Origin of the sequence: Paraburkholderia nemoris (genome assembly GCF_905221015.1) — a bacterium.
GTDB lineage: Bacteria > Pseudomonadota > Gammaproteobacteria > Burkholderiales > Burkholderiaceae > Paraburkholderia > Paraburkholderia nemoris.
On sequence record NZ_CAJNBO010000004.1, the window covers coordinates 1 to 230,686 of the forward strand.

General features: G+C 62.0%; 197 protein-coding genes, 2 tRNA genes, 1 other RNA gene, 5 pseudogenes and 1 riboswitch (1 of these 206 cut by a window edge). Of the genes and pseudogenes, 97 read left to right on the forward strand and 108 right to left on the reverse strand.

The annotated features are described in order from the left end of the window. Positions 1–117: 117 nt before the first annotated feature. Together KHO33_RS06925 and KHO33_RS06930 are read right to left on the reverse strand one after the other, a co-directional pair. A complete protein-coding gene (locus tag KHO33_RS06925; RefSeq protein ID WP_200564255.1) occupies positions 118–474 on the reverse strand; it encodes a hypothetical protein in 357 nt (118 codons plus the stop codon). A gap of 75 nt (positions 475–549) precedes the next feature. Next, a pseudogene (locus tag KHO33_RS06930) lies at positions 550–1,020 on the reverse strand (glycosyl transferase); the annotation flags it as partial. Positions 1,021–1,406: 386 nt separating this feature from the next. On the opposite strand from KHO33_RS06930, the gene KHO33_RS06935 reads away from it, so the two are divergent. From KHO33_RS06935 to KHO33_RS06945, 3 genes are all read left to right on the forward strand, one after another. Further along, positions 1,407–2,075 (forward strand): nuclease-related domain-containing protein, encoded by a 669-nt coding sequence (locus KHO33_RS06935; RefSeq protein ID WP_200564257.1) that lies wholly within the window; start codon positions 1,407–1,409, stop codon positions 2,073–2,075. A gap of 264 nt (positions 2,076–2,339) precedes the next feature. Further along, on the forward strand, positions 2,340–2,948 hold the full coding sequence (locus tag KHO33_RS06940) for a hypothetical protein (RefSeq protein WP_200564258.1): 609 nt from the start codon (positions 2,340–2,342) through the stop codon (positions 2,946–2,948). A gap of 63 nt (positions 2,949–3,011) precedes the next feature. Continuing rightward, on the forward strand, positions 3,012–3,722 hold the full coding sequence (locus KHO33_RS06945; RefSeq protein ID WP_200564473.1) for a nuclease-related domain-containing protein: 711 nt from the start codon (positions 3,012–3,014) through the stop codon (positions 3,720–3,722). Between the two features lie 45 nt (positions 3,723–3,767). Here the strand turns inward: KHO33_RS06945 and KHO33_RS42015 are convergent. Together KHO33_RS42015 and KHO33_RS06950 are read right to left on the reverse strand one after the other, a co-directional pair. Beyond that, a pseudogene (locus KHO33_RS42015) lies at positions 3,768–4,176 on the reverse strand (glycosyl transferase); the annotation flags it as partial. Positions 4,177–6,062: 1,886 nt separating this feature from the next. Continuing rightward, complete coding sequence (locus KHO33_RS06950; RefSeq protein ID WP_200564260.1) at positions 6,063–7,163, reverse strand: MraY family glycosyltransferase; 1,101 nt, start codon at positions 7,161–7,163, stop codon at positions 6,063–6,065. 269 nt (positions 7,164–7,432) lie between these two features. On the opposite strand from KHO33_RS06950, the gene KHO33_RS06955 reads away from it, so the two are divergent. Beyond that, the gene (locus KHO33_RS06955; RefSeq protein WP_200564262.1) at positions 7,433–8,983 is read left to right on the forward strand and encodes a methyl-accepting chemotaxis protein; all 1,551 of its coding nucleotides are present in this window, start codon (positions 7,433–7,435) and stop codon (positions 8,981–8,983) included. Positions 8,984–9,022: 39 nt separating this feature from the next. Here the strand turns inward: KHO33_RS06955 and KHO33_RS06960 are convergent, their stop codons facing one another. From KHO33_RS06960 to KHO33_RS06975, 5 genes and pseudogenes are all read right to left on the reverse strand, one after another. Continuing rightward, positions 9,023–10,453 carry a mannose-1-phosphate guanylyltransferase/mannose-6-phosphate isomerase gene (locus tag KHO33_RS06960; protein ID WP_200564264.1) on the reverse strand — a complete coding sequence of 477 codons (1,431 nt, stop codon included), beginning with the start codon at positions 10,451–10,453 and terminating at the stop codon, positions 9,023–9,025. Between the two features lie 170 nt (positions 10,454–10,623). Beyond that, positions 10,624–10,906 (reverse strand): annotated as a pseudogene (locus tag KHO33_RS42020) (UDP-glucose 4-epimerase); the annotation flags it as partial. 336 nt (positions 10,907–11,242) lie between these two features. Next, positions 11,243–11,620: a hypothetical protein gene (locus KHO33_RS06965; RefSeq protein WP_200564266.1), complete on the reverse strand. Its 378-nt coding sequence runs from the start codon at positions 11,618–11,620 to the stop codon at positions 11,243–11,245. A 51-nt stretch (positions 11,621–11,671) separates the two neighbouring features. Then, on the reverse strand, positions 11,672–12,742 hold the full coding sequence (locus KHO33_RS06970) for an integrase domain-containing protein (protein ID WP_200564268.1): 1,071 nt from the start codon (positions 12,740–12,742) through the stop codon (positions 11,672–11,674). 1,436 nt (positions 12,743–14,178) lie between these two features. Continuing rightward, positions 14,179–14,439 (reverse strand): hypothetical protein, encoded by a 261-nt coding sequence (locus KHO33_RS06975; RefSeq protein WP_200564270.1) that lies wholly within the window; start codon positions 14,437–14,439, stop codon positions 14,179–14,181. Positions 14,440–14,949: 510 nt separating this feature from the next. On the opposite strand from KHO33_RS06975, the gene KHO33_RS06980 reads away from it, so the two are divergent. After that, positions 14,950–15,573, forward strand: coding sequence for a hypothetical protein (locus KHO33_RS06980; protein WP_200564272.1), 624 nt, complete (start codon positions 14,950–14,952; stop codon positions 15,571–15,573). Positions 15,574–15,933: 360 nt separating this feature from the next. Here KHO33_RS06980 and galE read toward each other — a convergent pair whose 3' ends face one another. From galE to KHO33_RS07000, 4 genes are read right to left on the reverse strand one after another with little or no spacing between them, the layout of a single operon-like run. Next, the gene (gene galE, locus KHO33_RS06985; RefSeq protein WP_200564274.1) at positions 15,934–16,956 is read right to left on the reverse strand and encodes a UDP-glucose 4-epimerase GalE; all 1,023 of its coding nucleotides are present in this window, start codon (positions 16,954–16,956) and stop codon (positions 15,934–15,936) included. A gap of 13 nt (positions 16,957–16,969) precedes the next feature. Continuing rightward, positions 16,970–18,118, reverse strand: coding sequence for a glycosyltransferase family 4 protein (locus tag KHO33_RS06990; protein WP_200564276.1), 1,149 nt, complete (start codon positions 18,116–18,118; stop codon positions 16,970–16,972). Between the two features lie 51 nt (positions 18,119–18,169). Continuing rightward, on the reverse strand, positions 18,170–19,000 hold the full coding sequence (locus KHO33_RS06995) for a glycosyltransferase (RefSeq protein WP_200564278.1): 831 nt from the start codon (positions 18,998–19,000) through the stop codon (positions 18,170–18,172). Beyond that, on the reverse strand, positions 18,997–20,259 hold the full coding sequence (locus tag KHO33_RS07000; RefSeq protein ID WP_200564280.1) for an oligosaccharide flippase family protein: 1,263 nt from the start codon (positions 20,257–20,259) through the stop codon (positions 18,997–18,999). Before KHO33_RS07000 ends, KHO33_RS06995 begins: the two co-directional genes overlap by 4 nt. A 304-nt stretch (positions 20,260–20,563) precedes the next feature. Here KHO33_RS07000 and KHO33_RS07005 point away from each other — a divergent pair, with 304 nt between their 5' ends. From KHO33_RS07005 to waaA, 4 genes are all read left to right on the forward strand, one after another. Next, entirely contained in the window at positions 20,564–21,958 is a 1,395-nt protein-coding gene (locus KHO33_RS07005) for a phosphomannomutase/phosphoglucomutase (protein ID WP_200564282.1), read from the forward strand. A gap of 162 nt (positions 21,959–22,120) precedes the next feature. Then, positions 22,121–23,122, forward strand: coding sequence for a lipopolysaccharide heptosyltransferase I (gene waaC, locus KHO33_RS07010; RefSeq protein ID WP_200564284.1), 1,002 nt, complete (start codon positions 22,121–22,123; stop codon positions 23,120–23,122). A 61-nt stretch (positions 23,123–23,183) separates the two neighbouring features. Beyond that, positions 23,184–24,068: a Kdo hydroxylase family protein gene (locus tag KHO33_RS07015; protein ID WP_200564286.1), complete on the forward strand. Its 885-nt coding sequence runs from the start codon at positions 23,184–23,186 to the stop codon at positions 24,066–24,068. Between the two features lie 82 nt (positions 24,069–24,150). Further along, positions 24,151–25,467 carry a lipid IV(A) 3-deoxy-D-manno-octulosonic acid transferase gene (gene waaA / locus KHO33_RS07020; RefSeq protein WP_200564287.1) on the forward strand — a complete coding sequence of 439 codons (1,317 nt, stop codon included), beginning with the start codon at positions 24,151–24,153 and terminating at the stop codon, positions 25,465–25,467. Between the two features lie 47 nt (positions 25,468–25,514). On the opposite strand, the gene ureG is transcribed toward waaA, so the two are convergent. The 14 genes and pseudogenes from ureG to KHO33_RS07090 form a co-directional block, all read right to left on the reverse strand. Beyond that, positions 25,515–26,168, reverse strand: a complete 654-nt coding sequence (ureG, locus tag KHO33_RS07025; protein ID WP_054041789.1) for an urease accessory protein UreG — start codon at positions 26,166–26,168, stop codon at positions 25,515–25,517. A gap of 11 nt (positions 26,169–26,179) precedes the next feature. Next, positions 26,180–26,860, reverse strand: coding sequence for an urease accessory protein UreF (locus tag KHO33_RS07030; RefSeq protein WP_200564474.1), 681 nt, complete (start codon positions 26,858–26,860; stop codon positions 26,180–26,182). Further along, positions 26,847–27,548 (reverse strand): urease accessory protein UreE, encoded by a 702-nt coding sequence (gene ureE / locus KHO33_RS07035; protein ID WP_200564289.1) that lies wholly within the window; start codon positions 27,546–27,548, stop codon positions 26,847–26,849. The genes KHO33_RS07030 and ureE overlap by 14 nt, the downstream gene beginning before the upstream one ends. 3 nt (positions 27,549–27,551) lie before the next feature. Further along, a complete protein-coding gene (gene ureC / locus KHO33_RS07040; RefSeq protein ID WP_093636312.1) occupies positions 27,552–29,258 on the reverse strand; it encodes an urease subunit alpha in 1,707 nt (568 codons plus the stop codon). Positions 29,259–29,313: 55 nt separating this feature from the next. Further along, positions 29,314–29,619 (reverse strand): urease subunit beta, encoded by a 306-nt coding sequence (locus KHO33_RS07045; RefSeq protein ID WP_054041797.1) that lies wholly within the window; start codon positions 29,617–29,619, stop codon positions 29,314–29,316. Between the two features lie 17 nt (positions 29,620–29,636). Next, complete coding sequence (ureA, locus tag KHO33_RS07050; protein ID WP_054041799.1) at positions 29,637–29,939, reverse strand: urease subunit gamma; 303 nt, start codon at positions 29,937–29,939, stop codon at positions 29,637–29,639. A gap of 172 nt (positions 29,940–30,111) precedes the next feature. Beyond that, positions 30,112–30,915 carry a transporter substrate-binding domain-containing protein gene (locus KHO33_RS07055; protein WP_054041802.1) on the reverse strand — a complete coding sequence of 268 codons (804 nt, stop codon included), beginning with the start codon at positions 30,913–30,915 and terminating at the stop codon, positions 30,112–30,114. Positions 30,916–31,142: 227 nt separating this feature from the next. Then, a complete protein-coding gene (locus KHO33_RS07060) occupies positions 31,143–32,024 on the reverse strand; it encodes an urease accessory protein UreD (RefSeq protein WP_054041804.1) in 882 nt (293 codons plus the stop codon). Between the two features lie 174 nt (positions 32,025–32,198). Continuing rightward, positions 32,199–32,891: an urea ABC transporter ATP-binding subunit UrtE gene (gene urtE / locus KHO33_RS07065; protein ID WP_200564291.1), complete on the reverse strand. Its 693-nt coding sequence runs from the start codon at positions 32,889–32,891 to the stop codon at positions 32,199–32,201. A gap of 56 nt (positions 32,892–32,947) precedes the next feature. Next, entirely contained in the window at positions 32,948–33,811 is an 864-nt protein-coding gene (urtD, locus tag KHO33_RS07070; RefSeq protein ID WP_054041807.1) for an urea ABC transporter ATP-binding protein UrtD, read from the reverse strand. Then, positions 33,808–34,992 (reverse strand): urea ABC transporter permease subunit UrtC, encoded by a 1,185-nt coding sequence (urtC, locus tag KHO33_RS07075; RefSeq protein ID WP_054041809.1) that lies wholly within the window; start codon positions 34,990–34,992, stop codon positions 33,808–33,810. Before urtC ends, urtD begins: the two co-directional genes overlap by 4 nt. A gap of 1 nt (position 34,993) precedes the next feature. After that, positions 34,994–36,619, reverse strand: coding sequence for an urea ABC transporter permease subunit UrtB (urtB, locus tag KHO33_RS07080; protein WP_234480495.1), 1,626 nt, complete (start codon positions 36,617–36,619; stop codon positions 34,994–34,996). 141 nt (positions 36,620–36,760) lie between these two features. Continuing rightward, complete coding sequence (urtA, locus tag KHO33_RS07085; RefSeq protein ID WP_054041811.1) at positions 36,761–38,059, reverse strand: urea ABC transporter substrate-binding protein; 1,299 nt, start codon at positions 38,057–38,059, stop codon at positions 36,761–36,763. 482 nt (positions 38,060–38,541) lie between these two features. Continuing rightward, a pseudogene (locus KHO33_RS07090) lies at positions 38,542–39,648 on the reverse strand (DUF3443 domain-containing protein); the annotation flags it as partial. 113 nt (positions 39,649–39,761) lie between these two features. On the opposite strand from KHO33_RS07090, the gene KHO33_RS42025 reads away from it, so the two are divergent. Beyond that, complete coding sequence (locus tag KHO33_RS42025) at positions 39,762–39,935, forward strand: hypothetical protein (RefSeq protein WP_234480496.1); 174 nt, start codon at positions 39,762–39,764, stop codon at positions 39,933–39,935. A gap of 175 nt (positions 39,936–40,110) precedes the next feature. Here KHO33_RS42025 and KHO33_RS07095 read toward each other — a convergent pair whose 3' ends face one another. From KHO33_RS07095 to KHO33_RS07120, 6 genes are all read right to left on the reverse strand, one after another. Further along, positions 40,111–40,563, reverse strand: a complete 453-nt coding sequence (locus tag KHO33_RS07095) for a DUF2844 domain-containing protein (RefSeq protein ID WP_200564296.1) — start codon at positions 40,561–40,563, stop codon at positions 40,111–40,113. Between the two features lie 187 nt (positions 40,564–40,750). Then, the gene (locus KHO33_RS07100) at positions 40,751–42,073 is read right to left on the reverse strand and encodes a DUF3443 domain-containing protein (RefSeq protein ID WP_200564298.1); all 1,323 of its coding nucleotides are present in this window, start codon (positions 42,071–42,073) and stop codon (positions 40,751–40,753) included. Between the two features lie 25 nt (positions 42,074–42,098). After that, on the reverse strand, positions 42,099–42,581 hold the full coding sequence (locus KHO33_RS07105; protein ID WP_054042889.1) for a DUF2844 domain-containing protein: 483 nt from the start codon (positions 42,579–42,581) through the stop codon (positions 42,099–42,101). Positions 42,582–42,879: 298 nt separating this feature from the next. Next, positions 42,880–44,427: a TolC family outer membrane protein gene (locus KHO33_RS07110; protein ID WP_200564300.1), complete on the reverse strand. Its 1,548-nt coding sequence runs from the start codon at positions 44,425–44,427 to the stop codon at positions 42,880–42,882. 13 nt (positions 44,428–44,440) lie between these two features. Further along, positions 44,441–44,764 (reverse strand): rhodanese-like domain-containing protein, encoded by a 324-nt coding sequence (locus KHO33_RS07115; RefSeq protein ID WP_054042884.1) that lies wholly within the window; start codon positions 44,762–44,764, stop codon positions 44,441–44,443. A gap of 68 nt (positions 44,765–44,832) precedes the next feature. Beyond that, entirely contained in the window at positions 44,833–45,486 is a 654-nt protein-coding gene (locus KHO33_RS07120) for a protein-L-isoaspartate O-methyltransferase family protein (RefSeq protein ID WP_200564302.1), read from the reverse strand. Positions 45,487–45,806: 320 nt separating this feature from the next. Here KHO33_RS07120 and KHO33_RS07125 point away from each other — a divergent pair, with 320 nt between their 5' ends. The 6 genes from KHO33_RS07125 to KHO33_RS07150 all read left to right on the forward strand — a co-directional run bounded on the left by KHO33_RS07125 (position 45,807) and on the right by KHO33_RS07150 (position 52,777). Continuing rightward, on the forward strand, positions 45,807–46,892 hold the full coding sequence (locus tag KHO33_RS07125; protein WP_200564304.1) for a LacI family DNA-binding transcriptional regulator: 1,086 nt from the start codon (positions 45,807–45,809) through the stop codon (positions 46,890–46,892). A gap of 3 nt (positions 46,893–46,895) precedes the next feature. Further along, positions 46,896–48,383, forward strand: coding sequence for a sugar ABC transporter ATP-binding protein (locus KHO33_RS07130; protein ID WP_200564306.1), 1,488 nt, complete (start codon positions 46,896–46,898; stop codon positions 48,381–48,383). Next, positions 48,364–49,377 (forward strand): ABC transporter permease, encoded by a 1,014-nt coding sequence (locus KHO33_RS07135; protein WP_200564308.1) that lies wholly within the window; start codon positions 48,364–48,366, stop codon positions 49,375–49,377. The genes KHO33_RS07130 and KHO33_RS07135 overlap by 20 nt, the downstream gene beginning before the upstream one ends. Before the next feature lie 83 nt (positions 49,378–49,460). After that, positions 49,461–50,423 carry a substrate-binding domain-containing protein gene (locus tag KHO33_RS07140; protein WP_200564309.1) on the forward strand — a complete coding sequence of 321 codons (963 nt, stop codon included), beginning with the start codon at positions 49,461–49,463 and terminating at the stop codon, positions 50,421–50,423. A 79-nt stretch (positions 50,424–50,502) separates the two neighbouring features. After that, positions 50,503–51,552, forward strand: coding sequence for a sugar phosphate isomerase/epimerase family protein (locus KHO33_RS07145; protein ID WP_200564310.1), 1,050 nt, complete (start codon positions 50,503–50,505; stop codon positions 51,550–51,552). 73 nt (positions 51,553–51,625) lie between these two features. Further along, positions 51,626–52,777: a Gfo/Idh/MocA family protein gene (locus tag KHO33_RS07150; RefSeq protein ID WP_200564311.1), complete on the forward strand. Its 1,152-nt coding sequence runs from the start codon at positions 51,626–51,628 to the stop codon at positions 52,775–52,777. Positions 52,778–52,826: 49 nt separating this feature from the next. On the opposite strand, the gene KHO33_RS07155 is transcribed toward KHO33_RS07150, so the two are convergent. Further along, a complete protein-coding gene (locus tag KHO33_RS07155; protein WP_236074662.1) occupies positions 52,827–53,750 on the reverse strand; it encodes a J domain-containing protein in 924 nt (307 codons plus the stop codon). 206 nt (positions 53,751–53,956) lie between these two features. Beyond that, positions 53,957–54,217: a hypothetical protein gene (locus KHO33_RS07160; RefSeq protein ID WP_154565923.1), complete on the reverse strand. Its 261-nt coding sequence runs from the start codon at positions 54,215–54,217 to the stop codon at positions 53,957–53,959. 261 nt (positions 54,218–54,478) lie between these two features. Between KHO33_RS07160 and KHO33_RS07165 the strand changes: the two genes are divergently transcribed. Together KHO33_RS07165 and KHO33_RS42770 are read left to right on the forward strand one after the other, a co-directional pair. Next, entirely contained in the window at positions 54,479–54,691 is a 213-nt protein-coding gene (locus tag KHO33_RS07165; protein WP_200564313.1) for a type IV toxin-antitoxin system AbiEi family antitoxin, read from the forward strand. A gap of 293 nt (positions 54,692–54,984) precedes the next feature. Beyond that, complete coding sequence (locus KHO33_RS42770; protein WP_328822798.1) at positions 54,985–55,488, forward strand: nucleotidyl transferase AbiEii/AbiGii toxin family protein; 504 nt, start codon at positions 54,985–54,987, stop codon at positions 55,486–55,488. A 5-nt stretch (positions 55,489–55,493) separates the two neighbouring features. Here the strand turns inward: KHO33_RS42770 and KHO33_RS07175 are convergent, their stop codons facing one another. The 4 genes from KHO33_RS07175 to KHO33_RS07190 all read right to left on the reverse strand — a co-directional run bounded on the left by KHO33_RS07175 (position 55,494) and on the right by KHO33_RS07190 (position 62,343). Then, a complete protein-coding gene (locus tag KHO33_RS07175; RefSeq protein ID WP_200564314.1) occupies positions 55,494–58,703 on the reverse strand; it encodes an efflux RND transporter permease subunit in 3,210 nt (1,069 codons plus the stop codon). A 15-nt stretch (positions 58,704–58,718) separates the two neighbouring features. Next, the gene (locus tag KHO33_RS07180) at positions 58,719–59,918 is read right to left on the reverse strand and encodes an efflux RND transporter periplasmic adaptor subunit (protein WP_200564315.1); all 1,200 of its coding nucleotides are present in this window, start codon (positions 59,916–59,918) and stop codon (positions 58,719–58,721) included. 290 nt (positions 59,919–60,208) lie between these two features. After that, positions 60,209–61,369, reverse strand: coding sequence for an ABC transporter substrate-binding protein (locus KHO33_RS07185; RefSeq protein WP_200564316.1), 1,161 nt, complete (start codon positions 61,367–61,369; stop codon positions 60,209–60,211). Positions 61,370–61,401: 32 nt separating this feature from the next. Continuing rightward, positions 61,402–62,343, reverse strand: coding sequence for a CysB family HTH-type transcriptional regulator (locus tag KHO33_RS07190; RefSeq protein ID WP_007175965.1), 942 nt, complete (start codon positions 62,341–62,343; stop codon positions 61,402–61,404). A 219-nt stretch (positions 62,344–62,562) separates the two neighbouring features. Between KHO33_RS07190 and KHO33_RS07195 the strand changes: the two genes are divergently transcribed. From KHO33_RS07195 to KHO33_RS07230, 8 genes are all read left to right on the forward strand, one after another. After that, positions 62,563–64,242, forward strand: a complete 1,680-nt coding sequence (locus KHO33_RS07195; RefSeq protein WP_200564317.1) for a nitrite/sulfite reductase — start codon at positions 62,563–62,565, stop codon at positions 64,240–64,242. Positions 64,243–64,264: 22 nt separating this feature from the next. Beyond that, positions 64,265–64,804 (forward strand): DUF934 domain-containing protein, encoded by a 540-nt coding sequence (locus KHO33_RS07200; protein ID WP_054042896.1) that lies wholly within the window; start codon positions 64,265–64,267, stop codon positions 64,802–64,804. Beyond that, positions 64,801–65,547, forward strand: coding sequence for a phosphoadenylyl-sulfate reductase (locus KHO33_RS07205; RefSeq protein WP_093636265.1), 747 nt, complete (start codon positions 64,801–64,803; stop codon positions 65,545–65,547). Before KHO33_RS07200 ends, KHO33_RS07205 begins: the two co-directional genes overlap by 4 nt. A gap of 113 nt (positions 65,548–65,660) precedes the next feature. After that, a complete protein-coding gene (gene cysD, locus KHO33_RS07210; protein ID WP_054042851.1) occupies positions 65,661–66,623 on the forward strand; it encodes a sulfate adenylyltransferase subunit CysD in 963 nt (320 codons plus the stop codon). Positions 66,624–66,647: 24 nt separating this feature from the next. Further along, a complete protein-coding gene (locus tag KHO33_RS07215) occupies positions 66,648–67,964 on the forward strand; it encodes a sulfate adenylyltransferase subunit 1 (RefSeq protein WP_054042849.1) in 1,317 nt (438 codons plus the stop codon). A 74-nt stretch (positions 67,965–68,038) separates the two neighbouring features. Then, positions 68,039–68,791, forward strand: coding sequence for a uroporphyrinogen-III C-methyltransferase (cobA, locus tag KHO33_RS07220; RefSeq protein WP_200564318.1), 753 nt, complete (start codon positions 68,039–68,041; stop codon positions 68,789–68,791). 742 nt (positions 68,792–69,533) lie between these two features. Continuing rightward, the gene (locus tag KHO33_RS07225) at positions 69,534–69,986 is read left to right on the forward strand and encodes a hypothetical protein (protein ID WP_200564319.1); all 453 of its coding nucleotides are present in this window, start codon (positions 69,534–69,536) and stop codon (positions 69,984–69,986) included. A 500-nt stretch (positions 69,987–70,486) separates the two neighbouring features. Further along, positions 70,487–70,729, forward strand: a complete 243-nt coding sequence (locus KHO33_RS07230; protein ID WP_054042893.1) for a DUF6429 family protein — start codon at positions 70,487–70,489, stop codon at positions 70,727–70,729. Between the two features lie 379 nt (positions 70,730–71,108). Here the strand turns inward: KHO33_RS07230 and KHO33_RS07235 are convergent, their stop codons facing one another. Genes KHO33_RS07235 through lptF form a run of 3 tightly spaced genes read right to left on the reverse strand, consistent with a single transcriptional unit; the run spans position 71,109 to position 73,744 of the window. After that, a complete protein-coding gene (locus tag KHO33_RS07235) occupies positions 71,109–71,483 on the reverse strand; it encodes a sirohydrochlorin chelatase (RefSeq protein ID WP_200564320.1) in 375 nt (124 codons plus the stop codon). Positions 71,484–71,494: 11 nt separating this feature from the next. Next, positions 71,495–72,643 (reverse strand): LPS export ABC transporter permease LptG, encoded by a 1,149-nt coding sequence (gene lptG, locus KHO33_RS07240; RefSeq protein ID WP_200564321.1) that lies wholly within the window; start codon positions 72,641–72,643, stop codon positions 71,495–71,497. Positions 72,644–72,646: 3 nt separating this feature from the next. Continuing rightward, a complete protein-coding gene (gene lptF / locus KHO33_RS07245) occupies positions 72,647–73,744 on the reverse strand; it encodes an LPS export ABC transporter permease LptF (RefSeq protein WP_054035128.1) in 1,098 nt (365 codons plus the stop codon). Between the two features lie 137 nt (positions 73,745–73,881). On the opposite strand from lptF, the gene KHO33_RS07250 reads away from it, so the two are divergent. The 3 genes from KHO33_RS07250 (at position 73,882) to KHO33_RS07260 (ending at position 76,657) form a co-directional block, all read left to right on the forward strand. Next, entirely contained in the window at positions 73,882–75,408 is a 1,527-nt protein-coding gene (locus KHO33_RS07250) for a leucyl aminopeptidase (RefSeq protein WP_200564322.1), read from the forward strand. A gap of 52 nt (positions 75,409–75,460) precedes the next feature. Further along, positions 75,461–75,889: a DNA polymerase III subunit chi gene (locus KHO33_RS07255; RefSeq protein ID WP_054035127.1), complete on the forward strand. Its 429-nt coding sequence runs from the start codon at positions 75,461–75,463 to the stop codon at positions 75,887–75,889. Between the two features lie 93 nt (positions 75,890–75,982). After that, positions 75,983–76,657, forward strand: a complete 675-nt coding sequence (locus KHO33_RS07260) for a DUF2486 family protein (RefSeq protein ID WP_200564323.1) — start codon at positions 75,983–75,985, stop codon at positions 76,655–76,657. Positions 76,658–76,740: 83 nt separating this feature from the next. On the opposite strand, the gene KHO33_RS07265 is transcribed toward KHO33_RS07260, so the two are convergent. Beyond that, positions 76,741–77,082: a c-type cytochrome gene (locus KHO33_RS07265; RefSeq protein ID WP_200564324.1), complete on the reverse strand. Its 342-nt coding sequence runs from the start codon at positions 77,080–77,082 to the stop codon at positions 76,741–76,743. A 195-nt stretch (positions 77,083–77,277) separates the two neighbouring features. Then, a complete protein-coding gene (gene ilvD, locus KHO33_RS07270) occupies positions 77,278–78,951 on the reverse strand; it encodes a dihydroxy-acid dehydratase (protein WP_200564325.1) in 1,674 nt (557 codons plus the stop codon). Positions 78,952–79,176: 225 nt separating this feature from the next. Between ilvD and KHO33_RS07275 the strand changes: the two genes are divergently transcribed. Together KHO33_RS07275 and lgt are read left to right on the forward strand one after the other, a co-directional pair. Next, positions 79,177–80,160: a LysR family transcriptional regulator gene (locus KHO33_RS07275; protein ID WP_200564326.1), complete on the forward strand. Its 984-nt coding sequence runs from the start codon at positions 79,177–79,179 to the stop codon at positions 80,158–80,160. A 143-nt stretch (positions 80,161–80,303) separates the two neighbouring features. After that, positions 80,304–81,209, forward strand: a complete 906-nt coding sequence (lgt, locus tag KHO33_RS07280; RefSeq protein ID WP_200564327.1) for a prolipoprotein diacylglyceryl transferase — start codon at positions 80,304–80,306, stop codon at positions 81,207–81,209. Positions 81,210–81,302: 93 nt separating this feature from the next. Here lgt and KHO33_RS07285 read toward each other — a convergent pair whose 3' ends face one another. From KHO33_RS07285 to KHO33_RS07305, 5 genes are all read right to left on the reverse strand, one after another. Continuing rightward, on the reverse strand, positions 81,303–82,034 hold the full coding sequence (locus tag KHO33_RS07285) for an SIMPL domain-containing protein (RefSeq protein WP_200564328.1): 732 nt from the start codon (positions 82,032–82,034) through the stop codon (positions 81,303–81,305). A gap of 197 nt (positions 82,035–82,231) precedes the next feature. Next, a complete protein-coding gene (locus tag KHO33_RS07290; protein WP_054035123.1) occupies positions 82,232–82,690 on the reverse strand; it encodes an EVE domain-containing protein in 459 nt (152 codons plus the stop codon). A gap of 92 nt (positions 82,691–82,782) precedes the next feature. Continuing rightward, positions 82,783–82,964: non-coding RNA, 6S RNA (gene ssrS / locus KHO33_RS07295), on the reverse strand. A gap of 92 nt (positions 82,965–83,056) precedes the next feature. After that, a complete protein-coding gene (locus KHO33_RS07300; protein WP_054035122.1) occupies positions 83,057–83,368 on the reverse strand; it encodes a cell division protein ZapA in 312 nt (103 codons plus the stop codon). Beyond that, the gene (locus KHO33_RS07305; protein WP_054035121.1) at positions 83,365–83,721 is read right to left on the reverse strand and encodes a hypothetical protein; all 357 of its coding nucleotides are present in this window, start codon (positions 83,719–83,721) and stop codon (positions 83,365–83,367) included. Before KHO33_RS07305 ends, KHO33_RS07300 begins: the two co-directional genes overlap by 4 nt. Before the next feature lie 207 nt (positions 83,722–83,928). Beyond that, a riboswitch (cobalamin riboswitch) is annotated at positions 83,929–84,185 on the forward strand. Between the two features lie 91 nt (positions 84,186–84,276). On the opposite strand from KHO33_RS07305, the gene KHO33_RS07310 reads away from it, so the two are divergent. The 7 genes from KHO33_RS07310 to KHO33_RS07340 all read left to right on the forward strand — a co-directional run bounded on the left by KHO33_RS07310 (position 84,277) and on the right by KHO33_RS07340 (position 92,242). Further along, positions 84,277–86,187 (forward strand): TonB-dependent receptor domain-containing protein, encoded by a 1,911-nt coding sequence (locus KHO33_RS07310; RefSeq protein ID WP_200564329.1) that lies wholly within the window; start codon positions 84,277–84,279, stop codon positions 86,185–86,187. 27 nt (positions 86,188–86,214) lie between these two features. Then, the gene (locus KHO33_RS07315; RefSeq protein WP_200564330.1) at positions 86,215–87,270 is read left to right on the forward strand and encodes a FecCD family ABC transporter permease; all 1,056 of its coding nucleotides are present in this window, start codon (positions 86,215–86,217) and stop codon (positions 87,268–87,270) included. After that, on the forward strand, positions 87,267–88,106 hold the full coding sequence (locus KHO33_RS07320; RefSeq protein ID WP_200564331.1) for an ABC transporter ATP-binding protein: 840 nt from the start codon (positions 87,267–87,269) through the stop codon (positions 88,104–88,106). Before KHO33_RS07315 ends, KHO33_RS07320 begins: the two co-directional genes overlap by 4 nt. A gap of 37 nt (positions 88,107–88,143) precedes the next feature. Further along, positions 88,144–89,205 (forward strand): nicotinate-nucleotide--dimethylbenzimidazole phosphoribosyltransferase, encoded by a 1,062-nt coding sequence (gene cobT / locus KHO33_RS07325; RefSeq protein ID WP_200564332.1) that lies wholly within the window; start codon positions 88,144–88,146, stop codon positions 89,203–89,205. 63 nt (positions 89,206–89,268) lie between these two features. Then, a complete protein-coding gene (locus tag KHO33_RS07330) occupies positions 89,269–90,045 on the forward strand; it encodes an adenosylcobinamide-GDP ribazoletransferase (RefSeq protein ID WP_200564333.1) in 777 nt (258 codons plus the stop codon). Further along, a complete protein-coding gene (gene cobC / locus KHO33_RS07335; RefSeq protein ID WP_054035117.1) occupies positions 90,030–90,620 on the forward strand; it encodes an alpha-ribazole phosphatase in 591 nt (196 codons plus the stop codon). The genes KHO33_RS07330 and cobC overlap by 16 nt, the downstream gene beginning before the upstream one ends. 206 nt (positions 90,621–90,826) lie before the next feature. Beyond that, on the forward strand, positions 90,827–92,242 hold the full coding sequence (locus KHO33_RS07340) for a Fic family protein (RefSeq protein ID WP_200564334.1): 1,416 nt from the start codon (positions 90,827–90,829) through the stop codon (positions 92,240–92,242). Positions 92,243–92,281: 39 nt separating this feature from the next. Here the strand turns inward: KHO33_RS07340 and KHO33_RS07345 are convergent, their stop codons facing one another. Genes KHO33_RS07345 through cobU form a run of 4 tightly spaced genes read right to left on the reverse strand, consistent with a single transcriptional unit; the run spans position 92,282 to position 95,709 of the window. Continuing rightward, a complete protein-coding gene (locus tag KHO33_RS07345; RefSeq protein WP_200564335.1) occupies positions 92,282–93,193 on the reverse strand; it encodes a cobalamin-binding protein in 912 nt (303 codons plus the stop codon). Continuing rightward, positions 93,190–94,227, reverse strand: a complete 1,038-nt coding sequence (gene cobD, locus KHO33_RS07350) for a threonine-phosphate decarboxylase CobD (RefSeq protein ID WP_200564336.1) — start codon at positions 94,225–94,227, stop codon at positions 93,190–93,192. The genes KHO33_RS07345 and cobD overlap by 4 nt, the downstream gene beginning before the upstream one ends. Continuing rightward, the gene (gene cbiB, locus KHO33_RS07355; protein ID WP_054035114.1) at positions 94,220–95,155 is read right to left on the reverse strand and encodes an adenosylcobinamide-phosphate synthase CbiB; all 936 of its coding nucleotides are present in this window, start codon (positions 95,153–95,155) and stop codon (positions 94,220–94,222) included. Before cbiB ends, cobD begins: the two co-directional genes overlap by 8 nt. After that, positions 95,155–95,709: a bifunctional adenosylcobinamide kinase/adenosylcobinamide-phosphate guanylyltransferase gene (cobU, locus tag KHO33_RS07360; RefSeq protein WP_054035113.1), complete on the reverse strand. Its 555-nt coding sequence runs from the start codon at positions 95,707–95,709 to the stop codon at positions 95,155–95,157. Before cobU ends, cbiB begins: the two co-directional genes overlap by 1 nt. Positions 95,710–95,873: 164 nt before the next feature. Between cobU and KHO33_RS07365 the strand changes: the two genes are divergently transcribed. Both KHO33_RS07365 and KHO33_RS07370 read left to right on the forward strand, forming a co-directional pair. Then, the gene (locus KHO33_RS07365) at positions 95,874–97,343 is read left to right on the forward strand and encodes a cobyric acid synthase (protein WP_200564475.1); all 1,470 of its coding nucleotides are present in this window, start codon (positions 95,874–95,876) and stop codon (positions 97,341–97,343) included. Positions 97,344–97,486: 143 nt separating this feature from the next. After that, positions 97,487–97,903: a DoxX family protein gene (locus KHO33_RS07370; protein ID WP_054035112.1), complete on the forward strand. Its 417-nt coding sequence runs from the start codon at positions 97,487–97,489 to the stop codon at positions 97,901–97,903. A 140-nt stretch (positions 97,904–98,043) separates the two neighbouring features. On the opposite strand, the gene KHO33_RS07375 is transcribed toward KHO33_RS07370, so the two are convergent. The 3 genes from KHO33_RS07375 to KHO33_RS07385 all read right to left on the reverse strand — a co-directional run bounded on the left by KHO33_RS07375 (position 98,044) and on the right by KHO33_RS07385 (position 99,859). Further along, positions 98,044–98,640, reverse strand: a complete 597-nt coding sequence (locus KHO33_RS07375; protein WP_200564337.1) for a mobile mystery protein B — start codon at positions 98,638–98,640, stop codon at positions 98,044–98,046. Next, positions 98,631–99,092 (reverse strand): mobile mystery protein A, encoded by a 462-nt coding sequence (locus KHO33_RS07380; protein ID WP_054035110.1) that lies wholly within the window; start codon positions 99,090–99,092, stop codon positions 98,631–98,633. The genes KHO33_RS07375 and KHO33_RS07380 overlap by 10 nt, the downstream gene beginning before the upstream one ends. A 347-nt stretch (positions 99,093–99,439) precedes the next feature. Further along, entirely contained in the window at positions 99,440–99,859 is a 420-nt protein-coding gene (locus KHO33_RS07385; RefSeq protein WP_054035109.1) for a PaaI family thioesterase, read from the reverse strand. Between the two features lie 210 nt (positions 99,860–100,069). Here KHO33_RS07385 and KHO33_RS07390 point away from each other — a divergent pair, with 210 nt between their 5' ends. After that, complete coding sequence (locus KHO33_RS07390) at positions 100,070–100,708, forward strand: ParA family protein (RefSeq protein ID WP_054035108.1); 639 nt, start codon at positions 100,070–100,072, stop codon at positions 100,706–100,708. A 74-nt stretch (positions 100,709–100,782) separates the two neighbouring features. Here the strand turns inward: KHO33_RS07390 and panD are convergent, their stop codons facing one another. The 4 genes from panD to KHO33_RS07410 all read right to left on the reverse strand — a co-directional run bounded on the left by panD (position 100,783) and on the right by KHO33_RS07410 (position 103,304). Further along, complete coding sequence (gene panD, locus KHO33_RS07395; protein ID WP_046566452.1) at positions 100,783–101,169, reverse strand: aspartate 1-decarboxylase; 387 nt, start codon at positions 101,167–101,169, stop codon at positions 100,783–100,785. A gap of 50 nt (positions 101,170–101,219) precedes the next feature. Continuing rightward, complete coding sequence (gene panC, locus KHO33_RS07400) at positions 101,220–102,053, reverse strand: pantoate--beta-alanine ligase (protein ID WP_200564338.1); 834 nt, start codon at positions 102,051–102,053, stop codon at positions 101,220–101,222. Between the two features lie 188 nt (positions 102,054–102,241). Further along, positions 102,242–103,114, reverse strand: a complete 873-nt coding sequence (locus KHO33_RS07405) for a segregation and condensation protein A (RefSeq protein WP_054035106.1) — start codon at positions 103,112–103,114, stop codon at positions 102,242–102,244. A 4-nt stretch (positions 103,115–103,118) separates the two neighbouring features. Then, a complete protein-coding gene (locus tag KHO33_RS07410) occupies positions 103,119–103,304 on the reverse strand; it encodes a DUF3460 family protein (RefSeq protein WP_054035105.1) in 186 nt (61 codons plus the stop codon). Between the two features lie 424 nt (positions 103,305–103,728). On the opposite strand from KHO33_RS07410, the gene KHO33_RS07415 reads away from it, so the two are divergent. Together KHO33_RS07415 and KHO33_RS07420 are read left to right on the forward strand one after the other, a co-directional pair. Beyond that, positions 103,729–105,567: an autotransporter assembly complex protein TamA gene (locus KHO33_RS07415; RefSeq protein ID WP_200564339.1), complete on the forward strand. Its 1,839-nt coding sequence runs from the start codon at positions 103,729–103,731 to the stop codon at positions 105,565–105,567. A gap of 28 nt (positions 105,568–105,595) precedes the next feature. After that, the gene (locus tag KHO33_RS07420) at positions 105,596–110,023 is read left to right on the forward strand and encodes a translocation/assembly module TamB domain-containing protein (RefSeq protein ID WP_200564340.1); all 4,428 of its coding nucleotides are present in this window, start codon (positions 105,596–105,598) and stop codon (positions 110,021–110,023) included. A gap of 119 nt (positions 110,024–110,142) precedes the next feature. On the opposite strand, the gene metG is transcribed toward KHO33_RS07420, so the two are convergent. Together metG and KHO33_RS07430 are read right to left on the reverse strand one after the other, a co-directional pair. Beyond that, entirely contained in the window at positions 110,143–112,278 is a 2,136-nt protein-coding gene (gene metG / locus KHO33_RS07425) for a methionine--tRNA ligase (protein ID WP_200564341.1), read from the reverse strand. Between the two features lie 406 nt (positions 112,279–112,684). Beyond that, entirely contained in the window at positions 112,685–113,338 is a 654-nt protein-coding gene (locus KHO33_RS07430) for an OmpA family protein (protein ID WP_054035104.1), read from the reverse strand. A gap of 340 nt (positions 113,339–113,678) precedes the next feature. Between KHO33_RS07430 and apbC the strand changes: the two genes are divergently transcribed. The 5 genes from apbC to KHO33_RS07455 all read left to right on the forward strand — a co-directional run bounded on the left by apbC (position 113,679) and on the right by KHO33_RS07455 (position 119,368). Beyond that, positions 113,679–114,767, forward strand: coding sequence for an iron-sulfur cluster carrier protein ApbC (apbC, locus tag KHO33_RS07435; protein WP_200564342.1), 1,089 nt, complete (start codon positions 113,679–113,681; stop codon positions 114,765–114,767). A 131-nt stretch (positions 114,768–114,898) separates the two neighbouring features. Beyond that, a complete protein-coding gene (locus tag KHO33_RS07440; RefSeq protein WP_200564343.1) occupies positions 114,899–115,432 on the forward strand; it encodes a superoxide dismutase family protein in 534 nt (177 codons plus the stop codon). 250 nt (positions 115,433–115,682) lie between these two features. Then, positions 115,683–116,252 carry a dCTP deaminase gene (gene dcd / locus KHO33_RS07445; RefSeq protein ID WP_028200499.1) on the forward strand — a complete coding sequence of 190 codons (570 nt, stop codon included), beginning with the start codon at positions 115,683–115,685 and terminating at the stop codon, positions 116,250–116,252. An 84-nt stretch (positions 116,253–116,336) separates the two neighbouring features. Next, positions 116,337–118,622, forward strand: a complete 2,286-nt coding sequence (locus KHO33_RS07450; RefSeq protein ID WP_054035102.1) for an arginine/lysine/ornithine decarboxylase — start codon at positions 116,337–116,339, stop codon at positions 118,620–118,622. Positions 118,623–118,624: 2 nt separating this feature from the next. After that, on the forward strand, positions 118,625–119,368 hold the full coding sequence (locus KHO33_RS07455; protein WP_200564476.1) for a lysozyme inhibitor LprI family protein: 744 nt from the start codon (positions 118,625–118,627) through the stop codon (positions 119,366–119,368). 11 nt (positions 119,369–119,379) lie between these two features. Here KHO33_RS07455 and KHO33_RS07460 read toward each other — a convergent pair whose 3' ends face one another. The 4 genes from KHO33_RS07460 to zwf all read right to left on the reverse strand — a co-directional run bounded on the left by KHO33_RS07460 (position 119,380) and on the right by zwf (position 125,527). After that, positions 119,380–120,306 carry a bestrophin family protein gene (locus tag KHO33_RS07460; RefSeq protein ID WP_200564344.1) on the reverse strand — a complete coding sequence of 309 codons (927 nt, stop codon included), beginning with the start codon at positions 120,304–120,306 and terminating at the stop codon, positions 119,380–119,382. 959 nt (positions 120,307–121,265) lie between these two features. Continuing rightward, entirely contained in the window at positions 121,266–123,182 is a 1,917-nt protein-coding gene (locus tag KHO33_RS07465) for a bifunctional transcriptional regulator/glucokinase (protein WP_200564345.1), read from the reverse strand. Beyond that, entirely contained in the window at positions 123,160–123,867 is a 708-nt protein-coding gene (gene pgl / locus KHO33_RS07470) for a 6-phosphogluconolactonase (protein ID WP_200564346.1), read from the reverse strand. Before pgl ends, KHO33_RS07465 begins: the two co-directional genes overlap by 23 nt. 196 nt (positions 123,868–124,063) lie before the next feature. Continuing rightward, positions 124,064–125,527, reverse strand: coding sequence for a glucose-6-phosphate dehydrogenase (zwf, locus tag KHO33_RS07475; protein WP_200564347.1), 1,464 nt, complete (start codon positions 125,525–125,527; stop codon positions 124,064–124,066). Positions 125,528–126,060: 533 nt separating this feature from the next. Here zwf and KHO33_RS07480 point away from each other — a divergent pair. From KHO33_RS07480 to KHO33_RS07495, 4 genes are all read left to right on the forward strand, one after another. Continuing rightward, positions 126,061–127,308, forward strand: a complete 1,248-nt coding sequence (locus KHO33_RS07480) for an ABC transporter substrate-binding protein (RefSeq protein ID WP_054035098.1) — start codon at positions 126,061–126,063, stop codon at positions 127,306–127,308. A 199-nt stretch (positions 127,309–127,507) separates the two neighbouring features. Further along, positions 127,508–128,446 (forward strand): carbohydrate ABC transporter permease, encoded by a 939-nt coding sequence (locus KHO33_RS07485; RefSeq protein ID WP_054035097.1) that lies wholly within the window; start codon positions 127,508–127,510, stop codon positions 128,444–128,446. Then, positions 128,436–129,293 carry a carbohydrate ABC transporter permease gene (locus KHO33_RS07490; protein WP_093643967.1) on the forward strand — a complete coding sequence of 286 codons (858 nt, stop codon included), beginning with the start codon at positions 128,436–128,438 and terminating at the stop codon, positions 129,291–129,293. The genes KHO33_RS07485 and KHO33_RS07490 overlap by 11 nt, the downstream gene beginning before the upstream one ends. Positions 129,294–129,397: 104 nt before the next feature. Beyond that, positions 129,398–130,513: an ABC transporter ATP-binding protein gene (locus KHO33_RS07495; RefSeq protein ID WP_054035095.1), complete on the forward strand. Its 1,116-nt coding sequence runs from the start codon at positions 129,398–129,400 to the stop codon at positions 130,511–130,513. Between the two features lie 139 nt (positions 130,514–130,652). On the opposite strand, the gene KHO33_RS07500 is transcribed toward KHO33_RS07495, so the two are convergent. Together KHO33_RS07500 and KHO33_RS07505 are read right to left on the reverse strand one after the other, a co-directional pair. Then, on the reverse strand, positions 130,653–131,570 hold the full coding sequence (locus KHO33_RS07500) for a LysR family transcriptional regulator (RefSeq protein WP_054035094.1): 918 nt from the start codon (positions 131,568–131,570) through the stop codon (positions 130,653–130,655). Between the two features lie 112 nt (positions 131,571–131,682). After that, positions 131,683–132,342 (reverse strand): glutathione S-transferase family protein, encoded by a 660-nt coding sequence (locus KHO33_RS07505; protein ID WP_200564348.1) that lies wholly within the window; start codon positions 132,340–132,342, stop codon positions 131,683–131,685. 355 nt (positions 132,343–132,697) lie between these two features. Between KHO33_RS07505 and fliD the strand changes: the two genes are divergently transcribed. After that, positions 132,698–134,206, forward strand: a complete 1,509-nt coding sequence (gene fliD, locus KHO33_RS07510) for a flagellar filament capping protein FliD (RefSeq protein ID WP_200564349.1) — start codon at positions 132,698–132,700, stop codon at positions 134,204–134,206. 69 nt (positions 134,207–134,275) lie between these two features. Here the strand turns inward: fliD and KHO33_RS07515 are convergent, their stop codons facing one another. From KHO33_RS07515 to trxB, 3 genes are all read right to left on the reverse strand, one after another. Next, entirely contained in the window at positions 134,276–134,896 is a 621-nt protein-coding gene (locus KHO33_RS07515; RefSeq protein WP_054035154.1) for a trimeric intracellular cation channel family protein, read from the reverse strand. 13 nt (positions 134,897–134,909) lie between these two features. Next, the gene (locus KHO33_RS07520; protein ID WP_054035092.1) at positions 134,910–135,668 is read right to left on the reverse strand and encodes a Smr/MutS family protein; all 759 of its coding nucleotides are present in this window, start codon (positions 135,666–135,668) and stop codon (positions 134,910–134,912) included. A gap of 154 nt (positions 135,669–135,822) precedes the next feature. Beyond that, positions 135,823–136,821, reverse strand: a complete 999-nt coding sequence (gene trxB, locus KHO33_RS07525) for a thioredoxin-disulfide reductase (protein ID WP_200564350.1) — start codon at positions 136,819–136,821, stop codon at positions 135,823–135,825. A 336-nt stretch (positions 136,822–137,157) separates the two neighbouring features. Here trxB and KHO33_RS07530 point away from each other — a divergent pair, with 336 nt between their 5' ends. Together KHO33_RS07530 and lolA are read left to right on the forward strand one after the other, a co-directional pair. Then, positions 137,158–139,473: a DNA translocase FtsK gene (locus tag KHO33_RS07530; protein ID WP_200564351.1), complete on the forward strand. Its 2,316-nt coding sequence runs from the start codon at positions 137,158–137,160 to the stop codon at positions 139,471–139,473. A gap of 216 nt (positions 139,474–139,689) precedes the next feature. Continuing rightward, complete coding sequence (gene lolA, locus KHO33_RS07535) at positions 139,690–140,427, forward strand: outer membrane lipoprotein chaperone LolA (protein WP_093643951.1); 738 nt, start codon at positions 139,690–139,692, stop codon at positions 140,425–140,427. Positions 140,428–140,511: 84 nt separating this feature from the next. Here the strand turns inward: lolA and KHO33_RS07540 are convergent, their stop codons facing one another. After that, positions 140,512–141,432 carry a LysR family transcriptional regulator gene (locus KHO33_RS07540; protein WP_200564352.1) on the reverse strand — a complete coding sequence of 307 codons (921 nt, stop codon included), beginning with the start codon at positions 141,430–141,432 and terminating at the stop codon, positions 140,512–140,514. Between the two features lie 171 nt (positions 141,433–141,603). Between KHO33_RS07540 and speB the strand changes: the two genes are divergently transcribed. Then, positions 141,604–142,593 carry an agmatinase gene (speB, locus tag KHO33_RS07545; protein WP_054035089.1) on the forward strand — a complete coding sequence of 330 codons (990 nt, stop codon included), beginning with the start codon at positions 141,604–141,606 and terminating at the stop codon, positions 142,591–142,593. A gap of 93 nt (positions 142,594–142,686) precedes the next feature. Here speB and cytX read toward each other — a convergent pair whose 3' ends face one another. Continuing rightward, on the reverse strand, positions 142,687–144,003 hold the full coding sequence (gene cytX, locus KHO33_RS07550; RefSeq protein ID WP_200564353.1) for a putative hydroxymethylpyrimidine transporter CytX: 1,317 nt from the start codon (positions 144,001–144,003) through the stop codon (positions 142,687–142,689). A gap of 253 nt (positions 144,004–144,256) precedes the next feature. Between cytX and KHO33_RS07555 the strand changes: the two genes are divergently transcribed. The 3 genes from KHO33_RS07555 to KHO33_RS07565 all read left to right on the forward strand — a co-directional run bounded on the left by KHO33_RS07555 (position 144,257) and on the right by KHO33_RS07565 (position 147,265). Beyond that, a complete protein-coding gene (locus tag KHO33_RS07555; RefSeq protein ID WP_054035088.1) occupies positions 144,257–145,570 on the forward strand; it encodes a replication-associated recombination protein A in 1,314 nt (437 codons plus the stop codon). Between the two features lie 136 nt (positions 145,571–145,706). Then, positions 145,707–147,002: a serine--tRNA ligase gene (gene serS, locus KHO33_RS07560; RefSeq protein WP_200564354.1), complete on the forward strand. Its 1,296-nt coding sequence runs from the start codon at positions 145,707–145,709 to the stop codon at positions 147,000–147,002. Between the two features lie 173 nt (positions 147,003–147,175). Next, a tRNA-Ser gene (locus tag KHO33_RS07565) sits at positions 147,176–147,265 on the forward strand. 73 nt (positions 147,266–147,338) lie between these two features. Here the strand turns inward: KHO33_RS07565 and KHO33_RS07570 are convergent. Further along, complete coding sequence (locus KHO33_RS07570; RefSeq protein ID WP_200564355.1) at positions 147,339–147,857, reverse strand: hypothetical protein; 519 nt, start codon at positions 147,855–147,857, stop codon at positions 147,339–147,341. 865 nt (positions 147,858–148,722) lie between these two features. Between KHO33_RS07570 and KHO33_RS07575 the strand changes: the two genes are divergently transcribed. The 6 genes from KHO33_RS07575 to KHO33_RS42900 all read left to right on the forward strand — a co-directional run bounded on the left by KHO33_RS07575 (position 148,723) and on the right by KHO33_RS42900 (position 154,828). Then, on the forward strand, positions 148,723–149,481 hold the full coding sequence (locus KHO33_RS07575) for a hypothetical protein (RefSeq protein WP_093643920.1): 759 nt from the start codon (positions 148,723–148,725) through the stop codon (positions 149,479–149,481). 42 nt (positions 149,482–149,523) lie between these two features. Beyond that, a complete protein-coding gene (locus tag KHO33_RS07580; protein ID WP_200564356.1) occupies positions 149,524–150,693 on the forward strand; it encodes a transporter substrate-binding and LysM peptidoglycan-binding domain-containing protein in 1,170 nt (389 codons plus the stop codon). A gap of 244 nt (positions 150,694–150,937) precedes the next feature. Beyond that, positions 150,938–152,242 (forward strand): NAD(P)/FAD-dependent oxidoreductase, encoded by a 1,305-nt coding sequence (locus tag KHO33_RS07585; RefSeq protein ID WP_200564357.1) that lies wholly within the window; start codon positions 150,938–150,940, stop codon positions 152,240–152,242. Next, the gene (locus tag KHO33_RS07590) at positions 152,239–153,090 is read left to right on the forward strand and encodes a DUF1365 domain-containing protein (RefSeq protein ID WP_200564358.1); all 852 of its coding nucleotides are present in this window, start codon (positions 152,239–152,241) and stop codon (positions 153,088–153,090) included. The genes KHO33_RS07585 and KHO33_RS07590 overlap by 4 nt, the downstream gene beginning before the upstream one ends. A 12-nt stretch (positions 153,091–153,102) precedes the next feature. After that, entirely contained in the window at positions 153,103–154,314 is a 1,212-nt protein-coding gene (locus KHO33_RS07595; protein ID WP_200564359.1) for an SAM-dependent methyltransferase, read from the forward strand. Between the two features lies 1 nt (position 154,315). Next, positions 154,316–154,828, forward strand: a complete 513-nt coding sequence (locus KHO33_RS42900; RefSeq protein WP_128576182.1) for a chalcone isomerase family protein — start codon at positions 154,316–154,318, stop codon at positions 154,826–154,828. 149 nt (positions 154,829–154,977) lie between these two features. On the opposite strand, the pseudogene KHO33_RS07605 reads toward KHO33_RS42900, so the two are convergent. The 3 genes and pseudogenes from KHO33_RS07605 to KHO33_RS07615 all read right to left on the reverse strand — a co-directional run. Then, positions 154,978–155,751: pseudogene (locus KHO33_RS07605) on the reverse strand (alpha/beta hydrolase); the annotation flags it as partial. A 94-nt stretch (positions 155,752–155,845) separates the two neighbouring features. Beyond that, positions 155,846–157,171: an Nramp family divalent metal transporter gene (locus tag KHO33_RS07610; RefSeq protein ID WP_200564360.1), complete on the reverse strand. Its 1,326-nt coding sequence runs from the start codon at positions 157,169–157,171 to the stop codon at positions 155,846–155,848. A 121-nt stretch (positions 157,172–157,292) separates the two neighbouring features. Further along, the gene (locus tag KHO33_RS07615; protein WP_200564361.1) at positions 157,293–158,270 is read right to left on the reverse strand and encodes a ferritin-like domain-containing protein; all 978 of its coding nucleotides are present in this window, start codon (positions 158,268–158,270) and stop codon (positions 157,293–157,295) included. A gap of 388 nt (positions 158,271–158,658) precedes the next feature. On the opposite strand from KHO33_RS07615, the gene map reads away from it, so the two are divergent. The 6 genes from map to KHO33_RS07645 all read left to right on the forward strand — a co-directional run bounded on the left by map (position 158,659) and on the right by KHO33_RS07645 (position 163,014). Then, positions 158,659–159,444: a type I methionyl aminopeptidase gene (map, locus tag KHO33_RS07620; RefSeq protein ID WP_093643903.1), complete on the forward strand. Its 786-nt coding sequence runs from the start codon at positions 158,659–158,661 to the stop codon at positions 159,442–159,444. Positions 159,445–159,630: 186 nt separating this feature from the next. Beyond that, positions 159,631–160,164 (forward strand): GNAT family N-acetyltransferase, encoded by a 534-nt coding sequence (locus KHO33_RS07625; RefSeq protein ID WP_054035078.1) that lies wholly within the window; start codon positions 159,631–159,633, stop codon positions 160,162–160,164. A 208-nt stretch (positions 160,165–160,372) separates the two neighbouring features. After that, positions 160,373–161,206, forward strand: a complete 834-nt coding sequence (minC, locus tag KHO33_RS07630) for a septum site-determining protein MinC (RefSeq protein WP_200564362.1) — start codon at positions 160,373–160,375, stop codon at positions 161,204–161,206. A gap of 104 nt (positions 161,207–161,310) precedes the next feature. Continuing rightward, the gene (gene minD / locus KHO33_RS07635) at positions 161,311–162,126 is read left to right on the forward strand and encodes a septum site-determining protein MinD (RefSeq protein ID WP_054035077.1); all 816 of its coding nucleotides are present in this window, start codon (positions 161,311–161,313) and stop codon (positions 162,124–162,126) included. 14 nt (positions 162,127–162,140) lie between these two features. After that, positions 162,141–162,404, forward strand: coding sequence for a cell division topological specificity factor MinE (gene minE, locus KHO33_RS07640; RefSeq protein ID WP_054035076.1), 264 nt, complete (start codon positions 162,141–162,143; stop codon positions 162,402–162,404). 298 nt (positions 162,405–162,702) lie between these two features. Continuing rightward, the gene (locus tag KHO33_RS07645; RefSeq protein WP_200564363.1) at positions 162,703–163,014 is read left to right on the forward strand and encodes a YXWGXW repeat-containing protein; all 312 of its coding nucleotides are present in this window, start codon (positions 162,703–162,705) and stop codon (positions 163,012–163,014) included. A 233-nt stretch (positions 163,015–163,247) separates the two neighbouring features. On the opposite strand, the gene KHO33_RS07650 is transcribed toward KHO33_RS07645, so the two are convergent. Continuing rightward, positions 163,248–164,663, reverse strand: a complete 1,416-nt coding sequence (locus KHO33_RS07650) for a chloride channel protein (RefSeq protein ID WP_200564364.1) — start codon at positions 164,661–164,663, stop codon at positions 163,248–163,250. Positions 164,664–164,875: 212 nt separating this feature from the next. Between KHO33_RS07650 and waaC (KHO33_RS07655) the strand changes: the two genes are divergently transcribed. Together waaC (KHO33_RS07655) and KHO33_RS07660 are read left to right on the forward strand one after the other, a co-directional pair. Continuing rightward, positions 164,876–165,892 carry a lipopolysaccharide heptosyltransferase I gene (waaC, locus tag KHO33_RS07655; RefSeq protein ID WP_200564365.1) on the forward strand — a complete coding sequence of 339 codons (1,017 nt, stop codon included), beginning with the start codon at positions 164,876–164,878 and terminating at the stop codon, positions 165,890–165,892. A gap of 720 nt (positions 165,893–166,612) precedes the next feature. Then, positions 166,613–166,750, forward strand: a complete 138-nt coding sequence (locus KHO33_RS07660; RefSeq protein ID WP_172737638.1) for a hypothetical protein — start codon at positions 166,613–166,615, stop codon at positions 166,748–166,750. Positions 166,751–166,813: 63 nt separating this feature from the next. Here KHO33_RS07660 and KHO33_RS07665 read toward each other — a convergent pair whose 3' ends face one another. From KHO33_RS07665 to KHO33_RS07675, 3 genes are all read right to left on the reverse strand, one after another. Next, complete coding sequence (locus KHO33_RS07665; protein WP_054035073.1) at positions 166,814–166,993, reverse strand: hypothetical protein; 180 nt, start codon at positions 166,991–166,993, stop codon at positions 166,814–166,816. Positions 166,994–167,091: 98 nt separating this feature from the next. After that, complete coding sequence (locus tag KHO33_RS07670; protein ID WP_054035072.1) at positions 167,092–168,399, reverse strand: MFS transporter; 1,308 nt, start codon at positions 168,397–168,399, stop codon at positions 167,092–167,094. A gap of 248 nt (positions 168,400–168,647) precedes the next feature. Further along, positions 168,648–169,199 (reverse strand): energy transducer TonB family protein, encoded by a 552-nt coding sequence (locus KHO33_RS07675; RefSeq protein WP_200564366.1) that lies wholly within the window; start codon positions 169,197–169,199, stop codon positions 168,648–168,650. Between the two features lie 391 nt (positions 169,200–169,590). On the opposite strand from KHO33_RS07675, the gene KHO33_RS07680 reads away from it, so the two are divergent. Next, positions 169,591–177,012: a non-ribosomal peptide synthetase gene (locus KHO33_RS07680; RefSeq protein ID WP_200564367.1), complete on the forward strand. Its 7,422-nt coding sequence runs from the start codon at positions 169,591–169,593 to the stop codon at positions 177,010–177,012. A gap of 298 nt (positions 177,013–177,310) precedes the next feature. Here the strand turns inward: KHO33_RS07680 and argH are convergent, their stop codons facing one another. Together argH and KHO33_RS07690 are read right to left on the reverse strand one after the other, a co-directional pair. After that, the gene (gene argH, locus KHO33_RS07685; RefSeq protein ID WP_200564368.1) at positions 177,311–178,717 is read right to left on the reverse strand and encodes an argininosuccinate lyase; all 1,407 of its coding nucleotides are present in this window, start codon (positions 178,715–178,717) and stop codon (positions 177,311–177,313) included. A gap of 162 nt (positions 178,718–178,879) precedes the next feature. Beyond that, positions 178,880–179,692, reverse strand: coding sequence for a helix-turn-helix transcriptional regulator (locus KHO33_RS07690; RefSeq protein ID WP_093643881.1), 813 nt, complete (start codon positions 179,690–179,692; stop codon positions 178,880–178,882). 170 nt (positions 179,693–179,862) lie between these two features. On the opposite strand from KHO33_RS07690, the gene KHO33_RS07695 reads away from it, so the two are divergent. Next, complete coding sequence (locus tag KHO33_RS07695; protein ID WP_200564369.1) at positions 179,863–180,615, forward strand: class I SAM-dependent methyltransferase; 753 nt, start codon at positions 179,863–179,865, stop codon at positions 180,613–180,615. Positions 180,616–180,675: 60 nt separating this feature from the next. Here KHO33_RS07695 and ppc read toward each other — a convergent pair whose 3' ends face one another. Continuing rightward, entirely contained in the window at positions 180,676–183,870 is a 3,195-nt protein-coding gene (ppc, locus tag KHO33_RS07700; protein WP_200564370.1) for a phosphoenolpyruvate carboxylase, read from the reverse strand. A gap of 408 nt (positions 183,871–184,278) precedes the next feature. On the opposite strand from ppc, the gene hemC reads away from it, so the two are divergent. Genes hemC through KHO33_RS07715 form a run of 3 tightly spaced genes read left to right on the forward strand, consistent with a single transcriptional unit; the run spans position 184,279 to position 188,497 of the window. After that, positions 184,279–185,283, forward strand: coding sequence for a hydroxymethylbilane synthase (gene hemC / locus KHO33_RS07705; RefSeq protein WP_200564371.1), 1,005 nt, complete (start codon positions 184,279–184,281; stop codon positions 185,281–185,283). Then, entirely contained in the window at positions 185,283–187,304 is a 2,022-nt protein-coding gene (gene hemDX, locus KHO33_RS07710) for a fused uroporphyrinogen-III synthase HemD/membrane protein HemX (RefSeq protein WP_200564372.1), read from the forward strand. Before hemC ends, hemDX begins: the two co-directional genes overlap by 1 nt. A 2-nt stretch (positions 187,305–187,306) precedes the next feature. Beyond that, positions 187,307–188,497: a heme biosynthesis protein HemY gene (locus tag KHO33_RS07715; RefSeq protein ID WP_200564373.1), complete on the forward strand. Its 1,191-nt coding sequence runs from the start codon at positions 187,307–187,309 to the stop codon at positions 188,495–188,497. Between the two features lie 64 nt (positions 188,498–188,561). On the opposite strand, the gene KHO33_RS07720 is transcribed toward KHO33_RS07715, so the two are convergent. From KHO33_RS07720 to KHO33_RS07730, 3 genes are all read right to left on the reverse strand, one after another. Further along, positions 188,562–189,881, reverse strand: a complete 1,320-nt coding sequence (locus KHO33_RS07720; protein WP_200564374.1) for an MFS transporter — start codon at positions 189,879–189,881, stop codon at positions 188,562–188,564. Positions 189,882–189,965: 84 nt separating this feature from the next. Next, positions 189,966–190,724 carry an SDR family oxidoreductase gene (locus tag KHO33_RS07725; protein ID WP_054035066.1) on the reverse strand — a complete coding sequence of 253 codons (759 nt, stop codon included), beginning with the start codon at positions 190,722–190,724 and terminating at the stop codon, positions 189,966–189,968. Positions 190,725–190,803: 79 nt separating this feature from the next. Further along, on the reverse strand, positions 190,804–192,243 hold the full coding sequence (locus tag KHO33_RS07730; protein WP_200564375.1) for an aldehyde dehydrogenase family protein: 1,440 nt from the start codon (positions 192,241–192,243) through the stop codon (positions 190,804–190,806). A gap of 265 nt (positions 192,244–192,508) precedes the next feature. On the opposite strand from KHO33_RS07730, the gene ppa reads away from it, so the two are divergent. Further along, positions 192,509–193,036, forward strand: a complete 528-nt coding sequence (ppa, locus tag KHO33_RS07735) for an inorganic diphosphatase (RefSeq protein WP_200564376.1) — start codon at positions 192,509–192,511, stop codon at positions 193,034–193,036. 298 nt (positions 193,037–193,334) lie between these two features. Beyond that, positions 193,335–195,440, forward strand: a complete 2,106-nt coding sequence (locus KHO33_RS07740) for an FUSC family protein (RefSeq protein WP_200564377.1) — start codon at positions 193,335–193,337, stop codon at positions 195,438–195,440. On the opposite strand, the gene KHO33_RS07745 is transcribed toward KHO33_RS07740, so the two are convergent. Both KHO33_RS07745 and KHO33_RS07750 read right to left on the reverse strand, forming a co-directional pair. Then, complete coding sequence (locus tag KHO33_RS07745) at positions 195,437–195,757, reverse strand: GIY-YIG nuclease family protein (protein ID WP_054035064.1); 321 nt, start codon at positions 195,755–195,757, stop codon at positions 195,437–195,439. The genes KHO33_RS07740 and KHO33_RS07745 overlap by 4 nt on opposite strands. A gap of 9 nt (positions 195,758–195,766) precedes the next feature. Beyond that, positions 195,767–196,936 (reverse strand): GNAT family N-acetyltransferase, encoded by a 1,170-nt coding sequence (locus tag KHO33_RS07750; protein ID WP_200564477.1) that lies wholly within the window; start codon positions 196,934–196,936, stop codon positions 195,767–195,769. 133 nt (positions 196,937–197,069) lie between these two features. Between KHO33_RS07750 and KHO33_RS07755 the strand changes: the two genes are divergently transcribed. Both KHO33_RS07755 and glnK read left to right on the forward strand, forming a co-directional pair. After that, a complete protein-coding gene (locus KHO33_RS07755; RefSeq protein ID WP_200564378.1) occupies positions 197,070–198,770 on the forward strand; it encodes an NAD+ synthase in 1,701 nt (566 codons plus the stop codon). A gap of 138 nt (positions 198,771–198,908) precedes the next feature. Next, positions 198,909–199,247 (forward strand): P-II family nitrogen regulator, encoded by a 339-nt coding sequence (glnK, locus tag KHO33_RS07760; RefSeq protein WP_006048444.1) that lies wholly within the window; start codon positions 198,909–198,911, stop codon positions 199,245–199,247. A gap of 239 nt (positions 199,248–199,486) precedes the next feature. On the opposite strand, the gene KHO33_RS07765 is transcribed toward glnK, so the two are convergent. The 5 genes from KHO33_RS07765 to KHO33_RS07785 all read right to left on the reverse strand — a co-directional run bounded on the left by KHO33_RS07765 (position 199,487) and on the right by KHO33_RS07785 (position 204,485). After that, entirely contained in the window at positions 199,487–200,608 is a 1,122-nt protein-coding gene (locus KHO33_RS07765; protein WP_054035152.1) for a porin, read from the reverse strand. A gap of 592 nt (positions 200,609–201,200) precedes the next feature. Beyond that, the gene (locus KHO33_RS07770; RefSeq protein ID WP_054035062.1) at positions 201,201–201,980 is read right to left on the reverse strand and encodes an ABC transporter ATP-binding protein; all 780 of its coding nucleotides are present in this window, start codon (positions 201,978–201,980) and stop codon (positions 201,201–201,203) included. A gap of 48 nt (positions 201,981–202,028) precedes the next feature. Next, the gene (locus tag KHO33_RS07775; RefSeq protein ID WP_054035061.1) at positions 202,029–202,742 is read right to left on the reverse strand and encodes an ABC transporter permease; all 714 of its coding nucleotides are present in this window, start codon (positions 202,740–202,742) and stop codon (positions 202,029–202,031) included. Beyond that, a complete protein-coding gene (locus KHO33_RS07780; RefSeq protein ID WP_093643848.1) occupies positions 202,739–203,428 on the reverse strand; it encodes an ABC transporter permease in 690 nt (229 codons plus the stop codon). The genes KHO33_RS07775 and KHO33_RS07780 overlap by 4 nt, the downstream gene beginning before the upstream one ends. Before the next feature lie 280 nt (positions 203,429–203,708). Further along, positions 203,709–204,485, reverse strand: a complete 777-nt coding sequence (locus KHO33_RS07785) for an ABC transporter substrate-binding protein (RefSeq protein ID WP_200564379.1) — start codon at positions 204,483–204,485, stop codon at positions 203,709–203,711. 369 nt (positions 204,486–204,854) lie between these two features. Between KHO33_RS07785 and KHO33_RS07790 the strand changes: the two genes are divergently transcribed. Further along, a complete protein-coding gene (locus tag KHO33_RS07790) occupies positions 204,855–205,565 on the forward strand; it encodes a pirin family protein (RefSeq protein ID WP_200564380.1) in 711 nt (236 codons plus the stop codon). Between the two features lie 217 nt (positions 205,566–205,782). On the opposite strand, the gene KHO33_RS07795 is transcribed toward KHO33_RS07790, so the two are convergent. After that, a complete protein-coding gene (locus tag KHO33_RS07795; RefSeq protein WP_054035059.1) occupies positions 205,783–206,313 on the reverse strand; it encodes a periplasmic heavy metal sensor in 531 nt (176 codons plus the stop codon). A gap of 219 nt (positions 206,314–206,532) precedes the next feature. Between KHO33_RS07795 and KHO33_RS07800 the strand changes: the two genes are divergently transcribed. Both KHO33_RS07800 and KHO33_RS07805 read left to right on the forward strand, forming a co-directional pair. Next, on the forward strand, positions 206,533–207,258 hold the full coding sequence (locus KHO33_RS07800; RefSeq protein WP_054035058.1) for a response regulator: 726 nt from the start codon (positions 206,533–206,535) through the stop codon (positions 207,256–207,258). After that, on the forward strand, positions 207,242–208,561 hold the full coding sequence (locus KHO33_RS07805; RefSeq protein ID WP_200564381.1) for an ATP-binding protein: 1,320 nt from the start codon (positions 207,242–207,244) through the stop codon (positions 208,559–208,561). The genes KHO33_RS07800 and KHO33_RS07805 overlap by 17 nt, the downstream gene beginning before the upstream one ends. 92 nt (positions 208,562–208,653) lie before the next feature. Here the strand turns inward: KHO33_RS07805 and KHO33_RS07810 are convergent, their stop codons facing one another. After that, positions 208,654–208,920, reverse strand: coding sequence for a hypothetical protein (locus KHO33_RS07810; RefSeq protein WP_054035057.1), 267 nt, complete (start codon positions 208,918–208,920; stop codon positions 208,654–208,656). Between the two features lie 194 nt (positions 208,921–209,114). Next, positions 209,115–210,806 carry a sensor domain-containing diguanylate cyclase gene (locus KHO33_RS07815; protein WP_200564382.1) on the reverse strand — a complete coding sequence of 564 codons (1,692 nt, stop codon included), beginning with the start codon at positions 210,804–210,806 and terminating at the stop codon, positions 209,115–209,117. 720 nt (positions 210,807–211,526) lie between these two features. On the opposite strand from KHO33_RS07815, the gene KHO33_RS07820 reads away from it, so the two are divergent. Beyond that, complete coding sequence (locus tag KHO33_RS07820) at positions 211,527–213,278, forward strand: ABC transporter permease (protein ID WP_054035055.1); 1,752 nt, start codon at positions 211,527–211,529, stop codon at positions 213,276–213,278. Between the two features lie 20 nt (positions 213,279–213,298). Beyond that, complete coding sequence (locus KHO33_RS07825; RefSeq protein ID WP_093643836.1) at positions 213,299–214,645, forward strand: ABC transporter ATP-binding protein; 1,347 nt, start codon at positions 213,299–213,301, stop codon at positions 214,643–214,645. Positions 214,646–214,707: 62 nt separating this feature from the next. Here the strand turns inward: KHO33_RS07825 and KHO33_RS07830 are convergent, their stop codons facing one another. The 3 genes from KHO33_RS07830 to KHO33_RS07840 form a co-directional block, all read right to left on the reverse strand. Further along, positions 214,708–215,196: a hypothetical protein gene (locus KHO33_RS07830; RefSeq protein WP_200564478.1), complete on the reverse strand. Its 489-nt coding sequence runs from the start codon at positions 215,194–215,196 to the stop codon at positions 214,708–214,710. 128 nt (positions 215,197–215,324) lie between these two features. Then, the gene (locus tag KHO33_RS07835; protein ID WP_200564383.1) at positions 215,325–215,921 is read right to left on the reverse strand and encodes a hypothetical protein; all 597 of its coding nucleotides are present in this window, start codon (positions 215,919–215,921) and stop codon (positions 215,325–215,327) included. Between the two features lie 389 nt (positions 215,922–216,310). Continuing rightward, the gene (locus tag KHO33_RS07840) at positions 216,311–217,372 is read right to left on the reverse strand and encodes a sigma-54 interaction domain-containing protein (protein ID WP_054035054.1); all 1,062 of its coding nucleotides are present in this window, start codon (positions 217,370–217,372) and stop codon (positions 216,311–216,313) included. Positions 217,373–217,744: 372 nt separating this feature from the next. Here KHO33_RS07840 and KHO33_RS07845 point away from each other — a divergent pair, with 372 nt between their 5' ends. From KHO33_RS07845 to otsA, 6 genes are all read left to right on the forward strand, one after another. Continuing rightward, a complete protein-coding gene (locus tag KHO33_RS07845; RefSeq protein WP_054035149.1) occupies positions 217,745–218,062 on the forward strand; it encodes a DUF883 family protein in 318 nt (105 codons plus the stop codon). A gap of 48 nt (positions 218,063–218,110) precedes the next feature. Next, positions 218,111–218,380, forward strand: coding sequence for a hypothetical protein (locus KHO33_RS07850; protein WP_054035148.1), 270 nt, complete (start codon positions 218,111–218,113; stop codon positions 218,378–218,380). A 317-nt stretch (positions 218,381–218,697) separates the two neighbouring features. Beyond that, positions 218,698–220,098: a sigma-54-dependent transcriptional regulator gene (locus KHO33_RS07855; protein ID WP_200564384.1), complete on the forward strand. Its 1,401-nt coding sequence runs from the start codon at positions 218,698–218,700 to the stop codon at positions 220,096–220,098. Positions 220,099–220,497: 399 nt separating this feature from the next. Next, a complete protein-coding gene (locus KHO33_RS42035; protein WP_234480499.1) occupies positions 220,498–220,722 on the forward strand; it encodes a hypothetical protein in 225 nt (74 codons plus the stop codon). 153 nt (positions 220,723–220,875) lie between these two features. Beyond that, positions 220,876–221,085 carry a hypothetical protein gene (locus KHO33_RS07860; RefSeq protein WP_093643824.1) on the forward strand — a complete coding sequence of 70 codons (210 nt, stop codon included), beginning with the start codon at positions 220,876–220,878 and terminating at the stop codon, positions 221,083–221,085. Positions 221,086–221,296: 211 nt separating this feature from the next. Then, positions 221,297–222,727, forward strand: coding sequence for an alpha,alpha-trehalose-phosphate synthase (UDP-forming) (gene otsA / locus KHO33_RS07865; RefSeq protein ID WP_054035051.1), 1,431 nt, complete (start codon positions 221,297–221,299; stop codon positions 222,725–222,727). Between the two features lie 184 nt (positions 222,728–222,911). Here the strand turns inward: otsA and KHO33_RS07870 are convergent, their stop codons facing one another. From KHO33_RS07870 to KHO33_RS07890, 5 genes are all read right to left on the reverse strand, one after another. Continuing rightward, positions 222,912–224,366: an MFS transporter gene (locus KHO33_RS07870; protein ID WP_200564385.1), complete on the reverse strand. Its 1,455-nt coding sequence runs from the start codon at positions 224,364–224,366 to the stop codon at positions 222,912–222,914. Positions 224,367–224,507: 141 nt separating this feature from the next. Further along, positions 224,508–225,011, reverse strand: a complete 504-nt coding sequence (locus KHO33_RS07875; RefSeq protein WP_054035050.1) for a YbhB/YbcL family Raf kinase inhibitor-like protein — start codon at positions 225,009–225,011, stop codon at positions 224,508–224,510. Positions 225,012–225,207: 196 nt separating this feature from the next. Further along, the gene (locus KHO33_RS07880) at positions 225,208–225,654 is read right to left on the reverse strand and encodes a very short patch repair endonuclease (protein ID WP_054035049.1); all 447 of its coding nucleotides are present in this window, start codon (positions 225,652–225,654) and stop codon (positions 225,208–225,210) included. 30 nt (positions 225,655–225,684) lie between these two features. Then, positions 225,685–226,968: a DNA (cytosine-5-)-methyltransferase gene (gene dcm, locus KHO33_RS07885; protein ID WP_200564386.1), complete on the reverse strand. Its 1,284-nt coding sequence runs from the start codon at positions 226,966–226,968 to the stop codon at positions 225,685–225,687. Between the two features lie 286 nt (positions 226,969–227,254). Beyond that, positions 227,255–227,569 carry a hypothetical protein gene (locus KHO33_RS07890; protein WP_200564387.1) on the reverse strand — a complete coding sequence of 105 codons (315 nt, stop codon included), beginning with the start codon at positions 227,567–227,569 and terminating at the stop codon, positions 227,255–227,257. A 177-nt stretch (positions 227,570–227,746) separates the two neighbouring features. On the opposite strand from KHO33_RS07890, the gene KHO33_RS07895 reads away from it, so the two are divergent. The 3 genes from KHO33_RS07895 to KHO33_RS07905 all read left to right on the forward strand — a co-directional run bounded on the left by KHO33_RS07895 (position 227,747) and on the right by KHO33_RS07905 (position 229,327). Continuing rightward, positions 227,747–227,938, forward strand: a complete 192-nt coding sequence (locus tag KHO33_RS07895; RefSeq protein WP_035552219.1) for a CsbD family protein — start codon at positions 227,747–227,749, stop codon at positions 227,936–227,938. 222 nt (positions 227,939–228,160) lie between these two features. Further along, complete coding sequence (locus KHO33_RS07900; RefSeq protein WP_054035047.1) at positions 228,161–228,382, forward strand: hypothetical protein; 222 nt, start codon at positions 228,161–228,163, stop codon at positions 228,380–228,382. Positions 228,383–228,619: 237 nt separating this feature from the next. Continuing rightward, a complete protein-coding gene (locus KHO33_RS07905; RefSeq protein WP_200564388.1) occupies positions 228,620–229,327 on the forward strand; it encodes a glutathione S-transferase N-terminal domain-containing protein in 708 nt (235 codons plus the stop codon). 56 nt (positions 229,328–229,383) lie between these two features. Here KHO33_RS07905 and KHO33_RS07910 read toward each other — a convergent pair whose 3' ends face one another. The 3 genes from KHO33_RS07910 to KHO33_RS07920 form a co-directional block, all read right to left on the reverse strand. Further along, on the reverse strand, positions 229,384–229,593 hold the full coding sequence (locus tag KHO33_RS07910) for a hypothetical protein (RefSeq protein ID WP_054035045.1): 210 nt from the start codon (positions 229,591–229,593) through the stop codon (positions 229,384–229,386). Positions 229,594–229,826: 233 nt separating this feature from the next. Beyond that, positions 229,827–229,901: transfer RNA gene (locus KHO33_RS07915), tRNA-Arg, on the reverse strand. A 237-nt stretch (positions 229,902–230,138) separates the two neighbouring features. Beyond that, on the reverse strand, positions 230,139–230,330 hold the full coding sequence (locus KHO33_RS07920) for a rubredoxin (protein ID WP_093639713.1): 192 nt from the start codon (positions 230,328–230,330) through the stop codon (positions 230,139–230,141). 325 nt (positions 230,331–230,655) lie between these two features. Here KHO33_RS07920 and KHO33_RS07925 point away from each other — a divergent pair, with 325 nt between their 5' ends. Then, positions 230,656–230,686 carry the start of a DUF4399 domain-containing protein gene (locus tag KHO33_RS07925; protein WP_054035043.1) on the forward strand. 371 nt of this gene lie beyond the right edge of the window, so the window shows 31 of its 402 coding nt (coding positions 1–31); its start codon is at positions 230,656–230,658; the stop codon falls past the right edge of the window.

Genomic DNA, 230,686 nt, shown 5'->3' on the forward strand with positions numbered 1-230,686 from the left:
TTTGCAGGTGCGGCTTCAAGACGTTCACTCCCTGAACTCCTTCTTGTTCGAAGGAGACGAAGATAGACGTCCTGCAACACCTCTCCCGGCGGCTTTAGTGGCTCAGCCGACGGGTCGTCAGGTGGGGGAATTTGAAGTGACCATACCCGGAGGAATTTGACCGACCGCCGGGGCGCAATCGTCCAGCGAACGGGACACACGCCGGAACCGGGCATCCCTGACAAAAAGCTCCACCGGACCGTGTGGCATGCATAGATCGATGGATATGCGCGGGTCGATCAGAAGCCTCTGTGACAGATCCATAATGGAGTCACCGATAGTGGCCCAGTCGTAATACCAGAGTAATTTTTTGACTTTTCGTGGCGCGGCATCAGCTATCAAAAGCTGCTGGCCGGAGAGAAGCATCAAGGCGATTCGCTTGACGGACGAAATAGATATCATGTCGATCGGGATGACGCCAAAAGTCCGGTTCATTGCGGGCCCCTGGCGATTCATGGATGCAACTGATGATATTCGTGCCGACTGCGTTCAGGCAGATATGTCCTTCGACTATCGCTTCCCCTTCCTTACCACCATCCACCTCGGTGACTTGAACCGCACGATGTTCATATAGAGCCACACATAAGTCGCCGCAAACACCACCACAAAGCAGAACAGATGCAGCGTATGCCGCCAGAACAACGTCGCCGGTACGACTGCGATCAGGCATAGCAACCACAGATACGGCGACGTCAGCGAGTTCCGCCGCGTCAGCTCACGAGCGGTACGCGCACCCACTGCCCAACGCATCAAGCGCTTATAAACCAGCATGTGCAGATGCACGCCGTCGGGAATTCCAGGCGACATCCCGCGAATGAACTTCTTCCGGTAGATCGAGAAGCAGGTCTCGAAGATCGGGTACATGAAAAGCAGCACCGGATACCAAGCCGACACATCGCGATTGCGGATCACCAGCATTTCCGACAGATCGGCAAGCATGATGCCGATGGAATACGCCCGGCCGTCGCCAAGGAGAATCAACACAGAGGCGTTCCCTTGACTTCTTGTTGAGCGTGGCATGCTCAACTCATCGAGATACTGCCCTGCGATATGACCATATGCCTGCCTGCGTCAGTCAACCGACAGTCTTGGCCGGGCACCGTCGAACTTCGCAACCCGACGGGCGGACGCGAGACTGGAGCGCTAGCGGGCGTTGAGACGCTTCGTCGGTCCGTGTGGGGTGATCATGGCTGTCCGGAGAGAAGCTTCTCTCGAGCGCCGAATTGCAGCCATTGAAGATATCACGACTTAAATCACCTCACCGATCCGTATGAAACTATAAGTCATACTAAATAACATGCTGATAGTTCTTGCAGATGGTAGATGAATTTGTCCGTTCCCTCTGCAGTCAACAAAAGGAAATGCAAATGAAACAGAATAAGGCACTGTTTTCTCTTGTGGGTACAGATACACCCCGTAGTATCGCCTGCCCGCAGGAACCGGCTGCGGATTTCACTGGGCCGACCGGCGGCCGCGATGGCTGGGTGGAGCGTCAACGCCGTTTGTCTCTTCCGTTAACAAAAAACGTGGCAGCGGTGGTGCGGGCAATGTCAGACCGTGCGTTTGTTATACGCCGTGGCGTCATAATTGAGCACGCACCAGGCACGCGCAACCCGATGACGTGGATCGACTGTCTCGCTGTGACTGAGTTTGGAGCGTTTGTCATTGATCGATACGATTGGACAGGGACCGTGAGGCGTACGATAAACGAGGACGAACTCCTTGTGCATGAAAAGCCTGGTGTTGTTTCGGTGCGGACGTCTCCATTACGCAGGGCGAAGCCCGCTCTCCGGCATTTGCGTGGCCTACTGGCCGAATACGGCTGCCCGGTCGAATGCATTGCAGTATTCGCCGCATCGCACTGTGTGCTTGATCCCACGTTGCCGGAAACAATTCTGCAAGCGTCTGAGTTCCATCATTTTATGCGTGCGCGGTTGAATCGCTTTCGCGACAGCCATCGCCGATACCTTGATTCCGAGAGAATCGGCAAATATTTACAGTTGCGATGTGCGGATTGGGGCAAGAGCTATAAATAGGGCGAAATGTTGCTTTACTGGCTTCGGTCATTAGGCAACCTGGTGACGCTTCATGATCTTCACCCAGCTTCTGTGGCATGTCATTAATGCTTTGGGGGGGGCGGCGCGATCAAGAGCTAAGACGATATCCGTAGCCAACGTGCGGTAGTTCGAGACGAGGCGTTGGCGGTTCTCCGTGACTCATTCGGCTTGTGATTTTTGAATAGTATGCCTGAATGCATGATCGAGAATCGCGAGCTTCATGTCATGGCACGAAGCCACGCTATGGATCTCGCCGTGATTGCCCGCAGCAGTCTGCCACTTGAATTCAGGCGGGAATACCGCAGGCTCGCCCGAGGTCGAGTCACCTCGACGTATGATCGGCGCACTGGTGCCAAGGAGCCGGTGCCGGCGGAAACGCAATGTCGGCGGGTGGCAGGGGTATTGGCGGGATTCGAGGGGCTGCGCGCCGGCGGATGTGCGTTACAAACGCCGCTAAACTTCTCCAGCAAGCATTTGCGGTTTCTCATCAGTCTTTGGTCCGTGCAGCAGATGACATTTCAGGAGGTGGCCGAGAGACTCGAGCATTGGCGCCAGTTTTTATTGTGGATCAGAAAGCGCGTGCTGATTGCCCTGCTCAATACGACTCTTATCTCAGGTGCATCGAATGTCCATAATGAATATCTCCGGTGCTCGCATGCGGCTACCTATTCGCGACCAGACATTCCGGTGCTCACACCTGATAAGGCCATGGAGGCCATCATGGAGCACCGAGGCAACCTGCGCAAGGCGGCTCGCGCGCTGGGGACCACGACACATTCCGAATGTGAGGCCCTCAGAGAGGGTCGTCCACAAGACAGGCAGCTTGTTCCGGGGCTCACAATCCTGACCTGACGCTTGACTTCTTCTGGCACTCGATACGCTGGTTTCACCTACGTCAATAAAGGAGAAACCAGCATGCTGATTCAAACAGTCTTCGGGCTGATGGTCGCGTTGTTCTACGCGTATGTAAGCTTCAACGATAAGCTTTTGCCCGATGCAGACGCTTCGAAAGGGCGGACGCCCTCTTCCCGGGACCGCGGGGAGGAGGGCGAGAGGCAGGTGTCGGCCGAGTTGCGGTGGCACCTCGCGCGCCTGTGTGGCGACGACTGGTTAGTACTGGACGGTCTTATCCTGATTCACGCGCCGGGAACCACGTTTCCGACCGCTGAAATAGATCATCTGGCGATCACGCCATTCGGAATTTTCGTGATCGAAACGAAGCATTGGGCCGGTGTCGTGACACGTGGCGAAACCGATGAGACGCTGACGCTGACGACGGTTGATGGTCAGCGGCTCGTGCGCACGTCGCCACTCCGGCAGAACGCGGCAAAAGTGCGGTTTCTGCGCGACTTGCTCCCACCTCGCCTGTGGATCGTTGAAGGTTTAGGTGTCTTTTCGCATGAAGCGGCAATGGTAGCTCCCACGCTTCCAGCGGCGCTGCTCGAGCGTAGCGAACTTTACCGGCATCTGAGGGTACGTCAACAGCAGTTTGCGCGCACCGGGACGGGGCGCCTGCCCATTCGCACGATCGCCAACGTGATCCTGCAACATGCAGACACGCGTCCGGAAGCTCTAGCTGAGCACCGGGAACGCATACAGGAGGCCCGCGCCCGCGGACAAGGCTGAGCCGGACCTAACGCTGCTGACATGGGGAGGGATAAGCCGCGCTTGCCGCTTCTCCTTCCCCACCATCATCCATTTAGGCGACCTGAACCGTACAATACTCACATACGGCCAGACATGCGCGACCGCAAACACCCCCATTAAACAATGGCGAGCGTATTTCGCCAGAACGACGTCGCCGGCACAATCGCAATCAGACACAGTAATCAGAGATAGGCCGACGTCAGCGAGCCCCGCCGGGTCTCAACCGCAGTCCGCGTGCCCACGCCTAGCGCATCAGCCGCATACAACCAGCATATGCAGATGACGCTGTCAGGAATTCCTGACGACATCTGGCAAATAAACTTCTTCCGGTCGATCGAGAAGCACGTCTCGACGACACCGGACACACGAAGAACAGCACCGGATGCCACGCGGACACGCCGCGATTGCGCGCGACCAGCATGATCGACCGTTCGGTACGCGTGAGCGATGCCGCTACACCGGGCAGTCGCTCATGCGACCGCTGGAGGAACTCGCGTGGACGACTCCGCTGCCATCTTTGCGCAAGCCTTTGCGCCGTAGGTCAACGTCCGTCCAGTCCCCTCCACGATGGCCGCAGCAGCGCTCACGCACTTTCTGCGGTACGGCGCGCCTCGCCGTTAATCTGACCGCTTTGACAAGACTCACTGCCGCCGGCATTTTTTCAGACGGTCGGGACGCGTGTTACGGGCGCCCGGCCATGGACACCCGGTAGGTGGCGACGTCGAGATTCGTTGCTTGCTGTGGCTGCACGCTCGACCGGGCTACGGTTTTCCGGGCTCGATGCCAAATTGCAGTTCTTCATATTCCGTGCGACGGTCTAACGACCGAGCTGTCTTGACTTCTCATTGATCTCGGCAAGATGAAATCACCGAAAGCGATTTCATTGAGCCATGCACTCCAAAACACTGTATTGCCGCGGTCCCGGCGTGAGCGCGGGTTGCGCGGAACGCAGAGGCGGTCATAAGGACGTTCGCAACAACCCTCCCGATGGCGTTCGCCACAACATCCGCAATTCTGGGCGCGTCGCGGCTTTACCGCCTGGCCGGGTTTTCACTCGAGATCGTGGTGCGTCTGGCTGTGGGTTGCTTTATCCGGCTTCGAGCCAGTCGGAGGGCGCCCTCCGATGAAGCGGAAAGCAACGATTGCGCATGAACAACATCGATTGAAGCGGCCCGCGGCGCTCGCTGACGCGGAAATAGCGCATCTCGAAACGGTGGTCCGTTACTTCGTCAACACTCGCGCGGACGATGCTTCGGAATACTTCGGCCTAGGATATTGGCTCGCTCGCATCGCAGACATCGGTGAGCAGTTTTATCTCGTTCCTGCTCAGCAGCGACGTCTCACCGCGTTGCGGACAATGCTTGTGGGTGCAGCACCGTCAAAACCGGCCGCGTGTGCGCATAAGTGCCGCGTATGCAGCCATTGACATCCGATAGCCCCCTCAGGTGTCCGATTCGCAACTTCGGCAATCACGCGCGGCAAGATCATCGCAGATCTTGCAGATATCAGCCTTGAATCTGTCGGAGGTGATCGACGCGGTCCCCAACCGCACCCGCTCTCCACGGCTACCGGTACATGATTGCCTGCGACCGGCTGCAACATGAATTCCGGAGGGAATTCTGCCGGCTTGTCCAGGCTGCGGTTACCAGGACTTATGATTGGCTTACTCCGGAAGGATCCCGTGCCGCCCTAAACTCAATGTCTCCGTGTGGCGGACATATCGGTGGGTTTGAGAGGTGGATACGCTCCGCAAACACGTGGAACTTAGACAGCAAGCATTTGCCGGTGGTCATCAATCGCTGGTCCACGCAGCAGCGGACATGTGAAGATGTGGCCGATAGAATCGAGCATTGTTCTTGGTGGTTGAAACGAAGCATTGGACTGGTGTGGTCCCACACGGTGAGTCCGGCGATGCGGTCACGCTTACGCCGGTTTTCGGGCAGCGGTTCATACACGCCTCGCCAATAAAGCGGAGTGCGGCGAAGCTTCGGTTTCTGCGCAATCTCCTTTCGCCGGGGCTGTGGGCCGTCGAAGGGCTTGGTCCCTTTTCCATGAAGCGATAGCGTTGGCTACCATGCTTGCAGCGGCATTACCTGAGCGTAGCGAACTGTATCGACGCCTGCGGGTGCGCCAGCAATAGTTTATGCGCATCGGGATGGGGCGCCCGCTTATTCGCACGATCGCCGACGTGGTCCTGCAACACGCAGGCACGCGCCCCGAAGCCCTCGTTGATTACCGGCGACTCATACAGGAAGCTCGCGCGCGCAGACAAGGCTGAGCCGACCTAATGCTGCCGATATGGGGAGGAGTGGGCGGCGCTCACCGCCGCCCCTTCCTCACCACCATCCACTTAGGCGACTTGAACCGCACAATGCTCACATACAGCCAGACATACGCCACCGCAAACACCACCACAAAACAAAACAAATGCAGCGTATGCCGCCAGAACAAAGTCGCCGGCACAACCGCAATCAGACACAGTAACCAGAGATAAGGCGATGTCAGCGAGTTCCGCCGGGTCAACTCCCGCGCAGTCCGCGCACCCACCGCCCAGCGCATCAGCCGCTTATAAACCAGCATATGCAGATGCACGCCGTCGGGAATCCCTGGCGACATCCCGCGAATGAACTTCTTCCGGTAGATCGAGAAGCAGGTCTCGAAGATCGGGTACATGAAAAGCAGCACCGGATACCAGGCAGACACATCGCGATTACGCATCACCAGCATGATCGACAGTTCGGCGAGCATGAAGCCGATGAAATACGCACCGCCGTCGCCGAGGAAAATCAGCCCCGCCGGGAAATTCCAGATGAAGAAGCCGAGCACTGCGCCCATCATCATGAACGACGCCGACAGCACGATCGGATCGGACACCTGGAACGCCACATAAGCGAGCGAGGCGAACATCATGAACGCGACCATCGACGCGAGGCCATTGAAGCCGTCGATGATATTGATCGCGTTGGCGAGCGCCGCGACAGCCAGCACGGTGACCGCGCAGGAGATCACCGCGTACGAGAGAAGGAAGTCGAGCGGCGGCACGCTGATTCGTGTCACGGCGATATTCAGCAGGAAGTAGGCCAGAGCGGCGGCTGCCATCGTGCAGACGAGTCGCGCGAGCGGCGAGACGCGCTTGGTCAGATCCTCGACGAGGCCCGAACCGAATGCCGGCATGCCGCATGCGATCAGCCCCAGGATGCCGCCCGACACAGCCGGATACGCATGATGCAACTGCACGGCGGATACGATTAGCCCGACCAGAATCCCGGCCCCGCCGATGCGCGGCACCGGGCGCACGTGGAATTTCTGCACGCCGGTCAGATCGGTATCGGTCGAGAATTTTTCATGCAAATGCGCATAGCGCACGATCAACAGCGTGATCAGCAATGAAACGAGAAAGCCGAGCGCAAAACTAAGCATGAAAGTGAGCCTGAGCGAAGACGCCGAATTATACAAACGAAACGCATGGTGCCCAGAAAAGCAGCGCTCGTGCCATACCGGCAAAAAATCCCAGATAGTGAAGCTTTGACTGCCCGCAAAGCCAAGCCTGTCATGGATTCCACCTATGCGGCGGGGTCTCGCGAGGGCCGTTAACCTAGATGCGGTGAAGTGTTGGTTGCCGGCGAAAAAGACGATCGCCGGCGCATCACGGGGTTCGCCGCCGATCCATGAGACGTTCCGGAGACCCAATGCTTAACAACATCACCATTCGTGGCGGCCTGACGCTAGTGATCAGCGTATTCGTCGCTTTCCTGCTGACCGTGATCGGCGTCGGCTACGGCGCGCTCAAGCTCGCCAATAGCAGCCTCGACGAAACGCAGCACAGCGCAGCGGCCCTGTCGCATCTGAAGGCGAGCTCCGAGAAGCTGCTGCAAGTGCAGCTCGCACTCGGCTCCTATCAGACGCTCTTTAGCGTCGGCAAGCAGACGGACGACCTGTTGCCGGCCGCGCATAAGGTGCTGGTCGAGTCGAACAAGGACTTCGCCGATTACATGACCGGCCCGTTCGCAAGCGAGGACGAGAAGAAGCTCGCGCAGAACGTCGAGCAGGCGCGCAGCGCGCTCGTCGACAAGGCGATCGAGCCGGCGTTCAAGGCGCTCAACGACTTCGACTTTAATACCTTCCGCAACATCCAGGGCGAAACGGCGAACGCCTTCTACGCGACCTATTCGAAGGCCATCGACGCGCTGCAGCGCTTGCAGACGGACAGCCAGCTCAAGCAGGCTGAGACGGGAGCACAGCGGTTCCAGCTTGCGACGCTGCTGTTCGCGGGGATCGGCGCGATTTCTATCGTGATCGGTGTGATGGCGCGGGTCGGCTTGTCGGCGGCGGTGATCAAGCCGGTTAATGTGACCATTAAACACTTTGAGCGCATTGCCGCAGGCGATCTGACGATCGCCATCAAAAGCAGGTCACGCAACGAGATGGGTCAACTACTCGGCGCATTGACGAAGATGCGTGACGGTCTCGTTGAGACGGTGGCAAAGGTGCGCGGCAGTACGACGGCGATTACGCAAGGTGCAAACGAGATTGCTGCAGGCAATGCCGATCTGTCGTCGCGCACCGAGCAGCAGGCGGCGGCACTTCAACAGACCGCGGCGAGCATGGAGCAGTTATCGGCGACGGTGAAGCAGAACGCGGATAACGCGAAGCAGGCGAACCGGTTGGCGCAGGGTGCGTTGGATACGGTAACGCGTGGCGGCGCTGTGGTGTCGCGCGTCACTGAGACGATGGATGGCATCAGCGAATCGTCACGCAAGGTGGCTGAGATCATCGGCATGATCGAGGGGATCGCGTTTCAGACGAACATCCTCGCGTTGAACGCGGCCGTGGAGGCGGCGCGGGCGGGCGAGCAGGGGCGGGGCTTTGCGGTGGTGGCCTCGGAAGTGCGTAGTCTCGCGCAGCGCTCGGGCTCGGCGGCGAAGGAAATCAAGGAGTTGATCGGCGAATCGGCCGCCAAGGTGGAGCAGGGGGCATCGCTCGTGTCCGACGCACAGAAGACGATTCACGAAGCCATGGACGCGGTTCAACGCGTCACGGGCGTCATGAATGAGATCGAGGCGTCAGCGCTCGAACAGAGCGACGGCATCGAACAGGTCAACAAGGCGGTCTCGCAGATCGACGAAGTCACGCAGCACAATGCCGCGCTGGTCGAAGAGGCCGCTGCGGCGGCCAAATCGCTGGAGGAGCACGCAGTTGCGTTGCGTGATGCAGTCGCGGTGTTTCAGGTGGCGGATTAGCGCGCTCGGTCTCCGTGGGCCGGCCCCGGATCTGGGCACTTATGCCTTCTCCGCCCGGCCATATGTGTCTTCGAATCGCACAATGTCATCTTCACCGAGATAGGCGCCGGATTGCACTTCGATTAATTCGAGCGGGATCTTGCCCGGGTTCTTCAGGCGGTGCGTGATTCCAAGTGGGATATAAGTCGACTGGTTCTCTGTCAGGATGATCTCGTTCTCACCGTTCGTCACGAGTGCGGTGCCCTTCACGACGACCCAGTGCTCGGCACGGTGATGATGCATTTGCAGGCTTAGCTGCGCGCCAGGGCGGACCACGATACGTTTCACCTGGAAGCGATCGCCGCCGTCGATGCCTTCGTACGAGCCCCAGGGGCGTGCCACACGACGATGCGTGACTGACTCGTGGCGGCCCGCCGCATTCAACTGGGCGACGATTTTCTTGACGTCCTGCACCTGGTCCCGATTGGCGACCAGTACCGCGTCAGCAGTTTCGATGATGACGACATTGTCGAGACCGATGGCGGCTACCAGTCGATGCTCCGCGCGCACATATGAGTTGCTCATCGCTTCGGTGAGGACGTCGCCGAGAAGTGCATTGCCCTGGGCATCGTGTTCCGCAAGGTCAGCAAGGGCAGTCCACGAGCCGATATCGTTCCAACCGAGGTTGGTTGTGGCAATGACCGCAGCGCGCTTTGTTTTCTCCATCACGGCGTGGTCGATTGAAACGTTCGGGCAGGCGGCGAAGGCTTTCGCGTCGAGACGCGTGAAGTCGTTGTCGAGCTGCGCCCCGTCGAGAGCAAGTTCTGCCTGTGCAGCGATTTCTGGCGCGTAGAGGCGCAGTTCTTCCATGAAGATGGAGGCCTGCAGCATGAACATGCCGCTGTTCCAGAAGTAGCCTCCTTCACGAAGGAAACGCTGTGCCGTGGCCTCATCCGGCTTTTCGACGAATGCGTCCACTGCGAACGCATGGGTGTCGCCGTCAAGCTGCGCACCTGCACGGATATAGCCATAGCCGGTGTGCGGCTCAGTGGGTGCAATACCGAAGGTGACCAGATAACCGTGTTTGGCGATCTCAGCCGCGGCTTCGGCTGCTTCGACAAACGCCGTCTCGCCGGTAATGACATGATCCGATGGCAGAACGAGCAGGATGGATTCCGCGGATTCGCGCATCGCCGCCAGCGCGGCGACCGCAATGGCAGGCGCGGTGTTGCGGCTGACAGGCTCCAGTACGATCGAAGCCGGTGCGATATCCACCTGTCGCAACTGTTCAGCGACCAGGAAGCGCTGGTCGTTGTTCGTGACGACGATGGGAGCCGCAACATTCTTGATACCGCGCAGGCGTAATACAGTTTGTTGAACCAACGTGTTTTCGCCGGTCAACCTGAGGTACTGCTTCGGGTATCCACCTCGCGACATTGGCCAAAGTCGGGTACCGCTTCCGCCGCAAAGAATCACTGGATGAATATTCATGGTCTCACTTCCTCCCGTCGAGTTTATTTTTTGTAGACGTCCATCTTAGCGCAAGCATAAGGCGAAGCATTGAGTCACGGCTTTGCTCAAGAATGGCGACGCGCCCCGCGCGCTTTGCATGTCAACTGCAAGAGCGCACCACCGCAGAGTGTCGATCGACACGCAGGCGGTCCCTGCGGATTCCCCACCTGCCGCCGCCAGTGATTCGCACCATCCGTTCGATTCCAGCCCCCGCGCGCCAGCCGAGCATATCAAATGCCGTCGCGGGATCGCCAAAACACGAAGCCACGTCGCCCGGCCTGCGAACCCAAATTTCATGGGGCATAGATCGCCCGAAGGCCTTCCCGAACGTCTTCACGAGATTGATTACGCTATGCCCCTGGCCCGTCCCAAGATTCACAACAAACTGGCGCCACGCTTGAGCATCGCATCGAGCCTGGCCAGATACCCGCGTAACCGCCACGTTCCAAACGGGGATCGTGGGGCGAGATCATACATTCGCGGGGATGTACATAAGTGGATCAGGAAATCTCGTAGGGCCATTGGACTATGTTGCCCGGCCTTATTGAAAACCGGTTGGTCTTGGTAAACGTTTCGGTTTTTGCGTATTGGGGCCCTCCGAAAGTATCCGGGCGCTGGCCGGCGAAATGTCGAGTCGACATGTTTGGTCCCTGTTTCCTGACGTTGATCTGGTGCAGAGCTCGCCAACATCCGGCCGCAAGACGGCCTGCGGTTCCATTGCGAAACTCTAACGATTGATCGAGGCGGGAGATGGCGGGTTGCCACAAGTTATCGTACCGCCGCGGCGAGTACCTTCACGAAGCGGTAATTGCCATTTTTATCGTTGGCAAGTCGTTGTCGCTTTACGTGCACGCTCAATGGCGCGAGCTGTTCTATGGCACAACCTGATTCCAGCAGAATCATCCTGATCCCCGCGAGCATCATCAAAAATAGTTCGACGTCTATACATTGCGACGATTGGCGCTCTACGAAGCCGGACAATGTCGCTGCGTCGATGTCTTCGAGTCGAGAGGGAAGTTTGTCGCACTGGACGAGAAACCCTTCGAGCGACACCCACGCGTCCAGCATGATCGTGCTCATGGTGCTATTGCTTCCAATTTTATCGATGCAATGCATTACCTGATCTTTAAGTGAGGATTCCTGCATATAAAACTCCATGGTCGTGGTTGTATGCGCTAGCTAGAATTCGAGCCGTAGTCAGCTCTTCGGACGCGAATCATGCGGTTCGCACCCGAGATTCGATCGGCCAACGGGATAGCCGCTAAGGGCGCTGTGTCGAAGCTTGGCCTCCTTGCGCGCATCAGCGCGAGGGAGCTTATTCGCAGGGCGCCGTCGGTGAGCTTCGGCCTGGGGAAGGGAAATATAACCTTCGAACCTGATTTTGATAGGTTGACAATAGTGTTCGAGAATCATCTGGGTGCGAGTAGGTCCGTGGCCCATCGATTCGCTGAGTTGGACCAGTACCTCGTATGGTGCGGTCCCGGAGTCCAGCATTTCGGAAGCGGCTGCCAGCGCATACGTGTAGCGGAGAGAGTGGAAACTTACCTGGCCGAGCATCCCAGCACGACGAAGTAGCGCTTTCAGTCGGTTCATCGCAGACTTGAGAGTTTTTCCGCTACCAGTGATCAGCTCAAAATCGTGCTCTTGGCAATAGGCCAAGGCTGACCTGATTGCCTCGATCGTATCTTTCTGGTTGCGCTGGACTATCCGCACGTCTCTTGGCCTCGCGTTTTTCGCGCCTCTCATGAGCGGAATGCTGCTCTCGCCACGCATGAGCGCGTCAAGCCACATTTGCAGGTCACGTGGGCACATCAATGCCTCTTTACGCCGTAGGCCAAGATGCAGCGCAAGCGAGATCAGGTGCATCAGTCCCATGTCTATGCGTCTCGCTCTGGCTAGCAGTTCCTGAGTCTCGCTGACGGTTTGGGCGCGCTTTGTGCCTTTGCGCACCCTTCGTGTCAAACGGAGTCTCCTGTTGCCGCACGCTTCGTCGATATCGCGTCCCGCGGTCCCGGACGTTACCCGGATTGCCGAAAATATGTTTGCCAGAGTGCCGGCAGCCTTTCCCTGCGCCATGCAGTACTGGGCGTAGGCATGAATTACCCATGTTGGCAGTTGATCAATTGAGGCGTGTAGTTCCCCGACTTGCCTCGCGAAGCGCAGAAGACCGGTGGTATCAAAACGTCTGTTCTGCTGCGTCCCATAGCTTCCGCCTGCCTTTTTGCTACTGACCGCTGCACTGTGTATCGCTTGTGACATCATGCCCATCGCTTTTGCCTCCTTGTCGTCCGCAAGAAAACTTACGTTCGCGTGTGCGGGATGCGCGAACGGGCCCCTGTCACGATCAGTTCGTGACTTATCTTCATCGTCGTGCGATGTCGTCAATAACGTGCCGGCGGACTGGGGTCGCGAAGGAACCGGGCGCGTGCGTTGGAGGTGTTCGTGATAGGAGCTGGAAGGGCGGGTGAGGCGTTGAGCTTGGGGATCCGTGACGGATAGAGCCCTTCGGTTTGCAAGTGGCGGGGAGATGGATGCCCGGACAGGACGCTATCGCTGCTGAGTGAGCGACAGGCGCGAAAGCGAGTTGCTTCCAGGTGCCGTAAGACACCTGCCTCTTGGGCTGGTTGAGTGCCGAAGTCGGCGTTTGACACGCTCCTAGGTTCCGTCAGCTTTAACTACTAACGGACAGGAGGTCGGTTGACTATTCCTCGCGCAGCATTAACTGGTGCGAGGTAGGCCATATGTGGCGAATGCGAAACTCTGCATCAGAGTTTCGCTGTGGCCGCCGTGCTTGGCGCGGTAACCAGGCGGAGTCATAGGCCGCGTTGTGCGCGGCGTATGGTGGGCGGCTAAAGGAATTTAACTTGAATACTTGTAAAGAATCGGCCGGATATTGATGCGGCGCAGTCAAGTTGGATGGCTTGCTGATCTTAAAGCCGAATTGTGTTGAGAAAAGCTAGTTCAACAGCGTGGCGATAGTTGGCATCGAAGTGAAGGATCGCGAACGATAAACGTTGGTCGGCAGCGAAACCGCAAAACTTACCTTCTTGGCGAGGTTCGCTTGGAACCCTCAAGTCAAACAGTGAGCGTTTCCGAACTTCTCGCGGAGCGCTCCTTTGTCGACGCTTCAAATGAGTCTGTGAAGCGTCAAGTGGCGCCGAACGGGTTCGGCTTTCGCACTTCGACCTACGGCTGCAGAAATGAGCATGCCATCATGGGCTGACGAGCGTATTGCGAAAAATCGGGGAAAACCTCCCCCAGACCCCCTGAAACAGAGGGTGTAGTTGTCGATGCTCGTGACGTGAGCGAACGGTGCATGTCGCACGGCAATACCTGTAAAAGTTATTAAATCATAGGAATGGAGCGGACGCCAGAGGGTAGCGTGGAATATCTCTATGGCCGCTAAAGATCGTCTGCAAAAGGTGATAACCCGCCGCTCTCATTCAGTAAGGCGCGAAGTGCAATGACGCAGGTCCCGGAGTCGGAATGAAGAGAGCACACTCGCGCGCGCGGGCATTCCTGGGAGTAGAAAACTGTGCGAACGGCTCCCGGACTCCTGGACCCGGCCAGGAGTCAGAAGTCTTTCTGGCGAAACGCTATGGAGCAACTGGGCAAGCCGCGCTCACATACCGGGGGCGTCTCTCTCGAAAAGTCGTCCAGAGGTCTCGTGGGTACCTGCTGCGATAGCTACGTCTACGGAGTACTCAGGTCGGATTGCCATCGCGCCGGAAATAGGGCGAATCTCGCCGCGAAGGCGGTACAAATGGCGCGGGCTCATGCCTGAAATCTGCATCGTCAATTTCGTGGCCGCAGTGCGGGCAATGCAGCCCAGGGGCATGCGCCTGGGCGGGACGCTGTAAGCCAGCAATGCGCCGTTCCCGCTGTTCACGGAGGCCTCGTTTCATCGACCAGTGAATTCCCATCATCATCAATCCGATGCCCAATGCCAGCAACCCGATGTCCATGGTTATTCTCCCGCTGTTATGGTGCAAGTAGCATAGCATTGCGCTGTAAAGTACGCGTGCTTGCCGCACCCGCCATTCAGAATTTATACTGCTGCTCAGCGTCTTCGACGCATCGACTTTAACCGCCACAGCCGCCGCGTTTTTCTTGGGCCGGCTTGACGGAGAGGGCGCTCGCCCGTTCTTCCTGCTTCATTTTTGTGGCGCCATCTGTGGCTAGCTTTGTGCTGTCCGCCGTATAGGCCGTCTCCTGTTTCCTCTCCCCCGCGTGACTGCATGTATCCCGCCACCGTCCTCTTGAGGATTTGCGGGTCCCTTGCGGCCAACTGCGCGCTGTCTTACCGGTCGTCGGCATCGTGCGACGGCTCGTCATATCCATAGCGAACGGCGCGCGCGGCCTGATAAACAGCGCACACAACCTAGCCGGGTGGTGCCGCATCCTGCGCGCACTGCTCATGGGTCGCCGTCTCACACGGCGTCGACCGCCCAATTTCTCATTCAAGGGAAAACAGCATGCAAGCCGTCTACGACTACCGATATGTGATCACATGCAGCACCCTGCCTGCCGTATTCAAGCGGGAGTTCCGCAAGCTCGTCAGAAATAGAATTGATTCTTCGCTAGATGTGCGAACAGGCCGCTGTTACGCGGTTCCGGCCGAAGTGCAATGTCGGAGAGTTGCCGTTCTGCTCGAAGGGTTTCGGGTTCTGCGCGCGGGTGGCTTCACGCCCGAAACCCCGTGGAACCTCAGGAGCAAGCATCTTCACTATCTGAGGTCCCGCTGGTCAACCGAAGGCCTGCCGGAACAAGCAGTCGCCGAGAGACTGAGGCACTGGCGTGAATTCGTCGTGTGGATCAACAAGCTCGGGTTGCTTCCAATCCTAAGCCTGTTTCCGAGAGAAACCGCACCGCGGGCGCGACATACGCGAGCGCCTGACGGGGCGCTGGTACACGACAACACGCTTCCCGCGATTCCGGTACTCACGGAGGCCATAGTAATGGCCGCGCTTACAGAGCATCGAGGCAGCTTGCGGAGGGCGGCCTACGCGCTCGGTACCACGACGGCCGCGGTGTGCCATGCGCTGACTGGCGGTCGCGCACGCGATGAGGCCATTCCGGGGCTCACGATACTGAACTGACTGCGGACTCCGGACAGGCGCCGATAGGCCGTTTTCATTTTGGTCAGGGAGGGACCTGGCATGCTGAAGAAACGGTTTGACTTCGTCGCTGTACCGCCCTGCGCTCATGTCCGGACGTATGAAGCTCGACGCGACACTTGAGGTGTCGCGTCACCCCCGGGCGCTACGGACATGCACGCCCTTTGTTTAACGCGAGTCCGAGCCGCGCGATGCGAATTCTCCGCGTCGATGCGTCTGGCTTGACGACCACTCCATCGTGGTCTTGCCCGCTGGGTCCAATACTGCAATCGACGGCGACGGAATCCCTGCGTGGCGATTCGCCTTGCCGCCGTCGATCTTCAAACCATTGCCGCAGTGTTATCAGGCAAACCCCTGCGGATTCCCCTCCTGCCACCGCCAGTGATCCGCACACATCCGCTCGATCCCAAACTCAGCGCGCCATCCGAGTACATTCAAAGCTGCCGCCGGATCTGCAAAACACGAGGCCACATCACCCGGCCGCCGCGCCACGATCTCATAAGGCACAGGGCGCCCCGAAGCCTTCTCGAACGCCTTGACGACGTCGATCACGCTATACCCTTGCCCCGTCCCGAGATTGACGACAAAGCTGGCATCGCGCTTAACTAGCGCATCCAGTGCTGCAAGATGCCCACGCGCCAGGTCCACAACGTGGATATAGTCCCGCACCCCGGTGCCATCCGGCGTCTCATAGTCGCCACCGAACACCCGCAGCTTCTCGAGCTTGCCGACAGCAACCTGCGCCACATACGGCATCAGGTTATTCGGAATGCCGGCCGGATCCTCCCCAATCAACCCGCTCTCATGCGCGCCAACCGGATTGAAATAGCGCAGCGTCGCGATCCGCCAGGACGCATCCGCCACTTCCAGATCACGCAGAACCTGCTCGGCAATCAGCTTCGACTGACCATAAGGATTCGTCGCCGACAGCGGAAACGATTCATCGATCGGCGAGCTCTTCGGCACGCCATACACCGTTGCCGATGAACTGAACACGAACTGTTTCACGTTGCGATCGCGCATCACGCCGAGCAGCGTCAGCAAACTGCCGACGTTATTGCTGTAGTACTCGATCGGCTTGGCGACCGATTCGCCCACGGCTTTCAGCGCCGCAAAGTGAATCGCGCCGGTGATCGGGTGTGCGTCGAAAATACGGTTGAGCGCCGCTTCATCTCGTGCGTCGGCTTCATAGAAGCTCACGGCCTTGCCGGTGATTTTCTCCACGCGCCGCAGCGATTCGCGGTTGCTGTTCACGAGATTATCGATTACCACGACGTCGTAACCGCCGTTGAGCAGTTCGACACATGTGTGCGAGCCGATAAATCCTGCACCGCCCGTTACCAGAATCGTACCCTTCGTGGTCATTGCTGTTGCTCCGTTAAAGTAAAACGCCCGTCATTTTCTGCACCAGGTCTTTATACGTTTCGACGACCACGCGTTCGTCGAATTCTTTCGCGACTTTCTGTCGGCCGCGTTCAGCCATTGCGCGGCGCTCGGCGCCGCTCATGTCGAGCATCTGCGCCAGCTTCTCCGCGAGACTCGCGGCATTGCGCACTTCGCACAGCAATCCATTGACGCCGTCCGCCACCACTTCACGGCAGCCGGGCACGTCCGTCGTCACAATCGGCCGGCCCATCGCCGATGCTTCCATCAGCGTGCGCGGCACGCCTTCACGATAGGAAGGCAGGACGACGCAGTCCGCATCGGCGATAAAAGGCCGCACGTCGTGCGCCTCGCCAAGATACTCGATGATGCCTTCCTGCTCCCACGCGGCTACTTCTTCGCGTGTGATCGCGCTGGGGTTGTCGACGCCAACCGGGCCGAGCAATTGGAACCGCGCCTGAGGATAACGTTCATGCAAGCGCCGCGCGGCTTCGACATACTCGGCCACGCCCTTGTCCCACAAGAGCCGCCCGATCAGCACGAACTTGAATTCCGCCCGCTCCGGCAGCGGCGTGAAGGCGAATTGTTCGAGATCCACGCCTTCGCCATGCAGGAGACGCGCACGTTCAGGATGCACCAATAAATTCTGCTCGACAAACGCGGCCTGGTCGTCGCGATTCAGAAACCAGATTTCGCGCGGGAAGCGGAAGGCGAAACGGTACAGTTTTTTGGCGACTTGCGCAGCGCGGCTCTGCTGGATGAATACGTAACCGAGCCCGGTCGTCACCGCTACCGACTGCACGCCCGCCAGTTTCGCGGCGACCGAGCCGTAAATGTTCGGCTTGATCGTGTAGTGGAACACAACGTGCGGGCGGATGCTTCTGTACAGACGATACAACGACAAAAGTGTGCGCAGGTCTTCGCGCGGACTGGTGCCTTTGGAGGCCACCGGCAATTCGATGCAGCGGCACCCCATCGCGGTGAGCAGCTCGAACGTGCGGTCGCGCGGCGCGAGCACTGTTACGTCGACGCCGCGTCCAACCAGCATGCGGATCAGCCCTTGCCGATACGTATAGATTGCCCAGGCGGTGTTACAGACGAGTGTAATGCGTAGTGCGGGCGTCGATTTAAAGGCAGGCTTCATGCGGGAACGGGCTCGACGGTGAATGACAGGGTGAATGACGGAGTAACGGAATCAATGGCCCGCACGCGGCGCGAGCAGCGTGCGTTTGACCCGCTGCAATGCGCGGTAAGGCGTCACGAAGTGCAGCAGATTTTTGGCGAGACCCAGCCAGTCGTACAAGTTGATGACGTTGAAGTAGCGCAGTTGCAGCCGCAGCGTCGAGCTGACCTGGCGGCGCCGTTTGGTTGCGCTGATGCCGCCTTCGTTCAGCTCGTAGTAGAGCCCGAGTTCCGGCAGGTTCGCGCAGTCGTAGCGCGCCATCAGACGCACGAACAGATCGAGGTCTTCGGCGGAAGGATAGGCCGCGCGATAGTTGCCGACCGCGCGAACCGCATCAATGCGCAGCATCATCGAAGGATGCGCGAGGCATGAACGGAAGAAGCGCAGACGCCGGATCTCGTTCGGTTCCGCGGGCGGCGTCAGCATGAAAAGCGGCTTGCCTTCACGCGTGACGACCTGCGTCCACATACCGAGGCCGGCCACTTGCGGGTGCAATTCCATGAAGACGCGTTGTTTGGTGAGGCGCTGCGGCACGCTGCGGTCGCCCGCGTCGATGCGTGCTGCGTAGCGAAAGCCGCGCTGCGCAAGGGCGTCGATGCCGGTCTGCAGTGCGCGCTCGATGCCGCCGTTCTGCGGCATGCGCAGCACTTCGATCTTCATGTTGGCGATCGCCGGCGCGACGATCGGCGGCGTGCTGCCGTCGTCGACGATCAATACGTGGATCAGCGCGCTTTCGCTGAACGAGGCCAGCGTGAGATCGACATCGGCCTGGCCGTTGTACGCGGGCATCAGGACGGCGACGTCGTCGAGAGACATTTGCGCGGCGGCGGATGAATTCGTCATGGGCGCAATTTGAAACGAATGTAATAAAGATTAACTGACGCGGCGGCGAGATAACCGGCCGCGAGGCCGACCAGCGCACCGTAAGCGCCAAGCCGCGGAATCGCCAGCAGATTGACCACGAACGCAACGGCCAGCGCCAGCAGCCACTTCGAGAGCAACACGAATTTGGCCTGATATTTCAACACGATCAGATTGCCGATCGCTTCGATGCCGGCCGGCACGGAAAGCCATACGGCCCAGCGGAAAATCTCGATGGCGCCTTCAAAGTCCGGCCCGAACACGCGGCGAATGATGAAACCCGCTAGCAAATCCAGCACGATCGCGCCGCTCACCATCAGCGCGGCGGTCATGGCGGTGAGCCGCCACACGTTGCGGCGCAATTGCGCGGCGTCCTGCACGCGGTAGACAAAGGCGGGCGCAATCGTCTGCGCGAGCATCAGCGCAAGCGTGATCCAGTTTTCGTTCAGCTGCTGCGCGGCGGAATAGCGCCCGAGGTCGGCGAAGGAAATCGCCCGCTCGAGCATCAGTCGGTCCAGTTTCAGGAACAGATACATACAGATCAGCCCGATCCAGAACACCGTGCCCGCGGTCGCGAAGTGCTTGAAGAGCGAACGGTCGACGTGCCAGCCGAGCTTGCCGCCATGCCGGTGCGTGTAGTAGATCAGCAGAATCGCACCAATGAGCGCCGATTCCGCGGCCCACAGCCAGCCAAAGCGCGCGGGCGTTGCTATCGCGCGCACCATCAGATAGACGACGCCGGCCTTCAGCACCGCGGTACTCATGCTGGTGAGCAATTGCGGCTTGCTGTACGTCATGCTTTGCAGCCACGCGTTGATCACGCCGACGAACGGTTCGCGAAACAGCATCGTGACCGCGAGGCCGGCGAGCATGGCGCCCACTAGGGGGTCGAAGAAGTGCAGCGCAATGCCGAGCCACGTGAGCAGCAGCGCCGCGACGGAAACCGAGAACCGCAGCGCAAAGGCGCTGCCGAGCACCGTGCCCAGCTGAGTTGGCGGCCTGCCGACGATGGTGGGAACCAGAATTTCCGCCCCGCACACCCAGGTGATCGGCGACAGCACCAGCAGCAGCGTGTTCGCGTACTGCCATTTGCCGAAGGTGTCAGGCCCGAAGTAGCGCGCCAGCATGCCGCTGATCGCGATGGCCACGCCGATCTGCGTGAGCCGCTCCAGCCCGAGCCAGACGATGTTGGTGAAGGCGCGGGTGACGTCGGGATTGGCGAAGCGTTTGAGCGTCAGCATCCGGTCGACACTCGCCCATGCGGTTGCACGCGTTGCACGTTTTGCAGGTGTTGTGCGGGGGACGCAACGTGCGCCAGGGCGCAATGTGTAACAGTCCACCTGGCCAACTGTCGCGGCAACATTGCAAAAGCGGGGCGTCTAAGCATTAGAATGGGCGTCTATTAGGGCATGTCCGGAAGGCGCAATTATAAGTTGGAACCGGATCGCTTCCGGCAAGGGCGCATCGCTCGGTTTAGCAGGTAGTTTTACCGATCCCTCGGCTATACGCCGGTCAAAATTTTCCATTGCACGCAAGTGAGCCATCATGATCTCCAAATCTATTTTCAAGGCGTATGACATTCGCGGTGTGATCGGCAAGACGCTCGACACTGACGCAGCGCGTTCGATCGGTCTCGCTTTTGGCAGCGAAGTGCGGGCGCAAGGCGGCGACGCCGTGGTGGTGGCGCGTGACGGCCGCCTGTCGGGTCCCGATCTGATCCAGGCGCTATCGGACGGTCTGCGTGCGGCCGGCGTCGACGTGGTCAACGTCGGCATGGTGCCGACGCCGGTCGGCTACTTCGCGGCCAGCGTGCCGTTGCAGCTCGACGGCGGCGAGCGCCGCGTCGATTCGTGCATCGTCGTGACGGGCAGCCACAATCCGCCTGACTACAACGGCTTCAAGATGGTCCTGCGCGGCGCGGCCATTTACGGCGAACAGATCCTCGCGCTGCATCAGCGCATCGTCGACGAAAACTTCTCCCAAGGCAGCGGCACGTACACCGAGTACGACATCGCCGACGCCTATCTGGATCGCATCACCAGCGACGTCAAGCTCGCGCGCCCGATCAAGATCGTGGTCGACACCGGCAACGGTGTGGCAGGCGGCCTCGCGCCGAAGCTCTTCAAAAAGCTCGGCTGCGAACTGGTGGAACTGTTCACCGAAATCGACGGCAACTTCCCGAACCATCACCCGGACCCGGCTCACCCGGAAAACCTCCAGGACGTGATTCGCGCGCTGAAGGAAACGGATGCAGAAATCGGTTTCGCCTTCGACGGCGACGGCGACCGTCTCGGCGTGGTCACCAAAGACGGCCAGATCATCTATCCGGACCGCCAGTTGATGCTGTTCGCCGAAGAAGTGCTGTCGCGCAACAAGGGCGCGCAGATCATTTACGACGTGAAGTGCACCCGCAATCTGGGCAAGTGGATCAAGGAAAAGGGCGGCGAACCGCTGATGTGGAAGACCGGCCACTCGCTGGTCAAGGCGAAGCTGCGCGAAACCGGCGCGCCGCTGGCGGGCGAAATGAGCGGCCACGTGTTCTTCAAGGACCGCTGGTACGGTTTCGACGACGGCCTGTACACGGGCGCGCGTCTGCTGGAAATCCTCACGCGTGTGGCGGATCCGAGCCAACTGCTGAATTCACTGCCGAACTCGAATTCCACGCCGGAACTGCAATTGAAGCTCGAAGAAGGCGAAAACTTCGAACTGATCGCGCGTTTGCAGCAAAACGCGAAGTTCACCGGCGCGGATGACGTCGTGAAGATCGACGGTTTGCGCGTCGAGTACCCGGACGGCTTCGGTCTGGCGCGTTCGTCGAACACCACGCCGGTGGTGGTCATGCGTTTCGAAGCCGATAGCGATGCAGCGCTCAAGCGCATCCAGGAAGACTTCCGCCGCGTAATCATGGCGGAGAAGCCGGACGCGAAGCTGCCGTTCTAAAAGCTCCAGCGGCGGCGCGGTTCTTTGTGAACCGCGGTTGCCATCGAACGCGGCGCGGGTTTCAGTTACCGCGCCGCGTTTTTTCATGCCATTTACCTGTGTCGCGATAGAATTGCCGTCCTTTCACTGCTTCTTCGGGCCGGATAGCCGGTTTTCCCACACTTGAGCGTGCAAAAGATACTAATCGTGAGGGTGTCGTCATTGGGCGACGTCGTTCACAACATGCCGGTGATCGCCGACATCCGACGCCGCCATCCCGAGGCCCAGATCGACTGGCTCGTCGAAGAAAGCTTCGTGGGGCTCGTGGAGCTCGTCAGCGGCGTGCGGCGGGCGATTCCCGTCTCGCTGCGGCGCTGGCGCAAGCGCATCCTCTCGGTCGACAACTGGCGCGAGATCGGCGCGTTTCGCCGCGCGCTCGCCGCCGAGAACTACGACCTCGTGATCGACTGCCAGGGGCTCATCAAAACCGCGTGGGTCGCGAGCATGGCGCGCGGGCCGTTGGTCGGCCTCGCGAACCGTACCGACGGCGCGGGCTACGAATGGCCGGTGCGCTTCTTCTACGACAAGCGCGTGCCGATCGAGCCGCGCACCCATGTGGTCGAGCGCACGCGCCAACTGGTGGCCGCCGCGCTGGACGACCCGCAGCCGCAACCCACCGACGAGATCGACTTCGGCATCGACACCGGGCGTGCGGCGCTGGCTTTGTCGGAGGCGAATCTGAATCTGCCGGTGCCTTACGTGGTGTTCGTGCACGCCACCTCGCGCGCCGACAAGCAGTGGCCCGATACCGCCTGGATCGAACTCGGGCAGTCTTTGGTGCGGCGCGGCGCGTCGATCGTGCTGCCGTGGGGCAGCGAGGAAGAGCGCGTCACCAGCGAGCGTCTGGCGAAGGAATTCGGCGGCGCGGCGATCGTGCCGCCCAAGCTCTCGTTGCCGGCGGTGGTTGGCCTGATCGACGGTGCCGCTGCGACAGTCGGCGTTGACACAGGTCTAGTTCACATTGCGGCGGCGCTGAAGCGGCCGACCGTCGAGTTGTACAATTTCGCCACCGCGTGGCGCACCGGCGGCTACTGGTCGCCGAACGTCGTCAATCTCGGCACCGCTGGCAAGCCGCCCACGCTGCAAGAGGTCAAATCCGCGTTGGCCGGATTCGGCCTGCTCTAATGTCGTAACGCTGTAATGCGGTGTGCTTCGCCTTACGCTCCATCCGTTTTCAAGGGCGACCATGAACGAAACCCAGATCATCGAAGTAGCGAACGCCGACTGGCACGGACGCAATCTGTCCGTGCCGCGCGAGACGCTGCTGGCCGGCGTCGAACGCGGCAAGGTGCTGTATTTCCCGAATCTGCGCTTTGCCATCGAAGGCGGCGAACAGGCCTTGCTCGATCCTGCGTTGGCCGATCCGAACCGCAAGAACATCAGCCTCGAGCCGAATGGCGGCGCGCTGCACGGCGTGGCCGGTGATGCGGTCACGCAATCGGCCGTGCGCGCGTTGATCGCGCGTTATCAGGCCAATGCGCGCACGCTGGTCGATGGACTCTTTCCCGAATACAACAGTAAGTTGCGCGTCGCGCCGACCAGCCTGCGGCTGCATCAGGTGGAAGGGCGCGAGACGTCCTGGCGTAAGGACGACAGCCGTCTGCATGTCGACGCCTTTCCGTCGCGGCCGAACTACGGCGAGCGCATTTTGCGCGTGTTCACCAACGTGAATCCGCATGGCGCGCCGCGCGTGTGGCGCGTTGGCGAGCCGTTCGAGGATATGGCCAAGCGCTTCCTGCCGCGTATCAAACCGCAGGTGCCCGGCTCGGCGTGGCTGCTGAATTTGCTGCATGTGACCAAATCGCCGCGCAGCGAATACGACCATTTGATGCTGAATCTGCACGACGGCATGAAGGCCGATCTCGACTATCAGAAGTCGAGCCCGCAGGAGACCATGCCGTTTCCGCCGGGCAGCGTCTGGGTGTGTTTCTCCGACCAGACTTCGCATGCGGTGATGTCCGGCCAGTTCATGCTGGAGCAGACCTTCTTCCTGCCGGTCAAGGCGATGGCGCAGCCGGACTGCGCACCGCTCGGCATTCTCGAGCGCCTGAAGGGCAGGGCTCTCGTTTGAGCGCCGCTGTCTGTTTCGATCACGCGGTGAAACGCGCGCTTGCATTCGGATTCGCGTTCGCGCTCGGGTGTGCGGAGTCCCGATGCTGAGGGCGATTTATAACGCGCTCTGGTGGATCGTCGCGCCGCTTGCCGTGCTGCGCTTGCTGATTCGTTCGCGCAAGGAGCGTGGCTATCGTGAGCATATCGCCGAGCGGTTCGGTTACTCGCGTGGTCGGTTGCCGGAAGACAATGCGCCGCTGATCTGGGTGCATGCGGTGTCGGTGGGCGAGACGCGTGCCGCACAACCGCTGATCGATGCGTTGATGAAGGCGCGTCCCGACGCGCGGATTCTTCTCACACATATGACGCCGAGTGGCCGTGCTACCGGCGAGCAGATTTTCGGCGACCGTGTGTTGCGCAGTTATCTGCCGTACGACATGCCGCATGCGGTGCGGCGGTTTTTGCGGGCGTGGCGGCCGTCGCTTGGTCTGGTGATGGAAACTGAGGTGTGGCCCACGCTGATCGACGAATGTCGTCGTGCGGATGTGCCGCTGGTGCTGACCAATGCGCGGATGTCGGCACGCTCGTATAAGCGTGCGGCCAAGTTCGGTCATGCGACTAAAGGCGTGTTCGGTGGGTTTGCGCGCGTGCTGGCGCAGAGTCCGTCGGATGCGGAGCGGCTTACTGCACTCGGTGCGCGTAATGTCGCGGTGCTTGGGAATTTGAAGTTCGATATGAGCACCCCGCCGGAACTGGCGGCGCGTGGCCATGCGTGGCGTGCGGCGATCGGTACGCGGCCGGTGTGGGTCGCGGCGAGTACGCGTGAAGGGGAAGAGGAACTGGTGCTGCAAGCGTTCGCCGCGCTGGGTATCGAGGATGCGTTGCTGATCCTGGTGCCGCGTCATCCGCAACGGTTTAATGAAGTGGCGGGGTTGGTCGAGAAGGCCGGTTTGCGTCTTGAGCGGCGTTCGACTTGGGCGCCTGCTGCGACGGTGGCGTCGGGGGCTGGTTCAGCTGCGGGCGGTGGTGTGCCTGTTTTGCCTTCTGACGTGAATGTATTGCTTGGTGATTCGATGGGCGAGTTGGGCGCTTATTATGCCGCCTCGGATCTGGCGTTTATCGGCGGGAGTTTGCTGCCGTTGGGCGGGCAGAATCTGATCGAGGCATGCGCGGTTGGGGTGCCGGTGCTGATCGGGCCGCATGTGTTCAACTTCACGCAAGCGACAGCGGATGCGGTCGCGGCGGGTGCGGCGGTGCAGGTGCAGGATCCGGCTGATCTGGCGCGGGCGCTGCGCGAGCTCTTCGTCGACAAAGCGAGGCGGCTCGCGATGGGCGGCGCGGCTTCGGCGTTTGCCGCGCGCCATCGTGGCGCGACGGCACGGACTGTGGATGTGTTGATGGCGGTGTTGCCGGAGTGAGGGGATGGGCGCGGAAGCGCCCTGACCTCAAAGCGCGCCTCTCTGCCTTAAGCCTTCAACAGCCCCTTCTTCTCGATAAATTTCACCACCACATCCAAGCCGTCGAGCGCCTTCAGATTGCACATCACGAAGGGACGCTCGCCGCGCATCTTCTTCGCGTCTGAAGCCATCACCTCCAGATTCGCGCCGACCATCGGTGCGAGATCGGTCTTGTTGATCACCAGCAGATCCGATTTCGTAATGCCTGGGCCGCCTTTGCGCGGAATCTTCTCGCCGCCTGCCACGTCGATCACATAGATCGTCAGGTCCGACAGTTCCGGGCTGAAGGTTGCCGCGAGATTATCGCCGCCCGATTCGATGAATACGATGTCCGCATCAGGGAAGCGCGTCAGCATGCGGTCGACAGCTTCGAGGTTGATTGACGCGTCTTCACGAATCGCCGTGTGCGGGCAGCCGCCCGTTTCGACGCCCATGATCCGCTCGGCCGGCAACGCGCCCGCTACGGTCAACAGACGCTGGTCTTCCTTCGTATAGATGTCGTTGGTGATCGCGACGAGGTCGTACTGTTCGCGCATCGCCTTGCAGAGCATTTCGAGCAGTGTGGTCTTGCCCGAGCCGACCGGGCCGCCGACGCCCACGCGCAGCGGCGGCAGTTTCTTCGTGCGGACAGACGAGTGAGCGGGATGATGAGGTGCGTTCATGATGGATTTCTTTATGAGCGAAAGAGCCGCGAATACTGCGACTCGTGACGCGCCGACAGAATGCCCAATTGCGGCGCGAAGGTGTTGATGTTGTCGGGTGAAGTGGCCAAGGCGCGCGTGACGGCGGCATCGATCGGTTCGCGTAACGCGACGATGATGCGTTGACCGGCGAGTTGGCCGAGTGGCACGGCCTTCAATGCGGCAGCGGCCTGGTTTTCTACCCAGCTGAATGCGTAGGCCGCAAGAGCGGCGTCCGGCGCCGCGTCGTGGGCGAACGCGGCGAAGGCGAAAGCCGTGGGTTGGGCTAAGGGTTTGAGTGATGCCAAAGTCATGCGCCGTTCTGCGTCGCCCCATTCGAGCGAGACGCACAACTGACGCAGCGACCAGCCCATTTGTTCCGTTTCGCGTCTGAGTTCGGCGGACTCACGGCTTGCCAGGAATTCGCTGTTTGCTTCGCGCAAGCCGTCTGCGTCGTGCGCACGCCAACGTTCCATTTGATGTGCGAGAAACGGCAGTTCGCCACGCGCGAGCACGTCGGTTAGGCCGCTCGCGATCCAATCGCGTGCGGAATCGGCGTCGGTGATGAGTTGCGCTTCGATCGCGGCTTCGAGACCCTGCGAGTAGCTGAACGCGCCGATCGGCAATGCCGGCGACGCGAGATGCAGCAGCGCTGTGAGCTCAGCGATGCGCATGGTGATGATGCCCGTGGCTGCACGATTCGTCGTGGACGTGATCGTCGTCTTTGGGATCGTGCGAATGGTCGTGGTCATGGTCATGGTCATGCGAGCGACCGTGCGCGTGGCTGTGACCGTGTTCGTGATCATGGGAGTGACCATGCTCATGATCGTGAGCGTGCTCATGCCCATGATGCTCGCCGAACACCTGCTGAGCTAACGCATAGTCTTCAGCAAAGGTCTCATCGTGACCATGCTTGTGGCCGCCGCCATACGCACCCGATTCCGGCTGGAACGGCATCGACACCTGATCCACGCTCGCGCCGATACGCTTCAACATATCGGCAAGAACCGGATCGTATTCAAGCTTCAGATAATCCGCACCGACTTCAACGGGCGTATGACGATTGCCGAGGTGATAAGCGGCACGCGTCAGCGTCAACGCATCCCTGGCGCGCACAACCAACACGGCTTCAGGAGCGGCGACTACGCGTACCAAACCGCCATCATCAGCGACCAGAACATCGCCGTCGCGCAGCACCGTGCCGCGCGGCAATAACAACGCGACTTCCTCACCGTTATCCAGCGTTGCCGCGAGACGGCTCTTACGGCGGTCATCAAAAGCAAGCGTCAAAGTCGGCGCGCGCTTCACCAGCACAGGCGCCAACTTCAAATGCGGCGCAATCAGTTTGTCGATAGTGCGCATGGTTTAGAACAGAAAGTAACGTTGCGCCATCGGCAGTACAGTTGCCGGCTCGCAAGTCAGCAACTGACCATCAGCAATAACCTGATACGTCTCAGGATCGACGCTGATCGCCGGACGCCACGCGTTGTGAATCATGTCCGCCTTCGTGATCTTGCGGCAGTTCTTCACAGCAACGATACGCTTGTTCAGACCATAACGTTCGCCGACACCCGCGTCCGCAGCCAGCTGCGAAACGAAGGTCAGGGAAGTGCGTCCCAACGCACCGCCACGCGTCGCGAACATCTCGCGATAGTGGACCGGTTGCGGCGTCGGAATCGACGCGTTCGGGTCGCCCATCTGCGCCATCGCGATCATGCCGCCCTTCAGAATCAGCGACGGTTTGATGCCGAAAAACGCCGGCTCCCAGAACACCAGATCGGCCCACTTGCCCGGCTCGATCGAGCCGACTTCATGCGAGATGCCGTGCGTGATGGCCGGGTTGATGGTGTACTTGGCGACATAACGCTTCGCGCGGAAATTGTCGTGCCGCGCGTTATCTTCAGGAAGCGCGCCGCGCTGCACCTTCATCTTGTGCGCGGTCTGCCACGTGCGGATGATCACTTCGCCCACGCGTCCCATCGCCTGCGAATCCGACGACAGCATCGACAACGCGCCGAGGTCGTGCAGGATGTCTTCGGCAGCAATGGTCTCGCGACGAATGCGCGACTCGGCAAACGCGATATCTTCCGCAATCGACGGGTCCAGGTGATGGCACACCATCAGCATGTCGAGATGCTCTTCGAGCGTGTTGACGGTGTACGGCCGCGTCGGATTGGTCGACGAGGGCAGCACGTTCGCTTCGCCGCACACCTTGATGATGTCCGGAGCGTGGCCGCCGCCTGCGCCTTCCGTGTGATACGTGTGGATCGTGCGGCCCTTGAACGCGGCCACAGTCGCTTCCACAAAACCGGCTTCGTTCAGCGTATCTGTGTGGATCGCGACCTGCGTGTCGGTGTCGTCGGCGACGGAAAGACAGTTGTCGATTGCAGCCGGCGTCGTGCCCCAGTCTTCGTGCAGCTTCAAACCGATCGCGCCAGCGGCGATCTGCTCCAAAGCAGGCTGCGGCTGACTCACATTGCCCTTGCCGAGAAAGCCGAGATTCATCGGATAACCATCGGCCGCTTGCAGCATGCGTTCGAGATGCCACGGACCCGGCGTGCAAGTCGTCGCGTTCGTACCCGTTGCCGGACCCGTGCCGCCGCCGAGCATGGTCGTCACGCCGCTCGCGAGTGCTTCTTCGATCTGCTGCGGGCTGATGAAGTGGATGTGCGTATCGATGCCACCCGCCGTCACGATCAGGCCTTCGCCGGCGATCACTTCGGTGGACGCCCCGATTGCGATCGTTACGTTCGGCTGGATGTCGGGATTGCCCGCTTTGCCGATCGCGGCGATGCGGCCGTTCTTGATACCGATGTCGGCCTTGACGATGCCCCAGTGATCGAGAATCACCGCATTCGTCACGACGGTATCGACCACGTCGGCATGCACGCGTTGCGACTGGCCCATGCCGTCGCGAATCACTTTGCCGCCGCCGAATTTCACTTCTTCGCCGTAAGTCGTGAAGTCGCGTTCGACTTCGATCAGCAACTCGGTATCGGCGAGGCGCACGCGGTCGCCAGTGGTGGGGCCGAACATTTCCGCGTATGCGCGGCGGCCGATGCGTAATGTCATGATGAGGGTCCGGAAATGAGCAGGGTGGTCAGAGCAAGCGTGCGCGGTTGGCGCATCAGAGCTTGCCCATCACCTTGCCGTTGAAGCCGTAGACGACGCGGTCGCCCGCCAGTTCGACCAGTTCGACCGTGCGTTCCTGGCCGGGCTCGAAGCGCACGGCGGTGCCCGCTGCGATGTTGAGCCGGAAGCCGCGCGCCGCTTCACGATCGAAGGAGAGCGCCTCGTTCACTTCATAGAAGTGATAGTGCGAGCCGATCTGCACCGGACGGTCGCCGGTATTCGACACGACCACCGTAACGGTGGCGCGGCCCGCGTTGAGTTCGTGTTCGCCGTCGTCGATGAGGAGTTCGCCGGGAATCATGGGGCTGCCTTGCGTGATTAGGGGATCGGGTGATGAACGGTGACGAGCTTGGTGCCGTCGGGGAACGTGGCTTCGACCTGGATGTCGGGGATCATTTCCGGCACGCCTTCCATCACGTCGGCGCGCGTCAGCAGCGTGGTGCCGTAGTGCATGACCTCGGCGACCGTTTTGCCGTCACGGGCCGCTTCCATCAGCGCGGCGGTGATGAAAGCGATCGCTTCCGGGTAATTCAGTTTGAGGCCGCGAGCGCGGCGCCGTTCGGCGAGCAGCGCGGCGGTGAAGATCAGCAGCTTGTCCTTCTCGCGAGGTGTCAGCTTCATCGGATGTCAGGTTGGGTTACGCCCGTCCCAGCCAGGACAGGCGTTGGATGCGATCGGGGTCGCGCTTCGTTGTGCGCCGTCGCGGCCGCATCGAAATACGACGCGAAACAAACCGCGACAAGCTTACTGCCAGATCAGCTTACAAAGATATCAAGCTGAATTAACGACCTGCTTACAGGTTGGCCGGCAAGGGTGCGCCGAACCACTTCTTCGACATCGTGTTGAGCGTGCCGTCCGCCTTCGCTTGGGCGATGGCGGCGTTGACCTTCGCCTGCAGCCGGCTTTCATTCTTATTCATGCCGACGAAACATGGCGAATCCTTTATGACGAACTTAGGTTCCGGACGGCGCGGCGGATTCTTCGCATTGATCGCGGCGGCGACGATATTGCCGGCAGCGATCAACTGCACTTGGCCCGAGAGAAACGCGGCGATGGTCGCGTTGTTATCTTCGAAGCGTTTGATGGTGGCGTTCGGCGCCATTTGCGTGAGACCGATTTCTTCGAGCGCGCCGCGCGTCGCGCCGACCGTCTTGCCGGTGAGATCGGCGGGGCCGGTGACCTTGATGTCGGCGGGACCGAACACGCCTTGGTAATACGGCGCATACGCCGTCGAGAAATCGATGACCTTGTCGCGCTCAGGCGTTTTGCCGAGCGACGAGATCACCAGATCGACCTTACCCGTTTGCAAATACGGAATACGGTTCGCGCTGTTGACCGGCACGAGTTCGAGCTTCACGTTCATCGACTTCGCGAGCATCGCGGCGGTATCGATGTCGTAGCCTTGCGGTTTCATATCCGCGCCGACCGAGCCGAACGGCGGATAGTCCTCGGGAACTGCGACTTTCAGCACGCCGGCTTTGGTGATGTTGTCGAGCGTATCCGCGTGGGCAGCGGGCGCATTGATGGCGAGGACGGGCGAGAGCAGCAGTGCGGCGAGCCAGGCGCGACGCGCAGGGCGAAGGGTCGATCGGGTCATGTTAGGCGAGCGGTGGTGGCGGGTGGTCGGCTGCCGTCAGGACGCGGCAGCATCGTGGGGGATTCGACGCAAGGTATGTGCCATGGCGGTGCAGCATGGCTTGGCGGGGTGAAAGATGCGGTGACGCACCGACTTGGAGCAGTCAAATGCGCCGGATTGGTGCTTGTGATGGCTTACGAAGGTGAAAGGCGCGCTCGGGCTGCGAGGCGCCTTTGCTGATGTGCGAATCAGGTCGACCAGATTCGAAGTGGCACAGCGTCGACACCATGCACGACTGGGCGCAACTGAAGCCAGCATTGAGTCAAAGCACGCTGCAGCGTCTCCATTGACCGCGAAACCGCCCGCACGAGTAAAACCCCTTCAGTGACACAGGAAGCCGCCGCCCGCAACGATTCATCAAACGGTAGCTGGGCAGTGAGCGCTTCAGCGAGTGCGTCATCGCAGGCCGTCCCGACCGCCCAGAGCGTGCCATACGCAGGAAACCCGGCCAGGCCTTGCGCGGCATCCCGCAATGAATCATCCGCGCTGAGGCTCGCGCGTTCGAGCCACAGCGCCTCGCCATTCGCTCCAACGATCCGCGATACGGCTCGCAACTGCCCGTTTGACCATCGCTCACCAGCCGCTTGCCGCCCGAGCTGAGTCGCGTCCCACCCAATCGCGGTAGCGCCTTCGCCAAGCGTCAGCGAAAAATCCAGCATCGCGTTGGCTTGATCGAAAACGATATTGTTCTGCGGCAGCCAGTCGAGCTTTGCCTGAGGGCCGACACGCACCGAAATATTCTGCCGCGCCGCACGGCCATTGGACTTGTACCACTTGGTTGCGCCGGGCGTCGTGATCACGGCATGGGCACCGTCGCCGACATCCACCTCGATATCGAGTTGATCGCCGCCCGCGATCCCACCCGGCGGATGCACGATTACTGCGTGGCAGATCGCATGGCCTTCCGGATAGAGCGGCCGTTGCACGCGCAACGGACCATCATGCAGCCGATGCTTGAGCGTGGTCCGTTCGCCGTCTTTGACGAAGCCGAGTTCGAGGCGCGCGCGCCATTGTGAGTGCGCAGTGGGTTGCGCGGTGGCGAGTGCAGCGTGGTTTTCGTGAAGCGACATGCGAGCGGACTTGCGAATGAATGAGCGGCTAGGCGCGCTATTGGGCACAGTAACTGACGCGGCAACAGACGCGTCAATGCGCAGCGTGCCTGCACGCGTTAGGCAACGACGAGCCGCGTTGCCACAGGATGCGGCGAGAATAGCACGCCGTGCTGTTTGTGCTGTTTGTGCCGCTCAGACGGCGATCAGTGCACGTACGCCGTCCGTATCCATGTTGGCGCCTTCGCCGCCCGCGACGATTTCACCGCGGCTCATCACCCAATACCGATCAGCGATCTCTTTGGCGAAGTCGTAATACTGTTCGACGAGCAGCACGGTCATGCCCATTTCTTCGACCAACTGACGCAGCGTGCGGCCAATGTCCTGAATGATCGATGGTTGGATACCTTCGGTGGGTTCATCGAGGATCAGCAACTGTGGATCGCTCATCAGCGCACGGCCGATTGCGAGCTGTTGTTGTTGGCCGCCGGAGAGATCACCGCCGCGGCGGCTGCGCATGTCCTTCAGGACGGGGAAGAGTTCGTAGATACGATCCGGGACTTTCTTCGGGGCTTTTTTGCTGGCAGCGCCGACCAACAGATTTTCTTCGACGGTTAGCCGCGGGAAGATGTCGCGGCCTTGCGGGACGTAGGCGAGACCTTTCTCAACGCGTGAGTAGGTCGGCAGCTTGGTGATCGGTGCGCCCCGCCAGGCAATCGAGCCGCTCTTGGTCTGGACGACGCCCATCAGGCATCGAAGCAAGGTTGTTTTGCCCACGCCATTGCGACCGAGCAACACGGTGAGCTTGCCGTCAGGCACGGTGAGTTTCACATCACGGAGAATGTGGCTGCCGCCGTAGTACTGGTTGAGGTTTTCTACTTCTAACATGTCGGTCGATCCTTGAATTCTGGTGGCTTTTTGCGGCCGTGATTTGATTGTGGCCGTTACCGCCCGAGATAAGACTCGATCACCGTCTCATCTCTCTTCACCTCATCAAGCGTGCCGTGGGCGAGCACTCGCCCTTCGGCCATCACCGTGACCTTGCCCTTCTCACCCGAAAGCGCCGCGACAAACTCCATATCGTGTTCGACAACCATCATCGAACAACTCCCGCGCAAGTGATTGAGCAGCTCAGCCAATTGCATGGTCTCGTCGTCGGTCATGCCCGCGGCGGGCTCGTCGAGCAACAGCAGCGCCGGTTTCTGCATCAGCAACATGCCGATCTCGAGCCGCTGTTTCTGTCCATGCGACAACTCACCGGCAAGCCGCCGTGCTTCGCTCTCCAAGCCAATCAAAGCCAACGTCTCTTCAATCCGCGCTTGCGCCTCACGATCCAATCGCGCACGCAAAGAAGCCCACCATCCCTTGTCAGCCTTCATGGCCAACTCAAGGTTCTCCCACACGGGATGCTGTTCAAAAACAGTAGGCTTCTGAAACTTGCGCCCAATCCCCGCACGCGCAATAGAAGGCTCATTCATCCGCGTCAAATCGATCGACTGCCCCAGAAAAACCTTGCCTGAATCCGGCTCCGTCTTCCCGGTGATGACATCCATCATCGTCGTCTTGCCCGCACCATTCGGCCCGATGATGCAGCGCAACTCACCCGCGTTGATCGATAAAGTCAGCGCATTCAACGCGCGAAATCCATCGAAACTCACGGTCACGTCTTCAAGGTACAGAATCGTTCCGTGCGAAACATCGATCTCGCCCGGCACCACCGCGTGCCCCATGCTCGCGACACCGCTTAGCGACCGTTCAGCAGGCTCTTCGGGTAATGCAAGATCAGGAACCATCGGGTTTTCGTTCATGAACGGTTCCTCTTGCGCGTGACCATTTCGATCAGCCCCATGATGCCGTTCGGCAACAACAGCGGGACCAGCACGAAAATCAGACCAAGAAAGAACAGCCAGTATTCAGGGAAGTTCGCCGTAAAAAAGCTCTTCGCGCCATTCACCGCGAACGCGCCGATGATCGGTCCGATCAACGTGCCGCGTCCACCCACCGCAACCCAGATCGCCATCTCGATCGAGTTGCCCGGCGACATCTCGCCCGGGTTGATGATGCCGACCTGCGGCACGTACAACGCGCCCGCAATCCCGCACAAAACAGCGGAGACGGTCCATACGAACAGTTTGTACGCGAGCGGGCTGTAGCCGAGGAACATCAAACGCGTTTCGCCGTCACGTACCGCAGTGACCACGCGGCCGAGCTTCGACGTGACGATTGCCCGCGCGCCGATGAAGGCCAGGACCAACACCGCGAACGTGATCAGCAGAAGGGCAGTGCGCGTGCCCGGATGCGTAATCGGAAAACCGCCGATACGTTTGAAGTCCGTGAAGCCGTTGTTGCCGCCGAATCCCGTTTCGTTGCGGTAGAACAGCAGCATGGCGGCAAACGTCATCGCCTGCGTGATGATCGACAGATATACGCCCTTCACCCGCGAACGGAACGTGAAGAAGCCGAACACCCACGCGACCACCGCCGGCACCAGTACCACCAACAGCAGCGCATAGCCGAGGTGCTGCGTGCCTTCCCAGTACCACGGCAGTTGGTGCCAGTCGAGAAACACCATGAAGTCGGGCAGGTCGCTGCCGTATTTGCCTTCGTGGCCGATCGAACGCATCAGGTACATGCCGATCGCGTAGCCGCCCAACGCAAAGAACAACGCGTGTCCCAGGCTCAGAATGCCGCAATAGCCCCACACGAGATCGAGTGCCAGCGCAGCGATTGCGTAGCACATGAACTTGCCGGTGATCGTCATCGCGTACGCGGACAGATGGAACGCGCTCGTTTCCGGGACCACCAGCGTGGCGAATGGCACGCCGAGACCGAACACGATGATCAGTGCGATCAGCGCGAGCCACGCACGGCGTGACAGCAATGCAGGACGCGGCGGCAAGCCGAGCGCGAAGCCGGACTGCGCTTCGCGTCCGGCAACAGCGCCGCCGCTCGCTGAGCCGACGTGAGCCGAAGAGGTAGCCGATGTCATCTCATGCCTCCGCGCTGCGGCCCTTGAGGGCGAACATGCCCTGCGGACGCTTCTGGATGAACAGCACGATCAGCACGAGCACCGCGATCTTGGCGAGCACAGCACCCCAGAACGGCTCGATCGCCTTGCTGATCAACCCGAGACCGAAGCCGCCGATCACCGTGCCGGCGAGTTGGCCGACACCGCCGAGCACCACGGCCATGAACGAATCGATGATGTAGCTCTGGCCAAGGTCCGGGCCCACATTGCCGATCTGCGACAGCGCGCAGCCACCCAGGCCGGCAATGCCCGCGCCAAACGCGAACGCATACGAATCGACACGCGCGGTTTTCACGCCGACGCATGCTGCCATCCGCCGGTTTTGCGTGACGGCTCGCACGAACAGACCCAAGCGGGTTTTAGTCAGGACAGCCCACGCAATCCCGACGACGATCAGCGAAAACGCCAGAATCGCCAGCCGGTTATACGGCAGGATCAGATTCGGCAGCACGGTCACGCCGCCGCTCATCCACGCAGGGTTGATCACCTGCACGTTCTGCGCGCCGAACACCATGCGTGTCGCCTGAATCAGAATCAGGCTGACGCCGAAGGTGGTTAGCAGGGTTTCGAGCGGACGGCCATACAAATGCTTCAACACCAGCCGTTCGAGCACGATGCCGACCAGTCCGGCTGCAGCGAATGACGCCGGCACGGCCAGCAGCGGATACCAGTCGAATGCGCCGGGCGCAAAGCGCTGGAACAGGTTCTGCACGACGTAGGTGGCGTACGCGCCGATCATAAGGAATTCGCCGTGCGCCATGTTAATCACGCCGATCAGCCCATACGTGATTGCGAGACCCAATGCGGCGAGCAGCAGCACGCTGCCGAGCGACAAGCCCGCGAACAATGTGCCCGCGATCTGGCTGCGGCGCTGGATCGAATCGAGTTCGTCGATGCCGCTTTGCGCGGCGGAGCGCACGCGATCGTCCGCTTCGTTGAAGGTGCCGTCCGGCTTCTTCGCGACGAGCGGACGCAGCAATTCGTTCATGTCGAGATCGTGACGCGCGGCGACAAGTTGCACGGCTTCGAGACGCTTGGCCGGGTCGGCGTCGTGCAATGCGGTCATTGCCCACAGCGTGTCGAGGCGCTTCTTCAGCGCCGGGTCGGTTTCCTTTGCACGCGCCGCATCGACGAGCGGTTTGATCGACGGGTCTGGGTTTTGCAGCAATGCGGTGACGGCGGCGTCGCGCGTCGCGGCGTCGGGTGAATCGAGTTGCAGGCCAGAGAGTGCGCCCGCCACTTTCGAGCGCAGCAGGTTGTTCAGAGTGACCGGTTGTGCGTCGCCCGCGGCGACCGTCTTGCCGGTGACGGCATCGCGCGCCGTGTCGCCGTCTTGCAACAGCACTGCGCCGGAATCGGTGGCGAGCGCGCTGTCTTCGGACAGGGCTTTGAGCACCGCGAGCGATTCTTTGTCGTGGTTGGCAATCAGTTTGTCGATTGCCGCGGATTTCGCATCGAAGTCGTCACCGGCGAGCGGCGCGACATCGGCCGGAGCGAGCGCAAAGGCGGTCAGCGGCGCGCTAACGATAAGCGCGAGCGCGAGGCCGCCGATGCTGCGTCGTGCGAATTTCGGAAATGAAAACGCCATGATGGCCTTTGAAGAAAAACCGGCGAGGCGGCGCGGCATCGAGGTGATGCGCCGGTGCCACGCCGTTGTCTTGCGTCTTGCAGTGTCCTGGACAGAGCCGTGGTTCAGTTCCGGCTCTGCCCTGGAGGTTCAGACTCAGGCTCAGGCGACTCGCGAGCGCTTCAGGAACGCGGGAATCGAACTGACCACATCCGGCTTGCTCGAATTGCCGGCAATGAACGGACTCCACGGTTGCGCGCGAATCGCGGTCTTGGTGCGCCACACCACGTTGAACTGGCCATCGGCACGCACTTCGCCGATCATCACCGGCTTGTGCAGATGGTGATTGCCGTCCATTTCGAGCGTGAAGCCCGACGGCGCTGCAAACGTCTGGCCGACCATCGCCACGCGCACCTTGTCGACATCCGTGCTCTTCGCTTTTTCGACGGCCTGCTTCCACATATGGATGCCGACGAACGTCGCTTCCATCGGGTCATTCGTCACGCGCTTGGTGCCGCCCGGCAGGTTGTTGTCCTTGACCCATGCGGCCCATTGCTTCTTGAACTTCTCGTTGGCCGGGTTGCGCAGCGACATGAAGTAGTTCCATGCCGCGAGATTGCCGACCAGCGGTTTCGTATCGATGCCGCGCAGCTCTTCTTCGCCGACCGAGAATGCGACGACCGGCACGTCCGACGCCTTCAGCCCCTGGTTGCCGAGTTCTTTGTAGAACGGCACGTTCGAGTCGCCGTTGACGGTCGAGATCACCGCGGTCTTGCCGCCCTGCGAGAAGGTCTTGATGTTCGCGACGATGGTCTGATAGTCGCTGTGCCCGAACGGCGTGTAGACCTCCTGGATATCGGCTTCCTGCACGCCTTTCGACTTGAGGAACGCGCGCAGGATCTTGTTGGTCGTGCGGGGGTACACATAGTCGGTGCCCAGCAGGAAGAAGCGCTTGGCGCCGCCGCCTTCCGCGCTCATCAGGTATTCGGTTGCCGGAATCGCTTGCTGATTCGGCGCGGCGCCCGTGTAGAACACGTTGCGCGACATTTCTTCGCCTTCGTACTGCACCGGGTAAAACAGCAGACCGTTCAGTTCTTCGAACACCGGCAGCACCGACTTGCGCGACACCGACGTCCAGCAGCCGAACACGACCGCGCACTTTTCCTGGGTGATCAGTTGACGCGCTTTTTCGGCGAACAGCGGCCAGTTCGACGCCGGGTCCACGACCACCGGCTGCAGTTGGCGGCCCATGACGCCGCCGTTCTTGTTGATGTCCGCGATGGTCATCAGCGCGGTGTCTTTGAGCGATGTCTCCGAGATCGCCATCGTGCCTGACAAGGAATGTAGAACGCCTACTTTGATCGGACCGCTGCCCGATTGAGCCTGAGCAAACGGAACCTTACTTGCAAGCGCCAATGCGCCCGACATGGAGCCGAACTTCAACAGACTACGACGTTTCATGTATTTCCCCTTGCCATTGATGGTGAATGTTTATGGGCGTCGATTTCAGCCAGCAGGGCTTATCCCGCATGACTTGCCGCTTGTGTACTGCAAGGCACATGCCATGTAGTAATTTCGACTTGAAGTCCGCGGATGCCGTGCTGTGAGGCGGTGGTGCGCCGGGTAAGTTATGCGCAACGCGGCGCAAAATTGGTGCAGGAGTGGGGTGTGCGCCTCGTTCAGGTGCGTGCCGCGCCGCAACGAAGCGTGTCGATCGGCCAGCGGGCGTCGGCGGTGCATGGTCGCTGCGCCTTTGTGCATGGGTGTGCTCTGCCTACGCTGCGGGTGGTGGTGGGCAGCGCATGAGGTTTATCGGACGCGGGCGTGGATATCGCGGTGTGGGATTCGGCGGGATTTCAGTGGGAGTGGTCGCAAGAAAAGAGGCCGGCGCCTCGCGGCGCCGGCCTCTTCTTTGTACACGACATCTGTGTTGCAGCTGATTGTCAGAAGGCGACGAACGGCCCAGTCTGCGTACCGATCTTGGCGCCTTCGAGCACGGTGTACACACTACGGCCGAAGAAGAACGGTAGACCCCACAGGAAGTAATTGGAGAGAGTCTGATAGGCCCCCAGACTGTCAAAAGCGGCGTACTGACTGGCCATCAGGTTCATCGCATTACCCACTTGGAACGACGCCGCCACGGATGTAGCTGACCCATTGCTCGGTTTGAGCGCGGCGGTCAGGCTAAGCGCGGACGTTGGTATGTACATCAACGAATATTTGTTTTCCGGAATAGTGCTGTCCTGGAAGAAGTTCGCGCCTGAACCGCTATCGATCGCGCTTTGGACGAACGATTTGCCCTTGTAAATGGTCGTGAAGAAACCCGTCTGGTCCACAGGTACGACATTCGCCGTCGACGGCAGCACATTGTTTTGACGCGTGCCGACGCCGAACACCAGTTCTCCCGTGGCCGTGGCTTGACCGTCGGAGGGCAACGCCGGCAAGCGGATGATTGTGCCGTTGTTGTCCGAAGTGAAGTTGGCTACCGGATTCATGACTTGCGTGTCGAGCGGTACGCGCGTTCTAGTGCACGAAGACGGAGACACGCAATAGTAGTAGTACGCCGGAGAGGCGGACTGCGCAGCGCTAGGGAAGTCGCGCGCCCTATGGCCGATGCCGATCACACCGTTTGCACCGAGCTCGGCAACCGTGCTCAAGTCAGTGCCGCCGCGCGGGACGCAGCTCGCGAGTCCGGTGGCATATGCGCTCTCGCCGATCACCTGGATCGGCAGGTTGCCGGCCGTCTTGCCGCCGATTGCCACGTCAGCCCGTTTGACCGGCCCCCACGTATAGCCGGAGGCGAACGGCGCACATTGGGCGATTGGCGCACCACCGGTCGGGTCGTCCGTAGCCCCAGTCTGTGCTGGCAATCGGGAGGCGAGCGTGGAATCCAAGGCACTCGCCATCACGCGCACGCCAATCGAACCGGTATCGAGCAACATATGATCGACGGTGGAGCATTGCGTGCTTCCTTGTGAGCCGGGGAGGCATATGGTTGCGCTCACGTAAAGCATGTTGGTTTGGCCCATCGTCCGATCGACGATGATCGGGACCGTGTTGACGTCGGTGACCGGAGTCGGAGTCGGCGTCGGAGTCGGCGTCGGAGTCGGCGTCGGAGTCGGAGTCGGAGTCGGAGTCGGAGTCGGAGTCGGAGTCGGAGTCGGTGTCGGTGTCGGAGTCGGCGTCGGAGTCGGAGTCGGAGTCGGAGTCGGAGTCGGAGTCGGTGTCGGTGTCGGCGTCGGCGTCGGCGTCGGCGTCGGCGTGGGAGTCGGAGTCGGAGCCGGTGTCGGACTCGGACTCGGGCTCGGACTCGGACTCGGACTCGGCGAAGGCGTAGGATTCGACGTCGGCGTCGCCGGCTTATCGTTGTCTTTAGTCGCGTCCGAATTGCCGTCGTCGCCACTGCCACCACCGCATGCTGATAGAGCCAAGCTAGCCGTTAGCAACGCGAAGCAAAGTTTCTTATTGAGGGTTGTCATGTTTCTTGTGTTCCGTGAAATCGATGTGCCGTGTCACTGCAGATCGTCAACACGAACATTCGCGGGGACGAGGCGCGGCAGAACGGCCTTGCCGAAGAAGTTTCCTGCCCTGCCTGCCGACTCGATCTGAAAATCGCCATTGCGTTCGATCAATGGACCGGTGCCGCGCGCGCGGCCCGCACCGGCGGCGACAGCGTTCGGAAAATAGCTGCCAAGTAGCGCAACCATGTCGGGGCGCACCGGCCCTTGCCACGAGACGGCAAATACGACATTGGTAGGCAGCACGTATTCGCGAATCCTGACGCCGTCGGTGTCATGTGACTCGCGCACGGTATAGGCCGTGGTTAAAGCAGAAGGGGAAGTGGGCGCTGCCGATTGGAGCAAGGACTTCGGGGCCGAACCCGCACCCGGTGCCCCACCCAACGCCGCATACGACGCGAGCGGCAAAAGAGCCGACACGGCCAGCACGATCTTTACAAATCTCATCACATTGCTCCAAAAAACAGGTCGGAGCATGTTGCCTGCGGGCGATTAATGAGAGGCTCTGAAACGTCCTAACGATAAGTAGGAAACGCCGATGCGATTCGGCCGCTTCCGCGCGGCGCCAGCAGGTAGGAAAGCAGGAGGCAGACGTCTCGCAACGCTGCCTCCCAAACAAGACACGATGCAATCGTCAGAACGCGACGAACGGTCCAGTCAGTTTGCCGATCTTGGAGTTTCCGATCACCGTATACACGCTGCGGCCATAGAAGAACGGCAAGCCCCAGAGGAACATGCGGCTGTGCGTGGAGTACGCACCGACGTTGTTGTACGCAGCGTTACCGCTTGCTATCAAGTTCAGTGCGTTGTCGATCGGGAAGGTCACGCTAACCGGCGGACTGGACCCGTCGGTGGGCTCCATTGTTGCCGTCAGGTTGAGCGGGCTCGACGGCGTGTACCACTCCCACTCGGAAGCCGTGGGAATCGCGTCGTCGGGGAACAAGTACGCATTCGTGCCGCTATCGATGGCGCTCCAGTTAAGTACGGTGCCGTGATACTGGGTCGTCATAGTGGCGTACTCGTCGAGCGCAAAGATGTTGGCATTGGCCGGCGGCGTATTGTTCGACTGGGTGCCGACGCCGAATATCAACTGACCTGAGACACCCGCCTGGCCGCCCGCTGCAATCGCCGGCAAGCGGATGACCGTGCCGTTGTAGTCGGCGTCGAATGCCGCGACCGGGTTCATCACCTCCTTGGCAACAGTCATGCGTGTACTGACGCAGGAATTCGCCGATGGGCAGTAGTAGTAGAGTCCAGGTACCGCCTTCTGCAGCGCGTCCTTTGAGTCTTGAACGCCGTGTCCAATTCCCAGGATACCGTTGGCGCCGAGACTTCTCGCGGTGCTGAGGTCTGCCCCACCGCGTGCAGCGCAGTCCGCTGGCGTGCTAAATGCGCCGTCGCCGGTCACCTGGATCGGAATGTTGCTCGCCGTCCGGTTGCCGATCGTGATGTCAGCACGCTTGACCGAGCCCCATGTGAAGCCGGAGGCAAACGTCATGCATTCGGCGATCGGGAAGGCGCGGGTATTGTCGTCGGGAGCACCGACTTGCGTGAGCAACTGTGAATTGAGCGACTGCAGCGCGCTGGCCGCAATGCGTACGCCCGTCGATCCGGTGTCGACCAGCATGCGGTCGACGGTCACGCACGGCCCTTTGCCCTGCGTGCCGGGCGCGCACACCTGGATCGAGGCGTACAGCATGTTGATGCTGCCCATTGAGTTGTCGACGCGGACGGTTACCGTATTGTTCTTGTCGGTTTTGATGTTGCTCGTATAGCCGGCGTTACCCGAGCCGCTGGTACCGCCGGAGCCGTTGGGCGGGGTAATCCAGTCGGGCGTGGCGTTCCAGCCTATGGAGCTGCCGTCACCGCTGCTCCCACCGCTTCCACCGCCGCAAGCCGCAAGTAGAACGCTGGCAGCCGTCATGGCCGCCCAGAACGTTTTGTGAATAGTTTTCATATTTTTCCGTAACTCGGTGGCCGTCTTATTTCAGATCGCCCGGGCGGACGCCGGCAGGTTTCAGACGGGGGAGATAGGCGATGCCGAAGAAGTGGCCGAGGCGGCCGGCAGACTCGACGCGAAAGTCGTCATTACCTTCGACCATGGGGCCGGGGCCGCGCACACGACTTTCACCGGCGTTCACGTAGTTGGGGAAATAGCTGCCGAGCAGCGCCTTCATATCCGGCCGTATGGGCCCTTCCCAAGTGACCGCGAACACGACATTGCTGGGCAGCACGTATTCGCGAATCGTGACGCCGTCGGCGTCGCGCGACTCGCGCACGGTGTAGGGCGCCGCGGTGGTTGCGCTGGCCGCGCCAGTGCCCGTGCTTGCAGCGTCGGCAGACTGCGGTGTGGCGCGTAGCATCACCGGCGAGGATGAACTGGAGCTCGGCGCACCGCCTAAAACCGCATACGACGCAAGTGGCAACAGCGTTGCCGCCAGCATCGCGATCTTCAAAACCTTCATCACCGTGCTCCTCCAAAAATGGTCGGAGCATGGTGCCCGGGTCGCGGTCAGGAAAGTCTCAGAAAATGCTGCGGCGTGGACCGGAAGGATCGCAACGAAGGGACGGTGTCAGGGAGGTGGGAAAGGGTCGTCGCACTGAGGATGTGCGAAGAGTCACATGCGTCGGAAAATGGGAACGTCAGCAGGCATTGACAGCAAGTAAACATGGACAAGCAGCAGATAGCCCACCCGCGCAACGAATGAAGCGCTGCGTAGACAAAGGATCAATCGGGGAATGAAAAAGATGAAGCGAATCGGTTTACTGCGGCGCCGTCACATTCGGCAACGCCAGTCGACCGCGCTTCCCGGCCGCGCCTTTCGCCGCCACGCCCGGATGCGGCACAGCCGGTACCTGCGGAAGCGCGGTCAACGAACCATCATCGACCGGCGACAGTAGCGCGCTCAACTGCAGCACGTCCTGATCGGTCAGATTAGCAGTCGAAGCCTTCAGCTTGAGACTATTGATGAGCGTGTCATAACGCGCCTTCGCCAGATCGCGACGCGCCGAGAACAACTGATCCTGCGCGTTGAGCACATCGATATTGATCCGCACGCCGACCTGATAACCAAGCAGATTCGATTCAAGCGAGGTATTCGCCGAACGCTCGGCAGTCTGCAACGCGCGCACCTGCGCAAGCCCGCTCACCACACCAAGAAACGCCTGCCGTGCCGACAGCGCCGCATTGCGCCGAGCTGTATCGAGATCGGCCGCCGCCTGGTCTTCGAGCGCGCGCGTCTGACGCACACGGCTTTGCGTCGCGCCGCCCGCAAAGATCGGAATCGTGAGCTGCACGCCGATCGTGCTGTTCGTGTACGTGGACCCCAGATTACCCAGTTCCGCGGCGAGCGCTGGCGTACCAGGCGAGGGCGTATTCGCGCCGCTGCCAAATCCACCACCGAAATTGCCGCCGAAGTTACCCGCACCGGCCGCACCGAGACTGCTGCGCGAGCGGCTCGCGACCAGGTCGACGGTCGGCAGATGGCCGGCCTTGGCCTTCGACGTTTCGCGTTGTGCACTATCCAGCGCGATCTGCTTCAGCACAACCTGGTAGTTCGCGTCGGTGGCCGCGTCGACCCACAGATTGATATCGGCGGGCACGGGTGGCGGCAGCGGCGCACCGACGGCGAGTCCATCCACGCGCTCGACCGGATGCCCAACAATCTGCTGCAACGTGGCGAGCTTTACCGCGAGATCGTTCTGCGCGGCGATTTCCTGCGAGATCGCCTGATCGTATTTAGCTTGGGCTTCGTTGGTATCCGTGATCGTCGTATTGCCGACTTCAAAAGAACGCTTGGCCGATTCGAGCTGCTGCGCGATCGACGCCTTCTGCGAGCGCACAATCGCGAGACTGTCCTGTGAGGCGAGCGTGTCGAAGTAAGCCTGGCCAAGCCGCACAATCAGATCCTGCCGCGCCTGTGCAAACGAGGCCTGCGCCGAATCCACCGCGAGCTTGCCCTGCGCGTAGCCGTACCAGCTATCGACGTGAATCAGCGGCTGCGTAAGCGAAATCGTGTAGCCATTGCTATTGCCGTACGACGCAGGAAAGCCGCCGCCGAAATCGGTGTTCTGGCGATTCGCGGTGAGCGACGCGGAGACTTGCGGCAGCAGTTTGGCGCGAGCGAGCGGCAACTCTTCGCTATTGGCGGCAAGCGCCGCACGCGCGCTTTGCAACTGCGCGTCGCTCGAGAGTGCTTCGTCGTAAAGCTGGGAGAGGCCGACGGCGTGTGCCGGGATCGGAAGAAACGCGAGAGCCGCGCAATGAAGCGCCAGAGCGGCCGCTTGGACCGGCACCCGCCGACGGATCATCGCGACCGTGCGATCAATAGGTGGGAACGGTCGGATCGACCTGACGCGACCACGCGTCGATCCCGCCTTGCAGATTGAAGACGTTGGTGTGGCCGCGCGATTCGAGGAACATCGCGACCTGGGCGCTGCGCGCACCGTGATGGCACACGCAGACGATTTGCACGTCGTCGTCGAGCTCTTCGCTGCGTGCGGGAATCTCACGCATCGGGATCGACACGGCGCCGGCAATCGACGCCGTCTGGATTTCCCACGGTTCACGCACGTCGAGCAGCACGGGTGCAGGGCGCGATTGATCGGCGAGCCATTCAGCGAGCGCGGGAGCGGTCAGATTTTGCATCAGCAGGACATCCAGTTCAGAGGACGGCGGCGCGCCGGCCGTCCGGAAAAACGTGCGAAACGTGCGATTTAAAACTTGAAGCGCGGCGGCTGCACGGCGTTGATCAGCGGTTCGACATAGGTTTCGAACACGTCGGCAATGCGGTACTGCTTCTCGTCGATACGCGTGATGATCTGCGCCTTCATGACCGGAGCAGTGCCGACGAACGCCGCCAGGCGGCCACCAACCTTCAGATGTTCGAGGATTTCCTGCGGCAGCACCGGCAGGCCGCCCGAGACGCAGATCACGTCGTACGGTGCAGCGCCGGCCCAGCCGCGCGACGCGTCGCCGGTGACGACTTCGGCGTTCAGCACGCCGTTGGCGATCAGGTTGTTCTTCGCCAGTTCCGCCAGTTCCGGTTCGATATCGACCGTCAGGACGTGCTGCGCGCGGTGCGCGAGCAGGGCGGCCATGTAACCCGAGCCGGCGCCGATTTCGAGCACGCTTTCGTGTTTCTTCACCGCCAGTTCCTGCAGCACGCGCGCTTCGACGCGCGGCGCCAGCATGTGCTGGCCGGCCGGCAGCGGCACTTCGAAATCGACGAAGGCCAGATCGCGGTAGGCGGTGGGGACGAAGTTTTCACGCTTGACGATCGAGAGCAGATTCAGCACGTCCTGGTCGAGCACTTCCCAGGGGCGGATCTGCTGTTCGATCATGTTGAAACGCGCTTGCTCGATGTTCATGGTGGATTCGGCAGTGTGGTTTGGCGAGTTTGCGATTCTTTGCCCTGGCCGGCGGCCTCGGGGTGCGACTCCGGGTGTAACGCCGGGGTACAGCCCGCGGGGTATAGCCTCGTATGGCAGGCCACGGCAGGGTAACTGCGGGATTGTACCAAATGGCGGCGCGAATCCACGCCGTCGCGGGCAGTGCGCCGCCGTGTCGCGCCTCGGACCGCTCTCGCCGTGCCTGCTCGACCCCGTGTTAATCCCTAGCGATCCGTCCTTGCGATTCCGGCTTTCATCGCGCAAAAATGTAATCGATTACATTTTCGAGGCAAATCCACTTGTCCAAGTCGGTGTCCAAAGCGGCCCGAGCGACTTCGTCGCCGTCGTCGAAAGCGCGCCCGCAGCCTGAGGCTCAGCCGCTGCGTCCGGCGGAGGGCCTTTCGATTGCTCAGGTGGCGGAGCAGGCGGGGGTCTCGGTGGCGACGGTTTCGCGCGTGCTGAACGGCCACGAAAACGTGCGGCCCGCCACGCGCGATAAGGTATTGGCGGCCGTCGACGCCAGCGGTTATCGCGTCAACGAACTCGCGCGCAACCTGCGCACCGCCGAAAGCCGCCTGCTGCTGACGATGGTGCCCGACGTCGGCAACCCCTTCTACGCGGAGATCGTGCGCGGCATCGACAGCGTCGCGCGCCAGCACGGCTATTTCATGCTGCTGTGCGACACGGGCGCCGATCCGGGACGCGAGCGCAGCTACTTCGATCTGCTGCGCCGCCGCCGCGCTGACGGCGCGATCTGCCTCGATCCCGCCACCATCCAGCAGGCGCTCGGCGAGGCATCCAGCGCGCTGCCGTGGGTCGCGTGTTGTGAGTTCGATCCGGAGATGGGCGTGCCGTACGTCGGCATCGACAACTATCGAGCGGCGGGCGACGCGGTGCGGCATCTGCTAGCGCGCGGCCACCGGCGCATCGGCCTCATCAATTCGGACGTCGACTATCTGTACGCGCGGCAGCGCCAGCAAGGCTATCTGGACGCGTTGACGGAAGCGGGCATCACGCCGGACGAGCGCTGGCGCATGAACCTGAATAGTCTCGACTATGAGGCGGGCGCATCGGCGGCGGCCGTGCTGATGCAGCAGCCTCACGCGCCAAGCGCGATCTTCGCCGTCTCCGACACGCTGGCGATCGGCGTGATTCACGGTTTGCGCAGCGTCGGCAAGCGTGTGCCGGACGATGTCGCGGTGGTCGGCTTTGACGACATCTCGCTCGCCGCGCAAGTCGATCCGCCGCTGACCACCATCGCCCAGCCGATGCGCGAACTCGGCGAAACCGCCGCGCGCCTCCTGTTGCAACGGCTCGCGAATCCGTTGGCGAACGTGCCGGGCGTGCTGCTACCGCATCGGCTCGTGATTCGCAGGAGCGCGTAAGTCATGAGCCTCGCCATTCGCTTCGACGATATCCGCAAAGATTTCGGACCGGTGCGCGTGCTGCACGGGGTGAGCTTTGACCTGGCGCCGGGGCGTATCTACGGTTTGCTCGGCGAGAACGGCGCGGGCAAGTCGACGCTGATGAAAATCCTCGCCGGCTACGAAACGGCGACCTCGGGCACCTTGCTGGTCGACGGTCACGCGCAGCAGTTCATCGGTTCGCGCGACGCGGAAGCGGCCGGCATCGTGCTGATTCACCAGGAGTTCAACCTCGCCGAGCATCTGACGATCGCGCAGAACATGTATCTCGGCCATGAAAAAAAACGCGGCTGGTTCGTCGACGACGCTGCAATGCGTGCCGAGGCCGCGCGTTTTCTGGCGCAGGTCGGTCTCGAGAAAGCACCGGATACGAAAGTGCGCGAGTTGATCGTCGCGGAAAAGCAGATGGTGGAGATCGCAAAGGCGCTGTCGCGGCGCGCGCGTTTGCTCATCATGGACGAACCGACTGCCACGCTGACGCCGGCCGAAACCGAGCGCCTCTTCACGCTGATGGCGAAGCTGAAAGCCGACGGCGTGACCATCGTCTACATCTCGCACAAGCTTGACGAAGTCGAGCGCATCACCGACGAAGTGATCGTCATGCGTGACGGCCGCTTCGTCGCGCGCAGCGAAACGGCGGGACTTGCGCGGCAGCAGATGGCGAATCTGATGGTTGGGCGCGACGTGTCCGATATGTTCCCCGACAAGATCACCGTGCCTGCCGACGCGCCGATCGCGCTAAAGGTAGAAGGCCTTGCCGTGCCGGACTGGGTCGAAGACTTGAGCTTCGACGTGCGCGCCGGCGAAGTGCTGGGTTTCGCGGGCCTCGTCGGCGCGGGCCGTACCGAAGCCTTCGAAGCGCTCATCGGCCTGCGCAAACGCACGGCGGGCCGCATCGAGATCGCCGGCCGCCGCGCCGATCTGAAGAGCCCGCGCGACGCCATGCGCCACGGCATTACGTATCTAAGCGAAGACCGCAAAGGCAAAGGCCTGCATGTGAATTTAAGCCTGCAGGACAACGTCACGCTGATGACGCTCGAACGCTACGCGCATCCCTTGCTCGATATGAAAGCGGGGCGCGCGGCTTTGACTCAGGCCGTGCACGACTTCGGCATTCGCACCGGCGATCTGTCGAGCCGCGCACGCATGCTCTCCGGCGGCAATCAGCAGAAGCTCGCGCTCGCCAAGTTCCTGCAGCCCGATCCGAATGTGATCGTGCTCGACGAGCCGACTCGCGGTGTCGATGTCGGCGCAAAACGCGACATCTATTTCCTGATCCATCGCCTCGCTGCGCAGGGCCGCGCGGTGATCGTCATTTCATCCGAACTGATCGAGCTGATTGGTTTGTGCCATCGCGTAGCCGTAATGCGCGCGGGACGCTTGCAAACCACGCTCACGCTCGAACATCTGACCGAAGAGGAGTTGATCGCCCATGCGACCGGCACCCACTGAAGCCGTTCAATCCGGCCGCGCGTTGCGCTTCGCGCATCGTCTGTATGCGCTCGGGCCGCTCGTTGGACTGATCCTGCTGTGCATCGTCGGCACGCTGCTCAACCGCGATTTCGCGACGCTCGACAACATGATGAACGTGCTTACACGCACCTCGTTCATCGGCATCATCGCGGTCGGCATGACCTTCGTGATCATTTCGGGCGGCATCGATCTGTCGGTCGGGTCGATGGCGGCGTTGATCGCGGGCAGCATGATCTGGCTGATGAACGGACTCGCTGCGGGTGTCGGCGCTCACACGTTCGCGCCCTTGCTGATTCTGACGCTCGGCATTGTATTCGCGCTGGTGCTCGGCGGGTTGTTCGGCTGTGCGCACGGACTGCTGATTACCAAAGGACGCATCGAGCCGTTCATCGTCACGTTGGGGACGTTGGGCATTTTTCGCGCGGTGTTGACGTGGCTCGCGGATGGCGGCGCGCTGACGTTGGATAACTCGTTATCCGATCTATACGGACCGGTTTACTACGCGAGTCTCTTTGGCGTGCCCGTTCCGATCTGGGTGTTCCTGGTGGTTGCGGCGGGCGGCGCGTTGATCCTCAATCGCACGGCGTTTGGCCGCCACGTGCAGGCGATCGGTTCCAACGAACAGGTTGCGCGCTACGCCGCGATTCGCGTTGATACCGTGAAGATCGTGACGTATGTGCTGCTCGGTATCTGCGTCGGCGTCGCGACGGTGTTGTATGTGCCGCGGCTCGGTTCGGCTACGCCGACCACGGGTTTGCTGTGGGAACTCGAGGCGATTGCATCGGTGGTGGTGGGTGGCACTGCGCTGAAGGGCGGCGAAGGGCGCGTGGTCGGCACGGTGATCGGCGCGATCCTGCTTTCGGTGATCGCCAATATTCTGAATCTGACCAGCATCATCAGCGTGTATCTGAACGCGGCGGTGCAGGGCGTCGTGATTATCTTCGTCGCGTTTGTGCAGCGCGGACGGCGGTAGGTGGTGGGCGTTGAGCTTCAAGGAATACAGCGGCAAGTTCGAGAATCGGGGCGCATGAACGCCTCACAATAGGAGACACAACCATGAAGCACGTCATTCGAGCGGTCGGCGCCGGCATGCTGGCGTTGGGAATACTAGGCACGGCAGGCGTTGCGCGTGCCGATGAAAAAGTCACGCTGGGTGTCGCGATTCCGACAGCCGACCACGGCTTTACGGGCGGCATCGTCTGGTGGGCGAACAAGGCGAAAACCGATCTGGAGAAAGCGCACCCTGATCTCAAGGTGATCGTGAAGACTGCAGCCGGCGCGCCCGAACAGGCGAACCAGTTGCAGGATCTGGTGACGGTGAACAAGATCAACGCACTGGTGATTTTCCCGTTCGAATCGGCTTCGCTCACGCAGCCGGTTGCTCAGGTGAAGAAGAAGGGCGTGTACGTGACAGTAGTGGATCGCGGCCTGACGGATACCAGCGCACAGGATGCGTATGTTGCGGGTGACAACACCGCGTTCGGCAAGATCCCCGCCGAGTATCTGGCGAAGGCGCTCGACGGTAAGGGCGACATCGTCGCGCTGCGCGGCATTCCAACGACGCTCGACAACGAACGCTGGACCGCGTTTACGGGCGTGCTGAAGGCGTATCCGAACATCAAGATCCTCGACGGTAAGTACGCGAACTGGAATCGCGACGACGCCTTCAAGGTGATGCAGGATTACCTCACGCGCTTCAAGCACATCGACGCGGTCTGGGCGGCGGACGACGACATGGCCGTTGGCGTCATCAAGGCGATCGAGCAGGCCAAGCGTACCGACATCAAGACCGTATTCGGCGGCGCGGGTTCGAAGGGTATGGTGAAGAACGTGATGGACGGCGCACCGATGATCAAGGCGGACGTGTCGTACTCGCCGAAATTCATTTACGACGCGATCAAGCTCACCGCCGAAGCGCGTCTGAAGGGCGAAAAACTGCCGCCGACCACGATCATTCCGTCGGTGCTGATCACGAAGGAAAACGCGCAGCAATTCTATTTTCCTGACTCGCCGTTCTGATCCTGGGCATCCGGCGCGCGCTTGCCATGTCTCTGTCGTAGAGCCGTGACAGGCGCGTCACAGTTCGAGGAACCGTACGATGAAAACCATCAAAGGGCCGGCGATCTTTCTCGCTCAATTCATGGGCGACGAGGTGCCGTTCGACAACTTCGCGCATCTGGCCGGCTGGGCCGCGAGTCTCGGCTTCAAGGGGATTCAGGTGCCGTGTGATGCGCGTCTGATCGATCTCGAGCAGGCAGCCGCAAGCCAGCCGTATTGCGACGAGCTGCGTGAGGTCGCGGAAGATGCCGGCGTGACGATCACTGAACTGTCGACGCATCTGCAAGGGCAGCTTGTGGCCGTGCATCCGGCCTACGACGTGTTGTTCGACGGCTTTGCCGCGCAGCATGTGCGCGGCAATCCTGTTGCGCGCACGCAGTGGGCCGTCGAACAGATGAAGCTCGCAGCGAAGGCTTCGCAGCGTCTGGGTCTCGATGCGCATGTGTCGTTTTCCGGCGCATTGGCGTGGCCGTATCTGTACCCATGGCCGCAGCGTCCGGCAGGTTTGATAGAAGCAGCGTTTGAGGAACTCGCGCGCCGCTGGACGCCGATTCTCGATGCGTTCGACGAAGCGGGTGTGAACGTGTGCTACGAACTACATCCGGGCGAGGACCTGCATGACGGCGTGACTTTCGAGCGCTTTCTGGACGCCGTGAAGCAACACCCACGCGCGAACATCCTCTACGACCCGAGCCATTTCGTTTTGCAGCAACTCGACTACCTTGCGTTTATCGACATCTATCACGAGCGCATCAAGGCGTTTCATGTGAAGGACGCGGAGTTTCGTCCGAGTGGCAAGCAAGGTGTGTATGGCGGCTATAGCGGTTGGGTCGAGCGCGCAGGGCGTTTCCGATCGCTCGGCGACGGGCAGATCGATTTCGGCGCGATCTTCTCGAAGATGGCGCAATACGATTTTCCCGGCTGGGCGGTGCTGGAATGGGAGTGCGCACTGAAGCATCCGCAGGACGGCGCGCGCGAAGGCGCGGAGTTCATTCGCCGCCACATCATTCGCGTGGCTGATCATGCGTTCGATGATTTCGCAGGCAGTGGCGTGGATGCGGCGCAGCTAAAACGCGTGCTTGGCATTTGACCGCGATCTGTAGGCGGGTTGGCTGCGAGCTAACCATGCAGCGAATGAAGCAGATCGCAAAGGAGTGAGTGCGATGGCACAAAGAAGACTCAGGCTCGGCATGGTCGGTGGCGGGCAGGGCGCATTTATCGGCGCAGTACATCGAATCGCGGCGCGGCTCGACGACCGGTTCGAACTGGTAGCGGGCGCATTGTCGACCGATCCGCAGCGCGCGCAGGCGAGCGCGGCTGACGCCGGCATCGCGCGCAGCTATACAGACTGGCGCGAGATGGCGCGCGCCGAAGCCGCTCGCGACGACGGCATCGACGCGGTCGCGATCGTCACACCGAATCATCTGCATGCGCCGGTGGCGACGGCTTTTCTCGAAGCGGGCATTCATGTGGTGTGCGACAAACCGCTGGCGATTTCGCTGGCGGAAGGCGAGGCGCTCGCGAAGCTCGCGCGCGAGAAGAACAAGTTGTTCGCGCTGACGCATACCTATTCCGGTTATCCGCTGGTGCGCCATGCTCGCGAGCTTGTCGAACGAGGTGAGCTCGGTGAAATACGCGTGGTGCAAGTCGAATACGCGCAGGACTGGCTGGCCGAACCGATAGAAGCGAGCGGTACGAACAAGCAGGCAGGCTGGCGCACGGATCCTTCTTTGGCGGGCCCTGCCGGTTGTCTCGGCGATATCGGCACGCATGCGTATCACCTCGCCGCCTTCATCACGGGGATGACGCCGTCGTCGCTATCCGCCGAGTTGCATACCTTCGTGCCGGGACGCCGTATCGACGACCACGTGCAGGCGATGCTGCGCTATCCTAATGGCGCGCGCGGCATGCTGTGGGCGAGCCAAGTGGCAAGCGGCGCGGAGAATGCGCTGCGTCTGCGGGTGTACGGGACGAAAGCGAATCTCGCCTTCGATCAGGAGAATCCGAACGAATTGTGGTTCACCCCGCTCGGTGGGTCGGCCGAACGACTGACGCGCGGACGGGTGAAAAGTGCGATCGCGGCGCATGCGACGCGCGTGCCTCAGGGGCATCCTGAGGGTTATCTGGAAGCGTTCGCGCAGCTGTACAAGGATGCGGCGTTGCAGATCGAAGCGTTGAATGCCGGTCAACCGTTGCCCGCTGAGAGCCTGTTGCTCACAACGGTGGCTGACGGTGTGGCGGGTTTGCGCTTTATCGATGCAGTGTTGGCAAGCAGTGCGGCCGATGGTCAGTGGTGCGCAGTAGGACCCGGTTGACGCTGGGCACGTGGCGCGCACGCCCGATAGCGAAGGGAGCCATCCAATTTCAACGTCGCCTGATTTTCAACCAGGCCTTGAGCGTGCCGAGGTCCTGGAACTCCACCAGATCGTACTCGAGCGAGCGGATCTGTTCCTGTAGCAAGAAAACGTCCTCCGTCAGCCCGTGCATTGCCTTCTTCGGCGTGATGGAAGCCATCGGGTTGAGCCCGTAGCGTTCCTTGAATTCCATTTCGGCAAACATAATTTCGTCGTTGAGTTCGCCGACCTGCTCCTTCAGTATCTTGTTGTAATGCTTGAGCCGGTCTTCGCTCAGGTTATCGAGCGCATTCTGATCGATGTGTTCCAGTTCCAGCTGCAATTCGAGCAACCGCAGCAGGTTGTTCTTGCTGTAGGCCTCGTTGACTCGTTGCATCAGCGCGGTTTTCCGTTTGCGTTCCTCTGGATCGCTTTCGCGATCGGGATGCAACGCGCTGGCCAGCTTGCGATACACCTCGCGAATCGAGCGGCTCAGTTGCGCTTCTTCTTCCTCGCGACGCGTTTCGGCCGCCATCTGCTTCGCAGTTTTCTTTTTCGAGGCGCTTTGTGCCTGGCGTGCCTGATGTTCCGCTGCTTGCGCGGCGTCGTCCTGTTCGATATGCGCTTGCAGGCGATCCAGAACTTCATCGGGCGAGTTCATATCGATGTCGTCCAGTTCGACGCCCAATACCGTCTCCAGCATGGATTTCATTTCGTCTAACTCGGACGCTCTTTCCTCGTCGTAGTCAGACCTACTGTGACGGTTGTAGAGCGCTTTCAACTCGTCGCTATCTTCTTCCCCGAGGCATCTCGCCGCCAGATCGACAATCACCGCTGAAAGGGTACGCCGCTCGGTCTGCGTGATACGTTTCTGATTGCTCTGCTCGTCAAGAAGGTGTGCCATCCGCGCACGCAAATGTTGCATCTTCTGCGTTAGCGGCAGCAGTTCATTCACGTACTTTTGCTGGAAAGCCAGCACGAACTCTTCCCACGCGCTCAAACTGGCGCGCCGCTTTTCGATCTGTTTGATCAGCGTGTTGAACGCCTTCTGGCCCTTCGACAGGGTGGGTTGATTGTGGTCCGGCGCGATGCTGACGGACCTGGCGCTTGTCCTGGTCATGGAGCGGATATCTTCGATAGTCAAATGGGGCGTGGCGCTGCCTAGCTGCCCTTGCTTTTCTTGATCTGCTCTTCGAAGGCAATGTCGAGTTTGCTTGCCTTGCGCGGCTTCGGCGGTCCGAAACCGTCGACGAATTTGACGAAGTCGTCTAGCGTCAGCGGATCGGACACTTTCTTATCGGTACCGCTCGATTTGTCGACCAGATAAAACAGGCCGCCGGACAGGCTGATCGCCGCGAACTGCGGGTTGCCGCTGCGGGTTTTCAGCCGCTCGACGGCGTGGATGGCTCGGGTGGTGCGCATGATGTGGGAACGGCGAATTGAAGGTATGCACTTTAACAGCAATCTGCAGTGTGGCGCCTGCCTGTCACGCGGGTGATGACCCGTGCCGGCATTGCATGCGCTACTACGGTGACGGGCACTGTGGCTTCCTGAGGCTGATGGCTGAATGCCTCTTGGAACCTGGTGCACGCACGGGGGCGACCACGTGTAGTGAGTTGAGAGCGTGTACGATTTTTTGACTATGTACGATTTTACAGCCGTGCTCCACTTGGCAGTCAGTTCATGCTGAGCGCGCGGCTGCGCCCTGATCCACGTGGCGATGTCGAGATTCTTGAATCATTCTGGCCGGAGTCTCTCGAGCATGCCTGGATCAAATCTGACCGCCAGCCGCTAGTCCACCCCTTGCTCATCTACGCGGACCTCGTCGCTTCAGGCGACAGTCGAAATCTTTCCGTCGCTACGCAAATCTATGAGCAGTATATTTTCCAGCCTTAAAGTTGCCGAAGAGCGGCCCGTGCACCCCGTCACCGCAGCGCTGCTTGCCCACGTCCACGAAACTGCGCAGCGGCTTGGCGTGAAGTTTGTTGTCGCCGGCGCGACCGCACGAGACCTGATACTTTGGCATGTGCACGGCATTCGCGCGGAGCGCGCGACGCGCGATGTCGACGTTGCCGTTTGTGCCGTCAGTTGGGATGCGTATGGCACCCTGATTGCCGGGCTCGAGCGGACAGGCCTGTTCAGGGCGAGTGCCGGCGCACGGCAGACTCTGGTTTTCGATGATCCGGACGTTGGTCGCCTGGCCGCCCCGTGGCGAGGTTGTGATGAATGTTCTCGGGTTCCGGGAGGCCATCGACACGTCTGTCGAGATTGATCTTGGTGAACGCCTCATGGTGCCGGTCGTGAGTCTGCCGTCCCTTGCGCTTCTAAAAATCCTTGCATGGCACGACCGGCGTGTTTCCAGGAATACCGATGCGTCGGACCTGCTTCTGATCCTTCGCAACTACTGGGACGCGGGCAATACCGATCGCATCTGGGTGGACGGTGCAGACCTGCTCGAGCTGCATGATTTCGATGTGGGTCTTGCGGCTTCCGCGCTACTCGGCCGCGAATCGCGGCAAATCGCTTTGCCGGCAACGTTCGATGCCGTCTCGGCGATCCTCTCGGACGATGCCATATACGACACGCTGAGGCGCGACATGCTGGCACGTGCGGCCGTTCAGATGCTGGACGACTTTGCCGATGGATCCGACCGGACGTTGTCGGCTTTCCGGAATGCGTTCCTGGGCATATAGGGCGGCTATTGCTCCAGTTTGGCGGTTCTGACTTTGCTGAATTTATTCCGCAGCCAATCCGCCCAATCCTCCAGCACCGTATAGACCACCGGCACGACCACCAGCGTCAGAATCGACGACGTAATCACGCCGCCGATCACCGTTTGCCCGAGCGGCCCGCGTTGCTCCCCGCCTTCGCCGAGCGCCGCCGCCAGCGGCAGCATGCCGAAGATCATCGCCAGCGTGGTCATCAGAATCGGCCGCAGACGCACGCGCGCCGCTTCGAGCAGCGCTTCACGCCGCTCCATCACACGCCCCTTGCCTGAAGCATCGAGCAAGGTGCCGCGCCGCGCCTGATTCGCGAAGTCGATCAGCAGAATCGCGTTCTTCGTCACAAGACCCATCAGCATCACAAAGCCGATGATCGAAAACATGTTCAACGTACTGCCGAACAGCAGCAGCGCGATCAGCACGCCGATCAGCGTAAGCGGCAGCGACGCCATGATCGCGAGCGGCTGCGCGAAGCTCGCGAACTGCGACGCAAGAATCATGTAGATGAAAATCACCGCGAGCGCCAAGGCCTCCACCGCGTACACGAACGATTCGTTCATGCTCTTGGTCGAGCCTTCGAATCGGTAGTGGTAGCCCGCCGGCAGATGCATCGCGTCGAGCGTTTTCGCGACGTCCGCGGCCACTTCGCCGGGCGAGCGGCCATTTACGTTCGCCGACAGCATCACCTCGCGTTGCAGGTCACGGCGGTTCAACACATCGGGACCGGTTGTCTTGACGATGTCCGCGATCTGCCGCAGCGGCACCAGCACTGGCGCACCATTTGGGTCGGTGCGGTTGGTGGCGATCATGACCTTCGCCAGATCGTCGACGTCCTCGCGCTGCGAGCGCGGCAGGCGCACGCTGACGTCGTAGTCCTGGTCATCGGGCGCGCGCCATGTGCTGATGGCGTCGCCCGAGAGCAACGGCCGCAAGGCGGTGCCGATATCGGCCACGCCCACGCCGAGGTCGGACGCCAGCTCGCGCTTCACATTGATCGCGACGATCGGTTTGTCGGCCTTGAGACTTGAATCGAGGTCGACGAGGCCCTGGATTTTGACCATTTGTGCCTGAGCTGCATCCGAAAGCCGGCGCAGTTCGTCGATGTTGTCGCCCTGCAAGCTCAACTGGATTGCCTTCGTGCTGCCCGCGCCATCGGGCACGCCGATTTCGGTAATCGACACGCCCGCCACCGAGGCAAGCCGCGCGCGAAACACCTGGTTCAGTTCGACCATGCCGCGCGTGCGATCGCGCCGGTCTTTCAGGCGCACGGTGATCAGCGCGGTGTTTTTGCCTTGCGTGTTGCCCGAGTTGACTGTTGCATAGCTGAAGCGCACTTCGGGGTAGGTGGCGAGAATCGCCTGCACCTGTTTTACTTTTTCCGAGGTGGCGTCGAGCGAGGTGCCCACCGGTGTGTTCAAACCGATCTGCGTCTCGGAGAAGTCCGCATTCGGCACGAACTCGGTGCCGACGAACGGCACTAGAAGCAGGCTGCCGAAAAACGTGGCCGCCGCCACGACCAAGGTGATCGCGCGATGCTTCAGCGACCAGCCAAGCAGGCGCTGATAGAACGCGGTGAGCTGGTCGATCTGCTTGTCGAACAGATGCAGGGAACGTTCGATGATGCGTCCATAGCGATAGCCTTTGCGGCCCGTGTCCGCGTCATGCAGATCGGGGTCCGGCCAGATAGAGGACAGCATGGGATCGAGCGTGAACGATACGAACATCGAGATCAGCACGGCAGCGGCGACCGTGATACCGAACTGGTGGAAGAAGCGGCCAATGATGCCGCCCATGAAGCCCACCGGCAGGAACACCGCGACGATCGAAAAGGTGGTCGCCAGGACGGCGAGCGCGATTTCCTTGGTGCCGTCGAGTGCGGCCGTGCGATGGTCCGCGCCGAGTTGCACGTGCCGCACAATGTTCTCGCGTACAACAATGGCGTCGTCGATCAGCAGGCCGACGCATAAGGAGAGCGCCATCAGCGTGATCACGTTGATCGTGAAGCCGCATGCGTACATCACCGCGAAGGTTCCGATCAGCGCGATCGGCAGCGTGAGGCCGGTGATCACCGTGCTGCGCCACGAGCCGAGGAACAGGAACACGATCAGCACCGTCAACAGCGCGCCTTCGAGCAAGGTGCGCTTCACTTCGTTGACGCTTTCTTCGATGTTGATCGACGAATCGTCGGTGATATCGAGCTTGACGCCAGGCGGCAGTTGCGGCTGCAGAAGAGCAACTGCGTCGCGTACACCATGCGCGACGTCCACCGTGTTCTCGCCCTGCGCCTTGATGATCGACAGGAACAGCGCGCGCTGTCCGTTCAGCAATGCCATGCTGTCCGGTTCCTGCTGACCGTCCACCACGTCGGCCACCTGGTCGAGCGTGACCGGTTGCGTCGCCGACGAAGCAGTAGGAATCGCCGACTGCGCGCCGCGCCGCGCGACGATGATGCGTTTGAAGTCGCCCGGTTTCTCAAAACGGCCTTTGACCTGCACGGTCTGCTCGACAGTGCTCGATGTGAGCGGCCCGGCCGGAATCTCCTGATTCTCGTTCTGCACCGCGCGGATCACCTGATCGACGCCGATCGAAAGCGCCTGCAGCTTCTCCGGATTCACATCGATTTGCACTTGCCGCTTCACGCCGCCCACCAGCGACACCGAGCCGACACCGCGTACGGTTTCGAGCCGCTTGCGCACGATCTGATCGGCGACGGTGGTGAGATCGCGCGTAGACAGCGACGCGCCCGGCGCGTTCGAGATAGCCACCGTGATGATCGGCATATCCGCCGGGTCATAGCGCAGCACGCGCGGGTCCTTCACGCCGTCGCGCAGATCGGGGCGGATCAGTGCGATTTTGTCGCGCACGTCCTGGGCGGCCTGCACGGCATCCACAGAGAGATCGAATTGCACGATCACGACCGACTGCGCGTCGTACGAACGCGAAGTGATTTCGTCGATGCCGCTGATCGTGTTGACCGCTTCCTCGATCTTGCGCGTGACGTCGGATTCGACCGATTCCGGCGACGCCCCCGGATACGCGGTCTGCACGACCACGACGGGGAACGCGATATCTGGGAACTGATCGACCTTGAGCCGCTGATAAGAGAATAGACCGATGACGAGCAGCGCCATCATCATCATCGTGGCGAGCACCGGGTTGCCGATGCTGATGCGGGTGAACCACATAGGCGGGGGCTCCGGTCAGCGTGCGCTGCTTGCGCCCGGCACGCTGGCCGCTAGCGGGGCGGCCCGCCCGGGTTGGACGGGCTGAGCGGGCTGCACTACATGGGCGGTGCTGCCGATCCGCAATGAGCCGAGATTGTTCTTCACGATCTGTTGGCCGAGCGCCAACGGGCCACTGACGATTTCGGTCCACGTATCTCCATCGGCGTTACCTGTCGCGCCGGTTTGCACCAGTTGCTCGACCAGCTTGCCGTCGACGAGCGCATAGACGCTGTGGCGCGTGCCGTCCGTGCGTATCGCGGTGGCGGGGACGACCAGCACGTTCTGCCGGCTGCCGACCGAGATCGTGCCGGTGCCGAACATACCGACCCGCAACGTGCCCGCCGGATTGGCGACCTGCACATACACCATGATTGAACGCGAGCCGGCCTGCGCGGCCGGGTTGATGCGCGTGATCGCGCCTTGAATCGGTGCGTCGATACCGTCGAAAGCGATCTGGATCGGTTGGCCGATCCGCACGCGGCCGATCTCGCCGACCGGTACCGGCGCTTCCAGTTCGAGTGTGCGCAGATCGACCACGTCGAACAGTTTGGTATCGACAGCAACCTTTTCGCCCGGTTCGACCGAGCGCGAGGCGATCTGTCCGTCGAGCGGCGAGCGCACGACGGTATCGTCCAAAGACAGATTCGACGACGCCAGCGCCGCCTTCGCCGCATCGAGGTTCGCGCGGGCGATTTGATACTGGCTTTGCGCGGTATCGAAGGCGTTTTTTGAAATGAAGCCCTTTTCGACCAGCACGCGGTTGTTGTCCAGCGTTTGTTTGGCGATATCGAGCTGGCCGGCCATGGCGGCCATCTGGCCGCGTGTCTGTTCGGCACGGGCGACGTAGTCGCGGGCGTCGATCTTCGCGAGGATCTGGCCGGTCTTGACCGGATCGCCTTCGCGCACCATGACGTTGAGCGCCGAGCCGGCCACTTTCGATTTGACGGCGGCTTGCGTAACGGCGCGCAGCGAGCCGGTCAGCGGCAGCGTTTCGGAGAGAGTGCGGCGGCTCACGGTGGTGAGGTCGTCAGGCGCGAATTCGACGACGGAAGAAGGGGCCTCGACGGCGGCGGCAACGGCGCCGTTGCGCTTCCTGATGGCGTGGCCGATCGCGATGGCGAGGATCACAACGGCTACAACGGCGGCGATGAAGATGCGTTTTCTGGTTTTTAGCATGCGCGGTCTGACGGACTTCACGGGCTGGCGAGGGGCCGCGGCCTCGTGGTCTCAAGGCGCCGCACGCTCGCACGGAGTCGGCAAAATTAGCCAGAACTCGCAGTTCGCTGCAAGCTGGCCGTCAGCATGTTACACGCAGCTTGCATGGCACGCGCCGCTCGAACGGTGCGTTCGGGCGGCAGGCGTGCATATTGACTAAAAGTGACAAATTCAGACGGACAGACGGTGGCGATGGGCAGTGCGATGCGCGTGGCTGAACCGGGATCGACCCCGCCACGCGCATGGCCTGCTTACTGGCTCAAATAAACGAACTTGCCGTTCTTGATGATGCCCATCACGCTCGCGCGTTGATCCAGCCCAACGTGGTCCTTCGGGCTTGTATTGACCACGCCGTTCGGCACGACCAGTTCATGCGCATGCTCCAGTTCGTCACGCAATGCGGTGCGGAAAGCCGGCGTGCCCGGCGGCGCCGTCTTCAACGCGCGCGCAACGGCATCCTGCAAACGCGGGTACACGCCCGCCGCATCGCCCGCAAATTGGGTCACGCTGCCTGGGCCATACTTCGCTTCGTATTCATTGGTGAACGCAAGCGCCGCCTTCTTCGCCGGATGATCGGCCGGCAATGTGCGCGCCACCACGACCGGCTGCGTCGGGAACAGCGTGCCTTCCACGTCCTTGCCGCCCAGCTTGATGAACTCGGGCGTGGCGATGCCGTGCGTCTGATAGATCGGGCCTTTGAAACCGCGTTCGATCAGCGTGCGCTGCGGCAGCACGGTCGGCGTGCCGGCGCCGGCGATCAGGATCGCGTCGGGCTTCGCGGCCATCAGCTTGAGGATCTGGCCGGTGACGCTGGCATCCGTCCGGTTATAGCGTTCGGTGGCCACCAGTTGAATATGCCGCAAGGCCGCGAACTTGCTGAACTCGTTGAGCCAGCTTTCGCCGTAACCGTCCGCGAAACCGATGAAGCCCACCGTCTTTACGTTGTGGTTCGACATGTAGCGCGTCATCACGTCGGCCATCGCGCTGTCGGTCTGCGCCATCTTGTAGGCCCACACCTTCTTGCCTTCCTGCGGTTCGACCACGCTTGCCGAGCCGATTAGCGTAATCATCGGCGTCTGGCTTTCCGCGACCGGATCGAGAGCGGCCATCGCGGCCGGCGTGATATTCGGGCCGACGATCACGTCGACATGGTCCTCATTGATCAGCTTGCGGATGTTGCGCACCGCAGCGCCCGGGTCGGAGGCGTCGTCGAGGAAGATGTAGTCGGCTTTCTGGCCGGCGATCGTGGCCGGCCACATCAGCATCGCGTTTTTGCTGGTAATGCCGATCACGGCCGCCGGGCCGGTGCTCGACAGATCGATGCCGACCTTGATGTCGGCCTGTGCTACGGTAGCGAGCAAGAGCGCGCCGAGAGCGGCCAGGCCGCGAAGTTTGTTCTTATGCGACATCATCAAGGGTCTCCGTAGCGGGAAGCGTGGTCAGTTCAAAGTTCGTAGGTTTCGTGTTCGCCTTTGAGCGCCTGTTCGATCAGCTTGCGGTTCATGCTCGGCGACAGCAGTTCGACGAGCGTATACACATAGCTGCGCAGATAGGCGCCCTGTTTCAGCGCGACCCGCGTCACATTGCTGCCGAACAGATGGCCGACCGGCATGGCGCGCAAATGGCGGTCGCGTTCGGCGTTGAACGCGATATCCGCCATGATGCCGACGCCGAGACCCAGTTCCACGTAGGTCTTGATCACGTCGGCGTCGATCGCTTCCAGCACGATGTCCGGATGCAGCCCGCGCAGGCGGAACGCCTCGTTGATCTTGGTGCGGCCGGCGAATGCGTTGTCGTACGTAATCAGCGGATATTGGGTCAGATCATCCAGCGACAAAAGTTTGCGGTCGAGCAGCGGATGATCCGGCTGCATCACGGCGACGTGGTGCCACTGGAAGCAGGGCAGCGAAACCAGCTCCTTATAGTTAGCGATCGCTTCGGTGGCGATGCAGAGGTCGGCCTGGTCATGGATGACCATTTCGGCCACTTGGGTCGGGCTGCCTTGCAGAATTGAAAGGTGAACTTTCGGGAAGCGCTTCTTGAATTCGGCGATGGCGGCCGGAAGTGAGTAGCGCGCCTGGGTGTGGGTGGCGGCGATCACCAGGTTGCCCTGATCCTGGGCCGCGTAATCTTTACCGACCCGCTTGAGGCTCTCCACTTCCTGCAGAATCTTCTCAACCGACTGAAGAATGATGCGCCCCGGCTCGGTTAGCGAGCGCACGCGCTTGCCGTGTCGTGTGAAGATTTCGACGCCCAGCTCGTCTTCCAGCTCGATGATCGCCTTGGAGACGCCCGGCTGGCTTGTAAACAGTGCTTTGGCCGCTTCGGTCAGGTTGAAATTCTGCCGCACAGCCTCGCGGACGAAGCGGAATTGATGCAGGTTCATATATAACCTCTCCGCATATCAAAAGAATTTTTTAGTCGTTTGAAATATAAGGCGAGTTTATTACGATCTGTCCATCTTTTTCAATATGGATATCTGTATTTGTCATAAGCAAATGAGAGATGGGTCTAAACCCTGACTCGGCTGGACTGACAAATAGAGATATCCAGGACGCGGCGGAACCGGACTGCCGTGTGTCACGCAAAAAATTGGGGTCCCCGAATGTACCAATACGATCAGTACGACCAGACCATCGTCGATGAGCGGGTCGCGCAATACGCCGATCAGGTTCGCCGCCGCTTGTCGGGCGAATTGAGCGAAGAGGAGTTCCGTCCGTTGCGTCTGCAGAACGGCCTGTACATGCAGCGTCACGCGTACATGCACCGCATCGCGATTCCGTACGGCAACCTGCGCAGCGACCAGATGCGCGTGCTGGCCGAGATCGCGCGCGTGCACGACCGCGGCTATGGTCACTTTTCGACGCGCTCGAACATCCAGTACAACTGGATCCAGCTCGAAGAGACGCCGGAAATCCTGCGCAAGCTCGCGGCTGTGCAGATGCACGGCATCCAGACTTCGGGCAACTGTATCCGTAACATCACGGCCGACCAGTTCGCCGGTGTGGCGCCGGACGAAGTGGTGGATCCGCGCCCCTGGGCAGAAATCCTGCGCCAATGGTCGACGTTCCACCCGGAATTCGCGTGGTTGCCGCGTAAGTTCAAGATTGCCGTTTCGGGTTCGAAGGAAGACCGTGCCGCCGTGCAGATCCACGACATGGGCGTGTATCTGAAGAGGAACGAGCAGGGCGAACTGGTGGCCGACATCCTGGCCGGCGGCGGCATGGGCCGTACGCCGATCATCGGCGCGATCATCCGCAAGGATCTGCCGTGGCAACATCTGCTGACGTACTGCGAAGCCGTGCTGCGCGTGTACAACCGCTACGGCCGCCGCGACAACATGTACAAGGCGCGCATCAAGATTCTCGTGAAGGCGCTGAGCCCGGAGAAATTCTCGGCGCAGGTCGAAGAAGAATGGCACCACCTGAAAGACGGTCCTTCGACGCTGACGCAAGCCGAAGTCGACCGCGTGTCGCAATACTTCCAGCCGCCGGTGTACGAAAAGCTGCCCGATACGGATGCTTCGTTCGAGAACCACCTGCTGGAAAACCGTGCGTTTGCCCGTTGGGTCGAACGTAACGTGCGTCCTCACAAAGTGTCGGGCTATTCGTCCGTCACGTTGTCGCTGAAGCCGACCACGATCGCCCCGGGCGATGCTACCGACGCGCAGATGGAAGCGGTCGCCGACTGGGCCGACGAGTACTCGCTCGGCGAAATCCGCGTGTCGCACGAACAGAACCTGATTCTCGCGAACGTGAAGAAGCGCGACCTGTTCGCGCTGTGGGAAAAAGCCAAGGCACAAGGTTTCGCGACGCCGAACATCGGTTTGCTGACCGACATCATCGCGTGCCCGGGCGGCGATTTTTGCTCGCTCGCGAATGCGAAGTCGATTCCGATCGCGCTGGCGATTCAGGAACGTTTCAACGATCTCGACTACGTATACGACCTCGGCGACGTGTCGCTGAACATCTCGGGTTGTATCAATGCTTGCGGTCACCACCACGTCGGCAACATCGGCATTCTGGGCGTCGATAAGGACGGCTCGGAGTGGTATCAGGTGACGCTCGGCGGCGAGCAGGGCACGGGTGCAACTGGTGCGCATCTCGGCCGCGTGATCGGCCCTTCGTTCTCGGCGGAAGAAATGCCGGACGTGATGAGCAAAGTGATCGACACGTTCGTGGAGAATCGCCACGAAGGCGAGCGCTTCATCGAAACGTACAACCGCATCGGCATGGCCCCGTTCAAGGAACGTGTGTACGCCTCGCGTCAACCGGCTCACGCGTAACCGCGAAAAGGATACTGAACAGATGGCTTCTATTATCAAGAATCGCGCGATCGTCAACGATGACTGGACGGTGGTGCGCGCCGCTGAAGACGGCACGCTGCCCGCAGTCGACGCCTTGCCGGCCGGCAAAGTGCTGGTGCCGCTCGCGCTGTGGCAGGCTTCGCGCGAGGCGCTGATCGCTTCGCGCAGCACCGCTGAAATCGGCGTGTGGCTCGCGGCGGATAGCGAACCGGCGGATATCGTCGGCGACTTCGACACGATCGCACTGATCGGCGTGGACTTCCCGGTGTTCCGCGATGGCCGCGGCTATAGCATCGGCCGCCTGTTGCGCGAGCGTTATGGCTACAAGGGCGAACTGCGCGCGATCGGCGACGTACTGCGCGATCAGTTGGCGTTCATGTTCCGCTGCGGCTTCGACGCGTATGCACTGCGTGAAGACAAAGACTTCGACGACGCGCTTAAGGCATTCGACGAATTCAGCTTCAACTATCAGGGTGCGGTGAACTCGTCGCCGCTGTTCCGTCGCCGCGAAGCGGGCGAACTGGCGAAGGCCTCGGCATGAGCGGCGCACAATTGCTCACGCCTGAACTCGCTGCGAAGGTCGAGCGCCTTGATGCGCTGCTCGATTCGATCGCCGCGCGTCACGCGAACGTGAAGCTCGCCAGCAGCCTCGCAGCGGAAGACATGTTGCTCACGCACGCGATTCTGTCGCGTGGCGTCAAGATCGGCATTTTCTCGCTGAACACAGGCCGTCTGCACGCGGAAACGCTGGGCATGCTCGATCGCGTGAAAGAGCGCTACGGTTACGATATCGAGCAGTTTCACCCGCAGGCTGCCGCGGTTGAAGAGTATGTCGGCTCGCATGGTCTGAACGCGTTTTATGAAAGCGTCGATCTACGCAAGCGTTGCTGCGAAATCCGCAAGGTCGAGCCGTTGAACCGCGCGCTGTCGGATGTCAGCGCATGGGTGACGGGCCAACGTCGCGAGCAGTCGGTGACGCGTGCTGAACTGCACGAGGAAGAACACGACGCTGCTCGCAATATCGCCAAGTTCAATCCGCTGACGGACTGGACCGAAGCTGAAGTGTGGGACTATCTGAAAGCATTGGACGTGCCGGTCAATCCGCTGCATGCGCGCGGTTATCCGAGCATCGGCTGCGAGCCTTGTACCCGCGCGATCCGCCCCGGTGAAGACAGCCGGGCAGGGCGCTGGTGGTGGGAGTCGCGCGATACGAAGGAATGCGGCCTGCACATCACGACGATTACGCCGATCAGCGTCATCAGCAGCGAAAACGCTTCGGCATAAAGCATTCAGGCAGTTCAGGTCTTGGTTTTCGACCTGAACGCCTCACATACCGATTTGAATACTTCCGCGACGCAGGCAACCGTTTGCGACGCGAATCAACGAAGGACCCAAACATGAGCACCACGCTCGATTCCACTGTGAATGCACCGCTTACCAACACGGCGAACCGGATGGATCACCTCGATTGGCTCGAGGCCGAGTCGATCCACATCCTGCGCGAACTGGTCGCTGAATGCAGCAAGCCCGCGTTGCTGTTTTCGGGCGGCAAGGATTCGGTCGTGGTGCTGCACCTCGCGCTGAAGGCCTTCGGCATTGGCGCAAATCGCAAGACCGTGCTGCCGTTCCCGCTCGTGCATATCGACACCGGTCACAACTACGACGAAGTGATCGACTTCCGCGATCGCCGCGCGAAAGAGATCGGCGCTGAACTGGTGGTGGGTCACGTTGAAGATTCGATCAAGCGTGGCACCGTGCGTCTGCGCCGCGAACTGGATTCGCGTAATGCTGCGCAAGCCGTGACGCTGCTCGAAACGATCGCCGAACATGAGTACACCGCGCTGATCGGCGGTGCGCGCCGCGACGAAGAAAAGGCTCGGGCAAAAGAACGGATCTTCTCGTTCCGCGACGAATTCGGCCAATGGGATCCGAAGGCGCAGCGCCCGGAACTGTGGAGCCTGTATAACGCGCGTCTGCATAACGGCGAACACCTGCGCGTGTTCCCGATCTCGAACTGGACTGAACTCGACGTGTGGCAGTACATCGCCCGCGAACAACTCGAGCTGCCATCGATCTATTACGCGCATCAACGCGAGATCGTGCGCCGCAATGGTTTGCTCGTGCCGGTTACGCCGCTTACGCCGATGCGTGAAGGTGAGACCAGCGAAACCGCGCTGGTGCGCTTCCGCACCGTGGGCGATATCAGCTGCACGTGCCCGGTGGAAAGTGATGCGGATGATCTCGAGAAGATCATCGCCGAAACGGCCGTGACCGAAATCACGGAACGCGGCGCGACGCGGATGGACGATCAGGTCTCCGAAGCCGCGATGGAACAGCGTAAGAAGCAAGGTTATTTCTAAGCACACGACGAGGGTAAAGCAATCATGAGCGGTATTCATCAACCAGAAGACCTCGGCGTGCTGCGTTTCATCACTGCGGGTAGCGTCGACGATGGCAAGAGCACGTTGATCGGCCGCTTGTTGTACGACAGCAAGGCGGTATTGAGCGACCAGCTCTCCGCACTGTCGCGCGCAAAGAATAAGCGTACCGTTGGCGACGAAATCGATTTGTCTTTGTTGACGGACGGCCTCGAAGCCGAACGCGAACAGGGCATTACGATCGACGTTGCATACCGCTACTTCGCAACGGCCAAGCGCAAGTTCATCATCGCCGATACGCCGGGCCACGAGCAGTACACGCGCAACATGGTGACGGGCGCGTCGACGGCACACGCAGCGATTATCCTGGTCGACGCAACGCGTGTGACGTTCATCGATGGCGTCGCGCAACTGCTGCCGCAAACCAAGCGCCACAGCGCGCTGGTGAAGCTGCTCGGCTTGCAACACGCGATCGTCGCGATCAACAAGATGGACCTCGTCGACTATAGCGAAACGCGTTTCAACGAGATTCGCGATGCGTATGTCGAACTCGCGCGTCAACTCGGTCTGAACGATGTGCGCTTCGTGCCGGTGTCGGCGCTGAAGGGCGACAACATCGTGACCGCTAGCGAAAGCATGCCGTGGTACGCGGGCGAGCCGCTGCTCGATTTGCTCGAAGCGTTGCCGGTGGAAGTTCCGACGGGTCAGGCGCTGCGTTTCCCGGTGCAATGGGTCGCACGTCAGGACGGCAGCCAGGCCGACGATTTCCGCGGCTACATGGGCCGTGTCGAAGCGGGCGAGGTGAAGGTCGGCGATACCATCGTTGTGCTGCCGGCGAACCGTGAAGCGACGGTTGCCGAGATCATCGCACCGGTGACGGGCGGAACGGCAGCGGTGGACCGCGCGTTTGCCGGCCAAACCGTGACGATCCGCTTGGCGGAAGACGTCGACGTATCGCGCGGCGATACCTTCGTGCTGCGCGAAGCAGCGCCGGAACCGGCCAAGAAGCTGGAAGCCGACCTGTGCTGGTTCGACGACACGCCGCTGTCGACGCAACGCAAGTATCTGTTGAAGCAGACCACCAACACGGTGTTCGCTCGGATTGGTGCGATCAAGGAAGTGCTCGACGTGCATACGTTGTCGCAGGCGACCGATCGCAAAGACCTGACGATGAACGACATCGGCCGCGTGTCGCTGACGTTGCAAAAGCCGCTGGTGTGCGACGTGTACGACTCGCATCAGGGCACGGGCGCATTCGTGCTGATCGACGAAGCGACGCACCACACGGTCGCGGCCGGGATGATCCGGGCGTTTTCGGCTTGAGTCACCGACTGGGTAACTGACGCGCGCTCGCGGTTTCGGGTTTCGCACGAACTGGACGAATGGGGTTAAGGCGAATGGGTAAGGTGTATCTGATCGGTGCAGGGCCAGGGGCCGCGGATCTCATCACGGTGCGCGGCGCGCGGCTGCTCGGCACGGCTGATGTCGTGTTGCACGACGCGCTTGTCGAGCCGGCGATGCTCGACTACGCACCTTCCCACGCGCGGCGGATTGCGGTTGGCAAGCGGTGCGGGCAACTGTCGACGGCGCAGCAGTTCATCAACAAGCAGATCGTGGATGCGGCGCTTGAGCACGATGTGGTGGTGCGGCTGAAGGGCGGCGATCCGATGTTGTTTGGGCGCGCCGATGAGGAGATGCGGGCGCTCGAGGCGGCGGGTATTGAGTATGAGGTCGTGCCAGGGATTACGGCGGCGCTTGCCAGTGCGGCGACGTTGAAGCGGTCGTTGACGCTTCGCGGGGTGTCTCGCAGTGTTGCGTTGGCGACGCATAGCCGGGCGGCTGATACAGCGGCGATTCGGGAGCAGGTGAATGCTGATTCGCTCGTGTTCTATATGGGGCGGGATAGCGGGCCTGAGATCGCGCAAGAGTTGATTGATGCTGGGCGCGATGGGGCGACTCCTGTGGCGATTGTGGAGGCGTGTAGTACGCCTCGTGAGCGGATGCTTACTCTTACGCTTTCGGGCCTCGCTTGTGGCGAGGCTCAGCAGTGGCTTGATGCTTCGCAGCCTAGTCTGCTGATGATTGGGGAGGCTTTTGCTGCTCGGCAGCAGGGGGCTCGCTCCGCGGATGGGATGTTGGTGGCTGCTTGAGGTTTTGTTTTGCCTTTTGCGGTGCTTGTTTTGGCCGTGTTCTTGGGGCTTTGGGCTTTCCTTGTTCTGGCTTTGGTGCCTTTCCTTGAATTGTTAGTGGTCTATTAGTGTTGCCCCTGTGCGGGGCGGCACTTACTTTCTTTGCCGCCGCAAAGAAAGATAAGCAAAGAAAGCGGCGCTAGAAGCCCCTGCTAAGTGGGCACCGTAGCCTGCAACGGGTAGTGGTGCATCTGGAATCTGTGTTCTCTCGCATTCGGCGTTAGTGACAAGGGCGTCATACTTCCCGTCTCACACTTCGTGCTCGCCGGAAGCGTTTGCCCCGTCGCGCTTCGCGCGACGTCGCGGTCGGTTATCTATCAATGCTCCGTTTCTTTGCTGAAGTTTCTTCGGTGCTGTAGTCCTGTGTTTGGGCGCGCGGTTGGGAAATTTCGGAAATGATGGTTTCCGGCACTCTTTATCCCTGGCAGGCGATCACTCGCGAAACGATACGTTTTAAACTCAATTCGCCGTCGAGTCAGCGATGGCCAGGCTTGGCAGCCTGCACACCACGCACGTACTCCTGCCCCGGCAGGTCGTGCGTCTGTTTCAGCGCGTCTTCTTGCTATGGGCGGGCCGTGATAGGGAGATCTTCGGGTCTGCTGGTTTGCTGTGGTGCCAGTCTGCCAACCGTATCACTGAGCCCGCTCACCACAGCGCAAATTGTGTGTTGGGCGGTCCAGGTAAGTTTCAGGGAGATCGCGCCATGAGTAAATCCGCCAAGAATTCACGAACCACATCGCGCCCACCCGTTGACGCACTTCAGTACGAAAAACTTGCCCTGTCTGCTTTCGGACTGGTTGACCGGCAACTAAGCCAACTGGACAAGTTGGTTACGCTTGCGGCCTCGATATTCAGGAGTCCGGCGGTGACGCGGGAAGAGAGGCATCGTCAGCGAAAACTGCTGGAAGTACTGATCGACACTGGCGAGGATTATCGGCGAGAAGTCGAGATTGATCGCGAGTTGTACCAGATCATCGCGCTTGATGCGAAGGGAGTACCGCAAAGCTGCATTACCGCGCGTCGCGCAGCGAACCTTCTGGCGAAGGCCACGCAGAGGGCACCGGAAAATTGCAGAGGCACGCGCGCAATGGGAACAATGCGCAACAGGCAAGGGCGTTTTAAAACGATCACGCGCCCTATTGCAACAGCACACTGACAAAAACCCGCGGTACTAGGCTACAAACATAAAAAGGCGCTCGCGCCTTTTTATGTTGTAACTAGATGGTTTTGCCGTGACTAGCTTAATCTGGAATCTGGGTTCGTGCACCTGCATACGTCAGTGAGAAGGGCGTCATACTTCCGGCGGCGCTCCGCGCGCCGAAGAGTACTTCACCAAATCGTGCGTTGTTGTCGATACGCTGCGGAAATCCTGCCAGCAACTAGCTATCGTTACGCCCATGTTGCGCTATTAGATTAATGGCTGGCCCGGGCGTCAGGGCACACTTGCGATCGCCAGCGTCTTGAGTTAAAAATTCATTGAATGATGCCGATCACGTACCAACGTGTTTTGTCTGGCACTTGAGACGAGGAGGCAACGATGAGCAGACAGCGGTCACGCAAACCGTTTGTCTGGAGTAGATCAACTGATGAGACACTGGCTAGCCTCGAACGGTTTTATGTGCGTGTCAGGAAGGCAGCAGCAGGAGCACCATGAACATGAATATCAATATCGATGCAATTGACGAAGTCGCCCTAGCCCTTCTCTACCTGACCCTGCATGACCGATACCGCGCATGGAAAGGCTTCGACTGGGATGTGCTGAACCGACTTCATGAAAGAGGCTTCATCGAAGACCCGGTCAACAAGACGAAGTCCGTGATCTTTACGGACGAAGGACTGCGCGAATCCGAGCGGCTTTTTAATCAGCACTTCGTCATTCCGGAAAGAACGGGGAATTGATTCAGCAAGCGTCAAAAAAACGGTATTTTCAGCACGTCGCCGAGGCGAAGCCGACGGCTCCCGCTGCACCCACCGAAGCCGGTGGTTTCCCCTGCAGACCCGTCCGCGACGCACGCAGTGCGGAGTGGGAGCTGATGAGTCCTTTGTCACTAGCGCGGAACGTGGGAGAGCACGGATTCCAGTCGCACCACTACCCCAGGCAAACCACGGTGCCCGCTTAGCATTAGCGGTTTGAGCCGCTTTCTTTGCTTATCTTTCTTTGCGGCGGCAAAGAAAGTAAGTGCCGCCCCGCACAGGGGCAACGCTAATAGACCACTAACAATTCAAGGAAAGGCCAAAGCCCTAAGAGCACGGACGAAAGCGCCGCGCAGGCAAAAAATCAACCTTGCCGAAGGCAATACCCAGCAACAGCATCCAACACACCTTCATCCTCGCCAACAGCAACAGCGCACCGAATCTCAACCGCAGGATACACCCCCCGACACCTCTCAATCACCTCCGGCAGATCCCTCCGCACATGCCCACCTTGCCCAAAAAACACAGGCACAACAGTCACAACAGAACACCCGTCGGAGACAAGAGAACCAACAGCAGTAGGCAAATCCGGCTCCATCAACTCAAGAAAAGCCAACAAAACCGCCCCGGCATCCGCGCCGCGCGCAGCGCGAACCTTCTCAGCAAGCCTCTCAAACGGCTCCCGCCACCGCACATCCCTAGCGCCATGCGCAAACAAAACAAGTCCATGCGTAGCCATGACAAAGGCCCCTAATGGCGATCAACCCACTTCAACCCGACCAGCCCGAGCACGAGATAAACCAGCCCAGGCGTCGCCGCAGTCAACGGCGCAGGCCACGTATTCAACGTGCCGATATGCGAGAACAGCGTATTGAACAGCTGGAAACTCATCCCCAGCATAATCCCGCCGAAAACCTTCACCCCCACCACGCCGGCACGCGTATGCAGATACGCAAACGGCAACGACAACACCAGCATCACGAACACCGCAAACGGATACAGCAGTTTGCGCCACAGCGCAATTTCATACCGCTGCGTGTCCTGATGATTCTCGGTCAAATGCTGGATGTAGCGGAACAGGTTGAACATCGACATCCGGTCCGGCGACACCAGCAGCACCGACAAAATCTGCGGCGTCAGTTCCGAACGCAGCGAATACGCCGGCAACGCCACCTGCTTCGCACGGTACACCGGATTCAACGCATCGGTCGGCGTGCCCGCAGGAGGGGGGACGTCGATCAGTTGCGTGTCCGTCACATCGGTCAGCTGCCAATGACCCGGCGGCTGATACGTGCCGCTCTTCGCGATCCGCACGTTCGAGAGACGGAACTGCGAATCGAATTCGTAAATGCGCACGTTGCTGATCGTCGCGTCCGGCTTCAATTCGCCGACGTTGACGAAGCGCGTCACCTGCTCGCCGTCCGCGCGCGCCGTGAGCGTGTCCTTCACCCACACGCCCGACTCGAAGTTGCTCGATACCGACGACCCCAGTGCCTCGAGCCGCACGCGTTCCGACAACTGATCCGTATACGGACCGACCACTTCGCCGATCAGGTAAGTCAGGAACACCAGCGGAATGCCGATCTTCATGAGCGAGCGCAGCGCCTGATTGGTGGCGAGGCCGGACACGCGAAAAATCGTGTACTCGGAATTCGCCGCCATCTGCGCGAACACGTAGATCGCGCTGATCAACGCCGCAACCGGAATGATTTCGTAGAAGCGCGACGGCGTTTGCAGCGCGACGCGCAGCACCGCGTACTGGAACTTGTAGTTGCCGTGGCCGACGGAATTCAGTTCGTTGATCAGGTCGAAGAAGAAAAACAGACCCGAAAACGCGAACAGAATAAAGATGAACGTGAGATAGATCTGACGCGCGAAGTACCTTTCATAGATGCGCATCGGTCAGGCCCCCTGCGAACGGCTGAACATCGCCCGCGTGAATAGCGGCCGGTTGCGCACGCGCAGCCAGAAGATGAACGCGACGATCACCGCCACAATAACGTGCAGGCCCACCAGTCCAGCCGCGAACGACATCCTGCCTTGCTCGATCCACGACTGCACGACGTTCAACAGATTGGAATACGTCAGATAGATCAGGACGGCCATCACCAGATTGATCGTGCGGCTGCGCCGCGGGTTCTGGTGCGCGAGCGGAATCGCCAGCAGCATCAGGTTGATCGCGATCAGCGGCAACCCCGCGCGCCAGGCAAACTCGGCGAGATTTTCGTCGGTGGGGTTACGCAGGAGCGTGAGCGTGGGCAAGCTGGTGGTAGTGGGCGTATTGACGACCGGCTGGCTCTGGATCTTCAAGCCGTAGCGTTCGAATTCCATGATGCGGAAATCGGGGTGGCCCGGTTCGCCGTCATAGCGGCGGCCGTTTTCCAGTACGACAAAGCGGTCGCCGTTCTTATGAGTTTCGGTGTGGCCCGTTTTCGACACGACCACGTTGACCTTGCCGTTCTCCGTACTGGTCACGAAGACGTTCTCGACGCGCGCCTGGTCGGGCGACATCTTCTCGATGAAGAACACACGGTGGTTGGTGGTCGACTCGCGGAATTGACCCGGCGCGAGCAGCGAGACTTCGTCGCGCTGCTGGAAACGCGCGCGCAGCAGCTTGTTCTGCTGGTTCGACCACGGCCAGCCGACGAACACGAAGAACATGATGAGGATGATGATCGGCGTGGAAAAAATGGCGATCGGCTTGATGAATTGCGTCAGGCTGACACCCGAGGACAGCCACACGACCATCTCGGAGTCTTTGTACCAGCGTGTCAGGACGAACAGGATCGACACGAACAGGGTCGCGACGAGCATGATTGCCAGGTAGCCGATCACAGTCAGGCCGATCAGGACCAGCACGTCGCGCGGGTCGATCTCGCCCGAGGCCGCGAGGCCGACGATGCGGATCATCATCGTCGTCAGCACGAGCGTGAGGAGAACCATGAACACGGCACCAGCCGTATACGCGAGTTCGCGCTGGAGGGAGCGTTCGAAGATCATTATTGATGAGGAGGTGGGGCGCTCTCGGTGACGTACGGATTGGTTCCCGTCACGCCTCCGGTGCAGCCGCCGCGGGAAAAATAGCGGATAATTGCGGCTTTCATCCTAAGCCCAGATTTTATCCGAGGACAAGCGCGATGGACTTTAGCATAAAAGCCTGTGATTGGACCAAAGGCTCGTCAAACGGTTTCCTGACCGGGAAATCCGATTGCATCGTAATCGGCGTGTTCGAGTCGCAAACGCTCTCGGGCGCTGCGCTGGAGATCGACGCGGCCACCAAGGGCCTCCTGACCCGCGTCATCAAGGCCGGCGACATGGACGGCAAGGCCGGCACCACCCTGTTCCTGCACGAAGTCTCAGGCATCGGCGCTTCGCGCGTGCTGCTGGTCGGCCTCGGCAAGCAGGATGCTTTCAGCCAGAAAGCCTACGGCGAAGCCGTGCGGGCCGCCTGGCGAGCACTGCTCGGCACCAAGATCGTCCAGGTTACGTTCACGCTCGCCCAGCTGCCAATCCTCGAGCGCTCGGCCGATTGGGGCGTGCGCGCCGCGATCCTCGCGCTGCGCGAACTGAGCTACCGCTTCACGCAGATGAAGAGCAAGCCGGACAACGCGCCGCGCGCCCTGAAGCGCATCGTGTTCAGCGTCAACACCGGCGACGAGAAGGCCGCCAAGCTCGCGGCCAAGCAGGGCGCCGCGCTTGCCAACGGCATGGATCTGACGCGTGACCTCGGCAACCTGCCGAGCAACGTCTGCACACCGACCTATCTGGCCAACACCGCGAAGAAGCTCGCCAAAGACTGGAAGCTGAAAGTCGAAGTGCTCGGTGAGAAGCAGTGCGAAGCCCTGAAGATGGGCTCGTTCCTGTCGGTCACGGCCGGCTCGGTCGAACCGGCCCAGTTCATCGTGCTGCAGTACCAGGGCGGCGCCGCGAAAGCCGCGCCGGTGGTTCTGGTCGGCAAGGGCGTCACGTTCGACACCGGCGGCATTTCGCTGAAGCCGGGCGAAGGCATGGACGAGATGAAGTACGACATGTGCGGCGCCGGTTCGGTGCTAGGCACGTTGCGCGCCGTCGCCGAAATGGGCCTGAAAATCAACGTGGTCGGCATCATCCCGGCCGTCGAGAACATGCCGTCGGCCACCGCCACCAAGCCGGGCGACATCGTCACCAGCATGAAGGGCCTGACGATCGAAGTGCTGAATACGGACGCCGAAGGCCGGCTCATCCTGTGCGACGCGCTGACCTATGCCGAGCGTTTCAAGCCGGCGGCGGTGATCGACATCGCCACGCTGACGGGCGCCTGCATCATCGCGCTGGGTCACCACAACAGCGGTCTGTTCTCGAAAGACGACGCGCTGGCGGGCGAGCTGCTCGATGCCTCGCGTGAAGCCTCCGACCCGGCCTGGCGCCTGCCGCTCGACGACGAGTATCAGGATCAGCTCAAGTCGAATTTCGCGGACCTGGCCAACATCGGCGGACGTCCGGCGGGCAGCGTGACGGCGGCGTGCTTCCTCTCGCGCTTCACTGAAACGTACCCGTGGGCCCATCTGGATATCGCCGGCACCGCGTGGAAGAGCGGCGCGGCGAAGGGCGCCACCGGCCGCCCTGTGCCCTTGCTCGCGCAGTTCCTGATCGATAGGGCCGCTGACGGTCGCGCTGCACAATGACGCATTGCAGTAAAGTTGCGGGCGTCGTTGCAGACGCAAAGCGGAGCCGCCGATGACGAGAATCGATTTTCACTCGAACGTCGGCGATTCGCTGCTGTATGCGTGCCGCCTGATCCGCAAGGCGTATCAGGCGGGCCAGCCGACCATCGTGCTGGCCGAGCCCGCGCGTCTGCGGGCTTTCGACGAGCAGTTGTGGACCTTCTCACCCCTGGACTTCGTGCCGCACTGCATGGCGGGCACGCCGCTCGCCGCGCAAACGCCAATCGTGCTGGCGTCGAACCTCGATGATGTGCCGCATCATCAGGTGCTGCTCAATCTCGGCGCCACGGTCCCGGCGCAATTCGCGCGCTTCGAAAGATTGCTGGAAGTGGTCGGTAACGCACACGACGAACTCGCGGCGGGCCGCGAACGCTATCGTTTCTATCGCGATCGCGGCTATGCTTTGAACAACTACAAGCAAGGCAGCCAGGCCTCCAGCTAGGCCCCATTTCGTCCGCGTCGCGCGGTGTTTTGTCGGATGGATTCGACGCGCGCGCGGCCTGCCTCGGCTTGGACTCAAACACGGAGAGCGCGCGTGTCCGATCCTAACGATAGTTCGATCCCGGTTCTGAACGAGATTCTCGTGCCGGGCAAGCCTGCCCAGGCGCGCGAGGCGGAGGGCGGCGCAGCGGCGCCGGCCACCCAGCCAGTGGCCGATCCCGCGACTGCGCAAGAACCGGTCCTTACGCCGGAAGCCAGGCATGAGCCTGAGCCGGTGCTTGCGCCAGAATCCGCGCACGCGCCAAAGGAGCCGACGCTCGCGCCGGAACCCACGCATGTGTCGGAGCAAGCGCATCCGGCCGAGCACGCTCACCCGAAAAGGCGTTCGCGGGCACACCACGCTGCCGATCACCGGCACGGACATGAGCCGGCCTTTGCGTCTGCGGGCGTCTTCGATCGGGCTGAACCGCATGCGCCGATCGAGGCGGGTACGATCGTGCCGCCGGATATCGCTTACGAAGCACAGCCGCAACCCAATCTCGATGCCGATGTCATCGCCGAACGTCTGCGTGGGCGGTTCGCGGGTTTTCTGACGGGCGAGGGGCGCGGCATCATCGAGGCACGTTGCCGCGATGCGTTGCAGGATCACACGTCCTGGCTCATCAACCAGATCACGCGCGAAGTGGCGTTGGCGCTGGAGACTGAATTGACCGGCTGGGTCAGGGAAGCGGTCGATCAGGAGATCGCGAGGCGCTCGGGCAGCGCCTGATCGTGGCTGAGGGCGCGCCGCGCTACGGGCGCTCTCACCGCTTTCATCAAGCGGCGTTCATTTGAGTCTTCGTTTAAGTGTGATTATTTGAGCGTCAGCACCCAGCTCGCCAGCGTAGCCGCCTGATCGGGCGTGAGTTGCGTATTCGCGGGCATCGGCACCGCGCCCCACACGCCCGTGCTGCCGTCAAGAATTTTGTGCTTCAGATAGGTGGCGGCATCTTCGCGGCCGGCATATTTCGAGGCGACGTCATGCAGCGCGGGTCCCATGAATGGACGCGTCACCGAGTGACAGCTCATGCAGTTTTCTTGCTGAGCCAGCTCGAGGGCGGCGGGCACCTCCGCGTGCGCCGCCGGACTGACGGCGCCTAACATAGCGCTCAGCACGCTGGCCGACGCGAGCGCTGCATACGACATTGATTTCATTCTGGTCTCCGTCGGTGCAGGTGCCCGACTCGTGGTGCACGCATTATAAAAGGAAAGGGGCGCACGGTTTCCCGTGCGCCCCTTTGCGCTTTTTCGTAACTGACGCAGCCGATGTGGTGTCGAGCGATGCTACGCGTTAGCCCCGGCGAATCGAGGTGAATCGAGGCGGATCAGCGTAGCGTGCTCAATGCCCGCTCAGCCCGTCACTGCGCCCTTGTTGGCCGGCAGCGCCAACGCCGAGTACTTCGCCAGCACGCCACGCGTGTAACGCGGCTTCGGTTGCTGCCATGCAGCGCGGCGGCGTTCCAGCTCGGCGTCGTCGATGTTCAACTGCAGGAGCAGCTTGTGCGCGTCGATCGTGATCGAGTCGCCTTCCTGCACGAACGCGATCGTGCCGCCCACGAACGCTTCCGGCGCCACGTGACCCACCACCATCCCCCACGTGCCGCCCGAGAAGCGGCCGTCGGTGATCAGGCCCACGCTTTCGCCGAGTCCCTTACCGATGATTGCGGACGTAGGCGCAAGCATTTCCGGCATGCCGGGGCCGCCCTTCGGGCCGAGGTAGCGCAGCACGACCACGTCGCCGGCCACGATCTTGTCGGCCAGAATCGCTTCCAGCGCGCTTTGCTCGTCGTCGAACACGCGGGCCGGTCCGGTGATGACCGGGTTCTTCAGGCCGGTGATCTTGGCGACCGCGCCATCGACGGCCAGGTTGCCTTTCAGGATCGCCAGATGGCCTTCCTTGTACAACGCCTGCTCGATCGGGAAAATCACCTGCTGATCGGCGCGCGGCTTGCTCGGCACGTCCTTCAGTTCTTCGGCGATCGTCTTGCCGGTGATCGTGATGCAATCGCCGTGCAAGAGGCCCGCGTCGAGCAGGATCTTCATGACTTGCGGAATGCCGCCGGCCTTATGCAGGTCGGTCGCCACGAACTGGCCCGACGGCTTCAGGTTGCAGATCACCGGCACCTTCTTGCGCATACGCTCGAAGTCTTCGATGGTCCATTCCACTTCAGCCGCGTGGGCGATGGCGAGGAAGTGCAGCACGGCGTTGGTCGAGCCGCCCGTGGCCATCAGCACGGCCACGGCGTTTTCGATCGCCTTCTTCGTGACGATGTCGCGCGGCTTCAGATCCTTCTTGACCGCTTCGACCAGCACGCGTGCCGATTCGGCCGCCGAGTCGACCTTTTCCTGGTCCGGATTGGCCATCGTCGACGAATAAAACAGCGACATGCCCAGCGCTTCGAACGACGAGCTCATCGTGTTGGCGGTGTACATGCCGCCGCACGAACCCGTGGACGGGCACGCGTTCTTTTCGACCCCTTCAAAATCTTCCTGCGACATCCGGCCGGCCGTGAACTCGCCCACTGCTTCGAACGACGACACGATGGTCAGGTCGGTGCCCTTCCAGTTGCCCGGACGGATCGTGCCGCCATACACGTAGATGCTCGGCACGTTGGTGCGCAGCATGCCGATCATGCCGCCCGGCATGTTCTTGTCGCAGCCGCCGATCACCACCACGCCGTCCATCCACTGGCCTTGCACGCAAGTCTCGATACAGTCGGAGATGACTTCGCGCGACACGAGCGAATACTTCATGCCTTCGGTGCCCATCGACATGCCGTCCGAAATCGTCGGCGTACCGAAGATCTGCGGATTCGCGTCGGCGCCCTTGACCGCGGCGACGGCCGCGTCGGCCAGACGCTGCAGGCCGGCGTTACACGGCGTGATGGTCGAGTGGCCGTTGGCGATGCCGATCATCGGCTTGTCGAAGTCGGCCTTTTCGTAGCCGAGTGCGTAGTACATCGAGCGGTTCGGTGAGCGCGCCACGCCTTGCGTGATGTTCTTCGAACGACGGTTGTATGCCATGGGGAACTCCAATCTGTTTTGTTTTGATCCGTGCTGCGTGTGCGGGACTCAGGTGCTGCCGCAGAGGCCGCGCTGACGCTGCCAATGCGTTGCCGGCGGCGTCGGCCGATACGGCGGTTCTGGTCAGTTCAGTTTAGTTCCGACGCGTTGCGCAAGGGTGCAGTTTTGCGAAGCGCGTGTCCAATATATTATTCAGGCTCGATTAGGTCGTAAAATGTATTAATCATGTTGCCTACGATTCCTGACCTGCGCCAATTGCGCTATTTCGTGACCGTCGCCGAAGAAAAGCACTTCGGGCGGGCGGCCGTGCGTCTTTCCATGACGCAGCCGCCGTTGTCGCAGGCGATTCGGGCGCTGGAGGAAACACTCGGCGTCGAGTTGTTCGCGCGCACCAAGCGCTCGGTGGAGCTGACCCCGGTGGGCGCGGACCTGTTGCCCGAAGTGCAGCGCCTGCTGGCGAGCGCCGAGGGGCTGCGGCCGCTGGCGCAGAGCCTCGCGCGAGGCGAGGCCGGGGCGTTGTCGCTGGCTTTCGTCTCGACGGCCGATTACGGCCTGCTGCCGCTGCTGCTGCGCGATTTCGGCGCGCGCCATCCTCGAGTGCGCCTCGAACTGACCGAAGCCACCAGCGACGTGCAGATCGACGAATTGGTGGCCGGGCGCATCGACGCAGGCCTCGTGATCGCGCCGCTGCCGTCGCGCCATGCCACCCAGCTTTCGTGGCTGCCGATCGCCCGCGAGCCGCTGGTGATCGCGATGTCGACGGACATGGCGCAGCGCGTGGGCCGCACCGCCGGCTCCAGGGCCGACCCGCACGCGGAGTGGCTGGACACGCCCATCAGCCTGCGCGACGTCGCCAACGAACCGCTCGTGATCTTCCCAAGACGTCTGGCGCCAGGCTTTTATGACATCATTATGGATTGCTACGGCGTGGCGGGCCTCGCGCCCCGGGTCGGCCAGGAGGCGATCCAGATGCAGACGATCGTGAGCCTCGTGTCGGCCGGGATGGGCGTCGCACTGGTGCCGCAATCGTTGCGTAATCTGCGCCGCACGGGTGTCGTGTACCGGCCGCTCTCCGAATCGGTGCCGGCGATCGAGACGGGGCTGGTCTGGCGCACGGCGGAGGTGAGTCCGGTTCTGGCCGGCTTCATCGAGATCGTGCGAGCGCACGCGGCGACCATGGAGGCGCAGTTCGCGGCGCCTCGTGTTTAGGCGAGCTTAGGTGAGCCGCTGCCGCGAACGCATTGCAAGCGGAACCGTCCAACGCATGCGCCGCATGATGCGCACACCGCCGGCTGCTACTTGAAACCCGACTAGAAATCCGCTTCTGAACCTGAACTGCCCATAACAACACGATGCTCATTCACCCGAATTTCGACCCCGTTGCCATTCATCTGGGGCCGCTTGCTGTGCGCTGGTATGGACTGATGTACCTCGTTGCGTTCATCGCGGCGATCGTCGTCGGCCGCTTGCGGCTGCGTTTGCCGTATGTCGCCGCGCAAGGCTGGACCGCTAAAGATATCGACGACATGCTGTTTTACGGCGTGCTCGGTACGATCCTTGGCGGCCGGCTCGGCTACGTGCTGTTCTATAAGGCGAGCTTTTACTTCGCGCATCCGCTCGACATCTTCAAGGTATGGGAAGGCGGCATGTCGTTTCACGGCGGCTTCCTCGGCGTGACGCTGGCCATGGTGCTGTTCGCCTATCAGCGCAAGCGGTCGTGGCTGCAGGTCACCGATTTCGTCGCGCCGATGGTGCCGACCGGGCTCGCGGCTGGGCGCCTCGGCAACTTTATCAACGGTGAGTTGTGGGGCCGCGTGACCGATCCGTCGGCGCCCTGGGCGATGTTGTTTCCAGGCGCCGCGCCGGACGACGCCACGTGGCTCACCACTCATCCGCAACTGGCCGCGCAATGGCATCTGAACGAAGTGTTCGCGCAATATCACATGCTGCCGCGTCATCCGTCGGAGTTGTATGAGATCGCGCTGGAAGGCGTGGCGCTGTTTTTCGTGCTGTTCTTCTTCTCACGCAAACCAAAGCCGTTGGGCGCAATTTCCGCGGTGTTCCTGATCGGCTACGGCCTCGCGCGTTTCACGGTGGAATTCGCACGTGAGCCGGACGACTTCCTTGGGCTCCTGGCAATGGGCCTCTCGATGGGCCAATGGCTCTCGCTGCCAATGATCCTCGTGGGCATCGGGGTACTGGTGTGGTCATATCGCCGTGCGCGGCGTGAACCGGCGCAGCCAGTCGGCGCAAACTGAGCGCTACGTTTTATCGTAGTGAGAAGCCAACAAAAAAAGCCACGGCATGCCGTGGCTTTTTCTTTTACAGCAGGACGTCCGGTGTAAAACGCGTTACTTCATCTGTACCGAGCCCGACACATTGACCGTGACAGTCGACGTGCCGCCTTCGATCGGCACCGGCGCGGATGCCTTCGCATCGGCACCCATTGCGCGTGCGCTCATCATCATCATGGGACGCGGCATGACACCGTTGTGCCCGACGTTGACCTCGCGAATCGAATAGCCGTTGTAGCCGAATGCCTGCGCCGACGAAGCGGCTTGCTCACGGAACGACTTGATGGCCTCACCGGTGAGCTTCTGCTCCGCGGCACGCTGCGCTTCCGGCGACAACGAGAACTGCACGTTGCCGACCTGCATGATCGATGCCATCTGGCCCGCGAGCTTCGACGCCGCGGCGAAGTCGTGCGACTCGAGCACAACTTCAGTACGGCCGCGCCATGCGGAAATACGGCCGTCACGATCGGTGGATGGGTAGATCGAGAAGGAGCCAGTGCGAGCCGTTACGCCGTTCACGCCCTTGGCTTTTTGCAGCGCCGCATCGGCGCGTTGATTCAGCGTGGAGGTGAGCACGGACGGATCACTCGCTTCCTGCTCATAGAACAGCGTGATATCGACGACGTCTTGCGGCACTTCCGAGCTTGCTTGCGCATTCAGCGACAGCACGCCCGCGGGCTGATATTGCGTCACGCCCTGCGCGCGGGTCATGGCCGGCGTCAACGCGAGCGCAGCAGGCGCGGCGCAAACGAGAGCGAGAGCGAGTGCACGTGCGGTGTTTTTCGTCATTCTTGGACTCCTTGCTTGAACAGGTTGTGCACGATTGGAGCGAACGCCATGCGCGTGGCACAACGTTTGCGAGTCCGTTAGGCGCTTGTAACCTGAGCTTGGTTCCCTAATTTGACGTTTGCTGAACGTTTGTGTTCATCGGCGCACAGACTTGCGCGTGACACAAGCGGCAACGGGCCGCATGTGAGTATGCAACGTTAAACAAGACGTTTAGTGATGAAGCGCCATTCAGCTTCGGTCACCGGTGTGATCGAAAGACGGTTGCCTTTGACGAGCACACGCATGTCCTTCAATTCCTCATGCTCGCGCAGCGCGGCAAGCGGAATCAACGGGATCTTCTTCTTGAACACCACATCGACGAGTAGCCAGCGCGGCGTTTCCTGCGACGACTTCGGGTCGTAGTAGGGGCTCTTCTTGTCGAATTGAGTGGGGTCTGGATACGCGGTGGACGATACCTCCGCGAGCCCTGCAATGCCCGGCTCCGGGCAACTCGAGTGATAGAAGAGCACACCGTCGCCGACCTGCATCATGTCGCGCATGAAGTTGCGCGCCTGATAGTTGCGCACGCCGGTCCACGGCAACGTATGGTGCGGCGCCTCTGCGAGATGGTCGATGCTTGCTTCGTCCGGTTCGGACTTCATTAGCCAGTAGCGCATGAATCGAGTTGAACGTTAAAGGTTTGATACAGCAAGAAAAATCGCGGCCCAAAGAAAAACGGCACCGAACCGAAGTCCGATGCCGTTTGAATAAGGTCCCCGCCTTAGCCGCTAGGCCGGCATCCTGAACCGGGAGTTCAGAATTGGTCGCAGTTAGCAGCACTTCGGGTACATCAGACAGAGTGACGCGCACACCCGTGCTACAAATTTCCACAACCGTGCACATGGCATTGGTTCAAGGAATATATGACCTTGGCGAACCAGGCAGGGAAGTCAAACCGATTGAATTCAAGACGTTTGCATGAATCTTTGCTCATGCACCTCGTTTGAATCCGCAGCCGATCTCAGGACCGGCTACAAGATACTTTACATGCTGTACTGCTGAATCACAGTACCCAGTTGCTCGTTCATTTGGTGCATTGTACGCCGGATTTCTTCAGCGGGAAATGCTTCTCCGTGCCGCACGCTGCTTTGCAGCTTAAGCAGTTCTGATGCCAGCGACAGCGCGGCCATGACGGCAATGCGATCCGTGCCGCGCACGTTGCTGCTATTGCGGATCTTCGACATCTCGGCGTCGACGCGAGCAACCGCTTCAAGCAACGCGCCTTCAGTTTCCGGCGAGCAGGCGAGACGATAGGGCACGCCGAGAATCGATACTTCGATCTGCTTGGTGGTCATGCATTTTCTCCATGGCGGGTGACGTCGCTCTCCGCTTCTTCCTCATGCGGCGCGGCCTCGAGCAGGTCGAGCTGATTATCAGGCTCGCTGTGCGCGCGGGCCCGCGGCAATTTTTCGAGGATCGCATTGAGGCGCACCTGTGCGTCGTCGATCTTTGCCGACAGCGCGTCGCGTTCCGCCTGCAGCGCATCGCGCTCCTCGCGCATCAGCGCGAGTTCCGTGCGCGTGGCCTCGGCTTCCGCACGCGTTTGGGCGAGCTGATCTTCGAGCGCGAGACGCGCTTCATTGTGGCGTTGGCTGATCGTGATCAGCTTGCCGATATTCTGTGAAAGTGTTTCGAGTTCGGTGAGCATCTGCTGCGTCCTCTAAAGACATCGCATTTTAGCGCGGAATGTCGCAGGTTCCGACAATTGTCTCGTTTCGAGACGTAACAACATCGCTTTGTGCCGGCTTTTATCGACCATATGATGAAAAACAACTCATGCATCGGACAATAACCTGCACTTAACAGAACAGTTTGCGCGCGGATTAACCATTCTTGACGGACCCGAGGGCCGCTCCTAAACTGGCCGCACTTTGGTGCCCGCGCGCGCTTTTCGACAGTGTGCGCAGTTAAACGGGAAGCAGGGCGCGCGCTTCGCCTGAACGCGCCAACCTGCGCTGCCCCCGCAACGGTAAGCGACCGCATTCGTCATGCAGGTCGATCCTGATCGCGTGTTTGAAGCTGAACACGCGAGTGTGCCACTGCGCGTCACGCGTGGGAAGGCGGGATCGATGTGTCGCCAGCCCGGATACCGGCCAGAGGGAGAGGCTCGTTCCCGCGCAAACGTAAAACAACGCGGGCGCCTCGTTACGCATCGGCCCGCGGGGAAGCGGGCCGCGCACGCTATCCACAGGAATGTCATCCCATGCTGTCCCCTATCGCTCGCGCGGCGTTGCTCGCCTTTGCGAGCCTGCCGCTCGTCGTGCATGCGCAAGCTGCCGCTTCTTCTGCGTCCTCGTCCTCCTCCTCTTCTTCATCTTCTTCTGCCGATGCGGGGGCGAGCGATTCGTCAGCCGCGGTGTTGTCGCCCGTTGTCGTGACCGCGGAGCGCGGGCCGCAACCGCTCGCCGATGCGATCCCGCAGACCACGCTGTTCGATCAGCAGGACATTGCCGATACGACCGCGACCGATTTGCCCGGCCTGCTGCAACTCGCGCCCGGTGCGCAAATCTCGCGCACCGGTGGCCCGGGTTCCACGACGAGCCTGTTTCTGCGCGGTGCGTCGTCGACGCAATCACTTCTGCTGATCGACGGCGTGCGGGTTGATTCCGTGAGCCTGGGTGCGCCGCAACTCGCACAGATTCCACTCGATCAGATCGATCACGTCGAAGTGGTGAATGGCAACGTGTCCGCGCTTTACGGCTCCGGCGCAATTGGCGGCGTGGTGCAAGTATTCACCAAAGACGGCGGCGACCATCCGCCGCGTTTCAATTTTTCGGTGGGCTATGGCAGCTATCACACGCAGACACAGCAAGCCGGCGTGAACGGCGCGCTCGATAAAGACGGCAACACCACCTTCAGCATTTCGCTCGCGCGTTCGAAAGACGACGGCTTCTCGTCGCTCAATCCGTCTCAGGCGCCCAACGCGAATCCGAACGCAAACGGCTATCTGAACGAAAGTATCTCGGCTTCGCTGCGTCACAAGTTCAGCGACAAGTGGGACGCGGGCGTCACCTATTTCCAGTCGAACGGCAATAACAGCTACGACAACGCGTACGGCGTGCCGATCGATCTGAACAACCTCTACAGCAAAGTGCGCCAGGTGTCGGTGTTCGCGAACGGCAAGCTGACCGACTGGTGGACCACGCACTTCATCGTTTCCGAAGGCGACGACCGCAGCGTGGCGAATACCAACGGCATCTACAACGGCCGCTTCGATACCGACAATCGCCAGTACACATGGCAGAACGATTTCGCGCTCGCCGCGCAGCAGAAACTGCAGGTCGGCTATGAGCATCTGGATCAGAGCCTCGATTCGGATACGTTCGCTGCGCCCGACCGGCATGTCGATTCGGGCTTTGTCGGCTACACAGGGCGCTTTGGGCGCAATCAGATTCAGGCCAACGTGCGGCGCGATCAGTATTCCGATTTCGGCGGGGCGAACAGTTACTATCTCGGCTACGGTTTCGACATCACCGAGCATTGGAAGGCGACTGCAAGCTATTCGGATTCGTTCCGCGCGCCGAGCTTCGACGATCTGTACTATCCGCTCAGCGGCAATCCGTCGATCCAGCCCGAGCGCAGCCATTCGATCGAAGCAGCGTTGCAGTACGCGTCGAACGCGCTTGGCGTGATGCGTCTGAGCGCGTTCCAGACGCGTTATTCGAATCTGATCGACTACGAGCAGGTTACGCCCGGCATCTTTTTGGCCGAGAACGTCGGCCGTGCGAAGGTGCAGGGGCTTGAGGGATCGTGGAGCGGCCATGTGGGCAAGACAGATGTGCGTGCGTCGGTGACGCTGCAAAATCCCGTCGACCTCGATAGCGATACCGATCTCGTGCGGCGTGCAAGGCGCTTCGCGTCGCTGGCGGTGAATCGCAGCATTGCCGGGTGGCGTGTTGGCGGCGAGTGGATCGTCAGCGGCGCCCGTGAAGATAGCAGCGGCACGCTGGGCGGCTACGGCGTGGTGAATCTGTCGGCGCGCTACAACATCACGAAGGCGTGGTACGTCGCCGCGCAGATCCAGAACCTGTTGAACAAGGACTATGAAACGGCCTACTCGTATAACTCGCCGCGGCGCGGTGCGTATGTCACTGTTGGTTGGCAGCAGCAGTGACGAACGTGCTTGCATGAGAACGCGCCGATGAACCGTAGCTCGAGCCCGATGCCCACGAGCACGTTGCGCGTGATGGGCGCAAAGCGCGCGGCCGCGATCTGGCTCGTGCTCGCGGCAATCGCGCTGGTTGTGCTGATGGCGTCGCTCGCGCTCGGCAGCGTGTCGCTCGCGCCGGCGCGCGTGTTGGCGGCGTTGCTGCCGTCGCACGCGGCGCATGTCGAGTCCGGCGATCTTGCCGGCGAGATCGTGCGCACGCTGCGTTTGCCGCGCGCGCTGGCCGGCTTCGCGTGCGGCGCCTTGCTTGCGCTGGCCGGTGCGCTGCTGCAAGTGCTGTTGCGCAACCCGTTGGCTGAACCCTACGTATTAGGTGTGTCGGGTGGCGCGGCAACGTTCGCGCTGGTCGCGATGATCGCCGGTTGTGCGTGGTGGATCGTCGACGCCAGTGCATTCGCCGGCGCCTTCGTGTCGATCCTGCTGGTGCTTGGCCTCGCACGCCGTGAGTTGTGGCGGGGCGAGCCGCAGGATACGTCGCCGCGTTTGCTGTTGACTGGTGCGGTGATCGCGGCCGGCTGGGGCGCTGTCATTACCCTGTTGCTCAACCTTGCGCCGGACAATCGGCTGCGCGGCATGCTGTTCTGGCTGACCGGCGATCTGAACGGCGGCGCGATGCCATGGACGGCGCTCGCCGCGCTCGTCGTCGTGCTGGTGGCGATCGTACCCGCTGCACCGCGCCTGAATGTGCTGCTGCGGGGCGACGCTGCAGCGCAGGCGCTCGGCGTTGCGGTGGTGCCGCTGCGCTTGCGTGTGTATCTGGTGGCGTCGCTGGCGGCAGCCGCCGCGGTGACCACGGCGGGCACGATCGGTTTTGTCGGGCTCGTCGTGCCACACATGTTGCGGCTCGCCTTCGGCAACGATCAGCGCATGCTGCTGCCCGCAGCGGCACTCGGTGGCGGTGTCGCGGTGATGGGCGCGGACCTGATCGCGCGTACTGTGATCCCACCGGCGCAATTGCCGGTCGGCGTGATCACATCGATCGTCGGCGTGCCGGTGTTTCTGTGGATGCTGTTGCGCAGGCGCCGATGATGAACGCACACAACGCTGCGCATTCGGCGCTTAGCGCGCAACGCCTGACCTTGCGTGCGGGCATGCGCACCTTGCTCGACGCATTCACGCATACGTTCTACGCAGGCGAGATCTGGTGTATCGCGGGCCCTAACGGCGCGGGCAAGACGACCTTGCTATCCACGCTTGCCGGTCTGGCGCAGCCGTCGGCGGGTCATGTCGAACTCGACGGCGTGCGTCTCGCCGACTGGCAGCCGTTGCCGCTTGCGCAGCGTCGCGCGCTGATGCCGCAAAGCGCTGCGGACGCCTTCAGCGCGAGTGTGCTCGACATCGTGATGCTGAACCGCTTTCCGCATTTGACCGGCTGGGGTTGGGAGGGCGAGGCCGATCGCGCGGCCGCGCATGCCGCGCTGAATGTTTTGGGCCTCGCCGCATTCGCTGCGCGCGACGTTCTGTCGCTTTCGGGCGGCGAACGTCAACGCGTTGCTCTTGCGGGCGTGCTGTGCCAGGAAGCGCCGTTGTTGCTGCTCGACGAACCGCTATCCCATCTGGATCTGCACCACCAGATCGACTGTCTCGAAGCGCTGACCGCCTGGACGCGTGAACCTCGGCGTACAGTAATGTTTTCGTGCCACGACCTGAACCTGGCGCGCCGCTTCGCGACGCACGCGTTGCTGCTCGACGGCAACGGCGGCGCGTATGCCGGACCGGTGCACGACGTGCTGACGCCCACGCTGACGAGCCGTGCGTTCGGCTATCCGTTGATTCTGATTCGCGACGGCGAGCATGAGGCGCTGATTCCCGCGCCGCGCTCGCGTCACGAATCGCCTGCGGCGCATGATACGCCGGCAGGCTAAGCGCTTTATAAAAACACTCTCTCTTTTAGAAACGTCTATGACTTCTTTGCCAGGTTTGCCGGGATTGACCGAAATCGAACCGCTCGATCAAACGCTGCGTGCCGAACTGCAACACATCATCGATACCAAGACCAAGCCGCCCGGCAGTCTTGGGCGGCTGGAAACGCTCGCGCGTCAGATGGGGCTGATCCAGCGGACGACGCACCCTACGGTCGAACGTCCCGCGATGATCGTGTTCGCCGGTGACCACGGTATCGCGCAGGAAGGCGTGAGTCCGTATCCGCAAGCGGTGACCGCGCAAATGGTCGCTAACTTTCTCACGGGCGGCGCGGCGATCAATGCCTTGAGCCGCGTCTCCGGCGTGGAGCTCGAAGTGGTCAATTCGGGCATTGCGACGCCGCTGCCGTCGACGGAGGGTCTCATCGACATTCCGGTTGCGGCCGGCACGCGCAACTTCGCGCACGAACCCGCCATGACGCACGAGCAGGCACTTGCCGCGATGCAAGCGGGCGCGGTTCGCGTGCGGCATCACGCGGCGCTCGGTACCAATGTGATCGGCTTCGGCGAAATGGGCATTGCGAATACGTCGTCGGCCGCGTGTCTGATGAGCCGCTTGTGCGGCGTGCCGATCGACGAATGCGTCGGGCGCGGAACCGGTCTCGACAACGCGGGGCTTGCAAAAAAGCGCAACGTACTCGCCTCCGCAGTCGCGCATCACGCTGCTTCCAACGATCCGCTCAACGTGCTCGCAACTTTCGGCGGCTTCGAAATCGCCATGATGGTGGGGGCATACCTAGCTGCCGCGCAAGCGCGCATGACGATCCTTGTCGATGGTTTCATCGCGACCTCAGCGTTGCTGGTGGCCGATGCGTTGGCACCGAACGTGCGCGAGTATTGTGTGTTCGCGCATGCGTCGAATGAGGCGGGGCATCGGCGCATGCTCGATCATTTCGGCGCGTTGCCCTTGCTTTCGCTCGATATGCGTCTCGGCGAAGGTACCGGCGCGGTACTCGCGGTGCCGTTGCTGCGAGCGGCGGTAGCGTTCGTGAACGAAATGGCCAGCTTCGAATCGGCCGGTGTCGCCAATCGCGATGCGTGAGCCGTTATACAAAGCGCGCTTGTACGACGCGCAGTCATACAGAAGCGTGCATTCGGCTCACTCATGAATCCGCTCGCTGAACTCCGCTATTTCTTCACGGCGCTCGGCTATTTCACGCGCGTGCCGGTGCCGCGCTGGGTCGGCTATGAGCCGCACTATCTGAATGCGGCGGCGCGTTATTTCCCGCTCGTCGGGCTATTGGTCGGTGGATTGAGCGCGCTGGTTTATCTCGCGGCGTTGCATATCTTTCCCGCGGGCGTGGCGGTGCTTCTGTCGATGGCGGTGTCGCTTCTCGTCACCGGCGCATTTCACGAGGACGGACTGGCCGATTGCGTCGATGCGTTCGGTGGCGCCTATACGCGCGAGGACGCGTTGCGCATCATGCATGATTCGCGCATCGGCGCTTTCGGCGCCATCGCGCTCGTGATTGCGCTAGCACTGAAGTGGCAAACGCTTACCGCGTTGCCGCCGATGCGAGCCGCAAGTCTGATGATTGCAGCGCATGCGGCGAGCCGTGTGTTCGCCATCAGCTATCTGGCCACACTCGACTACGTGCGCGCCGAAGGCAAAGCCAAACCGGTTGCGCAACGCTTGAGCGGCCCCGCGTTGCTCTGCGCCGCAGTGTTCGGTCTGCCGTTGTTGCTCTGGCCGAACTTGCTGGATTCGCCAAATTGGCGCTTCGCCTGCGTGACGTTTGCCATACTGGTGGCACTGCGCTTTGCATTGGGCCGCTATTTCGTCAGACGCATCGGTGGTTACACCGGCGATTGCCTCGGCTTTGCGCAACAGATCTTTGAACTGAGCATCTACCTTGTGGGGCTCGCATGGATATCGTCCTGATCCGTCATCCTGCCGTCGCGCTCGATTCAGGTGTGTGCTACGGCCATAGCGACGTGGCGCTCGCCGAAGACGTCGAGGTATCAGCGAGTGCCCTCGCGCTGAAACTGGCGACCTTGCAGATACCACCGCCGCGTGTGCTGATGTCGAGCCCGTTGACGCGTTGCGCGACACTGGCCGCGGTCATGGCGAACGATTTCGGTTGCGCGCTCAGTCACGACGATCGTCTGAAGGAAATGAATTTCGGCGATTGGGAGGAGCAGCGTTGGGACGCAATCGATCGCGAGCTGCTCGACGCCTGGGCGGCGAACTTCGAGCACGCGCGTGCGCATGGCGGTGAGAGCGTCGCGCAATTCGTCGCACGGGTGCGAGCGTGGTTCGACGCGTTTGCGCTGACGCGCGAGTTGTCGCCCGCGTACGTGGTCACGCATGCCGGCGTCATGCGGGTGATCGCCTCGCTGGTGTTGGACGTGCCGGTGGAAAACTGCCTGCGCTGGTCGTTGGAGATGGCGGGGATTGTCTGGCTGCGCAGGGATGATGAGTCGCAGCAGTGGTCGTTGGTGAGGTGGAATGTGTGAGGGAAGGGGCTTGGTGCCTGCGGTCCCCTGAATCGCGTCAGTCCAGCCTTATTCGTGACACTTTTTCTGGAAATTTGTCGCGAAAACAAAAATCGTGACACTTTTAGACGTGAAAAGTGTCACGATTAGCTCGAATTGTGCCACAATGCCATGAAAAAGTGTCGCGATTAGGATTTATCGCGACACATTGGCAAGAGGTGGCGCGCATGAACAGCAGTGGCATCAAGCAGGAACTGGATCTGATCGAGCAACTCATCGGTGCAAGCGCCGAGGGGCGAGGCGTTCGTGCGCTTGTCGCGGCACTTGCCGGGCGCCGCCATCCCATGCAACGCCGTACGCTGCAACGTCGTCTCGACGTGTTGCTCGAAGCGGGCCGGATCGTCTCGGAAGGTGCCGGCCGCGCAGTGTCCTACAAGCAGGCTGTGGCTCCTGGCGCGGCTGTTTCCCCCGCCGAGGTAATCGCTGGCGCAAGCACTTCCGGCGAGGCCTACGTGCCCGTATCGAGCGCGGGTCTCGAGGTGCGCGCGGAAGTGAACCGGCCGCTGCACGAGCGCCGGCCGGTCGGCTATAACCGTGCGTTTCTCGAACGCTATCGTCCGAATCAGGACGCGTATCTATCGCAAGCGCAGCGTGAACGCCTGCATGAATGGGGCCGCACGTCGGCGGATGTGCGGCCGGCCGGCACCTACGCACGCGACATCATGAGCCGGCTTCTGATCGATTTGTCGTGGGCGTCGTCGCGGCTCGAGGGCAATACCTACACGCGGCTCGACACCGTGCGGCTGATCGAGCAAGGGCACATTGCGGAAGGCAAGGACGCTCAGGAAACGCAGATGATCCTGAATCACAAGGCCGCGATCGAAATGATCGTCGAGAGCGCGGACGAAGTGGGCTTCAATCGGTTCACCGTGCTGAACCTGCATGCGATTCTCTCTGACAACCTGATGTCCGACCCGTTCGCCAGTGGCCGTTTGCGCGCGCGAGAAGTGGAGATCAGCGGCACCGTATTTTTCCCGCTCGCGGTACCGCAGCAAATCGCGCAATGCTTCGAGGCGGTGTTGAACAAGGCCGCCCAGATTGACGATCCCTTCGAGCAGGCTTTCTTCAGCATGGTGCACCTGCCCTATCTGCAGCCGTTCGAAGACGTCAACAAACGGGTCTCGCGTCTGACCGCGAATATCCCGCTGATCCGGCAAAATCTGTGTCCGCTGTCGTTCATCGACGTTCCCGAAAAGGCCTACGTCGACGGTACGCTCGGGGTGTACGAGGGCAATCGCGTCGAGTTGTTGCGCGACGTCTTCATCTGGGCGTACGAGCGCTCCTGTCAGCGTTATCTGGCGATTCGACAATCAATCGGTGAGCCGGACGCGTTTCGCCTCAAGTATCGCAATGCGTTGATACAGGTGGTGCAGGAGGTGATTCGCGGCGGCCTTGCCGGTACGCGTAGCGAGATTGAAACGCTCGCGCAGAATCAGGTGGATGCGGCGGAGGTATCTTCGTTCGTCGATGCGATTCAGTCCGATCTCGATCAACTCTACCTGGGTAATGTTGCGCGCTATCGGCTGCGGCTTTCCGAATTCGAACGCTGGCCGTTCAAGCGGGCGGACGCCGTCTCGCGTTAACGCGGCACGCCCTCCTGCGTCACGACTTTCGTAGCGGCATCACTGCGCGCCGTTCTTTCTCCGCGAGCGCGCAAGCTCCAGGTCTTCGCACATTTGCTTCGCCCCTTGCGCGATACGCGGCGCCGGCCGGTTGATCAGATCACCGTCGATGGCGAAAAGATTGTTGTTCGCCACCGCTTTGAGGCTCGGCCACGCGCGCCATGTATCGAGTTTCGGCAAGGCGGTGTCCGGTTTGGTCGCGCCGGGTGCGGCGGTGACGATCGCTTCCGGATTCGCTACGAGCACCGCTTCGGTCGAGACGGTTGGCACCAGCGGCTCGAGTTTCGCAAACACATTACGGCCGCCGCATAGCGCGATCACGTCGCTGACCATATGTTCGCCGTTGAGCGTCATCAACGGCTGATCCCACACCTGATAGAACACGCTGACAGGCGGGCGGCTCGCATACTGCGTGCGCAGTCGCGCGATGTCCTGACGGTAGGCTGCCGCCGCGGCATCGGCAGTCGGCGAGGTGCCGAGCAATTGCCCGAGCTTCGATAGCGACACGGCAACATCGTCGAGATGATGCGGCTCGCTGAAGAACAGCGGCACATGCATCTCACGAAGGCGATCGAGTTGGCGCTGCGCATTGCCATGCCGCCACACGACGATCAGATCGGGCTTCAGCGCGACGATTCGCTCGAGGTCGAGTGCCTTGTTGTCGCCGACACGCGGCAGTTGCTTCGCTTCAAGGGGGTAGTCGCTGTAGGACACGGCGCCGACCAGTTTCGCGCCGCCGCCCGCGGCGTACAGCAGCTCGGTGACGTGCGGCGCGAGACTGATGACGCGCTGTGCGGGAGTGGGCAGCGTGACGGTTGCGCCCGTGTCGTCGGTGACGGTGATTGCGGCATGCGCGTGCAGCGTGCTCACTCCAAGTGCCGCGGCGATGAAGAAGCGCGTGAGTCGAATCATCGAACGGCCTCGCGCAGACTTTCTTCAAAGCGCGCCCATTCCGTGTCGCTGGCAGGTAGCCCGAAACGCACACTGCCGGTTGCCGTGAAGAGCCGTGTCCACACGCCGCGTTGCGCTAACGCTTCATGCAGAGCGGCGGCGCGCTCGTCGGCGGTCCATGCGAAGAGCGGTGTGCTGTGCGTGGTGAAACCGTGTGCCTGCAACAGACTTACCAGGCGGGCGCTTTCGGCTTCGAGCAGCGTACGCATCTGCTGCTGCCACGCCACGTCTTCAAACGCGGCTTTGACGGCGTGACGAGCGGGGCCGCTAACCGTCCACGCCCCGAGCGTAAGACGTAATATGTCGAGCAAAGCCGGCGCACCGAGTACGAAACCTGCGCGCACACCCGCGAGCCCGAAGAATTTGCCCGGTGAACGCAACACGATCAACCCGTCGCGATCGGTGCTTGCCGCGAGCGACGCCGAAGGCATCGCATCGGCGAAGGCTTCGTCGATCAGCAGCGTGCCGCCGCGTGCGGTGAGTTGCGCATGCCAGTGCAGCAGCTTGCCGGCGCTGAGGTGTTCGGCGGTCGGGTTGTTAGGATTCACGACGACTACGTGAGTCAGCGCATCAGGCAAAGTGTCCCAGGACACATCCAGTGGCGCGACCTCATGTCCTGCCCGCACGAATGCGGGCGCATATTCGCTGTAGGTGAGCGGTGCGATGCCAACCCGGGCGCGTGGCAACAGTGAGGGCAGTGCGCGAATCGCTGCCTGGCTTCCCGCGACGGGTAGCACATGGGCTGCATCGGGCGCGCCATAGTAACGCGCGGCACAGGCGGCAAAACCGTCACCGTCGTCCGGCAGGCGGCGCCAGGCATCGGCGGGAACCGGCGGCACCGGATAGCCGTGCGGATTGATACCCGTCGACAGGTCGAGCCATTGCGCGTAAGGAATGCCGCAACGCCCGGCCGCTTCGTGCAGATTGCCACCATGAACCACGGCATCGAACGTGATGCCGGAATCCGCCCTGTGACCCGCGATTCGATCAACCATGAAAGGGCACACTCAGCAACGCCAGCACGATCAGTACCGCCAGCCAGAGAATGACCGTCCGTTCGACCAGCATCAACGCCGCCGTAACGTGACTGGCCTTTGCAGCGTGTCCGAAACCGAGCGTCGGCCTATGTTCAAGTGCGCCGTGATACACCGCGGGCCCGCCGATCAACACGTTCAGACTGCCGGCGCCTGAGGCCATGACCGGCCCGGCATTCGGACTGTCCCAACGCGGCGCCTGTTCGCGCCAGCAACGCAGCGCGGTGCGCGTGTCACCGAGCAAAGCGTAGCTCGCGGCGGTGAGGCGCGCGGGAATCCAGTTGAGCACATCGTCGATACGCGCGGCGGCCCAGCCGAAGCGCAGATAGCGCGGGGTGCGGTAGCCCCACATGGCATCGAGCGTGTTGGCCAGACGAAACCCCAGCGCGCCCGGACCGCCCGCTATCGCGAACCAGAACAGCGCGCCGAAGATCGCATCGTTGCCATTTTCGAGCGCTGATTCGACGGCGGCGCGTGACAGCGCAGCTTCGTCGGCATGAGCGGTTTCGCGCGACACGATGCGCGAGGTCAAGAGGCGCGCTTGCGCCAGATCGCGCCGCGTCAGGGCCTCGGCGATAGGCGCAATGTGGTCGTGCAGGCTGCGCGCGCCGAGCGCGAACCACAGCAGCACGACATGCACCGCGCAGGCCGCAAAAAAAGGCAGCACGGCGACGAGCCACCAGGCGATCAGTACCGGCGGCATCACCGTCAGCGACCAGGCGAGTAGTCCCTTGAGACGCAAGCGCCGGCCGGTGTTGTAGTGCGTTTCGAAGCGCATCGCCCATTTGCCGAAGCCGACCAGCGGATGCGCGGTGCGCGGCTCACCGAGCCAGCGGTCGACGGCGACCCCAGCCGTTGCCAGCGTAACGATCAAAGGCAGCGACAGCATTACGCGCCTCCTGCTGTCTTCAAGGCGAGCGGCAAGCCCGCGACCATCATCGTGACCCGGGTGCTCAACGCGGCAATGCGCTGATTGAGCCGCCCGAGTTCGTCGACATAGAGGCGTGTTTCCGCGCCGAGTGGCACCACGCCCAAACCGATTTCATTGCTGACCACGATGATCTTGCCTCTGGCGTTCATGAGCGCTGCTTCGAAAGCGGCAAAGTGCGTGTGATAGTGATCGACCGGCAAGCCGTCGCCGTCAGGTGGGCACAGCAGGTTGGCGAGCCATAGCGTCAGGCAGTCGATCAGAATGCAGTGACCCGGCGCGTCGATTTGCGTGACGGCGCCGGCGAGATCCACGTCTGCTTCGTGCAGCGCCCAATGCGCCGGACGCCGCTCGCGATGATGCGCGATCCGCGCGCTGAATTCGGCGTCGTCGGCTACGCGCGCGGTGGCGATGTACGTGACGGGGAGGGCGCTGTCGTTCGCCAGTTGTTCGGCGTGCACACTCTTGCCCGAACGGGCGCCGCCGAGAACGAAGGTGAGGTCGCGGGAAATCATCGCGTGATTGTACCGGCGTGCAGCGCGTGCAGGCACGATGGGATAATGCCGCGTTCATCGCCCGCATTCATTGTTCGCATTTGCCTATTTACCGCCCAAGCCGATATTCCGTGACCGCCATTTCGAACCCGCATGACGCCGTACCTGTGCCGCGCGGCACGCTGATGATTCAGGGCACTACGTCCGACGCCGGTAAGAGCACGCTCGTCGCGGGGTTGTGCCGGCTGGCGCGCCGCGCCGGCGTGCGGGTCGCGCCGTTCAAGCCGCAGAACATGGCGCTCAATAGCGCGGTGACGGTGGATGGCGGCGAGATCGGCCGCGCGCAGGCCTTGCAGGCGGTGGCCGCCGGCATTGCTGCTCACACCGATCTGAATCCGGTGTTGCTCAAGCCGACGAGCGACCGTGGCGCGCAAGTGATCATCCACGGCAAGGCGCGCATGAATCTCGATGCTCGCGCGTATCACGACTACAAGCCGGTCGCCTTCGAGGCCGTGCTGGAATCGTATGCGCGTCTGCAAGCGGCGTACGACACGATTTTTGTCGAAGGCGCGGGCAGTCCCGCCGAGATCAATCTGCGCGACCGTGATATCGCCAACATGGGTTTTGCTGAAGCGGTTGATTGCCCGGTCGTGCTGGTGGCCGACATCGACCGGGGCGGGGTGTTCGCGCATCTGACCGGTACGCTTGCGTGTCTGTCGGACAGCGAGCAGGCGCGTGTGCGCGGCTTCATCATCAATCGCTTCCGCGGGGACGTCAGTTTGCTCAAGCCCGGGCTCGACTGGCTCGAAGCAAAAACCGGCAAACCGGTGCTCGGCGTGGTGCCGTATCTGCACGGTCTGACGCTCGACGCCGAAGACATGCTGCCGCCCGAGTTGCGCGCGGCGCACAGCGGCCAAAGCGACGATCCGAACCGGATGTTGCGGGTAGTCGTGCCGGTGTTGCCGCACATCAGCAATCACACGGATTTCGACGCACTGCGCGCGCATCCGCAGGTCGATTTTCATTACGTGCGAAGCGGCACGCCGCCTCCGCCGGCCGATCTGATCATCCTGCCGGGCTCGAAAAACGTGCCGGGCGATTTGGCTTTTCTGCGTGAGCAAGGCTGGGACACGGTGCTGCAACGGCATCTGCGCTACGGCGGCCGTGTAATCGGAATTTGCGGCGGCATGCAGATGCTCGGACGTGAAGTGGCCGACCCGCACGGCGTGGAAGGCGCACCAGGAACGAGCGCGGGCCTCGGCTGGCTCGACTACTCGACTGTGCTGACGCGCGAAAAAACGCTCAAGAACGTGACGGGGCATCTCGCGCTGCCCGGGGCGCCCGAGGTAGCCGGCTACGAGATTCATATGGGCGAGACGCAGGGTCCGGCGCTCGGCTCGCCCGCGCTGCAACTGGGCGAAACGCCAAATGCGCATCCGGACGGCGCGATCTCGGCCGATGGCCAAATTCTCGCGACCTACGTGCACGGGCTGTTCGACAGGCCGGCCGCGTGCGCCGCACTGCTGGCGTGGGCGGGACTGAGCGACGCCGAGAAAATCGACTACCCGGCGTTGCGTGAGGCCTCGCTGGATCGCCTGGCCGACACGCTCGCCGAGCACCTCGATCTTTCGAAGCTTTTCGCTGCGATTGGTTGAGCGAGCTTGACCGGATGGTGGTGATTAAATCCCATTGAGAAATAATCAAAGCCTAAGAGGCAGTTTTTCACCTCATTTGGTTCGAATACAGTCGTGACGTCGACGCCCGATGCGGGGCGTCTCCCTCTCGTAAAGGACTCGTCATGAACTCGAACCGCTCCGCCGATTTGGCCGCCTTAATCCTTCGTCTGGCCTTGGGCGTTCTCTATCTCGCGCACAGCTTGCAGAAGATTTTCGTTTTCACGCTGCCGGGAACGGCGCAGTTTTTCGTTTCGCTCGGCTTGCCGGGTTGGCTCGGCTATGTGACGGCGTTTGTCGAGTTGATCGGCGGTATTGCGTTGCTGCTCGGCGTGCAGGTCCGCTGGGTCGCGCTGGTGCTGCTGCCGTTCATGCTCGGCGCAACGTCGCAGCATCTACAGAACGGCTGGGGGTTCGCGTCGCCGCACGGCGGCTGGGAATATCCGGCTTTCTGGGCGGTGACTTTGGTTGTGCAGTCGCTGCTCGGCGCCGGTGCGCTGGCGCTGAGCGGTGCGAAGGCGCCGCGGGCAGTGGCTGCCTGATACGTTTCACCCAGGCACGAAACCGCGCAGGCGCTTCGCGGCGTCGACGAAAGAACGGTCGTACAGGGCTGCACGCGCAACAGCGCAAAGCTCTTTGGCCTGTCACAAATGGCTTGACGTCCTTCTTGTTCGTGCGATGGCTAAGCGGTACTTCGCACGAAGACCAGGAGCAAACCGTAGTCACCTTTATCCGCTGCACGCAAGGCGGTTAAGTAATCCGACCGGGCGTTATCCGCTTTAACCAATGTCCCGCCGCCGCCCCACGAGAACGGCTCTTGTTTCATGCTGCGTAAGAGCGCATCAGCCATCATTCGTGTGTGTCGACCATTACCGTTTGGAAAGGGATGAATCCATACCAGCTCGCGGTGAAATCGTGCGGCAATCTCATCGGGCGGGAATGTGCCGTTGTCGATCCACCACCGCGTGTTATCGAAAAGATTTCTCAGTTTGACGCTGACCTGCGTCCAGTCACATCCGATGTTCTTGTCGGACTTGCGGAACGTGCCTGCCCACGACCAGGTCTGGTCGAACATTTTCTTGTGAAGGTTGCGACAGAACTTTTCACTGAGGACATTGACCTTGCGTTGACGGCGAGCCCATTGCACGGCTTGCAGGATGTTCTCCTGCTCCCAGTCATTCAGCTCACCCTTGGTGGTCAGGTGCGTTGGTATTAGCCCTGCAAGCTCGTCAGGGTCAAGCGGTGTTTGGCCGTCCTGTTCGTCTAAATCTATCGCCATAGGTCGGACCAGCGGCCCCGGAGCAGTTCTGCCGTTCTCTGCTCAACCTGCTTGCGAAGTCGGTCGGTTGCCGGACGTTGGTCTTCCAGACTCATAGTGTGCGCAACTCCACTCACTTCCTGCAGGGCGATTGAGCGCGCCTGGTCTTCGACAACTTGAGTCAGTGGCTTTCTGGGCACCAGAGCATAGACCAGCTCGCAGTCCAGCCCGTCAGCCAACTTGCGCAGTTGTCCAAGCGTGATTCGCTCCTCAGCTTCGGCCGACTCTGACTTGTGCAGGGTCGAACCGGTAATGCCTAACCTGTCGGCCTGTTGTCGCTCGGTGAGCCCTAGCGACTCACGGATGGCCTTCAGCCATCCACGTGGCGGGGGCCGACGGTTGGTCAAATCCGAGTACGCGGCGATCGACGCCTGGACCTGTTCAAGCCGGAGCTGCCTCATTCTGGAATCCATTTTGCTGGCCTATAGGCTATCAAAGACGAAAAAAATGATAACCTATAGTGAAGCAATTATCAATTTTGTGCTTCAGTATAGCGAAGCTAATAGTGCGCGTTGCGTCGCCATAATGACGCACAATAGAATAATTAGCTTCGTCATAAGGCAGCAAAAAAATACCTCTCCGGCAAGAAAAAGACCCGCAATTTCCGTTGGGACGCGGGTCTCAGCGTTAATTAGCTCAAAAACCAATACCTTGGTGGTATCGGTAGCGTGTGGTCGCGCGCTTTTCTATTGCGCTGAGCTAAAAGTGTTTCAGGTGTTCCCGGCATTGCCGGCCTGCGCCGCACCCCCGCGCCAATCAATCAATACAACACGATCTGCGTACAGCGAAACAACGCCATCGTCTTGCCGTTCGGATCGGTGACGGTGGCGTCCCACACCTGCGTGCTGCGGCCCAGGTGGACGGCCTTGGCAACCGCGCGGATCGTGCCTTCGGTAGCCGTGCCGAGAAAATTGCTTTTCAGCTCGATGGTCGTGAAATTGCGCGCCGTCTCAGGCAGGTGGGCGAGGCACGCATAGCCGCAGGCGGTATCGGCGAGGCCGATCACCGTGGCGGCATGCAAAAAGCCGTTCGGCGCCAGCAACTCCTCGCGCACGGTCAATTCCGCGGTCAGGGTGCCTTCCTCCAGCGCCAGAACATGCACGCCCAGCAAGCCGGGCAGCTTGCCCTTCTGACGTTCGTGCAGGCGCTCAATGGAGTATTCCGGGCGAAGTTTGCTCATGAGAATCAGGTCCTTGATAGAAAAAACAGCGATGTAAGGCGGTCAATAGCCGTTTGGGGGCTTCGGCCCCGGTGAATTTGTCGATATTATCAACGGCTGGATCGGCGGGTGAACCTGAAACCGGCACGGATCAGGGCGCATCGGCGCAAGTCAGAGCAAACTGCGCGGTAAACCGGCTGGCGGCGCCCAGCCTTCTTTCCGGGAGAATTCATGACGGTAATCGTGGTGGCGAATCCGAAGGGCGGCGTGGGCAAAAGCACGCTGTCCACCAATCTGGCCGGCTATTTCGCATCGCAAGGGGAATGGATCGCGCTGGCGGACATGGACAGACAGCAGTCTTCGCACGCGTGGCTGTCGTTGCGGCCGCCTGCGCTGCCGGCCATCGAGACCTGGGAGGTCGACCTTGAAAACCCCGCCAAACCGCCCAGAGGCCTGGAACACGCGGTCATCGACACGCCGGCCGGCTTGCATGGCAACCGCCTGAACATCGCGCTGGATCTGGCCGACAAGGTGATCGTGCCGCTGCAGCCCTCCATGTTCGATATTCTCGCCACCCAGGATTTTCTCGAGCGGCTGGCCAAGGAGAAGGCGGTCAGGAAAGGCGCAATCGAGATCGGGGTGGTGGGCATGCGCGTCGATGCGCGCACGCGTTCAGCGGAGCAACTGCATCGCTTTGTCGAGGGGTTGAAGCTGCCGGTGTTGGGCTTCTTGCGCGACACGCAGAACTACGTGCAACTGGCGGCGCATGGCCTGACCTTGTGGGACGTCGCGAAAAGCCGCGTGGAGAAGGATCTGGAGCAGTGGCAGCCGATTATCCAATGGACCAACGGCGCCGGTAAGAAGGCTTGAAGTGAATAGCAGGCGGCGTGGCCGCCCGCTACATGGAACCGTGCCGTACAGGGAAAGGCCGGTTCAGATCCGGCTCAGGTCCAGTTCTGGGTCGGCACGTGATCGCGGCTGCCCTTGATCTTGTTGTTGTCGTCGACAAACACCAGATCGGGTTTCCAGCCTGCCTTCAGTTCCGCCTCGTCGACCACGGCGAACGCTGCGATGATCACCAGATCGCCCAGCTGAGCACGCCGCGCGGCCGAACCGTTCAGCGAAATCATGCCGCTGCCGCGTTCGCCCTTGATCGCGTACGTCGAGAAACGCTCGCCGTTGTTGATATTCCAGATGTCGATCCGCTCGTTTTCAATGATGTTCGCGGCTTCCAGCAAGTCCTCGTCGATCGCGCACGAACCTTCGTAGTGCAGTTCGCAGTGCGTGACCGCGACGCGATGGATTTTCGACTTCAGCATGTTGCGTTGCATGACCAATCCTTTGTGGCTTCTTATGCGCGTTTGCGCAAACTAAGACGGCTTCAGATTTCGAGGTTGTCGATGAGACGAGTGGTGCCGAGCTTGGCGGCCGCCAGCACGACCAACTCCGCATTCACGTCTTGCGCGCCCGGCGCGAGCAGATTCGAGCGCTTGCGCACCGCGATGTAATCAGGCTGCCAGCCGCGCGCGGCCAGTGCCGCCATCGCCGCCTGTTCGAGTTTTGCGAAGTCGCGATCGCCGGCGAGCACCGCATCGCGCACACGATTGAGTTCGGCGGCCAGCATCGGCGCCTCGGCGCGTTCGGCCGTTTGCAGAAAGCGGTTGCGCGAGCTGAGCGCGAGGCCGTCGCTGTCACGCACGGTTTCCGCTGCGATGATGTCGGTCGGCAGCGCGAACTGGTGGCACATGCTGCGCACGATCATCAACTGCTGGTAATCCTTCTTGCCGAACACCGCGACGCGCGGCTGCACGCACGACATCAGCTTCATCACCACCGTGCACACACCCTGGAAGAAGCCCGGCCGGAATTCGCCCTCGAGGATGTCGCCCAGATCGTGCGGCGGATGCACGCGGTACTCCTGCGGCTCCGGGTACAGATCCCGTTCCGTCGGCGCGAACAGCACGTAGACGCCTTCTTTCTGCAGCTTCTCGATGTCGGCTTCGAGCGTGCGCGGGTATTTGTCGAAATCTTCGTTCGGGCCGAACTGCAGGCGGTTGACGAAGATGCTCGCCACCACCGGATCGCCATGCTGGCGCGCGAGGCGCATCAGCGACAGATGGCCCTCGTGCAGATTGCCCATGGTCGGCACAAAGGCGGTGCGATTCTGGCCGCGCAACTGGTCGCGCAATTCATGGATCGAGCTGATGACTTTCATGATCGGACAGGGGTTTCCTCGCGCGGCGCGAGACTCGGTTGGCGCAAAAACTCAGGTTTTCGCGTGGTCCGCGGCCTCACTGGTAATGACAGGTTCGGAGCGCGGGATTGTAGTGGATTTGTTCCCGGGGCGCACCGAAAGGAGGCGTCTGCGGCAGCGCTGGCGCATGCAGGCCCCGTTTTGCGGCATCAGGCCGGCAGATAGGCGAGGCGCACATAGATCGGTGCGAACGGCTCGGCCTGCGTGATTTCGATGAGCGACTCGCGGCACAACTCGAGCATCGCGATGAAGTTCACCACGACCACCGGCACGCCTTTGCTCGTGTCGAACAGGTCCGAGAACTCCATGAAGCGCGCGTTCTGCAGTCGCCGCAGGATCGTGCTCATATGCTCGCGTACCGACAACTCCTCGCGCGAAATCTTGTGATGCTGAACCAGCTTGGCGCGCTTGATCACGTCGGCCCACGCGGCGCGCAGGTCTTCACTATCCACATCTGGAAAGCGCGGCGTGATGCTTTGCTCGATATATACCTCGGCGCGCAGGAAATCGCGGCCAAGCTGCGGCAGATGGTCGATGCGCTGGGCGGCGAGCTTCATCTGCTCGTATTCGAGCAGGCGGCGCACCAGTTCCGCACGCGGATCTTCGGCTTCGTCGCCGCTATCGGCCTTCTTCACCGGCAACAACATGCGCGACTTGATCTCGATCAGCATCGCCGCCATCAGCAGATACTCGGACGCGAGTTCGAGATTGGTCTGGCGCAGCTGGTCGACGTAGCCGAGATATTGGACCGTAACATCCGCCATCGGGATGTCGAGCACGTTGAAGTTTTGCTTGCGGATCAGGTAGAGCAACAGATCCAGCGGGCCTTCGAACGTTTCGAGGAACACTTCGAGCGCGTCCGGCGGAATGTACAGATCCGTTGGCAGCTTGAAGAGCGGCTCGCCGTACAGGCGTGCGAAAGCGATGCCGTCTACGGTGTCCGGCGTCGAATCGGTGGCGGGCGCGGCAAGCGCGGCGTCAGGCGCCTGTGTGGCGCCCTTTGCCTCGTCGGCGTGACTCACGCGCTTAGAAGTTTTGATAGTACGAGTAAGGCGTCTGCTCTACGCGCGAGGCTTTCTGCTCGGCGCGTTCTTCGAGGTCGATCGGCTGTTTGTCCCACAGCAACGACCGGCCACGCCGCTGCTCAGCTTCCAGATTCGGTTTTTGTTGCTTGAGCTGGTTCAGGAACTGGGTGATGTCCGATTGATACATGGCTAGACGTCCGTGGTTTGGGGAATGGCGGCTGCTTGGCGGGAACAAACGGGAACAGGCACGAACCCGCGCGGCATCGCTCCTATTCCATAATTTTACCGCATGCGCCGCGCGTGGTCGAAAAACGATGGCCGGCGCAAGCGGCCCGCCTGCAAAAACGCCTGGAACCCGCGCTGCTGCGATGCGTCAAAGGCGAGCGCGTCGTCGGCGGGGCAGTGTGCCAACCGGGCCGTGCGTCCATGTGGAAATCAGTACGCATGCGGCATGGGGCGCGGCACACCGGGCCAAAGCACCGAGCGGGTCTCATGCGGCACACGCCCCTTTAAGAGATGGCGCGGCCTCGCCGATGTGGTCAAATAGCGAGCTTCGGCCGCCGCGGCGAGCCCAAGCGACAGAATTCATCAACCACGGCCGGAGGTCCCGTTTGGCGGGGTGTGCGATCGAAGAGCCGCATAGGCGGCGCGGCAAAACCGGTGACGAGCGAGGGCCGCTGACGCCCATTCGGCGCTGGCTGCACGCGTGGCTGGCGTTCGGCATCGTCATGCTCATGCTTGCCTCGGTCGACGCACACGCGGCGCGGCGGCCGCCCGCCAGCTACAAGGTCGATATCGAAGCCACGCCGCGCTCGCTGCGCAAGCTGCTCGAAGCGCATCTGGACGTGGCGCGCTTCGCCAAGCGTCCGGATATCAGCGACGACCAGTTTGAATTTCTGATTACGGCCACCCCGCAGCAGGTGCGCGATCTGGCCGCCACACAGGGATACTTCTCGCCGGTCGTGCGCACCGACGTGCGTACCGTCGACGACCAGAAGCGTGTGACAGTGAGCGTCGATCCCGGCCCGCAAACCCTCATCACGTCAATTTCGCTGTCGTTTCGCGGCCCGGTGCTGACCGAAGACCCGGCGCAGGAAAACGCCGCACGCTTCGCGTTTTCATTGCACGAGGGCGACCCGTTTTCGCAAGGCGACTGGGACGACGCGAAAAACGCGTCGCTCAAGGCGTTACAGTCGCGCCGTTACCTGGGCGCGAAGATCTACCACTCCGAGGCGCGGATCGACCCGCGTACGCACGAAGCGAAATTATCGGTGACGTACGAGAGCGGCCCGACCTTTACGATGGGCAAGCTCGACGTGTCCGGCACGCGGCGTTATCCGGAACAGATCGTCGACAACGTGAATCCGATTTCGGAGGGCGACATCTACGACGTGCAACGCGTCGCCGAATTGCAGCGGCAGTTGCAGAACACGCCGTACTACGCGAGCGTGGCGATCGACGTGGACAGCGATCCGGCCAAGCCGGTCGAGACGCCGATGCACGTGAAGGTGTCGGAATATCCGTACAACAGTATCCGCGGTGGCGTGGGTTATTCGACCGACAACGGCCCGCTGATCCAGGGTTCGTATTCGTATCTCGACACATTCGGCAAAGCGTGGCCGTTCACCGTCGACGGCCGCATCGACCAGATCCAGCAGTACGGGCAAATCCAGCTCGCGATGCCGCCGGGGCCGCGCGCGTGGACCAATAGCGTGCTGGCTTCCTACACCACGACCGACGTGTCCGACACGCGCATCTACAGTATCCGCGGCGGCGTGCAGCGGGCCCGTACGTCGCAATTCATCGACTACAACTACGCGATCCTCTATTACCAGGACCGGCTCGACCAGAATGCGGCCGCGCCGACTACCAGTCGCGCGCTGGTGCCGTCATGGTCGTGGACCCGCCGCAATACCGACGATCCATTGTTCCCGCGTTCGGGCAACCTGATTCACGTCGAAGCCGGCTTCGCGGTCAAAGGCGCGCTGACCGACCAGACGTTTGCGCGTGGCTACGCCCGTGGCCAGCAGTACCTGCCGATCGGCAAGGAAGACCTCGTGCTGATCCGTGCCGAACTCGGCGGCGTGTTCACGAGCGGCAGTTCGAGCGGGATTCCGGCTTCGCTGCTGTTCCGCGCGGGCGGTTCGAATTCGATACGTGGCTACAGCTATCAAAGCATTGGTAATAACGTCGACGGCTCGGTGCTGCCCACCAAGTATCTCGTGACCGCATCGGCGGAGTACCAGCATTGGTTCAATCACGACTGGGGCGCAGCCGCGTTCTTCGACGTCGGCACCGCCACCGATACCTGGGGCGAGAAAGTCTTTTATCCCGGCGTCGGCGTTGGGGCGCGCTGGCGCAGCCCGGTCGGCCCGGTCAATGTCGATGTCGCCTACGGGATCCGCAACCGGAGCGTGCGGCCGTACCTGACCCTCGGCATCGCCTTCTGATGGAAAGCCGCTTTTACATGATCCACGCATGACCACGGACGTTTCCGCCCAACCTCCCGCGCAGCCGCCCGGCGCTCTTCCGCCTGGAGCGCCCGGACAGCAGCCGCCGCCCGATGCGCCGCAGCCCAGGCGCCGTCGCGGCCGGTTGTTGCTGAAAACGCTTGCGTGGATGGTCGCCGTGCTGGTGCTGCTGGTCGCTGTGGCGATCGGCCTGCTGTACGGCGCGCTGACGACTGAGCGTGGCACGGCTTACGCGTGGCAGGCGGCCGTCAAACTGCTGGGCGGCAAGCTGACCGGCACGCTCGAGAGCGGCGCTATCGCCCACGGCGTGCAACTTCGCCAGGTGCGCTGGCGCAGTCTCGACGGCAGCGGCACCGATATCCAGATCGATCGCGTGGCCGGCCGTTGGGAACTGACGCACAAGCCGTGGCGCTTCGCGATCGACTATCTGCATATCGGTACGATCGACGCCCGTGTCGGCTCGTCGTCATCCAGCAGCAGCGGGCCGCTGAAACTGCCGCAAGACTTGCGCTTGCCGATGCAACTCGAGGTGCGCGACGTGCAGGTCGACAAACTGCTGTTGCGTGAGGGCGGGTCGACGACCGAGCTGTCCCGTTTCATGTTCCATGGCCGCAGCGACGGCCGGCACCACGAGGCCGCGATCGAGCGGCTCGACACGCCGTTCGGCGCCGTGACGGCGACGGCGAAGCTCGACGGGGTGCGGCCGTTTCCGCTGACCGGCGATCTCGGCTACTCGGGCAAGGTTAACGACGAGGCGGTGCAGGTGGGCGGCCATCTGAGTGGGTCGCTGGAGAATCTCATCGCCGAGCTCGATGCTAGCGGCATGAAGCTAGCCGGCCATGCGCGAGTCGAGGCCACGCCGTTCGGCGACGTGCCGTTGCAACGCGCCACGCTGACTTTTGATCACATTAATCCGCAGGCGTTTGCGCCAGGCGCGCCGCTGGCGGATCTGGCGGTGCGGGCTGAATTGCAGCCGGTGGGGCAGAATGCAGGCGGCGCCGTGACGTTGGGTGCGGCCGGTGCGGCTAGCGCAGCCAGCGGGGTGAGTGTTGCCGGCGCGGCGAATACGGCGAGTTCGGCCGGCGCTTCCGGAGCCGCGAGCGCCGCCGGCGCCGGCAGCGCTACCGGCATTGCCGAGCCGCAGCACGTTGTCAAAAACGGCAAAGGCGGCGTCAACACCGATGCAGCAGCAAAAGCCGCAGCGGGATTCGCCGTCGCCGGCCATATCTCGATCGTCAACGCCAAACCCGGTGCGATCGACCAGAACCTGCTCCCTGTGATCGATGCCAACGCCGATGTGCACCTCGACGCGCAGGCGCAGCGTATTTCGAACCTGACGGTGCGGCTCGTGAAGAGCGCCACGCTCACCGGCGGCGGCGCGCTGACCGGCAAACGCGGCCAGTTCGATCTGCAAGTCGCCGGACTCGACCTGAACGCCCTCGAAGCGACGGTGCGGCCTACCCAGCTTTCCGGTCCGATCGGCATCCGTCTGAACGACGACGTGCAAAGCCTGACCCTCGATCTGGCCGACCCGAAAGCGGGGCTGCGCGCGCAAGGCAAGGTGACCTTCGATCCGGCGCGCTTGAGCTTCAACGACGTGCGTGTCACGTCGGGCAAGGGCCGCATCGATCTGTCCGGCGCGCTTAAGCACGACGCGAATTCCACCTACAACCTGAAAGCGCAACTGACCGATTTCGATCCGTTGACGCTGACTTCGCAGATGCCGTCCCGCACGCCGGTAACGGGCGCGGCGCCTGCGGCAAGTACTGCCAAAAACGCGAAAGGTGCGAAAGTCGCACAAGGCGCGGCAGAAGCGGGCAGCACCGCCGGTGCGAAAAGCGCGGCCCCTGGCGACAAGGCCGCCGCCGTGGTGAAGAACACCGCCAAGGCCGCCGTGCGGACCGAAGTGGTTCAACGTAAAACGCCGGCGCCCAGGCGCGCCGCGCCGCCTGCTCACAAGATCGAGGCACGCGTGAACGGCACGCTCACCGCAGCCGGCATGCTCGGCCCGGTCTTCACAACCAAGGCCGAATTCAAACTCGGCCCGAGCGTCTACGACGGCCTGCCGCTGACGGGCGGCGGCGTGGTCCAGTTGTCCGGCTCGCGGATACTGCCAAGCCGCGCGAATCTTTCGGTGGCAGGCAATCAGGTGGATTTGCAGGGTAGCTTCGGTGCGCGCGGCGACCGGCTGCGTTTCCGTGTCGATGCGCCGGAACTTGAACGCCTCGGTTTCGGCCTCGCCGGTCTCATCGCCGCGGATGGCGACGTCACCGGCTCGTTCGCGCATCCGAATGTCGTGCTGAACTACAAGGCAGACAGCGTGGTGTTCAGCAGTAACCGCATCGGCCATGCGGAAGGTCACGCCGAACTGCGCGACGGCGCGAACGGCGCGCTCGTTTTCACGACCGACGCGCGTAATCTCAGCGCCGGCGGCGTCGATCTGACCACGCTCACGGCGCGCCTGTCGGGCACGCGTGCCAACCATACGCTGGAGGCGGCGGCCACCGGCAAATTGCAGGAGCGTCCGCTCGATCTGACACTCGCCGCCAACGGCAAGCTGACCGAAGCGCGCGACGGCACGCGCTGGGACGGCACCGTGACGCGCCTGCAGAATCGCGGCACACCGGCGCTGAATCTCGAGTCGCCGCTCGCCGTGAGCGCCGGACCGAACCGCCTGACGCTTGGTGCGACCCGCCTCACGCTCGAAGGCGCGGTGCTGAGCCTGAAATCGTTCGCGTTCGACCACGGCAAAATCCAGTCCGCGGGCACCTTGACCGATATTTCGCTCGTGCGTCTGCAGGATCTGCGGCGGCAGATCACCGGCGAGCCGCCGGTCGTCAAAACCGATCTGGTGTTCGACGGCGATTGGGACTTCGCGCTCGGCAGCACCGCGAGCGGCCATGTCCAGTTGAAGCGTCGCAGCGGCGACGTCACGGTCGAGATCGGCCGTGGTCTCGCCTCGCTGGGCATCACGGATATGAGCGCGCGCGCCGAATTCAGCGGTGGTAACCGGCTGAATGCGACTGTCCACGCGCAGGCCAGCCGGATCGGCGTGATCGACGCCGACGCGCACACCACACTCGTGATGCGCGACGGCTTCCTGACCGTCAACGAAGAGGGCGCGGTCAGCGGCAATGTGAATGCGAACGTGCCGTCGCTGAAAACGACCGGCGGCCTGTTCGGCCCGAGCTATCTGCTCGACGGCCACCTCGCGCTGAAACTCGCGCTCGGCGGCACGGTCGCCAAGCCGAATCTGACCGGCTCGCTGATCGGCGATGGCTTGTCAGCGACGATGGTCGACCAGGGCGTGCAGTTGAAGGACGGCGTGGTGCGCATCGCGCTTTCGCAAAATCTGGTGGACTTCCAGCAGGTGGAGTTTCACGGTGCAAGCGGCACGTTGCGCGCTACCGGCCGTGTGCGTCTGGATGGCGCGCAACCTGATCTGACCGCGAGCATCGTCGCGGACAAGCTGGAATTGTTTGCGGCGCCGGACCGTAATCTGTCGCTGTCGGGTAGCGCGAGCGTGGCGAACGCCGGGGCAGAGGGCGGCATGGCGATCAACGGCAAATTTGTGGTCGATCACGCGCTGTTCGATATGCCGGAGCAGTCCGCGCCGAAGCTTGGCGACGACGTGGTGGTGGTGCGTCCCGACGGCACGGTGGCGGGCGAGCGGCCACCGCCGCAAGTGGCGGGCACGAACAAGCCGATCGGTCCGTTCGCGCCACGCGCCAATATCGACATTAGTCTCGGCAACAACTTCCGTTTCCGCGGCATGGGCGCGGACCTCGGCCTGAGCGGCACAATCACTGCGATGAGCGCGCCGAACCTGCCGCTGCGGGCGGTCGGCAATGTCCGCGTGACGCAGGGTTCGACCTATACCGCGTTCGGCCGCAAGCTCAACATCGAGAATGGCTTTTTCACGTTCAACGGTCCGGTGGCCAATCCGGGCATCAACATCCTGGCCATGCGCCGCAATCAGCAGGTCGAGGCGGGCGTGCAGGTCACGGGCACGGTCCAGTTCCCGGTCGCGAAGCTGGTGTCCGAGCCGAACGTGGCGGATAACGAAAAGCTCTCGTGGCTGCTGTTCGGACACGGCACGGATCAGGGCAACAATCTCGGTCAGCAAAGCACCATGACGACCGCGCTCGCGTTGCTCGGCAGCGCGAGCGGCAAACGGATTGCACAGACCTTCGGGCTCGACGAATTCTCGATCGGGCGAAGCGAAGTCGGGCTGACCGATCCGCAAGTGGTGATGGTGTCGAAGGCGATCAACGAGTGGCTCGTGGTGGGCTACGAGCAGGGTCTGCAGTCGGCGAGCAATGCGATCAAGGCGACGGTGAACCTCACGCGCTATTGGTCGGTCGCGGCATATGGCGGCACGTTCGACGGCATAGAACTGCTGTACACGCGGCGCTTCGATCAGATCCGGTGGTGAGCTGATCAAGGCGATAGCGATGGCCGTGGTCTGAGCGAGGCTACGACGCAAAAGAAAACGGCACGCCTTTTAAAGCGTGCCGTTTTTGTTGATGCCTGCGGCGTTCGACGCCGCGCGCTTTATTTCACGCGCATGCCCGGCTTCGCACCGCTATCCGGCTCGAGCACGTAGAGGCCCGGTTCGGCTTTCTCGTCGGTGGCCGAAGCCGCCAGCACCATTCCTTCGGACAGACCGAACTTCATCTTGCGCGGCGCGAGGTTCGCGACCATCACCGTCAGCTTGCCGACCAGTTGCTCCGGCTGATAGGCCGACTTGATGCCCGAGAACACGTTACGCGTCTTCTCTTCGCCGATATCGAGCGTGAGTTGCAGCAGCTTGTCCGAGCCTTCCACCGCCTTGCAGTCGACGATCTTCGCGATGCGCAGATCGACCTTGGCGAAGTCGTCGATCGAGATGATGCCTGGCGTTTCATCCTTCTCCGCGGCGGCTGCTTTCGCTGCCTTCGACTTGGCCTTCGCATCCGCCGGCGCCGCGGCTTCCGGCGTGGCTTGCAGCGAATCGCGGTTGGCCGCGATGAGCGCCTCGATCTGCTTCGGATCGACGCGCGTCATCAGATGCTTGTATGCATTGATCGGGCGCGCGGAGGAGAGCGGCACGTTTGCGTCGGCCCACACCAGCGGCTCGATGCCGAGGAAGGCTTCGACCGCTTCCGCCAGCTTCGGCAGCACCGGCTTGAGCGCCAGCGACAGCAGGCGGAATGCCTCGATGCTCACGCTGCAGGTTTCGTGCAACGCGACCCCATTCGCCGGGTCTTTCGCCTGATCCCACGGCTTGGCGGTGTCGACGTACGCATTGACCGCGTCGGCCAGTTCCATGGTCTGACGCAGCGCGCGGTTGTACTCGCGCGCTTCGTAGTTCGCGGCGATTTGCGGCACGGCGGCGCGCAGCGTGGCGAGGAGTGGGTGCTGCATCGCGCTGTCCTGCACGCGGCCCTCGAAACGCTTGATCAGGAAACCGGCGGCGCGGCTTGCGATGTTCACGTATTTGCCGACCAGATCGCTGTTCACCCGCGCCTGGAAGTCGTCGAGGTTCAGGTCGAGGTCTTCCATCGTGCTGTTCAGCTTGGCGGCGAAGTAGTAGCGCAGCCACTCCGGATTCAGGCCCGTGTCGATCACGCTTTGCGCGGTGATGAACGTGCCGCGCGACTTCGACATCTTCGCGCCGTCCACCGTCAGGAAGCCGTGCGCGAACACGTTGGTCGGCGTGCGGTGGCCCGAGAATTCGAGCATGGCCGGCCAGAACAGCGTGTGGAAATACAGAATGTCTTTGCCGATGAAGTGGTACTGCTCGGCGGTCGAGCCCTTGCGAATCCACGCGTCGAAGTCGAGGCCGCGCTTGTCAGCAAGGTTCTTGAAGCTCGCGTAATAGCCGACCGGCGCATCCAGCCACACGTAGAAATACTTGCCCGGCGCGCCCGGAATTTCGAAGCCGAAATACGGTGCGTCGCGCGAAATATCCCAGTCGGCGAGCTTGGCTTCGCCGGCGTCGCCGAGCCATTCGCGCATCTTGTTGGTGGCTTCCGGCTGTGCCAGACCGCCCACCCACGCGCGCAGGAAATTCTCGCAGCGCGGATCGGACAGGCGGAAGAAGTAGTGCGTCGAGGTCTTGCGAATCGGCGTGGCGCCCGAGACGACCGAATACGGATTGATCAGATCGGTCGGCAGGTAAGTCGAACCGCAGACTTCGCAGCTGTCGCCGTATTGATCTTTCGCGCCGCACTTCGGGCATTCGCCCTTGATGAAGCGATCCGGCAGGAACATTTCCTTGACGGGGTCGTATGCCTGCTCGATGTCACGCGCTTCGATCAGGCCGGCTTCCTTGAGCGCCAGATAGACCGATTCGCTCAGCACGCGATTCTCTTCAGAATCGGTCGTGTAGTAATTGTCGAACGAAATCCCGAAGCTGTCGAAATCGCGCTTGTGTTCCTGCCAGACGCGGTCGATCAGCTGCTTGGGCGTCAGACCTTCCTTTTCCGCGCGCAGCATGACCGGCGTGCCGTGCGTGTCGTCGGCGCCCACGTAGTAGACCTCGTGCCCGTGCATTCGCAACGTCCGGACCCAGATGTCCGTCTGGATATATTCAACCAGATGGCCGATATGGATTTGCCCATTCGCATACGGAAGGGCCGACGTGACGAGAACCTGGCGACGGCCTGACGGCGCGCCTGCTGAGAGATCGGTTGCGGGTGCTGACATAAGGATGGTGGGAGCCTGCGGTGGGACGAAACGTTGATTCTAGCAGGGCCGGCGCCGGGCGCGGGCTGGGCCGCCTGGGCCGCGGCCGGGTCGCTGCCGGGGCACGACGGTGTGCCCGTAGGGAGATTTCCTGCGGAACGAAAACCGAGCGCCCAAAAAAAACCGGGGCTATTAACCCCGGAGCAACAACGACAAGAGGAGAATGGTGACGCGGCGGCTTCGCCAGCCACGTACCGTAAAGACAGACCGCGGATTTTCGGCAGAGTTCGAAATTTTTTTCGTTCTCGTGCGAGATTTTGTTCCCCGCGCTTTTTACTGCTTACCGGACGCCGCCGGCCAAACTGGCAAACATTGCAAATGCAGCCGCCCGGCGTCCGGTTGCTTCTCCCTCTTTCAGGCTGTGCCGTTATTGCGTGGCGTGCTGAGCCGTGGCGCGCAGATAGATTTCCACGCGGCGGTTTGCGGCACGGCCGGCTTCGGTGTTGTTGTCAGCGACCGGCTGGTTCTGGCCCATGCCTTGTGCCGACAGGCGTTGCGGCGCAACGCCGCGTTGCCCCAGATAGCCCGTCACGCTTTGTGCACGGTTGACCGACAGCGTCTGGTTATAAGCCGGCTGACCCGTGCTATCCGTATAGCCGATCACCTGGGCGATCAGTTCCGGATTCTGCTGCATGGTCTGCGTCAGTTGATCCAGCACCGGCGCGAACGACGGCTTGACCGCGTAGCTGTTGGTATCGAACGTGACCGAGCTCGGGATGTTCAGCTTGAGCGAGCCGTCCGGCTGCTCGGTGATCTGCGTGCCGGTGCCCTTGGTGGCGCCCGACAGCTTGTTGTGAATGGCTTGCCAGTTGTAGCCGGTGATACCGCCCACCGCTGCACCGGCGCCCGCACCGATCGCCGCGCCCTTGCCGCCGCCGAAGATCGCACCGATCGCCGCGCCGGTGGCGGCGCCCACGCCCGTGCCGACGGCCGTGTCCGTACCTTGTTGGCTTGCACAGCCTGCCAGCAACGAACCTGCAACGGCGAAAACAGCCAGGCGAGTCATGATTTTTGCATTCATTTTTTGATTCCTCTTGAGTGAAGCGAGTAAAGCGGGTGGAAGCGATCAATCTATCCGTCGAACGTGACGGCGGTAAAGCGCGCAAGTCGACAATATGAGAATCCTGCGTCTTCCCTGGTCCCGGTCCGACAGTGGAGAAGGGTCTTCCGGCAAGGCTTGGCGCCAGCCACTACAATGATGATTGAAGTACGCAGCGATGCGACCCCATGGCGTTCCGCCTGCCCGAAGGGTGCATGGCGCGCCTGGTTTTAGCAATGGTGCCTAACAATTTTTTTCAAATTCCGGCGCGTGCCCGAAACTTCGATTCCGCCGCGCCGCAAGTGTTCCCCACGGAGTGTCAATGAGTATCGATCGGGCTTTGGTCGACGCTGCCCTCGCGGCCGTCACTGACCCCAACACGGGCAAGCCCTACGCGGCTGCCAAAAACGTTAAGAACGTGGCCGTGGAGGGTGACACGGTCAGCCTCGAGGTGGTACTCGGCTATCCGGCCAAACGGCAGTTTGAAGCGGTCCGCACGCAATTCGCCGAGGCACTGCGAGCCGTTCCCGGCGTGCTAAACGCGCGGGTCGAGGTGTCCCAGCAAATCGCCGCGCACACCGTGCAGCGCGGCGTGAAACTCTTGCCGAACGTTAAAAACATCGTCGCGGTGGCGTCGGGCAAAGGCGGCGTCGGCAAGAGCACGACCGCCGTGAACCTCGCGCTGGCACTGGCGAGCGAAGGCGCGTCGGTCGGCATTCTCGATGCGGACATCTACGGCCCCTCGCTGCCGATGATGCTCGGTATTACCGGCCGTCCGGAATCACCCGACGAAAAGTCGATGAACCCGATGACCGGCCACGGCTTGCAGGCCAACTCGATCGGCTTTCTGATCGAGCAGGACAACCCGATGGTGTGGCGCGGCCCGATGGCCACTTCAGCGCTCGAACAGCTGCTGCGGCAGACCAACTGGCAAGATCTCGACTACCTGATCGTCGACATGCCGCCGGGCACTGGCGACATCCAGCTGACCTTGTCGCAGCGCGTGCCGGTGACGGGCGCCGTGATCGTCACGACGCCGCAGGACATCGCGCTGCTCGACGCCAAGAAGGGTCTCAAGATGTTCGAGAAGGTCGGCATTCCGATCCTCGGCATCGTCGAGAACATGGGTATGCATATCTGCTCGAATTGCGGCCACGAAGAGCATATCTTCGGCGCGGGCGGCGGCGAGCGGATGGGCAAGGAATACGGCGTCGACGTGCTCGGCAGCCTGCCGCTGGACATCGCCATCCGTGAGCAGGCCGACTCCGGCAAACCCACCGTCGTGGCGGACCCGCAAGGGCGTATTGCGGAGATCTACCGGTCGATCGCACGCAAGGTTGCGATCCATATCGCCGAGCGCGCGCGCGACATGACCTCGAAGTTTCCCAGCATCGTCGTTCAGAACACCTGACTCGCCGTTCGGACAAGGGGTTAAAGCGGGGCCAAGTCGCCAATTTGCGTCTGGTCTCGCGGTATCATGTCGACTTCACAAGTTCGGCTCGGCGGCCGCAGGGGCGGCCACCAGGCCGGCAAGAGGATCGCATGGGAAAACGAATCGACGGGCAGGCGGTGCATGCGTTCATCGTCCTGGCTGCCAGCAGTGTGCTGTTATGCGGCTGTAGCACGTTCCTGAGACCACAGGAAAAGCGTGCTGACGCGCAGTTGCTGCCCACCGTGGGCAATCAGGCACGCGGTCTCGTCACGTTCATCGAGCGTTCGGACGGTGTGCAGGTCACCTACAATCTCGCGGGCTTGCCGCCCGATAGCGACCACGCGTTGCAGGTGCATGAGCGTGGCGACTGCAATGCCGCCGACGGCTCCAGCGCCGGCCCGGTGTTCTCGCCGGCAGCCGAACGTCTGAAAACCGGCGCCCGGGTCGAAGGCGATCTCGGCAACATCCACGCGGACGCGAACGGCGTGGCCACCGGCTTCATCGTTGCGCCGGACGTGTCGCTCGACGGTATCCGCTCGGTGTTGCAACGCGCGGTTCTGTTGCATCACGATGCGACCGACCCTTACGCGTATCCGCAGCACGGCGCGGGCCCTGCGCTCGCATGCGGGTTGATTCGCCAGTGAGGGCAATGCCCTGCGGGTCTCATCCGGCGCAAGCGGTTTGCCAATTGAATGTCTTTGCGGCAAGCCTTTTGCGCTGCCGGAAACGGCTCTCAGGCCTCGCCTGCGGCAGCATTCTCCTGATCGCGTAAAATAAGCGCCTTTCGGACGGGGCACCCAGCCCGGAGCGCGTAGCCGGCGGCGCCCGGCCCGGACCTTATGCCGGATCGTTACCCGTCACACATCTGTCACTCAAGTCGAGCAGCGTTCACCTATGACTATCAAATCCGACAAGTGGATCCGGCGCATGGCCGAGTCGCACAACATGATCGAGCCGTTTGCACCGGATCAGGTCCGCGTCTCCGAAGACGGCCGGAAGATTGTCAGCTACGGCACCTCGAGCTACGGCTACGACATCCGCTGCGCCGACGAATTCAAGATCTTCACCAACATCAACTCGACCATCGTCGATCCGAAGAACTTTGACGAGAAGTCGTTTGTCGACTTCAAGGGCGATGTCTGCATCATCCCGCCGAATTCGTTCGCGCTGGCCCGTACCGTCGAGTATTTCCGCATTCCGCGCAGCGTCCTGACCGTGTGTCTGGGCAAATCCACCTATGCGCGTTGCGGGATCATCGTGAACGTGACGCCGTTCGAGCCGGAATGGGAAGGACACGTCACGCTCGAATTCTCGAATACGACACCTTTGCCTGCGAAAATCTACGCGAACGAAGGCGTCGCCCAGGTGCTGTTTTTCGAAAGCGACGAAATTTGTGAGACGTCGTACGCGGATCGCGGCGGCAAATATCAAGGTCAGCACGGCGTCACGTTGCCCAAGACGTGACGTCGGCAGCGTACTGACCCACCAGCTATTCGGGTGACCGCTGCTTAGTCAAATGCAGCGGTCGTTCTTTTTGGAGAATCGCCCATGAAGTTTCGTTTTCCCGTCGTCATCATTGACGAAGATTTTCGCTCCGAGAATATCTCGGGTTCCGGCATCCGGGCTTTGGCCGAAGCTATCGAGAAAGAAGGCGCGGAAGTGCTCGGGCTGACGAGCTACGGCGACCTGACTTCGTTCGCGCAGCAGTCGAGCCGCGCCTCGTGCTTCATCCTCTCGATCGACGACGACGAACTGCTGCCGTACGTCGATAACGTGGTCGTGGAAGGCGAGACGCCCGAACTGGCGGCCGCGATCATCGCGCTGCGCGCGTTCGTGACCGAAGTGCGCCGCCGCAACGCCGATATTCCGATCTTCCTGTACGGCGAAACGCGCACCTCGCGCCACCTGCCGAACGACATCCTGCGCGAGCTGCACGGCTTCATCCACATGTTCGAGGACACGCCAGAGTTCGTCGCGCGCCACATCATCCGCGAGACCAAGGTGTATCTGGATTCGCTCGCGCCGCCGTTCTTCAAGGAACTGGTGCAGTACGCGGACGAAGGCTCGTATTCATGGCATTGCCCGGGGCACTCGGGCGGCGTTGCGTTCCTGAAGAGCCCGCTTGGCCAGATGTTCCACCAGTTCTTCGGCGAGAACATGTTGCGCGCCGACGTGTGTAATGCCGTCGACGAACTCGGTCAGCTGCTCGATCACACCGGCCCGATTGCCGCTTCCGAGCGCAATGCGGCGCGCATCTTCAGCGCCGACCACGTGTTCTTCGTGACCAACGGCACGTCGACCTCGAACAAGATCGTTTGGCACGGCACGGTTGCACCGGGCGACATCGTGCTGGTGGACCGCAATTGCCACAAGTCGATCCTGCACGCGATCACGATGACCGGCGCGATTCCGGTGTTCCTCACGCCGACGCGCAATAACTTCGGCATCATCGGGCCGATTCCGCGCAGCGAATTCGAGCCTGAAAACATCAAGAAGAAGATCCTGGCGAACCCGTTCGCCCGCGAAGCGCTGGCCAAGAATCCGGACCTCAAGCCGCGCATCCTGACCATCACGCAGAGCACCTACGACGGCGTGATCTACAACGTCGAGATGATCAAGGAAATGCTCGGCGACTGGCTCGACACGCTGCACTTCGACGAAGCGTGGCTGCCGCATGCCGAGTTTCACGAGTTCTATCAGGACATGCACGCGATCGGCGCCGGCCGTCCGCGCATCGGCGCACTGGTGTTCGCCACGCACTCCACGCACAAGCTGCTGGCCGGTATTTCGCAGGCTTCGCAGATCGTCGTGCAGGATTCGAAGAACAGCCGCTTCGACAAGCATCGCTTCAACGAAGCGTATCTGATGCACACGTCGACCAGCCCGCAGTACGCGATCATCGCCTCGTGCGACGTGGCCGCGGCCATGATGGAAGCGCCGGGCGGCACGGCTCTGGTTGAAGAGTCGATTGCCGAAGCGTTGGATTTCCGCCGCGCGATGAGCAAGGTCGACGCCGAATACGGCGACGACTGGTTCTTCAAGGTGTGGGGCCCGGAGACGTTCGCGGAAGAAGGCATCGGCTCGCGCGAAGACTGGATGCTGCGCCCGAACGATGCGTGGCACGGCTTCGGCCCGCTCGCCGACGGTTTCAATATGCTGGACCCGATCAAGGCGACTATCGTCACGCCGGGTCTGGATATGGACGGCGGCTTCGGCGAGTCCGGCATTCCGGCTGCGATCGTCACGAAGTACCTGGCCGAGCACGGCATCATCGTCGAAAAGACCGGCCTGTACTCGTTCTTCATCATGTTCACGATCGGCATTACCAAGGGCCGCTGGAACTCGATGGTGACCGAACTGCAGCAGTTCAAGGACGACTACGACAACAACCAGCCGCTGTGGCGCGTGCTGCCCGAGTTTGTCTCGCATCATCCGATGTACGAGCGCGTCGGTCTGCGCGATCTGTGCGAGCAGATCCACAGCGTGTATCGCGCGAACGACATTGCGCGCCTGACGACCGAGATGTACCTGTCGAGCATGGAACCGGCAATGAAGCCGTCGGATGCGTTCGCCAAGCTCGCGCACCGCGAGATCGACCGGGTACCGATCGACGAACTCGAAGGCCGCGTCACGTCGATCCTGTTGACGCCGTATCCGCCGGGCATTCCGCTGCTGATTCCGGGCGAGCGCTTCAACAAGACCATCGTCAGCTATCTGCGTTTCGCGCGCGAGTTCAACGAGCGCTTCCCGGGTTTCCACACGGATATCCACGGGCTTGTCGGCGAAACCATCAACGGGCGCATCGAATACTTCGTCGATTGCGTGCGCGCCTGACGATGTGGGTGGTGAGGCCCCTGCTGGGTGCTGGCTGCTGGCGGCGCGCGTTTGGCGCGCTGACCCTGACGTCGGCGCTGTCGGTGGCCGTGCTCGGCATCGCGCCGCTTCAGGCGCATGCCGAAGTCGCCGCTGCCGACCCGATCGACGCGTCGATGCGCACTTGTCTTGCGCGCAGTGACATGTCGTCGACGGCGGGACAGGTGCAGTGCATGGACAACGCGCGAATCGGCTGGAAGGCCGCGTTGGATGGCGCGTGGCAGCAGCTTCAGGCGAAGTTGCCGCCGGCGCAGCGCAAAGCATGGGAAAAGAGCCAGGCAAGCTGGCTGGCCTCGCGCGATGTCGAGAAGCAGCTGCTGGCGGCCGTGTTCGAGACGACGCACGGCACGATGTATGTGTTGGCCGAAGCCGATATGCAATTACAGCCGGTGCGTGACCGCGCGCTTGCGCTGCGTAGCGCTCTGGCCAGGATCAGTGCCGGCGGCGGGGACTCACCGCGCCGTCTGCGCGCCTGTACGGCGGACGCGCAATGCGAACACGCGATGTTCGATCTGAACCGCTATTACCGCCGCTTGCAAGCGAAGATGCCGGCGCGCTCGCGCCCAACGCTCGCGCGTGCCCAAAAGGCCTGGACTGCGTATCTCAACGCCGCCACGCCGGTGATCGATGAAAACAGCCGCATCGATATCATCGGTGCGCGAGTGGCGACGCTCAAGCGCTTGTCGGAGACGGTCGGCAACAGCTGAGTGTTCGCGGCTTACGTGAGCACATGGCTTTCGGCTTGCGACGAGGGCCGCGCGATTGCCGGCTCTCCCAGCAAATCGCGCATGGCGTCTTCGATGCCGAGGGACATCGTTTCCAGCGCGAGGTCGTTGTCGTCGATGCCGAAGGGCTCTTCGATCTGCGCGGCGATGGCTTCGTGCGCCATGAAGGTGTACGCGACGAACACCGCGAAGACCGGCGTAAAGATCCCGATGCTGTCGACCAGTCCGAACGGCAGGGACGCACAGAAGAAATACACCGTGCGGTGAATCATCACCGAGTAGGCGAAGGGCAGCGGCGTCGACACGATGCGCTCGCAACCGCCGATCACATCCGACAGACCATTCAGATTCCGATCGAAGGCGAGCACCGCCATCGGACCGATTTCGCCTGTTTGCGCGTGGCGCTGCACCCATTCGCCGAGAAACAGCAGGAGTGTTGCCGGTTTGTAGCGCGACGCTATGACGCGGTCAAACAGCGCCTTGGGCAGGCGATCCGCGAGATCTTCACGCGGATCGCTGTCGCGGAGCTGGTGGCGCAGGGCATGGGGGAGGGCGCTGAGGGCGGCGACGAACTCCTGGATGTCTTCCTTTGGCAGCTGTTTATTTTGCAGCGTGAGGGCCTGGCGGGTAAGCGAGCGGGACTCGTTCAACAGCTGGCCCCAGAGCTTGCGGGCTTCCCACCAGCGGTCGTAGCTGGCGTTGTTCCGGAAGCCTAGAAACACTGCTAGCGCTATGCCTAGCAACGAGAATGGGGCGGTGGTGTTGAGATTGAGCGAGACCGGCAGCAGGTGGTCGTGGGCGGCGACCGCGACGATCGCGATGCAGAAAATGAGGAATAGCCTGGGCAGCAGTTGCGGGAGGACGGAGCCTCTCCAGGCAAGTAGCATGCGGAACCAGTGGAGGTGGGGGCGGATGATCATCGCAGCGGGGTTTTGGCCTTCGGCGGGTGGGGGTCTATTATCGCTAATGACGGTGGGGCATGGTTTTTTTTGCCTTTGGCGGCGGCATTGGCCGTGTTCCTGGGGCTTTGGGCTTTCCTTGTTCTGGCTTTGGTGCCTTTCCTTGATTTGCTAGTGGTCTATTAGCGTTGCCCCTGTGCGGGGCGGCACTTACTTCTCTTTGCCGCCGCAAAGAGAAGTAAGCAAGAGAAAGCGGCTAGAAGCCCCTGCTAAGTGGGCACCGTGGCCTGCTGCGGGTAGTGGTGCGACTGGAATCCGTGCTCTCTCACATTCGGCGTTAGTGACAAAGGAGTCATCAGCTCCCACTCCGCACTGCGTGCGTCGCGGACGGGTCTGCATGGGAAACCAGGGGCTTCGTTCAAGATCTATGGGAGCCGTCGGCTTCGCCTCGGCGAGGCGCTCTGCACTCACCTGGGAACCCTAACTTCAAATGATATGGCAGGCGCCTTGCAATCACGGTCACGGCACGGGTGCCGTTGCCGCTGCCGTTCCAAGCACAGTCGCGATGGCGTGGAAATGATGAAGCCACGGTTTGATGACGAGACGTGAGCGTCAAAACGTAGCGAGAGGTTTTATGAAGTACTCTTCGGCGCGCGCAGCGCCGCCGGAAGTATGATGCCCTTGTCACAAGCCTATGCAGCGGCACGAACACAGATTCCAGTCGCACCACTACCCCAAGGCAAACCACGGTGCCCGCTTAGCAGGGGCTTCTAGCCGCTTTCTTTTGCCTACTTTTCTTTGCGGCGGCAAAGAAAAGTAGGTGCCGCCCCGCACAGGGGCAACGCTAATAGACCACTAACAAAACAAGGAAAGGCCAAAGCCCTAAGAACACAGACAACAAGCGCCGCGCAGGCAAAAACCCCAAACTAAACGCCAACGCCGCAAGCAAACAACCCCGCAGCGAAGGCGCAAATCAACCCTTAATCCCGCGGCGAAGAAGCCGCCCCATGACTTAACCAATCAAGCACAGCGGTAGCATCATCATCCGCCCCCTGTCGCGCCTTAGCGACCGTCTCAGCCACATCCGCGCTAGGCACAGCGCGCCGAATCGCCACCCCAACGGCAAGAATATCAATCATGACGAGATGCAAAATCCGCGAAATCATCGACAACTGCGACTCGCGAATCTCAATGTGATCGGTTTCCAAAGCGACAGTAGCCCGCTTGGCCAGCGCCGTATTGCTCGACGTAATGGCAATCACCTTCGCCCCCGCCTGCATGGCGACATCCAGCACGCGCAGCAACTCAGGCGCACGTCCCGACTTCGACACGGCCACAATCACATCGCCCTTGCCCAGCAACGCAGCAGACGCCGCCTGCATATACAGATCGCCGTAGGCAATCGTCGGAATACCAAACCGGAAGAACTTGTAGTGCGCGTCCTGCGCGACGATGTTCGAATTGCCGAGCCCATAAAACTCAATCCGCCGCGCGCCGTTCAACAAATCGATCGCCCGCTCGACCTGGTCGAAATTCAAATGCTCGCGCAGCTGCAAAATCGCCGACACGGTGTTGTCCAGCACCTTCGCGCCAAAGTCCGTCGCGGTATCACCCAGATGCACCTGGCTATGACTCACCGGAATCGTGCCGGTCAAACCCGTCGCCAGCTTCAGCTTGAAATCCGACAAGCCCTGGCAACCAAGCGAGCGGCAAAAGCGGATCACCGTCGGCTGGCTCACGTCGGCCTTGCGCGCGATATCCACGATCGGATCGTTGATGATCGAACGCGGATGATTCAACGCGAGATCGGCCACGCGGCGCTCGGCCGGCGTCAACGCGTCGCGCATCTGGCGAATCCGCTCGAACACGGCCGATGAACTGCCGCCCGCGCGGTTCGACAACTGCTCCGCGAGAATCGCCGACACACCCAGAAACGCCGGGTATTCAGCGGTAATCACGTAGGTCGGCACGCTCTGCAAATACGCCTCGAAGCGGCCTTTCGCCTCGAACCGTTTGCGGAACGACGAACGCGCGAAGAACTCGCCGAGCCGCGGCACGACGCCGCCGCCAATGTAGATGCCGCCCAATGCGCCGAGCGTCACCGCGATATTGCCCGCGAAGGTGCCGAGAATCCCGCAGAACACATCGACGGATTCGGCCGCGAGCGGCTCGCCTTCCAGCGCGCGCTTGACGACCTCGACCGTATCGACGTTCGCCGCCACACGCTTCTTGTCGCGGCCCGCCAGCGCACGGTAAATCACTTCGATGCCGGGGCCCGCGGCCACGCGTTCGAAGGAGACGTGCGACCACTTCTTGCGCGCGTACTGCAGCACGATGTCTTCGCGTTCGTCGGCCGGCGCGAAGGTGGCGTGGCCGCCTTCGCTGCCGAGCGCGATCCAGCGGTCGTCGGCGGGAATCAGGCCGGATACGCCCATGCCGGTGCCCGGGCCGAGCAGGCCGATCACGCTGTTCGGACGGCGCGAGCCGCCGCCCACCTGTACGCGCTGCGCGTCGGTCAGGCCAGGCAGCGCCATGGCCAGCGCGGTAAAGTCGTTCACCACCAGCAACGTGTCGAAGCCGAGCGCGCGGCGCGTGGCTTCGATCGAAAAGCTCCAGTCGTGATTGGTCATGCTGACCTGATCGCCGTCGACCGGGTTAGCAATCGCAATCGCCGCGTGATTCACGCGGCCGATCTTGGTGTCCTTCAGATACTTCTTGATGACTTCGGCTACACCCGGATAGTCCGCGCACGGATAGACCTGCACCGAGCCGATTTCGCCCGGGCTGTATTCGAGCGCGAAACGCGCATTGGTGCCGCCGATGTCGGCGAGCAGCCTCGGTCCATCGGCGTGCTGGCCCGCGCCCGGAACAGCCTTAGTTTGCACACCAGTAGACATCGAGTCTCACTCCCTTGTCGTTTGCCAACTGCGAGATGGCATTTTTTTGTAGCGCAGCGGTGGCGGCATTCAGCACGTCCATCTTGCGCGGTCCTGCGATCAGCAAAAACAGATGCTTCACTTCTTTCAGAGCGGAGAGCGACCAGCTCACACGCGCATGCGGCGCGCTGCCAGGATGCACGGCAACGAAGCGCTCGGGCGTGGTGATCGCGTAGTCCCATTCGGGCGCATCCGCGAAAATCGACGCGGTGTGGCCGTCTTCGCCCATGCCGAGAATCGCGACGTCCGGCACGGCGCTGAAGCGCGCGTCGGCGTTCAGCGCGGCAACATGCGCGTTCAGGTCTTGCGTGGCGTCGACCAGCGGCCAGAAAGCGGCATTTTTCGCGGCGTTCTGCAACAGCGTGTCGTGCACGAGTTGCGAATTGCTCGCGCTGTCCGTTTCCGGCACCCAGCGGTCGTCGACCAGCGTCACGGCAATGCGCGCCCAGTCGAAGGATTGCGTGGACAACGTCTGCAGGAACGGACGCGGGCTGCTGCCGCCGGACACTGCAAGCATGGCCGGGCGCGCGTCGTTGGTTGACGTAGCCGTCTGTGCGGCGAGCGACGCATGTAACGCGTCGCCAACCGCCTTCGCCAACGCGTCGGATTGGGCGCGTTGATCGTCGAAAGCGTGAAGCTCGATCACTTCTCCTCCGTGCTGCTTTCTTGTTAGATCTGCGGAATGTGCCGTCCTGCTCTCACGCGATGCCTGCAAGCGGGATGACTCGCAGGCGCCTTCGTGATACCGGCGCCATTCCGTTCAGTTCGTCGGTGGGTCTTGCAGGCGCCGTGCCGTGCTTCGATCAGGATCGCGCATGGTACGACGCCGTAATTCAGTTGATTCAATTCTCTTCTTCGAGCCAGCAAGTGCCGTGCTGCGCCAACATCGCGCTCGCCGCCGCCGGCCCCCACGTACCTGCTGCATACGGCTTGGGCGGCTTGTTGGCAGCAGCCCATTCGTTGAGGATCGGTTCGACCCAACGCCATGCCGCTTCCTGCTCATCGCGCCGCACAAACAGCGCGAGGCGGCCGTTGATGACATCGAGCAGCAGACGTTGATACGCCTCCATTTGCCCTTCGCGGAAGAAGCGGTCGAATGCGAGGTCGAGGTGGACGCTGGCGAGGTTCATGCCTTCGCCCGGCTGCTTCGCGAGACAGTAGAGACGAATGGTTTCGTTCGGCTGCAAACGGATCACGAGACGGTTCGCACCGCCGCGCAACGCGGACGCGCCGAGTGCCGAGTGCGGCACCGCACGGAAATTCACCACGATCTCCGCGACGCGATCCGCGAGACGCTTGCCCGTGCGCAGGAAGAACGGCACACCGGCCCAACGCCAGTTTTCGATCTCGACCTTCACTGCAACGAAGGTTTCGGTGTTGCTGTCCTGCTTCACGCCTGGCTCGGTTGCATACGCCGGCACCGCGCTGCCGCGGATTACGCCCGCATGATACTGGCCGCGCACGGCGACCTTGCCGATATCACGCGGATCGATCGGCTTCAACGCGCGTAGCACGCGCAGCTTTTCGTCACGGACCGAGTCGGAATCCATTGAATGCGGCGGCTCCATCGCGACGATGGAAAGTAGTTGCAGCAAATGGTTCTGCACCATGTCGCGCAAGGCGCCGGTGTTGTCGTAGAAGTCGCCGCGCGCTTCCACGCCGAGTTCTTCCGCAATCGTGATCTGGATGCTTTCCACCCATTCGCGGCGCCACAGCGGTTCGAACAGCACATTGCCGAAGCGCAGCGCGAGCAGGTTCTGCACCGGCTCCTTACCGAGGTAGTGGTCGATCCGGTAGATCTGTTCTTCAGCGAAGATTTCACCAACTGCATCATTAATTGCGTTGGACGACTTGAGGTCGTAGCCGAGTGGCTTTTCCAGCACGATGCGCGAATTTTCGTTGAGCCCCACCGACGCCAGCGCGCGGCAGATCGGCACGAACAGCGACGGGCCTGTAGCCAGATAGAACACCCGGATGCCAGGGCGGCCGCTCAAGGCGTCGCGCAGCAGCGTGAAGTCTTCGGGGTTGCCGAGATCGATCTTCACGAACTCGATACGGTCGAGGAAGCTCGCCCATGCTGTTTCATCCACACCGTTCTTCGACACGTGCGGTTTGACGTGCTCATTGACCCAGTCAATGTAGGCCGCACGATCCGCTATATGCCGCGCCACCGCGACGATCTTGCCACTGTCGGCCAGCATGCCGCCTGCACGGTGCGCTTCATACAGTGCCGGCAGAATCTTGCGCATCGACAGGTCGCCGGTTCCGCCGAAGAGAACGAAGGTGAAGCTTGAATCGGTTTGCATGTGTCTCCGTCGATATCCTGGGGCCGCCGTGGGGACCGAAAAAGGGCGACCGTAGTCCGATAAAATATTTTTTGACACTGAATTGTAGTTTAACTACAATCCAAATCAAGAGGTAGCGCTAATTCGATGAAAAAAGCGTGCGCTGTGAGGCTAGATGCGCGTTTTCCCGAATCGGCAGGCGTCCCCTGCATGTTAACGGACATTGCGTGTGAGCACGTGCCAGCATGCCCCCGGCGGCCCTTACGGAAGGCCGGAAAGCTGATCTGGCGTCAGGGTTAACGTGCAAGGCACCTCGAGTCTGCCGCGCGCGACGCGGGCAGGCAAAAATCAAAAGAGGAGACAGTCAGTTGCATCCCGAACCACTCATCTCTTGAGCTTCCAGCGGCCGGATATCGGTCCGCCGGCACATGCCTTAACGCATGCGCCCGACCGTGCTCGATCGCCCAGTGTTTTGCCTGTTTGAACCAACCACAGCACCCTGGCGACATCAGGGGCCATTTGTTTTTTGTTCAGGTGTCTGGAGGAGATAAGCAATGAAATTTCGCGCGATCATGGGCGCTTTGTGCGCCGCAGGTCTGATGTGTGGCGTCTCGGCTGTGCAAGCTGCCGAGTCGATCGAAGTGTTGCACTGGTGGACTTCGGGCGGCGAATCGAAAGCCGTCGGCGTCCTCAAGGACGACATGACGAAGCAGGGTTACACGTGGAAGGACTTCGCGGTTGCTGGCGGCGCGGGTGCGGCTGCCATGACGGCACTGAAGACGCAGGTGATCTCGGGCAACGCGCCGAGCGCTGCGCAGATCAAGGGTCCGCTGATCCAGGACTGGGCTTCGCAAGGCGTGCTGGTGCCGATCGACTCGGCCGCAGCAGACTGGAAGAAGAACCTGCCGCCGGAAATCGACAAGATCATGCACGCGGACGGTCACTATGTGGCAGCACCGTTCTCGGTGCACCGCGTGAACTGGCTGTACATCAACAAGGCAGCGTTGGACAAGGCAGGCGGCAAGGTGCCGACCACGTGGCCTGAGTTCTTCGCGGTGGCCGACAAGATGAAGGCCGCGGGCATCCAGCCGATCGCGATGGGCGGTCAGCCGTGGCAAGACCTGACGCTGTGGGAAGACGTCGTGCTGTCGCAAGGCGCGGGCTTCTACAAGAAGGCGCTGGTTGATCTCGACGAGAAGACGCTCACGTCGGATCAGATGGTCGGCGTGTTCGACACGGTTCGCAAGATCCAGGGTTACTTCGACGCGGGCCGCACGGGCCGTGACTGGAACCTGGCAACGGCGATGGTCATCAACGGCAAGGCCGGCATGCAGTTCATGGGTGACTGGGCGAAGGGCGAGTTTGCCAACGCCAACAAGAAGGCGGGTTCGGACTACGTCTGCGCGGCTGTCCCGGGCACGGAAAAGTCGTACACGTTCAACGTCGACTCGTTCGTGTTCTTCCAGCAGAAGGGCGAGAAGACTGCAACGCCGGGTCAATTGGCATTGGCCAAGACGATCATGTCGCCGGAATTCCAGGAACAGTTCAGCCTGAACAAGGGGTCGATCCCGGTTCGTCTGGGCGTGTCGATGGCCAAGTTCGACGACTGCGCGAAGAAGTCGTACGCGGATGAACAAGTGGCGATCAAGTCGGGCGGCTATGTGCCTTCGCTGGCACACGGCATGGCGCAACCGGATGCAGCAGCCGGAGCGATCTCGGACGTGGTCACGAAGTTCATGAACTCGCAGCAGGATTCGAAGACCGCGGTTGCCGCGCTCGCGAAGGCTGCGAAGACCAAGTAAGTAGCGTCAAGCGAAGTAGTGCGCCTGGTCGTTCCCTGCAGGGGGCGCCGGGCGCGTTCTTCGGAATGCTTGCAGCCGTTGCGTTACTTAGGGCGAGACACTTCACCCCTGGTTTCATCGAGTCACACCTATGCCGTTCCGGTCTCGCGTCTTTCATGAGCGAGCGCCCCGGCGGTACAGTTTCAGCAGGAGTCGAGTAGTGACTGCTTCTATTAGCGGAAACGGGAAAACGGCCACCGTGACCCGCCGCACGTCGCCGATGGCGGCCCTTGCCGATCGCTGGATTCCGAAGCTGGTGCTCGCACCCAGCGTCGTGATCAGCCTGATCTTCGTGTATGGCTTCATCGCTATTACCGGCTTTCTGTCGCTGTCGAATTCGCGACTGATGCCTCGTTATGAATTTGTCGGTCTCGACCGTTATCGCGAACTGTTCGATAACGATGTGTTCTGGACGTCGGCTGCCAACCTCGGCTGGTTCGGCATTCCGTTTATCGGTATCTGTATCGGCCTCGGTCTGTTCCTCGCGATCCTGCTCGATCAGCAGATCCGCAACGAAGGCGCGCTGCGCGCCGTGTTCCTGTACCCGATGGCGCTTTCGTTCATCGTGACGGGTACGGCGTGGCAATGGATCATGACGCCGAGCGTCGGCCTCGAAAAGGTGTTCCACGACTGGGGCTGGACGAGTTTCTCGTTCAGCTGGCTCGGCGACCCTGATAAGGCGATTTTCTGCGTCGTGATCGCGGCGGTATGGCAATCCACCGGCTTCGTGATGGCGCTGTTCCTCGCGGGCCTGCGCGGTGTCGACGGTGAAATCTTCAAGGCTGCGCAAATGGATGGCGCGGGCTTGCCCACCATCTATCGCAAGATCGTGATTCCGAGCATGCGCCCGGTGTTTTTCTCCGTGCTGCTGATTCTCTGCCACATCACGATCAAGACCTTCGACCTGGTTGTCGCGTTGACCGCGGGCGGCCCGGGTACGTCTTCATCGCTGCCGGCTATTTTCATGTACACCTTTTCGTTCAATCGCGGGCAGCTGGGCGTCGGCGCGGCATCGTCGATGATGATGCTCGCCACCGTTGTGGCCGTGCTCGTGCCGCTGATGTATCTGGAATCGAGGAGCACCCGCAATGCAGCCTAAGATGACGATCAGCCGTGCCGTCATTTATGCGGCCTTGATTCTGTTCGCCCTGTATTTTCTGTTCCCGCTGTACGTGATGCTGTCCACGTCGTTCAAGGACGTCGACCAGCTGCGCACCGGCAATCTGCTCACGCCGCCTACTCACTGGACCATCGACCCCTGGATCAAGGCATGGAGCGGTGCGTGTACGGGTGTGCGCTGCGACGGCATGCAGCCGTTCTTCATGAACTCCGTGCGCATGGTGATTCCGGCCGTGCTGATCTCGTCGATCATCGGCGCGTTCAACGGTTATGTGCTCACGCACTGGCGCTTCCGCGGCGCGGATCCGATCTTCACGATGATCCTGGTCGGCTGCTTTATCCCGTTCCAGGCGATCCTGCTGCCGATGGCGCGTTTCGAAGGCTTGCTCGGCCTGTCGAATTCGATCACCGGTCTGGTGGTGGTGCACGTGATCTACGGTATCGCCTTCACCACGATGTTCTTCCGCAACTTCTACGTGAGCATTCCGGCTGAACTTGTGAAGGCCGCGCGGATCGACGGTGCGGGTTTCTTCACGATCTTCACGAAGATTCTGATGCCGGTGTCGCTGCCGATTTTCATGGTGTGCCTGATCTGGCAATTCACGCAGATCTGGAATGACTTCCTGTTCGGGATTGTGTTCTCCGGTGTCGATTCGATGCCGATCACGGTGGCGCTGAACAACCTCGTGAACACCTCGACCGGCGTGAAGGAATACAACGTGGACATGGCCGGCGCGATCATCGCGGCACTGCCGACCTTGCTCGTCTACATCGTTGCCGGCCGCTACTTCGTGCGCGGCCTGACAGCGGGCGCAGTCAAGGGCTAAACCGGGGCTGAACCATACGCATCGCGGCGGCGCTTCGTTGATAGTGCGCCGCCGTCATCCGACCAGAGTTTTCAAGCAGTACCAGAGACAAGAGGATTCACAGCATGGCAAGCCTTTCCATCCGTGACGTGTACAAGACTTACCCGAACGGGGTACCGGTTCTGAAGGGTGTCAACATCGACATCGAAGACGGCCAGTTCCTGATTCTCGTTGGCGGCTCGGGCTGCGGGAAATCGACGCTGCTCAATATGATCGCCGGCCTCGAAACCGTGACCAAGGGCGAGATCCAGATCGACGGCAAGACGGTGAACAACCTCTCGCCGAAAGATCGCGATATCGCGATGGTGTTCCAGTCGTACGCGCTGTATCCGTCCATGACGGTGCGCGAGAACATCTCGTTCGGCCTGGGCATCCGCAAGGTGCCGAAGCAGGAACAGGCGCAGATCGTCGACCGCGTGTCGAACACGCTGCAGATCACGCACCTGCTGGACCGCAAGCCGGGTCAGCTCTCCGGTGGTCAGCGTCAGCGCGTGGCCATGGGCCGTGCGCTCGCGCGCGATCCGGTGATGTTCCTGTTCGACGAACCGCTGTCGAACCTCGACGCGAAGCTGCGCATCGAAATGCGCTCGGAAATCAAGCTGCTGCATCAACGCCTCGGCACGACGATCGTCTACGTGACGCACGATCAGATCGAAGCCATGACGCTCGGCGACCGCATCGCGGTGATGAAAGACGGCGTCGTTCAGCAGTTCGGCGCACCGCAGGAAATCTACGACTCGCCGGCGAATCTGTTTGTGGCCGGCTTTATCGGCGCGCCGCCGATGAACTTCATCCAGGGCAAGCTGGTGGAGCAGGGTTCGGGCGTGGGCATCGAACTCGATACGGGCACGGCGCGCAATGTGTTGAATCTGCCGTTCGATTCAGCGAAGGTGAAGTCGCACGTTGGCCGCGAAGTGATTCTCGGCCTGCGCCCGGAGCGGATCACCGACGCACGCGGTGCGCATGGTGACCATGCGAACCTGCAGGCAATCGACGTGAAGGTCGATGTGATCGAGCCGACCGGTCCGGACACGCTGGTGTTCGCGCAGGTGAACGGCAAGCGCATTGTGAGCCGCGTGCACCCGGCTTCGAATCCGCAGCCCTTGTCGACTACGACATTGTTGTTCGATGCGTCGAAGGCAGTGCTGTTCGATCCGACCAATGAAGAGCGGATTGCCTGAGGCGAATTATTCGCTGAGCGATTTGCGTTGAAAAAAGCCTCATGCGTTGCGAGACGCATGGGGCTTTTCTTCATTTACCGGGTGCTTGTTTGCATCGGGTTGCTGGGGGCTCCCGACATGGCGCCCCCGGGAGGTGACGTCAAACGTCCTTGATGCGCAGATCCGGATTGTTCCGCGCCAGCTCGGTGACCCACTCGGTGAAGGCGCGCAGCCGTGAACTCAGATTGCGGCGATGCGCGTAGAGGATCGACAGCGGCGTGCTAGGGCTCGTGTAGTTCGTGAGAATTTCCTTGAGCGCGCCTTGTGCAATCAGATCCGCGACCATGAAGCGCGACGGCTGGATGATGCCGTGGCCGAGCGCGCTCGCGCTGATGTAGACGCTGCCGTCATTCACTGCAAGCACGCTCTTCAGCGTGACCTTGACGATCTCGCCGTCCACCTCGTACTCGAATGGAAAGGTCTTGCCGCTGCGCGCGGAAACGTAGTTGACCGCGCGATGCTCGCTGAGCTCCTCGAGCGTGGTCGGCGTGCCGTATTCCTCCAGATAGGCGGGCGACGCGCAGGTCACGATCCGCGCTTCGCCGATGCGCCGCGCGACGAGACTCGACTCTTCCGGCGTGCCCATGCGGATCACGCAATCCACCCCGTCCTGAATCAGATCGATGTTGCGGTCCGCCAGCCCGAGCCGCACGTCGATCTCGGGGTATTGCCGGTAGAAGTCGTCGAGCGCGGGCAGCAGCAGCGCACGGGCGAGCGTGCCGGAGGTATCGACGCGAATCGTGCCGCTCGGATGTTCACGCTTGTTCGACAGCGACGATTCGGCATCGGCGACTTCGGCGAGGATGCGCACGCAGCGGTCGTAGAACAGCGCGCCGTCTTCGGTGACGCTGACCTGCCGCGTCGAACGGTTCAGGAGCCGCACGCCGACGTGTTCTTCCAGAGCCTGAATGGTCCGGCTGACTTTGGCGCGGGGCAGGTCGAGCGACTCGGATACTTTGGTGAAGCTGTTCGCCTCGACCACACGCGTAAATATCTCCATCGCTTCGAAACGGTCCATGTTTTGCCTTATGAGTGATGGGCGGAAGTGGGTTTCGAAGTGAAGTGTATCGCTTGGAAATAGTGTTGGTGTGCTCGCGTGGTTAAGTCGGCCCCGTGCCAGGTCCGTACGATCAATCCCGATCGGGCGCGCCAAGCGGGAACAGCGGGCGATACGGGCGTGCTTCGTCGACTGCGCGAGCGAACGATGGCCGGGCCAGCAGCCGCTTCCGGTAGGCGAGCACGTGCTCAAAAGCCGGGCCGATGCGATGCGTCCAGTCGGCGTAGAACAGGAACGGCGCGGCGCCGCAATCGGCGAGGCTGAAAGTATCGCCGGCCGCCCATTCACGTTCAGCCATCACCTTGTCGAGCCAGCCGTAGGCCGTGTCGAGCATGCTGCGGGCCTCCGCCACGGCACGCGGGTCATGCTCCCCCTCGGCGCGCATGCTGTCGTAGACGATCTTTTGCTGCGGCGTGGAGATGTAGTTGTCGAAGAAGCGATCCATGCTGCGCACTTCCAGCGCGGTGCGGGCATCGGCCGGCAAAAGCCGCACCGGACCCGGGTGATACAGGCCGAGATATTCGATGATGATGCTCGCCTCCATCACGGTCCGGCTGCCGTCGACCAGCACGGGAAAGCGCTTGATTGGCCAGAGCGCGGCGAACTCAGCCATGACCTGCGGGTCGTCGTACGCCAGCAGGCGCAGTTCGAACGGCGTGCCGTTTTCGTAAAGCGCGGTCAGCACCTTCTGGCAGTAGGAGGAGAAGGGGTGGGCGTAGAGCTTCAGGGTCATCGGGGTCACCTAGGGCGGTTGCGAGGAGCGCTGTGGCGCGAAGACGGCCGGAGTGGCCGTTTACCTGACGACGAACGAGAGCGGTGGGAATCGACAACCTCGAGACAACCCGGAAAATTTTAGCGGAAGCCGAATGTCCATCCGCATCCGCCAAGGACCGGACGCTAGAAAAAGCTTATGCGCCGCGATTTGTTACGACAAAACGTCACAAACTTTCAAGAAAGATCGTATAACATTTGAAAAAATTGTAAGAAATCGACGTGACCGCACCATAGCCGGTTTGCCGCCGTACTCAGAAAGACCACCGGGGCGTCACGCAATAAATAACGAATAACTCGACGCACGGAGCCTTTGCATGTCAACGATCACCACGTCTGTGAACACCGCGACTGCTAACGCGCAGAACCAGGTGCAGCAAGCGGCGCAATCGATTATCAGCGGCTCGACTGGCAACTCGTCGATGGACGTGGCGACGCTGGTGTCGGCCCTCGTGAATGCGAAGACGGCCGGCCAGACGGCGGCGCTGAAGGCCAAACAGACTAGCGATACCACGACCTTATCCGCGTACGGCGCCCTGAGCTCCGCGTTGAACGCCTTGCAGGCAGCGATCAAGAGTCTCTCAGACGGAACCACCCTGTCGACCTTCGGGGCTACCGCGAGCGGCAAAGGCATGGACCCCAAGGCGGGTCCCGGCGCGGTCGCCGGCAGCTATTCGATCGACGTCAAGCAGATCGCCGCGTCGCAGAGTCTCTCGTCGGCGGCGTTCGATTCCACCGCCAAATTGGGCACCGGCAAGTTGACCATCGCGGTCGGCGGCAAGTCGATCGATGTCACGATCGACAGCACCAACAACACGCTGAGCGGTATCGCCAATGCGATCAACAAGGCGGGCAACAATCCGGGCGTCACCGCCACTATCGTGACCGGCACGGGTGGCGCCCACCTGGTGTTGCGCTCGACCACCACCGGCGCGGCCAACACGATCAACGTGTCCACCAGCGACGTCCAGAACGACACGGGCCTGTCGAGCCTCGGCGTAACCTCCACGCCGGGAGCGAACGGCGCGGCGTCCACGATCGTATCTTCCGATACCAGCAAGGCCTGGCAGCAAAGCGAGGCCGCTCAGGACGCGAAGTTCACCATCGGCGGGATTGAGGCGAGCAGTTCCACGAACGCGGTGACGTCGGCGATTTCCGGCGTTACGCTGAATCTGTCGAGCGCCGCGGTCGGCACCACGCAGACACTGACGATCGCACCGGACACCACCGCGCAGAACACCGCCATCACCAACTTCGCCAATCTCTACAACACCGTCGTCACGACCATCAACTCGCTGTCCTCGTACGACAAGTCGTCGAAGACCGGCGGCGCGCTGCTCGGCGATTCGACGCTGACGACGATCAAGAATTCGTTGGCGTCGATCGTCGGTGGGGGCGTCGGCACGGGGTCGTCGGCGGTGGGGCTCGCTTCGATCGGCATTACGCTGAAGGGCGATCCGGCGGACGGCACGCTGGTCATCGACAGTAAGAAGCTGAGTACGTCGCTCACCAGCAGCCCCGCGCAGGTCGCCACGTTGTTCAACTCGACCAACGGGATCGGCGCCAAGCTGAACAAGAGCATTAGCGACTTCGTGAAGACGGGCGGCATCATCGACACCCGCAGCACGGCGTTGAATGCCGACCTGAAGAACATCACCACGCAGCAGACCACGCTCGCCAATTACAGCGCGCAGTTGACGAAGCAGTACCAGAGTCAGTTCACCGCGCTCAACACGCTGATGGCGACAATGAACAACAACTCCCAGTACCTGACGGCGCTGTTTGGCGGCTCGAAGAGTGCGGGGGCGTTGGCGACCAATAAGTAAAGCTGCTTTAAAGCGCGCCGCCTGATTCCGGCGGCGTGCTCTCTATCAGGGCAGTTTGATGAATCAGGCTTAGTGCGGCAGCCGGACATTGAACCTAAACGTCGCCAGCCTCGCGAGCAGGATAAAGGCGGTGGCGATCAACACGCTATAAACCGTATCGACGTCCATATAGTCCAGCAGCACGTACAGCCAGCACCCCACAAAAGCGCATGTCGCGTACGGCCGTGAATCACGCAAAATCAGCGGCACTTCGTTGCACAGCACGTCGCGAATCACGCCGCCAAAGACGCCGGCCAATACCCCCATCATCACCGACGTGAACCACGGCATCTGCGCGTCGTGCGCGATCGACGTGCCTGAAATGCTGAACAAGCCCAGCCCGATCGCATCGGCCACCAGCAGGACTCGCTCAGAAAGCAGCCGTGACGTCATCTTCAGGAGCGTTGGCGCGAACAACGACATCACGAAGATCGCGATCAGATAGGCCTGATGCTCGACCCAGTAAAAGGGCCGCCGCTCCAGCAGCACGTCGCGCAAGGTGCCGCCGCCGAAGGCCGTCGCGACGGCCACGAGGAAGGTGCCCACGGCGTCCAGCCGGCGGGTTCTCGCTTCGATAAAACCGGAAATCGCGTACGCGAAAATAGCCAGCGCTTCCATGATGGTCAGCGCCAGCGTCAGCCTCGGATGGATCACCGGGACTCCGTCAGGACTTGGGGGAAGCCGGCAATGCGCCCGGCTGCAACAGGACAACCACGGCACCCGCGCCGCCGTCATGCGGACGCGCCTGACAGAACGCGATCACCTCGGACTTCTGCACGAGCCACGCGCGCACTTTGCCCTTCAGTACGGGTTCTTTTCCAATCGACCCGAGGCCCTTGCCGTGGATCACGCGCAAACACCGCAGGCCACGCTTCACCGACTCACGAATGAATTCGGCCAGCGCCTCGCGCGCTTCCTCGCGACGCATGCCGTGCAAGTCGATTTGTGCCTGCACGATCCAATCGCCACGCCGCAGTTTGCGGACGACTTCCTGGCTCACGCCGGGACGGCAATAGGAGAGCGTTTCGTCGGTTTCGAGCAGAACCTCGGGATCGAACTCGTCGGAGATCGCTTCGTGCAGCACGGCTTCTTCGTCGAGTTTCGTTTGCACCGGCAGCGGCGGAGGCGGATTGCGCGGCAAGCTGGCGCGCGGCGGGACCGCCAGCGGCGCAACCGCGCCGATCTCGCGGCGGAACAGATCGGCGTCCGCCGACGCTTCGCGTTGCGCCGCTGCTGCTGCCGCACGCTCGCGTTCACGCCGTTGCGTGTCGCCCTTTAACGCATCACGCAACGCGCCGAGGCCGGCCAGACCCGCGGCCGGTTCGATCTTCGGTTTGACTGCGGGTGCGGATACCTCCGGCGCGGGCCTGGCAACAGCTCGGGCGCGCTTCGGTTCGCTGGGGTGGGGCTGATTCTTCGGCATATCGGTAATACACAGAAAAGTAGATCGATCGCGCGAATCCGACGCGAACAGGATGCAAAAAAGGCCGCCGGCTTCTCAGCCGCGGCCTTCTATCAAGCAGGCGGCCGGGCCATGCCCAGCCGCCATTTTACCGTTGCACCTGGTGTTTCTCAGATCAGCGGTCGGCTTCGGCGCTCATCACGTGCTCGCCGATCTCGTCGAGCGTTTCCAGATAACGCTGCGCGTCGAGCGCGGCCATACAGCCCGTGCCCGCGCTGGTGATCGCCTGACGATAGACGTGGTCCTGCACGTCGCCCGCTGCGAACACGCCCGGCACGCTGGTCGCCGTTGCGAAACCGTTCAGACCGCCCTTGGTGATGATGTAGCCGTTCTTCATCTCCACTTGGCCGGCGAAAATGTCCGTGTTCGGCTTGTGGCCGATCGCGACGAAGATGCCTTGCAGCGCGATATCCGTGGTGTCGCCGGTTTGCGTGTTCTTGATACGCAGGCCGGTCACGCCGGACTGGTCGCCGGTCACTTCGTCGAGCGTGCTGTTCCACTTGATCTCGACCAGGCCTTCCTTTTCCTTCGCCAGCAGACGGTCGATCAGGATCGGTTCGGCGCGGAACTTGTCGCGGCGATGGATCACCGTCACCTTCTTGGCAATGCCGGAAAGGTAGAGGGCTTCCTCGACTGCGGTATTGCCGCCGCCGATTACGGCCACATGTTGTTGCTTGTAGAAGAAACCGTCGCAAGTGGCGCAAGCCGACACGCCCTTGCCCATGAACAATTCTTCAGACGGCAGGCCGAGATACTGCGCCGATGCGCCGGTCGAGATGATCAGCGAGTCGCAGGTGTATTCGCCCGAATCGCCAATAAGGCGGATCGGCTTCTCATCCAGCTTGGCCGTATGGATGTGGTCGAAAATGATTTCGGTGTTGAAGCGCTCGGCGTGCTCCAGGAAGCGCTGCATCAACTCCGGGCCTTGCACGCCGTTGCCGTCCGCCGGCCAGTTTTCGACGTCGGTCGTGGTCATCAGCTGGCCGCCCTGGGCGAGACCCGTGACGAGTACCGGCGACAGGTTGGCGCGTGCCGCGTAGACCGCTGCCGTGTAGCCGGCGGGACCAGAACCGAGAATCAGAACTTTGGCGTGTTTCGTGGAAGTAGCGGGCATGATCGAAATCCTTTTACGGCGCCCGGCTCGCCCATGCGAGGCCGCGCGACTTGAGCTGAAACTATAGATGGGTATCAGAGCGGCATTATAAAGGGCGGCACGCCGGCCTGCTCCATGAAGCTTTCCGATCGCGGCGATAGCGTTGCCGCGAGCTTCGGCGGCCTTTCGTGTGGTCGATCGGCTAAGTTACCGTCATTTACAGCCTCGCGTGAGGCACTGCGTTTACAATAGGCCGCATCGATGGATCCGGCAGCCGGGACCGGGTCTGGAGCCGCCTTAAGCGCCGCTTCGGGCCGCGACTCCAGCGGCAAATCGGCCACACAAGCAACAGGATCAATGGCAAAAACTCCCTATTCCGCGAGCGCGCAGGCATTGCCGCACCGCATGTCGCGCCTTTTCACCGAAATCCGCTGGATCTTGCAGGTCGCGCTCGGCGTGTTCCTGCTCATGGCGCTCGTCAGCTACAGCCGGCACGATCCGAGCTGGACGCACGCCGCGCAGGTCGACCATATCGCCAACTGGGCGGGCCGCGTCGGCGCGTGGACGTCCGACATCCTGCTGCTCCTGTTCGGGCTGTCCGCCTACTGGTGGATCGTGCTGCTCGGCCGCCATATCTCCGCCAATTACCGCCGTATCACCCGTCACGAGGAACTGCAGGAAGACGCGCCGCGCGATGCCGGCTGGCTCGCGGACGCGTTCGCGTTCATGCTGGTGTTGCTTGCCTGCGACGGTATCGAAGCATTGCGCATGTGGTCGCTGAAAGTGCAGTTGCCGCGGGCGCCGGGCGGCGTGATCGGCGAGGCGGTCGCGCGCGGCATATCGCATGCGCTCGGCTTTACGGGCGGCACGCTGGCCCTACTTATCGTGCTTGGCATCGGGTTGTCGCTGTATTTCCGTTTTTCGTGGCTGTCGGTGTCGGAAAAGGTCGGCGAGTCGATCATTTCGGCGGTCACGTTCGCCAAGCTGCGCCGCGAGGCCGGCCGCGACCGTAAATTGGGCGAAGCAGCCGCCGTGAAGCGTGAAGGCAAGGTCGAAAAGGGCCGCGTGCGGATCGAGGAACACGAGCCGGTCATGATCGTGCCGCCCATCGTCACGCCCGCCAAATCGGAGCGCGTCGAGAAAGAACGGCAAGTGCCGCTGTTCACGGACCTGCCGGGCGACTCCACCTTGCCGCCGATCTCGCTGCTCGACGCAGCGCCGGCCGCGCAGGAAACCATTTCCGCCGACACGCTCGAATTCACCTCGCGTCTGATCGAGAAGAAGCTCAAGGACTTCGGCGTCGAAGTGAGCGTGGTCGCCGCCTATCCGGGCCCCGTTGTCACGCGTTATGAAATCGAGCCGGCTACTGGCGTGAAGGGCAGCCAAATCGTCGGTCTGGCGAAAGATCTCGCGCGTTCGCTGTCGCTGGTGTCGATTCGCGTGGTCGAAACGATTCCGGGCAAGAATTTCATGGCGCTGGAGTTGCCGAACCAGCGCCGTCAGACCGTCAGTCTCTCGGAGATTCTCGGCTCGGCGGTGTATGCGGACGCGGCTTCGCCGCTCACCATGGGTCTGGGCAAGGACATCGGCGGCAAGCCGGTGTGCGCCGACCTCGCGAAAATGCCGCACTTGCTGGTGGCCGGTACGACCGGCTCGGGCAAGTCGGTGGGTATCAACGCGATGATCCTGTCGCTGCTCTACAAGGCGAGCGCCGACCAGGTCCGCATGATCCTGATCGATCCGAAGATGCTCGAAATGAGCGTCTACGAAGGCATTCCGCATCTGCTGTGTCCGGTGGTCACCGACATGCGCCAGGCGGGTCACGCGCTCAATTGGGCGGTGGCCGAAATGGAGCGCCGCTACAAGCTGATGAGCAAGCTCGGCGTGCGTAACCTCGCCGGCTACAACAACAAGATCGACGAAGCCGCCAAGCGCGACGAGAAGCTGCCGAATCCGTTCAGCCTGACGCCGGACGATCCGGAACCGCTGTCGCGCCTGCCGAACATCGTCGTCGTGATCGACGAACTGGCCGACCTGATGATGGTGGTCGGCAAGAAGGTCGAAGAGCTGATCGCGCGGATCGCGCAGAAAGCGCGCGCGGCCGGCATCCATCTGATTCTGGCTACGCAGCGTCCGTCGGTCGACGTGATTACCGGCCTGATCAAGGCCAACGTGCCGACACGCATGGCCTTCCAGGTGTCGTCGAAGATCGACTCGCGCACGATTCTCGACCAGCAGGGCGCGGAATCGCTGCTCGGCATGGGCGACATGCTGTACCTGCCGCCGGGCAGCGGCTTGCCGGTGCGTGTGCACGGCGCGTTCGTGTCGGACGAAGAAGTGCACCGCGTCGTCGACAAGCTCAAGGAGCAGGGCGAGCCGAACTATATCGAGGGCATTCTCGAAGGCGGCGTGACGGGCGAGGGCGACGAAGGCTCCGCGGGCGCCGGTGGATCCGGCTCGAGCGACGGTGAGGCCGACCCGTTATACGACCAGGCGGTCGACGTGGTGCTGAAGAACCGCCGTGCGTCGATCTCGCTTGTGCAGCGGCATTTGCGCATCGGCTATAACCGCGCGGCGCGCCTGCTCGAGCAGATGGAGAACTCGGGCGTGGTGTCGGCAATGTCGTCGAACGGCAATCGAGAGATTCTTGCCCCGGCGCGGGAAGCGGAATAGGCGGTCTACACGGCCGGCCCACCGAACCAGCCGCAAGGCGCAGCGCATAAACGCCGTATAAGCCCCGCTTAAGGCTTCTTGCTTAAGCTGTGACCCAAGGCTGAGGGCTCGTCCCTCGGCTGCGCGGTTCAAGCTAGCCGCCACGGTCACCCGGCCGCTGTCCTTAACACCCGCCGGCGTGACCGCCCAACAAATTCAATCAAGGGAGAAAACACCATGCAGCTATTCGCGCAGCAGCACGCTCGACAGAGTGCTCAACCCAACCGTGTTGGCCAACTCGCTCGCAAGATCGCACGCGGCGTCGGCAGTGTGGCAATTGGCGCGTCGATGCTCGTCGCGTCGCAGGCATTCGCGAGCGGCACCGAGCAACTGAAGGCGTTCGTCGCGCAAGTGCATTCCGCGCGCGGCACCTTCGTGCAGCAGGAAGTGCGCGCGCCGAGTAAGGCGCAGGGTGCAAGCGGCGCGAGCGGTGTGTTGTCCACCACTGGCAAGACCGGTACGTCGAGTGGCACGTTCACGTTCGCGCGCCCCGGCAAGTTCATCTGGCAATACGAGAAGCCCTATGCACAACTGCTGCAAGCCGACGGCGACAAGCTGTACGTGTACGACAAGGATCTGAACCAGGTGACGGTGCGCAGTCTCGGCGGCGCGCTCGGCGCGAGCCCGGCGGCGATCCTGTTCGGCAGCAACGATCTGGATAAGAACTTCACGCTGCATGATGCGGGCGTGAAGGCTGGCATCGACTGGCTCGAACTGACGCCCAAGGCGAAAGACACGCAGTTTCAGCGCGTTGGCATCGGCTTCAAGGACGGCAATCTTGAAGCGATGGAACTGCACGATGTGTTCGGCAATGTGACGCTGCTGACGTTCTCGAACATTCAGAAGAACCCGCCGCTGCCGGCCGATGCGTTCAAGTTCACGGTGCCGAAGGGCGCGGATGTGATCAACGGTTAAGCTGCCGCAGTTTGCCTATGCAATGAAAAAGCCGCGCATCGTTTGCGCGGCTTTTTTCTTGGCGGCGCGTGCAACGCCGAACCGCTACTCATCCACTTCCAGCACCTGCACCGGGTGCGCGGCCTTCATATCGTCGATAAACGCTTCAACGATATCCGTTCGATGCTGCCGCGCCCGCGTGACCATATGGAACGCCACGCGGTACTTCATCTGTGCGGGATTCAATGCGGCCAACAAGCCCTGCTTCACGAACGGCGCCGCGAAATGCCCCGGCAGATAGCCGAGATGATGCCCCGACAACACCAGCATCGCGACCGCTTCCATGTTGTCCGCGACGGCGGTGACGTTCTGCGGCGAGGTCGAACTTTCGGCTTCGGGTAGTGGATAACTGCGCCACGCCCATTCGTGAGCCGCGGCTTCAACGGGTGGCACTTCGCCGGCAGAAGCGAACAGCGGATGCCCCTTTGCGCAATACGCGAATTGATCTTCGGCGAACACCTCGGTGTACTCGAGCGACGGCACGCGATGCCAGAAATAGCCGATGCCGATCTGAATCCGGCCGTTCAGCAGCAGTTCTTCGAGCTCGCCCGGCGAGCGCACCAGAATAGAAAACCGCACCGACTGATCGCGCGCCCGAAACCGGCCGATCGCGTCGCTGATCCGCGCGCTTGCCGATACCGGTGTGTGGCCGATCATGCCAATATCGAGTGTGCCGACCAGTTTGCGGCCGACATTGCGCGCCTGCATGCCGAAAGTATCGACGGCGGACAATAGAGCGCGGGCTGCGTCGATGAATTGCTCGCCGCGCGCGGTCAGGCTGAAGCCGCCGCGGCCGCGTTCGCACAGCCGGTAGCCGAGGCGGGTTTCCAGCGTGGCGAGTTGCGTGCTGATGGTCGACTGGCCGACGTTGAGCGTGGCCTGGGCCGGCGAGACGCCCCCGGCGTCGACGATGGCGAGGAAGACGCGGATCAGCCGCAGGTCGAGATCGGTGAGTTGGGAGAACATACGGCAGGATACATCGCTACGAATCAATGTGAAGTTTATTCTGTTCGTATTTTAACTTGCGGGAAACTGCTCAAGAATCGAGATTCGCCCGGCAAGGTGCGCTTTTTCTATTGATCCCTCGGCCGGTTGCACGTATTTGCTTACTGCCCCTCTTTTCATTGCCGAGACACGATGAATACTTCCTCTTTCATTTCCCCCGACGCCGGTGAACGGCCGCAGCCGCTGTCCGGCAACGCAATGCCCCGCTGCGGCGGCATTGCGACGATGATGCGGTTGCCGAACGTCGGCTCGGCCGAAGGGTTCGACGCCTGCTTCGTCGGCGTGCCGTTCGATCTCGGCACCTCGAACCGCACCGGCGCGCGCTTCGGGCCGCGCCAGATCCGCAGCGAATCGGTGCTGCTGCGCCCGTACAACATGGCCACCCGCGCCGCGCCGTTCGATTCGCTGCGCGTGGCCGACCTCGGCGACGTCGCGATCAATCCGTACAACCTGCACGATTCGATCAAGCGCATCGAAACCGCCTACGACGAAATCCTCCAGCACAACTGCAAGCCGATCACGCTGGGCGGCGATCACACGATCGCGCTGCCGATCCTACGCGCGATTCATCGCAAGCACGGCAAGGTCGGCCTGATTCACGTCGACGCCCATGCCGATGTCAACGACACGATGATGGGCGAGAAGATCGCGCACGGCACGCCGTTCCGCCGCGCAGTGGAAGAGGGTTTGCTGGATTGCGACCGCGTCGTGCAGATCGGTCTGCGCGGCACGGGTTACGCGGCTGAAGACTTCGACTGGTGCCGCGATCAGGGCTTTGAAGTCGTGCAGGCCGAGGCGTGCTGGAACCAGTCGCTGGCGCCGCTGATGGCGCGTGTGCGGGAACGCATGGGCGACGGTCCGGTGTACATCACGTTCGACATCGACGGTATCGATCCGGCTTTCGCGCCGGGTACGGGCACGCCGGAAATCGCTGGTTTGACGGTGCCGCAAGCGCTGGAAATCATTCGCGGCTCGCATGGTTTGAACATCGTCGGCTGCGATCTGGTTGAGGTCGCGCCGCCGTACGATCCGTTCGGTACGACCGCGTTGCTTGGTGCGAATCTCGCGTTTGAATTGCTGTGCGTGTTGCCGGGTGTCGAGTATCGGGCGTCGAAGCGGTGAAGTGCGTATTGAACTGATCACGGGTGATGACGCATGAAGAGAAAAGGCCTGCATTTGCAGGCCTTTTCTTCATTGCAACGCTGCTTCAGCGACTCAAGCGTAGGCAGTCTTCCGAGTCGACACCAGCGCCAGATAACACACCGCGCCGATCACCAACGCGGGCAAGGTAGCGCCCAGATTCGGCAGCCTTTGATTGATCGCCTGATACGCCACGATCCCGATTGCCCACGAGATAAACGCGCTCAGATGCCAGCCGCCCGAGAAGCCGTAACGGCCACGCACGTCGCCGAGCACGGCAGCTTCAATGCGACGTTTGCGTACGATGAAGTGATCCACCGGTACCACGCCGAACAGCGGCGCGAACACCGAGCCGATCAGCAGCAGGAAGTTCTGGTACTTCGCCATCGGCACGAGCAAGGCGATCGCCGTGCACAGCGCGCCGAATGCCGCCGACAACAACGGCACGCTGCCGCGTGTCCAGAACGTGCCGGTCGAAACCGCTGCCGAGTGGATGTCGGCGAACGCGTTGTCCACTTCGTCGATCAGGATCAGCAGCAGGGCGAGGCCACCGCCCGCTTGCGCTAGCGCTCCGGTCAGCAGCGCATCGCCACCGCCTGCCGCGAGACCGTAGATCGCGCCGAGTGCGTAAAACCAGATGTTCGCGATGCCATAGCCGAGCAGTGTGCCGCGGAAGGTTTCGCCGGGGCGACGGCCGAAACGCGTGTAGTCGGCGATCAGCGGCAGCCACGAGAGCGGCATCGCGACCACCAGATCGATTGCGCCGCCGAACGACATCTCGCCGGTGCCCGGACGGCGCATCAATTCGGCCAGGTCGTGTTTGGCGAGCAGATTCCACGAGAGCCACGCGGCGCCCGCCAGCAGCAGCCAGATGCCCCACGTACGCAGAAATCGCCGCACGAACGACAGCGGGCCGCTGATCGCCAGCAGTGTTGCGAGCAAGCCGAAGATCACGGTCCAGATCAGCGGCATCGAGAAACCGAAGGCCTGCTTGGCGAGCGCATCGGCGGAATCGCGCATCACGATCACCTCGAACGAGCCCCAGCCGACCAGTTGCACGGCGTTGAGCACAGCGGGCACCGAGGCGCCGCGCACACCGAGCGTCGGCCGCAACGACGACATCGCCGCGAGTCCCGTATCCGTGCCGATCACGCCTGCCAGCGCCAGCAATACGACGCCGATCACGCTGCCGATCACGATCGCCAGCAACGCATGCGGCAGCGACAGGCCCGGCACCAGGAGGGCGCCCGCCTGCGCGACCAGCAGGCCGATGCCGAGCGAGAACCAGAGCGCGAAAGCGTCGCCGGTGCGAAAGGCGCGGCGCGCGTCGGGCACCGGCGTGAGTGGTGCGTAGGTGGAGCCGGCGTCGCCAGCGAGTGGATCTTGTGCCATCTAATCTTGTCCCTGTTGGTGTTGCTTGTATGTTCGTGTGCGATGCCCGTGTTGCCGGCCAATCCGCGCGCGATGTTAGCCTGTCAGGCTGTCGGCGAGATTACTGGCTAGTCGGTGCGCTCATCGCCCGGGCGCCGTCACTGTCATAATGCAGGTCGTCGCCCGCATCCCTGCGTGCCGGCTTTATTCACCGGCAGCACGCCGCCTTCACACGGACCGCGTCCGGAAAAGCCGAGATTATCCCCAAAACGTCATGTTTGAAGAAACCCGTGCCAATGTTCCGCTCGCCGAACGCCTGCGGCCCCGCAATATCGACGAAGTGATCGGCCAGAAGCACCTGCTCGGCCCGAACAAGCCGTTGCGGGTCGCTTTCGAATCCGGCGAAGCCCATTCGATGATCCTCTGGGGCCCGCCCGGCGTCGGCAAAACTACGCTCGCGCGGCTCATGGCCGACGCGTTTCATGCTGAGTTCATCGCGCTGTCCGCGGTGCTCTCGGGCGTGAAGGATATCCGCGAAGCCGTCGAGACCGCGCAGATTCATCGCGCGAACGGGCATCAGACGCTGGTGTTCGTCGACGAAGTGCATCGCTTCAACAAGAGCCAGCAAGACGCGTTCTTGCCGCACGTCGAGTCGGGGCTGTTCGTGTTCGTCGGCGCGACGACCGAGAATCCGTCGTTCGAGGTGAACAGCGCATTGCTCTCGCGAGCCGCCGTCTACGTGCTGAAAAGCCTCACCGACGAAGAGCAGCGCGAACTGCTCGACCGCGCGCAAAAAGAACTCGGCGGCCTCACGTTCACCGACGAAGCCCGCGATGCCCTGATCGGTTCCGCCGACGGCGACGGCCGCAAGCTGCTGAACAACCTGGAAATCGTCGCGCGCGCGGCGGCCCAGCAGAAGAGCACCGAAATCGACGGCGCCTTGCTTGGCAGCGCGCTCGCCGAGAATCTGCGCCGCTTCGACAAAGGCGGCGACGCATTCTACGACCAGATCAGCGCGTTGCATAAATCGGTGCGCGGCAGCAGCCCGGACGGCGCGCTGTACTGGTTCTGCCGCATGCTCGACGGCGGCGCGGACCCGCGTTATCTCGCGCGACGCATCGTGCGGATGGCATGGGAAGACATCGGCCTCGCCGACCCGCGTGCGGCCCGCATCGCGCTTGACGCCTCCGAAACCTACGAGCGCCTCGGCACGCCCGAAGGCGAGCTGGCGCTGGCGCAGGCGATCATCTATCTGGCGGTCGCACCGAAGTCGAACGCGGGTTACAACGCGTACAACGAGGCGCGGCGGTTCGTGAGCAAAGACCAGTCGCGCGGCGTGCCGGTGCATCTGCGTAACGCGCCGACCAAGCTGATGAAGGAACTCGGCTACGGTCACGAATACCGCTATGCGCACGACGAACCTGACGCCTATGCCGCCGGCGAGACCTATCTGCCGGACAACATGCGCGACCCGCATTGGTACGAGCCGACGCCGCGCGGTCTCGAAGGCAAGATCGGTGACAAGATGGCGCGTCTGGCCGAGCTCGACGCGCAGTGGCGCAGCGAGAACAAGCCGAAGAAGGGCTGAGCCTTTTCGCCCGGGCTTCTGCGGCCGTTGCAGATGCCGTGTCGCCATTCCGCACGCCTTGACCATCTAACGCACCGGCCGCCCGCGCCGGTGCGCTAAAATCGCTGCTTCATACAACGAACACCTGCCCCATCCCATGCTCGACATCCAGCTGCTGCGCAAAGACCTCGACGGCGTCGCCAAACGCCTCGCCGACCGCGGCTACACCCTCGACGTGGCGGCCTTTGCCGCCCTCGAAGCGGAACGCCGCGACACCCAGACCCGTACCGAAGAGATGCAGGCGCGCCGCAACACCCTGTCGAAGCAGATCGGCGGGATGAAAGGGCGAGGCGAGGATACGTCGGCGCTGATGGCCGAAGTGGGCGGTATCGGCGACGAGATGAAGGCGTCGGCGGCCAAGCTCGACGATATCCAGAAGCGTCTGTCCGACCTGCTGCTCGGCGTGCCGAACCTGGCGCACGAAAGCGTGCCCGCAGGCAAGGACGAAACGGAGAACGTCGAAGTGCGCCGCTGGGGCACACCACGCCAGTTCGATTTCGAGGTGAAGGATCACGTCGACGTCGGTACGCCGCTCGGCCTCGATTTCGAGACCGGCGCGAAACTGTCGGGCGCGCGTTTCACGTTGCTGCGTGGACAGATTGCGCGGCTGCATCGCGCGCTGGCGCAGTTCATGATCGACACGCACACGCTGCACCACGGCTATACCGAGGTGTACACGCCGTACATCGTGAACCCGGAGATTCTGTACGGCACCGGCCAACTGCCGAAATTCGCCGACGATATGTTCCGCGTCGAGAAGGGCGGTGACGAGAACACAGTCACGCAGTATCTGATCTCGACGTCGGAAATTTCGCTGACGAACACGGTGCGCGACAGCATCGTCGAAGCGGACACGTTGCCGATCAAGCTGACCGCGCATTCGCCGTGCTTCCGTTCGGAAGCGGGCTCGTATGGCCGCGACACGCGTGGGCTGATCCGTCAGCATCAGTTCGACAAGGTCGAGATGGTGCAGATCGTCGCGCCGGAAACTTCGTATGACGCGCTGGAGCAGATGGTCGGCCACGCTGAGGCAATTCTGCAGAAGCTTGAGCTGCCGTACCGTGTGATTACGTTGTGCACGGGTGATATGGGTTTCTCGGCTGCCAAGACGTATGACCTGGAAGTGTGGGTGCCTGCGCAGAATACGTATCGCGAGATATCGAGCTGCTCGAACACGGAGTCGTTCCAGGCTCGCCGGATGCAGGCGCGCTTCCGCAATGCGCAAGGCAAGCCGGAGCTGGTGCATACGCTGAACGGTTCGGGTCTGGCGGTTGGCCGCACGCTCGTGGCTGTGCTGGAGAATTTCCAGAACGCGGATGGCTCGGTGACGGTGCCGGTGGCGCTGCGTCCTTACCTCGGTGGGGTGGAACGGCTGGAAGTGCCGGCGGCTTGATTGGCGCCGGGCTGATGCGGCGGCTAAGGCCGCTGCCGATTGCCAAGTCCTCTCGAAATTTTTTGGCCGAGGGGCTTGGAAATCGGATTCAGCTGTTCTATAATCTTTCTCTCCCAAGCAACGACCCGCTTGGATCTGACGAAATAGCCTAGTTGCTGTGAGTCGGAAGACCCGGAAAGGTGGCAGAGTGGTCGAATGCGCTGGACTCGAAATCCAGTGTACCTTTAGGGGTACCGTGAGTTCGAATCTCACCCTTTCCGCCAAATTTAAAAACCCCCGCTGAACGAAAGTTCAGCGGGGGTTTTGCTTTTGGGTTGCTCGAATCGCGTGCCCAAATCAAAAGCCATGCCAAACAGAAAGCGTCGCGCCCGTATCGTGCGAATGCAGAACTGCCACACGCGCAGTTCCAGAAAACACCCAGTCGTTGACGGTCAACGACAGCCTTCGCTGCGGTTGCGCACCGAGCGTTAGAGTCGCGTTCGGCAACTGGACTATCGAGAATTGCGGCGCCGTCGACGGCCCCAGATTGAGATAACTCGATGCCTGCTGCGGTACCGCCTCAGGCGTTGGCGTGACGCTCCCAGCGCCGAATCGGAAATTGCGGGTCGCTTGCGTGGTATAGAAATTCTCGACTTGCGCGTAAAACGGCTTTCCCTGATCCGACTGATATTCCATTTCATAGCGGTGCAAATACCGTTGCGGCTCCGGAATGGGCGGAACAACCGTCTCGGGCAGAGGCGCGATACTCGCAACTGTCATCGCTTCGGGCGGGTCGGTGGCAAGGCCACCCGCGAACGCATATCCGCTCAGAACAAGGAATATTGCGCCGACAATCCTTTCGTTCAGGCAGGTCATGGCCGTGCCTCCAATGAAGGAATTGAAACGTCACGCTACTGACCGCTATGCCTGAATGGACCGCCGACCGCCCCTGCAATCTTGCTTTTATCAATACATTGTAGTCAGCCCTTCGCGTCTGGCTAGCAATGTATGCAGCGCCCCCGTGCTCCGGAGATTGATGAGAGACACCATACGGCCTGGCGCACGAGTGAACCAGGCCGGAACCTTGAACGCATTGGATATGAAACATTAATTTGAATCGATCGACGTTCTCGGCCTTTATCCCTGCTGTCGCCGACATAGGGATCATTTGATCATTGCGCTCCCCGCATCGCCCGTTTGATTGCGCTGCGTGGCCTTCTTCCAGCCCCAACTACGCTTCTTCATCCCAAGCAAAGCAAAAAAAGAGCACAGCGCCGAACGCAAGCAAAAATGCCCGCGCTTCCATCCACCCCGTCTTCACAACGAGCAAGCTGGCAGCAAGTGGCGCGATACAGTGCCAGCCCTGAGCCAACAGCGATTACCTGAATGTATGCCATTCGCATAATCGACGTGTATTTCCTGGATTCGCATGGACGAATCCATCTACAGCGGACGCTCGAATTGAAAGCAATTAGAAAATAATCCGATGCTCGTTTGTCATAAATATTTCCACCAGAATTCGACGCGCGCAGCCATTGCCCACTAGGCCAATTCGAGTTCTTGGTCCGCCGAATTATGGTGAAAAAGAAGTGGCACTTCCCGAGTCGCCTGAGTGCCTGTAAAGTCATACAGCGTTTTCGCGTCGAGTCCAAAAACACAAACGCCAAACACATAGCCACAACGATGTCCCGAACAGTTTGCAAGACCAGTTTTGTAAAACAGGCTTCAAAAGGGGATTCACATGTCCGTCGGCAATTCGGTCGTTGACACGACCAAAAGCAGCACGAAATACAAAGTCATCAAGTGGTCGATTATCGGGCTGTGCATCGCCATCGGCGCGCCGCTCGCCATCCTGCTGGTCAAAGGCCTGGTAGGCCTGATCCTCGCGGCGGTGATCGGGCTTGCGGCGATCAACTTCGGTCCCGTTCTCGCCATGAAGTTCGCGAACCAGAAGGTCAAGATGTTCGTGAACGAAGCGAAGTCGAACCCGATCGAGACGCTCTACAACGAACTGGCCGAAAAGCAGGAAGGGGCCGAGCGGTTCAAGAAGAGCATCACCGACTTCCGCACCGAAGTAAAAAACTTCGAAGATAAAACCGCGCAGTTCAAAAAGCAGTATCCCGAAGACGCGGCGCGTTTCGAGACCCAACTCGCGACGATGAGAAAACTGCTCGCGTTTCGCGAAGGGCGCTATAAGCAGGTTCAGGACGAACTCAAACGATTCTCCGACGCGATCGATCGGGCCAAAGCGCTGTGGGATATGTCGCAATCCGCGCAACGCATGAACAAGATCGCCGGCATGCAATCCAGCGACACGTTCGCGCAAATCAAAACCGACGCCGCGCTCGACTCCGTCATGAACTCGGTCAATAAAGCATTTTCCGAAATGGAAACATCGCTGATGGAAAGCGCGGAAGTGCAGCAAGCCAAGGCCGCTACCGAGATAGGCGCTATCAGTCAGCCCGCCCAGCAACTCGGCTCGCCCGCGGCGCCCAAATAACCTGGCGCGCATCGCTCGACTACTCAACTCGATCAAAAAATAATGAAGAAAATTCTGGGTTCGGTTCTTTTCCTGATCTTGCTGGCTGCCGGTTGGTATATCCACGAAGGTGGCCTGAAAAATCCGCTGAACAGCGGCCAGAGCGCCGACAAAGACACCGTCGCGGTGAACGGCGGGGTGAATGGGGTAGACACCGGCAACCCCAGCAGCGCCGACGTCAAAACGCCAGCCCCGAGCAATCCGGACGGTTTCGTGCCCAACAAGGACACGCTGAAGTCAATTCTGAGCAACGGTGTCGTACGCGTCAGCGTCGAAAACCCATCGCGGCCGTTTTACTCGGAAGACAACGGCAAGGCGCAGGGCTTCAACGTCGACTTCGCCAATCTGCTGTTCGCCCAGAAAGAGTTCACCTCGGGCGACCATCCGACCATCGCCGTTGACACGCATCACGGCGTCGACACGTATCCTGCAGTCCCCGATCAGCTGACGAAAACCGACAAGCAGGGTAACGCGGTCGTCGACGTCGCCATGGACGGCCTGACGTTCCCCGACAACACCCCGAGCGGCGTCGTCTATTCGATTCCCTATGTTGAGGATTTCGGCTATTCGTTGATCGTCGCCAAGGGTTCGTCGGTCCGCTCCGCCGCCGATCTGGCGGGCAAAACGGTCGGCGTGCTGCAGGGCGATCCGGACGTGAAGGCGTATGTCCAGAAGGCGTTCCCGAACAGCAAAATCGTCGAGTTGTCGGATGCGAGCATCGAAGGCCAGCGGTCGTGGATGTCGCACTTCCTGGACGAGCATCAGGTCGACGCTATCGTCTACGACTATCCGTTCGGCGTATCGGAGATCAAGGGCACCGATCTGACGTTCGCGGTCACGAAGCTGGACGGCTCCAACCTCGCGTACAAAATCGGCGTACGCAAGGAAGACAGCGCGCTGCTGATCTACCTGAACTCCGCGATCGCAAAGGTCAAGCAGTCGCCGGCCTATCTGGACCTGTTGCGCAAATACTTCATCAGCGACCAGGTGCTCACCACCGCTGCGACCGGCGGCGAGAAGACGTACGTGGTCCGCTCGGGCGACACGCTGAATGCCATTGCCGCGAGCCAGTTGGGCAGCGGTGCGCGATTCGTTGAAGTGCAGAAGCGTAATAACCTGCCGAACCCCAACCTCATCCTTATCGGTCAGCACCTGATCATTCCTGTGCGCTGACACGGTAGATTGTTCAAGCCGGGCCCTCGCGGCCCGGCATGAACAACTCTCCCCGATTGCCAATGTGAGCGCGCCGCACGCCGGCTAGCTCGGTCTCGTCGGGTCGTGTGCGCGTGTCTGCCGCCCAAAATCCGCCAGATTTGCATCCGTTTCAACTCCCGCTGCGTAAATCCCCTCAAGGACGCGCAACCCCCGCCATACCCGACTAACCGACCGCGCGCCCCTGAGACCAGGAGACGCGCCCATGACCCATTCCGCACCGACCTCACCACTACCGCGCGGCTCGCGGGTCGCGGTTATCGGCGCCGGTATCTCGGGGTTGGCCAGTGCCTATCTGCTGGCGCGCAACCATCAGGTCACGCTGTTTGAGTCGGCCGGCTACGCGGGTGGTCACACCAACACCCTGGATGTCACGCTCGAGGGCCGCACGCATCCCGTCGACACGGGCTTCCTGGTTTTCAACGACCGCACCTATCCGAACCTGATCGCGCTGTTCGCCGAACTGGGCGTCGAGTCGCACCCGAGTGAAATGACCTTCTCGGTTTCGCTCGACGAAGGCCGCCTCGAATGGGCCGGCACCAGCCTGAACACCGTGTTCGCGCAACGTCGCAACCTGTTCTCGCCGACCTTCATCGGCATGCTGCGCGACATCATGCGTTTCAACAGCAGCGCGCAAAGCAATCTCGATCTCGCGATCGAAACGCGCGCATCGATGGGCGAACTGCTGACGGCCGGTGGCTACGGCGGCGCGTTCCAGCGCCACTACCTGCTGCCAATGGCCGCGGCGATCTGGTCGAGCGCGACCGCCGACATCCTTGCCTTTCCGGCCACCACGTTCCTGCGTTTTTGTCTAAACCATGCTCTGCTTCAGGTGAACCGCCGGCCGCAGTGGAAAACGGTGGTCGGCGGAGGGCGCGAGTATGTGCGGCGTATCGTCGGGACGCTGGAGGACGTCCGTATCGGTACTGCGGTGAAAGGCGTGCGGCGCGATGCAGGCGGCGTCGATGTCTTCACGGACAAGGGCACGGAACGCTTCGACGCGCTGGTGCTCGCCACCCACGCGCCGACCTCGCTGCGCCTGCTGGACAACGACGCCGATCAGCACGAGCGCAACGTGCTGGGCGCCGTGCGCTACCAGCCGAACGTCGCGGTGCTGCATACGGATACGAATCTGCTGCCGCGTCGTCAGCGTGTGTGGTCGGCGTGGAATTATCTGGGGAGCCGCGCGGTCGACGGCACGCATCCAGTGTGCGTCAGTTATCTGGTCAATCAACTGCAGCCGCTGCCGTTCAGAACGCCGCTCGTCGTCACGCTCAATCCGGTTACGCAGCCGGCGCCGGGCACCGAACTGCGCCGCTTCGTCTACGACCATCCGTTGTTCGATCTGGCCGCCATCGATGCGCAACACCGTCTGCCGTCGCTGCAAGGCAAGCGTCGAACCTGGCTCGCGGGCGCATGGACGGGCTATGGTTTTCACGAGGACGGTCTGAAGTCCGCACTGCGCGTGGCCGCCGATTTCGACGCGTCGCCGACGTGGGCCAAACTATGAATCCCGCTCGCGTCGAAGCCAACGTTGATCCGGCTGCCTGGCTTTTGACGGGCCAGGTGATGCACGAGCGTCTGCGGCCGAAGCATCATCACTTCACGTACCCGGTGTTTTGCGTGCGCTGCGATCTGGATCGTCTTGCGTCGCTCGATAGCGGCTGGTTCGGCGTCGATCGCTGGGGCCCGCTCAGCCTGTACCAGCGCGATCACGGCCCACGCAACGGTAGCGATCTCGCCACATGGATGCGTGCGCAACTATCGGCGGCGGGTATTGAAGCAGCGGACGGCAAGATCTGGCTGCAAGCGTTCCCGCGTGTGTTCGGCTATGCGTTCAATCCGGTCAGTTTCTGGTTTTGCCACGATCGCGGCGGTCAACTGCGCGCGCTGCTGGCTGAGGTGCGCAACACCTTTGGCGATCGTCACAGCTATCTGCTGAGCGCTGCGGGCAACGCGCCGATTACGGCTGAAACGGAACTCAAATGCCAAAAAGTGCTGCACGTGTCGCCGTTTTGCCGCGTCGAGGGGAGCTACGAATTCCGCGTTAGGGAGACGCCCAACAGCGCGTTGGTCTCTATCGACTACCACGACGTTGACGGTTTGCTGATCCGCACGGCACTGGGTGGCCGATTGAAACCCTTAACGCGCTCGACAGCGCTCGCCGCGTTGATCCGCCAACCGTTGCTGACCGTCGGCGTCGTCGCACGAATTCATTGGCAGGCGTTGCGCCTCGCCCTCAAGAAAGCGCCGTTCTACGGCAAACATCCTGCGCCGGCTCGCACCGCCGACGCACCCACCGATCGCGCCGCAGCCGGCCAACCGTCCGCCGCTGCGCGCCCCATTTCGTCCGATTGAGGAGATTCAGCCATGGCGCTTTCAAGAACCCTGAGCGAACACCGAACCGTCCCCGCTTCGGGCCGTCTGTTTCTATCGTTGCTCGAACGGATTCAGGTTGGGCATCTGGTGCTGATCACGCCCGACGGTCAGCAGCGCGTGTTCGGTGATCCGCACGCGGCGCCGGGCGCGCGTCTGGAGCTGCGCGATTGGCGTGCGTGCGGCGCGATTCTGCGCAAAGGCGACATCGGATTCGCCGACGCATGGCGCGCGTTCTGGGTCGACACGCCTGATCTGGCCGCCTTGCTGCGCGTCGCTATTCGCAACGAGCGCGCGCTGCAACGCACGGTCTACGGCGGCTGGCTCGCGCAACTCTGGTACGGGCTGCGTCATAGGCTCAGGCCCAATACGCGTGCGGGTAGCCAGCGCAATATTCACGCGCACTACGATATCGGCAACGCGTTCTACGCGCAGTGGCTGGATTCGACGTTCACCTATTCGAGCGCGGTGTTCGACGGCAATTTCTATCAATCGCTCGAAGCCGCACAGCACGCGAAGTATCAACGCATCATCGACACGCTCGGTTTGCGCGAAGGCATGCACATTCTGGAAATCGGCTGCGGGTGGGGCGGTTTCGCGATGCACGCGGCGCGTCAGGGCATTCACGTACACGGTATAACGATCTCACCGGCGCAGCTTGAATTGGCCCAGCAGCGTGTGAGCGAAGCGGGACTGAGCGACCTTGTACATCTTGAACTACGCGACTACCGTACGCTGACCGGCCAATACGACAGCATCGTATCGATCGAGATGTTCGAAGCCGTCGGCGAAAAATTCTGGCCGACGTATTTCCGCATCTTGCGCGAACGTCTCCTGCCCGGCGCACGCGCGCTCGTGCAAACCATCACGATCGACGATTCGCACTTCGCCGCCTATCGCGCAACCAGCGACTTCATCCGCGAATTCATTTTCCCGGGCGGCATGCTGCCGTGTCCGCAGCGTTTCATCGAAGCGGCGCGGCGTGGCAAGCTCACGGCGCGTACGTCGTTGGCATTTGGACGCGATTATGCCGAGACCCTGCGCCGCTGGCGCAGCGCGTTCGAAGCGCAACTCGATACGATCCACACGCAAGGCTTCGATGAGATTTTCGTGCGGACGTGGCGGCTGTATCTGGCGTACTGCGAAGCCGGCTTCGACGAAGGACGCACGGACGTGATGCAATTCGTGCTCACCTCGGCGGACTGACATGCGTGCGCTCGCGGCGATCGTGCTGGTGCTGTGGGCGACCACCGCCTGCGCCGATTGGCGCGGCGACATGCACTCCGCGACACTCGTGGGCGAGGGCGATTTCAGCGTGTTCGGCTTCAAGCTCTACCGTGCGCAGATGTGGAGCGAACGCGTACCCATCGACTATGACGAACGCTTCGCGCTGCACATCATTTACGCTCGGGGCATCAAGCGCGAGCGGTTCGTCGATGCAGGCATCAGCGAGATCAAGCGTCTTGCCGGCGCGCCGATTCCAGCCGATACGTTGGAGCGCTGGCGTGCGGATATGATGCAGGCGTTTGTCGATGTCGGTCCCGGCGACCAGTTAAGTGCGGTCTATCTGCCGGACAAGGGCGTGCGTTTTTATGCGGGCGACCGTATGACCGGCGAGTTCGACGATCCTGCATTCGCGCGGGCCTTCTTCGGCATCTGGCTCGATCCGTCGACGCGCGCGCCGACCTTGCGTAAGCAGTTGCTCGGTACGACGCAGTAAAGCGTGCATGATGCACATGGCAACGATTGCGCATCACCATTGCGCTGCGTCTCGCGGCTCACCTGTGCGTCGATAAACGCGCTGGTATCGTCGAGTACTGGCGCAAAGCGACGCAAGGGCCCGGCGATGGCGCCGACCAGCAGCGCATGCCCAATCCGCGGATAGTGCTTCACTTCAACGCTATCGCCAGCGGCGCGCAGCCTCGCCGCGAACCGGTCGGTGTTGCCCGGATCGACTGTCGTATCGCGCTGGCCCGCCGCGAGGAACACAGGCGGTTCGTCGCCTTCGACAAAGTTGATCGGCTGGCTCGCCGCGCGCAACGCGGGCGGGAAAATTTCTTCAAGCGTCGCGTCGTGCAGCGGCAGAAAATCATACGGGCCGGCAAGGCCGATCACGCCGCTCAAGTCGCGCTTGCTCATCTGCTGCGCTGCGAGATAGCGGCCGTCGGTGGCCAGCATCATCACGATATGCGCACCGGCCGAATGACCCATCAGAAAGATCCGTGACGGGTCGCCGCCGAACTCTGCTGCGTGATCGCGTGCCCAGCGCACGGCTGCCGCCGCGTCGTCGACAAAGCCGGGGAAACCGGTTTCCGGCCACGTCCGATAGTCGGGCACCACGGCCACAAAGCCACGCGAAGCCAGCGCCGCACCGACGAACAGATAGCTGTCGCGCGAACCGCTCTGCCAGCTGCCGCCGTAAAAGAACACGACGATCGGACGGCCGTGCGAACCGCTTTGCGGTGAACTGGCGGCGGGCATGTAGACATCGAGCGCCTGCCGTGGCGAGCTGCCGTACGCGAGGCCGTGCTCGGCCCGGAAGTTCTTGTGCGATACGGTGGCGTTGAGTACGCCCGCGGCACTGCAGCCGCCGAGAGCGGCGAGCGCCAGCGCGGCGGTCAAGGTAAGCAGGCGTCGAGGCATGAAAGTCGGGTCCGTCGAAAATCGTTCAAGAATAAGCGTTCGAACAATGTACGCGCCAACCCGATAACCGGATGCAGAAAGCTGCGTTACCACCTTATCCCGCGTGGAACGGCGGCCAGGGCGAAATGCCGGCCACTTGCAGCAGCAGAATGAGATTGAGCGCCAGCACCGCGACCGTGCCCGCCACCGCGGCGACCGTGGTCGAGCGGCGATTCCGGTAGCGGCCCATCAGGTCGCCACGCGAGGTGAACCATACCAGCGCGATCATCGGCACCGGTAGCGCGATGCTCAGCACCACCTGGCTCAGCACGAGTGCGCGCGTCGCGTCCACCCCCCAGGCAACCACCACAAACGCCGGCGCCATCGTAACCAGCCGCCGCGCCCACACGGGGATATGAAAACCGACAAAGCCCTGCATGATCATCTGCCCGGCCATCGTGCCGACGACCGAGCTCGACACACCGGACGCAATCAGCGCCGCAAGAAAGAGACCCGCCGCGGCGCCACCAAGCAGCGGCGTGAGCGTGCGCCATGCTGTTTCGATGCTGGCCATATCGGCATGCCCCGCATGAAACGCGCTCGACGCCATGATCACCATCGCCATGTTGATGAGCCCGGCGACGCCGAGCGCAACCACCACCTCGATATTCGAAAAGCGCAGCAACTTGGCGCGCTCACCTTCATTGCGTGGCTTCACGCGGTTCTGCGTGAGTCCCGAATGCAGGAACAGCACATGCGGCATGACCGTTGCGCCGATGATTCCGACGGAAATCGTCAGCGCGTTGCTATCGGGCACGCCCGGCGTGAACGTATGCTTGACGACCGATGACCAATGCACCGGTGCAATCAGCAACTCGGCGAGATACGACAGCCCGATCACACCGACGAGCGCCGCGATCGCCAGTTCGAGCGGGCGGAAGCCGCGCTTCTCGAACTGCAGCAAACCGTAGGTGACGGCGGCGGTGATCAGCATACTCGGCATCATCGGTAGATGCGTGAGCAACGAAACGCCAATCGCGCCACCGACGAATTCCGCCAGATCGGTCGCCATCGCCGCGATTTCGCTGATGCCCCACATCGCGAGCACACAACGGCGTGGCAGGGCCGAGCGGCATAATTCGGCGAGATTGCTGCCGGTCACGAGCCCGAGCTTGGCGGATAACGCCTGAAATAACATCGCCACGATGTTCGCCAATGCGACCACCCAGAGCAGGGTATAGCCGTAACCGGCACCCGCCTGAATATTGGTGGCGAAGTTGCCCGGGTCCATATACGCGATCGAAGCGACGACCGCCGGTCCAACGAACGGCAGCATCGTCCGCAAGCCGCGACGCCGTCCCGCCAGCGTTTCGCGGATATCGAAACAGGTCTGCTCGGTGAGGGTTTGAGGCACGGCGGCTTGGCTGATCGCTTCGTTCATGACTGCTCCTGTCCGTCTTCAAGCGTTCAAGGCAATCCAGATGAAGGCCGGCCAACGGGTGAGCGCGATCGTCATCGCGGCGACCCGTTGCCGGTGCATCCGGCACAGCGCGTTGCGTGCTTCAGGCGCTCATGTTGAGCGTGCCATTTACGCCGTTCGGGAAGAAGCCACCCTTGGTCGCCATCGAACTCGTCAGGTAGACGATGTTGAGCACGTTGCCATAGCCGCGGCTGAAGGCGAGTCCGTTGCTGTCGAGCGGCACGATGTTCGACGAGCCGGACGTCGCGCCTGTGATGCCCTGATCGTCGTGCCCGTTCTGGTCGAGGCTGGCGCGCGCGGCGGAGATCGCGTTGGCTGCGGTGTAGATACTCGCCGTGTCGACGCCTTTTGCAAACAGCACCGTACGCACGAGCCCTGCGTGATACGCCTCGGCTGCGAGGATGCCGGCGGCTGCTTCGAGGAAGGTCTTGTTGGTGATGAGCGGAGAGGCGCCCTTATAGGCCGTCACGCCGACGTCTTCGAAGATGAACGCGCCGAGCAGGAAGTTGTTGTCGTTCGCATACGGATTGAAAGCGACACCCGCGCCGACCAGACCTGCAGCGCGCGCCGCGTTCGAGAACGCGCCGTTCGGATTGGTGCCGCCGATGTCGATCGAGGGCATCGCGACTGCGGCCGAGCCCAACGCACTGCGCAGGAAGGTGACGTGCTCGCGTTCGTCGTTGGCGATTTCGTTCGCATAGGCCTGAACGACCGGATCCTGGAACGGCACCTGCTGCCCTGGAATTACCGCGCCCAGCGTACCTACACCGGACGTCATGCTGGCCGCGAGGCCCGCACCTGTTGTCGCATACGTATAGAACTGCGATTCCAGATATTCCAGATTCAGTGCGAAGTTGAGAATCTCCGGATCGGTCGGTGCACTGGCGGCCGACGCGCTCGAGCCGGAGCCACCGCCGCACGCACTGATCAGCGTGCCGCCGACCAGACCCAGGCCGAGCCCACCAGCGTTGCGGAAAAACTGTCTGCGTTGCAGGCGCCGTTCAACCCGGCGGTCGAATACGTCGATAAGCTCTGCTGATTTATTGCTGGATTCCGACATGGCTATGCTCCTCAGATGGTTCGACGCCAATGCCGCGGACTCGCGACGCATACGCGCGGACAACTGCTATCCACGCGATGCTCAAACGCAAATCGCGGACGCAAAGAGGCCCCGTTCTTCTGAGAAGAACTAAACGATGTGGGGAAGAAATCGAGTCCTCAACTTCTTTACGGCACGAATGCGCTGCCAGATGCAAGCCTCACAAAAGATTTCTCTGCGCGCTCGCAGCGCGAGACAAGCCGACGCTATTTTTCCGGTTCCAGAAAGCCGCTCCGCGTCGTGCGGGAAAAACGCCCGGTGAGCAGGTCCCGTCCGGCTCGCGGAGGCCCTCCGGCGATCCTCTGTACAATTGGCCGATCGTCAACATCGTTTCAGCCCCACCGAATTCATGGCCATTACCTACAAGACTCCTGACGACATCGCCAAGCTGCGCATTTCCGGCCGCCTCGCGGCCGACGTACTGGCGATGATCGGCGAGCACGTCAAGGCCGGTGTCTCCACCGACGAGCTCGACGCACTGTGCAACGACTACATTGTCAATACGCAAAAGTCGATTCCGGCAAATGTTGGCTATCTGGGTTTTCCGAAGACGGTTTGCACGTCCGTCAACCAGGTGGTGTGCCACGGCATTCCCAACCGCAGCGAAATCCTGAAAGACGGCGACATCATCAATATCGACGTCGCGATCATCAAAGACGGCTATTTCGGCGACACCAGCCGCATGTATTGCGTCGGCCAGCCGAGCACGGTGGCGCGCCAGCTGATCGACACAACCTACGAAGCGATGCTGGCCGGCATTCGCGAGGTCAAGCCTGGCGCCACGCTCGGCGATGTCGGCTATGCGATCCAGAAGATCGCGCAGCGCGACGGTTTCTCGATCGTGCGCGACTATTGTGGGCACGGCATCGGCAAGGTTTATCACGAAGACCCGCAAGTGCTGCACTACGGTCAGCCGGGGCAGGGTGTGCGTCTGAAGCCGGGCATGGTCTTCACGATCGAACCGATGATCAACGCGGGCCGCGCCAGCACCGCGGTGCAGCGTGACGGCTGGACCGTGGTCACCAAAGACCGTTCGCTGTCGGCGCAATGGGAGCACATGATCGCCGTGACCGAAGAGGGCTACGAGCTGCTGACGCCGTGGCCGGACGGCACCGGCAATTACGAAGCGCCTTGAACGCAGTGGCCAGCGCGCCTGACCAACCGGCTATCAAGGACGGTGGGCGTGCGAATTGCTGCGCAGCGGGCGCGCGGCGCCTGCACCAGGAACCGCGGCTAAAGTTCGATCCGGCAAATAAGGATTTGACTCGCGCGCCGGTTCGGTTAAAGCTATGCCTTAGGGTTTCAAGGGGTTTTCGTCTGCATGAGTCCGTCATTGACCGTTCGCCGTATCGCCGCTGATCAGGGCGCTGTTTTCCGCGAACTCCGTACTGCGTCGCTGCGGGAGGCACCCTATGCCTTCGGCGAGACGCTAGAGGACGCGTTGTCGGCGGATGCCGCCACCTTCGACGCCACCGCTGCTGAACACGCTGTTTCGTTTGTCTTCACCAGTTTCATTCTCTATACCGAGGGCCATCCAGCAGGACTCATCGAAGCCTATTTCGACGACTCCGAGGCGCGCCGCGCGTTCGTCTGCGAGTTGTGGGTGGCGCCGGCCGTGCGTCATCTGCGAGGTGGCGAGTTGCTGGTCGACACCGCCAGCGCCTGGCTCGCCGGCGAAGGCGCCATGGAAATCTACGCGTGGGTCGCCGACGCCAACCGCAATGCGATGCGCTTTTACGAGGCGCTCGGTTTCGGTCCCACAGGCGAGCATCGCCGCGTCGCGCGTGCGCCCGAGCAGGCCGAAAGCCTGCTGGTGCGGCATGTGCCGACCACATCGCAGGTATTTCAGCAGTGATCTCGCGAGCGGCGCGTCAGCCTGCCGCTCACATCCCATCCGCGTCGCTACAGCGTTCATGGCCAAATGACCGGCCTGGACGCGGCCTGTACGGCCGAGACGTGGCTACGTCATGGGTATTCAGGCCGCCGTGCTGCGTTCTGTCGGCAAAAAAACTCGCTCCCCGCCTGGACGCCTGTAAAATACGCAAAATTTTTTGCCGAACGCTATGTCGCCCAAGAAATCGCCCTTTTTCGAACTCCGCAGCGGCTCTGTCGACACGCTCCTGTTCGTGGTCAAGACAACCGACCTCGACGCGATGCGTGCCGAACTGACCCGGCGCTTCGAGGCGACCCCCGAATTTTTCGCTAACGACGTCGTCGCAATCGACGTGCGCCGGCTCGCCGAGAACGAACGCGTGCCGCTCGCCGACATCGCGCAACTGCTCGACAGCGTGCGCATGCGCCCGGTCGGCGTGGTGGCCAATGCACAGCAGACGTGGGCGGCGGAATCCGCGCTGCCCTTGCTAGAAGCGCGCGACCGTCGCGGCGCGTCCGCTAAATCCGCTGACGAAGAAGCCGCCAATGCGCCCGCTACGGCACCGGCTGCCACCGCAGCGACGGCTACGCCGCCGGCCGATCTGTTTTCGGCAGTAGAGGGCACGCCGGCCACGGCCGCCGCGGTCGACCCCGCGCCGGCCGCCGAGCCTGTGCGCCTCGCCACCTCGTCGCAGACCATGGTGGTCGACAAGCCGTTGCGCTCGGGCCAGCGCATCTACGCAAAGGGCGATCTGGTCGTGCTCGGTCTGGTGAGCTACGGCGCGGAAGTGATCGCGGAAGGCAACATCCATATTTACGCGCCGCTGCGCGGCCGGGCGTTGGCCGGCGTGCAGGGCAATCACGACGCGCGCATTTTCTGTACGTGTCTCGAGCCGGAACTCATCTCGATCGCGGGCATCTATCGTACGACCGAGAACCCGCTGCCGGCCGACGTGCTCGGCAAGCCGGTGCAGATCTGGCTCGAAGAAGAAAAACTGATGATCGAACCGTTGCGGCTCACCTGATCGACGTGAAGCGCGCGCTGCCCTGAACGTACACGGCGCGCGGCGTTCCACGGCAAATATGGCCGCACATAATTGACGAATTTGACGAACACAAGGTAAGGGTAATGGCAAAAATCATTGTGGTGACTTCGGGCAAGGGTGGCGTGGGCAAGACGACCACGAGCGCGAGTTTTGCATCGGCCCTCGCATTGCGTGGCAGCAAAACCGCCGTGATCGACTTCGACGTCGGCCTGCGTAACCTCGACCTCATCATGGGCTGCGAGCGCCGTGTGGTGTACGACCTGATCAACGTGATCCAGGGCGAAGCCAACCTGAACCAAGCGCTGATCAAGGACAAGAAGTGCGAGAACCTCTTTATCCTGCCGGCCTCGCAGACGCGTGACAAGGACGCGCTGACGCTGGAAGGCGTCGAGAAGATCATCAACGACCTGATCGCGATGGACTTCGAATACATCGTCTGCGATTCGCCTGCGGGTATCGAATCGGGCGCGCTGCTCGCCATGCACTTCGCCGACGAAGCGCTGATCGTGACGAATCCGGAAGTCTCCTCGGTGCGCGACTCGGACCGTATCCTTGGCATCCTGTCGTCGAAGACCAAGCGCGCAATCGAAAGCAAGGAGCCGATCAAGGAACACCTGCTGATCACCCGCTACAACCCGAAGCGCGTGAGCGAAGGTGAAATGCTGTCGCTGACCGACATCCAGGAAATTCTGCGCATCGATCTGATCGGCGTGATTCCGGAATCGGAAGCGGTGCTGCATGCGTCGAACCAAGGGCTGCCGGCTGTGCACCTCGACGGTACCGACGTTGCCGAAGCCTATAAAGATGTCGTGTCGCGTTTCCTCGGCGAGCAGAAATCGCTTCGCTTTACCGATTACCAGAAGCCAGGGCTGCTGCAGCGCCTCTTCGGCACCAAGTAAGGGGAGCGCACGTAATGTCGATTCTTTCGTTTTTGCTGGGCGAGAAGAAGAAATCCGCGTCGGTAGCGAAGGAACGCCTGCAGTTGATCATCGCGCATGAGCGCGCCGGCGGCCATGCGCCTGCCGATTATCTGCCTGCGTTGCAACGCGAACTGGTGGCGGTAATTTCCAAGTACGTGAAAATCTCCGATGACGATATTCGTGTGAGCCTGGAACGCCAGGACGATCTCGAAGTGCTCGAGGTCAAGATCGAAATACCGCAGGTGGGTTCCGCGTAATGTGCTGCGCGCTCTGTTTCGTTGCGTCGAGGTGACGTGACGAAGTGGGGCGCGTAAGCGGTGTTGTTGATGTTGTTGCGTCCTCCCGCCGTTTCCCTCCGTCGTTTTTCTCGCCGTCGTCCCCGCTACTTCCGTGTTCATGTGCGCTCGCACAGACCTTCTCACGCGTGCTTTCCAGGCGGCGAAATAATCCGTTGCACTTCAGCGTGTGCCGTTACACGCCCACCGTCAGCGGTTTCGTCCCCTCGCGCATTAAACGGATAACGCCGCATTCGGTGTCCATCCAAAGAGGGAAAACATGAACAAGACCTTTCGCTTGCTGATCGCCAACGCCGTTCTGATCGCGGCTGGCGCATCCGCTGTGGCCTCCGCTTCGGCCGAGGAAGTCGTCGTGATCGCGCCGTCCGCACCGCCGGCCGTGCGCTACGAAGCCGTGCCGGCACCGCGTGTCGGCTATGTGTGGGATCACGGTCATTGGCGTTGGGATCACGGCCGCTATGTGTGGATCGCGGGCCACTGGCAGGGCGAGCGCGTCGGGTACCACTGGGTGCCGGGCCACTGGGTCGAACACGGTCCGAACTATCGCTGGGTCGAAGGCCACTGGGCGTAAGTCCACCGGCAACAACCGCGCGCGGCACGGCGGAATCGACATCGCTCGTGCCGCTCCCTCCAGTTTGACGACACAGGCGTCGCTCGTGCGTCCGGCGTAGCGCTTGCCTGTGTTTCTGAGGAACACGTGATGAAAAAGAATCTGCTTCTGATCGCCGTACTGGCGGTCATGCTGGCCGGTTGCGTGGTGGTGCCGGCACGGCCGGTTTATATGCGCGCACCGGCGGTTGTTGTTTACTGACTCGAAGCGCCGTCTTCAGCAGGCGCATCGCCCGTGATTTCATCGACGGCCGCTGGTTCGGGCACGTCGACTTCGGGAACTTCCGGCACCGGCGCGGGAGCCGGCTGCGGTAGCGGCGCCATATAGCGCTGGGCCAGCGATTCATATAACGGCGGCGCGAAGAGACGCGCCACGCGGCTTGCGATCAACGCGGTGGCCATCAGCGAAATCACCAGCGCATGACCATCGATCATCTCCATCACGATCACGAACGACGTAATCGGCGACTGCGTGACGGCGGCCAGATAGCCCACCATCGCGAGCGCGATCAGCATCGGCAATTGCATCGAGCCGAACACCATGTGCAGCAGATTGCCGAAGCCCGCGCCGATCGACAGCGACGGTGCGAAGATGCCGCCCGGAATGCCCGGCAGATACGAGCCGACCATCGAGATCATCTTCAGAAACGGATAGAACACGGACAGGTGCTCGTGCCCGTCGAGCAGGCCACGCGCTTCCGCATAGCCACTACCGAAGGTCGTGCCGCCGGAGATGAGGCCGACCACCGCGATCACGAAACCGCACAGCGCGGCGAACGCGACCGGCCGCTCGCCGTGCAACTGACGCAGCGGCGCCGGAATCCAGCGCGCCGTGTTCAGCAGCAGCCAGCCGAACACGCCGCCCGCAATACCGGTGACGATTGCCGTGAGCACGACCGCCACCGCCAGCAGATCGGGGAAGTGCGCGCCGATCTGGATGGTGCCGAAATAGGTGTAGTTGCCGTTCAGCCCCAGCGCGATCACACCGGCGATGATGATGGCCGTAATCAGCACGCCACTCGCGCGCGCCTCGAAGCTGCGCGTGAGTTCCTCGATCGCGAACACGATCCCCGCCAGCGGCGTATTGAACGCCGCGGATAAACCCGCTGCCGCGCCCGCCAGCACCAACTGCCGTTCGATCTGCGCGTTCGAGCGTGGGTACAGGCGCCGCAGATTGAACATCAGCGCGGCACCGACCTGCACGGTCGGCCCTTCGCGCCCGATCGTAAAGCCACCGAGAATCGCCAGAAACGACACCGCGATCTTGCCGACCAGAATCCGGAACGACAACAGCCGTGCGCCGTATTCGCCGGGCTTGGCATGCAGGGTGGCGATGACTTGCGGGATGCCGCTGCCTTCGGCGCCGCGGAAGAACCTGCGCGTGAGCCAAACGGCGAGCGCCGCGACCGCGGGCGTGACGATCAGCGGCGCCCACACGTGCCGCTGCTGCATGATGCGGAATTCGCCGTAGCCCCAGTCGATCAGCCTGGCGTACAACACCGCCACGAGGCCGACCGCGATCGCGCCGAGCCAGAAGATGCCGTATTGACGCCACAGGCGTCTCGCGCGACGCACGATTCCGGAAGAGAGGGGAGGAAATGCCCGGGACATGGTGATGTGCTGGCGCAAAGGGTGAATTATAAAGCGCGGCCTAGCGTTTCAACTGTGTGAAAGTATTTTGAAATATAGTAAAGGGGCTGTTCGTAAGGCGCGCAGTGTAACGCCCTGTATTAATGCCAGTCCGGCGCACCGGAGCGTTCGCCGAGGATTTTTCCAATCGTCGGCTAAAATGTTTAGATGTTTGAACAATTAATAGGTCCTCAATGAAGCGAGTCCTGATCGTCAAGGTCACTTCGCTCGGCGATATCGTGGAGGCGTTGCCAGTCGTCGCCGACATCAAACGCGCGTATCCCGGCGTAGAAGTCGACTGGGCGGCCGACGAAGCATTCGCCGAAGTAGTGCAGTGGAGCCAGAGTGTGGACCGCGTGCTTTGCGCACCGCTGCGACGCTTCAAGAAGGCGCGCCGCTGGGGCGATTTCAAGGCAATCTGGGCCTCGATCGCCGAATTGCGCGCCTACCGCTACGACTTCATCATCGATATTCACGGCGTGTACAAGAGCGCGATCATCGCGTTTCTGGCGCGTTCGTCCAAGCGTATTGGCTACCGGTCCAAGGATCTGGGCGAGCGCGGCGCCGCATTTGCCTATACCGGGCGTTTCGGCCCGCGTCCGCAGTGCGATGCGTGGCATGGCATGCGCATCAGCGCGAGTGAGGCGCTGGGCTATGAGGTCGAAGGCCCGCCTGTCTACAATCTGCGCCTGCCCGAGCCGGCCACCGCACCGTTCGCGGCTGACAGCAGGCCGGTCGCGGCGCTGTTTCACGCCACCTCCAAAGACGACAAGAAGTGGCCGGTGCCCCATTGGGTCGCAGTCGGCCGCGAGTTGGCGCAGCGTGGTTTTCACGTGGTGCTGCCGTGGGGCTCGGAACGCGAGCGCGCCGAGGCGGAGCAGATTGCGTCAGGGGTGCCGGGCTCTACCGTCCTGCCGAAGCTGAACGTGACCGAAATCGCGCAGATGATCGACGCGTGCGCGCTGGTGGTCGGCACCGATACGGGTTTCGTTCATGTGGCGCATGGATTGCAGAAGCGCACGGTCATGATTTTCGTGGCGACCTCGCCATCGCATTTCGGCATCCAAGCGCCGTTCCGCTCGATTTCGATCGGCGACGGCCATTCCGTGCCGTCGATCGCCGAGGCACTGAAGGCGATTGATTACGTGCATGGCGACGTGCACAGCGAGCCGCGCGCCGTCGCCATGCAGCACGGATCGGCCGCAGCCTGAGCGCAGCTTTGCAGCGCGGTCGCGCAATCGTTTGGCTAAAAGAAAAGAGGCGCGACGCGCAGTCGCCCAATCAAACGAGCGCTGCCACGGAACGCCTCCGAAAAACGCCCGCGTCGGGGAACTACGGGCGGAGAGGAATCACTGCAATGAACAAACTGACTCAGGTACTGAGCGGCCACCTCAAGTAGCCGCCTCAGTTCTCAACAGACCGCCGGCCGGCGGTCGAGTTCAATGGCTCATTCAACAAGACATGCCGCGCGCATGCCGGCAGATTCGTGTGCCGCTCATCGGCGTCCCGCGGGCGGCTACTCGCGGCCGCTCCCAGCGTTTGGATAAGCGCCGCGCATTACACACCTGTTAAATCTGTCGCTTTTCGTTGAGTGCCTAATTGGCTTAACGTGCGCGCTTCTGCGTGGCGATTGGCTCAGCCATGGTGCATGGAAACGCGTACCCGATATCCATAATCAGCGCCCCGATTCGCGCACCCGCCACGGGCAGGACTTGCGCGGATTGTGCATGTTCAAAGCAGTATAGGCGGTGTTTTTGTCTGATGTGAGTCTGTCGTCGTCGTGCTTCGGATGCCGCGGGTTTCGGGGTCCGAAGGTGTAACACCCCAGTGATTTTCCCTTACAAATCGCAACGTTCGCGCGAGGCAGGGTCGTGTTCAATCGAGTCATTCGGGGTTTCGGCTCGAATGAATCTGACTCGAAGGAGAACAATATGAAACGCTTAGTCCTGACCCTGATCGCCGGCACACTACTCGCAACGGCGCTCGGCGGCTGCATCGTTGCACCGGCGCCTGGCTATTACTACGGCGGCGGTGGTTATTACCATCACGGCGGGTACTACTACCGGTAATGGCTTGCGGCGCGCGTTCGTCTTGAACGTCGCGCCCAACCAGATATCGCGGCGTTCGCCCGCTCAGGCGAGCAGCATTTCGAAAGCGATCACCGCAGTGATGGCAGCCGCGTTCGCGGCCAGTGCTTCCACGACAATGCCTTTCCACGTCGCGGGACGAAATCGCAAAGCCAGCAGCAGCGAACATAGCAATGCCAGCGCGATGATCATCACGATGTCCGCGTTGTGAAGATGAACACTCATCAGAGCCTCCCTGCTTGCCTTAGGGTTATTGGAATCGAGTATAGGCAAGCCAAAAAGACGCGCAAGGCAGGGGATTTACCAGCGCGCCTTTACCCTGATCACATCAGTTGGGCATCGCGGGTTTCGCGCATGCACAGCACGCCGATCAAGCTGACGGCCGCCGCAATCGACACATAAGCGCCCACCCAGGGAAGTCCGCCGTGCGCGGCCAGCACCTGCGCGATATACGGCGCGACCGACGCACCGAGAATCCCGCCGAGGTTATACGACACACCTGCACCGGTATAGCGCACGTTGGTCGGAAACAGTTCCGGCAGCAGCGCGCCCATCGGTGCGAAGGTCACGCCCATCAGGAACAGTTCGATCACGAGGAACAGCAGCACCAGCGGCGTCTGGCCGCTGCCGAGCAACGGCGCCATGGTGAAGCCCGACAGGATCGCTGCGATGATGCCGACGATCAGCACCGGCTTGCGGCCATAACGATCGCTTGCCCAGGCCGACAGCGGCGTGGCGAGCGCCATGAATACGACCGCGATGCACAGCATGCCGAGGAAAGTCGGCCGGGGAATATGCAGGACCGACACGCCGTACGACAACGAAAACGTTGTGGCGTTATAGAACAGCGTGTAGCACACCACCATCGCCAGCGCGCCGAGCAGGGTCGGCAGCCCGTGCTGGGAGAACAGCGTGGCGATTGGCACCTTCACGCGTTCCTTGCGTTCGATGGCCGCCTGGAAGGCGGGCGTCTCGGCGATCTTCAGGCGCACATACAAGCCGAGCACGACGAGCACCGCGCTGACGAGGAACGGCACGCGCCAGCCCCAGCTACGGAATTGCTCGTCGCTCAAAGACAAGGCCAAGGCGAAGAACAGACCGTTCGATGCGAGAAAGCCGATCGACGGCCCCAGTTGCGGGAACATCCCGAACCAGCCGCGTTTGCCGGCCGGCGCGTTCTCGGTGGCAAGCAGCGCGGCGCCGCCCCATTCGCCGCCAAGGCCGATACCCTGGCCGAAGCGCAGCACGCACAGCAGGATCGGCGCGAGGCTGCCAATCGAGTCGTAGCCGGGCACGAAACCGATCAGCGTGGTCGACACACCCATCACCAGCAGCGAAGCGACCAGCGTCGATTTACGGCCGATCCGGTCGCCGAAGTGGCCGAACAGGAACGAGCCGATCGGCCGCGCGACGAAGGCGATACCGAACGTGACGAAAGCCGACAACGCCTGGGCGGTCGCCGAGCCGTGCGGGAAAAACACCGGTCCGATGACGAGCGCCGCAGCGGTTGCGTAGACGTAGAAATCGTAGAACTCGATCGCGGTGCCGATGAAGCTTGCGAAGATGATCCGCGCGCTGCTGGTCTGCCCGGACGCATTGGGCTGGGCCGCGGAAATCGGCGAAGTGGACATGCAGGGTCTCCTTATGTCGTGATGCCGTCCGGCGCCGTACTTCGATGGGCGGCCGGCGCGTGGTCAGGCGGCATCTTTGTTTAAGTTCGTGTGCTTCGGCGCGTCTCACCGGCGGTTGAAGCCTGGCTCGGCGCGGGCGATGAAGCGACAGCTTACAACGGCGGACGTCAGCCGTCAGCCGTCAACGCTTGCGCGCAAAAGCGGACATACCAGGGGAGCAACCAGGTGGGGTGCGTGAGGCGTTGCGTTCAGTCGATGGTCTGCGCTTGCGGCGAGGCGAACTCGCGCAGCTGGAATTTTCCGTTGTCGTTGAACAGCCAGTCTTCGAACAGTTCGAGCTGGCCACGGCCATTTAGCAATTTGCCGGGCGGTTGCGGCAGCGGCGAGGCGCGCCGCAAGGAGGCGAGCGCGGTGCTTTCGGCTTCGTCGTCGCCATTGGTGCGATACACCGACGACGCCAGCACCCGGCCATCGCGATCCACCGTGAATGACACGACCACCAGCGAGCGCAGCATCGCTTGCGGCGTGCCGCGCAACACAAAGGAAGGGCTGCGTTCGACGATGCGTTGCGCGACCGCGCTGCGGTACTGGTCGAGCGTCGCACTGTTGACGGCCGCCGGCGGCGTGATGACAAGCGGGCGATCAGGTGGCGTGATCGTGCAGGCTGCGAGAGCTGCGAGCGCCAAAATCGAAGCTGCCGTGAGCGCCGAAGTGGCGCTATGCGCATGCGATAGGGAAGCGCTAACGCGTGCAGCGAAGCGTCCAGTCAAGCGGCGAAGGTGACGTGTGCGAGTGGACATCGTCGAGGAAAGCACTGTGACAGGATCTAACTTGATGGTAGTCAAAAAACGCCAGGATGCAATTGTCGTTGACCCTGTATGCCGATCCCGAGCCATGTGATTCGACTTGTTTGTATGCCGGGCATGGCGTCCTTTCCATTGCCTTTCCGCTGCGTGCATGAGCGCATTCAGTCTGATGCGATCTGCCTGACACAAACCGTGTTTAAACAAAGTTTGTCACGCCGATCCGCATACAGGAGGACTTCTAAGAGTTCTCCTATGGTGTCGACAGCCTCACGTCAATAGCGTGGGCCGGACCATCGGGCGAAGCGCCGCGGCGCGGTCATGAACCGCGTGCGACCGGCGCTACGCGAGCCGATCGGTCCTGTTCATCCCGACAACGAGGTATCGTTTGGAACACTCTTCCTTTGCGTTGACGCGCACGCAATCCCGCACGTTGGCGCACGCCGCCGCCGATCCCAATCTCTGCGCCGTTTACCGGATCGACGGCTGTCCGGACGTCGAGCGTCTGTCCTTTGCCGTGGCGCAACTGGTGGCCCATTGCCGGCCGCTTGCCTACCGGCTCGTCGAAGCCGAACAGGGCATGCGCTGGGTCATCCGCCGCGATGTGCACGCGGAACTGAACGTCATCGATCTCGACAGGCGCGACGCGCGTGACGAGAGAGCCGTGCTGTCGTTGATCGACGGCCTATGTGCGCGTGCCTTCCGCATGGATGCGGGACTGCCGTGGGCGTTCACGCTGCTACGCGCCGGCGCGCACAGCTATCTTGTGTTCGCCTGCCATCCCGCCTTGCTTGACCGTTTTTCGCTGACGCCGTTGTTCAACGCGCTTTCCCAGACCTATCGCGGCGAGGCGCCGGGCGCGCCGCTCGGCATCGATCAGCAAGGCCTGCTCGACGCCGAGCGCGAACTCCTTGCGAGCGACCGTTTGCAGACCGACCTCGATTTCTGGATCGGCCAGGTGGGCGACGCTTCGTTCGAATGGCATGCGCCGCGCCGCCAAAACGCGCTCGCCGACAGCAGCTTTACGGTGCGCCTCGACGCGCAAACAGGCGCTGCATTGCGCAATGAAGCAAAAGCGCTCAACGTCGCGCCCGACTTGCTGATCAAACTGTGTGTTCACGTGCTGCTGCGCCGCATGACCGGCAGCCGTGCGGTGCTTACCGTGCATCACCAGCGCGGCCGCTGCCAGCGCGGCGAGACGATCGGTTTCGACGAACGGCGGCGTCTCCTGAAAACCGACTTCGACAACACGATGACGCTGCGGCAGTTTCTACGGCACGCTGCGGCGCGCGCCGGGATGGCCGATTTTCACGCCGAACTTCCGGCTTTCGAAGTGCTGCACGACATCGAGCGGCGCGAGCCGGGTTTCGTACGCGCGACCAATGTGGTGTGCGAGACCGACAGCCTGCCCTACGACGCGCTCGCGCTCGGCACGCTGCCGGCGGAGTTGCTCGCACCGTACTCGCGCCGTTTCTCACACGAGGACGTGGGCGTCTATCTCGATGTGCGCGAGGAGATCGCGTTGCACGTGCATAGCCGCCATCCTGAGGAACTCGACGGCCTGCGTCTTGCGTTCGAGCATTTGACGGCGTTGCTCGGGCGCCTCGGCGAGAGTCTCGAACAGAAACTCGATGCGCTCGATCTTTATACGCCGGCGTTGCGGCAGCAGTGCGCAGCCTGGTCCGATGGCGGCCCGCTCGCGGCACCCGCGCGCGACGTGCTCGATCTGTTCGCGCAGACAGCGCTCGAGCACGCCGGGCATCCGGCGGTCAGCGGCCCGGACGCCGCTTTCACGTACGCGCAACTGGCGCTTGCCGCACAGCGCGTGGGCGCAGCCCTTGCCGCGCTCGAGCCGGACGCACAGCTTGGGCGCGATGCGTTGATCGGCATTTGCGTCTCGCGCGGTGCACGCGTCGTTCCGGCGATGCTCGGCGTGCTCGCCAGTGGCGCGGGCTATTTGCCACTCGATCCGCAAATGCCCGATGAGCGTTTGCGCTACATCGTCAAGGATGCGCAACTGCGAGCGGTGATTGTCGACGCGGCGACGCACGAGCGCTTAAGCGCGCTGGCCGATTGCGCGCTGCACCGGATCGAGGATCTACTGAATGGTCCGCCGGCCGGGGCGACCACTGCGCACCGTGCGCCGGCCGCCGATCCGCAGCGTACCGCTTATGTGATCTACACCTCAGGCACGACGGGCAAACCCAAGGGTGTCGTCATCGAGCGGGGCATGCTGGCGCACCTGATCGCTTCGCTGACCGGCCGCTATCGGCGCGATGCAGCCACGCGCTGGCTGCAGTTCGCGTCCGTCAATTTCGACGCCAGCGTGCTGGAGATCTTCAATCCGCTGACGCACGGCGGCCACCTGATTGTCGCGCCCGAAGCGGTGCGCACCGACGCCGATGCGCTGTCCACCTTCCTCAGCGCCGAACGCATCACGCATGCGTTCCTGCCGCCGGCGATTCTCAAGCTGCTGCCGCGGCGCGCACTGCCGCATCTGGATACGGTGTTATGCGGCGGCGAAGCGAGCGACGACGAGACGATCCGCTTCTGGTCGGGCGTGCTGCGCCTGTCGAACATCTACGGGCCGACCGAGACCACCGTGATGGCGACCGAAAACACCTTCGACGGCGACAAACCGGCCAATCAACTGGGGCATCCGCTTCCCGGCTACCAGATTCATCTGCTCGATGAGGAAGGCGCAGTGGTGCCGCTCGGGGGGATCGGCGAGATCTGCATCGGCGGCGCGGCCGTTTCTTGCGGTTATCTGCTGCGGCCCGAATTGACCGGGCGCAAGTTTCGGGCGAATCCGTTCGGCCCGGGCCGTCTCTACCGTTCCGGCGACCTCGGCCGTTTCCAGCCGGATGGCGCGATCGAGTTCCTCGGCCGCAGCGATTTCCAGGTGAAGATTCGCGGCTACCGGATCGAGCTCGGTGAGATCGAGGCCAGCATCGTCGAGCAGCCGGAGGTGCGCAGCGCCTATGTCGGCACGTGCGAGCGCCAGGGCGGCACGGCGCTGGTGGCCTGGTATGTGGGTGCCGCGCTGGAGCCGGCGGTGCTGCGGGATCGGCTCGCGCAACGTCTCGCACATTACATGGTGCCGGCGTTCCTGTTGCCGATCGAGGCGCTGCCATTGACACTGAACGGCAAGATCGACCGCAGCAAATTGCCGCCGCCGCAAGCCGGTCCGGCTGACTCCGCAAACCATGTCTTCGACGCCTTCGAGCTGGCGGTGCAAGCGATCTGGTCGGAGGTGCTGGGCGTGCCGCTCGAGGGCGTCGGCGAGCACAGCCACTTCTTCCAGTTGGGTGGCCACTCGCTGCTCGCCACGCTCGTGTGCAACCGCATCAACGCGAGCTTGTCCGCGCCGGTCAAGTTGAAGACGCTGTTTGAGTATCCGCAGTTCGACGCCTTCTGTGCAAAGGCGAGGCAGAGCGTCGAGCCAGGCGCCGCGCTGCCGCCGCTCGTCGCGCAGTCAGGCACGCAACCCTGCGCACCCATGCCCGCCCCAGTGGCAAGCCGGCTCGTGCGGATGATGCACAGCCGCGCGCTCGGCAAGCCTGACGATAACGCCTACAACATTGTCATGCAGGTGGACTTCGGCGGGGCCGCGAATCCGTTGCGATTGCACGAGGTGCTCGTCGCCGTGCTCGCGCACAACCCGATTTTCAACGCCAGCTTCGTGGAACGCGGCGGACAATTGCTGGTGCTGCCGGGCACCGCGACCCCGCCGACGGATTTGCGTATTCCGCTAGAAAGCTGCGATGCCGGCGCTATCGACGCGCGTGCCGAAGCCATGCGCGCGCTGTGTTTGCCGCTCGACTGTGCGCCGTTGTGGCACGCGCAACTGCTGATGTCGCCGCACGAGCACCGTACCACCTTGCTGTTCTGCATTCATCACGCGATTTTCGACGGCTGGTCCTTCAAGCTGTTGCTGGATGAACTGACGTCGCGCTACGAAGGCAAGCCCGTTTCCGGAGAGCGGCTCTCATGGTTCGACTACGGCCATTGGGCGCTGCAACTGGCGTCGTCGCCCCGCTTCAACGCCGCGCGCGACTACTGGAAGCGCAAGCTCGACGCTGTTGCCTTGCGCACCGAATTGCCGTTCGACGCAGTGCAGCGCGAGCCGAACGCGAACCGCTCTTTGGCGTTGCATGTGCGGCCTGCCCAGATGCGGCGCCTGAAGCAGATTGCCGAGGCGCACGACATGACTTTGCCGCCCGTGCTGTTCGCGCTCTACCTCGTATGGCTGTGGCGCGTGAGCGGCCAGCAGCAACTGGCCTGCGCCTATCCGTATGCGGGCCGCGATGTCCCGGGCAGTGAGGGGATCTACGGCATGTTCGTCTCGATGGCGGTGTTGGTGCTGCGCATCGACCCGCGGCAAGGCTTTGGCGAACTGGCGCTCGCGGTGCAACGCCAGATGCTCGAAGACCGCGATCATCTGCTCGCCACGCCTTACGACACCGATAACGGTCAGCTCGGTGCACTGAACACGATTTTCAGTTTGCAGAACGGCATTGAGCTGAACGGCCGCATCGGCGAGGCGGCGTATCACGCCGAGGAGCGTCCTCCGTTGACGTCGAAAGCGGATCTGTCGGCGATTTTCTATTTGCGGTCCGATGGCGGTCTGGACGGGCGCTTCGAATATGACAGCTCGGTGCTGCACGCGGCGTCAGTCGAGCGGATGGCCGAGGTGTTCATGACGCTGTGTGACGCTGCGGCTCACCAGCCTGATGCGCCGGTCGGCGGGCTCGCCTGGCTGAGCGACGCACACCATGCGCAGTGTCTGAGCTTCGCTTGCGGCGAACCGCTACCGGATGCACCGCAGTCGATCCCTGTGCGTTTCGCCGAGGTGGCAGCGGCGCACGCGTCGCGCGTTGCCGTGCGCTGCGGCGAGCAGCAGCTCAGCTATCGCGAACTCGACGCGCTCAGCGATGCCATTGCCCGCGGCTTGTCGGCCTGCGTGCCGCCCGGTGCGCGCATCGGTTTGAGCATGCAGAAGAGCGTCCTGCTGGTGGCGACCGTGCTGGGTGTGCTCAAAGCGGGATGCGCGTACGTGCCGCTCGACCCAGCTTATCCCGCCGAGCGCTTGCGCTATTTCGTCGAAAACTGCTCGGTCGATACGGTGCTGGCCGATGAGCCGAGCCGCTGCGCGCTGGAGGCCGCAGGTCTTGGTGAATTGCGCAAACTTGACCCGGCGATGCTGGCGAACGGGACGGCGGACACCGCGGCGGAAACGGAGGCTCGGGCGGAGACTGACGCGCAGAAGGTGGCCGGGAAGCCGGCGGAGAAGCCGGCCGAAGAGCAGACAGGGCACGTGCGCCGACTGCACGCTGTCGGCCCTGAGGCGCTTGCTTATGTGATCCACACGTCGGGCTCGACCGGCAAGCCCAAGGGGGTGCTGGTCGAACACCACAGCGTGGTTCGGATGGTCGCCGGCGCGAGCCGCGCGCTCGGCTACGCGCCGGGCAGCGTCAGCACTCTGGCGGCGTCCACCAACTTCGACGCGAGCGTGCTCGATCTGTTCCTTGCGCTACTGCACGGCGGCACGCTCATCGTGCTGCCGGAGGAGGCGCGCCGCGATCCGGTGCTGCTGCACAGGTTATTGAAGGCGGAGCGCGTCACGCACGCATCGCTTGCACCGGTCGTAGTGCAGAGCTTGCCACGCGAGCCGCTGCCCGATCTGCAACTGCTCGGCTTCGGCGGCGATACGCTGGACGAACCGAGCGCGGCCTGGTGGAGTGAACACACGCAACTCTTCAGCCTGTACGGCCCGACCGAAATCACGGTGATGGCCTCGTGCGGGCAAGTGCTGCCGGGCGGGCCGAGCCGCATCATCGGCAAGCCGCTGCCGGGCTACCGGCTCTATCTGCTGAATGCCCAGCGGCAACTGACGCCGCCCGGCTCGGTCGGGGAAATCTATATCGGCGGAGAGAATCTGGCGCGGGGCTATATCAATCAGTCGGCCATGACGATGGAACGCTTCGTGGTCGATCCGTTTCGCGATGCACCGTACGCGCTGATGTATCGCACCGGCGACCTCGGCCGTTTTCTCGCCGACGGCACGATCGAATACTTCGGCCGCAACGACGCGCAGATCAAGCTGCGTGGTTTCCGCATTGAACTTGGTGAGATTGAGAATTGCATCGCGGCCGCGCCTGGTGTCGCGCATGCTGCCTGCCGGGTGTGGGGCGAGGGCGAGGCGCGCTATCTGGCTGCGTACTACGTGGCCGCGCCGGGCGAAGGCGGCGCACTCGATGAAGACACGCTGCGCCGTCATGTGGCGCAGGCGCTGCCCGACTACATGGTGCCAGCGTGTTTTATCCGGCTGGACGTTCTCCCGGCATCGCCGAACGGCAAACACGATCGCAAAGCCTTGCCGGCGCCGTCACGCGCAGGCGGTACGCCGCCGCGCGAAGGCGTCGAGCAACGCATCGCCGAAATCTGGCAGACACTGCTGCGCGTCGCCGGCATTGGCCGCGACGATAGTTTTTTCCGGCTCGGCGGCAATTCGATTCTGGCCGTGCGGATGCAGGCGCAATTGCGCGATGCGCTTGGCATCCAGTTTCAGATGGCGGCGTTTTACCGTTCGCCGACCATCGCGACGCTCGCGGACGGCGGTCACGAGGACATGATCGAACGCGCGATTGCCGACGCAGCGCAGCCATTCGTTGTCGAGCAGGCCGCGCAAGCTTTTTCTGACGCCGTCGAAGCAGCGCCGATTCGCACGATGCTGCTGACCGGCGCGAGCGGTTTTCTCGGCATTTACCTATTGCACGCGTTATGCACGCAGCTCGACAAAGTGATCTGCCTGCAACGCTGTCCGAGCGCCGCGGCCGGGCGCGCTGTCTTGCAGGACAAGGCGCGCGAGGCAGGTCTGGCAATCGACTTCAGCCGCGTCGACGTGATTCCCGCCGATCTTGCCGCGCCGCAGCTTGGACTCGACACACCACGCTGGCGGCAACTCGCCGGCGAGGTCGACGCGATCCTGCATTGCGGCGCGTTCGTGCATCACCTGCATAGCTATGAGGCGATGAAGAGTGCGAATGTCGGCGGCACCGAGGCATTACTGCGGCTCGCGCTGACGCAGCGGCAAAAACCGTTCTGCTTCGTCTCGACGCTGTCGGTCGGCGAGATGCTGGCGGGTGCCCGGTGCATCGACGAGCGCGTGAATGACGCTCGTCCGATGCTGGACAACGGCTATCTGCTGACAAAGTGGGTGGGCGAGCAACGGGTCGCGGAGTGTGCGCGCCGTTTCGGTCTGCCGGCGGTGATCGCGCGGCCGGGCAATATCACCGGCCACAGCCGTACTGGCTTCAGCAACTTCGCGCACAACCATTTCTGGCTGTTCAACAAAGGTTGCCTGCAACTGGGCGCTTATCCGGAAACGGCGCAGGAAGTGGAGATGATGCCGGTCGATCTGCTTGCCGACGCGGTGACGGCGGTGGCACTGCATCCGCGTGCCGGCTTACGGGTGGCGAACCTCAACAATCCGCGCGTGCTCACCCAGCGGCAGTGGTTCGCTGCGCTGGCTGCTTGCGGTTTGCGTGCCGAGCCGCAGCCGGCGGCTGACTGGCAAGGGCGACTGGCGGACCTCGACGCGTCGAATGGTTTGGCGCTGATTCGCGACTTTTACACGGGCGATCTGTCCGCTGCGCCCTTGCCGGTCGAACAGATCGGAACGTTGACGGAGCTGGCGCGCCACGGCGTGGATCTAACGGTCGACTACGGTGCGCTGATCCGGCTCTACGTCGGGTATCTGCGCGATGCGGGTTTTCTTGACCCATTGCCGCAGGCGGTAGTGCCCTAAAGCGCTCTGGGGGGCGCAAGCGGCGGGCCGTACAGCGCCGGTTCAGCTTGCGCTGCGAACCATTGCACGCTTTGTAACAGGCTGAAATATGACCGGATTTGCCGGCGGCCAAAACACGCCTACACTTCGATGGCCTCTTTCGAGAGGCATCGGTGGAAGTCTTTCATTTAGCCCGCTTCGCGCGGGCTTTCTTTTTTGCGCGACGCTTTGCGCAAGCAATCCAGTTGGCCGGCCGTGAAAACGAAAAAGGCGAACCCGCCGACAGGTTCGCCTTTGTTTCTTTGCGCCGCTTGCTAGCTTACTTCAAAGCTTCCCGTGCAGCCTTGACCGCCGCGAGCACCTGCTCGGGCGCCGTGCCGCCCGGATGGTTGCGGCTCGCCACCGAACCTTCGAGCGTCAGATACGAGAACACGTCTTCGCCGATCAGATGCGCGACGTTCGGCAGTTCCTTACGCATTTCTTCCAGCGTCAGGTCGGCCAGATCGCAGCCGCGGTCGGCACACACGCGAACCGCCAGCGCGACCGCTTCGTGTGCGTCGCGGAACGGCAGGCCGCGCTTGACCAGGTAGTCGGCGAGATCCGTTGCCGTGGAGAAACCTTGCAACGCGGCGTCGCGCATCGCTTGCGGCTTCACCGAGATGCCGGCGACCATTTCGGCGAAGATGCGCAGCGTGTCCGCGACCGTATCGACGGTGTCGAACAGCGGTTCCTTGTCTTCCTGATTGTCTTTGTTGTACGCGAGCGGCTGGCCTTTCATCAAGGTCAGCAGCGCGATCAGATGGCCGTTCACGCGGCCCGTCTTGCCACGCGCGAGTTCAGGCACGTCCGGGTTCTTCTTCTGCGGCATGATCGACGAGCCGGTGCAGAAACGGTCGGCCAGATCGATGAAGCCGACGCGCGGGCTCATCCACAACACGAGTTCTTCCGAGAAGCGCGACACGTGCGTCATGATCAATGCCGACGCTGCCGTGAACTCGATCGCGAAGTCGCGATCGGACACCGCGTCCAGCGAGTTCGCACAGATGCCGTCGAAGCCCAGCGTTTTCGCCACGGCATGACGGTCGATCGGATAGCTGGTGCCGGCCAGAGCGGCGGCACCCAGCGGCAGGCGATTCACGCGCTTGCGGCAATCGACCATGCGTTCGGCGTCGCGCGAAAACATTTCGACGTAGGCGAGCAGGTGGTGGCCGAACGTGACCGGCTGCGCGACTTGCAGGTGCGTGAAGCCCGGCATGATGGTCGACGCGTTTTTCTCCGCCATGTCGAGCAAGGCCGTGCGCAATTCCGTCAGCAGGCCGCCGATGCGTTCGATTTCGCCGCGCAGCCACAGGCGGATATCCGTCGCCACCTGGTCGTTACGCGAGCGGCCCGTGTGCAGGCGCTTGCCGGCGTCGCCGATCAGTGCGGTCAGGCGTGCTTCGATGTTCAGGTGCACGTCTTCCAGATCGAGTTGCCACTCGAACTCGCCTCGCTCGATTTCACCCTTGATCTGCGCCATGCCGCGTTGGATCGCGGCGAGGTCGTCGGCGGCGATGATCTTCTGCGCGGCCAGCATCGAGGCGTGCGCAAGCGACCCTTCGATATCGACGAGCGCCAGACGCTTGTCGAAGAAAACCGACGACGTGTAGCGTTTGACGAGCTCCGACATCGGCTCCGAGAAGCGAGCCGACCAGGCTTCGCCTTTTTTGTGCAGTTGGGACGTCATGGTGTTGGGCAGTTGAACGAGGTGAGGAGGCTGGCGGCGTTAGCGTATGTGCAGGCGCCGCGGAAGCGAAGAAAGACAGGGATTTTAACACTGGCGGACCGCATCAAAGACGCCGCCTGCCAGCGGCCACGTATGCTGCAGCGCGCCTCTGCTCCACCGCGGCTATTCCCGTACCAGCACCACCAGCTTCAGGTCCTCGCGATGCGCGGGCTTGAAGGTGATCTGGTCGTAGACGAGGCGGCCGTCGCGCGGATGGTTGAATTCGCGCCTGCCGCCCTCCCGGCCGCCGACGTCCTGCGACGCCCAGAAACGGGCGAACGCGTCGCTGGCGGCGGTGAGCGAGTCGATCAGCCCGCGGGTGGGGGCGTCGTTCAGATGGCGGATCGAGTCGGCGCGGAATTCGGCGGCGAGGCGCCGTGCGCGCGTTTCCCAGTCGACGATCAGCTCGCGCGCGGCCGGTTCGGTGAAGGTGTAGCGCAGCAGATTGCGGTCGTGCGTGCCGTCCAGCCAGCCGACGAACAGGTCGGCGGCGCGTTCGTTCCAGGCGAGCGCATTCCACTGCCGGTCGAGCACGTAGGCCGGTGCGTTCACGAGCTGTACGGTTTCGAGCAGGGTGGCGGGCGCGTCGGCGGCGGCTGGGTCCGGCTCGGCCGGGTCGCGCTGCGCGGCCAGTTCGAACAGATACGCCCGCTCGGCGCGCGACAGTTGCAGCGCGACAGCGATCCGCGCCAGTGCATCGGCGGAAGCGGAGACGGGGCGGCCCTGTTCGATCCACGTGTACCAGGTCGGGCTGACGCCGCACAGCTGCGCGACTTCCTCGCGCCGCAGACCGGGCGTGCGGCGGCGCGGGCCCGGCGGCAGACCGAGCGCTTGCGGCGAAAGCCGTTCGCGATGCGCACGGATGAAGTCGCCAAGTGCGCGGGCAGGCGTGGCTTCGAGCGGCGGCGGATTGTCGGCGGAGGACGGCGTGGTCATTCTGATCGGGCGGCGCTTGGCGGGGGTGGTGTTATCGATACCAGAATAATTGCTTAACTTGTACTGGTACACGGCGGGCTCTATTGTAACGACTGGAACGACGCAGTGCCGTCCAGAGAGACCCGGGCCCAAGCCCAGGCGCAACCCCACGTACATAACCGGAGCATCCCATGAAGCATCACGATCAGGTCGCCGACGCCTTCGGCTCGACCGCCGCCGCGTATTTGACGAGTCAGACGCATGCCACCGGCGCCGATCTGCAGACGCTGGCGGAATCGATCGCCGCGACGCCGGATGCGAAGGTGCTCGATATGGGCTGTGGCGCAGGTCACGCGAGTTTCGCGGTCGCGCCGCACGCGAAAGAAGTGGTCGCGTACGACATCGCGCCGCAGATGCTGGCGACTGTCGACGGCGCGGCCAAAGATCGCGGCCTCACTAACATCCGCACGCAACAGGGCGCCGCCGAAACGCTGCCGTTCGACGATCATTCGTTCGACTGGATCATCAGCCGGATGAGCGCTCATCACTGGCACGACGTGCCGCTTGCATTGGCCGAAGTGCGTCGCGTGTTGAAGCCGGGCGGCAAGGTGCTGTTCATCGACATCGCCGGCGCCGATCATCCGCTGCTCGACACGCATATTCAGGCAATCGAAGTGTTGCGTGACGGCTCGCATATCCGCGATTACCGCGCGGACGAATGGATTGCATTGTTCGAAGCGGCCGGTTTCACGGCATCGATTCGCGAGCGCTGGCGCATTGAGATTGAGTTCAGCTCGTGGGTGGCGCGCATGCGCACGCCGGAGCCGCGCGTGGTGGCGATTCGCTCGCTGTGGAGCAACTCGCCCGATGAAGTGCGCCAGTATTTCGACGTGCAGGAAGACGGCTCGTTCAAGCTCGACGCGCTGATGATCGCGGCGCAGTAAGTCTACGCAGTAAGTCGAATCAACCGGGCGGTACTACCCACCCGGTTGATGTGGCCTTGATCAGCCCGTATTGCGCAGCCCCGCCGCAATCCCGTTGATGCTCAAATGAATCCCGCGCCGCACGCGTGCGTTGGTATCGCCCGCGCGGTGACGCTTGAGCAACTCGACCTGCAAGTGGTTCAACGGATCGAGATACGGGAAGCGGTTCTTGATCGAACGCGCAAGCAACGGATTCTCCGCGAGCCGTTCGCTCTTGCCGGTGATCTCGGACAATACCTTCGATGTCCGCTCCCATTCCGCGACGATCCGCTCGAACACATGCTTGCGCAGCTTCTTGTCCGACACGAGCTGTGCGTAGCGCGAGGCCACCGCGAGGTCGGTCTTCGCCAGCACCATGTCCATGTTGGAGAGCAGGTTCGCGAAGAACGGCCACGTCTTGTGCATTTTCTTGAGCAGCGCAAGACGGCGGGTGCGCTCGGCGTCGCTTGGTGCGCTGTCCAGATGCGCGGCCACCGCGCTGCCGAAACCGTACCAGCCGGTCAGCAGCAAACGGCATTGGCCCCATGAGAAGCCCCACGGAATCGCGCGCAGATCTTCGATCTTGCGTTGCTTCGGGTCCTGCAATTTGCGCGAAGCCGGACGGCTGCCGATGTTCAGCTCGGCGATCTCGGCGATCGGCGTCGACTCGAAGAAATACTCCTTGAAGCCCGGCGTTTCGTAGACCAGCGCGCGATACGACGCCATCGCCGCGTCGGACAATTGCTGCATCGTTTCTTCGAAGGCGGGCAGTTGCGCGGGCGCAATGCCGTGCGGCAACAACGAGGCTTCGAGCGTTGCGGCCACCACCGTCTCCAGATTGCGCCGGCCGATTTCCGGATTGCCGAACTTGCTGGCGATCACTTCGCCTTGCTCGGTCAGGCGGATCTGGCCGTCGACGGTGCCCGGCGGCTGCGACAGAATCGCCTGATAGGTCGGGCCACCGCCACGGCCTACCGTGCCTCCGCGTCCATGGAACAGGCGCAGGGTCACGCCGCGTTCATTGAACAGCGACACGAGCGCCAGTTCGGCGCGGTACAGCTCCCAGTTCGACGTGAGGAAGCCGCCGTCCTTGTTGCTGTCCGAATAGCCGAGCATCACTTCCTGCTCGTTGCCCTGATGTTCGATCAGTGCGCCGACGCCCGGCAGCGCGATCAGATCGCGCATGATGTGCGGTGCGTTGCGCAAGTCGGGGATCGTTTCGAACAGTGGGATCACCATCAGCCCCGCGCGCGCCGGATCGTGCGCGTCGCCCAGGCGGCCGTGCAGCAGGCCGGTTTCCTTTTGCAGCAACATCACTTCGACCAGATCGCTGACGGTCTCCGTGTGCGAAATGATGTAGTTGCGCACCGCGCGCGCGCCAAACTTCTCACGCGTGACGCGGGCCTCTTCGAGCACGCCGAGTTCGCTCTTCACGAGGTCGGAGTACTCGGCGTACGGCAGGCGCAACGCTCGCGGCTGCGACAGTTCGGCGAGCAGCACCTTGAGCTTGTCTTCTTCGGAGAGCGACGCGTAGTCGTCTTCCACGCCCGCGCGCTTCAGCAACTCGGCGATCACCGCTTCATGGATGTCGGAGCTTTGACGCAAGTCGATGCTCGCCAGATGGAAGCCGAACACTTCGGCGGCGCGCGCGAGCGGCGACAGGCGGGGCGCCGCGAGCGGCGCGCCATGATGCTCGGCGAGCGAATCGATCAGCACGTGCAGGTCGCGCACGAATTCGGCGGAGTCGTCGTACGGTATCGCGCGGATCGGCGCCGCGCCGCGGCCTGCGCTGCGCACCGGCACGCTGCCTTCGCCCAGACGCACGCGAGCACTTGCCGCGAGTCGCGTGTACATGCCGATCAAGGCGCGGCGATACGGTTCGTCGGTGCGGTGCGGCGACTGGTCGGGCGAGATAGCCGCGAGCTCTTTCAACGCGTCGCTTGCGCCCGCGAGCAGGTTCGACACCGACAACTCGGCGCCCAGCTTGTGCACCTGCTCCATATAGTGTTCGAAGATCACCGCGGCCTGGCGGGTGATCGCGTGTTCGAGCGTTTCGGCCGTGACGTTCGGATTGCCGTCACGATCGCCGCCGATCCAGCTGCCCATCTGGAAGAACGGCGGCAGGCGCGCCTCGAGGCCGTGCTCGGCGAGCGCTTCCTCGATGTCGGCGTAGAGCGCCGGAATTTCTTCGAGGAAGGTGGCACGGTAATACGACAGCGCGTTTTCGATTTCATCGGCTACCGTCAGGCGCGAATCGCGCAGCATCCGCGTTTGCCAGAGCGACGTGACGCTCGCACGCAGCATCGCTTCGTTATGCGCGCGTTCGCGGTTGGTCAACTGCTGATCGCGTTCGGCGAGCAGTCGCGCGACGTCGTGCTGCGCGTCGAGAATGCTCTTGCGCTGCACCTCGGTAGGGTGCGCGGTCAGGACCGGCACGATCAACGCATCGTTGAAGAACTGCTGCAGGACCGGCGTCGCGGCGGCGCCTGCCTCGACGAGCCGTTCGAGCGCGTGCGCCATGGTGCCCGGCTGCGAGGTCGAGCCGGCCAGCGCGTGAATCCGGTGACGGCGATTGCGGTGGCGGTCTTCCGCAATATTCGCAAGATGCGAAAAGTAGCTGAACGCACGCACCACGCTGACCGTTTGCTCCGGGCTCAGCGAACGCAGTTTTTTATCGAGCGTTTGCGCGGCGGCGCTATCGTCTTCGCGGCGAAAACGCACGGCGGTCTGGCGGATCGTCTCCACGACGTCGAACACCGCGTCGCCTTCCTGTTCGCGCAGCACGTCACCGAGCAGGCGCCCGAGATAGCGGATGTCCTGGAACAGCGGATGGTCCTTGTCCTCGCGCGTGCGGCCGCTGCTTTTCGAGGCGGGCACGACCGTATCCGGCGAAACGGCTTGCAGCTTGGGCACCTGAGTGGCTTCCGGCGCGGCAACGCTTGCCACGGCCTTGGTCTTCGGGGATTTCGCCTTGGCCGGTTTCAGCGTCTGGGCGGCGTTCGCGGCTTGCGCCGCCTTACCTGTCCTGACGGCCTTCACTGTCTTGTCCGCCTTGGCGGGCGTGGAGGCTTTGGCGGATTTGGAGGTTTTGGCGACGTTAGCGGCCTGGCTTGCCTTGGCAGCTTTGCCGGCGCGTTGGGCCGGTGTGGACTGGGCAGCCGTTGCGGCGTCAGCCGCTTGAGCGTTGGGCGATGCAGTGTTGCGGCGGGCAGGGCGCGCCGATCCGGAAGACGTCACGATGGGTTTCCTCAGGGAAGCCAGGGTCTGTTGAGTGATGAACTGCTACTGCGGAACTGCACTAAGACTTGCAACGGGAACTGCGCGAAACCTGGACAACACGGTATGCGGCGATGGCAATACGCCGGAGAGGGTAGCCGCGTGTGCATTTGCATGAAGCGCACGAGGTGTGTGACGTGCATTGCGTGCACGACAGCCACGTTGCGCCGCATTGCATCATCCCGCATGCCGCGCTCCGGTGCGCGAACGACCGTGCTTGAACAGGCTGGGACGAGGCAGGCGTGCGCTCTACGAGGCCCGTCTCCTCCATCGATACCGCGCCGGCACGGCGCTCCGCTGTGCCTTGAGACACAAGGGCGCGTGCTAACATTGATTGTTATTACATCCCGTCATTCGATCAGCAAGCTAATGAACACCGAGACGTTTTCTGCGCCACCCCACACGCTTGTGATTGCGTCGCGAGAAAGCCGCCTTGCCATGTGGCAGGCGGAGCATGTGCAATGTGCGCTGCACAAATTATATCCATCTTGTGACGTAAAAATCCTCGGAATGACGACACGTGGCGATCAAATTCTCGATCGCACTTTGTCGAAGGTTGGTGGTAAGGGCCTCTTCGTCAAGGAACTGGAAGCGGCGCTGGCCGACGGCCGCGCCGACCTGGCCGTGCACTCGCTCAAAGACGTGCCCATGGAGCTGCCCGCGGGCTTCGCGCTCTCCACCATCATGGAGCGCGAAGATCCGCGCGACGCGCTGGTGTCGAACGAGTACGACTCGCTTGCCGCGTTGCCAGCCGGCGCCGTGGTCGGCACCTCCAGCCTGCGCCGCGAGGCTATGCTGCGCATGCGTTATCCGTACCTCGTGGTGCGCCCGTTGCGCGGCAATCTGGACACCCGTCTGTCGAAACTCGATCGCGGCGACTATGCGGCGATCATTCTGGCGGCTGCGGGTTTGAAGCGTTTGGGTCTTGGCGAGCGCATCCGCGCGAATCTCGATCCCGAAGACAGCTTGCCCGCAGCCGGTCAGGGCGCGCTCGGCATCGAGATTCGCGCCGATCGCGCGGACCTCGCGGCATGGCTCGCACCGTTGCATCATGAACACACGGCAGCGGCCGTCGAAGCGGAACGGATGGTCTCGCGCGCCCTCGGCGGCAGTTGCGAAGTGCCGCTCGCGGCCTATGCACACTGGCACGACGGCGCGCTGCATCTGCGCGGCATCGTCGCTACGCCTGACGGCCAGCGTGTATTGAGCGCGCACGCATCGGCGCCGGCGCCCACCGTCGAACGTGCTGTGGCGCTCGGCAAGGAAGTGGCGGACGCGCTCGAGCAGCAAGGTGCGATGGACATCGTCCGCGCGTTGAGCACGGCCAGCGGCCCCGCCGCAGGGTCGGCGGACAGCGCGGCGACCGGCGAGTGATGACGGCCGATATCCCAGGCAACGCATCCTCATCCGTCGGCAAGGCGGCGTTCACGGTCGTGATTACGCGACCGGCCGGTCAGTCGAACGAATTGATCGCGCAACTCGCAGCGGCGGGTGTCGACGTGCTCGACTTTCCGCTGATCGACATCGCACCGGTTACCGACGAAGCGCCGTTGCGTGCAGCGTTGGCCTCTCTGGAACGCTATGCACTTGTGGTGTTCGTCTCGCCTAATGCGGTCGATCACGCGTTTGCGAGGAGCGATGCGATCTGGCCGCACGCGCTGCCGATCGGTGTAGTCGGACCAGGCAGCGTGCAGGCGCTGGCGCGCCACGGCGTCGCGGCGCCGGCGTACACCATCATCAGCCCGTCGTTCGCACCCGAGGAAGATACGGCGCGCTTCGATTCCGAAGGCCTGTTCGCTGCGATCGATACCGCGCTCGGCGCGACGAGCCTCGAAGGCAAGCGCGTCCTGATCGTGCGCGGCGACGGCGGCCGCGAATGGCTCGCTGACCGCCTGCGCGAGGCGGGCGCCGAACTCGAAACGGTCGCGGCCTATCGCCGCCTCGTGCCGGAACCGTCGATCGGCGGCTGGGCGCGCGTGCACGCGCTTCTGGCCGGTGCGCCGCATGCCTGGCTGCTCACCAGCTCCGAGGGCGTGCGCAACCTGCACGAACTCGCGCAGGAGCACCTAACCGCCGACGAAATCACGCAACTGAAGCACGCTGATCTGGTCACGCCGCATCCCCGTATCGCGCAGACCGCGCGGGCATTGGGTTTTGATAGCATTACGGTGTCCGGTGCGGGCGATGAGCGTATTGCCCGCGCCTTGCTTGCCGCCGTCCCGACCGTTGTTCAACCGGTACCGTCCAACCCGGCTCATTCACCGGCTAAATCACGCATGACTGAAACGAACGCATCCACGAACGCTTCACCCCAGCCGGCCGCAACCACTGCGTTGCCGCCGAATCCACCCTTCACGCCCTACGAAGCGCAGCAAAAGCGCCGCAGCGCGAGCGGACCGCTGCTGTGGTTTGTCGTCGTGATCATCGCTTGTGCGGCGGGGGTGGGCGGCTATGCGCTCAATCGCAAGGTGGAGCGCACCGAGCAGCAGCTCGTGCAACGCCAGCAGGCCAACGACGCGCAGACCAACGACTTGCGCGTCAAGACCGATCAGGCGCTGGCCACGGTGCATCAGTCCGACTCGCAGGTGGCGCAACTCGAAGGCAAGCTTGCGGATGCGCAGACCGCGCAGCAGGCGCTGCAACAGCAATACGCCGATCTCGCCCGCAATCGCGACGACTGGACAATGGCCGAAGTGGGCCAGATGCTGTCGGCCGCGAGCCAGCAATTGCAGCTCACAGGCAATACGCAGCTCGCGCTGTTCGCGCTGCAAAGCGCGGACACGCGTCTCGCCGCGTCGGATAGCCCGCAGGCCGTGACCGTGCGCAAGGCGATCGCGCAAGACATCGACAAGCTGAAGTCTGCACCGTCCACTGATCTGACGGGTATGGCGATCAAGCTCGACAACGCGATCGACCAGGTCGACAACCTGCCGCTCTCCGGCGAAGCCCCGATTGCTCACGCAACGCCGAAGGCCGCCACCTGGGCCGATACGGCGAAGGTGGCCGCGGCCACCGGCGAGCCGCGTTGGAAAGTGTGGTGGCGTGAAGTCACAACCGGCATCGGCCAGCAGCTCACCAGCCTCGTGCAGGTGCGCCGCATCGATAACGCCGACGCCATGCTCGTCACGCCCGATCAAGGCTATTTCGTACGCGAGAATCTGAAGCTGCGTTTGCTGTCGGCGCGGCTCGCGCTGCTCTCGCGCAACCAGACCACGCTGAAATCCGATCTGCAGGCGGCGCAGGCGGCGCTCACGCGCTACTTCGACAATACCTCGAAGAAAACGCAGACCGTGGTCGAACTGGTCAAGCAGGTGGATGCGGGCTCGGCCGCGGTTGAACTGCCGAATCTGAACACCAGTCTGCAGGCCGTCAATCAATACCGGAGCCGAGGTTAATCATGGCAATCCGGGGACTTCTATGGCTCGCGCTGCTGTTCGCCATCGCGGTGGTGCTGGCGGTGGTCGGACGCTTCGACATGGGGCAGGTGCTGCTGGTCTATCCGCCGTACCGCGTCGACATCTCGCTGAATCTGTTCGTGGTCGGGCTGGTGGTGCTGTTCATCCTGATGTACGCGCTGCTGCGCATCGTGCGCAACATCTGGCGCATGCCGCAGCGCGTGGCGGCCTATCGCGCACGCTCGCGTGTCGCGAAGGCGCACGCCGCTCTGCGTGACGCGATCGGCAATCTGTACGCCGGGCGTTTCTCGCGCGCTGAAAAAGCCGCGAAAGATTCGCTCACGAATGGGGACAACAAGGGCGCGGCTGGTTTGATCGCGGCCACCGCGGCGCATCGCATGCATGAATATGCGCGGCGCGACGAGTGGCTCGCCCAGATCGACGGGGCCGACTGGCAGGACGCGCGCCTGATGGCCACTGCCGACATGCGTGCCGATGGCCGCGACGCGGACGGCGCACTCGCCGCGCTGACCGAAATGCAGTCGCAGGGCTCACGGCGGATCCACGCGCAGCAGATCACGTTGCGCGCGCAACAGCAATTGAAGAACTGGGGCGAAGTGCTCAAGCTCGTCAAGACGCTGGAAAAACGCGAAGCGATCCACCCGGCGGTCGCGGTGCGCTTGCGTCAGCTCGCGGCGGAAAACCTGCTGCGCGACCGGCGTCATAACGCCGATGCGCTGCTGGAGTTGTGGAATTCGCTGTCGGCGACGGAACGTCATTCGCCGCGTCTCGCCGATCTCGCCGCCGAACTGCTGGTAGCGCTGAATCGTCCGCAGGAAGCACGCAAGATCGTCGAAGAAGCGCTGGCGCAGAACTGGGACGCGCGTCTGCTGCGCCGTTATCCGGACACGACCGGGGGCGACGCGTTGCCGCTGATCCAGAAGGCCGAAGGCTGGCAGAAGGATCGCCCGGAAGATGCGGATTTGATGTTCGCGTTGGGCCGCCTATGCCTGCATCAGCAGTTGTGGGGCAAGGCGCAATCGTTCCTCGAGCGCGCACTGAAACTGGCCGACAATGAGACGCTGAAAATTCGTTCGCATCGCGCGTTGGCGCGTTTGCATGAACAGATCGGCGATTCGGCCAAGGCGAGCGAGCATTATCGCGAGAGTGCGTTGGCGATGAATATCGTTTGATGCGTTGAGCGCGGCACCAGATGGAAAAAGCCCCCGGCGTTTTGTAACGCCGGGGGCTTTTTCGTCACTTATTGACCATCTTCGCCGGCACGCTGATCGCCAGCAGACCACCGAGGATCATGAACGCCGCCAGCATATACATGCCGGAGTCGTTCGCCGCAGTCGCCTGCTTCAGCCAGCCGACCGCATACGGGCTGAGAAAGCCCGCGAGATTGCCGATCGAATTGATCATCGCGATACCGGCGGCCGCGCCCGTGCCGGCGAGGATCGCCGTTGGCAAACTCCAGAACAGCGGCAGCGTGGTGAGGATGCCCATGGTCGCGAGCGTGAGCGAGGCCATCGCCAGCACCGTGTTGTGCGCCCACACCACAGAGAGCACGAGACCGATCGCCCCGGCGAAGGCCGGCAATGCGATATGCCAGCGCCGCTCGCGTTTGCGGTCCGCGCTGCGCGACACGAACACCATTGCGACCACCGCCGCGGCAAACGGAATCGCCGACAGGATGCCGATCATGAACGCATCCGTCACGCCGGTCGCCTTGATGATGGTCGGCAGCCAGAAGCTCACGCCATAGAGGCCCATCACGAACGAGAAGTACGTGAGGCTCAGCATCAGCACGCGGCCGCTCGTGAGCACCTCACGAATCGGCATGTCGTGCTTGGTGGCTTCTTCGGCTGACACCTGACGTTCGAGCAGTTCCTTCTCTTCCTTGGTGAGCCACTTGGCCTTCGAAATGCGGTCGTCCAGCAGCAGAAACACCATGATCCCGACGATCACCGAAGGAATCCCTTCAAGGAGAAACAGCCACTGCCAGCCATGCCAGCCGTTCATGCCGTTGAAGCTCTTCAGGATATAGCCCGACACCGGGCCGCCGATCACGCCGGACAACGCGATTGCCGTCATGAACCAGGTGGTCATGCGGCCACGCCGGTGCGACGGATACCAGTAGGTTAGGTACAGGATGATGCCGGGGAAGAAGCCTGCTTCGGCGAGCCCGAGCAGGAAGCGCATCACATAGAACATGGTCGGCGTGGTGACGAACATGGTCAGCATTGAGATCACGCCCCACGACACCATGATCCGTGCGATCCACACCCGCGCGCCCACCTTGTGCAGGATGACGTTGCTCGGAATCTCGAAGATGAAATAGCCGAGGAAGAAAATCCCCGCACCGAAGCCGTAGACCGCGTCGCTCAGGCCCAGATCGGTGGTCATCTGCAGCTTGGCGAAGCCGACGTTGACGCGATCGAGATACGCGACCACGTAGCAGAGCATCAGGAACGGCGCGAGCCGCCAACTGACCTTGCGGTAGGTCGCCTCTTCGAAGCTGGAAGGTGGCGCCCCCGCGCCGGGATGATGGAGCGGATTTGCAGGACTAGCCATGGTGTCTCCTTTTTTCTTGTGGAAATGAAGTACCGCCGTCGATCGCGATTCTAGCCGTGCTGGATGGTTTGGCTTGCATGGCGTTTACACGCAGCGCCCGCCGTCCACTTCGAGGCATACGCCGGTGATGAACTCGGCCTCGTCCGAGGCGAGATAGAGCGCCGCGTTGGCGATATCCTGCGGCGTCGAGAAACGCCCGAGCGGAATGCCGGCGAGAAAGCGCTTGCGATTCTCCGGTGTATCTTCGACGCCCATGAATTCGGTCAGCAGCGCTGTCTCGCCCATCACGGGATTCACACAGTTCACCCGAATGCGGTCCGGGCCCAGTTCGACGGCGAGCGACTTGCTGGCGATGATCACCGCGCCCTTGCTGCCGTTGTACCAGATGAGGCCCGGCCGTGGCCGCACACCCGCCGTCGACGCGATATTGATGAAAACGCCGCCGCCTTGCTGGCGGAAATACGGCACGAATTCCTGCACGCTCCAGTAGATGCTTTTGACGTTCACCGCGTAGACACGGTCGAATTCGGCTTCCGTCACGTCGAGCACCGGTTTGTTGCGATGTGTGGTGCCGGCGTTGTTGACGACGATCTGCACGCTGCCGAAGTCTTCGAGCGCGGCCTCGCGCAGCTTTTGCCAATCCTCTCGTAGCGCGACGTTGCCGGCCACCGCGATCGCCTTGCCGCCGGCGATGGCGATTTCGCTCGCCACACGTTCGGCCGCGGCGCCGTTCAGATCGTTGACCACCACGTTCGCGCCTTCGCGCGCGTAGGTCTTCGCGATGCCTTCGCCGAAACCCGAGCCGCCACCCGTGACGATGGCCGTTTTACCTGTCAACCGCATGATGTCTCCGTTGTTTTGTTGTGGATGGTGCTGCTTTGACTAACTTCGCTGCGAATTCAACCGCATTGACCCAGCCTGCCTAGCCGTGACGAATGGCGATGGTTTTCAACACCGTGAAGCCGTACAGCGCTTCGAAACCCTTTTCACGTCCATGACCTGAATGCTTCACGCCGCCGAACGGCAATTCGACGCCGCCGCCCGCGCCATAGTTGTTGATGAACACCTGGCCGGAGCGCAGACGCCGTGCGAGGCGCATCTGCCGGGCGCCGTCGCGCGTCCAGATACCCGCGACCAGACCGTATTGCGTGCCGTTGGCGAGCGCGAGCGCTTCGTCTTCGTCGGCGAACGACATCGCGGCTAGGACGGGGCCGAATACTTCGTCGCGCGCGAGACGGTGGCTTGCGGGCACGTCGCGCAGCAAGGTGGGCGCCTGATAGAAGCCGCTTTCGGGCGCTTCGGGGATGACTTCGCCGTGCGCCGCCATCGGGATGCCGTCGTGCTGGGCGTCGGAGAGAAAGTCCCACACGCGCTGTTGCTGCTTCGCATTGATCAGCGGACCGCAATCGAGATCGGCGTGCGACGGTCCGACCCGCAGCGCGTGGAACGCGCTGCTCAGCCGGTCGAGCAAGGGCTCGTAAATCGCCCGGTCGATCAGCACGCGGCTGCCCGCAGAGCAGGTTTGCCCGGCGTTCTGCACAATCGCCGACACCAGCACGGGCAGCGCTACGTCGAGATCCGCATCGGCGAACACGATTTGAGGCGATTTGCCGCCCAGTTCCAGCGTCGCCGGCACGTGGTTCTCCGCGGCCATTTGCGTGACGAGCTTGCCGGTTTCGGGCGAGCCGGTGAAGGAGATGTGATCGATGCCGGGATGACGCGCGAGTGCTGCGCCCGCTTCGTGCCCGTAACCGGTGACGATATTCAGCGCGCCCGCCGGCAAGCCCGCCTCGGCCGCCAGTTCGGCGACGCGCAATACCGAGAGGCACGCGTCTTCCGCCGGCTTGACGACGCACGCATTGCCGGTGGCGAGCGCCGCGCCGACGCTGCGGCCGAAGATCTGCATCGGGTAGTTCCACGGCACGATATGGCCGGTCACGCCGTGCGGTTCGCGGATCGTCAGCACCGTGTAGCCGGCCTGATAGGGCAGCGTTTCGCCGTGCAGTTTGTCCGCCGCGCCGGCGTAAAACTCGAAATAGCGCGTGAGCGCAGCCGAATCGGCGCGCGCCTGTTTGAGCGGCTTGCCGGTGTCGCGGGCTTCGAGTTGGGCGAGTTCTTCCTGATGGGCGGCCACCAGCATCGACAGCCGGTACAGCACGCGGCCGCGTTCGGCGGCGCTCGCTTCGCCCCATGCGCCTTCGAAGGCGCGGCGGGCGGCATGGACGGCGGCGTCGATATCCGCCGCGGTGCCGCGAGCCAGCCGGGTGAACGGCTGGCCGTCCGATGGATCGAGCACGGCGATCGTTTCGCCGCCTGACGCAGCGGACCATTCGCCGCCGATGAAATGCCGGGCTTCTTCCATGCATGCTCCTTGAGGTGTCACCCAGCCATGATTCAAGCCGTGATTCAGGCCGAGGTCAGATATGCGGTGTTCACAAACGAGCGGCACAATCGAGCGACGCCAGACGATTATCGCGCCGATCCAGGCAGAGGTGCCATCGGCCGATTGGCTATAATGGCGTATTCCGCACTGTCCGGCCGTAGCGCCTCGGGCTGGCGAGTTTCACGCCGCTCGAGATCACGCGCCGCACGCCGTGTTCCGAATTCCATCTGATCAGAGAGCGCTCATGAGCTTCAATAACGTCCCCGCAGGCAAAGACCTTCCGCAAGATTTCAACGTCATCATCGAAATCCCGGCGCAAAGCGATCCGGTGAAGTACGAAGCTGACAAGGAAACGGGTCTGCTCCACGTCGACCGTTTCATCGGCACGGGCATGCGCTATCCGGCGAACTACGGCTACATTCCGCAAACGCTGTCGGGCGACGGCGATCCGGTCGACGTGCTGGTGATCACGCCGTTCCCGCTGCTGGCCGGCTCGGTGGTCCGTGCCCGCGCACTCGGCATGCTGCAAATGACCGACGAATCGGGCGTCGACGCCAAGCTGGTCGCCGTCGCGCATGACAAGGTCTGCCCGATGACCGCCGATCTCAAGTCGATCGACGACGTTCCGGTCTACCTGAAGGACCAGATCAAGCACTTCTTCGAGCAATACAAGGCGCTGGAGAAGGGCAAGTGGGTGAAGGTCGACGGTTGGGCGGGCATCGAAGCCGCTCACAAGGAAATCACCGAAGGCGCGGCGAACTACAAGAAGTAAGCTGCGTTACATCGCTGCCTGATGAAAAAACCGCGTGAGCCTGCAAGGGCCACGCGGTTTTTTCATGGGCGGCGTTTTCGGGAATTCCGCTCTCCGCCCAGCGGGTCTTGCCACCAGTGCGCTGTCTGGCCGGGCGTTGCGGCGCATAGACACAACGCATCGAATGGATGAACCGAAGGCATTTTTATATATGAGTGTTAACCCTTATCATTCGGCGGCCGCGGCGGGTTTTCCGCCGTCGGCGTATTAATGCGCTGAGGTAGCGCCAACGTGCGTTTTTTGGAAGCCCACCGTCCGGATGCTGAATCGCAAGTCCAACCCTTCGTCGCTGCGCTGGCCGAGCCGCCTGTACGCGAGCTTGTATGCGCTCGTCACCGCGATCTACCGCAAACGGCCGGTATGGATGGTGTCGTTTTCGACGAGCGAGGCCAACCTGTCGGAAGGGCTGAGAGCCGCTTGCGCATCCACCGCCATGCTGGTGCTCGGCAATCTGTTGCACGACCCGGTATTTGCATGGGCCGCGATCGGCGCTTTCTGGACCTGTCTTGCGGATGCGGCCGGCTCGAATCGCGCGCGCTTCGCCTCGATGATGGGCTTTGCGCTTCTGTCCACCGTGTGCGGTGGCGTGACCGCCTTTGCGTCAGGCGAGGGAACGGTGTTCGCGGCGCTTGCGATTCTGATATTCACGACGCTCGGTGCGTTCGGCAGGATCTGGGGCGCCGCTACATCGCAGGTGACGATTCTCGCGGCGACCGCCTGTGTGGTGATGGTCGACCGGCCGATGCACAACCTTCGCGAAGGGGTGGCGTTTCTCGGCATCTATCTGGCCGGATGCCTGTTCGCCGTCGTGCTGAGCTTGACCGTCTGGCGCATTCATCCGTTCGGCACGAGCCGCGCTTCGCTGCGTGCCGTGTATCTGCGTCTGGCTGATATCGCCTTGGACAGCGCGCGCCTGCTCGAAGCGCGCGCAGCGCCTGGCGAGTGGGCCACGCATGCCGCGAAATTTCGCGCCGATGCACGCGCTGCGCTGGAGCGCTCGCGCAAGGCGCTGGCGAACGTGCCTGGCTCACGAACGGCCGGCCGGGAAGACTACGACAATCTGCTGGCCCTCTTGACCGAGAGTGAAGCGCTCTTTGCGTACCTGATTGCGGTCACCGGCGCCTGCGAAAAAACCCCGCAAGACGCACGTCGCACCAGACGCGCGGCGCGGTTGCTGATCGGGCTGGGCGAGGTTCTGCGAAGAATCGGCGTGGCCAGCAACGAAGCCCAATGGAATCGTCTCGCCGATCTGCAACTCCGTTTGCGACGCCTTGCGCGGCGACTCGAATCCGCGCTGATGGAACCTGTGACATTGAAGTTCGACTTCGAACTGGTCGATTTCGCGCCGACGACTGCGCAGCCGCTCGGGTGGTCGGACAGTGCCGCCAGACTGCTGACGCGGACATGGTCGACCCTCAAGGCAAACCTCTCCGTTCAGTCGGTCGGCTTGCGCCACGCTGCCCGTGTAGGCGTCACAACCACGGCGGGCTTTCTGGTCATCCGGGCGCTCGGGCTTCCGTTCGGCTACTGGGCAACCATGGCGACGCTGCTGATCCTGCAACCGTCCATTGCCGCGACCTGGCCACGGAGTATCGAGCGTGCAGCCGGGAGCATCGTCGGAGGCCTGCTGGCGGCCGTGATCGGCTATGCGATTCATTCGCCCCTTGGCATTTCACTGGCGGTGTTTCCGCTGGTGGTGGCCACCATGGCGCTGCGTCCCGTCAGCTACAGCCTCTTCGTACTTTTCCTGACACCGACCTTCGTGCTCGTGGCCGACTTCGCGACGCCCGGCGCCAGCGAATTCGCCTTCGCGTTGACGCGGCTCGGCAACAACGTGCTGGGTTGTGTATTGGCGCTGCTGGCCACGTTCTATCTATGGCCGACGCGGGAAAAGGTCGACTATCGCGCCTATCTGAGCGACGCGGTGCGGGCCAATCTTGCGTACCTGAGGGCTGCACTGGAGTCGCCGGACCGAAGCGAGAAGGACATGGAACGCCTGCGCCGGGCCGCGGGTTTGGGCAGCAATAACGCCGAGGAGGCCATCGGCCGCATTCGACTCGAAAAGCTCGAGGACTCCATGGTCGACACGGTGACGCTGACGGTACTGAGCGTGTTGCGAAAGATGGCGGGTACGGCGACGCAACTGCGCTTGAGTACGAACCGGCGCAGCATGCACGATGAACTCGGCGCGTGGATTGACACCACGAGTGCCGACATCGAGGCGGCTTTGAACCGGACGTTGCGGCCGATCCGGCACGACCTTCCGCCGCGGGAGCGGTTGACGTCGCTGGAGGCGGACGCGGTGGGCGAAATCGCGCTGATGCATCGGCTGCTGACTGAGCGGATGCGTGAGGCGCGGGGTTAGGTGGACGATGGCTCGTCGGTGGCAGCCGGCTCTGGCTCTGGTTCGGGCACGGGCAACACGGATTCGAGCGTGCGCAGTCCCGCGCCTAGCGCGCGCTTTTCGGCAGGCGGCAAACGCTTGACCCAATACTCTGCGCGCGAAGCGCTTGACCGGTCGGCCAACTCAAACGACACCAGCACCTGCACCGGCTTGCGCGAACGCGTATAGCGCGCGCCTTCACCGCTCACATGTTTGTCGAAGCGAGCCTGCACATCGGTGGCAATGCCGGTATAGACGCTGCCGTCCGAGCATTCGAGCAGATACAGAAACCACGCCATGGGTACGCTTCAGCCTTTGAACGGATTGTGTTCGCGCAGCTCGTCCACATACGCGTGGATGCTGTTCTTTTCGTTGTCGAGGAAGTGACCGACCGCGTCGGCGAAGGCCGGATGCGCGAGCCAATGCGTCGAGCGCGTCACGGTCGGCAAAAAACCACGCGCCATTTTATGCTCGCCCTGGGCGCCGCCTTCGAACGCACCTAGCTTTTCTTCGATACAGAATTCGAGCGGCTGGTAGTACGCCGTTTCGAAGTGCAGGCAGGGCACGTGTTCCAACGCACCCCAGTAACGGCCATAGAGCGTGCCGCCGGTTTTCGCGTCGCGCTGATAGACCACGAGCGAGCTGGCGATCGGCTTGCCTTCGTATTCGGCGATCACCAGCAGCAGATTTTCCGGCATCGACGCGCCGATCATCCGGAAGAAATCGAGGTTCAGATACGGACTCGAAAAATGCTCGCGGTAGGTTTGCCGATAACACTTGCTGAAGAATCGCCAGTCGGCGTCCTGGATATCTTCGCCGCGAATCCGGCGCATCGTCACGCCGGCCTCCTGAACCTTGCGACGCTCCGCGCGGATGTTCTTGCGCTTCTTCTGTTCGAGCGTGGAGAGGAAGTCGTCGAAGTCGCGATAACCGTCGTTTAGCCAGTGAAACTGCACGCCTTCGCGCTGCATCATGCCCATGTCGGTCAGCGCAGCGCCTTCCGTTTCGGTCGGAAACAGCACGTGCAGCGACGATACGTCGGCCTGCTCGGCGAACGCCATCAGCGTCGCGGCCAGATGCCTGAGCGCATGCGTATCCGCCGATAACAGCCGGTTGCCCTGCACTGGCGTGAACGGCACGGCGCACAGCAGCTTCGGGTAATACTGCAGACCGTTGCGCTTGTACGCGTCGGCCCACGCCCAGTCGAAGACATATTCGCCGTACGAGTGCCCCTTCAGATACACGGGCGCGGCGGCCGCGAGCTTGTCCGTGCGCGGGTCGGTGAGCGTGACGAATTGCGGCGCCCAGCCGGTATCGGCGACCGCGCAACGGGTCGCGTGCAGTGCGCTCAAGAACTCGTGCCGCAGAAACGGCGTGGGCTGCGCTTGCTGGGCGAGGAGGGCATTCCATTCCGCGGCGTCCACCTCGGAGGGCGACGCCAGAATGCCCGTGCGATAATCAAAGCGTTCCTGGTTCAATCTGTGTGACTGTTCCCAATGAGCGACGCGCAGCATGTAGCGGTGCGTCGTTCGTTTATCCGATTTGTCCGTTGCCGTCGAGCTAACCAGCCACGGTACTCGCAAGCCGTCTGGCTTGCCTGTCGATCCTGCCATGAAGACCCGAATCGCTCTTGCTCAAATCAATGTCACCGTCGGCGACTTCGCCGGCAATGTCGCGAAGATTGTCGATGCCGCGCGCGCCGCGCACAACGATGGTGCGAAGCTGCTGATTGCGCCTGAACTCGCGCTATCCGGCTATCCGCCCGAAGATCTGCTGCTGCGTCCCGCGTTCTACACCGCGAGCGCGGCGGCGCTGGCCGATCTGGCCACGCAACTGAAGCCCTTCGCCGGCTTGCATGTGATCGTCGGCCATCCGCTGCGTGACTTGACGCACAGCGCGGCGCACGGCCATGGTAATGCAAACGCGCCGATCGAGCGCGGCGTGCCCCCAATCGATACCTTCAACGCGGCGTCGCTGATCGTCGATGGAGAAGTGGTCGGCACCTATCGCAAGCAGGATTTGCCCAATACCGAGGTGTTCGACGAGAAGCGCTACTTCGCTTCCGACCCGAAACCGTTCGTGTTCGAACTGGACGGCGTGAAGTACGGCGTGGTGATTTGCGAGGACGCGTGGCATGCGTCGGCCGCGCAAATGGCGAAGGCAGCGGGCGCACAAGTGCTGCTGATTCCGAACGGCTCGCCGTATCACCTGAACAAGGAAGCGGTGCGCTTCGACATTCTGCGCGCGCGGATTCGCGAGACCGGCTTGCCCATGGTCTACGTGAACATGGTCGGCGCGCAGGACGAACTGGTGTTCGACGGCGGCTCGTTCGTACTCGATGAAAAGGGCGAGCTGGTCGCGAAGATGGCGCAGTTCGAGGAAGGCAACGCGATTGTCGAGTTCGACGGCGGCAAGCCGGTGCCCACGGCGATCGCACCGGAGCTCTCGCTCGAAGCGCAGGTGTATGCCGCGCTCGTAATGGGCGTGCGCGACTACATCAACAAGAACGGCTTTCCCGGCGCGCTGATCGGCCTGTCGGGCGGGGTGGATTCGGCGCTGGTGCTGGCCGTCGCGTGCGACGCACTAGGCGCCGACCGTGTGCGGGCGGTAATGATGCCGTCGCGCTACACCGCCGACATTTCAACCACCGACGCTGCCGAGATGGCACGCCGCGTCGGCGTGCGTTACGACGAAATCGCGATTGCACCGATGTTCGACGCGTTCCGCGGCTCGCTCGCCGAGGAATTCGCCGGCCGCGCCGAAGACGCCACCGAAGAAAACATTCAGGCGCGCATTCGCGGCACCTTGCTGATGGCGTTGTCGAACAAGTTCGGCTCGATCGTGCTGACCACTGGCAACAAGAGCGAGATGGCAGTGGGTTACTGCACGTTGTACGGCGACATGGCCGGCGGCTTCGCGGTGATCAAGGACATCGCCAAGACGCTGGTCTACAAGCTGTGTCACTACCGCAATCAGGCCACCACGTTCAGCAAGCAGGATGTGATTCCCGAGCGGATTCTGACACGCGCGCCGTCGGCTGAGCTGCGCGACAACCAGACTGATCAGGACAGCTTGCCGCCGTACGAAGTGCTCGACGCGATCATGCGCATGTACATGGAAGAGGACCGCTCGCTTGCCGAAATCATCGCGGCGGGCTACGCGGTCGACGACGTGAAGCGCGTCACGCGCCTCATCAAGATCAACGAATACAAACGCCGTCAGGCGCCGATCGGCATTCGCGTTACGCATCGCGCTTTCGGCCGCGACTGGCGTTATCCGATTACGTCGCGCTATACCGAGCCGGTGGAGTGAGCGTTAGGCGAACGACTGCGGACTTACCCCATAGCAGACCAGAAGCACGCGCCGGATTGCCGCAACGCATCCGGCGCGGCGTAGAATAAAAATCATCCATTTCCCTTTCAACCTTCCAATCACGAGATGAGGTCCGCCATGAAGCGCATCACTGCAGTCATCAAACCGTTCAAACTCGACGAAGTGCGCGAGGCGCTTGCTGAAGTCGGCCTCACGGGGTTGACCGTGACGGAAGTCAAAGGCTTCGGTCGGCAAAAAGGCCACACCGAGCTCTATCGTGGTGCAGAGTATGTGGTCGACTTTCTGCCGAAAGTGAAGATCGAAGTGGTGGTCGCGGACAACCAGTGCGATCAGGTGATCGACGCGATCATCGGCGCGGCGCGTACCGGCAAGATCGGCGACGGCAAGATCTTCGTCGCGGACGTGGAGCGTGTGATCCGGATTCGCACGGGTGAGGAGAACGAAGCGGCGGTTTGAGCGGTTCGACTCGCACTGTTGAAACGCAGAGTTAAAGCGCCGGTATTGACATCCGCGGCACGCACGCACCGATCAGGTGCGCCGGGGCAGTGGCAAAACCGTGCGTGCAAATAAAAAACGGTGCGATACCCTTTCGGACATCGCACCGATACGCGCCTCTCGCAGCAGCGTGAAAAAGATTCTCTTGGAGAACTGGTTACTACGCCCCGAAGGAAATCCCCTCGGGGCACACTGTTCGATTAGAACGAGTGTTGAATACCTGCGTACACGCCGGTCTGGCTATGACCCGGCAGCGGGTTCTCGTCGTACGTGCCTCCGGTAGCCGAGTTGCCCGTACCGCCAACGCCTGCGGTGTTGGCATCGAGGCCGAAGTTAGCCGTCTTGCTGTTACGCACCGTTGCAACCTGGATGTCCAGCAGCGTGCGCTTGGACAGGTTGTACGAACCGCCGATCGTGTAGATCGTTGCGTTACCCGCGCCCTTGTTCGCGTTCACGTGATAAACCGCTGCGATCAGTGCGGCAGCCGGCGTGGCTTGCCACGTCACGCCACCCCATTCGTGATCGAGCGAGGTCGGTGCTGCGCCTGCTGCGCTGGCCGCGGACGACGTACGGATCGCCTGGAACGCGCCCTGGATCTTGAACTGACCGAGGAACACGTTGACTGCGCCCGTGTACTCACGCGAGAAGTTGAACGGGTCGGTGAACTGACCGTTCGCGCTGTTGCGGATTTCGTCGTACAAGCCGCGCACCTGGAACAGCGACGAGGTGTACGTGAGTTGCAGACCGGCATCGCGGCCTTGCGGCGTCGTGCCGTTACCGTTCCAGTTCGTCGCGTTCGACAGTGCGTACTGACCATACACGTCAAAGCCGTAGAACTTCGGCGACTGATACGCAATGTTGTTGCTCGATTGCGGCCAGTTGCGGCCACGCACCAGCGATGCCGAGGACCAGTTCGACTGACCGAGCGGGTCGAAGTCCCACACGCCGTTCGAGATGAAGAGCATGCGGCCCATCGTCAGCGTACCGTATGCGTCGTTCGACATACCGACCGTTGCCCAGCGATTGAAGAGACCGCCGCCGCCAGGACCCTGACCGTTCATGGTGTTGAACGAACCTTCCAACTGGAACAGGACCTTGTTGCCGCCGCCGATGTCTTCGACGCCCTTCATGCCCCACAAGCTCGTACCCCAGTCACCGCTTTCCGCACGGAAGCGCGACGTGGAACCGGTATAGCTGTTGTTCGGAAGGCCGCTGATGTACTCCAGGCCGGCGTCAAGGCGGCCGTACAGCGTTACGCTGCTTTGGGCGTGCGCAACTACACCGGCTGTCATCAACGCAGCGGCGAGCAAAGCTTTCTTCATCTTCTCCTCCATACCCTGTCAAAAAGTGAAACCCAGTACTGCGAATGGTGTTCGGACGCAAGCGCGCCGAACAGAAATCGGTACCAGGGAGATTAGCGGGTGGATTGGGTCTCCTGTCGTGACGGATAGCCTCAGCGGGCTATTCTTCGCGCCATGCCGATCCCTCGCCGACCGGTTCTCCTCTGTTGCTTTGAAGTGAAACTACTTTTAATGAACTTTGTTTTGCTACTTTGGTTACTAATTTATCAAAAATACCCTGGAGTGGGAGAAGAAATTAGTACCGGCTTGGGCCGGTGTCTCCAAATTGCAATACGAATGTGTGCAAGGAATCGTTGCGGTATCCCCAAAAAGGCGGGAAACCCTTACGCCGTAAGGGAATCACGGATTGGGACGGACCGCGTTAAGGATTGCCACTATTGACGCTTCAAATGCGGCAGAGTAAGGCGGAAAGAGGGTGGTTCGGGGCAGCTTCGTGCCCATTTTGGAGGCCAGAATGGCCGGAATGCACAGGTGAGCGAAGTAAAAAAGGCGCTCGTAAGCGCCTTGTAATGCTACTTTGACTACAGCCCAAATAGCGGGTTGTACGACAGTCTTATTTGAGGCTGCCGGAGAGGAACTGCTTGAGCCGTTCGCTCTTCGTGTTCTTGAAGACTTCGTCCGGATGGCCTTCTTCTTCGACCCGGCCTTGATGCAGGAACATCACGTGATTCGACACGTTGCGCGCGAACGCCATTTCGTGAGTGACAACGATCATCGTGCGGCCTTCTTCGGCGAGCGTCTGCATGACCTTGAGCACTTCACCGACCAGCTCGGGATCGAGCGCCGAAGTCGGTTCGTCGAACAGCATCACGTCAGGGTGCATGGCCAGCGCGCGCGCGATCGCGACGCGTTGTTGCTGACCGCCCGACAGATGCGACGGGTACTGTTTCTCGAGACGGGGTGCGAGGCCCACTTTCTCCAGATACTCACGCGCGCGCTCTTCGGCTTCCTTGCGCTTCAGACCCAGCACGTTGACCGGCGCCTCGATGATGTTCTCGAGCACGTTCATATGCGCCCACAGATTGAAGTGCTGGAACACCATCGACAACCTGGTGCGCACGCGCTGCAACTGCTTCGGATCGGACACGCGCAAAGCGCCGTTCTTGCCGATCTGCGTGCGGACTTCTTCGCCGTCGACGAAGATGCGTCCGGAGTTCGGCTGCTCGAGGAAGTTGATGCAGCGGAGCATCGTGCTCTTGCCTGAACCGGATGAGCCGATCACGCTGATCACGTCGCCGGCGTTGGCCTTCAGCGACACGCCCTTGAGGACTTCGTTGTCGCCGTACTGTTTGTGAAGCTCGTCGACGAAGAGCTTTTGCTTCTTGGTGTTCATCGGGATCCTTGGCGGGCTTACTTGCTTGGGGGCGTGCGCCCTTCTTGTTTACTTGCCTTGCGGCCGCAGGTAAGCGAGCCAGCGGCGCTCGGCGCGGCGGAACAGCCACACGAGCGCAAAAGAAATCAACAGATAGAGCAGGGCGGCGATACCGAACGCGTTGAACGACTGGTACGTGGCCGAGTTCACGTCACGGGCGATCTTGAGAATGTCCGGCACGGTCGCGGTGAACGCGACGGTGGTGGCGTGCAGCATCAGGATCACTTCATTGCTGTAGTACGGCAACGCGCGGCGCAGCGCCGACGGCAGAATCACTCGCCGGTACAGCGTGAACGACGACATGCCATACGCGCGCGCCGCTTCGATCTCGCCATACGGCGTGGCCTTGATCGCGCCCGCGAAAATCTCGGTGGTGTACGCGCAGGTGTTCAACGTGAACGCGAGCAGCGTGCAATGCATGCCGTCGCGGAAGAACGCGTTGGTCAGTTCGTGGTTGCGAATGATTTCGAGGCTGTACAGGCCGGTGTAGCAGAGCAGCAGTTGCACGTAGAGCGGTGTGCCGCGGAACACATACGTATACAGCCAGACCAGACCGGCGAGCCATTTCTTCTTCGACACGCGCGCGACCGAGAGCGGAATCGACAGGCAGAAGCCGAGTCCGATCGACACCACCAGCAGCCACAACGTGATCACGACGCCGGTGAGGCGGTAGCCGTCGGTATACAGATAGTTGCGCCAGTATTCCTGAATGATCTCGATCATAGATCCGCCTTTCGCACGCCGGTCGAGTAACGCTTTTCGAGGTACATCAGCACGAAGTTGGACACTGTGGTGATGACGAGATAGATCGCCCCTGCGAACAGGGTGAAGAAGAAGAACCGCAGCGTGCCCTTGCCCGCATCCTGCGAGGCCTTGACGACATCGGCGAGACCGATGATCGACACCAGCGCCGTGGCTTTCACCATCACCTGCCAGTTGTTGCCGATGCCGGGCAGCGCGAAGCGCATCATCTGCGGGAACATGATCCGCGTGAACACCTGCCAGCCGGTCATGCCGTAGGCTGAGCCCGCTTCGAGCTGGCCGCGCGGCACCGCGAGGAACGCGCCGCGGAAAGTCTCGGTGAAGTACGCGCCGTAGATGAAGCCCAGCACCGCGACGCCGGCCACGAATGGGTCGATGTCGATCTGGTCCCAGCCGAGCAGGTCGGTCAGGTTATTCAGCCAGATCTGGATGCTGTAGAACAGCAGCAGCATCAGCACCAGGTCGGGCACGCCGCGCACGAGCGTCGTGTAGACGGTGCCGGCACCATAGGAGAAGCGGTTTTTCGACAGCTTCGCCGCCGCGCCGAGCAGGCCCAGTACGAAAGCGAACGCCAGCGACAACACCGCCAGTTTGACGGTTTGCCAGGTGCCGTTAAGAAGCAGCGGGCCGTAGCCTTGAAGGAACATATGGGGTCCTTGACGATGCGCTTGTGACGCACCGCGAAAGACGCGGCCAGCTCTGCGCCGCGTTTGCCGCGAGCCTGGGCTCGCCGTTTCCTGCGGCGCACAGCGCACCGCTGTGCAAATCATGACTGCATGGCCGTTGCCGGTCTTGCAGCGCGCTTTTCGATTCTTGTTGTGAATCGGGGTTGAAGCTGCTTCTGAAACTGCTTTTTAAAGCTATCAGCGACTGTATTACGAAGCCTCGGGAAAGCCCATGCGGGCGAGCCCCGAGTCAATGAGCAACTCAACGACCAGGATAGATATCGACGTCGAAGTACTGCTTTTCCAGTTTCCTGAACGTACCGTCCTGATGCACTTGCGCCAACGCCTGGTTGAACATCGCTTTTAGCGCGACGTCATCCTTGCGCAGGCCGATGGCCGTGCCTTCGCCGATCGTCTTTGGGTCTTTCACTTCCGGGCCGGCCCAGGCGAAGCCTTTGCCGCGCGGCGTCTTCAGGAACCCGGCGTCGGCTTGCAATTCGTCCTGCAACGCGGCGTCGAGACGCCCCGAAGCGACATCGGCGTACACCTGATCCTGATTCTGGTAGGACACCACGGTCACGCCTTTCGGCTCCCAGTACGCCTTGGCGTAGGCTTCCTGAGTCGAGCCCTGCTCGACGCCGACATGCTTGCCCTTCAGCGATTCAGCCGTGGGCAGCAGCGGCGAGCCGGCTTTGGCAATCATGCGGGCCGGCGCGTCGAACAGCGTGTCGGAGAAATCGATCTGGTCGCGGCGCTTGTCCGTGACGGTCAGCGATGACACGATCGCGTCGAACTTCTTGCCCTTCAGTGCCGGGATGATCCCGTCCAGGTCCTGCTCGACCCATACGCACTTGACGTTCATTCTTGCGCACAGCGCTTTGGTCAAATCGACGTCGAAGCCGACGACCTGGCCGCTGGCCGCCTTCGATTCGAACGGCGGGTAGCTGGCGTCCACCCCGATGCGCACGGTTTTCCACTCTTTCGCCATGGCGCCGGTGGCCATGACGGCAAGCGCCACGCACAGTGCGGCCTTCTTCATGTTTCTCCTGGATCAAACTGATCGTCGTGGTGTGCCGATCTCGACGACCGCCGGCTCGTGGCCGGCCGTCGCTATTCTAGGCGGTCAAAATTGTCGCGCCGCGTGCGAGTGTGGCTTCGGGCCCGTCCGGCGCGCCTTCGGCGCCCACGCGTCTTGAAAAGGGCGGTATTTTACCCGATCAGGGGCAGCGCGCCAGTGCGGGACGCCGCCGGTGGCCGGTGGGCGGGTGCATGCGTTGTGCATGCGCGACGGTGCTGGCGCGCGATTGCACGGATTTATGGAACGATCCAGTGCGTCGTTGCCGATTGTTTAGTGCGCTTTGCGCCCATACATTCTGGGCATCGCTAATTACTCACCGGGAGATCCCCCATGATCGAGATTCGCCGTTCCGACGAACGTGGCCACGCCAATCACGGCTGGCTCGACTCGTATCACAGCTTTTCGTTTGCCGACTACCGCGACCCGCAACACGTGCATTTCGGACCGCTGCGGGTGATCAACGAAGACCGTATCGCCGGCGGCCAGGGCTTCGGCACGCACGGCCATCGGGACATGGAAATCGTCACGTATGTGCTCGAGGGCGCGCTCGCGCACCGCGACAGCATGGGCAACGGCTCGACCATCCGTCCCGGCGACGTGCAGCGCATGAGCGCCGGCACGGGCGTGCAGCACAGCGAGTTCAATGCATCGCAGGACGAGCCGGCGCACCTCTTGCAGATCTGGGTGATCCCGCAACGCGCGGGCGACCAGCCCGGCTACGAGGAAAAGCGCTTCGACGATGCCGACAAGCGCGGGCGTCTGCGCGTGGTCGCCTCGCCCGACGGCCGCGACGGCTCGGTGACGATTCACGCGGATGCATCGATTTACGCGGCGCTGATCGATGGCGCGGAACAGGCCACGTTTGCGTTGCCGAAAGGCCGGCTGGCGTATGTGCACGTGGCGCGGGGCGCGCTGACCGTGAATGGCCAGGCGCTGCAGGCCGGCGACGCCGCCAAGCTCAGCGAAACCGATACGGTGACGCTCGAAAAGGGCGACAACGCGGAAGTACTGCTGTTCGATCTGGGGCAGCTCAACGGGTAAGTGCGAATAGGCGCGACCAGGTGCGGTAGGCGCCGATCACCGGACGTTCATTCATTGCCTGATGACTGATGGTTGAGGGGGCTGGTTGCAAGCGCAACGAATCCCGCCCCTTGAAGCGTGCGCCGCACACAAACAAAAACGCCACGGAAGTTTTTCCGTGGCGTTTTTGCATTCGGACGACGGCCGCGCGAGCCGTCTTCCACCTGCGTCGACCCGCTTACTGATTCGCAGCCGGCGCCGACGCTGCACCCTTATTATGGTGTTCCCAGCGGTCGCGCATCTTTTCGTGACGCGCTTCCATCTTCGCAAAACGCTGCTTCAGCGCCGTGCTGACGGTGGTCTTCTGCTGGTCGTTCAGGCCGTTATAGAACTTGAGCCACGCGTCCGAGGTTTGCTGACGCAGTTGTGCGTCTTTCTGCTCGACCTGCTGATGCGCGGCAGCCATGGCGTTCAGATCCAGAATCGGCTGTTGCTGTGCGGCCTTCATCTGGTTCTTGATCTGTTCATGGTTGGCACGCATGGCCTCATGGTTCTGTTTCATGGTGTCGAGCGCGGCCTGCCATTGCTTTTCCTGATCCGCGTTCAACTTCAACTGGTCATGCAGTTGCGTCAGTTCCTTCATGAAGTGGCCATGCCAGCCGCCGGGGCCGCCATGATCGGCAGGTTGGGCGGCATAGGCAGCGCCCGCGCCGATGGCGAGGGCAGTGGCGGCAACGGCGAGAACGCGCGACATTTTTTTGGTGGACATGTAAGACTCCCTGTAATGGAATAGCCGACGATGCAACCGGTAATGTGGACGGCCTGCATTCGGTAAGTCACAGCGTAGAGAACTGTGCCCGGCGCTGTGTTACGTGGCTTGATGCGGCTGTTACGGGTCATTACGTACGGCTTTCACCGTAACACCCGGTAACCCTTGCGGGCCGTCTGAAATCGAAAACCCTTCCTGCTGCGCGTTAAACTTCATCCCATGGCTACTCAAATACTGGTTGTCGACGACGACGTCGAATTGCGCGATCTGCTGCGCGACTATCTGGCCCGTCAGGGCATCGAAGTTTCGGTGCTGCACGACGCGGGCACGCTCGAGCGCAGGCTCGAGCGCGAGCGTCCGGATCTGATCGTGCTCGATCTGATGATGCCGGGCGTAGACGGGCTGACCGCGCTGCGCAAGCTGCGCGCGTCGGGCGACGACATCCCGGTGATCATGCTGACCGCACGTGCTGACGACGTGGATCGCATCGTCGGGCTGGAGCTCGGCGCGGACGACTATCTCGGCAAGCCGTTCAATCCGCGCGAGCTGTTGGCGCGCGTGCAGGCGGTGCTGCGGCGGCGTCGCACGCTGCCGTCGGCGGCGGCGCCGGAGCAGCGCGAGCCGTTCAACTTCGGCCGCTTCACGCTGGATTTCCAGTCGCGCACGCTGCATCTCGAAGACAAGCCGCTCACGCTGTCGGGCAGCGAATTCGCGCTACTGAAGATTTTCGTCAATCACCCCATGCGCACGCTCACACGCGAGCGCCTGCTCGAACTGCTGCATGGCCCGGAATACGACGGCACCGACCGCGGCATCGACGTACAGGTGTGGCGTTTGCGTCGCATTCTCGAAACCGACCCGTCCACGCCGCGCTTTATTCAAACGGTGCGCGGACGCGGCTACGTGTTCGTGCCGGATGGCGAACAGCATGCGCCGGCCCATTGATTCGCTGTTCGGGCGCCTCGCGCTGCTAGTTATTGCGGTGCTGCTGCTGTCGCATTTCGCGTGGTACGCGCTGATGCGGCTCGAGCGCAGCCAGTTGCAAACGCGCTACGCAGTCGAGGAAGCCACCTTCCTCGTCGACGCGGTGCGCCAGCACGTCGCGCGTACGCCGGACCAGCCCTTGCCGTCGCGCGTCAGGCTGGTCGATCCGGCGAGCGCCGACGTGCCGCCGGATAGCACGGATCTGCCGCCGCCGCTCGAACGGTTCGTCGAGGACGTGCGCGATCGCATGCCCACCGGTACGCTGGTGCGGATCGGCCAGCCAGGCCGTCCGCCCACGCTATGGGTGCGCGCCACCACGGATCGAAGTTGGATCGTCGTGCCGGTGCAGCCCTTGCGCACGCCGCGTTCGCTCGATCGCACGGTGCTATGGCTCGCGATTATCTTTTCGTTCGCGGTGATGGCGGCGCTCTTTGCCGCCTGGGCGCTGCAGCAGCCATTGCGCTCGCTTGCCCAGGCGGTGGCGCGCTTTGGCCGCGGCCTGCCGGTGCCGCCGGTGCCTGAACGCGGTCCGCGCGAGTTGCGGCAGTTGACGCACGGCTTCAACCAGATGGTTCAGGAAGTGGCTCGCACCGAAAACGACCGGGCCGTCATGCTGGCCGGCGTTGCACACGATCTGAAAACGCCGCTGGCACGCTTGCGGCTGCGCGCCGAAATGATGGAAGAAGTGAAGATGCGTGACGGCGTTGTGCGCGACGTCGATTCGATGACGCATATCGTCGAACAGTTTCTGGTGTTCGCACACGACGGCGCCGATCGCAGCGAAGCGGTCGAAGTGGACGGGCAGTGCGAGCGCGTGGTCCGCAGCTATCGTGCGGTCGCTGCCGGTACGGCCACGGTGCGGACCGAACTCAACGCAGGGCCGGGTTTCCTGTTGCCGGCGGCGACGCTCGACCGGATCCTGTCGAACTTGCTGGACAACGCCCATGCCTATGGCGCACCGCCGATTGTCGTCGCCACGGCGCGCACGGCGCAAGGCTTCACGCTTTCGGTGAGCGATAACGGCAGCGGTATCGCTGCGCAGGACCTGATCAACGCCAGCCGACCGTTCGTCCGGCTCGACCCGGCACGTGGCGGCAATGGTCATAGCGGGCTGGGGCTTGCGATCGTCGAGCGTCTGGTGCGGCGTGCAGGCGGGGAGTGGGAGATCGGCAACCACGACGGCCGCGGCTTGCGAGTCTTGATGAGCTTTCCCTTCGACGTGGTGCCGCGTGTCGTGGCGGCATCGGAAAGCGCCTGGGGTTGAGCGGGGCAAGGGCGGCATGCGCTTGCCCCGCTATATATATATGTCGCAATGCCGGATGCGCTGTCTGGAATACGCGTCCGGCAAACTTTGCGCTAGTCAGAAAACAGCGTGTTCAACGCATTGGCCGCGTCGCCATCCACCGTATTCCACGTTACCGTTTCGGCTTCGAAGATGTAGTGCGTGGTGTACTTGCCGAGACGCGTGAGTATCTCTTCCTGAATCAGTTCAGGTGCGACCTCCAGCTTCAGATACCACGCGGTCGAGGACAAGCGCGTCTGGAACGCGCCATATTCGGCCAGCAGATGGTCGAATGCGTCAGCATCCTGATCGCGACAGACGATGACCAAATTTCCCTTCATGCGAATCTCCCGTTAGAGCGGTAGCGGCAACCTCAATGTCAGGGTTGATGATACCTGCTTCGCTACGGGATGCCCGAGGCCGGGACTTGCTTTGCATCAGTGGCCGCACGCATCGGCGCGCGGACGGCACGACGAGCGAATTGAATTCGGAGACGACCGGCGCATTGCCTGGCGCTAGCAGGCGTCGCCAGGCGTCACCAGGCGTTGACCACGGTCCGCGCGGGCGGCGCGGTGTCGTCGGGCGGAAGGGCTTCGGTGCGGTCGCGGCCACCCGACTTTGCTGCGTAAAGCGCCGTGTCGGCGCGGCTCATGATGCGCTCGGGCAGATCGTCGGACGAGAGTTCGGTGATGCCGATGCTCACGCTCAAGCCCACTGAGGACGGCAACTTCGGCGAAGGAATCGCCTTCAGACGCAGACGCAAGCGCTCGACGACTTCACGGCCGCCGGCCAGATCCGTGGCCGGCAGCAGCAAGCCGAACTCTTCTCCACCAAGCCGGCCGATCGCATCTGTGCCGCGCAGTTCGGCCCGGCAGGTATCGACGAAATGTTCGAGCGCGCGGTCGCCGGCGGCGTGGCCGAAGCGGTCGTTGATCTGCTTGAAGTGGTCGAGGTCGGCGATCGCCATGCACAGCGGCTCATTGCCTGCATGCGCGCGTTCGATCTCGTGGCGCAGCAGGTCGAGGAAGTAGCGCCGCGACAGCGCACCGGTCAGCGCATCGTGACGGGCCTCAGCCGAGAGCAGCGTGTTGGCCGACTGCAATTGTTCTGCAAGGTCGCGCGTGGCGCGATGGTGGCGCCGCTCGCGCACGTACGACACGGTGATGACCCACGCGAGCGCGACGGTGCCGGCCAGCGTCAGAAACACCAGCAGATGGTCGCGCTTGTGATTGCGCAGCAGTTCGGGCCAGGCCGCGAGCGGATCGACCAGATGCGCCGAGAGCCCCGAGTTCAGGCCGTTGCGTGCCTGGTACAGCGATGGCGCCGGCTGCTCGCTCATGCCGAACAACTGTTCAGCGACTCCTGCGGGCACCCAGGGCGCCTGTTCGCGCACCCGCGTGTCGACCTGAATCTGGATGTCGGGGAGGATTTCGCGGCGATAGACGGTCAGGCGCTCGGTGGCGCTCATCTTCGTGACGCGCGAATTCGGCAGCGCGTGACCTTCGAGTGTGCTGTTGTGCGCCATGATGATGACGCCGTTTTCATCGGCGACGAAGGTGCCGGCATGCGCGACCCAGTGGCGCAGCCGCGCGATCCCTACCTTGGCCACCACGACCCCCACGAGCATACCGTCGGCGTACACCGGCGCCGCGATGAAGATGCCCGGCTCGCCGCTCTGGCGGCCGACGCCATAAGCTTCCGAAAACGCGCCGAGCAAGGCATTCGTCAGGTAGCTGCGCATGCGCATATCCGCGCCGACGAAGCTGTGCTCCGCTGCAAGCGGTCGATTGACGGAGTTGCTCGAAGCGACGCAGATGCCGTTGGTGTTGACGAGCCAGATCTGGTCGAGCCCGGAGAAGCCTTGCGCGTCGTGCAGGAAATTGCTCACAGTGCGCATCTGCGGGTCTTTTAACAACGCGTCGCGCAGGGCGGGTTCCGCCGCTTCGCCGTTCGCGGCATAATTCTGGGATTGCACCAGCGCTTGCTGGACCACGTCCATTTCGGCCATGGTTGCGGGAATGGCCCGCGACATGGCGAGGTCGCTGGCGATCACCTCCGCCATGTTGTCGACGATCGACGTGGACATCTGGCGTTGCGTGCGCAAAGCCGCGTCCAGCTCTTGCTGTACCATCCGGTCCGCGACCATGCCGGCCACGAACCAGCAAACGAGCACGATCAGCGCGAAGCTGATCGGTCCGGTTGCCTGGCGCAAGGTTGTCCTGTTCATCGACCCTCTGATTCGTCTGGCTGTGACATGCAACTAGCTCATTCGTGGCAGCGCCCCGGCGCTGTGTCGCCCCTGTGGAAGCGGCTGGCGATACGCCCTCGGTGTGGGCCGCGTTCTAGACCGGCATAACCGCAAAGAGGCGTGCCGTCTGTTGATTTTAACCGTCATGGGGCCTGACGCCACCGTTATTGCGGGAATGCGAAGTACATCCGCTTTGTCCATCAGGTTCTTAACGGCAGCGCATGAGCTTTCTGAATGGCTACGCGGGTTTTACAGGTGTTTGAAACCCGATCCGCGCAGTGATCGCGATTGCCGGGAAAGTGGCGGGCCGACGGTAGATGGTTCGCGCTACATGCTTTAGCGGTGCCGGCCGGAGGCGGTTGCCGGGGTGTTCGACGCTATTTATTGCTATTTGCCGTGAAAGGTTGTGCCTGAAACATAGGATGGTGTAGTGTCGTGCCGTCCAAAACAAGGAAAGCCCGCCAGCCTTCGGGCGGCGCCTGCGGCGACAGGGGCCTGGCTTGACGGTTGCGGTCCCGGGCGGCTTGCCCACGGACGCGTCCGCCTCCGGTCCACGTGTCTCCAACGCTAACGATTTACCGCGCACATGCGTTTTGCCATGCCTGATTTCCGCTGTCTGGACCGATCTACAGACTGCCGCGCCAAAGCCGCGGCCCCCTGCGTGCGTTTGAATACCTGTATGAATAGGGAGAGCGTCTGATGGATTTCAGCTTCAATCTGAAGCGCACCGCCAATGCCTCGGCATGGCGGGTGTTGCCTAATCGTTGGGACTTCGTCGCCTTTCCGCTGATCATCTGCATCATTGCGATGGCGGCGATCGGCTTTCACGAGACCCTGGCGCCAATGTCGACGCTCAAGACTCAGGCGATCTCGCTCGACCCGTCGAATCTGCCCGAGTACGCCATGCGCACCACGCTGCGCATGCTGGCGGCAATGGTCGCCTCGCTGATCTTCACGCTGGTGTACGGCACGCTGGCTGCCAAGAGCCGTCGCGCCGGCATGGTGCTGGTGCCGATTCTCGACATCCTGCAGTCGGTGCCGGTGCTTGGCTACATTTCGTTTACGGTCACGTTCTTCCTCGCGCTGTTCCCCGGCCGCGTGCTCGGCGCCGAGCTGGCGGCGATCTTCGCGATCTTCACGAGCCAGGCGTGGAACATGACATTCAGCTTCTACCAGTCGCTGCGCACGGTGCCGCGCGATCTGGACGAAGTGTCGCGCGGCTTTCATCTGACTTCATGGCAGCGCTTCTGGAAACTCGAAGTGCCGTTCTCGATGCCGGGCCTCATCTGGAACATGATGATGTCGATGTCGGGCGGCTGGTTTTTCGTGGTCGCTTCCGAAGCCATCACGGTCGGCAACAATACGATCACGCTGCCAGGGATCGGCGCCTATCTCGCGCAGGCGATTTCCGACAAGAATCTGCACGCAATTGGCTGGGTGATCCTTGCCATGACGGTCGTGATTCTTGCGTACGACCAGTTCATGTTCCGCCCGCTCGTCGCGTGGGCCGATAAATTCCGCATGGAAACCACCAGCTCGGGCAATGCGCCGGAATCGTGGCTGCTCGACCTGATCCGCCGCACCCATCTGATTCACCGTCTGCTGGTGCCGCTCGGCTGGATGTTCGCCAGGGCCGCGCGCGTCAACTTCACGTTGCCGGCGTTTGGCGGCCCGCGTTTCCAGATTCCGCAGCGCGAGAAGACTTCGCGCATCGGCGATATTGTCTGGGCGGCTGTGGTGCTGATCGCCACGGTCTTTGTGGTGTACCGCGTGATCGCGTACGTGCGAACCGGCGTGTCGCTCGACGAAGTCTGGCACGTGCTCGTACTCGGGCTCATCACGCTGCTGCGGGTGGTGGTGCTGATCGCGATCGCTTCGGTGATCTGGGTGCCGATCGGTGTGCTGATCGGCCTGCGGCCGGCGCTAGCCGAGAAGGTGCAGCCGGTTGCGCAGTTCCTCGCCGCGTTCCCGGCGAATCTGCTGTTCCCGGTGTTTGTGATCGCCATCGTGCGCTTTCATCTGAACCCGGACATCTGGCTGTCGCCGCTGATCGTGCTCGGCACGCAGTGGTATATCCTGTTCAACGTGATTGCCGGTGCGAGTTCGTATCCGAACGACTATCGGGAAGCGGCCAAGAACTTCCACATTCGCGGCTGGCAATGGTGGCGTCAGGCGATGCTGCCGGGCATTTTCCCCTATTACGTGACTGGCGCGATCACCGCGTCGGGCGGTGCGTGGAACGCCAGTATCGTTGCTGAATTCGTCCAGTGGGGCGACACCAAGGTTGCCGCGCATGGCTTGGGCGCATATATCGCGCAGACCACCGCAGCAGGCGACTATCCGAAGATCATCGTGGGCATCGCCGTGATGTCCCTGTTCGTGACCCTGTTCAACCGCCTGCTGTGGCGTCCGATGTTCGCCTACGCCGAAGCGAAGCTCCGGCTAGATTGAGAATTAAAGGCTAAAACGCGATGCAAAATCCTAAAGCTGCTATGACCGCCGCGCCGATCCAGACCCCGCCGATGCCGCCGCGCCTCGGTGAGGAGATCTTGCGCGTCAAGGACGTGTGCCGCGGGTTCAACAAGTCGCAGGGCGAGCTGCTCGTCCTCGACGACGCGAATCTGTCGTTGCGCGAAGGGGAGATCGTCGGGTTGCTGGGCCGCTCGGGCTCGGGCAAGTCGACGCTGTTGCGCATCATCGCCGGTCTGATCGAGCCGACCGACGGCGAAGTCACGTATATGGGCAAGCCGCTCGACGGCCCGGCCAAGGGCGTAGCGATGGTGTTCCAGACCTTCGCGCTGTTCCCGTGGCTGACCGTGCTGCAAAACGTGGAAGCGGGACTCGAAGCACAAGGCGTCGGCGCGAGTGATCGCCGTACGCGCGCGCTGGCGGCGATCGACCTGATCGGTCTCGACGGTTTCGAAAACGCGTATCCGCGCGAGTTGTCTGGTGGTATGCGTCAGCGCGTCGGCTTTGCGCGCGCGCTGGTGGTCGACCCCACGCTGCTGCTGATGGACGAGCCGTTCTCCGCGCTCGACGTGCTGACCGCCGAAACGCTGCGTACCGACCTGCTCGACCTGTGGACGCAAGGCCGCATGCCGATTAAGGCCGTGCTGATCGTCACGCACAACATCGAGGAAGCGGTGTTCATGTGCGACCGGATTCTGGTGCTGTCGTCGAATCCTGGCCGTGTGATCGCCGAGATCAAGGTGCCGTTCAAGCATCCGCGTAACCGTCTGGACCCGGCATTCCGCCGGCTGGTCGACGACATCTACGCGAAGATGACCGCGCGGCAGACGGATGAAAAGACCAAGAAGGGCCTCGAGCTGCATAGCTGGCTGCCGCACGTGTCGACCAACCTGATGGCCGGTCTGATCGAAACGCTGGCCGCCGCACCGTACCACGGCCGTGCCGACATGCCGGAAATCGCCCGCTCGCTACATCTGGAGGTGGACGATCTGTTCCCGGTCGCCGAAGTGCTGCAGCATCTGGGCTTTGCCGACATTCGCGAAGGGGATATTTTCCTGACGCCGCCGGCGCGCGTGTTCTCTGAATTCGGCACCCAGGAGCGCAAGATGATGTTCGCGGAACATCTGCTGCGCCACGTGCCGCTCGCCGCGCGGATCAAGAAGGTGTTGAACGAACGGCCGGGGCACCGCGCGCCGCGCGTGCGTTTCGAGCAGGAACTGGAGGATTTTCTGTCGGACAGCGCCGCGGAAGAGACGCTCGACGCAGTGATCAACTGGGGCCGTTATGGCGAGATCTTCTCGTACAACGACCAGACGGAAATTTTCAGTCTGGAAGACGTGGAGTCTTAAATCCGGTTGAGTCGATTAAGACGCTTCAGGCAAAAACGGCAGGGGAGACCCTGCCGCTTTTTTTATTGCAGAGCGCCCCAGCGCTCGACAGCCGGCTCCGCCGACGCCCACTTCCAGCCCTTGTCCTGCCGGCACGCGCTCGCCGTGTACCAGTCTTCGTGCGCGTTCGGGCCGTCGCCGTCCTGAACCGAGAACACGAAATCCTTGCACAGCGCGAGCGCCGAGCTGAATGCACGCGTCACGCGCACCTGGCCGTGGCCGTTCTCGATCGGCAGCGTGTGCTTGACCGCCCAGGGACGCGTCTCGCCGACCGGCATGGCGCCCGCCAGCGCGGCGATCATGTTCTGCTGATCGGTGTGCATGGTGCGCATGTAGCGGCCGACGGCTTCATCGGTCGCGGCCTGCACGGCGATACCGACGCCGATGCCGACTGCCGGGTTGGAGGTCACGAGGCCTGACGCGACGCCGGCCGCGGCACCGCTCGCCGCGCCGACCGACGAGCAGCCGCTCGTCAGCAGGCTGGCGCCGACGCAGAGCGCACCAGCCAGCATGAGCCGCAGCCGGTTGCCGGAGAGTGCCGCCGTGGGCGTGCGTGGAGCCGGCGCGGTATAAGCACCATCGACGAGCCGCTGCTCTGACGGCGCGTGTTCACTCAAGGGACGTGAAAGCGTCAGCGCCTTCATTGCAGCGCACCCCAGCGTTCGGTAGCGGGTTCGGCCGACGCCCATTTCCAGTTGTCGCCGTCACGGCAGATCGACGCGACGTAGAAAGCGCTGCTCGCCGGCACATTCTTGGTGGCGGTCTGATCGACCGAGAAGACGATTTCCTTGCAGTCCAGCGCGCCGGCGCTGATCGTGCGGCTGACGGTGACGCGGCCGTGTTCGTCGTCTTCGATCGGCACCGAGTGGGTCACGCTCCACGGTGCGATTGCGCCGACGTCGAGCGGTCCGGCGATTTTGGCGATGCCGTCCTGAGTATTCTTGTGGACCACGCGTTCCGAGTACTGCACGCCGGCGCGGGCCGCGGCCACTGCGCCGAGGCCGATGCCGGTGGCGACTGCCGCGTTGCTGGTGACTTTGGCCGCGAGCGCTGCGCCCGCGATACCGGCGCCGGCGGTGGCGCCTTCCGAGTAGATTGAACTACAACCGCTCAACGCCGACGTGATCGCCACGGCTAATGCGACGAGCGCCGTTGTATTCGGACGTCCGCGTTTTGCTGCGCTGGACGCGTTGGCGGACTGTTTCGCCCATTCGACCCACACCATACTTTTTTGCATTTCCCTGTCTCTGCTCCTGCAAGTGCCTTTCGCTCAAGCACTGTTCACACAGGTGTTTCGCGTGTGTCTACGGTGCGTGAGCGAAAGGCACGTCTTCCATATCGTTGCGCGGTACGCTGCCGCATTTTGCAGGATGCCATTTGTAATTGGCAGTGGGAAAGTGCAAGCAATTGCAAAAGATGGTGCGAGTCAGATCGGTTTCTGGTGAGAAACGGTCGATTTGATTGGTGGTGCGAAGGGATTAATTGTGAGATTAAAGGCCCGCAAAAAGGGCCGTTTCAGCAGAGCGGGAATGCAAAGCAAGTGCACAAGGAGCGTGCAAAAGACGACGGCGAGCACAGAGAAAACACCGGCTCACGCGAACGAACCGCGTGAGCACCTGGCACGGCTTATTGCTCGGATTCTTCGTCCGAACCTTCGTCACCGCCGTATGCGCTCAGACGGTTGTACAGCGTTTTCAGACTCACGCCGAGCGCTTTGGCCGCGCGCCGTTTGTCGCCGCCGCAATACTTGAGCGTGCCGAGAATGATCTGCTTTTGCGCATCGGCGAGTGGCGTTCCGATCCACACGCTCATCGCATCGCCCTGCGTCACGGGCTTTTTCACGCGCGATGCGAGGTGTGGATGCGGCAACTCGACCGTCTTCTCCGCGAGAATGAACGCGCGATACACCGCGTTCTTCAACTCGCGCACGTTGCCCGGCCACGACCAGGTTCGCAGTGTTTCGATCGACCGTTTGCTGAAGCTCTTGCTCGCGCTTTCCTGCTGATTCAGCAAGGCGAGGAAGTGTTGCGCGAGCAGTTCGCGATCGTTTTCACGTTCGCGCAACGGCGGCGCGCGCAACGGGAAAACCGCGAGCCGGTACATCAGGTCTTCACGCAGACCGTTTTCCTTTACCGCTACCGCAGGGTCACGATTTGTCGCCGCGATTACGCGCACGTCGCTACTAATCAGTTCGTTGCCACCGACCCGAAAAAACGTGCCGGTCTCAAGCGCGCGCAAGAGTTTGACCTGGCGCACCGGCGCCATTTCGGTGATTTCGTCGAGAAATAGCGTGCCGCCGTTCGCATGTTCGAAGTAGCCGACGCGGGCCTGGACCGCGCCGGTGAAGCTGCCTTTTTCGTGGCCGAACAATTCGGCTTCGATGAGTTCGTCCGGAATCGCGCCGCAGTTCACGGCGACGAACGGTGCGTTCTTGCGGCTGCTTTGATCGTGAATCGTGCGGGCGATCAGTTCCTTGCCCGTGCCGGATTCGCCGATGATCAGCGCGGTCGCGTCGGTGCTGGCGACGCGTTCGATCTGTTCGTACAGATCGAGCATCACCGGCGACGAGCCATATAACAGCCCGTACGACTTCAGTCCCGCGATGCCGTCCGCGACGCGCTGCTTCGCCTGTGCCGAAGCATTGCCGCCGGCGGAAACGGTGGGCGAGTCCAGCTCGATTGACGCCATAAACGGGAAGTCCTGTGCAAATTGGGGTTCGGTGTTGCGGCGCGCAGGCCTTGGGCAAGACGGACCCGTGCGGCCACTATCTCACAGAAATTCGATTTAACCACTTTGACGCCGCTTCCGGCAATCCATGTGACGGTCGGCGAAATAGGTGGGCGCAGGTCCGGTCGAAAGTGCCTGAGCCCATGCCGGTACCTAATGGGAACGGCAAATTTACCGGGCACGGCGTTTGCGCAGTGCAACCGACATGCGTGTGCTTTTGAGCGATTCTGTTCGAAGCTGTTCGAAGCGCGCCGGCGACGGATGCGGCGCTCCGATTGTGCGCGACGCGCCGGCAAAAGACGCAAACGCCGAATTCAGACATAGGAGTGAATGATGACTGACACCACGCAACAGCTTGCACTCGGCAAGCAGAAGATCGTCGATGATCTGAGGGTGCTGCTGACGGACTCGGAAGAGATGCTGCGGCTTGCCGCCAACGTGCCGGGCGAAGGCGTCGATGCGCTGCGCGAGCGGCTAGGCGCGCATGTCGAAACGCTGCAATCGGCGCTCGGCGATGCGCAGCAGACCGCGCAGCAGCGCTACCGGGCCGCGGCCATCAATACTGAACGCTATGTGCGGCGCAACCCGTGGCGCTCGATCGGCTTTGCCGCGGGCGCCGGCTTCCTGCTTGGCGTTCTCAGCACGCGCTAATGCGCAGTGCCCGACGCCGATCTGCTTGACGATAACAAGGAGTTCACGATGGGACGACCCAAAATTGGTATCTTCGGCGCGCTGGTGGCCCTCGGTGGGTATCTGGCTGTGCGCCATATGCAGCGGAACCGTGCAGCGCAGGCTCAGGCGACGCGCGAACTGAGCCGCTGGGAAGGCGAGGGCGGCACGGTGGCGACGCCGTCCGGCAGCGTGACGGTGGCAAGTACCGGCCCGTCCACGCCGGATACCGCGCATGGCGCAAATGGCTCAGCGCATCCAAATGGTAAAGACGGCGCGTGGCCGTTTCCGCGCAGTTGAGGGGCAAAGACAGGACCTTGCGGACGCGGCCGCGTCAGCGTGCAGCCTCCGCAAGCGGCACCCGGCGTACATTACAAACTTGTCTCGATAAAGCCGTATAATAGGTTTATAGACAACAATGCCGCACTTCCCTAGGTGTTTTTCCTATTGATTGTTGCGATATTGAACCAAGTCAGAGATTCGGCGGTGCGATTGCGAGATGTTAGCGTGTGCTCACATCCGTGCACGCCCGCCGGTGCATCGGCAAGCTGCCGGCCGACTTTTCAGCATGCGGTTTTGCATGTCCCCCATTCACGCTTTCGGGCTTTCGAGACGCGATGCCACACGTACTGATTGTCGATGACGATGCCGGTACCCGCGAGGCGCTTTCCGCCATCATCGGGGAAGACGGTTTGACTACCGCCACTGCGGGCGACTTGCGCGAAGCGCGCATTCAACTGGTCCGGCAGATGCCGGACGTCGTCTTTACCGACCTGAAGCTGCCAGACGGCAGCGGAGTCGATCTGTTCGAAGATCTCGATCCGCGCTCTGGTGTTGAGGTGATCGTGATTACCGGCCACGCCACGGTGGAGTCGGCGGTCAATGCGCTGAAGATGGGCGCCACCGACTACCTTGTGAAGCCGATCAACATGCAGCGCGTGAAGGCGATCCTGTCGCGCTTGCCGCGCGCCGGCGACCTGAAGGCGGAAATCGGCACGCTGCGCGGCGAGTTGCGCCGCATGGGCCGCTTCGGTTTGATGCTCGGCAACTCGCCGGCTATGCAGGAGGTTTACGACCAGATCGGCCGCGTTGCGCCGACGGCGGCCTCGGTCATGCTGGTGGGCGAGTCAGGCACCGGTAAGGAAGTCGCCGCGCAGACGCTGCATCAGCTCAGCTTGCGCCGTAAGCATGCGTTTCTCGCAGTGAACTGCGGTGCGATCTCGCCGAACCTGATCGAATCGGAAATGTTTGGTCACGAGCGAGGTTCGTTTACCGGTGCGGATCGTCAGCACAAAGGCTATTTCGAACGCGCGAACGGCGGCACGCTGTTCCTCGATGAAATCACCGAAATGCCCATCGAGTTGCAGGTGAAGTTGCTGCGCGTGCTGGAAACCGGGATGTTCATGCGGGTTGGTACGACTAAGGAAATCGAAACGGACGTGCGGCTGATTGCGGCTACTAATCGGGATCCTGAGCAGGCGGTGGTGGAAGGTAAGTTGCGCCTCGATTTGTACCATCGGCTGAATGTGTTTCCGATTAGTCTGCCGCCGTTGCGGGACCGGGGTAAGGATGTTGATTTGCTCGCGCAGGCGTTTCTTGATGAGCTCAACGAGCGGCACAGCACGAAGAAGCATTTTCCGGCTGCTGTGAAGGATATGTTGATGTCGTATCCGTGGCCGGGCAATGTGCGTGAGTTGAAGAACTATGTGCAGCGGGCGCACATTATGTCGGGGACTGATTCGGATAGTACGGCTACGGTGCCGTTGCAGATTACGTTGTCGAAGCCTGCGGCCGGGACGGCGATTACGATTCCTTTCGGGACTTCGCTTGCTGAGGCTGATCGGCAGTTGATTCTCGCTACCCTCGAGCAATGCGGCGGTGTGAAGACTCGGGCTGCTGAGATTCTTGGGATTAGCTTGAAGACGCTTTATAACCGGCTTGTTGAGTATGGGAATGATGCGAGGGATGAGGGGGAGGTTGGGGATGAGTCTCGAGTTGTTGGGGGCGCTGGCGCTTGAGGTTTTTGCCTGCTCGGCGCTTTTTTTGTCCTTGCTCTTAGGGATTTGGCCTTTCCTTGTTCTGGCTTTGGTGCCTTTCCTTGTTTTGTTAGTGGTCTATTAGTGTTGCCCCTGTGCGGGGCGGCACTTACTTTCTTTGCCGCCGCAAAGAAAGATAAGCAAAGAAAGCGGCTCAAACCGCTAATGCTAAGTGGGCACCGTGGTTTTCTGCGGGTAGTGGTGCATCTGGAATCTGTGTTCGTGCCCCTGCATAGGCCAGTGACAAGGGCGTCATACTTCCGGCGGCGCTGCGCGCGCCGAAGCGTAGGTCTTCGAACCATGTGGTGGTTTTTTCTCCTCCCCTTTTATTCGGCACAGGCCTTGCTGCGGTTCTTTTGAACGCAAAACGAGGTAACCGATATGCCGGAATACGCCGACGCTTCTCCGCTTCCCCTCCCGCAGCGCGCTCATCGTCCTGAGCCCAACGAGCCGCCCAATCCTGGTGAGCCCGATACCGTTCCGAGTCCAACTCCGGACCCCATCGAACCCGTTGCGCCGCCGATCGGTGATCCGCCCGCGCAGCCCACGCAAACGCCACAAGCCAGTCGGTGTCGGCCGTTGCGAGCCTCCAGCATGCAACTCTGACGTGTTCTGTGCGCTGGACCGCAGTCCAGCGCATTGATTTTATGTACTTGTTACAAAGCCGGCGCATCTTTTACCGGCAATTTACCGTCGTGAACCCTACACTGAATTGACGCCGCTCCCGATGGCGGCGGGCTTCCCCCGGAGGCATCAATCATGAGACACCCAGCACTGCGGCGTTCCGCGCGCCACTCGAAGCGCGACTCCCGGCCAAGCAGCAAGAACGCCCCAGAGGAGTCGCCGGACCCGGCTGCGCAGAACCGCGTCGCGCCCAATGCGCCGCCAGACGGCGAGCACAACCAAGGCGGCGTGCGTCAGGAAGGGCTGGAGTACCAGCGCGATCTCGGTTCGGAACAGGACGCCTGAGTCCGTCCGGCGGCCGGTGAGAAGGGTTCCGGTTTCGTCACGCAAAGCAGAAAAAAATTCCTCGTGGTGCTCCGATGCCGCGCGTTTCTGCTCGCTTGTCACATTTACATACATTTTTATTTTCAGCATCTCTTAAAAAGGCACGCGACTTGCGTACGCCTCTTTGGCACATATCCGCATGCAACGAAACAACTGACTAGGTGGAGCACCAATGAGCAGACTGATCGTGGTATCGAATCGTGTGGCGCCGACCCAGGAAGGCCGCCCCGCAGCAGGCGGCCTCGCGATCGGCGTGCTGGACGCGTTGAAGGAAACCGGCGGAGTCTGGTTCGGCTGGAGCGGTGAAACGGTAAGCGAGCCGTCCGCTCCGGTGATCGAAAAGCAGGGCAATGTGACGTACGCGACGGTGGGCCTCACCAAGCGCGACTATGACCAGTACTATCGCGGCTTTTCCAACGCGACACTGTGGCCGACGTTCCACTATCGCAACGACCTGTCGCGCTACGATCGGCAGGAGTACGCGGGCTATCAGCGCGTCAATGCGACGCTCGCCAAGCAGCTCAAGGAGCTGCTCAAGCCCGATGACATCATCTGGGTGCATGACTATCACCTGCTGCCGTTCGCGCGCTGTCTGCGCGAGCTCGGCGTGAAGAATCCCATCGGCTTCTTCCTGCATATTCCGTTTCCGGTGCCGGAAGTACTCCGTACCATTCCGCCGCACGAGGAATTGGTCAAGGCGATGTGCAGCTACGACGTGGTCGGTTTCCAGACCGAAGCGGACCGCCAGTCGTTCGTCGACTTTATCGAGCGCGGCCAGCACGGCACCTCGAGCGAAGACGGCATGGTGCACGCCTACAACCGTTTCCTGAAAGTGGCCGCGTACCCGATCGGCATCTATCCGGACGCGATCGCCAAGGCCGCCGAGCAGTTCACCGACCGCAAGCCGGTGCGCAGCCTGCGTGATGGCATGCGTGGGCGCAAGCTGATCATGAGCGTCGACCGGCTCGATTATTCGAAGGGTCTGGTGGAGCGCTTCCAGGCGTTCGAACGGCTGCTGCTGAACGCGCCGGGTTGGCACGGACGTGTATCGCTGGTGCAGATCGCGCCGCCGACTCGCGCGGATGTGCAGACGTACCAGCGCATTCGTCAGACGCTGGAGGGCGAGGCCGGTCGCATCAATGGCCGTTTCGCGCAACTCGACTGGACACCGATCCAATACCTGAACCGCAAGTACGAGCGCAATCTGCTGATGGCGCTGTTCCGTCAATCGCAGGTCGGCTATGTGACGCCGCTGCGTGACGGGATGAACCTGGTCGCGAAGGAGTACGTCGCATCGCAGGATCCGGCCGATCCGGGCGTACTCGTGTTGTCGCAATTTGCCGGTGCGGCCGAGCAACTGCCGGGGGCGCTGGTCGTCAATCCATTCGATCTGTCGCAGATGGCCGAGGCGCTGGAGCGTGCGCTGTCGATGCCGCTCGCCGAGCGTCAGGCGCGTCACGCGGACATGATGGCGCCGATGCGCGAGAACAATTTGTCAGTCTGGCGCGATACGTTCCTGGGCGATCTGCGCGATGTTGCGACCGCCTCTTCGGTCACGGCCAAAGCGGTAAAGCTCGCTGACGTGACGGCATCGTCGTCGTAGTTGTATCAGCGCCGGCGCGTGGGCCTTTCTGGAACTGCGCGCGCTGGTCACGTCGAACTGTTTAGATAAAACTGAAGCATTGAAAAAGGGCGCGGACCGCAATATGCGATTCGCGCCCTTGTCGTATCCGGGGTTAGGCGGATAACCCAAGCAGGCGGGTCATGCGTTTAAGCCTGCAGCGCCCTCACGCCGCTTGCACGTTCACGCGCTGCCTCACGCGCATCATGCTGACCACGGCGGCGACCGCTGAAAAACAGGCTGCCACGTACAGCGTGATAGTCGGCCCATTCTGTGGTGCGATGCCGAAGATCAGCGCGACCAGCGCCGCGCCGAGCGTCTGCCCGGTCAGGCGCGCAGTGCCGAGCATCCCGCTCGCACCGCCGCTGCGCTCACGCGGCGCGGCGGACAACATGGTCCGATTGTTCGGCGACTGGAAAATCCCGAAGCCCGCGCCGCACAGCGCCATGCGCCACGCGATCTGCATGGGTTCGGGATGCGCGCCGAGGGTGGCGAGCAGCAGCAGGCCCACCGTCATCGCAACGAGTCCGACGCCGCCTAGCCAGCCGGACGATATCTTGTCCGACAGCACACCCGCAATTGGCGCAGCAATGATGATCACCGCCGGCCACGGCGTCATCAGCAAACCGGTTTCTACCTGCGACAAACCCAGCGTGTCCTGCAACAGAAACGGCAACGACACGAAAGCCAGCATCTGCGCGCAGAACGAACACACCGAGGTGCCGATAGACAGCGCGAACACCGGAATTCTCAGCAAATCGATCGGCAGCAGAGGCGCGGACTGAGTCAACTGACGGCGCACGAAGAAGTAGCCGATCACAACCGCAACGAGCGCCTCAGCGACGACCCAGCGGATGTGCTCGCCGTGACCGAGACCGTCGATTGCAAAAATCAGCAGGCCGAACACGAACGCGTTCATCACCGCGCTCAGATAGTCGTACGGAGACTCGTGGCCGGGATTCATCGGCAGCGCCTTGAAGCCGCCGACAATCGCCGCGATCCCGATCGGCACATTGATCGCGAACAGCCACGGCCACGTGGCGATGGCGAGCACGCCGGAGGCGACCGTCGGCCCGACCGCGGACGATATCGCAACGACCATCGCGTTGATCGCAACGCCACGCCCAAGCTGCGTGGGCGGATAGATCATGCGCACTAGCGCCGTGTTCACGCTCATGACGCCCGCCGCGCCGAAGCCCTGGACCACGCGGGCGAGCGCGAGCGTCGGCAGCGAAGTGGACAACGCGCAACCGAACGACGCCACCGTGAACAGGATCAGCCCGGCCAGATAGATACGCCGGTAGCCGATGCGATCGCCGAGCGACGCAAGCGGCAACAGTGAAATGGTGATGGCGAGCTGGTAGGCGTTGACGACCCAGATCGAGCCGGCTGCGCTTGCATGCAGATTGCGCGCGATGGTCGGCAGCGCCACGTTGGCGATTGCACTATCGAGCACCGCCAGCGTGAGGGCGAGGGCGATAACCAGCATCGCCCAATAGCGTTGCGGAATCGGCAAGCCTTGTTCGGTGCTGTCCGCGAGCGGTGTGCCGGCGGCGAGTGGAGCGGCGGGGGCGGCATCGGCCGGCATTGAGCCGTCCTCGCGCGATGGTTGTGCTTGCATCGTTCTTTTGATTTGGAATGGGGCGGCGCATCGATCCTGCGATGAGCCACGCGCGCTGCGTGCCGCCTTGGAGAGGCAGGATGGCACGCAGCGACGATGCCGGCAGCGCTGAGACTGCGCACCGGCATCGCGTCTCACGCGTTATTTGAGTTCGTACAGACCGGTGTGGGTGGTCGAGTCGAGTTCGTTCAGATGCGTCATGAAGCGCGCGACCGCGTTGGTGGTCTCCGCATTGATCGGCAGATGCGGCACCTTCAGCGCATGCAGGCGGAAGATATAGCGATGCGTCTTGTCGCCGCGCGGCGGCGCGGCGCCACCGAAGCCGACCGTGCCGTAATCGTTGCGCAATTGCAGCGCGCCTTGCGGCAGCAGCGAGCCATCGGTTTTGCCGGCGTTGCGCGGCAGCGATCGGGCATCAGCCGGAATGTTGACGACGACCCAGTGCCAGAAGCCGCTGCCGGTAGGCGCGTCCGGATCGTGAACGGTGAGTGCGAAGCTTTGGGTATCGGCCGGCGGTGCATCCCATTGCAATGCGGGCGAAATGTTCTCGCCGTCTACGCCGAAGGCCTTGTCGTGGTATTCGTGGGCTTTCGGCATAAAGCCGTTGGTGGGGAAATCGTCGGACCAGAGACGGAAATCAGCCATCGTGTGCCTCCCTTCTTGGTGGTTCTGGGATGGTCGGAGCGTGCTGTTTTTGCTGCCGGCTTGCCATTGAACTGCCGGCCAGTTGCTGCCTGATTTTCTACAGCATCGGCACGCAAAAAATGCTCCGAGCTAGCCAATCGAGTGTATCACCAGCGGCTCTGGAGTTCCCTCCAGCCGGGCAGGCTACAAGCATCTTTCAGCTGCGTTCCTCGAAGCTCGGCGCGTCGCTCTTCAACCAGTCGACGAGCCGCTGCAACACGCCCTCGATATCGCGATTCGCGCCACGCAAAGCGCATTCCCATACCACCCCGACGCGCCAGCCGCTCGCAAGCAGCGCGGCGCGAACCTTCTCGTCATTGCTGCGATTGCGGCCGATCTTGTCGCGCCAGAACTCGGGCCGGGTTTGCGGCCATTTGAACAGATGGCAATCGTGACCGTGCCAGAAACAGCCGTGCACCAGCACGACGGCGCGATAGCGCGGCAGCACGATATCCGGCCGGCCCGGCAGATCGCGCGCGTCCAAACGGAAGCGAAAGCCCCGGCCATGCAGCAGGCTGCGGATCAAGATTTCCGGCTTCGTATTGCGGCCGCGAATGCCGGACATCATCCGGCTACGCGTAGCGCTGTCGACGATATCGACCATCGTTAGCGTTTGGGTAGCGGATCGGTTCGCTCAGGAATAGAGCGAAAGGGCTTGCTTCGAACCATTGTGCGTCTCCACGGCAAGCAGCGTTTGCACATGCGGCAACATGATGCGCGCCACTTCCCGCATCACCGGCATGACGACACTGTTGCCGAATTGCCGGTAAGCCTGCGTGTCGCTGACCGGAATCCTGAAGGTATCGGGAAAGCCCATCAGCCGTGCACATTCACGCGGCGTGAGGCGCCGCGGCCGCAATTGCTCGCCTTGATAGACCAGAATCTCCGACCCATCCTTGTGATAGCGCGCGGAAAGTGTGCGTGTGACGCTGTCGGGATAAGCCATGCCGAAACCGAAGCCATTGCCCGCCGCGCGATGCTTCGCCGCGTAGTTTTGCAGATAGGTCCAGAGATTCGGGGTGAGCGTGTACTTCGGCTGCACGCGTTTGCTCGCGTGGTCGAAGAAGCGATCGTGGTCCCACGGCAGCACCGGCTCGCTGCCGTCCGTGCGATGCAGGATCGAGCCAAGGCGCGGACCGCTTTCCGGCAAACGCAGATCGTCCCAGGAAAACGAGGTCTTGCCGCGAAAGCCGACGATGATGATGCGCTCCCGATGCTGCGGCGTGAAATGCTGGCCGTCGACCACGCGGTAGTGCACTTCGTAGCCGAGCTCGTCGCGCAGCGTCTGCAGGATCACGTCGAAGGTGCGGCCTTTGTCGTGCGAGAGCAGATTCTTCACGTTCTCCAGCAGGAATGCGGCGGGGCGCTTTGCCGCGATGATTCGCGCGACGTCGAAAAACAGCGTGCCCTGCGTCGTGCATTCGAAGCCGTGTGGACGACCCAGCGCGTTTTTCTTGCTGACGCCGGCAATCGAGAACGGCTGGCACGGAAAGCCGCCAAGCAGCACGTCGTGGCTCGGCACTTCTTCGGCGGGAAAGGAGACGATGTCGCCGATCAGCGCGTGGTCGCCGCCGGGCGGGTAGTTCTCGCGATAGGTCTTGGTGGAGAAATCGTTCCACTCGCTTGTGAAGACGCAATCGCCGCCGTGCGCCTCGAAACCCATGCGAATGCCGCCGATGCCGGCAAACAGATCGATGAAGCGGAACTGGGCGTCGCCGGTGGCCGCGCCGGCCTTTGTCCGGCCGCTGCTGTGCAGCAGATCGCGCAAGGCCGGTTCGAGCATCGACGGACACGGTGTTTCGCCTTTTTCCCAGCGACGTACCGTCTTGATGTCCTTACCGACGTGCGCGGCGATTTCGCGTTGAGTGAAGCGGGCGCGCGCCTGTCTGAGCAGGTCGAGCGGTGCGGCGAGGGTCACGGATGTCCTTGCTGGGAATTTTTGCGGACATTATGACCTAAGGTCGTCCCTTTTTCCTATTTTCACTAAGTGTGAGCAGAAATTTCCGGTCGTACGAAGACCGTTTTTGCCTAAATGCGAATGTCACAGTTGGACGTGTAGGCTTGCAGCGTGACGCGAAATCCCCGCGTTGCGACGTGTTCAGGCCGCGACAGGGTTCGCGGCCTTTTTTTAGCTGGGTTTTAGCTGGGAAGAGTAGGGCAGATCGGCGCGAAAGACCGGCCATCAAGACTTGCAGCGCGTCAGATCAGATATGACGGCTGGCGGCGACGTGTAGCGGCTGGAACGGGGCGGCGGTCGGTCCGGTCCATACGGGCGGGGGTTCGGCTTCGAACTGGTCCAACTGCAGCAGGAGGCTGTCGACCGAGCACAGTTGCGCGTGGGACAGATTGCCGGTGTCGAGCAATTGGTACAGACGCTTGCGCCAGTAGGTCACCGGCAGAATCGGTCCACCCAGATCGCCTTGTAAAGCCGGTCGCATCACGCGCCCAATATGCGCGATATCCTGGTCGACCAGCGCCGCCTGGGATGACCCCGTCAGCGTAACGAGTGTGCGTTCCATAGCCCCTCCATGGCACCTTTACGGCAGGTCGCGGCGGGACTTTAGGGCTTTTTTGAAATATTTTTCGCGGCTGACTTCATCGGGCAAAACGGGCTGGTGGCAGGCGCGGGCACACCCGTTGCTGAATCGGGATACTGGCGTAATGACGCGCCGGCATTCCAGATATCGGAGCCAAACATGAACAAGGACCAGGTAAAGGGTGTGGGTGAGCAGATCAAGGGCAAGGTCAACGAAGCCGTCGGCAAAGCCACCAACAACCCCGGTAAGGAACTTAAGGGCGACCTTCAACAAGGCGCCGGCAAGGTGCAGAAGGCCTATGGCGACGCTAAGGAAGACGCCAAGGACAATGCAAAGCGCAACGCGCCGTAATTTGATTCGCGGTGTTGTTTGACGGGAAAAGGCGCTTCGGCGCCTTTTTCTGTTCTTAGGGGCATGGATGCGGTGCTCTGATTGTTGGGGTTAGTGCTTTTCCGCCAGACGCAGGGTGCGGCGCCGTTTTGGCCTGGGAGTAACCCGGGTTCGGCGCCGTGGACGCTCCGCGCGCCGTGCGTCGCCTTTAGACTTGGCGCATCCAACACGTAGGAGGCGCCTATGACACCCGAAAAAGTGCTTTCGATGTTCGAACGGCAGTACCTCGAGGGCAAGACGCCCGTCGACCTGGAAACCCTGTGTGCGAGTTTCGCCACGTGGCTGGCGGCGACGTGGGACCAACATGATGGCGAGCAGAAGACGCTGTTGTTGACGATCGGCGCGGCCTTGTGGCGCGAAGGGTATAACCTGCGCGCCGGTACGGCCACCAAGGATTTGTGGTGAAGCTGGGCGCCTTTGTGCGGTTAGGCGGTGAGGAAAAGCGTCGCGTGGCAATGTTCGCGTTGGGGTGATTCGAGGCGACCCGCACTGCGGTGCTCACGCACGCGTTCTGCCGAGTCGGTTTATATTTGGCGGTCGCGTGTTCGGGTCTCTGCTTTCGGGCTTCCGGCTGATCGCTGATTCCCGATTCCCGATTCGCATTTTTAGCCGCAGCTTTCGCACAAGGGTTACACCATCACCATGACCGATCTCTCCGCCTTCCCGATCACGAAGAAATGGCCTGCCGAGCATCCGGACCGGATTCAGCTGTATTCGCTGCCGACGCCCAATGGCGTGAAGGTGTCGATCATGCTCGAAGAGACTGGTCTGCCGTATGAGCCGCACCTCGTGCGCTTCGATACGAACGACCAGATGTCGGCGGAATTTCTGTCGCTGAATCCGAACAACAAGATTCCGGCGATCATCGATCCGAACGGCCCCAACGGCAAGCCGCTGCCGCTGTTCGAATCCGGCGCGATTCTGATTTACCTGGCGGACAAGGCAGGTAAATTCATTCCGCAGGATGCCGCTGGCCGTTATGAAGCGATTCAGTGGGTGATGTTCCAAATGGGCGGCATCGGCCCGATGTTTGGACAGGTGGGCTTCTTCCACAAGTTCGCCGGCAAGGAATACGAAGACAAACGCCCGCGCGATCGTTATATCGGTGAGTCGAAGCGGCTGCTTGCGGTGCTGGATCGGCAGCTTGAAGGGCGCGACTGGATTCTGGGTGATCAGTACTCGATCGCTGATATCGCGACTTTCCCTTGGGTGCGTAATCTGATTGGGTTCTACGAAGCCGGGGATCTGGTTGGGATTGACGAGTTTTCGAATGTGAAGCGCGTGCTGGCGGCGTTTGTTGCACGTCCGGCGGTGGCTAGGGGATTGGATATTCCGAAGCGGCCTTCGTGATGGGGTGAGGGTGGGGTGCTGCGACTGCGATGTGATGGCGAGACCCGTTGCGGCGGTCAGGGCAGCTCGGCCGGGTTGCCACCCATTGCTCGGTAAAGGTCGCGCACGAACTCCTCGCTGATGACGTTCCACTCGGGTGAGGCATAGAGGACGTCTTCTGGATTCTTCTTGCCCTGCGCGTGACGCAGCGTGCGCACGGTCAATTCGAGGGCCATCGCTTCTTCATATAGAGGGTGGCCAGGGCGGAGGCGGTCATCGTTTTCCATGCCTGATTTTCGGCGGACTTTGGGAATACTTTAGGTGTTGGTGGGGGGGTGTGGGTTTGCCAGCCGCATGGATTCCGCGGATGCGGTCAGGTGGGCCTGGTCGACGCGATAGGCAGAGGGGATTTGGCTTCAGCCGTTCCGCATTCGGCAGACGTGTGGGTAGTGACGGAGGCAAAAAAGCCCCGCCAGGCAATGCCGGACGGGGCTTTTTGATGTGTCTCGATGTTGCTGATTGGTCCCCCCGACAGGAATCGAACCTGTATCTAGCGCTTAGGAGGCACTTGTTCTATCCATTGAACTACGGGGAGAGGACCGAACCAATAATCGCTGCAATCCCGCCGACAAACGACAACTAACTCCAGGCCGGGACTAGGCGAGTCCAAATTCGCCAGCGAGCGCAGAGTATATCAAACACGCCTATCCACGAGGAGGGCTGCAACCCCCGTCCCACAAAGCAAACGGCCCAGCGGGCATCACCCACTGGGCCGCGCGAACCACCCGGCGCACTACATCAAGCAGCGCACCCCCGGCTCAACCAAGCTCGCTCAGAATTCCACCACCGCAAACTCCGCTTTGCTGACATCGCACAGCGGGCAGCGCCAGTCGTCCGGAATCGCGGCGAAGCGCGTGCCCGGGGCGATACCTTCTTCGGGAAGGCCTTCTTCTTCGTTGTAGATCCAGCCGCAAATCAGGCAGACCCAGCTCTTATATTCAATCAGTTCAATTACTTCGCTCACGACGTACTCTTCTTTGGTTCGGTGCATTGATCCGCCAAATCTGCCCCTTTTTTGGGCATGGCGGCGATCCGCAATATTACCGGAATTTGTCAATTGGACAGATATTTACCCATGCGGCATCGCCGCAAAGCGCCTGAGACATGTCCGGGCCCGCATGACGGACCCGTCATACACAGCGTGTATGCTTTGATCCGCAGCTAGTCGTTTGGACAGGCGCGCCGGGCGCCTGGCATGCATTGCGACGATCGGCCTCGGGTAACTAGAACCGCGATCGACGCCCGCATGGCCCGCGCATGACTCTCGTTTCCCAAAAAGGAGAAAAACGATGTTTAAAAACAAATGGTTGGCCGGAACTG

Bases quoted from the DNA above. Each gene is read 5' to 3' on its own strand.
- KHO33_RS07740 (WP_200564377.1), top strand. From the start codon at position 193,335: ATGCTGAATCGCAAGTCCAACCCTTCGTCGCTGCGCTGGCCGAGCCGC.
- KHO33_RS07665 (WP_054035073.1), bottom strand. From the start codon at position 166,993: ATGAGTGTTCATCTTCACAACGCGGACATCGTGATGATCATCGCGCTG.
- lolA (WP_093643951.1), top strand. From the start codon at position 139,690: ATGCAGCTATTCGCGCAGCAGCACGCTCGACAGAGTGCTCAACCCAAC.
- KHO33_RS07175 (WP_200564314.1), bottom strand. From the start codon at position 58,703: ATGTGGTTCACCCGCATCAGCATCGGCAACCCGGTGCTCGCCACGATG.
- KHO33_RS07195 (WP_200564317.1), top strand. From the start codon at position 62,563: ATGTACCAATACGATCAGTACGACCAGACCATCGTCGATGAGCGGGTC.
- cysD (WP_054042851.1), top strand. From the start codon at position 65,661: ATGAGCACCACGCTCGATTCCACTGTGAATGCACCGCTTACCAACACG.
- KHO33_RS07820 (WP_054035055.1), top strand. From the start codon at position 211,527: ATGGATTTCAGCTTCAATCTGAAGCGCACCGCCAATGCCTCGGCATGG.
- metG (WP_200564341.1), bottom strand. From the start codon at position 112,278: ATGTCAGCACCCGCAACCGATCTCTCAGCAGGCGCGCCGTCAGGCCGT.
- KHO33_RS07825 (WP_093643836.1), top strand. From the start codon at position 213,299: ATGCAAAATCCTAAAGCTGCTATGACCGCCGCGCCGATCCAGACCCCG.
- KHO33_RS07610 (WP_200564360.1), bottom strand. From the start codon at position 157,171: ATGAACGAAGCGATCAGCCAAGCCGCCGTGCCTCAAACCCTCACCGAG.
- KHO33_RS07460 (WP_200564344.1), bottom strand. From the start codon at position 120,306: ATGATCATCCGCCCCCACCTCCACTGGTTCCGCATGCTACTTGCCTGG.
- KHO33_RS07875 (WP_054035050.1), bottom strand. From the start codon at position 225,011: ATGGCTGATTTCCGTCTCTGGTCCGACGATTTCCCCACCAACGGCTTT.
- KHO33_RS07130 (WP_200564306.1), top strand. From the start codon at position 46,896: ATGAGCCTCGCCATTCGCTTCGACGATATCCGCAAAGATTTCGGACCG.
- serS (WP_200564354.1), top strand. From the start codon at position 145,707: ATGCTCGACATCCAGCTGCTGCGCAAAGACCTCGACGGCGTCGCCAAA.
- KHO33_RS07275 (WP_200564326.1), top strand. From the start codon at position 79,177: ATGTTGCCTACGATTCCTGACCTGCGCCAATTGCGCTATTTCGTGACC.
- KHO33_RS07165 (WP_200564313.1), top strand. From the start codon at position 54,479: ATGCTGAGCGCGCGGCTGCGCCCTGATCCACGTGGCGATGTCGAGATT.
- KHO33_RS07105 (WP_054042889.1), bottom strand. From the start codon at position 42,581: ATGAAGGTTTTGAAGATCGCGATGCTGGCGGCAACGCTGTTGCCACTT.
- KHO33_RS07890 (WP_200564387.1), bottom strand. From the start codon at position 227,569: ATGGAACGCACACTCGTTACGCTGACGGGGTCATCCCAGGCGGCGCTG.
- cobA (WP_200564318.1), top strand. From the start codon at position 68,039: ATGGGTAAGGTGTATCTGATCGGTGCAGGGCCAGGGGCCGCGGATCTC.
- KHO33_RS07855 (WP_200564384.1), top strand. From the start codon at position 218,698: ATGCCACACGTACTGATTGTCGATGACGATGCCGGTACCCGCGAGGCG.
- KHO33_RS07580 (WP_200564356.1), top strand. From the start codon at position 149,524: ATGAAGAAAATTCTGGGTTCGGTTCTTTTCCTGATCTTGCTGGCTGCC.
- KHO33_RS07370 (WP_054035112.1), top strand. From the start codon at position 97,487: ATGAACTCGAACCGCTCCGCCGATTTGGCCGCCTTAATCCTTCGTCTG.
- KHO33_RS07570 (WP_200564355.1), bottom strand. From the start codon at position 147,857: ATGACCTGCCTGAACGAAAGGATTGTCGGCGCAATATTCCTTGTTCTG.
- KHO33_RS07385 (WP_054035109.1), bottom strand. From the start codon at position 99,859: ATGAGCAAACTTCGCCCGGAATACTCCATTGAGCGCCTGCACGAACGT.
- KHO33_RS06950 (WP_200564260.1), bottom strand. From the start codon at position 7,163: ATGCTTAGTTTTGCGCTCGGCTTTCTCGTTTCATTGCTGATCACGCTG.
- KHO33_RS07660 (WP_172737638.1), top strand. From the start codon at position 166,613: ATGAAACGCTTAGTCCTGACCCTGATCGCCGGCACACTACTCGCAACG.
- KHO33_RS07615 (WP_200564361.1), bottom strand. From the start codon at position 158,270: ATGTCGGAATCCAGCAATAAATCAGCAGAGCTTATCGACGTATTCGAC.
- KHO33_RS06970 (WP_200564268.1), bottom strand. From the start codon at position 12,742: ATGGGCATGATGTCACAAGCGATACACAGTGCAGCGGTCAGTAGCAAA.
- KHO33_RS07285 (WP_200564328.1), bottom strand. From the start codon at position 82,034: ATGACGAAAAACACCGCACGTGCACTCGCTCTCGCTCTCGTTTGCGCC.
- KHO33_RS07840 (WP_054035054.1), bottom strand. From the start codon at position 217,372: ATGGCGTCAATCGAGCTGGACTCGCCCACCGTTTCCGCCGGCGGCAAT.
- KHO33_RS07530 (WP_200564351.1), top strand. From the start codon at position 137,158: ATGGCAAAAACTCCCTATTCCGCGAGCGCGCAGGCATTGCCGCACCGC.
- KHO33_RS07690 (WP_093643881.1), bottom strand. From the start codon at position 179,692: ATGACCACGCCGTCCTCCGCCGACAATCCGCCGCCGCTCGAAGCCACG.
- waaC (WP_200564365.1), top strand. From the start codon at position 164,876: ATGAAGCGAGTCCTGATCGTCAAGGTCACTTCGCTCGGCGATATCGTG.
- KHO33_RS07320 (WP_200564331.1), top strand. From the start codon at position 87,267: ATGATGAACGCACACAACGCTGCGCATTCGGCGCTTAGCGCGCAACGC.
- KHO33_RS07500 (WP_054035094.1), bottom strand. From the start codon at position 131,570: ATGGACCGTTTCGAAGCGATGGAGATATTTACGCGTGTGGTCGAGGCG.
- apbC (WP_200564342.1), top strand. From the start codon at position 113,679: ATGAGTATCGATCGGGCTTTGGTCGACGCTGCCCTCGCGGCCGTCACT.
- KHO33_RS07330 (WP_200564333.1), top strand. From the start codon at position 89,269: ATGAATCCGCTCGCTGAACTCCGCTATTTCTTCACGGCGCTCGGCTAT.
- KHO33_RS07880 (WP_054035049.1), bottom strand. From the start codon at position 225,654: ATGGTCGATATCGTCGACAGCGCTACGCGTAGCCGGATGATGTCCGGC.
- panC (WP_200564338.1), bottom strand. From the start codon at position 102,053: ATGAAAGTCATCAGCTCGATCCATGAATTGCGCGACCAGTTGCGCGGC.
- KHO33_RS07520 (WP_054035092.1), bottom strand. From the start codon at position 135,668: ATGCCGAAGAATCAGCCCCACCCCAGCGAACCGAAGCGCGCCCGAGCT.
- KHO33_RS06935 (WP_200564257.1), top strand. From the start codon at position 1,407: ATGAAACAGAATAAGGCACTGTTTTCTCTTGTGGGTACAGATACACCC.
- KHO33_RS07420 (WP_200564340.1), top strand. From the start codon at position 105,596: ATGACCACGGACGTTTCCGCCCAACCTCCCGCGCAGCCGCCCGGCGCT.
- KHO33_RS07720 (WP_200564374.1), bottom strand. From the start codon at position 189,881: ATGGCTAGTCCTGCAAATCCGCTCCATCATCCCGGCGCGGGGGCGCCA.
- KHO33_RS07340 (WP_200564334.1), top strand. From the start codon at position 90,827: ATGAACAGCAGTGGCATCAAGCAGGAACTGGATCTGATCGAGCAACTC.
- KHO33_RS07255 (WP_054035127.1), top strand. From the start codon at position 75,461: ATGACGAGAATCGATTTTCACTCGAACGTCGGCGATTCGCTGCTGTAT.
- cobC (WP_054035117.1), top strand. From the start codon at position 90,030: ATGGATATCGTCCTGATCCGTCATCCTGCCGTCGCGCTCGATTCAGGT.
- map (WP_093643903.1), top strand. From the start codon at position 158,659: ATGGCCATTACCTACAAGACTCCTGACGACATCGCCAAGCTGCGCATT.
- KHO33_RS07895 (WP_035552219.1), top strand. From the start codon at position 227,747: ATGAACAAGGACCAGGTAAAGGGTGTGGGTGAGCAGATCAAGGGCAAG.
- urtE (WP_200564291.1), bottom strand. From the start codon at position 32,891: ATGTTAGAAGTAGAAAACCTCAACCAGTACTACGGCGGCAGCCACATT.
- KHO33_RS07490 (WP_093643967.1), top strand. From the start codon at position 128,436: ATGCAGCCTAAGATGACGATCAGCCGTGCCGTCATTTATGCGGCCTTG.
- KHO33_RS07200 (WP_054042896.1), top strand. From the start codon at position 64,265: ATGGCTTCTATTATCAAGAATCGCGCGATCGTCAACGATGACTGGACG.
- KHO33_RS07900 (WP_054035047.1), top strand. From the start codon at position 228,161: ATGACACCCGAAAAAGTGCTTTCGATGTTCGAACGGCAGTACCTCGAG.
- KHO33_RS07695 (WP_200564369.1), top strand. From the start codon at position 179,863: ATGAAGCATCACGATCAGGTCGCCGACGCCTTCGGCTCGACCGCCGCC.
- KHO33_RS07715 (WP_200564373.1), top strand. From the start codon at position 187,307: ATGGCAATCCGGGGACTTCTATGGCTCGCGCTGCTGTTCGCCATCGCG.
- KHO33_RS06960 (WP_200564264.1), bottom strand. From the start codon at position 10,453: ATGAATATTCATCCAGTGATTCTTTGCGGCGGAAGCGGTACCCGACTT.
- zwf (WP_200564347.1), bottom strand. From the start codon at position 125,527: ATGCAAACCGATTCAAGCTTCACCTTCGTTCTCTTCGGCGGAACCGGC.
- fliD (WP_200564349.1), top strand. From the start codon at position 132,698: ATGTCAACGATCACCACGTCTGTGAACACCGCGACTGCTAACGCGCAG.
- KHO33_RS07095 (WP_200564296.1), bottom strand. From the start codon at position 40,563: ATGAGATTTGTAAAGATCGTGCTGGCCGTGTCGGCTCTTTTGCCGCTC.
- KHO33_RS06940 (WP_200564258.1), top strand. From the start codon at position 2,340: ATGGATCTCGCCGTGATTGCCCGCAGCAGTCTGCCACTTGAATTCAGG.
- KHO33_RS07810 (WP_054035057.1), bottom strand. From the start codon at position 208,920: ATGAAGGGAAATTTGGTCATCGTCTGTCGCGATCAGGATGCTGACGCA.
- KHO33_RS07450 (WP_054035102.1), top strand. From the start codon at position 116,337: ATGAAGTTTCGTTTTCCCGTCGTCATCATTGACGAAGATTTTCGCTCC.
- KHO33_RS07745 (WP_054035064.1), bottom strand. From the start codon at position 195,757: ATGGCGTGGTTTCTGTATCTGCTCGAATGCTCGGACGGCAGCGTCTAT.
- lptF (WP_054035128.1), bottom strand. From the start codon at position 73,744: ATGATCTTCGAACGCTCCCTCCAGCGCGAACTCGCGTATACGGCTGGT.
- KHO33_RS07185 (WP_200564316.1), bottom strand. From the start codon at position 61,369: ATGATGTCGCATAAGAACAAACTTCGCGGCCTGGCCGCTCTCGGCGCG.
- KHO33_RS42035 (WP_234480499.1), top strand. From the start codon at position 220,498: ATGCCGGAATACGCCGACGCTTCTCCGCTTCCCCTCCCGCAGCGCGCT.
- KHO33_RS07150 (WP_200564311.1), top strand. From the start codon at position 51,626: ATGGCACAAAGAAGACTCAGGCTCGGCATGGTCGGTGGCGGGCAGGGC.
- KHO33_RS07790 (WP_200564380.1), top strand. From the start codon at position 204,855: ATGATCGAGATTCGCCGTTCCGACGAACGTGGCCACGCCAATCACGGC.
- KHO33_RS07250 (WP_200564322.1), top strand. From the start codon at position 73,882: ATGGACTTTAGCATAAAAGCCTGTGATTGGACCAAAGGCTCGTCAAAC.
- KHO33_RS06980 (WP_200564272.1), top strand. From the start codon at position 14,950: ATGCAAGCCGTCTACGACTACCGATATGTGATCACATGCAGCACCCTG.
- KHO33_RS07055 (WP_054041802.1), bottom strand. From the start codon at position 30,915: ATGACCCGATCGACCCTTCGCCCTGCGCGTCGCGCCTGGCTCGCCGCA.
- ilvD (WP_200564325.1), bottom strand. From the start codon at position 78,951: ATGGCATACAACCGTCGTTCGAAGAACATCACGCAAGGCGTGGCGCGC.
- argH (WP_200564368.1), bottom strand. From the start codon at position 178,717: ATGACGTCCCAACTGCACAAAAAAGGCGAAGCCTGGTCGGCTCGCTTC.
- KHO33_RS07675 (WP_200564366.1), bottom strand. From the start codon at position 169,199: ATGTCCACTCGCACACGTCACCTTCGCCGCTTGACTGGACGCTTCGCT.
- KHO33_RS07850 (WP_054035148.1), top strand. From the start codon at position 218,111: ATGGGACGACCCAAAATTGGTATCTTCGGCGCGCTGGTGGCCCTCGGT.
- KHO33_RS07315 (WP_200564330.1), top strand. From the start codon at position 86,215: ATGAACCGTAGCTCGAGCCCGATGCCCACGAGCACGTTGCGCGTGATG.
- KHO33_RS07455 (WP_200564476.1), top strand. From the start codon at position 118,625: ATGTGGGTGGTGAGGCCCCTGCTGGGTGCTGGCTGCTGGCGGCGCGCG.
- KHO33_RS07575 (WP_093643920.1), top strand. From the start codon at position 148,723: ATGTCCGTCGGCAATTCGGTCGTTGACACGACCAAAAGCAGCACGAAA.
- KHO33_RS07910 (WP_054035045.1), bottom strand. From the start codon at position 229,593: ATGGAAAACGATGACCGCCTCCGCCCTGGCCACCCTCTATATGAAGAA.
- KHO33_RS07225 (WP_200564319.1), top strand. From the start codon at position 69,534: ATGAGTAAATCCGCCAAGAATTCACGAACCACATCGCGCCCACCCGTT.
- KHO33_RS07060 (WP_054041804.1), bottom strand. From the start codon at position 32,024: ATGTCGCTTCACGAAAACCACGCTGCACTCGCCACCGCGCAACCCACT.
- KHO33_RS06975 (WP_200564270.1), bottom strand. From the start codon at position 14,439: ATGGACATCGGGTTGCTGGCATTGGGCATCGGATTGATGATGATGGGA.
- KHO33_RS07775 (WP_054035061.1), bottom strand. From the start codon at position 202,742: ATGATCGAGATCATTCAGGAATACTGGCGCAACTATCTGTATACCGAC.
- KHO33_RS06955 (WP_200564262.1), top strand. From the start codon at position 7,433: ATGCTTAACAACATCACCATTCGTGGCGGCCTGACGCTAGTGATCAGC.
- KHO33_RS07000 (WP_200564280.1), bottom strand. From the start codon at position 20,259: ATGCTGACGCTCAAACGCTTCGCCAATCCCGACGTCACCCGCGCCTTC.
- KHO33_RS07015 (WP_200564286.1), top strand. From the start codon at position 23,184: ATGAACGAAACCCAGATCATCGAAGTAGCGAACGCCGACTGGCACGGA.
- KHO33_RS07725 (WP_054035066.1), bottom strand. From the start codon at position 190,724: ATGCGGTTGACAGGTAAAACGGCCATCGTCACGGGTGGCGGCTCGGGT.
- KHO33_RS07145 (WP_200564310.1), top strand. From the start codon at position 50,503: ATGAAAACCATCAAAGGGCCGGCGATCTTTCTCGCTCAATTCATGGGC.
- hemC (WP_200564371.1), top strand. From the start codon at position 184,279: ATGAACACCGAGACGTTTTCTGCGCCACCCCACACGCTTGTGATTGCG.
- cytX (WP_200564353.1), bottom strand. From the start codon at position 144,003: ATGGCACAAGATCCACTCGCTGGCGACGCCGGCTCCACCTACGCACCA.
- KHO33_RS07650 (WP_200564364.1), bottom strand. From the start codon at position 164,663: ATGTCCCGGGCATTTCCTCCCCTCTCTTCCGGAATCGTGCGTCGCGCG.
- trxB (WP_200564350.1), bottom strand. From the start codon at position 136,821: ATGCCCGCTACTTCCACGAAACACGCCAAAGTTCTGATTCTCGGTTCT.
- minE (WP_054035076.1), top strand. From the start codon at position 162,141: ATGTCGATTCTTTCGTTTTTGCTGGGCGAGAAGAAGAAATCCGCGTCG.
- cobT (WP_200564332.1), top strand. From the start codon at position 88,144: ATGACTTCTTTGCCAGGTTTGCCGGGATTGACCGAAATCGAACCGCTC.
- KHO33_RS07645 (WP_200564363.1), top strand. From the start codon at position 162,703: ATGAACAAGACCTTTCGCTTGCTGATCGCCAACGCCGTTCTGATCGCG.
- KHO33_RS07140 (WP_200564309.1), top strand. From the start codon at position 49,461: ATGAAGCACGTCATTCGAGCGGTCGGCGCCGGCATGCTGGCGTTGGGA.
- ureE (WP_200564289.1), bottom strand. From the start codon at position 27,548: ATGCGCACTATCGACAAACTGATTGCGCCGCATTTGAAGTTGGCGCCT.
- KHO33_RS07390 (WP_054035108.1), top strand. From the start codon at position 100,070: ATGACGGTAATCGTGGTGGCGAATCCGAAGGGCGGCGTGGGCAAAAGC.
- minC (WP_200564362.1), top strand. From the start codon at position 160,373: ATGTCGCCCAAGAAATCGCCCTTTTTCGAACTCCGCAGCGGCTCTGTC.
- KHO33_RS07800 (WP_054035058.1), top strand. From the start codon at position 206,533: ATGGCTACTCAAATACTGGTTGTCGACGACGACGTCGAATTGCGCGAT.
- KHO33_RS07380 (WP_054035110.1), bottom strand. From the start codon at position 99,092: ATGGATTCCAGAATGAGGCAGCTCCGGCTTGAACAGGTCCAGGCGTCG.
- KHO33_RS07585 (WP_200564357.1), top strand. From the start codon at position 150,938: ATGACCCATTCCGCACCGACCTCACCACTACCGCGCGGCTCGCGGGTC.
- KHO33_RS07830 (WP_200564478.1), bottom strand. From the start codon at position 215,196: ATGCTGGCTGGTGCGCTCTGCGTCGGCGCCAGCCTGCTGACGAGCGGC.
- KHO33_RS07670 (WP_054035072.1), bottom strand. From the start codon at position 168,399: ATGTCCACTTCGCCGATTTCCGCGGCCCAGCCCAATGCGTCCGGGCAG.
- KHO33_RS07235 (WP_200564320.1), bottom strand. From the start codon at position 71,483: ATGGCTACGCATGGACTTGTTTTGTTTGCGCATGGCGCTAGGGATGTG.
- KHO33_RS07590 (WP_200564358.1), top strand. From the start codon at position 152,239: ATGAATCCCGCTCGCGTCGAAGCCAACGTTGATCCGGCTGCCTGGCTT.
- KHO33_RS07835 (WP_200564383.1), bottom strand. From the start codon at position 215,921: ATGCAAAAAAGTATGGTGTGGGTCGAATGGGCGAAACAGTCCGCCAAC.
- KHO33_RS06925 (WP_200564255.1), bottom strand. From the start codon at position 474: ATGAACCGGACTTTTGGCGTCATCCCGATCGACATGATATCTATTTCG.
- glnK (WP_006048444.1), top strand. From the start codon at position 198,909: ATGAAGCGCATCACTGCAGTCATCAAACCGTTCAAACTCGACGAAGTG.
- KHO33_RS07110 (WP_200564300.1), bottom strand. From the start codon at position 44,427: ATGATCCGTCGGCGGGTGCCGGTCCAAGCGGCCGCTCTGGCGCTTCAT.
- KHO33_RS07135 (WP_200564308.1), top strand. From the start codon at position 48,364: ATGCGACCGGCACCCACTGAAGCCGTTCAATCCGGCCGCGCGTTGCGC.
- waaA (WP_200564287.1), top strand. From the start codon at position 24,151: ATGCTGAGGGCGATTTATAACGCGCTCTGGTGGATCGTCGCGCCGCTT.
- KHO33_RS42900 (WP_128576182.1), top strand. From the start codon at position 154,316: ATGCGTGCGCTCGCGGCGATCGTGCTGGTGCTGTGGGCGACCACCGCC.
- KHO33_RS07300 (WP_054035122.1), bottom strand. From the start codon at position 83,368: ATGACCACCAAGCAGATCGAAGTATCGATTCTCGGCGTGCCCTATCGT.
- KHO33_RS07465 (WP_200564345.1), bottom strand. From the start codon at position 123,182: ATGTCTACTGGTGTGCAAACTAAGGCTGTTCCGGGCGCGGGCCAGCAC.
- KHO33_RS07905 (WP_200564388.1), top strand. From the start codon at position 228,620: ATGACCGATCTCTCCGCCTTCCCGATCACGAAGAAATGGCCTGCCGAG.
- KHO33_RS07115 (WP_054042884.1), bottom strand. From the start codon at position 44,764: ATGCAAAATCTGACCGCTCCCGCGCTCGCTGAATGGCTCGCCGATCAA.
- KHO33_RS06990 (WP_200564276.1), bottom strand. From the start codon at position 18,118: ATGAAGCCTGCCTTTAAATCGACGCCCGCACTACGCATTACACTCGTC.
- KHO33_RS07265 (WP_200564324.1), bottom strand. From the start codon at position 77,082: ATGAAATCAATGTCGTATGCAGCGCTCGCGTCGGCCAGCGTGCTGAGC.
- KHO33_RS07765 (WP_054035152.1), bottom strand. From the start codon at position 200,608: ATGAAGAAAGCTTTGCTCGCCGCTGCGTTGATGACAGCCGGTGTAGTT.
- KHO33_RS06965 (WP_200564266.1), bottom strand. From the start codon at position 11,620: ATGCAGGAATCCTCACTTAAAGATCAGGTAATGCATTGCATCGATAAA.
- KHO33_RS07005 (WP_200564282.1), top strand. From the start codon at position 20,564: ATGATCTCCAAATCTATTTTCAAGGCGTATGACATTCGCGGTGTGATC.
- KHO33_RS07120 (WP_200564302.1), bottom strand. From the start codon at position 45,486: ATGAACATCGAGCAAGCGCGTTTCAACATGATCGAACAGCAGATCCGC.
- KHO33_RS07430 (WP_054035104.1), bottom strand. From the start codon at position 113,338: ATGAATGCAAAAATCATGACTCGCCTGGCTGTTTTCGCCGTTGCAGGT.
- KHO33_RS07730 (WP_200564375.1), bottom strand. From the start codon at position 192,243: ATGGAAGAAGCCCGGCATTTCATCGGCGGCGAATGGTCCGCTGCGTCA.
- KHO33_RS06995 (WP_200564278.1), bottom strand. From the start codon at position 19,000: ATGACGAATTCATCCGCCGCCGCGCAAATGTCTCTCGACGACGTCGCC.
- KHO33_RS07180 (WP_200564315.1), bottom strand. From the start codon at position 59,918: ATGCTAAAAACCAGAAAACGCATCTTCATCGCCGCCGTTGTAGCCGTT.
- KHO33_RS07540 (WP_200564352.1), bottom strand. From the start codon at position 141,432: ATGTTCTCCCAACTCACCGATCTCGACCTGCGGCTGATCCGCGTCTTC.
- KHO33_RS07290 (WP_054035123.1), bottom strand. From the start codon at position 82,690: ATGCGCTACTGGCTAATGAAGTCCGAACCGGACGAAGCAAGCATCGAC.
- KHO33_RS07625 (WP_054035078.1), top strand. From the start codon at position 159,631: ATGAGTCCGTCATTGACCGTTCGCCGTATCGCCGCTGATCAGGGCGCT.
- KHO33_RS07505 (WP_200564348.1), bottom strand. From the start codon at position 132,342: ATGACCCTGAAGCTCTACGCCCACCCCTTCTCCTCCTACTGCCAGAAG.
- minD (WP_054035077.1), top strand. From the start codon at position 161,311: ATGGCAAAAATCATTGTGGTGACTTCGGGCAAGGGTGGCGTGGGCAAG.
- urtC (WP_054041809.1), bottom strand. From the start codon at position 34,992: ATGACATCGGCTACCTCTTCGGCTCACGTCGGCTCAGCGAGCGGCGGC.
- KHO33_RS07205 (WP_093636265.1), top strand. From the start codon at position 64,801: ATGAGCGGCGCACAATTGCTCACGCCTGAACTCGCTGCGAAGGTCGAG.
- KHO33_RS07310 (WP_200564329.1), top strand. From the start codon at position 84,277: ATGCTGTCCCCTATCGCTCGCGCGGCGTTGCTCGCCTTTGCGAGCCTG.
- KHO33_RS07030 (WP_200564474.1), bottom strand. From the start codon at position 26,860: ATGCGCATCGCTGAGCTCACAGCGCTGCTGCATCTCGCGTCGCCGGCA.
- ureA (WP_054041799.1), bottom strand. From the start codon at position 29,939: ATGAAGCTGACACCTCGCGAGAAGGACAAGCTGCTGATCTTCACCGCC.
- urtA (WP_054041811.1), bottom strand. From the start codon at position 38,059: ATGAAACGTCGTAGTCTGTTGAAGTTCGGCTCCATGTCGGGCGCATTG.
- KHO33_RS07160 (WP_154565923.1), bottom strand. From the start codon at position 54,217: ATGCGCACCACCCGAGCCATCCACGCCGTCGAGCGGCTGAAAACCCGC.
- KHO33_RS07045 (WP_054041797.1), bottom strand. From the start codon at position 29,619: ATGATTCCCGGCGAACTCCTCATCGACGACGGCGAACACGAACTCAAC.
- KHO33_RS07305 (WP_054035121.1), bottom strand. From the start codon at position 83,721: ATGCTCACCGAACTCGAAACACTTTCACAGAATATCGGCAAGCTGATC.
- KHO33_RS07795 (WP_054035059.1), bottom strand. From the start codon at position 206,313: ATGTCCACCAAAAAAATGTCGCGCGTTCTCGCCGTTGCCGCCACTGCC.
- KHO33_RS07785 (WP_200564379.1), bottom strand. From the start codon at position 204,485: ATGAAGAAGGCCGCACTGTGCGTGGCGCTTGCCGTCATGGCCACCGGC.
- cobD (WP_200564336.1), bottom strand. From the start codon at position 94,227: ATGGTTGATCGAATCGCGGGTCACAGGGCGGATTCCGGCATCACGTTC.
- KHO33_RS07480 (WP_054035098.1), top strand. From the start codon at position 126,061: ATGAAATTTCGCGCGATCATGGGCGCTTTGTGCGCCGCAGGTCTGATG.
- KHO33_RS07805 (WP_200564381.1), top strand. From the start codon at position 207,242: ATGCGCCGGCCCATTGATTCGCTGTTCGGGCGCCTCGCGCTGCTAGTT.
- KHO33_RS07100 (WP_200564298.1), bottom strand. From the start codon at position 42,073: ATGAAAACTATTCACAAAACGTTCTGGGCGGCCATGACGGCTGCCAGC.
- KHO33_RS07815 (WP_200564382.1), bottom strand. From the start codon at position 210,806: ATGAACAGGACAACCTTGCGCCAGGCAACCGGACCGATCAGCTTCGCG.
- lptG (WP_200564321.1), bottom strand. From the start codon at position 72,643: ATGCGCATCTATGAAAGGTACTTCGCGCGTCAGATCTATCTCACGTTC.
- KHO33_RS07860 (WP_093643824.1), top strand. From the start codon at position 220,876: ATGAGACACCCAGCACTGCGGCGTTCCGCGCGCCACTCGAAGCGCGAC.
- KHO33_RS07345 (WP_200564335.1), bottom strand. From the start codon at position 93,193: ATGATTCGACTCACGCGCTTCTTCATCGCCGCGGCACTTGGAGTGAGC.
- KHO33_RS07375 (WP_200564337.1), bottom strand. From the start codon at position 98,640: ATGGCGATAGATTTAGACGAACAGGACGGCCAAACACCGCTTGACCCT.
- KHO33_RS07440 (WP_200564343.1), top strand. From the start codon at position 114,899: ATGGGAAAACGAATCGACGGGCAGGCGGTGCATGCGTTCATCGTCCTG.
- KHO33_RS07770 (WP_054035062.1), bottom strand. From the start codon at position 201,980: ATGAACACCAAGAAGCAAAAGCTCTTCGTCGACGAGCTTCACAAACAG.
- otsA (WP_054035051.1), top strand. From the start codon at position 221,297: ATGAGCAGACTGATCGTGGTATCGAATCGTGTGGCGCCGACCCAGGAA.
- KHO33_RS07870 (WP_200564385.1), bottom strand. From the start codon at position 224,366: ATGCAAGCACAACCATCGCGCGAGGACGGCTCAATGCCGGCCGATGCC.
- KHO33_RS07845 (WP_054035149.1), top strand. From the start codon at position 217,745: ATGACTGACACCACGCAACAGCTTGCACTCGGCAAGCAGAAGATCGTC.
- urtD (WP_054041807.1), bottom strand. From the start codon at position 33,811: ATGAACGAAAACCCGATGGTTCCTGATCTTGCATTACCCGAAGAGCCT.
- KHO33_RS07595 (WP_200564359.1), top strand. From the start codon at position 153,103: ATGGCGCTTTCAAGAACCCTGAGCGAACACCGAACCGTCCCCGCTTCG.
- cbiB (WP_054035114.1), bottom strand. From the start codon at position 95,155: ATGCTGTCGCTGCCTTTGATCGTTACGCTGGCAACGGCTGGGGTCGCC.
- lgt (WP_200564327.1), top strand. From the start codon at position 80,304: ATGCTCATTCACCCGAATTTCGACCCCGTTGCCATTCATCTGGGGCCG.
- galE (WP_200564274.1), bottom strand. From the start codon at position 16,956: ATGACCACGAAGGGTACGATTCTGGTAACGGGCGGTGCAGGATTTATC.
- speB (WP_054035089.1), top strand. From the start codon at position 141,604: ATGAATACTTCCTCTTTCATTTCCCCCGACGCCGGTGAACGGCCGCAG.
- KHO33_RS07555 (WP_054035088.1), top strand. From the start codon at position 144,257: ATGTTTGAAGAAACCCGTGCCAATGTTCCGCTCGCCGAACGCCTGCGG.
- panD (WP_046566452.1), bottom strand. From the start codon at position 101,169: ATGCAACGCAACATGCTGAAGTCGAAAATCCATCGCGTCGCGGTCACG.
- KHO33_RS06945 (WP_200564473.1), top strand. From the start codon at position 3,012: ATGCTGATTCAAACAGTCTTCGGGCTGATGGTCGCGTTGTTCTACGCG.
- KHO33_RS07780 (WP_093643848.1), bottom strand. From the start codon at position 203,428: ATGTTCCTTCAAGGCTACGGCCCGCTGCTTCTTAACGGCACCTGGCAA.
- KHO33_RS07365 (WP_200564475.1), top strand. From the start codon at position 95,874: ATGATTCAGGGCACTACGTCCGACGCCGGTAAGAGCACGCTCGTCGCG.
- urtB (WP_234480495.1), bottom strand. From the start codon at position 36,619: ATGGCGTTTTCATTTCCGAAATTCGCACGACGCAGCATCGGCGGCCTC.
- KHO33_RS07755 (WP_200564378.1), top strand. From the start codon at position 197,070: ATGAAGACCCGAATCGCTCTTGCTCAAATCAATGTCACCGTCGGCGAC.
- KHO33_RS07230 (WP_054042893.1), top strand. From the start codon at position 70,487: ATGAATATCAATATCGATGCAATTGACGAAGTCGCCCTAGCCCTTCTC.
- KHO33_RS07410 (WP_054035105.1), bottom strand. From the start codon at position 103,304: ATGTATCAATCGGACATCACCCAGTTCCTGAACCAGCTCAAGCAACAA.
- cobU (WP_054035113.1), bottom strand. From the start codon at position 95,709: ATGATTTCCCGCGACCTCACCTTCGTTCTCGGCGGCGCCCGTTCGGGC.
- ppa (WP_200564376.1), top strand. From the start codon at position 192,509: ATGAGCTTCAATAACGTCCCCGCAGGCAAAGACCTTCCGCAAGATTTC.
- hemDX (WP_200564372.1), top strand. From the start codon at position 185,283: ATGACGGCCGATATCCCAGGCAACGCATCCTCATCCGTCGGCAAGGCG.
- KHO33_RS07215 (WP_054042849.1), top strand. From the start codon at position 66,648: ATGAGCGGTATTCATCAACCAGAAGACCTCGGCGTGCTGCGTTTCATC.
- ureG (WP_054041789.1), bottom strand. From the start codon at position 26,168: ATGAACGCACCTCATCATCCCGCTCACTCGTCTGTCCGCACGAAGAAA.
- ureC (WP_093636312.1), bottom strand. From the start codon at position 29,258: ATGACATTACGCATCGGCCGCCGCGCATACGCGGAAATGTTCGGCCCC.
- KHO33_RS07190 (WP_007175965.1), bottom strand. From the start codon at position 62,343: ATGAACCTGCATCAATTCCGCTTCGTCCGCGAGGCTGTGCGGCAGAAT.
- dcd (WP_028200499.1), top strand. From the start codon at position 115,683: ATGACTATCAAATCCGACAAGTGGATCCGGCGCATGGCCGAGTCGCAC.
- KHO33_RS07495 (WP_054035095.1), top strand. From the start codon at position 129,398: ATGGCAAGCCTTTCCATCCGTGACGTGTACAAGACTTACCCGAACGGG.